Source organism: Sphingomonas anseongensis (assembly GCF_023516495.1).
In the GTDB taxonomy this organism is placed as follows: Bacteria; Pseudomonadota; Alphaproteobacteria; order Sphingomonadales; family Sphingomonadaceae; genus Sphingomicrobium; species Sphingomicrobium anseongensis.
This window is the reverse complement of the sequence record NZ_JAMGBC010000001.1, coordinates 1,900,524-2,120,892: the sequence shown is the minus strand read 5'-3', so window position 1 is coordinate 2,120,892 and position 220,369 is coordinate 1,900,524. Positions and strand designations below refer to the sequence as shown.

At 64.8% G+C, this 220,369-nt stretch carries 234 protein-coding genes and 6 tRNA genes (2 of these 240 only partly in view); 141 read left to right on the top strand and 99 right to left on the bottom strand.

The window, feature by feature from the left end; translation table 11 throughout:
- A protein-coding gene (gene wecB / locus LZ519_RS10965) for a non-hydrolyzing UDP-N-acetylglucosamine 2-epimerase (protein WP_348539401.1) crosses the window boundary here: on the top strand, positions 1-246 show its 3' portion. It extends 867 nt beyond the left edge of the window; only the last 246 of its 1,113 coding nucleotides appear in the window; its start codon lies off the left edge, out of view; its stop codon occupies positions 244-246.
- Here wecB and LZ519_RS10960 read toward each other — a convergent pair.
- The 7 genes from LZ519_RS10960 to LZ519_RS10930 all read right to left on the bottom strand — a co-directional run bounded on the left by LZ519_RS10960 (position 241) and on the right by LZ519_RS10930 (position 6,096).
- A tRNA-Glu gene (locus LZ519_RS10960) sits at positions 241-316 on the bottom strand. The two genes, wecB and LZ519_RS10960, sit on opposite strands and share 6 nt — an antisense overlap.
- A gap of 44 nt (positions 317-360) precedes the next feature.
- Positions 361-1,755, bottom strand: coding sequence for a hypothetical protein (locus tag LZ519_RS10955; RefSeq protein WP_249868704.1), 1,395 nt, complete (start codon positions 1,753-1,755; stop codon positions 361-363).
- A gap of 63 nt (positions 1,756-1,818) precedes the next feature.
- Entirely contained in the window at positions 1,819-2,052 is a 234-nt protein-coding gene (locus tag LZ519_RS10950; RefSeq protein WP_249868703.1) for a hypothetical protein, read from the bottom strand.
- Between the two features lie 408 nt (positions 2,053-2,460).
- Positions 2,461-2,856 carry a Cu(I)-responsive transcriptional regulator gene (cueR, locus tag LZ519_RS10945; protein WP_249868702.1) on the bottom strand — a complete coding sequence of 132 codons (396 nt, stop codon included), beginning with the start codon at positions 2,854-2,856 and terminating at the stop codon, positions 2,461-2,463.
- A complete protein-coding gene (locus LZ519_RS10940; RefSeq protein ID WP_348539396.1) occupies positions 2,853-5,219 on the bottom strand; it encodes a heavy metal translocating P-type ATPase in 2,367 nt (788 codons plus the stop codon). The genes cueR and LZ519_RS10940 overlap by 4 nt, the downstream gene beginning before the upstream one ends.
- Before the next feature lie 45 nt (positions 5,220-5,264).
- Positions 5,265-5,558 carry a hypothetical protein gene (locus LZ519_RS10935; protein ID WP_249868701.1) on the bottom strand — a complete coding sequence of 98 codons (294 nt, stop codon included), beginning with the start codon at positions 5,556-5,558 and terminating at the stop codon, positions 5,265-5,267.
- Between the two features lie 37 nt (positions 5,559-5,595).
- On the bottom strand, positions 5,596-6,096 hold the full coding sequence (locus tag LZ519_RS10930) for a DNA-deoxyinosine glycosylase (protein ID WP_249868700.1): 501 nt from the start codon (positions 6,094-6,096) through the stop codon (positions 5,596-5,598).
- A gap of 41 nt (positions 6,097-6,137) precedes the next feature.
- On the opposite strand from LZ519_RS10930, the gene LZ519_RS10925 reads away from it, so the two are divergent.
- On the top strand, positions 6,138-7,289 hold the full coding sequence (locus LZ519_RS10925) for a glycosyltransferase family 4 protein (protein WP_249868699.1): 1,152 nt from the start codon (positions 6,138-6,140) through the stop codon (positions 7,287-7,289).
- On the opposite strand, the gene LZ519_RS10920 is transcribed toward LZ519_RS10925, so the two are convergent.
- Positions 7,290-7,889 (bottom strand): PadR family transcriptional regulator, encoded by a 600-nt coding sequence (locus LZ519_RS10920; protein ID WP_249868698.1) that lies wholly within the window; start codon positions 7,887-7,889, stop codon positions 7,290-7,292.
- Positions 7,890-7,981: 92 nt separating this feature from the next.
- On the opposite strand from LZ519_RS10920, the gene LZ519_RS10915 reads away from it, so the two are divergent.
- From LZ519_RS10915 to LZ519_RS10900, 4 genes are all read left to right on the top strand, one after another.
- Positions 7,982-9,310 (top strand): replication-associated recombination protein A, encoded by a 1,329-nt coding sequence (locus LZ519_RS10915; protein WP_249868925.1) that lies wholly within the window; start codon positions 7,982-7,984, stop codon positions 9,308-9,310.
- A gap of 19 nt (positions 9,311-9,329) precedes the next feature.
- Complete coding sequence (locus LZ519_RS10910; protein ID WP_249868697.1) at positions 9,330-10,652, top strand: mechanosensitive ion channel; 1,323 nt, start codon at positions 9,330-9,332, stop codon at positions 10,650-10,652.
- On the top strand, positions 10,649-11,503 hold the full coding sequence (locus LZ519_RS10905) for a hypothetical protein (RefSeq protein WP_249868696.1): 855 nt from the start codon (positions 10,649-10,651) through the stop codon (positions 11,501-11,503). The genes LZ519_RS10910 and LZ519_RS10905 overlap by 4 nt, the downstream gene beginning before the upstream one ends.
- 30 nt (positions 11,504-11,533) lie before the next feature.
- Positions 11,534-11,606: transfer RNA gene (locus tag LZ519_RS10900), tRNA-Thr, on the top strand.
- 49 nt (positions 11,607-11,655) lie between these two features.
- Here the strand turns inward: LZ519_RS10900 and xth are convergent.
- Both xth and LZ519_RS10890 read right to left on the bottom strand, forming a co-directional pair.
- Positions 11,656-12,447 carry an exodeoxyribonuclease III gene (gene xth / locus LZ519_RS10895; protein ID WP_249868695.1) on the bottom strand — a complete coding sequence of 264 codons (792 nt, stop codon included), beginning with the start codon at positions 12,445-12,447 and terminating at the stop codon, positions 11,656-11,658.
- Positions 12,448-12,624: 177 nt separating this feature from the next.
- Positions 12,625-13,827, bottom strand: coding sequence for a threonine synthase (locus LZ519_RS10890; RefSeq protein WP_249868694.1), 1,203 nt, complete (start codon positions 13,825-13,827; stop codon positions 12,625-12,627).
- 108 nt (positions 13,828-13,935) lie between these two features.
- On the opposite strand from LZ519_RS10890, the gene LZ519_RS10885 reads away from it, so the two are divergent.
- Genes LZ519_RS10885 through fabI form a run of 3 tightly spaced genes read left to right on the top strand, consistent with a single transcriptional unit; the run spans position 13,936 to position 16,712 of the window.
- The gene (locus LZ519_RS10885) at positions 13,936-14,880 is read left to right on the top strand and encodes a DnaJ C-terminal domain-containing protein (RefSeq protein WP_249868693.1); all 945 of its coding nucleotides are present in this window, start codon (positions 13,936-13,938) and stop codon (positions 14,878-14,880) included.
- The gene (locus LZ519_RS10880) at positions 14,881-15,912 is read left to right on the top strand and encodes a YihY/virulence factor BrkB family protein (RefSeq protein ID WP_249868692.1); all 1,032 of its coding nucleotides are present in this window, start codon (positions 14,881-14,883) and stop codon (positions 15,910-15,912) included.
- Positions 15,909-16,712: an enoyl-ACP reductase FabI gene (fabI, locus tag LZ519_RS10875; RefSeq protein ID WP_283937318.1), complete on the top strand. Its 804-nt coding sequence runs from the start codon at positions 15,909-15,911 to the stop codon at positions 16,710-16,712. Before LZ519_RS10880 ends, fabI begins: the two co-directional genes overlap by 4 nt.
- Here fabI and LZ519_RS10870 read toward each other — a convergent pair.
- Both LZ519_RS10870 and LZ519_RS10865 read right to left on the bottom strand, forming a co-directional pair.
- A complete protein-coding gene (locus LZ519_RS10870; protein WP_249868690.1) occupies positions 16,709-17,905 on the bottom strand; it encodes an ABC transporter permease in 1,197 nt (398 codons plus the stop codon). The two genes, fabI and LZ519_RS10870, sit on opposite strands and share 4 nt — an antisense overlap.
- Positions 17,902-18,861 carry an ABC transporter ATP-binding protein gene (locus LZ519_RS10865; protein WP_249868689.1) on the bottom strand — a complete coding sequence of 320 codons (960 nt, stop codon included), beginning with the start codon at positions 18,859-18,861 and terminating at the stop codon, positions 17,902-17,904. Before LZ519_RS10865 ends, LZ519_RS10870 begins: the two co-directional genes overlap by 4 nt.
- A gap of 44 nt (positions 18,862-18,905) precedes the next feature.
- On the opposite strand from LZ519_RS10865, the gene queG reads away from it, so the two are divergent.
- A complete protein-coding gene (gene queG / locus LZ519_RS10860) occupies positions 18,906-19,961 on the top strand; it encodes a tRNA epoxyqueuosine(34) reductase QueG (protein ID WP_249868688.1) in 1,056 nt (351 codons plus the stop codon).
- On the opposite strand, the gene LZ519_RS10855 is transcribed toward queG, so the two are convergent.
- The gene (locus tag LZ519_RS10855; protein ID WP_249868687.1) at positions 19,939-20,286 is read right to left on the bottom strand and encodes a hypothetical protein; all 348 of its coding nucleotides are present in this window, start codon (positions 20,284-20,286) and stop codon (positions 19,939-19,941) included. The two genes, queG and LZ519_RS10855, sit on opposite strands and share 23 nt — an antisense overlap.
- 71 nt (positions 20,287-20,357) lie before the next feature.
- Here LZ519_RS10855 and LZ519_RS10850 point away from each other — a divergent pair, with 71 nt between their 5' ends.
- Positions 20,358-21,353: an adenosine kinase gene (locus tag LZ519_RS10850; protein ID WP_249868686.1), complete on the top strand. Its 996-nt coding sequence runs from the start codon at positions 20,358-20,360 to the stop codon at positions 21,351-21,353.
- Between the two features lie 58 nt (positions 21,354-21,411).
- On the opposite strand, the gene LZ519_RS10845 is transcribed toward LZ519_RS10850, so the two are convergent.
- The 3 genes from LZ519_RS10845 to thrS form a co-directional block, all read right to left on the bottom strand.
- Positions 21,412-24,480, bottom strand: coding sequence for a TonB-dependent receptor (locus LZ519_RS10845; protein WP_249868685.1), 3,069 nt, complete (start codon positions 24,478-24,480; stop codon positions 21,412-21,414).
- Positions 24,481-24,660: 180 nt separating this feature from the next.
- A complete protein-coding gene (infC, locus tag LZ519_RS10840) occupies positions 24,661-25,206 on the bottom strand; it encodes a translation initiation factor IF-3 (RefSeq protein ID WP_249868924.1) in 546 nt (181 codons plus the stop codon).
- 117 nt (positions 25,207-25,323) lie between these two features.
- Entirely contained in the window at positions 25,324-27,351 is a 2,028-nt protein-coding gene (gene thrS, locus LZ519_RS10835; protein ID WP_249868684.1) for a threonine--tRNA ligase, read from the bottom strand.
- 141 nt (positions 27,352-27,492) lie between these two features.
- Between thrS and LZ519_RS10830 the strand changes: the two genes are divergently transcribed.
- The 8 genes from LZ519_RS10830 (at position 27,493) to LZ519_RS10795 (ending at position 31,681) form a co-directional block, all read left to right on the top strand.
- On the top strand, positions 27,493-27,906 hold the full coding sequence (locus LZ519_RS10830; protein WP_249868683.1) for a hypothetical protein: 414 nt from the start codon (positions 27,493-27,495) through the stop codon (positions 27,904-27,906).
- Positions 27,906-28,121 (top strand): helix-turn-helix transcriptional regulator, encoded by a 216-nt coding sequence (locus LZ519_RS10825; protein WP_249868682.1) that lies wholly within the window; start codon positions 27,906-27,908, stop codon positions 28,119-28,121. Before LZ519_RS10830 ends, LZ519_RS10825 begins: the two co-directional genes overlap by 1 nt.
- A 78-nt stretch (positions 28,122-28,199) precedes the next feature.
- Entirely contained in the window at positions 28,200-28,943 is a 744-nt protein-coding gene (locus LZ519_RS10820; RefSeq protein WP_249868681.1) for an alpha/beta fold hydrolase, read from the top strand.
- Positions 28,940-29,617: a tetratricopeptide repeat protein gene (locus LZ519_RS10815; protein ID WP_249868680.1), complete on the top strand. Its 678-nt coding sequence runs from the start codon at positions 28,940-28,942 to the stop codon at positions 29,615-29,617. Before LZ519_RS10820 ends, LZ519_RS10815 begins: the two co-directional genes overlap by 4 nt.
- 15 nt (positions 29,618-29,632) lie before the next feature.
- Positions 29,633-30,046 (top strand): VOC family protein, encoded by a 414-nt coding sequence (locus LZ519_RS10810; protein ID WP_249868679.1) that lies wholly within the window; start codon positions 29,633-29,635, stop codon positions 30,044-30,046.
- Positions 30,046-30,768 (top strand): hydroxyacylglutathione hydrolase, encoded by a 723-nt coding sequence (gene gloB / locus LZ519_RS10805; RefSeq protein ID WP_431358099.1) that lies wholly within the window; start codon positions 30,046-30,048, stop codon positions 30,766-30,768. Before LZ519_RS10810 ends, gloB begins: the two co-directional genes overlap by 1 nt.
- 51 nt (positions 30,769-30,819) lie before the next feature.
- The gene (locus LZ519_RS10800; protein ID WP_249868677.1) at positions 30,820-31,233 is read left to right on the top strand and encodes a hypothetical protein; all 414 of its coding nucleotides are present in this window, start codon (positions 30,820-30,822) and stop codon (positions 31,231-31,233) included.
- A 58-nt stretch (positions 31,234-31,291) separates the two neighbouring features.
- On the top strand, positions 31,292-31,681 hold the full coding sequence (locus LZ519_RS10795) for a hypothetical protein (protein WP_249868676.1): 390 nt from the start codon (positions 31,292-31,294) through the stop codon (positions 31,679-31,681).
- Here LZ519_RS10795 and LZ519_RS10790 read toward each other — a convergent pair.
- From LZ519_RS10790 to LZ519_RS10780, 3 genes are read right to left on the bottom strand one after another with little or no spacing between them, the layout of a single operon-like run.
- Positions 31,678-33,435, bottom strand: coding sequence for an AMP-dependent synthetase/ligase (locus tag LZ519_RS10790; protein WP_249868675.1), 1,758 nt, complete (start codon positions 33,433-33,435; stop codon positions 31,678-31,680). The genes LZ519_RS10795 and LZ519_RS10790 overlap by 4 nt on opposite strands.
- The gene (ggt, locus tag LZ519_RS10785) at positions 33,432-35,126 is read right to left on the bottom strand and encodes a gamma-glutamyltransferase (RefSeq protein WP_431358098.1); all 1,695 of its coding nucleotides are present in this window, start codon (positions 35,124-35,126) and stop codon (positions 33,432-33,434) included. Before ggt ends, LZ519_RS10790 begins: the two co-directional genes overlap by 4 nt.
- Positions 35,127-35,138: 12 nt before the next feature.
- A complete protein-coding gene (locus tag LZ519_RS10780) occupies positions 35,139-36,170 on the bottom strand; it encodes a quinone-dependent dihydroorotate dehydrogenase (protein ID WP_249868673.1) in 1,032 nt (343 codons plus the stop codon).
- A gap of 99 nt (positions 36,171-36,269) precedes the next feature.
- Between LZ519_RS10780 and LZ519_RS10775 the strand changes: the two genes are divergently transcribed.
- From LZ519_RS10775 to mddA, 11 genes are all read left to right on the top strand, one after another.
- Positions 36,270-36,668, top strand: coding sequence for an SUF system Fe-S cluster assembly regulator (locus tag LZ519_RS10775; RefSeq protein ID WP_249868672.1), 399 nt, complete (start codon positions 36,270-36,272; stop codon positions 36,666-36,668).
- Positions 36,665-38,134 (top strand): Fe-S cluster assembly protein SufB, encoded by a 1,470-nt coding sequence (gene sufB, locus LZ519_RS10770; protein ID WP_249868671.1) that lies wholly within the window; start codon positions 36,665-36,667, stop codon positions 38,132-38,134. The genes LZ519_RS10775 and sufB overlap by 4 nt, the downstream gene beginning before the upstream one ends.
- Positions 38,131-38,358 (top strand): hypothetical protein, encoded by a 228-nt coding sequence (locus LZ519_RS10765; protein ID WP_249868670.1) that lies wholly within the window; start codon positions 38,131-38,133, stop codon positions 38,356-38,358. Before sufB ends, LZ519_RS10765 begins: the two co-directional genes overlap by 4 nt.
- Positions 38,358-39,101, top strand: coding sequence for a Fe-S cluster assembly ATPase SufC (sufC, locus tag LZ519_RS10760; protein ID WP_249868923.1), 744 nt, complete (start codon positions 38,358-38,360; stop codon positions 39,099-39,101). The genes LZ519_RS10765 and sufC overlap by 1 nt, the downstream gene beginning before the upstream one ends.
- Entirely contained in the window at positions 39,101-39,841 is a 741-nt protein-coding gene (locus LZ519_RS10755; protein WP_249868669.1) for a SufD family Fe-S cluster assembly protein, read from the top strand. The genes sufC and LZ519_RS10755 overlap by 1 nt, the downstream gene beginning before the upstream one ends.
- A complete protein-coding gene (locus LZ519_RS10750) occupies positions 39,838-41,022 on the top strand; it encodes an aminotransferase class V-fold PLP-dependent enzyme (RefSeq protein ID WP_249868668.1) in 1,185 nt (394 codons plus the stop codon). Before LZ519_RS10755 ends, LZ519_RS10750 begins: the two co-directional genes overlap by 4 nt.
- Positions 41,019-41,471 carry an SUF system Fe-S cluster assembly protein gene (locus tag LZ519_RS10745; protein WP_249868667.1) on the top strand — a complete coding sequence of 151 codons (453 nt, stop codon included), beginning with the start codon at positions 41,019-41,021 and terminating at the stop codon, positions 41,469-41,471. The genes LZ519_RS10750 and LZ519_RS10745 overlap by 4 nt, the downstream gene beginning before the upstream one ends.
- Positions 41,468-41,827 (top strand): HesB/IscA family protein, encoded by a 360-nt coding sequence (locus tag LZ519_RS10740; protein WP_249868666.1) that lies wholly within the window; start codon positions 41,468-41,470, stop codon positions 41,825-41,827. Before LZ519_RS10745 ends, LZ519_RS10740 begins: the two co-directional genes overlap by 4 nt.
- Positions 41,828-41,836: 9 nt before the next feature.
- Positions 41,837-42,118, top strand: coding sequence for a hypothetical protein (locus LZ519_RS10735; protein WP_249868665.1), 282 nt, complete (start codon positions 41,837-41,839; stop codon positions 42,116-42,118).
- 61 nt (positions 42,119-42,179) lie between these two features.
- Positions 42,180-42,464, top strand: a complete 285-nt coding sequence (locus LZ519_RS10730; protein ID WP_249868664.1) for a hypothetical protein — start codon at positions 42,180-42,182, stop codon at positions 42,462-42,464.
- Positions 42,465-42,500: 36 nt separating this feature from the next.
- Complete coding sequence (gene mddA, locus LZ519_RS10725; protein ID WP_249868663.1) at positions 42,501-43,250, top strand: methanethiol S-methyltransferase; 750 nt, start codon at positions 42,501-42,503, stop codon at positions 43,248-43,250.
- On the opposite strand, the gene LZ519_RS10720 is transcribed toward mddA, so the two are convergent.
- On the bottom strand, positions 43,234-45,537 hold the full coding sequence (locus LZ519_RS10720; RefSeq protein ID WP_249868662.1) for a S8 family peptidase: 2,304 nt from the start codon (positions 45,535-45,537) through the stop codon (positions 43,234-43,236). The two genes, mddA and LZ519_RS10720, sit on opposite strands and share 17 nt — an antisense overlap.
- A gap of 116 nt (positions 45,538-45,653) precedes the next feature.
- On the opposite strand from LZ519_RS10720, the gene LZ519_RS10715 reads away from it, so the two are divergent.
- The 3 genes from LZ519_RS10715 to LZ519_RS10705 are packed head-to-tail and all read left to right on the top strand — an operon-like array spanning position 45,654 to position 48,223.
- Complete coding sequence (locus LZ519_RS10715) at positions 45,654-46,322, top strand: pyrimidine 5'-nucleotidase (RefSeq protein ID WP_249868661.1); 669 nt, start codon at positions 45,654-45,656, stop codon at positions 46,320-46,322.
- Complete coding sequence (dapD, locus tag LZ519_RS10710; RefSeq protein ID WP_249868660.1) at positions 46,319-47,143, top strand: 2,3,4,5-tetrahydropyridine-2,6-dicarboxylate N-succinyltransferase; 825 nt, start codon at positions 46,319-46,321, stop codon at positions 47,141-47,143. The genes LZ519_RS10715 and dapD overlap by 4 nt, the downstream gene beginning before the upstream one ends.
- Positions 47,144-47,188: 45 nt before the next feature.
- On the top strand, positions 47,189-48,223 hold the full coding sequence (locus tag LZ519_RS10705; RefSeq protein ID WP_249868659.1) for a DMT family transporter: 1,035 nt from the start codon (positions 47,189-47,191) through the stop codon (positions 48,221-48,223).
- Here the strand turns inward: LZ519_RS10705 and LZ519_RS10700 are convergent.
- On the bottom strand, positions 48,183-48,749 hold the full coding sequence (locus LZ519_RS10700) for a TlpA family protein disulfide reductase (RefSeq protein ID WP_249868658.1): 567 nt from the start codon (positions 48,747-48,749) through the stop codon (positions 48,183-48,185). The genes LZ519_RS10705 and LZ519_RS10700 overlap by 41 nt on opposite strands.
- Before the next feature lie 76 nt (positions 48,750-48,825).
- Between LZ519_RS10700 and LZ519_RS10695 the strand changes: the two genes are divergently transcribed.
- Together LZ519_RS10695 and LZ519_RS10690 are read left to right on the top strand one after the other, a co-directional pair.
- Entirely contained in the window at positions 48,826-49,155 is a 330-nt protein-coding gene (locus tag LZ519_RS10695; protein WP_249868657.1) for a hypothetical protein, read from the top strand.
- Positions 49,152-50,015 carry a UTP--glucose-1-phosphate uridylyltransferase gene (locus LZ519_RS10690; protein ID WP_249868656.1) on the top strand — a complete coding sequence of 288 codons (864 nt, stop codon included), beginning with the start codon at positions 49,152-49,154 and terminating at the stop codon, positions 50,013-50,015. The genes LZ519_RS10695 and LZ519_RS10690 overlap by 4 nt, the downstream gene beginning before the upstream one ends.
- Here the strand turns inward: LZ519_RS10690 and LZ519_RS10685 are convergent.
- Entirely contained in the window at positions 50,012-50,566 is a 555-nt protein-coding gene (locus LZ519_RS10685) for a response regulator (protein WP_249868655.1), read from the bottom strand. The two genes, LZ519_RS10690 and LZ519_RS10685, sit on opposite strands and share 4 nt — an antisense overlap.
- Positions 50,567-50,605: 39 nt before the next feature.
- Positions 50,606-51,172: an HNH endonuclease gene (locus LZ519_RS10680; protein WP_249868654.1), complete on the bottom strand. Its 567-nt coding sequence runs from the start codon at positions 51,170-51,172 to the stop codon at positions 50,606-50,608.
- A gap of 168 nt (positions 51,173-51,340) precedes the next feature.
- Here LZ519_RS10680 and gluQRS point away from each other — a divergent pair, with 168 nt between their 5' ends.
- Genes gluQRS through LZ519_RS10635 form a run of 9 tightly spaced genes read left to right on the top strand, consistent with a single transcriptional unit; the run spans position 51,341 to position 57,603 of the window.
- A complete protein-coding gene (gene gluQRS / locus LZ519_RS10675; RefSeq protein WP_249868653.1) occupies positions 51,341-52,186 on the top strand; it encodes a tRNA glutamyl-Q(34) synthetase GluQRS in 846 nt (281 codons plus the stop codon).
- 9 nt (positions 52,187-52,195) lie between these two features.
- On the top strand, positions 52,196-52,402 hold the full coding sequence (locus LZ519_RS10670) for a twin transmembrane helix small protein (protein ID WP_249868652.1): 207 nt from the start codon (positions 52,196-52,198) through the stop codon (positions 52,400-52,402).
- 8 nt (positions 52,403-52,410) lie between these two features.
- Positions 52,411-52,965, top strand: a complete 555-nt coding sequence (locus LZ519_RS10665) for a cob(I)yrinic acid a,c-diamide adenosyltransferase (RefSeq protein WP_249868651.1) — start codon at positions 52,411-52,413, stop codon at positions 52,963-52,965.
- Positions 52,941-54,179, top strand: coding sequence for an ergothioneine biosynthesis protein EgtB (egtB, locus tag LZ519_RS10660; RefSeq protein ID WP_348539400.1), 1,239 nt, complete (start codon positions 52,941-52,943; stop codon positions 54,177-54,179). Before LZ519_RS10665 ends, egtB begins: the two co-directional genes overlap by 25 nt.
- Positions 54,163-55,113: an L-histidine N(alpha)-methyltransferase gene (gene egtD, locus LZ519_RS10655; protein ID WP_249868650.1), complete on the top strand. Its 951-nt coding sequence runs from the start codon at positions 54,163-54,165 to the stop codon at positions 55,111-55,113. Before egtB ends, egtD begins: the two co-directional genes overlap by 17 nt.
- 35 nt (positions 55,114-55,148) lie before the next feature.
- Positions 55,149-55,451, top strand: a complete 303-nt coding sequence (locus LZ519_RS10650; RefSeq protein ID WP_249868649.1) for a YggT family protein — start codon at positions 55,149-55,151, stop codon at positions 55,449-55,451.
- Positions 55,448-56,338, top strand: coding sequence for a bifunctional methylenetetrahydrofolate dehydrogenase/methenyltetrahydrofolate cyclohydrolase FolD (folD, locus tag LZ519_RS10645; protein ID WP_249868648.1), 891 nt, complete (start codon positions 55,448-55,450; stop codon positions 56,336-56,338). Before LZ519_RS10650 ends, folD begins: the two co-directional genes overlap by 4 nt.
- Complete coding sequence (locus tag LZ519_RS10640) at positions 56,339-56,974, top strand: hypothetical protein (RefSeq protein ID WP_249868647.1); 636 nt, start codon at positions 56,339-56,341, stop codon at positions 56,972-56,974.
- On the top strand, positions 56,971-57,603 hold the full coding sequence (locus tag LZ519_RS10635; protein ID WP_249868646.1) for a MarC family protein: 633 nt from the start codon (positions 56,971-56,973) through the stop codon (positions 57,601-57,603). Before LZ519_RS10640 ends, LZ519_RS10635 begins: the two co-directional genes overlap by 4 nt.
- Here the strand turns inward: LZ519_RS10635 and LZ519_RS10630 are convergent.
- A complete protein-coding gene (locus LZ519_RS10630) occupies positions 57,600-59,402 on the bottom strand; it encodes an AcrB/AcrD/AcrF family protein (protein ID WP_249868645.1) in 1,803 nt (600 codons plus the stop codon). The two genes, LZ519_RS10635 and LZ519_RS10630, sit on opposite strands and share 4 nt — an antisense overlap.
- 45 nt (positions 59,403-59,447) lie before the next feature.
- Here LZ519_RS10630 and LZ519_RS10625 point away from each other — a divergent pair, with 45 nt between their 5' ends.
- Both LZ519_RS10625 and LZ519_RS10620 read left to right on the top strand, forming a co-directional pair.
- Positions 59,448-59,849 carry a GtrA family protein gene (locus LZ519_RS10625; RefSeq protein ID WP_249868644.1) on the top strand — a complete coding sequence of 134 codons (402 nt, stop codon included), beginning with the start codon at positions 59,448-59,450 and terminating at the stop codon, positions 59,847-59,849.
- On the top strand, positions 59,834-60,577 hold the full coding sequence (locus tag LZ519_RS10620) for a class I SAM-dependent methyltransferase (RefSeq protein WP_348539395.1): 744 nt from the start codon (positions 59,834-59,836) through the stop codon (positions 60,575-60,577). The genes LZ519_RS10625 and LZ519_RS10620 overlap by 16 nt, the downstream gene beginning before the upstream one ends.
- On the opposite strand, the gene LZ519_RS10615 is transcribed toward LZ519_RS10620, so the two are convergent.
- Entirely contained in the window at positions 60,478-61,527 is a 1,050-nt protein-coding gene (locus tag LZ519_RS10615) for a glycosyltransferase family 2 protein (RefSeq protein WP_249868643.1), read from the bottom strand. The genes LZ519_RS10620 and LZ519_RS10615 overlap by 100 nt on opposite strands.
- Entirely contained in the window at positions 61,527-63,092 is a 1,566-nt protein-coding gene (locus LZ519_RS10610) for a hypothetical protein (RefSeq protein WP_249868642.1), read from the bottom strand. Before LZ519_RS10610 ends, LZ519_RS10615 begins: the two co-directional genes overlap by 1 nt.
- A 176-nt stretch (positions 63,093-63,268) precedes the next feature.
- Between LZ519_RS10610 and LZ519_RS10605 the strand changes: the two genes are divergently transcribed.
- A complete protein-coding gene (locus LZ519_RS10605) occupies positions 63,269-63,841 on the top strand; it encodes an EF-hand domain-containing protein (RefSeq protein WP_249868641.1) in 573 nt (190 codons plus the stop codon).
- On the opposite strand, the gene LZ519_RS10600 is transcribed toward LZ519_RS10605, so the two are convergent.
- The 3 genes from LZ519_RS10600 to LZ519_RS10590 form a co-directional block, all read right to left on the bottom strand.
- Positions 63,838-65,121 carry a class I SAM-dependent methyltransferase gene (locus LZ519_RS10600; RefSeq protein ID WP_431358097.1) on the bottom strand — a complete coding sequence of 428 codons (1,284 nt, stop codon included), beginning with the start codon at positions 65,119-65,121 and terminating at the stop codon, positions 63,838-63,840. The genes LZ519_RS10605 and LZ519_RS10600 overlap by 4 nt on opposite strands.
- 61 nt (positions 65,122-65,182) lie before the next feature.
- Complete coding sequence (gene rlmN, locus LZ519_RS10595; protein ID WP_249868639.1) at positions 65,183-66,385, bottom strand: dual-specificity RNA methyltransferase RlmN; 1,203 nt, start codon at positions 66,383-66,385, stop codon at positions 65,183-65,185.
- An 18-nt stretch (positions 66,386-66,403) separates the two neighbouring features.
- Positions 66,404-66,889 carry a hypothetical protein gene (locus LZ519_RS10590; RefSeq protein ID WP_249868638.1) on the bottom strand — a complete coding sequence of 162 codons (486 nt, stop codon included), beginning with the start codon at positions 66,887-66,889 and terminating at the stop codon, positions 66,404-66,406.
- Positions 66,890-67,034: 145 nt separating this feature from the next.
- Here LZ519_RS10590 and ftsH point away from each other — a divergent pair, with 145 nt between their 5' ends.
- A complete protein-coding gene (ftsH, locus tag LZ519_RS10585; protein ID WP_249868637.1) occupies positions 67,035-68,981 on the top strand; it encodes an ATP-dependent zinc metalloprotease FtsH in 1,947 nt (648 codons plus the stop codon).
- 15 nt (positions 68,982-68,996) lie between these two features.
- Complete coding sequence (locus LZ519_RS10580) at positions 68,997-69,377, top strand: hypothetical protein (protein WP_249868636.1); 381 nt, start codon at positions 68,997-68,999, stop codon at positions 69,375-69,377.
- A gap of 15 nt (positions 69,378-69,392) precedes the next feature.
- Here LZ519_RS10580 and LZ519_RS10575 read toward each other — a convergent pair whose 3' ends face one another.
- Complete coding sequence (locus LZ519_RS10575) at positions 69,393-70,430, bottom strand: DUF3667 domain-containing protein (protein WP_249868635.1); 1,038 nt, start codon at positions 70,428-70,430, stop codon at positions 69,393-69,395.
- A gap of 62 nt (positions 70,431-70,492) precedes the next feature.
- Between LZ519_RS10575 and LZ519_RS10570 the strand changes: the two genes are divergently transcribed.
- The 9 genes from LZ519_RS10570 to LZ519_RS10530 are packed head-to-tail and all read left to right on the top strand — an operon-like array spanning position 70,493 to position 76,964.
- Positions 70,493-71,125: a nicotinate-nucleotide adenylyltransferase gene (locus tag LZ519_RS10570; RefSeq protein ID WP_249868634.1), complete on the top strand. Its 633-nt coding sequence runs from the start codon at positions 70,493-70,495 to the stop codon at positions 71,123-71,125.
- Positions 71,126-71,134: 9 nt separating this feature from the next.
- A complete protein-coding gene (rsfS, locus tag LZ519_RS10565) occupies positions 71,135-71,536 on the top strand; it encodes a ribosome silencing factor (RefSeq protein ID WP_249868633.1) in 402 nt (133 codons plus the stop codon).
- Positions 71,537-71,558: 22 nt separating this feature from the next.
- Positions 71,559-72,389: a serine hydrolase gene (locus LZ519_RS10560; RefSeq protein ID WP_249868632.1), complete on the top strand. Its 831-nt coding sequence runs from the start codon at positions 71,559-71,561 to the stop codon at positions 72,387-72,389.
- An 18-nt stretch (positions 72,390-72,407) separates the two neighbouring features.
- A complete protein-coding gene (locus LZ519_RS10555) occupies positions 72,408-72,830 on the top strand; it encodes a 23S rRNA (pseudouridine(1915)-N(3))-methyltransferase RlmH (RefSeq protein ID WP_249868631.1) in 423 nt (140 codons plus the stop codon).
- A gap of 3 nt (positions 72,831-72,833) precedes the next feature.
- Complete coding sequence (locus LZ519_RS10550) at positions 72,834-74,012, top strand: murein hydrolase activator EnvC family protein (RefSeq protein ID WP_249868630.1); 1,179 nt, start codon at positions 72,834-72,836, stop codon at positions 74,010-74,012.
- 35 nt (positions 74,013-74,047) lie between these two features.
- Positions 74,048-75,397, top strand: a complete 1,350-nt coding sequence (locus LZ519_RS10545) for a S41 family peptidase (protein WP_249868629.1) — start codon at positions 74,048-74,050, stop codon at positions 75,395-75,397.
- Between the two features lie 55 nt (positions 75,398-75,452).
- Positions 75,453-75,938 (top strand): disulfide bond formation protein B, encoded by a 486-nt coding sequence (locus LZ519_RS10540; protein WP_249868628.1) that lies wholly within the window; start codon positions 75,453-75,455, stop codon positions 75,936-75,938.
- Positions 75,935-76,474: a demethoxyubiquinone hydroxylase family protein gene (locus tag LZ519_RS10535; RefSeq protein WP_249868627.1), complete on the top strand. Its 540-nt coding sequence runs from the start codon at positions 75,935-75,937 to the stop codon at positions 76,472-76,474. The genes LZ519_RS10540 and LZ519_RS10535 overlap by 4 nt, the downstream gene beginning before the upstream one ends.
- A gap of 49 nt (positions 76,475-76,523) precedes the next feature.
- A complete protein-coding gene (locus LZ519_RS10530) occupies positions 76,524-76,964 on the top strand; it encodes a hypothetical protein (protein WP_249868626.1) in 441 nt (146 codons plus the stop codon).
- A 9-nt stretch (positions 76,965-76,973) separates the two neighbouring features.
- On the opposite strand, the gene LZ519_RS10525 is transcribed toward LZ519_RS10530, so the two are convergent.
- From LZ519_RS10525 to lysA, 9 genes are all read right to left on the bottom strand, one after another.
- Positions 76,974-77,171: a KTSC domain-containing protein gene (locus LZ519_RS10525; RefSeq protein ID WP_249868625.1), complete on the bottom strand. Its 198-nt coding sequence runs from the start codon at positions 77,169-77,171 to the stop codon at positions 76,974-76,976.
- Positions 77,172-77,206: 35 nt separating this feature from the next.
- Positions 77,207-78,193, bottom strand: a complete 987-nt coding sequence (gene tilS, locus LZ519_RS10520; protein WP_249868624.1) for a tRNA lysidine(34) synthetase TilS — start codon at positions 78,191-78,193, stop codon at positions 77,207-77,209.
- A complete protein-coding gene (locus LZ519_RS10515) occupies positions 78,174-79,010 on the bottom strand; it encodes a tetratricopeptide repeat protein (RefSeq protein ID WP_249868623.1) in 837 nt (278 codons plus the stop codon). Before LZ519_RS10515 ends, tilS begins: the two co-directional genes overlap by 20 nt.
- Positions 79,011-79,073: 63 nt before the next feature.
- The gene (locus LZ519_RS10510) at positions 79,074-79,892 is read right to left on the bottom strand and encodes a helix-turn-helix domain-containing protein (RefSeq protein WP_249868622.1); all 819 of its coding nucleotides are present in this window, start codon (positions 79,890-79,892) and stop codon (positions 79,074-79,076) included.
- A 74-nt stretch (positions 79,893-79,966) separates the two neighbouring features.
- Positions 79,967-82,234 (bottom strand): phosphoenolpyruvate--protein phosphotransferase, encoded by a 2,268-nt coding sequence (ptsP, locus tag LZ519_RS10505; protein ID WP_249868621.1) that lies wholly within the window; start codon positions 82,232-82,234, stop codon positions 79,967-79,969.
- Positions 82,235-82,295: 61 nt separating this feature from the next.
- Complete coding sequence (locus LZ519_RS10500; protein WP_249868620.1) at positions 82,296-83,108, bottom strand: hypothetical protein; 813 nt, start codon at positions 83,106-83,108, stop codon at positions 82,296-82,298.
- Between the two features lie 82 nt (positions 83,109-83,190).
- Positions 83,191-84,249, bottom strand: coding sequence for an NAD(P)H-dependent flavin oxidoreductase (locus LZ519_RS10495; RefSeq protein ID WP_249868619.1), 1,059 nt, complete (start codon positions 84,247-84,249; stop codon positions 83,191-83,193).
- A complete protein-coding gene (locus tag LZ519_RS10490; RefSeq protein ID WP_249868618.1) occupies positions 84,246-85,490 on the bottom strand; it encodes an aspartate kinase in 1,245 nt (414 codons plus the stop codon). The genes LZ519_RS10495 and LZ519_RS10490 overlap by 4 nt, the downstream gene beginning before the upstream one ends.
- Positions 85,491-85,501: 11 nt before the next feature.
- Entirely contained in the window at positions 85,502-86,788 is a 1,287-nt protein-coding gene (gene lysA, locus LZ519_RS10485) for a diaminopimelate decarboxylase (protein WP_249868617.1), read from the bottom strand.
- 57 nt (positions 86,789-86,845) lie between these two features.
- On the opposite strand from lysA, the gene ubiG reads away from it, so the two are divergent.
- From ubiG to LZ519_RS10470, 3 genes are all read left to right on the top strand, one after another.
- Positions 86,846-87,571 (top strand): bifunctional 2-polyprenyl-6-hydroxyphenol methylase/3-demethylubiquinol 3-O-methyltransferase UbiG, encoded by a 726-nt coding sequence (gene ubiG, locus LZ519_RS10480; RefSeq protein WP_249868616.1) that lies wholly within the window; start codon positions 86,846-86,848, stop codon positions 87,569-87,571.
- Positions 87,572-87,612: 41 nt separating this feature from the next.
- Positions 87,613-88,965 carry a pectate lyase family protein gene (locus LZ519_RS10475; protein ID WP_249868615.1) on the top strand — a complete coding sequence of 451 codons (1,353 nt, stop codon included), beginning with the start codon at positions 87,613-87,615 and terminating at the stop codon, positions 88,963-88,965.
- Between the two features lie 82 nt (positions 88,966-89,047).
- Complete coding sequence (locus LZ519_RS10470; RefSeq protein WP_249868614.1) at positions 89,048-89,215, top strand: hypothetical protein; 168 nt, start codon at positions 89,048-89,050, stop codon at positions 89,213-89,215.
- 7 nt (positions 89,216-89,222) lie between these two features.
- On the opposite strand, the gene LZ519_RS10465 is transcribed toward LZ519_RS10470, so the two are convergent.
- Both LZ519_RS10465 and LZ519_RS10460 read right to left on the bottom strand, forming a co-directional pair.
- Positions 89,223-89,486 carry a DUF2171 domain-containing protein gene (locus tag LZ519_RS10465; RefSeq protein ID WP_249868613.1) on the bottom strand — a complete coding sequence of 88 codons (264 nt, stop codon included), beginning with the start codon at positions 89,484-89,486 and terminating at the stop codon, positions 89,223-89,225.
- A 44-nt stretch (positions 89,487-89,530) separates the two neighbouring features.
- Positions 89,531-90,136: a hypothetical protein gene (locus LZ519_RS10460; RefSeq protein ID WP_249868612.1), complete on the bottom strand. Its 606-nt coding sequence runs from the start codon at positions 90,134-90,136 to the stop codon at positions 89,531-89,533.
- Positions 90,137-90,243: 107 nt separating this feature from the next.
- Here LZ519_RS10460 and LZ519_RS10455 point away from each other — a divergent pair, with 107 nt between their 5' ends.
- A complete protein-coding gene (locus LZ519_RS10455; protein ID WP_249868611.1) occupies positions 90,244-90,447 on the top strand; it encodes a hypothetical protein in 204 nt (67 codons plus the stop codon).
- Between the two features lie 137 nt (positions 90,448-90,584).
- Positions 90,585-91,871, top strand: a complete 1,287-nt coding sequence (hmgA, locus tag LZ519_RS10450) for a homogentisate 1,2-dioxygenase (RefSeq protein WP_249868610.1) — start codon at positions 90,585-90,587, stop codon at positions 91,869-91,871.
- Here the strand turns inward: hmgA and LZ519_RS10445 are convergent.
- Positions 91,868-92,470 carry a group I truncated hemoglobin gene (locus tag LZ519_RS10445; protein WP_249868609.1) on the bottom strand — a complete coding sequence of 201 codons (603 nt, stop codon included), beginning with the start codon at positions 92,468-92,470 and terminating at the stop codon, positions 91,868-91,870. The genes hmgA and LZ519_RS10445 overlap by 4 nt on opposite strands.
- A gap of 209 nt (positions 92,471-92,679) precedes the next feature.
- Here LZ519_RS10445 and fahA point away from each other — a divergent pair, with 209 nt between their 5' ends.
- Positions 92,680-93,963 (top strand): fumarylacetoacetase, encoded by a 1,284-nt coding sequence (fahA, locus tag LZ519_RS10440; protein ID WP_249868608.1) that lies wholly within the window; start codon positions 92,680-92,682, stop codon positions 93,961-93,963.
- On the opposite strand, the gene LZ519_RS10435 is transcribed toward fahA, so the two are convergent.
- Both LZ519_RS10435 and LZ519_RS10430 read right to left on the bottom strand, forming a co-directional pair.
- A complete protein-coding gene (locus LZ519_RS10435) occupies positions 93,960-94,910 on the bottom strand; it encodes a ketopantoate reductase family protein (protein WP_249868607.1) in 951 nt (316 codons plus the stop codon). The genes fahA and LZ519_RS10435 overlap by 4 nt on opposite strands.
- A 64-nt stretch (positions 94,911-94,974) precedes the next feature.
- Positions 94,975-95,047, bottom strand: a tRNA-Thr gene (locus tag LZ519_RS10430).
- Positions 95,048-95,218: 171 nt separating this feature from the next.
- Here LZ519_RS10430 and LZ519_RS10425 point away from each other — a divergent pair.
- Both LZ519_RS10425 and LZ519_RS10420 read left to right on the top strand, forming a co-directional pair.
- Complete coding sequence (locus LZ519_RS10425) at positions 95,219-96,559, top strand: PAS domain-containing protein (protein ID WP_249868606.1); 1,341 nt, start codon at positions 95,219-95,221, stop codon at positions 96,557-96,559.
- Positions 96,560-96,661: 102 nt separating this feature from the next.
- A complete protein-coding gene (locus LZ519_RS10420; RefSeq protein ID WP_249868605.1) occupies positions 96,662-101,281 on the top strand; it encodes an NAD-glutamate dehydrogenase in 4,620 nt (1,539 codons plus the stop codon).
- Here LZ519_RS10420 and LZ519_RS10415 read toward each other — a convergent pair.
- The 4 genes from LZ519_RS10415 to LZ519_RS10400 are packed head-to-tail and all read right to left on the bottom strand — an operon-like array spanning position 101,267 to position 104,922.
- Entirely contained in the window at positions 101,267-101,512 is a 246-nt protein-coding gene (locus LZ519_RS10415) for a ribbon-helix-helix domain-containing protein (RefSeq protein WP_249868604.1), read from the bottom strand. The genes LZ519_RS10420 and LZ519_RS10415 overlap by 15 nt on opposite strands.
- A complete protein-coding gene (gene phbB / locus LZ519_RS10410) occupies positions 101,512-102,234 on the bottom strand; it encodes an acetoacetyl-CoA reductase (RefSeq protein ID WP_249868603.1) in 723 nt (240 codons plus the stop codon). Before phbB ends, LZ519_RS10415 begins: the two co-directional genes overlap by 1 nt.
- Positions 102,235-102,265: 31 nt before the next feature.
- Entirely contained in the window at positions 102,266-103,282 is a 1,017-nt protein-coding gene (gene hemH, locus LZ519_RS10405) for a ferrochelatase (protein WP_249868602.1), read from the bottom strand.
- Positions 103,279-104,922, bottom strand: coding sequence for a class I adenylate-forming enzyme family protein (locus LZ519_RS10400; RefSeq protein WP_249868601.1), 1,644 nt, complete (start codon positions 104,920-104,922; stop codon positions 103,279-103,281). The genes hemH and LZ519_RS10400 overlap by 4 nt, the downstream gene beginning before the upstream one ends.
- Positions 104,923-104,992: 70 nt before the next feature.
- On the opposite strand from LZ519_RS10400, the gene lgt reads away from it, so the two are divergent.
- Genes lgt through LZ519_RS10380 form a run of 4 tightly spaced genes read left to right on the top strand, consistent with a single transcriptional unit; the run spans position 104,993 to position 108,961 of the window.
- Complete coding sequence (gene lgt / locus LZ519_RS10395; protein ID WP_249868600.1) at positions 104,993-105,871, top strand: prolipoprotein diacylglyceryl transferase; 879 nt, start codon at positions 104,993-104,995, stop codon at positions 105,869-105,871.
- The gene (locus LZ519_RS10390) at positions 105,868-106,845 is read left to right on the top strand and encodes a class I SAM-dependent methyltransferase (protein ID WP_249868599.1); all 978 of its coding nucleotides are present in this window, start codon (positions 105,868-105,870) and stop codon (positions 106,843-106,845) included. Before lgt ends, LZ519_RS10390 begins: the two co-directional genes overlap by 4 nt.
- The gene (gene pgeF, locus LZ519_RS10385) at positions 106,842-107,603 is read left to right on the top strand and encodes a peptidoglycan editing factor PgeF (protein WP_249868598.1); all 762 of its coding nucleotides are present in this window, start codon (positions 106,842-106,844) and stop codon (positions 107,601-107,603) included. The genes LZ519_RS10390 and pgeF overlap by 4 nt, the downstream gene beginning before the upstream one ends.
- A gap of 47 nt (positions 107,604-107,650) precedes the next feature.
- Positions 107,651-108,961, top strand: coding sequence for a cystathionine gamma-synthase family protein (locus tag LZ519_RS10380; protein ID WP_249868597.1), 1,311 nt, complete (start codon positions 107,651-107,653; stop codon positions 108,959-108,961).
- Here the strand turns inward: LZ519_RS10380 and LZ519_RS10375 are convergent.
- The 6 genes from LZ519_RS10375 to LZ519_RS10350 form a co-directional block, all read right to left on the bottom strand.
- Entirely contained in the window at positions 108,958-109,341 is a 384-nt protein-coding gene (locus LZ519_RS10375; RefSeq protein ID WP_249868596.1) for an acyl-CoA thioesterase, read from the bottom strand. The two genes, LZ519_RS10380 and LZ519_RS10375, sit on opposite strands and share 4 nt — an antisense overlap.
- Before the next feature lie 1,337 nt (positions 109,342-110,678).
- Positions 110,679-110,837 (bottom strand): hypothetical protein, encoded by a 159-nt coding sequence (locus tag LZ519_RS10370; RefSeq protein WP_249868595.1) that lies wholly within the window; start codon positions 110,835-110,837, stop codon positions 110,679-110,681.
- A gap of 66 nt (positions 110,838-110,903) precedes the next feature.
- Positions 110,904-111,311, bottom strand: coding sequence for a hypothetical protein (locus LZ519_RS10365; RefSeq protein WP_249868594.1), 408 nt, complete (start codon positions 111,309-111,311; stop codon positions 110,904-110,906).
- 52 nt (positions 111,312-111,363) lie between these two features.
- Positions 111,364-112,035, bottom strand: a complete 672-nt coding sequence (locus LZ519_RS10360) for an HAD family hydrolase (protein WP_249868593.1) — start codon at positions 112,033-112,035, stop codon at positions 111,364-111,366.
- Complete coding sequence (locus tag LZ519_RS10355; protein ID WP_249868592.1) at positions 112,032-112,790, bottom strand: nucleotidyltransferase family protein; 759 nt, start codon at positions 112,788-112,790, stop codon at positions 112,032-112,034. The genes LZ519_RS10360 and LZ519_RS10355 overlap by 4 nt, the downstream gene beginning before the upstream one ends.
- The gene (locus tag LZ519_RS10350; RefSeq protein ID WP_249868591.1) at positions 112,787-113,905 is read right to left on the bottom strand and encodes a CDP-alcohol phosphatidyltransferase family protein; all 1,119 of its coding nucleotides are present in this window, start codon (positions 113,903-113,905) and stop codon (positions 112,787-112,789) included. Before LZ519_RS10350 ends, LZ519_RS10355 begins: the two co-directional genes overlap by 4 nt.
- A 147-nt stretch (positions 113,906-114,052) precedes the next feature.
- Between LZ519_RS10350 and LZ519_RS10345 the strand changes: the two genes are divergently transcribed.
- From LZ519_RS10345 to LZ519_RS10330, 4 genes are read left to right on the top strand one after another with little or no spacing between them, the layout of a single operon-like run.
- Positions 114,053-115,102, top strand: a complete 1,050-nt coding sequence (locus LZ519_RS10345; RefSeq protein ID WP_249868590.1) for an ABC transporter permease — start codon at positions 114,053-114,055, stop codon at positions 115,100-115,102.
- The gene (locus LZ519_RS10340; RefSeq protein WP_249868589.1) at positions 115,102-115,902 is read left to right on the top strand and encodes an ABC transporter ATP-binding protein; all 801 of its coding nucleotides are present in this window, start codon (positions 115,102-115,104) and stop codon (positions 115,900-115,902) included. The genes LZ519_RS10345 and LZ519_RS10340 overlap by 1 nt, the downstream gene beginning before the upstream one ends.
- Positions 115,902-116,855, top strand: coding sequence for an MlaD family protein (locus LZ519_RS10335; RefSeq protein ID WP_249868588.1), 954 nt, complete (start codon positions 115,902-115,904; stop codon positions 116,853-116,855). The genes LZ519_RS10340 and LZ519_RS10335 overlap by 1 nt, the downstream gene beginning before the upstream one ends.
- Positions 116,856-116,863: 8 nt before the next feature.
- Positions 116,864-117,442: an ABC-type transport auxiliary lipoprotein family protein gene (locus tag LZ519_RS10330; RefSeq protein WP_249868587.1), complete on the top strand. Its 579-nt coding sequence runs from the start codon at positions 116,864-116,866 to the stop codon at positions 117,440-117,442.
- Position 117,443: 1 nt separating this feature from the next.
- On the opposite strand, the gene pepN is transcribed toward LZ519_RS10330, so the two are convergent.
- The 7 genes from pepN to LZ519_RS10295 form a co-directional block, all read right to left on the bottom strand.
- Positions 117,444-120,050 carry an aminopeptidase N gene (pepN, locus tag LZ519_RS10325; protein WP_249868586.1) on the bottom strand — a complete coding sequence of 869 codons (2,607 nt, stop codon included), beginning with the start codon at positions 120,048-120,050 and terminating at the stop codon, positions 117,444-117,446.
- A 9-nt stretch (positions 120,051-120,059) separates the two neighbouring features.
- Positions 120,060-120,989, bottom strand: a complete 930-nt coding sequence (locus LZ519_RS10320) for a DMT family transporter (protein ID WP_249868585.1) — start codon at positions 120,987-120,989, stop codon at positions 120,060-120,062.
- The gene (locus LZ519_RS10315) at positions 120,986-121,987 is read right to left on the bottom strand and encodes a threonine aldolase family protein (protein ID WP_249868584.1); all 1,002 of its coding nucleotides are present in this window, start codon (positions 121,985-121,987) and stop codon (positions 120,986-120,988) included. Before LZ519_RS10315 ends, LZ519_RS10320 begins: the two co-directional genes overlap by 4 nt.
- Before the next feature lie 37 nt (positions 121,988-122,024).
- Positions 122,025-123,389 carry a glycoside hydrolase family 43 protein gene (locus tag LZ519_RS10310; protein ID WP_249868583.1) on the bottom strand — a complete coding sequence of 455 codons (1,365 nt, stop codon included), beginning with the start codon at positions 123,387-123,389 and terminating at the stop codon, positions 122,025-122,027.
- Positions 123,390-123,414: 25 nt separating this feature from the next.
- A tRNA-Thr gene (locus LZ519_RS10305) sits at positions 123,415-123,489 on the bottom strand.
- A gap of 179 nt (positions 123,490-123,668) precedes the next feature.
- Positions 123,669-124,061 carry a cupin domain-containing protein gene (locus LZ519_RS10300; RefSeq protein WP_249868582.1) on the bottom strand — a complete coding sequence of 131 codons (393 nt, stop codon included), beginning with the start codon at positions 124,059-124,061 and terminating at the stop codon, positions 123,669-123,671.
- Between the two features lie 11 nt (positions 124,062-124,072).
- Positions 124,073-125,866: an aminopeptidase P family protein gene (locus LZ519_RS10295; protein ID WP_249868581.1), complete on the bottom strand. Its 1,794-nt coding sequence runs from the start codon at positions 125,864-125,866 to the stop codon at positions 124,073-124,075.
- Positions 125,867-126,040: 174 nt separating this feature from the next.
- Here LZ519_RS10295 and LZ519_RS10290 point away from each other — a divergent pair, with 174 nt between their 5' ends.
- A complete protein-coding gene (locus LZ519_RS10290) occupies positions 126,041-126,586 on the top strand; it encodes a PilZ domain-containing protein (RefSeq protein ID WP_249868580.1) in 546 nt (181 codons plus the stop codon).
- Positions 126,587-126,657: 71 nt separating this feature from the next.
- Here LZ519_RS10290 and LZ519_RS10285 read toward each other — a convergent pair whose 3' ends face one another.
- The 3 genes from LZ519_RS10285 to LZ519_RS10275 all read right to left on the bottom strand — a co-directional run bounded on the left by LZ519_RS10285 (position 126,658) and on the right by LZ519_RS10275 (position 128,705).
- Positions 126,658-127,686, bottom strand: a complete 1,029-nt coding sequence (locus tag LZ519_RS10285) for a sensor histidine kinase (protein WP_249868579.1) — start codon at positions 127,684-127,686, stop codon at positions 126,658-126,660.
- The gene (locus LZ519_RS10280) at positions 127,679-128,032 is read right to left on the bottom strand and encodes a response regulator (protein ID WP_249868578.1); all 354 of its coding nucleotides are present in this window, start codon (positions 128,030-128,032) and stop codon (positions 127,679-127,681) included. The genes LZ519_RS10285 and LZ519_RS10280 overlap by 8 nt, the downstream gene beginning before the upstream one ends.
- 211 nt (positions 128,033-128,243) lie before the next feature.
- On the bottom strand, positions 128,244-128,705 hold the full coding sequence (locus tag LZ519_RS10275; protein WP_249868577.1) for a hypothetical protein: 462 nt from the start codon (positions 128,703-128,705) through the stop codon (positions 128,244-128,246).
- Between the two features lie 330 nt (positions 128,706-129,035).
- Here LZ519_RS10275 and LZ519_RS10270 point away from each other — a divergent pair, with 330 nt between their 5' ends.
- Positions 129,036-129,257: a hypothetical protein gene (locus tag LZ519_RS10270; RefSeq protein ID WP_249868576.1), complete on the top strand. Its 222-nt coding sequence runs from the start codon at positions 129,036-129,038 to the stop codon at positions 129,255-129,257.
- Between the two features lie 27 nt (positions 129,258-129,284).
- Here the strand turns inward: LZ519_RS10270 and LZ519_RS10265 are convergent, their stop codons facing one another.
- Genes LZ519_RS10265 through LZ519_RS10255 form a run of 3 tightly spaced genes read right to left on the bottom strand, consistent with a single transcriptional unit; the run spans position 129,285 to position 134,930 of the window.
- On the bottom strand, positions 129,285-130,589 hold the full coding sequence (locus LZ519_RS10265; RefSeq protein WP_249868575.1) for a peptide MFS transporter: 1,305 nt from the start codon (positions 130,587-130,589) through the stop codon (positions 129,285-129,287).
- Positions 130,590-130,593: 4 nt separating this feature from the next.
- Positions 130,594-132,576 carry a serine hydrolase domain-containing protein gene (locus LZ519_RS10260; RefSeq protein WP_249868574.1) on the bottom strand — a complete coding sequence of 661 codons (1,983 nt, stop codon included), beginning with the start codon at positions 132,574-132,576 and terminating at the stop codon, positions 130,594-130,596.
- A gap of 14 nt (positions 132,577-132,590) precedes the next feature.
- Positions 132,591-134,930: a TonB-dependent receptor gene (locus tag LZ519_RS10255; protein WP_249868573.1), complete on the bottom strand. Its 2,340-nt coding sequence runs from the start codon at positions 134,928-134,930 to the stop codon at positions 132,591-132,593.
- A 96-nt stretch (positions 134,931-135,026) separates the two neighbouring features.
- Here LZ519_RS10255 and LZ519_RS10250 point away from each other — a divergent pair, with 96 nt between their 5' ends.
- Genes LZ519_RS10250 through LZ519_RS10210 form a run of 9 tightly spaced genes read left to right on the top strand, consistent with a single transcriptional unit; the run spans position 135,027 to position 144,638 of the window.
- Complete coding sequence (locus LZ519_RS10250) at positions 135,027-135,722, top strand: helix-turn-helix domain-containing protein (RefSeq protein WP_249868572.1); 696 nt, start codon at positions 135,027-135,029, stop codon at positions 135,720-135,722.
- Positions 135,723-135,768: 46 nt separating this feature from the next.
- Positions 135,769-136,794, top strand: a complete 1,026-nt coding sequence (locus LZ519_RS10245) for a dipeptide epimerase (RefSeq protein ID WP_249868571.1) — start codon at positions 135,769-135,771, stop codon at positions 136,792-136,794.
- The gene (locus LZ519_RS10240) at positions 136,791-137,930 is read left to right on the top strand and encodes a YkvI family membrane protein (protein ID WP_249868570.1); all 1,140 of its coding nucleotides are present in this window, start codon (positions 136,791-136,793) and stop codon (positions 137,928-137,930) included. Before LZ519_RS10245 ends, LZ519_RS10240 begins: the two co-directional genes overlap by 4 nt.
- Positions 137,931-137,933: 3 nt before the next feature.
- A complete protein-coding gene (locus LZ519_RS10235) occupies positions 137,934-139,517 on the top strand; it encodes a serine hydrolase (RefSeq protein ID WP_249868569.1) in 1,584 nt (527 codons plus the stop codon).
- A gap of 59 nt (positions 139,518-139,576) precedes the next feature.
- Positions 139,577-141,637, top strand: coding sequence for a S9 family peptidase (locus tag LZ519_RS10230; protein WP_249868568.1), 2,061 nt, complete (start codon positions 139,577-139,579; stop codon positions 141,635-141,637).
- Between the two features lies 1 nt (position 141,638).
- Positions 141,639-142,046: an acyl-CoA thioesterase gene (locus LZ519_RS10225; protein ID WP_249868567.1), complete on the top strand. Its 408-nt coding sequence runs from the start codon at positions 141,639-141,641 to the stop codon at positions 142,044-142,046.
- A 12-nt stretch (positions 142,047-142,058) separates the two neighbouring features.
- Complete coding sequence (gene maiA, locus LZ519_RS10220; RefSeq protein ID WP_249868566.1) at positions 142,059-142,697, top strand: maleylacetoacetate isomerase; 639 nt, start codon at positions 142,059-142,061, stop codon at positions 142,695-142,697.
- Positions 142,694-143,509, top strand: coding sequence for a class II aldolase/adducin family protein (locus LZ519_RS10215; RefSeq protein WP_249868565.1), 816 nt, complete (start codon positions 142,694-142,696; stop codon positions 143,507-143,509). The genes maiA and LZ519_RS10215 overlap by 4 nt, the downstream gene beginning before the upstream one ends.
- A 1-nt stretch (position 143,510) precedes the next feature.
- A complete protein-coding gene (locus tag LZ519_RS10210; protein WP_249868564.1) occupies positions 143,511-144,638 on the top strand; it encodes an L-lactate dehydrogenase in 1,128 nt (375 codons plus the stop codon).
- A 42-nt stretch (positions 144,639-144,680) separates the two neighbouring features.
- Here the strand turns inward: LZ519_RS10210 and LZ519_RS10205 are convergent.
- The 3 genes from LZ519_RS10205 to LZ519_RS10195 form a co-directional block, all read right to left on the bottom strand.
- Positions 144,681-144,757 (bottom strand) — tRNA-Pro (locus LZ519_RS10205).
- A 101-nt stretch (positions 144,758-144,858) separates the two neighbouring features.
- Complete coding sequence (locus LZ519_RS10200; protein WP_249868563.1) at positions 144,859-146,169, bottom strand: FAD-dependent oxidoreductase; 1,311 nt, start codon at positions 146,167-146,169, stop codon at positions 144,859-144,861.
- On the bottom strand, positions 146,169-146,531 hold the full coding sequence (locus LZ519_RS10195) for a polyhydroxyalkanoic acid system family protein (protein WP_249868562.1): 363 nt from the start codon (positions 146,529-146,531) through the stop codon (positions 146,169-146,171). Before LZ519_RS10195 ends, LZ519_RS10200 begins: the two co-directional genes overlap by 1 nt.
- A gap of 25 nt (positions 146,532-146,556) precedes the next feature.
- On the opposite strand from LZ519_RS10195, the gene LZ519_RS10190 reads away from it, so the two are divergent.
- From LZ519_RS10190 to LZ519_RS10180, 3 genes are all read left to right on the top strand, one after another.
- Positions 146,557-147,315: a D-Ala-D-Ala carboxypeptidase family metallohydrolase gene (locus tag LZ519_RS10190; protein WP_249868561.1), complete on the top strand. Its 759-nt coding sequence runs from the start codon at positions 146,557-146,559 to the stop codon at positions 147,313-147,315.
- Positions 147,316-147,381: 66 nt separating this feature from the next.
- Positions 147,382-149,985 carry an ATP-dependent chaperone ClpB gene (gene clpB / locus LZ519_RS10185; RefSeq protein WP_249868560.1) on the top strand — a complete coding sequence of 868 codons (2,604 nt, stop codon included), beginning with the start codon at positions 147,382-147,384 and terminating at the stop codon, positions 149,983-149,985.
- A 39-nt stretch (positions 149,986-150,024) separates the two neighbouring features.
- Positions 150,025-151,476 carry a sulfotransferase family protein gene (locus LZ519_RS10180; protein WP_249868559.1) on the top strand — a complete coding sequence of 484 codons (1,452 nt, stop codon included), beginning with the start codon at positions 150,025-150,027 and terminating at the stop codon, positions 151,474-151,476.
- On the opposite strand, the gene LZ519_RS10175 is transcribed toward LZ519_RS10180, so the two are convergent.
- The 6 genes from LZ519_RS10175 to LZ519_RS10150 all read right to left on the bottom strand — a co-directional run bounded on the left by LZ519_RS10175 (position 151,477) and on the right by LZ519_RS10150 (position 158,953).
- Positions 151,477-151,749, bottom strand: a complete 273-nt coding sequence (locus LZ519_RS10175) for a hypothetical protein (RefSeq protein ID WP_249868558.1) — start codon at positions 151,747-151,749, stop codon at positions 151,477-151,479.
- 42 nt (positions 151,750-151,791) lie between these two features.
- Positions 151,792-152,067 (bottom strand): hypothetical protein, encoded by a 276-nt coding sequence (locus LZ519_RS10170; protein WP_249868557.1) that lies wholly within the window; start codon positions 152,065-152,067, stop codon positions 151,792-151,794.
- Between the two features lie 64 nt (positions 152,068-152,131).
- On the bottom strand, positions 152,132-153,619 hold the full coding sequence (locus tag LZ519_RS10165) for a putative 2OG-Fe(II) oxygenase (RefSeq protein WP_249868556.1): 1,488 nt from the start codon (positions 153,617-153,619) through the stop codon (positions 152,132-152,134).
- A 60-nt stretch (positions 153,620-153,679) separates the two neighbouring features.
- A complete protein-coding gene (locus LZ519_RS11690) occupies positions 153,680-154,591 on the bottom strand; it encodes a 2OG-Fe(II) oxygenase (RefSeq protein WP_249868555.1) in 912 nt (303 codons plus the stop codon).
- A 13-nt stretch (positions 154,592-154,604) separates the two neighbouring features.
- The gene (locus tag LZ519_RS10155) at positions 154,605-155,756 is read right to left on the bottom strand and encodes an aspartyl/asparaginyl beta-hydroxylase domain-containing protein (protein ID WP_249868554.1); all 1,152 of its coding nucleotides are present in this window, start codon (positions 155,754-155,756) and stop codon (positions 154,605-154,607) included.
- 104 nt (positions 155,757-155,860) lie between these two features.
- Positions 155,861-158,953 carry a TonB-dependent receptor domain-containing protein gene (locus LZ519_RS10150; protein WP_249868553.1) on the bottom strand — a complete coding sequence of 1,031 codons (3,093 nt, stop codon included), beginning with the start codon at positions 158,951-158,953 and terminating at the stop codon, positions 155,861-155,863.
- A 229-nt stretch (positions 158,954-159,182) separates the two neighbouring features.
- On the opposite strand from LZ519_RS10150, the gene LZ519_RS10145 reads away from it, so the two are divergent.
- Entirely contained in the window at positions 159,183-159,704 is a 522-nt protein-coding gene (locus tag LZ519_RS10145) for a hypothetical protein (protein ID WP_249868552.1), read from the top strand.
- Between the two features lie 3 nt (positions 159,705-159,707).
- Here the strand turns inward: LZ519_RS10145 and LZ519_RS10140 are convergent, their stop codons facing one another.
- Together LZ519_RS10140 and xseA are read right to left on the bottom strand one after the other, a co-directional pair.
- The gene (locus tag LZ519_RS10140) at positions 159,708-159,917 is read right to left on the bottom strand and encodes a DUF2093 domain-containing protein (protein WP_249868551.1); all 210 of its coding nucleotides are present in this window, start codon (positions 159,915-159,917) and stop codon (positions 159,708-159,710) included.
- Positions 159,918-159,920: 3 nt separating this feature from the next.
- Positions 159,921-161,324, bottom strand: a complete 1,404-nt coding sequence (xseA, locus tag LZ519_RS10135; protein WP_431358114.1) for an exodeoxyribonuclease VII large subunit — start codon at positions 161,322-161,324, stop codon at positions 159,921-159,923.
- Here xseA and purD point away from each other — a divergent pair.
- The 3 genes from purD to LZ519_RS10120 are packed head-to-tail and all read left to right on the top strand — an operon-like array spanning position 161,319 to position 163,565.
- The gene (gene purD / locus LZ519_RS10130) at positions 161,319-162,575 is read left to right on the top strand and encodes a phosphoribosylamine--glycine ligase (RefSeq protein ID WP_249868549.1); all 1,257 of its coding nucleotides are present in this window, start codon (positions 161,319-161,321) and stop codon (positions 162,573-162,575) included. The genes xseA and purD overlap by 6 nt on opposite strands.
- Complete coding sequence (locus LZ519_RS10125) at positions 162,572-163,063, top strand: hypothetical protein (protein ID WP_249868548.1); 492 nt, start codon at positions 162,572-162,574, stop codon at positions 163,061-163,063. The genes purD and LZ519_RS10125 overlap by 4 nt, the downstream gene beginning before the upstream one ends.
- Before the next feature lie 4 nt (positions 163,064-163,067).
- Positions 163,068-163,565: a hypothetical protein gene (locus LZ519_RS10120; RefSeq protein ID WP_249868547.1), complete on the top strand. Its 498-nt coding sequence runs from the start codon at positions 163,068-163,070 to the stop codon at positions 163,563-163,565.
- A gap of 12 nt (positions 163,566-163,577) precedes the next feature.
- Here LZ519_RS10120 and LZ519_RS10115 read toward each other — a convergent pair whose 3' ends face one another.
- From LZ519_RS10115 to LZ519_RS10105, 3 genes are read right to left on the bottom strand one after another with little or no spacing between them, the layout of a single operon-like run.
- The gene (locus LZ519_RS10115; RefSeq protein ID WP_249868920.1) at positions 163,578-164,912 is read right to left on the bottom strand and encodes a hemolysin family protein; all 1,335 of its coding nucleotides are present in this window, start codon (positions 164,910-164,912) and stop codon (positions 163,578-163,580) included.
- Between the two features lie 52 nt (positions 164,913-164,964).
- Complete coding sequence (locus tag LZ519_RS10110; RefSeq protein WP_249868546.1) at positions 164,965-165,426, bottom strand: nucleoside deaminase; 462 nt, start codon at positions 165,424-165,426, stop codon at positions 164,965-164,967.
- Between the two features lie 48 nt (positions 165,427-165,474).
- On the bottom strand, positions 165,475-165,762 hold the full coding sequence (locus LZ519_RS10105) for a hypothetical protein (protein ID WP_249868545.1): 288 nt from the start codon (positions 165,760-165,762) through the stop codon (positions 165,475-165,477).
- Positions 165,763-165,919: 157 nt separating this feature from the next.
- Between LZ519_RS10105 and rpmB the strand changes: the two genes are divergently transcribed.
- Positions 165,920-166,216 carry a 50S ribosomal protein L28 gene (rpmB, locus tag LZ519_RS10100; RefSeq protein WP_249868544.1) on the top strand — a complete coding sequence of 99 codons (297 nt, stop codon included), beginning with the start codon at positions 165,920-165,922 and terminating at the stop codon, positions 166,214-166,216.
- 229 nt (positions 166,217-166,445) lie between these two features.
- On the opposite strand, the gene cobT is transcribed toward rpmB, so the two are convergent.
- The 3 genes from cobT to LZ519_RS10085 are packed head-to-tail and all read right to left on the bottom strand — an operon-like array spanning position 166,446 to position 169,992.
- Complete coding sequence (gene cobT / locus LZ519_RS10095; protein ID WP_249868543.1) at positions 166,446-168,254, bottom strand: cobaltochelatase subunit CobT; 1,809 nt, start codon at positions 168,252-168,254, stop codon at positions 166,446-166,448.
- A complete protein-coding gene (gene cobS, locus LZ519_RS10090) occupies positions 168,254-169,261 on the bottom strand; it encodes a cobaltochelatase subunit CobS (RefSeq protein WP_249868542.1) in 1,008 nt (335 codons plus the stop codon). The genes cobT and cobS overlap by 1 nt, the downstream gene beginning before the upstream one ends.
- 56 nt (positions 169,262-169,317) lie before the next feature.
- On the bottom strand, positions 169,318-169,992 hold the full coding sequence (locus LZ519_RS10085; RefSeq protein ID WP_283937317.1) for a winged helix-turn-helix transcriptional regulator: 675 nt from the start codon (positions 169,990-169,992) through the stop codon (positions 169,318-169,320).
- A 67-nt stretch (positions 169,993-170,059) separates the two neighbouring features.
- On the opposite strand from LZ519_RS10085, the gene LZ519_RS10080 reads away from it, so the two are divergent.
- From LZ519_RS10080 to LZ519_RS10040, 8 genes are read left to right on the top strand one after another with little or no spacing between them, the layout of a single operon-like run.
- A complete protein-coding gene (locus LZ519_RS10080) occupies positions 170,060-170,500 on the top strand; it encodes a VOC family protein (RefSeq protein ID WP_249868540.1) in 441 nt (146 codons plus the stop codon).
- 1 nt (position 170,501) lies between these two features.
- Complete coding sequence (locus tag LZ519_RS10075) at positions 170,502-171,176, top strand: glutathione S-transferase family protein (RefSeq protein ID WP_249868539.1); 675 nt, start codon at positions 170,502-170,504, stop codon at positions 171,174-171,176.
- Positions 171,173-171,931: a DUF1428 domain-containing protein gene (locus tag LZ519_RS11685; RefSeq protein WP_348539394.1), complete on the top strand. Its 759-nt coding sequence runs from the start codon at positions 171,173-171,175 to the stop codon at positions 171,929-171,931. The genes LZ519_RS10075 and LZ519_RS11685 overlap by 4 nt, the downstream gene beginning before the upstream one ends.
- Before the next feature lie 34 nt (positions 171,932-171,965).
- The gene (locus LZ519_RS10060) at positions 171,966-172,799 is read left to right on the top strand and encodes a VOC family protein (RefSeq protein ID WP_249868538.1); all 834 of its coding nucleotides are present in this window, start codon (positions 171,966-171,968) and stop codon (positions 172,797-172,799) included.
- A gap of 8 nt (positions 172,800-172,807) precedes the next feature.
- A complete protein-coding gene (locus tag LZ519_RS10055) occupies positions 172,808-173,302 on the top strand; it encodes a VOC family protein (protein WP_249868537.1) in 495 nt (164 codons plus the stop codon).
- Complete coding sequence (locus LZ519_RS10050; RefSeq protein ID WP_249868536.1) at positions 173,299-173,769, top strand: SRPBCC domain-containing protein; 471 nt, start codon at positions 173,299-173,301, stop codon at positions 173,767-173,769. Before LZ519_RS10055 ends, LZ519_RS10050 begins: the two co-directional genes overlap by 4 nt.
- Entirely contained in the window at positions 173,762-174,424 is a 663-nt protein-coding gene (locus LZ519_RS10045; RefSeq protein ID WP_249868535.1) for a dihydrofolate reductase family protein, read from the top strand. The genes LZ519_RS10050 and LZ519_RS10045 overlap by 8 nt, the downstream gene beginning before the upstream one ends.
- Entirely contained in the window at positions 174,421-175,101 is a 681-nt protein-coding gene (locus LZ519_RS10040; protein WP_249868534.1) for a glutathione S-transferase family protein, read from the top strand. Before LZ519_RS10045 ends, LZ519_RS10040 begins: the two co-directional genes overlap by 4 nt.
- Here LZ519_RS10040 and LZ519_RS10035 read toward each other — a convergent pair whose 3' ends face one another.
- A complete protein-coding gene (locus LZ519_RS10035) occupies positions 175,102-175,665 on the bottom strand; it encodes a J domain-containing protein (protein ID WP_249868533.1) in 564 nt (187 codons plus the stop codon). It abuts the gene before it with no gap.
- The gene (locus tag LZ519_RS10030; RefSeq protein WP_249868532.1) at positions 175,662-176,180 is read right to left on the bottom strand and encodes a hypothetical protein; all 519 of its coding nucleotides are present in this window, start codon (positions 176,178-176,180) and stop codon (positions 175,662-175,664) included. Before LZ519_RS10030 ends, LZ519_RS10035 begins: the two co-directional genes overlap by 4 nt.
- A gap of 38 nt (positions 176,181-176,218) precedes the next feature.
- Here LZ519_RS10030 and LZ519_RS10025 point away from each other — a divergent pair, with 38 nt between their 5' ends.
- The 12 genes from LZ519_RS10025 (at position 176,219) to LZ519_RS09970 (ending at position 185,210) form a co-directional block, all read left to right on the top strand.
- Positions 176,219-176,500 carry a BolA family protein gene (locus tag LZ519_RS10025; RefSeq protein WP_249868531.1) on the top strand — a complete coding sequence of 94 codons (282 nt, stop codon included), beginning with the start codon at positions 176,219-176,221 and terminating at the stop codon, positions 176,498-176,500.
- Positions 176,497-177,393, top strand: coding sequence for a pirin family protein (locus LZ519_RS10020; RefSeq protein ID WP_249868530.1), 897 nt, complete (start codon positions 176,497-176,499; stop codon positions 177,391-177,393). Before LZ519_RS10025 ends, LZ519_RS10020 begins: the two co-directional genes overlap by 4 nt.
- Positions 177,390-178,304 (top strand): alpha/beta fold hydrolase, encoded by a 915-nt coding sequence (locus tag LZ519_RS10015; protein WP_249868529.1) that lies wholly within the window; start codon positions 177,390-177,392, stop codon positions 178,302-178,304. The genes LZ519_RS10020 and LZ519_RS10015 overlap by 4 nt, the downstream gene beginning before the upstream one ends.
- The gene (gene nusB, locus LZ519_RS10010; RefSeq protein ID WP_249868528.1) at positions 178,301-178,753 is read left to right on the top strand and encodes a transcription antitermination factor NusB; all 453 of its coding nucleotides are present in this window, start codon (positions 178,301-178,303) and stop codon (positions 178,751-178,753) included. Before LZ519_RS10015 ends, nusB begins: the two co-directional genes overlap by 4 nt.
- 14 nt (positions 178,754-178,767) lie before the next feature.
- Positions 178,768-179,748 (top strand): thiamine-phosphate kinase, encoded by a 981-nt coding sequence (gene thiL, locus LZ519_RS10005; protein ID WP_348539393.1) that lies wholly within the window; start codon positions 178,768-178,770, stop codon positions 179,746-179,748.
- Between the two features lie 155 nt (positions 179,749-179,903).
- The gene (locus LZ519_RS10000; RefSeq protein ID WP_249868527.1) at positions 179,904-182,030 is read left to right on the top strand and encodes a sodium-translocating pyrophosphatase; all 2,127 of its coding nucleotides are present in this window, start codon (positions 179,904-179,906) and stop codon (positions 182,028-182,030) included.
- 86 nt (positions 182,031-182,116) lie between these two features.
- Positions 182,117-183,088 (top strand): quinone oxidoreductase family protein, encoded by a 972-nt coding sequence (locus tag LZ519_RS09995; RefSeq protein ID WP_249868526.1) that lies wholly within the window; start codon positions 182,117-182,119, stop codon positions 183,086-183,088.
- 75 nt (positions 183,089-183,163) lie between these two features.
- The gene (gene infA / locus LZ519_RS09990; protein WP_249868525.1) at positions 183,164-183,412 is read left to right on the top strand and encodes a translation initiation factor IF-1; all 249 of its coding nucleotides are present in this window, start codon (positions 183,164-183,166) and stop codon (positions 183,410-183,412) included.
- Positions 183,413-183,985, top strand: a complete 573-nt coding sequence (locus LZ519_RS09985; protein WP_249868524.1) for a Maf family protein — start codon at positions 183,413-183,415, stop codon at positions 183,983-183,985.
- On the top strand, positions 183,978-184,922 hold the full coding sequence (locus LZ519_RS09980; protein WP_249868523.1) for a ribonuclease: 945 nt from the start codon (positions 183,978-183,980) through the stop codon (positions 184,920-184,922). The genes LZ519_RS09985 and LZ519_RS09980 overlap by 8 nt, the downstream gene beginning before the upstream one ends.
- A complete protein-coding gene (locus LZ519_RS09975) occupies positions 184,906-185,091 on the top strand; it encodes a DNA gyrase inhibitor YacG (RefSeq protein ID WP_249868522.1) in 186 nt (61 codons plus the stop codon). Before LZ519_RS09980 ends, LZ519_RS09975 begins: the two co-directional genes overlap by 17 nt.
- Before the next feature lie 43 nt (positions 185,092-185,134).
- Positions 185,135-185,210: transfer RNA gene (locus tag LZ519_RS09970), tRNA-Phe, on the top strand.
- A gap of 62 nt (positions 185,211-185,272) precedes the next feature.
- Here LZ519_RS09970 and msrA read toward each other — a convergent pair.
- Genes msrA through LZ519_RS09945 form a run of 5 tightly spaced genes read right to left on the bottom strand, consistent with a single transcriptional unit; the run spans position 185,273 to position 188,813 of the window.
- A complete protein-coding gene (gene msrA, locus LZ519_RS09965) occupies positions 185,273-185,872 on the bottom strand; it encodes a peptide-methionine (S)-S-oxide reductase MsrA (protein ID WP_249868521.1) in 600 nt (199 codons plus the stop codon).
- Between the two features lie 10 nt (positions 185,873-185,882).
- Positions 185,883-186,371, bottom strand: a complete 489-nt coding sequence (msrB, locus tag LZ519_RS09960) for a peptide-methionine (R)-S-oxide reductase MsrB (protein ID WP_249868520.1) — start codon at positions 186,369-186,371, stop codon at positions 185,883-185,885.
- Positions 186,372-186,381: 10 nt separating this feature from the next.
- Complete coding sequence (mce, locus tag LZ519_RS09955; protein WP_249868519.1) at positions 186,382-186,795, bottom strand: methylmalonyl-CoA epimerase; 414 nt, start codon at positions 186,793-186,795, stop codon at positions 186,382-186,384.
- Between the two features lie 16 nt (positions 186,796-186,811).
- On the bottom strand, positions 186,812-187,273 hold the full coding sequence (locus tag LZ519_RS09950) for an OsmC family protein (RefSeq protein WP_249868518.1): 462 nt from the start codon (positions 187,271-187,273) through the stop codon (positions 186,812-186,814).
- A gap of 7 nt (positions 187,274-187,280) precedes the next feature.
- Positions 187,281-188,813: an acyl-CoA carboxylase subunit beta gene (locus LZ519_RS09945; RefSeq protein ID WP_249868517.1), complete on the bottom strand. Its 1,533-nt coding sequence runs from the start codon at positions 188,811-188,813 to the stop codon at positions 187,281-187,283.
- A gap of 320 nt (positions 188,814-189,133) precedes the next feature.
- Here LZ519_RS09945 and LZ519_RS09940 point away from each other — a divergent pair, with 320 nt between their 5' ends.
- The 4 genes from LZ519_RS09940 to LZ519_RS09925 all read left to right on the top strand — a co-directional run bounded on the left by LZ519_RS09940 (position 189,134) and on the right by LZ519_RS09925 (position 193,905).
- Positions 189,134-190,216 carry a glycosyltransferase gene (locus LZ519_RS09940; protein WP_249868516.1) on the top strand — a complete coding sequence of 361 codons (1,083 nt, stop codon included), beginning with the start codon at positions 189,134-189,136 and terminating at the stop codon, positions 190,214-190,216.
- Positions 190,213-191,397 (top strand): UDP-galactopyranose mutase, encoded by a 1,185-nt coding sequence (gene glf, locus LZ519_RS09935; protein WP_249868515.1) that lies wholly within the window; start codon positions 190,213-190,215, stop codon positions 191,395-191,397. The genes LZ519_RS09940 and glf overlap by 4 nt, the downstream gene beginning before the upstream one ends.
- Positions 191,398-191,465: 68 nt before the next feature.
- Positions 191,466-192,521: a glycoside hydrolase family 43 protein gene (locus LZ519_RS09930; RefSeq protein ID WP_249868514.1), complete on the top strand. Its 1,056-nt coding sequence runs from the start codon at positions 191,466-191,468 to the stop codon at positions 192,519-192,521.
- Between the two features lie 109 nt (positions 192,522-192,630).
- Positions 192,631-193,905 carry a glycoside hydrolase family 1 protein gene (locus LZ519_RS09925; RefSeq protein WP_249868513.1) on the top strand — a complete coding sequence of 425 codons (1,275 nt, stop codon included), beginning with the start codon at positions 192,631-192,633 and terminating at the stop codon, positions 193,903-193,905.
- Here the strand turns inward: LZ519_RS09925 and LZ519_RS09920 are convergent, their stop codons facing one another.
- Positions 193,906-195,042: a glycoside hydrolase family 1 protein gene (locus tag LZ519_RS09920; protein WP_249868512.1), complete on the bottom strand. Its 1,137-nt coding sequence runs from the start codon at positions 195,040-195,042 to the stop codon at positions 193,906-193,908.
- A gap of 77 nt (positions 195,043-195,119) precedes the next feature.
- Here LZ519_RS09920 and LZ519_RS09915 point away from each other — a divergent pair, with 77 nt between their 5' ends.
- Positions 195,120-195,890, top strand: a complete 771-nt coding sequence (locus LZ519_RS09915; RefSeq protein ID WP_249868511.1) for a histidine phosphatase family protein — start codon at positions 195,120-195,122, stop codon at positions 195,888-195,890.
- Positions 195,887-196,753, top strand: a complete 867-nt coding sequence (locus LZ519_RS09910; RefSeq protein WP_249868510.1) for an NAD(P)H-hydrate dehydratase — start codon at positions 195,887-195,889, stop codon at positions 196,751-196,753. Before LZ519_RS09915 ends, LZ519_RS09910 begins: the two co-directional genes overlap by 4 nt.
- Here LZ519_RS09910 and pyk read toward each other — a convergent pair.
- On the bottom strand, positions 196,750-198,216 hold the full coding sequence (gene pyk / locus LZ519_RS09905; protein WP_249868509.1) for a pyruvate kinase: 1,467 nt from the start codon (positions 198,214-198,216) through the stop codon (positions 196,750-196,752). The genes LZ519_RS09910 and pyk overlap by 4 nt on opposite strands.
- A 122-nt stretch (positions 198,217-198,338) precedes the next feature.
- Here pyk and LZ519_RS09900 point away from each other — a divergent pair, with 122 nt between their 5' ends.
- Genes LZ519_RS09900 through ruvA form a run of 4 tightly spaced genes read left to right on the top strand, consistent with a single transcriptional unit; the run spans position 198,339 to position 200,419 of the window.
- Positions 198,339-198,578, top strand: coding sequence for a DUF2312 domain-containing protein (locus tag LZ519_RS09900; protein WP_249868508.1), 240 nt, complete (start codon positions 198,339-198,341; stop codon positions 198,576-198,578).
- Positions 198,579-198,592: 14 nt separating this feature from the next.
- The gene (locus tag LZ519_RS09895) at positions 198,593-199,336 is read left to right on the top strand and encodes a YebC/PmpR family DNA-binding transcriptional regulator (protein WP_249868507.1); all 744 of its coding nucleotides are present in this window, start codon (positions 198,593-198,595) and stop codon (positions 199,334-199,336) included.
- Positions 199,333-199,824, top strand: coding sequence for a crossover junction endodeoxyribonuclease RuvC (gene ruvC, locus LZ519_RS09890; protein ID WP_249868917.1), 492 nt, complete (start codon positions 199,333-199,335; stop codon positions 199,822-199,824). Before LZ519_RS09895 ends, ruvC begins: the two co-directional genes overlap by 4 nt.
- 4 nt (positions 199,825-199,828) lie before the next feature.
- Positions 199,829-200,419, top strand: coding sequence for a Holliday junction branch migration protein RuvA (gene ruvA / locus LZ519_RS09885; RefSeq protein WP_249868506.1), 591 nt, complete (start codon positions 199,829-199,831; stop codon positions 200,417-200,419).
- A 1-nt stretch (position 200,420) separates the two neighbouring features.
- Here ruvA and LZ519_RS09880 read toward each other — a convergent pair whose 3' ends face one another.
- Positions 200,421-201,548, bottom strand: coding sequence for a dipeptidase (locus LZ519_RS09880; RefSeq protein WP_249868505.1), 1,128 nt, complete (start codon positions 201,546-201,548; stop codon positions 200,421-200,423).
- A gap of 62 nt (positions 201,549-201,610) precedes the next feature.
- On the opposite strand from LZ519_RS09880, the gene ruvB reads away from it, so the two are divergent.
- The 5 genes from ruvB to LZ519_RS09855 are packed head-to-tail and all read left to right on the top strand — an operon-like array spanning position 201,611 to position 206,134.
- Positions 201,611-202,654 (top strand): Holliday junction branch migration DNA helicase RuvB, encoded by a 1,044-nt coding sequence (ruvB, locus tag LZ519_RS09875; RefSeq protein ID WP_249868504.1) that lies wholly within the window; start codon positions 201,611-201,613, stop codon positions 202,652-202,654.
- Positions 202,651-203,805 (top strand): DUF3089 domain-containing protein, encoded by a 1,155-nt coding sequence (locus tag LZ519_RS09870; RefSeq protein WP_249868503.1) that lies wholly within the window; start codon positions 202,651-202,653, stop codon positions 203,803-203,805. The genes ruvB and LZ519_RS09870 overlap by 4 nt, the downstream gene beginning before the upstream one ends.
- 43 nt (positions 203,806-203,848) lie before the next feature.
- The gene (locus LZ519_RS09865; protein ID WP_249868502.1) at positions 203,849-204,304 is read left to right on the top strand and encodes a YbgC/FadM family acyl-CoA thioesterase; all 456 of its coding nucleotides are present in this window, start codon (positions 203,849-203,851) and stop codon (positions 204,302-204,304) included.
- Positions 204,301-205,617: a Tol-Pal system beta propeller repeat protein TolB gene (tolB, locus tag LZ519_RS09860; protein WP_249868501.1), complete on the top strand. Its 1,317-nt coding sequence runs from the start codon at positions 204,301-204,303 to the stop codon at positions 205,615-205,617. Before LZ519_RS09865 ends, tolB begins: the two co-directional genes overlap by 4 nt.
- A gap of 4 nt (positions 205,618-205,621) precedes the next feature.
- Positions 205,622-206,134 carry an OmpA family protein gene (locus LZ519_RS09855; RefSeq protein ID WP_249868500.1) on the top strand — a complete coding sequence of 171 codons (513 nt, stop codon included), beginning with the start codon at positions 205,622-205,624 and terminating at the stop codon, positions 206,132-206,134.
- Between the two features lie 3 nt (positions 206,135-206,137).
- Here the strand turns inward: LZ519_RS09855 and LZ519_RS09850 are convergent, their stop codons facing one another.
- Complete coding sequence (locus tag LZ519_RS09850) at positions 206,138-206,437, bottom strand: SEL1-like repeat protein (RefSeq protein WP_249868499.1); 300 nt, start codon at positions 206,435-206,437, stop codon at positions 206,138-206,140.
- A gap of 72 nt (positions 206,438-206,509) precedes the next feature.
- Positions 206,510-207,364, bottom strand: coding sequence for a pantoate--beta-alanine ligase (gene panC, locus LZ519_RS09845; RefSeq protein ID WP_249868498.1), 855 nt, complete (start codon positions 207,362-207,364; stop codon positions 206,510-206,512).
- Positions 207,365-207,442: 78 nt separating this feature from the next.
- Here panC and LZ519_RS09840 point away from each other — a divergent pair, with 78 nt between their 5' ends.
- On the top strand, positions 207,443-208,231 hold the full coding sequence (locus LZ519_RS09840) for a division plane positioning ATPase MipZ (RefSeq protein ID WP_249868497.1): 789 nt from the start codon (positions 207,443-207,445) through the stop codon (positions 208,229-208,231).
- Between the two features lie 32 nt (positions 208,232-208,263).
- The gene (gene pgmG, locus LZ519_RS09835) at positions 208,264-209,643 is read left to right on the top strand and encodes a phosphoglucomutase/phosphomannomutase PgmG (RefSeq protein ID WP_249868496.1); all 1,380 of its coding nucleotides are present in this window, start codon (positions 208,264-208,266) and stop codon (positions 209,641-209,643) included.
- 5 nt (positions 209,644-209,648) lie between these two features.
- On the opposite strand, the gene LZ519_RS09830 is transcribed toward pgmG, so the two are convergent.
- Positions 209,649-210,203, bottom strand: coding sequence for a hypothetical protein (locus LZ519_RS09830; protein ID WP_249868495.1), 555 nt, complete (start codon positions 210,201-210,203; stop codon positions 209,649-209,651).
- A 147-nt stretch (positions 210,204-210,350) separates the two neighbouring features.
- Between LZ519_RS09830 and LZ519_RS09825 the strand changes: the two genes are divergently transcribed.
- On the top strand, positions 210,351-211,325 hold the full coding sequence (locus tag LZ519_RS09825; RefSeq protein WP_249868494.1) for a L,D-transpeptidase family protein: 975 nt from the start codon (positions 210,351-210,353) through the stop codon (positions 211,323-211,325).
- Here LZ519_RS09825 and LZ519_RS09820 read toward each other — a convergent pair.
- On the bottom strand, positions 211,322-212,329 hold the full coding sequence (locus LZ519_RS09820; protein ID WP_249868493.1) for a ligase-associated DNA damage response exonuclease: 1,008 nt from the start codon (positions 212,327-212,329) through the stop codon (positions 211,322-211,324). The genes LZ519_RS09825 and LZ519_RS09820 overlap by 4 nt on opposite strands.
- Before the next feature lie 54 nt (positions 212,330-212,383).
- On the opposite strand from LZ519_RS09820, the gene LZ519_RS09815 reads away from it, so the two are divergent.
- From LZ519_RS09815 to pdeM, 5 genes are read left to right on the top strand one after another with little or no spacing between them, the layout of a single operon-like run.
- On the top strand, positions 212,384-212,563 hold the full coding sequence (locus LZ519_RS09815; RefSeq protein ID WP_249868492.1) for a hypothetical protein: 180 nt from the start codon (positions 212,384-212,386) through the stop codon (positions 212,561-212,563).
- Positions 212,560-214,968 carry a ligase-associated DNA damage response DEXH box helicase gene (locus LZ519_RS09810; RefSeq protein ID WP_283937499.1) on the top strand — a complete coding sequence of 803 codons (2,409 nt, stop codon included), beginning with the start codon at positions 212,560-212,562 and terminating at the stop codon, positions 214,966-214,968. Before LZ519_RS09815 ends, LZ519_RS09810 begins: the two co-directional genes overlap by 4 nt.
- 46 nt (positions 214,969-215,014) lie before the next feature.
- Positions 215,015-215,296 (top strand): hypothetical protein, encoded by a 282-nt coding sequence (locus tag LZ519_RS09805; RefSeq protein ID WP_249868490.1) that lies wholly within the window; start codon positions 215,015-215,017, stop codon positions 215,294-215,296.
- Positions 215,297-215,746 (top strand): 3'-5' exonuclease family protein, encoded by a 450-nt coding sequence (locus tag LZ519_RS09800; protein WP_249868489.1) that lies wholly within the window; start codon positions 215,297-215,299, stop codon positions 215,744-215,746. It begins immediately after the preceding gene.
- A 17-nt stretch (positions 215,747-215,763) separates the two neighbouring features.
- Positions 215,764-216,426 carry a ligase-associated DNA damage response endonuclease PdeM gene (gene pdeM, locus LZ519_RS09795; RefSeq protein ID WP_249868488.1) on the top strand — a complete coding sequence of 221 codons (663 nt, stop codon included), beginning with the start codon at positions 215,764-215,766 and terminating at the stop codon, positions 216,424-216,426.
- Here the strand turns inward: pdeM and LZ519_RS09790 are convergent.
- Positions 216,423-216,671 carry an aminotransferase class IV gene (locus tag LZ519_RS09790; protein WP_249868487.1) on the bottom strand — a complete coding sequence of 83 codons (249 nt, stop codon included), beginning with the start codon at positions 216,669-216,671 and terminating at the stop codon, positions 216,423-216,425. The two genes, pdeM and LZ519_RS09790, sit on opposite strands and share 4 nt — an antisense overlap.
- Before the next feature lie 76 nt (positions 216,672-216,747).
- On the opposite strand from LZ519_RS09790, the gene LZ519_RS09785 reads away from it, so the two are divergent.
- From LZ519_RS09785 to LZ519_RS09765, 5 genes are all read left to right on the top strand, one after another.
- Positions 216,748-218,007, top strand: coding sequence for a dipeptidase (locus LZ519_RS09785; protein ID WP_249868486.1), 1,260 nt, complete (start codon positions 216,748-216,750; stop codon positions 218,005-218,007).
- Positions 218,004-218,666, top strand: a complete 663-nt coding sequence (locus tag LZ519_RS09780) for an MBL fold metallo-hydrolase (protein ID WP_249868485.1) — start codon at positions 218,004-218,006, stop codon at positions 218,664-218,666. The genes LZ519_RS09785 and LZ519_RS09780 overlap by 4 nt, the downstream gene beginning before the upstream one ends.
- Positions 218,667-218,800: 134 nt before the next feature.
- Positions 218,801-218,980, top strand: coding sequence for a 50S ribosomal protein L32 (gene rpmF, locus LZ519_RS09775; RefSeq protein ID WP_249868484.1), 180 nt, complete (start codon positions 218,801-218,803; stop codon positions 218,978-218,980).
- Between the two features lie 27 nt (positions 218,981-219,007).
- Positions 219,008-220,057: a phosphate acyltransferase PlsX gene (gene plsX, locus LZ519_RS09770; RefSeq protein ID WP_249868483.1), complete on the top strand. Its 1,050-nt coding sequence runs from the start codon at positions 219,008-219,010 to the stop codon at positions 220,055-220,057.
- 2 nt (positions 220,058-220,059) lie between these two features.
- Positions 220,060-220,369 carry the 5' portion of a beta-ketoacyl-ACP synthase III gene (locus tag LZ519_RS09765; RefSeq protein WP_249868916.1) on the top strand. The gene runs 644 nt beyond the window's last position, so the window shows 310 of its 954 coding nt (coding positions 1-310); its start codon is at positions 220,060-220,062; its stop codon lies beyond the right edge, outside the window.

The window sequence follows — 220,369 nt, the reverse complement described above, 5'->3', positions numbered from 1 at the left end:
GACCGGACTGAGCGCCCCGAAGCCATCGCTTGCGGAAACCTGGAGCTGGTCGGAACAGACGCTGCCCGGATCGTGAGCGCCGTGAAGCGGCGGCTTGGGTCGACCTCGTCGGTGTCGCCCGCATTTCCGTACGGCGACGGACGAGCCGGAGAGCGGATCGCCGCGATCGTCGAAGAATGGCTGAAGGACAGGCAGGCGCTGTCACCAATTTCCGCGACCTGCCCCCGGCAGGTCGGAAATTGGTGACCCCTACGGGACTCGAACCCGTGTTTTCGCCGTGAGAGGGCGACGTCCTAGACCGCTAGACGAAGGGGCCATCGCTAAAGCGAGGCGGCCATATGTGGGCTGATGCCGCTCTAGTCAATTCAGCTTCAGCCGAACGAAAGCCATTGCGCCTACCGGATTGTTTCCGCCGTAGAGCTGAGCGATCGAGCTCGGCACGAAATTGACCGCGAAGAGGCCGCCCGCGCCGAGCGAAAGATGCTTCGCAATCCTGAAATCGCGGACTGCGCCAAGGCTGACCTTGCCGACCGTAAAAGCAGGCCCGTGCTCGTGAAGGCCGAGCAGCTCGCGGTTCTCGGTCAGCTCGCCGCGGCCGAAGACCGTCCAGCCCGAATGCCTGACCGAAGCTTCCGCGGCGAAGGCATCATCCTTGTGGTGCTCGACACTCTTTCGCCCCCAGGCGAGGGTCGCCGCCGCATGCCAGCCGGGCGCGACTTCGTCCGCCCAAAGCGCGCTTGCGGACAGCCTCTTCTGGTTCACGCCCGGCTCGAGTTGCTCGGGATCCTTGAATCGGCCCCAGCTGCCTTGAAGCGCGAGAGTCCGCACCGGATTCCAGGAGACGCGCACGGCGGTCGAATCGAGCGCGCCCGTCTCGATGTCCCAGCGATGCTGGTCGGGCTCGCGCGCGTTGAAGCGGCTGACTTCGAGCTTGAACCGGTCGAGCACGAGGCCCGCCGTCAGCACTCCGAAGCTGATGTGCGTCGAGTCCAGCCAATGGTGAGTGATCGGTGCTTCGGGCGAATCCATGATCGATTCGCGGTGCATGAAGGCGGGCGGCCCGAACGCCGGTTCGCCAGGGAGACCCCCGTAGAGGAAGACGCTGCTCTTCGCTCCGACGTTCTGCGACACCGACGCCGACAGCTCCATGAAGAAATCGTGCGGGTGCTGGCGGTCGGTCAGCGGATCCACTCCATTCGCCGTCTCGCCGGTGGCGAGAAGCAGTGGGTAGCCTCGCTTGCCCATCAACGGGTCCGGGCTGACCATCGCCTTGAACTCCAGCGTCCCGTTGCCGAGTGGATGTTGCGCCATGCCCATCAGCATCCCGCTCGCGAACGCCTTGTCGTCGCCGCGCGGGCCGGACTGATGGTCGTACACGAGGTTGAGCACCCCGTGCCCCATCAGCATCCAGTCGCCTGACATCGTCATCAGGCCCTCGTGCCGCGACGAATCCGGCTGCCACGCCGTCCCCGACGATTCACGAGTCGTCGGATAGGGGCCGAGAGCGGCAGTCATCATATGCATCTCTTCGGCCGGGCCGGCGCTGATCGGGGCCGGCTCGTGGTGCATCTGGCTGTGGTCCATCTGGCTGTGGTCCATCGGCGCCGGTGCGGCGGGCTGCTCAGGCGCCTTCGTCGCAGATTTCGGCTCGGCCGGCATCGCCATTCCGGGTGTGTGCTGGTGTTGTGCGAACGCGGCGCCTGGAAGGCAGGCGAGCGCCATCGCGCTCGCCGCAACGTAGAATCTCATTTTCACGAAACGTCTCCGGTAACGGGAGGCGGCGCCTGGACGCCGCCTCCCACTCAGCGGTTCAACGGCCTAGCGGCCGGTGTGCTCCTGATGGCCCTTCTTTCCGTCCATGTCGTGGCCGGAATGCATCTTCTCCATCATCTCCTTGCAGCAGCAGTCATCGCCCATCGCGGCCATCTGGCCGTGCTGTTCGTGGCCCTGCGGAGCCTGCTGATGCTGTGCGTGAGCATCGGCCGGCATCTGCATCGGAGCAGCGGGAGCGGGAGCGGCTGCGGCGATCGCAGCGGCAATCAGAGTGATCATTTTCATTCTCCTGAATTCGAATGGTGTCCGTTCGTGAAACTCAGGAAAGTCGCGGAGGAGGAGTGGCGATCTCCAGTTCAATGCCGGCCAACGCGGGCGCAAACCAAGGCTCGGCCGGAGTCCGTACCGGTTGCTCCGCCGCTACCGGTCCCAAATCGGCAGCCGGGAGTGCCGCCGAGCAGGCCATGGTGCAGCTATGGAGCGCACCGGACCCCTTAGTGTTCGACTGACCGTCGGGACAATGCTCCATTGGCATCGCCGCGGTCGACTGCTGGCGATGCGTCTCCGCCGGCGCCGCCTGCATGCCCAGAGGCATTAGCAGCACCGCGATAAACGTAAGCAGGCGCAAGGCGGCCGAACGCATTCTCCGACCATAGGAGGTCATGTGGACCTGCTCAATTGCGGCGATCACCTCCCCGGTCCTTCGAGATCGCCGAGGATCGGGCAATCCGGGCGGTCGTCGCCGTGGCAACTCTTCGCGAGGTGCTCGAGCGAGCGGCGCATTTCGTGAAGCTCCCGCTCCTTTCGTTTCAGTTGGGCGGCCCGCGCGAGTGCCAGCGCCTTGACGTCGGAACTCGCCCGACTTCGGTCGTTCCACAAGGCAAGCAGCTTCTTGATCTCGTCAATCGGGAAGCCGAGGTCGCGAGCCCGGGCGACGAAGCGCAACGTGTGGAGGTCACGCTCGTCATAATCGCGGTATCCGGAATCGCGGCGCGGAGCCGGGTCGAGGAGCCCGATCTTCTCATAATGGCGGATCATCCGTTCGCTGATGCCCGAGGCGGCCGCTGCTTCGCCGATCTTCACAGCTTCACTCCCCGGAGCCGAAGCGAGTTGCCGATCACGGTCACTGAGCTCAGCGACATCGCCGCGCCGGCGATGATCGGCGACAGCAGGATTCCGAACCACGGATAGAGAACGCCGGCGGCGATGGGCACTCCGGCCGCGTTGAAGATGAAGGCGAAGAACAGGTTCTGGCGGATGTTGCGCATAGTCGCCCGGCTCAGGTGACGCGCCCGAACGATCCCGCGGAGGTCGCCTTTGACCAGGGTGACTGCAGCGCTTTCCATCGCCACGTCGGTCCCGGTGCCCATCGCGATCCCGACGTCAGCGGCAGCAAGCGCGGGCGCGTCGTTGATCCCGTCGCCGGCCATGGCGACCCTTCGCCCTTCCTTCCTCAGCTGTGCGACCTTCGCCTGCTTCTGGTCGGGCAGGACCTCGGCCATCACTTCGTCGATTCCGACCTGGCGGGCGACGGCCTCGGCGGTTCGGCGGTTGTCGCCGGTCAGCATGACGATCCTGATTTGGCCGCGATGAAGCTCGGCAATCGCTTCGGCTGCCGTTTCCTTGATCGGATCGGCCACGACAAGCAGGCCGGCTGGCTCGCCGTCGATCGCGACGAACATCACGCCTTCGGCCCGCGCCCTGTGTTGGTCGGCCTGACTCTCTAGGCTGGACGGGTCCGCTCCGGCATCGAGCAGAAGGGCCGCATTGCCGAGAGCGAGCTGACGACCGTCGACGGTTCCGGTGACGCCCTTGCCTGTGTGGGATTGAAAATTGCTGGCGGAAGGAATCGCTATCTTCCGGTCTTCGGCGCCCTCCACGACCGCCGCCGCCAACGGATGCTCGCTGCCCTTTTCGAGGGCAGCGGCGAGCCGCAGGACTTCGTCTTCGGAAAACCCGCCCGCAGTCTTCACGGCGACAAGCTTCGGCTTGCCCATGGTGATGGTGCCCGTCTTGTCGACGACCAGCGTGTCGATCTTTTCCATCAGTTCGAGAGCTTCGGCATTCTTGATCAGGACGCCCGCGCTCGCGCCCCGGCCGGTTCCGACCATGATCGCAATCGGCGTGGCAAGTCCAAGTGCGCAGGGACAGGCTATGATCAGGACCGCGATTGCGTTGACGATCGCGTGGCTCAGCGGCGGAGCGGGGCCGAACAGGCTCCAGGCGATGAAGGCAATCAACGACACCAGCACCACGCTCGGCACGAACCAGGCGGAGACTTTGTCGGCGAGTTTCTGAATCGGAGCACGCGACCTTTGCGCGGCGGCAACCATCCGGACGATCTGCGAAAGCATCGTGTCGCGTCCGACCCGCTCCGCCCGCATCAGCAGGGTGCCAGTGCCGTTGATGGTCGCACCCGTAACCTTGTCGCCTTCGCTTTTTTGGACCGGGACCGGCTCACCCGTGATCATCGATTCGTCGACCGGGCTTCGGCCTTTGGTCACCACGCCGTCGACCGGGATCTTCTCGCCCGGCCGGATCCGCAGGATGTCGCCGACGTGCACGTCCGCGATCGATACGTCTTCCTCTCGCCCCTCGCTTACGCGCCGCGCGGTCTTGGGAGCCAGGCCAAGCAATGCGCGGATCGCTTTCCCGGTCGCAGCCCGAGCGCGAAGCTCAAGCACCTGGCCGAGAAGGACCAGCGTCGTGATGACTGCTGCCGCCTCGAAGTAGACGGGGACATAACCGCCCATGGTCCGCAGCGCCGGAGGAAAGAGGTCAGGGGCGAGCGCGGCAACGAGGCTGTAGCCATAGGCCGCGCCGACGCCCAAACCGATCAGGGTGAACATGTTGAGGTTGCGCGTCTTGAGGCTCGCCCACATGCGCTCGAAGAACGGCCAGCCGCCCCACAGCACGACCGGTGTCGATAGCAGTAGCTGGAGCCAGACCGACGTGCGCATCGGCATTAGCTCGATGCCCAGCAATTCCCCGCTCATGACGACCACAAGGATCGGCAAGGTCAGAGCCGCACTGATCCAGAACCGCCTGCTCATGTCGATCAGCTCGGGATTGGCCTCTTCTTCGACGGTGGGCTCGAGCGGCTCGAGCGCCATGCCGCAAATCGGGCAGGCACCCGGCACGTCGCGGCGGATCTCCGGGTGCATGGGACAGGTCCAGATCACGCCTTCCCGCGCGTCTTCGGGAGCCGCCGACTCCGGCGGATTGAGATAGCGGTCAGGGTCCGCCTTGAACTTGTCCAGGCAACCAGCGCTGCAGAAATAATAGCTTGTGCCGCCCAGCTCGTGGCGGAACTTCGCGTCACGGGTATCGACATTCATGCCGCAAACGGGATCGCGGACCACCGTCCCGTGCTCGATGGCCCCGTCTCCGCCATGCGAGGAGGAAGCGCCATGATCGTGGTGGTGAGCGTGATTTCGACTCGTCATGTGAGTCCCTGTGCACCTTGACATCGTGTCAAGGTCAAGTGCGCGTCAGTCGTCGCGCTCGCTCAGGTAGCGCATCAGCTCGGCGAGCGTGGATTCCATCTGGTCCTGCATCTGACCGACGAGCTCGTTCTCGCGCATCCCGACATGGTCGAGCGGCTTGGAATAGCTGTCGGAAAAGGCCTTGAGGTCGTCGCGGTCGAACACGCCCTTGGCGACAAGCTTGGCGAGGATCACCAGGAGGCCGTTGGTGTTGGCGATGGTCCCGGCAACCAGCGCCTCGTCGACCATCGAGAGACGGTCGTCGGTCTCGGCGTCGTCGGTTTCGCTATCGATGTTCATCCGCGCCAATGTGGCGCGATTGGCGCGAAGGGCAAGATCACTCGCCGCAATATCGGCGAAGCGCGGCCCATGCGCGGGCCTTTTCCTCGAACGGACGGGTGTTCGCCGGGCTCGATGACGGAAGGTCGATCAGCGTCAGTGCCGTGGCACCCTGGAGCACCCTTCGACCTGCGGCGGCAGCTGTCGCACCGTTGAACGCGATGGCTTCGAGCTGCGGAAAGCCGCCGAAGTAATCTGCCAGTGGATTGTGGCCGGCGCCGCGGATCGCCTGGTCGAGGCTTCCTGGGCGGGTGGCGTGGGCTACGACGTCCCACAACCCGATCCGATGCGCCTTCAACCGCTCGAGACGAGCGGGATAATCGAGCGAAGCCAGGTCCTCGCCGATCACCTGCCCGACCAGCCGCCAGAAGCCGTTGCGCGGATGGGCGTAGTATCGGGCGGCGGCGAGCGACGCGTCTCCAGGCAGGCTGCCGAGGATGAACAGGCGGGCGTCGGAGCGCGCGACCGGCGGCAACCCATGCTTGATCGTCACGTCCACGGATTTGCCTTTGCAGCCTCCACGACTAAGTGCTGAGCCCCGTGGACCCTCACGACCTTCGACTCGCCCTCTTTTCAGGCAATTACAATTACGTCCGCGACGGTGCCAACCAGGCGCTGAACCGGCTGGCGGGCTATCTGATCCGCCAAGGCGTGAACGTCCGGGTCTATGCGCCGACGGTCGAAAAGCCGGCATTCGAGCCCACCGGCGACCTGGTGTCGCTGCCTTCCGCGCCGATCCCGCGGAGACCCGAGTATCGGATTCCACTCGGAGTTCCGGCTCGGGTCCGCCGCGACCTTGCGCAATTCAATCCGAATGTCCTGCAGATCTCCAGCCCCGACATCGCCGCTCATAGGGCAGTGACATGGGCCCGGAGGCGCGGAATCCCCGTCGTCGGGTCGGTGCACACGCGGTTCGAGACTTACCTCAGCTACTACAACCTCCAGCTGTTCGAACCGATGATGCGTGCGGCGCTGAGGCGGCTCTATCGGCGCTGCGACGCCTTGCTCGTGCCCGCCAGGTCCACGGCGGCCGTGCTCCTGGCGCAGAGGATGAACAGCAACATCCATATCTGGAGCCGCGGAGTCGACCGGGAGCAATTCAACCCCGAGCGCCGCGACATGGAGTGGCGGCGAAGCTTGGGGATTGCCGACAATGAGCTGGCAATCGCATTCCTCGGCCGGCTGGTGCTGGAAAAGGGGCTCGATGTCTTCGCGGCGGCGATCAACGCGCTTCGCGAGCTGGGAGTGCCGCATCGCCCGCTGGTGATCGGCGAGGGTCCGGCGCGCGCCTGGTTCGAGCAGCAGATGCCGACCGGAGTCTTCGTGGGTCACCAGGAGGGCGCCGACCTCGCCCGAGCGCTCGCCAGCGCCGACGTGTTCCTCAACCCGTCGCTGACTGAGACATTCGGCAACGTCACTCTCGAAGCGATGGCCTGCGCCCTTCCCGTGGTCGCCGCGTCAGCGACCGGGGCCACCAGCCTTGTCCGCGACGGCGTGACCGGGACCCTGGTCGAGCCCGGCGACATCGACGCGTTCGCCCGAGCTCTGGAAGCCTACGCGCTGGACCCCGATCTGAGGCGCCGCCACGGCGAGGCAGGGCTCGATTATGCCCGCACCCAGGACTGGGACGCGATCAATGCGTCGGTCCTGCACGTCTACGAAAGCGTTATCGAGCGCCGCCGCCGCGCTTAATTATTTGGCGCGTTCGATCCGCTGCGCGGCCTCGTCGAGGATGTCGATGACCTCGCGCAGAAGCTCCTCGTTCCACCCGCCGTGGGCGACTCGGTTGCGAAGCGCGGTCATCAGGTTGCCGACCGCCCGGCCGATCTCCGGCCGGTGGCGGCTGCGGCGTCCCTCGCCGTGCCCCTCCAGCTTGTCGATCAGCTCGGCGACCTCGTCCTCATTCTCCTCGAGATGCGCCCGGCCCTCGTCGGTCGCCTCGAACACCTTCTTGCTGTCCTTGGACTTCTGCTCGCGGACGAAACCCATGTCCTCGAGCATCGTCAGCGTCGGATAGACGACGCCGGGGCTCGGCGCATACTCGCCCTCGGTCAGGTCCTCGATAGCCTTGATCAGCTGGTAGCCGTGGCGAGGCTCGTCGGCGATCAGCTTGAGCAGCACAAGCCGGAGCTCGCCGCCCTCGAACATCCGCTTCCTGTCGCGGCCGCGATGACCGCCGCCCCAGCCGCCCGGTCCGGGACCGTCGCCGAAATCAAAATGGAAGCCGCCGGGGCCGAAGCTGAAGCCGCGCCGGCCGGCCCAGCGGGAATCGCAATTGGAATGAATTCGCATATGCCCTCTCCTCGATAGCTCTTAGATATATCTTAGATGCATCGACCGCAAGAGCCATGGGCAATTTGCCGGCGTCCTTCTATTCTGAGCGGATGGCCGACCTGTTTGGCGATTCCGCCCCCGCTGCTCCGCGTCAGGAAGCTTCGGCCAATGCGCCTTTGGCCGACCGGCTTCGGCCGCGGTCGCTCGACGACATCGTCGGACAGGAGCATCTCACCGGCCCCGACGGCGCGATCGGCCGCATGGTCGCGGCCGGCAAGCTGAGCTCGATGATCCTATGGGGACCGCCGGGCACCGGGAAGACCAGCATCGCCCGCCTGCTCGCCGATGCGGTCGGCCTTCGCTTCGTCGCGATATCAGCCGTCTTTTCAGGGGTCGCCGACCTCAAGAAGATCTTCGCCGAGGCGCGCCAGATGGCCAAGGCCGGCCAGCAGACCTTGCTGTTCGTCGACGAGGTCCACCGCTTCAACCGCTCGCAGCAGGACGGCTTCCTGCCCTTCGTCGAAGACGGAACGGTGACGCTAGTCGGAGCGACCACGGAGAACCCGAGCTTCGAGCTCAACGCCGCGCTCCTCTCGCGCTGCCAGGTGCTGATCCTCCACCGCCTCGACGAAAAGGCGCTGGGGACGTTGATCGAGCGAGCCGAGCATGAGTTCGGCAAGCCCCTGCCGCTCACTCGCGAAGCCCGCGAAGCGTTGATCGCGTCCGCCGACGGCGACGGCCGCTTCCTCCTCAACCAGGTGGAAACCGTGTTCGACGTCGAGCCTGAGGCCCCGCTCGATCCGGCCGGAATGGCCGCGCTCCTTCACCGCCGCGTGCCGGTCTACGACAAGGACCGCGAAGGCCATTACAACCTCATCTCGGCGCTTCACAAAAGCCTTCGCGGATCGGATCCACAGGCCTCGCTTTACTATCTCGCGCGGATGCTCGTGGCCGGCGAGGAGCCGCTCTACGTCCTTCGCCGGCTGACGCGCGCCGCGGTCGAGGACATCGGCATGGCGGACCCGAACGCGTTGCTTCAGTGCCTGGCGGCGAAGGAAATGTACGATTTCCTCGGCTCCCCCGAAGGCGAGATCGGAATCGTCCAAGCGTGCCTCTATCTGGCGACCGCGCCCAAATCGAATGCGACCTACATGGCGCAGAAGGCAGCGTGGCGGACCGCGAAGGATAGCGGCTCGCTGATGCCGCCGGCGAACATCCTCAATGCACCCACCAAGCTGATGAAGGATATCGGCTACGGCAAGGGCTATGCCTACGATCACGATGCCGAGGAAGGATTCTCGGGCGCGAATTACTGGCCGGACGAACTGGAGCCCCAGGAATTTTACCGCCCGACGGACCGAGGCTTCGAGGCGCGCGTTCGTGAGCGGCTGGAATATTGGGCCGAACGGCGCAAAGAGCTAAATTCGAAGTCATCCTGAAACAGGGGAGCTGAAGCGCATGTACGATATGGCCAGGGCGAACGGTTATTGGCAGGGCCAGCTTGTCTATTGGGGCCCCAAGGTCCTGATCGCGCTTCTGATCCTTGTCGCCACATGGGTGGTTGCACGGGCGGTCAAATGGGCGCTGCAGAAGGCGATCGACCGAATCCCCGCGCTTCAGAAGCATGTCACCGGCGGGCCGAAGGAAACCGTCGGCCACCAGCTCGGCACCATCGCCAAGCTGATCATCTGGCTGGTCGGAATCATGGCTGCGCTGAATTATCTGGGCGTCGGACAGATCCTCGAGCCGATAAACGCGCTCGTCACCCAGATCTTCACCTTCCTGCCCAAGCTGATCGGCGCCGGCCTGATCTTCTTCGTCGGCCTGATCGTCGCCCGCATCGTCCGCCAGCTGACGGAGACAGTGCTGATCGCGGCCAACGTCGACGGGTTGTTGGCGCGGATCGGAATCGGAGACACCAGCGGCACCGTTCGCGCCGACCCCGAAGCCGTCCCTCCGGGCGCTGCTCCAGGAGCCACGCGCGCCACCCTCGCCCGAGCCGCCGGCATCCTTCTCTACGCGCTCATTATCATCCCAGCGGCCATCGCGGCCCTCAACGTCCTGGATATCGAGGCGATCTCGGTCCCGGCGACCAACATGCTCAACGAGGTGCTGACGGCGATCCCGCACATCCTCACTGCAGCACTGTGGCTCGGAATCGCCTTCATCCTCGCGCGGTTCATCAAGACGATCATCGAAGGGATCCTTCCGCCGACAGGCTTCGACAATGCGATCCGGTCGACCGGCATCCTGCCGGCGGCGAGCAGTCCGTCCCGGATCGTCGCCAACATCGCCTTCATCGCGGTGATGCTCGGCGCGGCGATCGAGGCTGCTCAGCAACTCGGCGGCGGAACTGTCGCGATCTTCCTCGCCCAGATCACCGAGCTTGGCGGCAAGGTGATCTTCGGCACCTTGATCATCGTGTCGGGAATCTTCCTGGCGCGGATCATCGCCGGACTGGTCGGAAGCTCCACCGGCGAAGGCAGCTACGCCGAGGAGATCGTCAAATATGCGATCATCGCTCTGTTCACCGCGATCGGCCTTACCTTCATGGGCCTCGCCGACCAGATCGTCATCCTCGCCTTCGGGTTGATCCTCGGCTCGGCGGCGGTCGCCGTGGCGCTGGCCTTCGGCCTCGGCGGACGCGATGCGGCCGCTCGGATGCTGGAGCGCTACGTGGACGAGAATTCGCCTCCCCGCACGCGCGCACCGCGCCCGCCCCGGATCGAACGCAGCAGCGCCGCCGATGAAGAGGACGAGCGCCAGCCGCCGCTGGTGTGAAGCCGCACTTCCAAGCCTATGTCGCGATCGACTGGTCGGGCGCGAAGGGCAAAAGGCACAAGGGCATCGCCATAGCCGAGGCGCGCGGAGATGCGCCGCCGAGGCTGGTCCGCCCCGGGCAGGTCTGGTCGCGCGAGGAGGTGCTTAAGTGGCTGCTTCGGCGGGCCGAAAAGGAGCCGACCCTCTTCGGTTTCGACTTCAGCTTTGCCGCGCCGTTCCTCGAGCGAGGCGACTATCTGCCCGGCGAGGCTGGAGTCCCGAAAACGGCCCGCGGCCTTTGGGCCTATGTGGACGAGAAGAGCGACGACGAGGATCTCGGTGCGGCAAGCTTCCTCGAGCACGTGCACCGGCCGCACTTCTATTTCGGCATCGCCGACGGGGTGAAGGCGGACTTCATGCGCTTTCGCCTGTGCGACCAGCAGCTCAACCGGCAGGGCGGCCGAAAGACCGCCAGCGCCTTCGATGCGATCGGCGCGGCACAGGTGGCGAAGGCGAGCTTTTCGGGGATGCGGCTTCTCCATCGGATCGACGGCAAGGTCGCGATCTGGCCGATGGACCCCCTCCCCGAGCGCGGCAGCGCGGTGGTCGAGATCTATACGCGGATCTACCTCCGCCGCGCCGGAATGCCGGGGACCAAGCTTCGAACGCGAGAGGCACTCAACGAAGCGCTCTTGGGCTTGGGAAGCAAACCGGCGCGGCTCCGCTTCGAGCCGAACGACCACCAGACCGACGCTCTGGTGACGGCTGCGGGAATGCGCGAGCTTGCCAGCAGCGAGCCTCGCGCCTTCGCGCCGCACGGCCTCACCGCCGACATTGCGCGAACCGAAGGCTGGACCTTCGGCATCCTTTGACCCAAATGCGCGAGTGTTAGTGCGCTTTGGGCCGGATTAGCTCAGTTGGTAGAGCAGCGGTTTTGTAAACCGAAGGTCGCGGGTTCGAATCCTGCATCCGGCACCGCCCGCAGCCAGTGCGGGGCACTGGCGAGGACGGTGCCCCGTCGCCCTCAAACCTCCACCTCCACCCACATCGGCGCATGGTCGCTGGTCTTCTCCCAGCCGCGCGGGGTGCGGTCCACGCCTGCAGCCTTTAGCTTGGGCGCCAATGCCGGACTCACCAGCGCATGGTCGATGCGGATCCCCGCGTCGCGCTCGAACGAGCGGCGCCAGTAGTGCCAAAAGGTGTACATCGGCTCGCCGGGATGGAGTTCGCGAAGGGCGTCGGTCCATCCCTGCGCGACGAGCTTCGCATATTTCTCCCGCGCCTCGGGTGAGAACAGTGCGTCCTTTGCCCAACGCTCCGGCTTGTAGACGTCGAAGTCGGTCGGGATGACGTTATAGTCGCCCATCAGGATCGCGGGCACGTCATTGTCGATCAGCTCCTTCGCATGGTCGAACAGGCGGTCGAGCCAGGCGAGCTTGTAGTCGAACTTCGGGCCCGGCCACGGATTCCCGTTGGGCGCATACATGTTGCCGATCAGGATCCCGCAGACCGCCGCCTCGATGTAGCGACTCTGGTCCATGTCGGGATCGCCGGGAAGGCAACGGCGGGTCTCATGGAGCTCGCCGACACGGCTGAGCAGCGCGACCCCGTTCCAGCTCTTCTGCCCGTGCCAGATTGCCGAATAGCCGGCGGCCTCGAGCTCGTCCGACGGAAATTTATCGTCGATCGTCTTCAGCTCCTGGAGGCCCACCACGTCCGGCTGGAATTCTTCCAGCCAGCGCAACAGGATTCCGAGCCGGCTGCCGATTCCGTTGATGTTGTAGGTCGCGATCCGAAGCGTTTTCTTGCTGGCCATCAGGGGTAGGAACCCGCGGGCGGGCAAACCGTTCTCTCATCGTGCGCCAGATCCCGGGCGCGTCCCCGTGAGGCGGGTCTCGGACGAAAGTCCATGATCGCCACGGCGATGCGGATCGTGCGGATCAGGAAGCACGGGAGCCCCGTCGACCGTCCGGTCGCCGGGGCTCTTTCCATATTAGAGCATCGCCGCCGTCGCACCGGCGAGCTGAAGGCGCCGCGAGCGGTCGGACAGCGGATATTTGTTTCCGTTCGCACAGTTGAACAGCACCACCCGCTCTTCGCCGCTGACCAGCCCACCGTCGAGTGCCTTTCGCCAGGCGGCGAGCACCGCCCCGCCCTCCGGACAAAGCAGCATTCCGTCGTCGCGCGCCGAATCCTCGACTGCCTGAAGGATCGCTTCCTCCTCGACCGCGATTGCAGCTCCGCCGCTTTCGCGCACGGCTCTCAGGATCAGGAAATCGCCGACCGCGCTCGGAACGCGGATTCCCGTCGCGACGGTGGCGGCCCCCTCCCAGCGCTCGGCAAACTCGTCGCCCCGCCCGAAGGCGCGGACCATCGGCGCGCAGCCGGCCGCCTGAACGGCATACATTCGCGGCCGCTCCGGCCCGATCAGGCCGACCGCCTCCATCTCATCGAAGGCCTTCCACATGCCGATGAGGCCGGTGCCGCCGCCGGTCGGGTAGAATATGGCGTCGGGCACCTTCCAGCCCAGCTGCTCGACCAGCTCCAGCCCCATCACCTTCTTCCCTTCCAGGCGGTAGGGCTCCTTCAGGGTCGAGCAGTCGAACCAGCGGCCTTCGGCGGCGCCCTCCCGCACCAGCCGCCCGCATTCGTCGATCTGCCCGTCGGCAACCCACACTTCCGCGCCATAGGCTGCGGTCTCGCGAACGTTGATCTCCGGAGTTTCGGCGGGGCAGATCACCAATGTCTTCATCCCCGCGCGCGCGCCGTAGGCGGCGAGCGCCGCTCCCGCGTTGCCGTTGGTCGGCATCGCGATCCGCTCGACGCCGAAATGCTTCGCCATCGTCACCGCCATCGCCAGACCGCGCGCCTTGAACGATCCGGTCGGAAGCCGCCCCTCGTCCTTGACCAGCACATCGGCGGCTCCTGCTCGCGACGCGGTTTTGGACAGCGGGATAAGTGGAGTTTGCGGCTCTCCGAGCGAAACCGGCTCGACGCCGGCCGGCATCGGCAGAAGCTCGCGCCACTTCCACATTCCGGTTAGCCGCCCGGCCAGCTCCTCGCGACTCAACTTCGCGGCAGCGGCTTCAAGGTCGTAGCGGACGAGAAGCGGCTTTCCTGCGTTGCTGAGGCCCTGCAGTTGGTCGGCTGGGTAGCGCTCGCCGGTCAGCGAGCATTCGAGGTGGGTGACGAACATGCGCAGGGCCTTAGCGCTAAGCCCGGCTTGCAGCCAATCGCTCGCTCGCCCATTTCCGCCGCCGAGCAAAGGTGGACATTTCCGTTCGGCTGGGTGAACGAGCGAGCAATGGCGTTGGACCTATACCAAAGACTGGGGCTGAAGAGGGGCGCGAGCGAGGCCGAGATCAAGAAGGCGTACCGAAGCCTCGCCAAGCAGCTCCATCCCGACCGCAACAAGGACAACCCTGACGCCGCTAGGCGCTTCGGGGAGATCACGCAGGCCTACGACTTGCTGTCCGACAAGGACAAGCGGGCGCGCTACGACCGCGGCGAGATCGACGAGGAAGGCAATCCCAAGATGCCGTTCGGTGGCGGCTACGGCGGACGTCCGGGCGGCGCCGCTGGCGCACCTCCTCCCGGATTCGAGGGGTTCGAGACCAATTTTGCCGACACCGCGGACCTCAGCGACCTGTTCGAAGGGCTGTTCGGAGCGGCGAGCGCGGGGCGCTCTGGACGCTTCGGCGGCTTTCGCCAACGCGCCCAGCAACCACTCAAGGGCGCCGACATCGCCTACCGGCTGAAGGTCGCATTCGTCGATGCCGCAACGCTTGCGCCGCAGCGGATCAAGCTGGCCGACGGCAAGACGATCGACCTCAAGCTTCCCAAGGGTGTGGAGGATGGGACCAAGATCCGGATCCCCGGCAAGGGCGAGCCCGGGACGGGCGGCGCGGGCGACGCCATCGTCACCATAGCGATCGCCCCTCACGCCTTCTTCACACGCGAGGGCAATGACATCCGCCTCCGGCTACCGGTGACGCTTAAGGAAGCGGTGCTGGGGGCGAAGGTGAAGGTTCCGACACCCGAGGGGCCGGTGATGATGACCATCCCCAAGGGCAGCTCGTCGGGGCGGGTGCTGCGGATCAAGGGTCGGGGCTTCACCGGCAAGTCCGGTGCTCGAGGCGACGAACTCGTCACGCTGGAAGTCGATCTTCCCGCAGGCGACAGCGAGCTCGAATCCTTCGCCGAGAAATGGAACGGCGGCGGCAACCCCCGCTCCAGCCTCGGAGTCTAGATGCGGGACGTTTCTCCACTTTCTCCGGAACAGCGGCGCAAGCGGCTGGCCAGCGCGAGCGCCGCATTCGGACCGGACGTCGCCCGGCGACTGAAACCGCGCCACTACGCGTGGGAAGTCATCAAGCGTGTCGCCGTCGGAGTTTACAACGACGGCTTCATCCACGCCGGTAACCTTGCCTATCTATCCATCCTGGCGCTTTTCCCGTTCATCATCCTCGCCGCGGCGATCGCCCATTTGCTGGGCCAGGGTCAGGACGCGCAGCTGACCGTCGCCAATGTTCTCGCTCGCCTGCCCCAAAATGTCGCTGCAACGCTTCGCGAGCCGATCGATGAAGTGCTCAGCGTTCGCACCGGGGCCCTACTCTGGTTCGGCGCCATCGTCGGCCTGTGGACGGCGACCAGTTTCATCGAGACCATTCGCGACATCCTTCGCCGCTGCTACGGCGTCAGATATTGCGCGCCCTTCTGGGAATATCGGTTCGGGTCGATGCTCCTGATCCTCGGCGCCGTCCTGCTGCTGATGATCGCATTCGCAGCAAGTGTGACGCTCAGTTCGGCGCACCATCTGATTGTCGAGTGGTTTCCGTTCGCCCAGGGAGTTGCATCGACGCTCGGCCTTTACCGGCTCGTTCCAGCCGCGACCCTGTTCATCACTTTCTACGCTTTGTTCTTTGCCCTGACTCCTGCGCGCTACCGCAAGCACGGCTGCAGGAAGTGGCCCGGAGCGCTGCTGATCACGGTCTGGTGGTTGGCGACCGTTGAACTGCTCCCATTCGCGCTCGGGCTCTTCGGCGGCTACAGCCTGACCTACGGAAGTCTGGCCGGAGTCATGATCGCCCTGCTCTTCTTCTTCGTCGTAGGCCTGGGGGTGGTGATCGGGGCCGAGTTGAATGCGGCGCTGGCGGATTATGCGCCGACTGCACTAAAGGGCGAAATCTACAGCGGGCCGTTCAAGGACGAGCTCGAGATCGAGGAACCGCAGCCGGGCGAAGACGTCGCGGTCGAGCTTGAGAGGGAGCCACAGCTTTGAGCGGACTCATGCAGGGTAAGCGCGGCTTGATCATGGGCCTTGCGAACGACCGTTCGCTGGCCTGGGGGATTGCCAAGGCGCTCGGCGACGCGGGCGCGGAGCTCGCCTTTTCCTACCAGGGCGAAGCGCTCGAGAAGCGGGTCCGTCCGCTCGCCGAGCAGCTCGGGTCCAACATGCTTCTCGATTGCGACGTCAGTAGCATGGACGCGCTCGACGAGAGCTTCGCGCAGCTCGCCAAGAAGTGGGAGACGCTCGACTTCGTCGTCCACGCGATCGGCTTTTCGGACAAGAACGAGCTTCGCGGGAAGTTCGTCGATACGACGATGGACAACTTCCTGCTGACGATGAACATCTCCGTCTACAGCTTCATCGCGGTCGCGCAGCGGGCGCGGCCTATGATGAAGCCTGGCGGCTCGCTCCTCACGCTCACTTACTACGGCGCAGAAAAGGTCATCCCCCATTACAACGTCATGGGAGTCGCCAAGGCGGGGCTGGAGGCGAGCGTCAAATATCTGGCGATGGACCTTGGCCCCGAAGGCATCCGGGTGAACGGTATTTCCGCCGGTCCGATCAAGACTCTCGCTGCGAGCGGGATCGGCGACTTCCGCTACATCATGAAGTGGAACGAATATAATTCGCCGCTCCGCCGCAACGTGACGATCGAGGACGTCGGCGGCGCCGGTCTCTACCTTCTGTCCGATCTCGCCTCCGGAGTGACCGGCGAAATCCACCATGTCGATGCCGGCTACAATGTCGTGGGAATGAAGGCCGAGGACGCGCCGGATATTTCAACCGTCTAGGCGGCCGCCCGCTTCCACCAGCGGCGCTTCACCGGCCCGGACTTGAGCACCGTGCGCCGGAACAGCCCGGCCGACACCCACACCACGATCCCGATCCACACCGCCTGCCAGACGATTGCGAGAAGGTGCGGCCACAGCTCCGGCCTCTCAGCCGCTCGAGCCACCATCACCAGCGGCGAGGACAGCGGGAATAGCGCTCCGGCAATGGCAACCGGCGAGTCGGGCGAACCGATCGCGAAGGAGGCGAAACCGAAGATCAGCACCTGCGCCACCGTCACCGGCATGGACAGGGTCTGGACCTCGCGCACGGTCGACGCCTGCGCTCCGATGCTTAGGAACACCGAGCCGAGAAGCAGGTAGTTCATCGCGAAATAGACGATGGTGAGCACCAGGAAAGCGGCCGAGCCGACAGCGGGAGTCGGGATCGTCTGGCCGCCGCCTTGCATCAGCATCGACATGGCTGCGACTCCCACGGACACCCAGACGACGATGCCGACGATCGACGCCGCGAGCATCGCGAACAGCTTGCCGACGAAGATGGCCTCGATCGGAACCGCCGCGGCGAGCACTTCTATCACCTTGTTCGATTTTTCCTCGATCAGCTGCGAAAGCGTCATGCCGGCGAGGATGATGGTCAGGAAGAACAGGATCATCTGGCCGATCTGGGCGGTGATCGACCGCGACCGGTCGATCGATCCGGTCGAGCGCTCGGTCGACGTGACGGTGAGCTGAGCTTCGCCTTCCGAAGCTTTCGCCGCGGTGAGAAGAAGCGCGACCTGGCCGGCTATGCTGCCATCGGAATCTACCCCTCCGCTCAGGTGTGGCCTGTCCGGCACTCCGGTGAGAACGGCGACCACCGAGTGGTCCTTGGACGCAAGCAGCTCCTTCGTTTGCCGGTCCACGTCGGCCTGGGGCGTGACTCCGATGAGCTCGAGCGTCGGCCGCCCACCCAACGCTTGGGCCAGCTGCGGACGTGCCGACATCAGCCGTTCGAACTCCGCCTGCGAAGCGACGACTGCGATCCGCGACTGCTCGGCGTGGCTTGCGACACGGGCGCCGATGCCGCCGAACATCGCCCCGAGCAGGACCGGGAACAGCGGCCCGATGAGGAAGAAGATGAAGGCCTTCGACACCACCGTGGCGGTAAAATCACGGCGGCCGACGACCCAGGCGGAACGGAAAAGGCGGGTCATTCCGGAGCCTCTTCGTTCATTGCCGCGGCCGCCTTGGGCCCGGCGATGGCGACGAAGGCGTCATGCAAGCCCGGCCGCTCGATCGCCAAAGTCTCGATCCCTGCCTCGCCGTCGATCAGCGCCTTGAGCAAGGGCTCTGGGCCGCTGGCGGGAAGCTCGAACACCCATTCGCGTCCTTCGCGCCGGGAGCCGGCCGGGATAGCACGCCGCCATGGCCCGTCCTCGTTGCGCGTGCGGAGCCGAACGATGGGGCGAAGAGTTTCCCTCGCTTCGTCCACCGCCCCTTCGAACGCGACTTTGCCCTTGGCGATGATAGCGATCCGCTCGCACAGCCGCTCGGCGTGGGCGATGACATGCGTCGAGAAGATTACCGTGACGCCGCCACGTGCCTCGCGCCGGATCAATTCCTCCAGTCGGGCCTGGTTGATCGCATCCAGGCCGGCGAACGGCTCGTCCAGGACGAGCAGCCGTGGCTTGTGGATGATCGTGCCAAGCAGCTGGACCGTCTGCGCCATCCCTTTGGACAATGTGCGGATCGGCTTCTTCGCCCATTTGCCGAGACCATGCTCTTCCATCAGCGCGTCGGCGCGCCGCCGGCCCTCGCCGAGCGGCACTCCACGCAATGCACCCATGAAGGCGATGGCCTCGCGACAGTGCATGGCCGGGTAGAGACCGCGCTCTTCCGGAAGGTAGCCGATCTCGCGTGCCGCCTCGAGCGGCCGGTCGCGACCCAGAACCTTGCGGGTACCGCTTGAAGGGTCGATGATCCCGAGGAGCATCCTTAAAGTAGTGGTCTTGCCCGCGCCGTTGGGGCCGAGAAGCCCGTAGATCGAGCCGGTCGGGACGGCGAGGCTGACTCCGTCGACCGCCCGGGTATCGCCGAAATCCTTGACCAGGTTGCGCGCCTCGACCGCGGTCGCGGAATCCTGTCGATCGTTCCCAACCTGACGAAGCACCGGAATTCCCTAGAGAAACGAGCCGACCAGAGTATTGCGGGCAAGTGGATAGAGGCGAAGGCATCAAGGAAGCAATACGGACCGAGGCGGAGCAGCTCGGCTTCGTCGCGTGCGGCTTCGCAAGCGCGTCCGGCCACGACGAGCATGGCGCGAACCTGATGCGCTGGATCGAGGACGGCCGCCACGGAAGCATGGAGTGGTTCGAGGCGCGGGCTCACCATCGCGTTGCGCCCACCGCGCTTTGGCCGGAGGCAAAATCCGCCATCGCGCTGGCGATGAGCTATGCGCCTGAAAGCGATCCGCTGGCGCTTGCGGGCGATGGCTCCGTGGGCAGAATCTCGGTCTACGCGCAGGGCCGCGATTATCACGACACCGTGAAGAAGGCGCTCAAGGCGCTCGCCCGCTGGCTGGTCGAGCGCGAAGGCGGCAAGCTCAAGGTTTTCGTCGACACTGCGCCGGTTATGGAAAAGCCGCTTTCCGCAGCGTCCGGAATCGGCTGGCAAGGCAAGCACACCAATCTGGTGTCGAGGCAGCACGGGAGCTGGCTGTTCCTGGGGATCATCCTCACGAGCCTGGACATCGAACCGGATTCCCCGGCGGCCGATACGTGCGGAACCTGTACCCGCTGCCTCGACGTCTGCCCGACCGGCGCGTTCGACGGCGCCCGCCGGATCGATGCCCGCAAGTGCATTTCCTACCTGACGATCGAGCATAAGGGTCCGATCCCGGAGGAATTTCGGCGCCCAATCGGCAACCGTATCTATGGGTGCGACGATTGCCTGGCGGTCTGCCCGTGGAACCGCTTTGCCGATTCAGCGGCGGCGAACCGCGCCTTCGTGGCGCGCGAAGAACTCAAGGCGCCGAGGCTGGAAGCCCTGCTCGCCCTCGACGACGCCGCCTTCCGCGCGAAATTCTCCGGCTCGCCGATCAAGCGGATCGGCGTGAAGCGGATGATCCGCAACTGCCTGATCGCCGCGGGCAACAGCCGCGACCCCTCGCTGATTCCTTCGATCGAGCCGCATGTGGCGGACCCGGACCCCGTCATTTCCGAAGCTGCGCGGTGGGCTCTGTCGGAGCTCAGCGAAGCTGAAGCGACGTAGCGCACGTCCCCTGATCGATCGGTGCCAGCGCGCGGGTGCGCGTGTCGACATGGGCGACACGATAGGCCGCGCCGCCGCCTGGATAGAGGTAGGCGTCGAGCACGCATTGCGGATTGCGGAACTGGAGCTTGAGGCTGTCGCCCTCGCGAACCTGGAGCGCGGGCGTACCGAACTTTCGGACCAGATCGTCGGCCGTCATCCCGATCAGCGCGCCATGCTCTTCCGACGGCCGCTCGGCCGGAGTGGCGGGCGTGGGCACCGCGACCGGGCGCGTGGCGCAGCCTGCGAGGAATACCAGTGTCGAAACGGCGAAAAATCTGCGCATGCCCACTGCATGCCGAGACGCCGCGCACTGCGCAAGTTGCTAGCCGCCACCTTGCCCGCTACCGCGCCGAAATGACCGAAAAGACCCTGGATGTGCTGGCGATCGGCAATGCGATCGTCGACGTGATTGCCGACGCCGATGACGGCTTCCTTCAAGCGAACGGGCTCGACAAGGGCGGGATGCGCCTGATCGACGCCGATGAGGCGGAGCGGCTCTATGGGGCAATGGGGCCCGGGCGCGAGCTTAGCGGCGGATCGGCTGCCAACACCGTCGCCGGGCTGGCGGCCTTGGGGCTTAGGACGGCTTTCATCGGCCAGCTTGGCGACGACGAGCTCGGGCAGATCTTCAGCCACGACATTCGGGCGCTCGGGGTCGATTTCGCCACTCCACCGAAGAGCGACGCGGGCCCCACTGCGCGCTGCCTGATCCTTGTCACTCCGGACGCTCAGCGGACGATGAGCACCTTCCTCGGAGCCGCCCAGCGGCTCGACAGGTCGGCGGTGACGGAAGAGCGGATCTCGAGCGCCAAGATCCTCTATCTCGAAGGCTATCTGTGGGACCCGGCGGAGCCGCGTGCCGCGATGGAAGCGGCCATCGCTATCGCCCGATCAGCGGGAACGAGCGTCGCCTTCACCTTATCGGACGGGTTCGTCGTCGAGCGCCACCGTGACGACTTCCTCCGGCTGATCAACAGCGGAAGCATCGACATATTGTTCGCCAACGAGGGCGAGTTCCTTCATCTTGCGCAGGCGACCGACCTCAACTCGGCTCTCTCTGCATTCGCCGGCAAGGTGCCGACGCTTGTCGTCACCCGAAGCGAGCACGGCGCTCTGGCTCTTCGCGACGGCAAGCGCGTCGACGTCCCCGCGGAGCCGATCGAGCGGCTGGTCGACACGACCGGAGCCGGTGACCTGTTCGCGGCGGGCTTCCTTGCCGGGCAGGCGCTCGGACGGTCGCTGGAGGATTCGCTGCGGCTGGGCGCGATCGCGGCAAGCGAGGTAATCCAGCATTATGGCGCCCGGCCGGAGCTCGACCTTGTGGCGCTGGCCGGCCCGCTCGTCTCCTAAAAGAAAAAGGCCCCGGCGTTTCCGCCGAGGCCCCTTGTAGTTCGACCGATCCGCGGCGTTACTTGCCGCGCTCCGGAGCCGCCGGCGGCGGTGGCGGAGGTGCCGGGCAAGCGGCGGTCGCAAGGATCGTCGTTCCGTCGGCGCACACCTGCGTGGCCGGCGCTTCGGCCGGCGGCGGCGGTGGCGGAGCAACGTAGGCAGCCGCCGGTGCTCGCCTGGGCGAGAAGGCTGCCCGGAAGGTGATACCGAACGTCCTCGGCTCGCCGAGGAAGCTTCCGTAGAGCGCCGTCGACCGGTTGGGCGTCGGCGAACAGAAGCCCGCTTCCGCACCGCGCTGGGTGCAGGTGCCCTGGATCGGGGCGTCGAACGCAACCTGCTCGAACTTCTCGTCGAACAGGTTCTGCGCCCAAAGCTCGACCGACCAGCTGTTGCCCGGACCGCGGATGCCAACGCGACCGTTGACGACGGTAAACGAACCCTGGGTCTTTTCGATGTCCAGGTCGGAACCGGTGTTGAGCCCGCTCATGTGGCGAGCGTCAGCGTAAACGAGCGCGCTGAGGCCGGTGCCGGGGATCGGCGGAGTCCAGGCCGCGGCGCCGGTCAGAGTCCACAGGTTGGAGTTGGAGACTCTCCGTCCGGGGAGCTGGAAGAGAGCGTTGGTCAACGGCTGGCCGTTCGCACCGACCAGATTGTGCCGGTATTTGGTATCGGCGTAGGTAACGCCCGCATTCAAGTCGAGGTAGCGCATCGGCCGGGTGAACGCCTCGAGTTCGAAGCCCTGGCTTCGAACGCCGGCCTTTGTGCCGCCAGTGCAGGCTCCGGTTGCCGGACTATTATCCGTGTCGGCGCCGTTCAGGTCGTTCTTGCACGCGTTGATGTTCTCGACGACGAAGTTCAGCCCGTTGAATGTGTTGAGCTGGAAGTTCGAGAAGAGCTGGTGGAACACGGCGACATTCACGTCGAAGCCGCGACCGTTGTATTTGGCTCCGAGCTCCAGCGCGTCGTTTGTTTCGGGCTTGAATTGAAGGTCCGCGCCGGAGGCGATGACGCCACCGCAGCCCGGCTGCCCGGCCGCGACGCACACCGCGCCGTTGCCGTTCGCACGGGTCAGCGCCGAGCGATCGAGGTTGAACCCGCCCGCCTTGTAGCCGCGCGAATAGCTCGCGTAGGTCAGAATTTCAGGTGTCGGCTTCCAGCTTAGGACCGCCGTTCCCGAGAGCTTGTTCTCGCTCCTGCTGTCGGAAATCGCGAAGCCAGCGGGACCGACGGTCGGATTGACGCACGGAAGCGTCTGCAGCGACGGAACGAAGTTGGAGTAGAAGCCGCACAACAAATTGGTGTCGCTCAAATTGCCGTTCAGCCGCTTCCTCTCGTGGGTGAAGCGGGCGCCGACGGTGAGGTCGACCGTCGAGGTGACCGAGAAGATATTGTGCGTGAACAGCGCCCAGTTGGTGCTCTTCTGGTTCCACACGTCGCTAAGCGCGTTGCCGTTTAGCGACGCCGGGCCAAGCGCCCCGAATGCGATATTCGTGAATCCGCTATCGGTGAACGGCGCACCCGCGAAGTTGGTCGGAACGAATGCGTCGTTGGGCAGCCGGGCAAAGGCGCTAAGTGCGCCGATCTGCGCCGCGATTGCCTGCTGCGCCGCCGGATTCCCTGCATTGGCCAGGAAGAGTGCCTCGAGCCCGGCACGAGTGCCGGCCGCAACCGCCGTGTTGAAGCAGGTCGGCGATACCCCCGGCGCAACGATGCTGTCCGGGACAAGCGGCGACGCGGCGAAGTTCGCGGCCACCAGGCAATTGGCATAGCGCGCGTAGTCGTTGCCGTAGGCCAGGTTGTCCTTAACCTTCAGCTTCTCGTCGGCGAAATATCCGCCGACCAGCCAGTCCAGCCGGTTGTCGAACGCCTTGCCGTTGAGCCGGAGCTCCTGGGTGAAGGTATTGAACCGGTTGAACGAGTTGCCGTCGCTGGCACGGAACAGGATGTCGAGGTTGTTGAAGTCGGCGTCCTGGCCGCGCGTGTATTTGTTGAATCGATAGGCGGTGATCGATGTCAGCGCAGCCCCGCCGAAATCGTAATCGAACTCGTTCGACAGGCCCCAATCGTCAACGTCGCTGTCGTAATCGCGCCCTGGCGTGATCGACACCCGGCGGCGGAACGGATTGTCCTCGATGATCGCGCCAAGTCCGCGCTCGATCGCCGCAATGGTGGACGGCTGCTCGCCTATACCTGCGACGAAGTCGTGGGCCGGCAGGTAGGGCGCCGCACAACATTCCTCGCGACGGTGGGTGTAGTCGGCGATGATCCGGTCGGTGATGTTGTCGTTCGGCTGGAACAGCACCTGTCCGCGAAGGAGCCAGCGGTTGCGGTCGTTGACGTCGCGGCCGGAGATGACGTCCTTCACGAAGCCGTCACGCTTGAGCCACACGCCGTCAATTCGGGCCGCGACCGTGTCCGAAAGCGGACCCGTCACGCTCGCTTCCGCACGTCGGTCATCATAATTGCCGACGGTGATCGCGCCGCTGATCTCCGGATCGAAGCGCGGCTGTGCGGTGATGATCGAGATCAGGCCCGCCGACGTATTGCGGCCGAACAGCGTGCCCTGCGGTCCGCGCAGAACCTCGACCCGCTCCAACGGCCCGAGCTCGGTGAGCGCCATTCCGGCGCGAGCGCGATAAACGCCATCGACGAAGATACCGACCGAGCCTTCGAGGCCCGGGTTGTCGCCGACGGTGCCGACGCCGCGGATTCGGGCGACTGCCGCGCCGCCTTCCGACGAAGTGGACGAGACAAGGAGCGAGGGCGACAGCTGGTTGAGCTGGCGGATGTCGCTCGCTCCGGAATTGCGGAGGTTTTCGGCCGTGACCGCGCTGACGGCGATCGGAACGTCGGAGAGCGCCTGGTTGCGGCGCGTGGCAGTGACGACGATGTCGCTGCTGTCCACCGGCTGCTGGCCGACGTCGGTCGTCTTCACCGCGCCCTGTTCCGCGGTGTTGGGCGGGTTGACCTGCGCGTCGCCGGACGGGCCGCTAGGATTGGTCGGCTGACCAGGGTCTGACTGCTGTGCGTAAAGCGGTGCCGGAACTGCGATGAGCGCTGCCGAAAGCAGCCATACTGATTTGCGCATTGGTGCCCTCCCCAGACTCGCATGAAGCCGAGCCTGCTTCGGGAAAGCTAATTCAGGTCAGACCGGGACGGAAGCTGCGGTCGGATAGTGCGCATGAATAGCGGACCATTGCTGTAAAATTGCAACAGCGGCCGATACCATTTGCTAGGGGACCGACGCCCGCGGCGACGGGCAAGTCTTTTACTTGGGCGCGAGCACCATCAGCATCTGGCGCCCTTCCATGCGAGGGTGCGCCTCGATCTTGGCCATCTCAGCGGTCTGCTCCTGGACCCGCCGAAGCACCGCCATTCCAAGCTCTCCGTGCGCCATCTCGCGGCCGCGAAAGCGCATGGTGACCTTCACCTTGTCGCCTTCCTCGAGGAATTCGAACACCTTGCGCATCTTCACGTCATAGTCGTGATCGTCGATGTTCGGACGCATCTTGATCTCCTTGATCTCCTGCGTCTTCTGCTTCTTGCGCTGCTCGGCCGCCTTCTTCTGCGCCTCGTACTTGTAGCGGCCGATGTCGAGGAACTTGGCGACTGGAGGGTCGGCGTTGGGGGAGATTTCCACCAGGTCGAGCCCGACGCTCTGCGCCTGCTCGAATGCCTCCTTCGTATACATCACGCCCAGGTTTTCGCCGTTTTCATCGATGACCCGCACCTTCGGGCTCTGGATGAACTCATTGTAGCGGGGGCCGGAAAATTGCGGCGGCGCCTGCGGGCGGCGCGGATAGGGCGGTGGTATAGCAGTGTCTCCGATTGTTGTTACGCTGGAGTCGCGAAGTAAGCGCTTGGCGCGCCGTTGAAAAGTGCGGGCGCGCGAAAGCGCGTCATTTTCGCCGCCAGGTGTGGCCGCAAACGGTCAGGAGTTTCCCGGCTCGCGCAGATCGGGCGGGACGATCTCGGCAGCGATGGCCTCGATGGCGTCGTCGGCGCTCATCATCTTCTGGTGGTCGTCAGAACCGAGCCTCCGGATCGCAACGGATCCTTCGTCCGCCTCGCGCTTGCCGACGACCAGCAGCAGCGGGACCTTGGCCAGCGAATGCTCGCGCACCTTGTAGTTGATCTTCTCGTTTCTGAGGTCGGTCTCGACGCGGATTCCACGCGCGGCGAGCTTCGCGGCGACCTCGCGCGCATAATCGTCGGCTTCCGAGACGATCGTCGCGACAACCGCCTGCACCGGCGCAAGCCACAGCGGGAACTTGCCCGCATAATGTTCGATCAGGATTCCGATGAACCGTTCGTAAGAGCCGAAGATCGCGCGGTGAAGCATCACCGGCGTGTGCTTTTCCCCGTCCTCACCCACGAAAGCGGCGTCCAGCAACCCGGGCATTACCCGGTCGGCCTGGATCGTCCCGACCTGCCACGTGCGTCCGATCGCGTCGGTCAAATGCCATTCGAGCTTGGGCGCGTAGAAGGCGCCTTCGCCGGGAAGCTCTTCCCAACCATATTGCTCGGTCGCGAAGCCCGCAGCTTTCACCGCATCGCGAAGCTCCTGCTCGGCGCGGTCCCATTGCTCGTCAGTCCCCGCGCGCTTCTCCGGCCGGAGCGCAAGCTTGATCGCGTAACTTTCGAAGCCGAGGTCGCGATAGACGCGATCCGACAGCAGGCAGAAGTCCCTGACCTCGTCGACCAGTTGGTCGTCGGTGCAGAAGATGTGCGCGTCGTCCTGCGTGAACTGGCGAACCCGCATGAGGCCGTGCAACGCCCCGTGCGGCTCGTTCCTGTGGCAACAGCCGTTCTCGTAAATGCGTAACGGCAGCTCGCGGTAGCTCTTGATGCCCTGCTTGAAGATCAGGATGTGTGCCGGGCAGTTCATCGGCTTCAACGCCATCAGGTCGGCGTCGCCGGTCAGTACCGGCCCCTCGTCTTCGGTCGAGGGAATCTCGTCTGGGACGACGAACATGTTCTCGCGATACTTGCCCCAATGGCCGCTCTTCTCCCATTGGCGAGCGTCCATCAGCTGGGGCGTCTTCACCTCGTCGTAGCCGGCGGCGTCGATGCGGCGACGCATATACGCCTCCAGCTCGCGCCAGATGATGTAGCCGTTCGGGTGCCAGAAGACCGACCCATGCGCCTCGGCCTGGAGGTGGAAGAGATCCATCTCCTGCCCGATCTTTCGGTGATCGCGCTTCCCCGCTTCCTCGAGCCGAACGACGTACGCGTCGAGCTGTTTCTTGTTGAGCCAGGCGGTGCCGTAGATGCGCGACAGCATCGGGTTCTTCGGGTCGCCGCGCCAGTAAGCGCCTGACACGCGAGTCAGCTTGAAAGCCTGCGGGTCGAGCTTGCCTGTCGAAGCGAGATGGGGCCCGCGGCACAGGTCGATCCAGTCGGCCTCGCCATGACCGGTCTTGTACATCGTGATCGGCTCGCCTTCCGGAAGCTCCATCACCCACTCGGCTTTGAAGCTCTCGCCGTGGTCGAGGAAGAACTGGCGCACGCGCGCGCGGTCCCACACTTCGCGGACGAGCGGCTTGTCGGCGGCGATGATGCGCCGCATCTCCTCCTCGATCGCCGGCAAGTCCTCTTCGGTAAACGGGCCTCGGTCCGCGGTCGGGGCGAAGTCGTAATAGAAACCGTCGTCGGTCGCCGGGCCGAAGGTGATCTGGGTCCCTGGGAACAGGTTCTGCACCGCTTCGGCGAGGATATGCGCGAAGTCGTGGCGGACGAGCTCGAGCGCCTCCTTCTCGTCACGCGAGGTGACCAGCGCCAGGCTCGAATCTGCCTCGATCGGCCGGTTGAGGTCGCGAAGCTCGCCATCGATCTTTGCGGCAAGCGCGGCCTTGGCCAGCCCGGGGCCGATCGCCGCGGCGACGTCGGCGGGCGTCGAGCCTTCCGGGACTTCGCGGACCGATCCGTCCGGAAGCGAGATCTTGAACATCTTGGTCATTTCAACGCGCCTTACCCGTGCCGCTTCGCCGCCTCAAGCCGATGTGCTGGACATGCTCCCTTCGCGTTGAGTAAAGCAGTCTTGACATTCAAACCGATGGAACGTAAAGCATCCTTGTCTTACAGGTAAGGAAGCTTGACCATGGCTCGTACTGTCGCCTCGAAGCGCTACAACTGGCGTGTCATCTGGCTCAGCCTGACATATGCGGTGTTCCTCGTCGGTGCTGGATACGGCTTCAAGCACGATCTCGTCCCGAGCGCCGTCCAATATGTCGTGGCGATGCTGCCCGCGGTCCCTGTCATCGGCATCTTCGTCGCCATCGGCCGCTACCTGGTCGAGGAGGATGACGAATATGTCCGAATGCTGATGGTGCGACAAACGCTTTGGGCAAGCGGATTTGCGCTTAGCCTCGCGACCGTCTGGGGCTTCCTTGAAAGCTTCGACCTGGTCGGCCACGCCGACGGCTATTGGGTCGCCGTCGCCTGGTTTTTCGGCCTTGCCATCGGCGGAGCCGTGAACAAGCTTTCCTTCGGCGACACCGGATCGGGCTGCTGATGGAAAGCCGCCTTCGCGTCCTTCGCGCCGAGCGCGCCTGGAGCCAGGCCGATCTTGCCGAGCGGCTCGAAGTCTCCCGCCAGAGCGTCAATGCGATCGAGACCGGCAAGTACGATCCCTCCCTTCCGCTGGCGTTCCGCATCGCCGAGCTGTTCGGCCTCCCGATCGAGGACGTGTTCGTCTCCCCGAGCCGCCGCCACTCCGGCGCGATCTAGCAGGACGGGCACCGGCCAGGAGCACACTGTTCCTGTCGCGGTTTCCTGTGGCAAAAGCCGCCGCATGCGGCGACCACGATGACCCCGGAACTGCGCCACCTCGACTTCAACGGCACGCGCCTCGCCTATCGCGTTCGCGAGGGGCGGTCGCCGACGCTGATGTTCCTTCCCGGCTACGCATCGGACATGGACGGCACCAAGGCGGTTGCTCTCGATGCGTTCGCGCAAGTCGAGGGACTGGCGATGCTTCGCTTCGACTATTCGGGGACCGGATCGTCCGAGGGCTCATTCGCCGATCGCACGCTGGGCATCTGGCTCGATGAAGCGCTGCACATGCTCGACCATCTCGTCGACGGGCCGGCATTGGTCCTCGGATCGTCGATGGGCGGATGGCTCGCGCTGCTTCTGGCGAAGCTCCGCCCTGAGCGGGTGGCCGCAGTCATTGGAATTGCAGCCGCTCCCGACTTCACGGAGTGGGGCTATTCCGACGCGGACAAGGAGGAACTCCGACACTCCGGGCGGGTCGAGCAGCCGAATCCGTACGGCGGCGAGCCTCAGCTGACGACCTTCGCTTTCTGGGACTCCGGCCAATCGCTCCGTGTCCTCGACGGCGCACCGGTCGTCGATTGCCCGGTCCGGCTGATCCACGGAGAATGCGATCGCGACGTTCCGGTGGAGATCGCGCTTCGAACGCTTCAGAGGCTGCGTTCAGCCGATATCCAGCTGACAATCATCAAAGGCGGCGGGCACCGCCTGTCCGAGCGCCATGAGATCGAGACGATCCTCCGCTCGGTCGCGTCCCTCGTGGGAGATCATCGTTGATAGCCATTCTCGCCGCCGCAGCGCTCGCAGCAGCTCCCGCACCCTGTCCGGAGATCGTCACCGCAGAAGCATTCATCTGCCGTGCGGTCCGGGCAACCGCCGAGGACAAGCCGGCTGAAGCCGCGCAATCGTTCGAACAGGCTGCCCAGGCCCTCAATTCATCCGACCCGCAAGTGGCGCGGCTCTACGCTGCGGCCGGCAATTCGTGGATCGCCGCCGATCAACCGGGCAAGGCGGCACTCGATCTCGACCGGGCTCTGAGCGGGACTTCGCTCCAGGCTGCACAACGCGGCGAAGCCTTGCCTGACCGGGCCCGCGCCGCCGAAGCCCAGGACGATTTGAAGACCGCCCGTGCAAAGCTAACCGAAGCGACGCAGACGATTTCGCAGGATCCCTTCCTGTGGTTCTTCTCCGCGGCGTTGGCGATCCGCGAGAATGACGCGGCGACGGCCAAGTCGAGTATCGAGCGCGCACTTGCGCTCGCTCCGGCGGACGCGATGATCCTGTTCGAGGCGGGCCATGTCGCTCAGTTCAGCGGCGACAACGTCGGTGCCCGCAATTATTGGGAACGGGTGGTCGCCCGCGATCCGAACGGGACCGCCGGCAAAGCAGCGCGCGAAGCGCTGAGATTGCTTCCGGCGCCCCTCACGGTCAAAGGCGAGCCGAGGGACTGACAAGGACCGGACGCCATGAAATTCCTCCATTCGATGATCCGCGTGTCCGATCCCGAAGTCACTGTTGAGTTTTTCCGAGTGTTGGGACTGGAGGAGCGGCGTCGGATGAAGAACGAGGCCGGCCGCTACACGCTCATCTTCCTCGGCGTTCCGGGCGACGATGCGGAGGTCGAGCTCACGCACAATTGGGGCGAGAGCGGCTATTCGGGCGGCCGCAATTTCGGCCACCTCGCTTATGCGGTCGACGATATCTACGACACCTGCCGGCGGCTGATGGACGCGGGCGTGACCATCAACCGGCCGCCGCGCGACGGCCGGATGGCCTTCGTCCGGACTCCGGATTCCATATCGATTGAGCTTCTGCAGAAGGGCGAGGCGCTGGCGCCGGCCGAGCCTTGGGCGTCGATGCCGAACACGGGCGAATGGTGATGCTTCAGGTTGTCCCGGTCCCCGCTTTTGCCGACAACTACCTTTGGCTCGTCCACGACGAGGAAAGCGGCGAGACGGCGGTCGTCGATCCGGGCGACGCAGCGCCGGTGATCGCGGAAGCGGAGCGCCGCGGCTGGACCATTGGCCAGGTTTGGAACACGCACTGGCACCCGGATCACACGGGCGGCAATCTCGCGGTCAAGGAAGCGACCGGCGCAACCATCTCGGGCCCGGCGAGCGACAGGATCCCGGGGCGCGACGTCGCCCTTGGCGAAGGCGATACGGTCCGCCTCGGCAAGCATGTCGGCCGGGTGATCGCCGTTCCCGGCCACACGCTGGACCATATTGCACTGATCTTCGACGAGGACGGCATCGCCTTCGTCGGCGATACATTGTTCGCAATGGGCTGCGGACGGCTGTTCGAAGGCACTCCACAGCAGATGTTCGATTCGCTCCGGCGGCTTTCTGCTCTTCCCGACGACACGCGGCTTTACTGCGCGCACGAATATACGCTCTCGAATGCGCGCTTCGCCGCTCACGCCGAGCCCGGCAATTCGGCCATCGCGGATCGCCTGGATCGCGTCGAGGAAATGCGGCGCAAAGGCGCCATCACCGTGCCCACCACGCTCGCCGAGGAACGCGCGACCAATCCCTTCGTTCGGTCCGCGGATTGGCAGGAATTCGCACGGCTCCGGGCCGCCAAAGACAGCTTTCGTTCATGATCGGAAGCGCCCTTTGCCAACGGGGCTGACACGCCAACCATGGAGGTTGCAATGCGCAGCGTCATTTCACTTCTTACACTGGCTGCACTAGCCGGCTGCACCTACGGTCCGCCGCAACAGGCGGCGATGGTCGATGCACGTGCACAGGCGCGGCTCAACCAGCTTCTCGCCGGCAAGGTGCCGGGTCGTCCGCAATCCTGTCTCCCCAGCTATCGCGGCAACGACATGGTCGTGATCGACGATTACACGATCGCCTTCCGCGACGGCACCAACCGGGTGTGGATCAACAAGCCGCAGGGCGGTTGCAACCTGCTGAGTGCCGGCCCCTATGCCCTCGTCACCCACACGTCGATCGGCAGCACGTGCCGCGGCGACATCGCTTCGGTGGTCGACACGATGAACCACGCGTCGGTGGGGACCTGCGTGTTCAACGACTTCGTGCCCTACACGACGCCCGGACGGTAGGAACAAGGGCTTGCGCTGACGGCGGGCCGGCATAGTCTGCGCGCGGGGGGAAAGCGCAATGAAGCCGTTAATAGCAATTGCAGTCGCGCTGGTACTTGCCGGAGCGAGCACCGGCGCGGGATCGCCGCACGATGCCGCGGCTCAGGCAAAGCTCGACAAATATCTTGCCGGCCGTGTCGCGGGCGAGACCAAGCATTGCCTTGCCGTGGACAAGACCGGGCACCCGGTCGGCATCGATGATTCGACGATCCTGTTCATCGACGGGCCGCGCGTCTGGCAAAGCCAGCTCAGCGGCAGCTTCGAATGCGGGAAGATCGACCGCCAGTCGGTGATCATCACCGAAAGCGGCGCACAGCGTATGTGCGCGGGCGACAAGCTCGTCTTCGAGAATGGAACGCTGAGCGGCGCCTGCTATGTCGGCGAGTTCACGCCCTACACGAAGCCCTAGCCTACTCGGCCGTAGAGCGCCTCTAACAGCTCGCCATAAGCGTCCTTGATGACGTGGCGGCGGATCTTCATCGAGGGGGTCAGCTGCTCGTTCTCGACCGTGAACGGCGAATCCGCGACGATGAAGCGGCGCACCCTTTCGATCACCGAAAGGTCCGCATTGACCCGGTCGACCGCCGCGGAAAGGCGCTGTCGGACATCCGGCGACTTGGCGATGTCCGCCTCCGGAACGAGCAGTGCGACGAGGTGCGGCTTGCGATCGCCATAGACCATCGCCTGCGCGATCTCAGGCTGTAGCGTGAGCATGCCCTCCACCCGTTGCGGCGCGATATTGTCGCCCTTGTCGTTGACGACGATATCCTTCTTGCGGTCCGTAATGACGATCCGGCCCTTGTCGTCGAAATGGCCGATGTCGCCCGTCGCAAGCCAGCCATCCTTGAGGACGCGTTCGGTCTCTTCGCGGTTGCGCCAATAGCCATGCATCACGAGCTCGCCGCGAACGATGATCTCACCGTCCTCGGCGATCCTCACTTCGGTATCCTTGACCGGCGGCCCGACGGTTTCGAGCCGGATTCCGACGCTGGGGCGGTTGCAGCTGATCACGGGCCCGGCCTCGGTCTGGCCGTATCCCTGGAGGAACGTGATCCCGAGAGACTGGAAAAATATCCCGACGTCGGGGTTGAGCGGCGCTCCGCCCGAAACCCAGGCCTTCACCCGCCCGCCGACCTTCTTGCGCAGCTTCTTTCGGAGCGTGACTTCCAGCAGCCCGTCCATCGGCAGGTCCCACGGCTTGAGCTTGCCGTCATATTTGTCCTGGCCGATGCGAAGCGCCCGCCGGAACAAATATTTGGAGAGCCCTCCGCTGCCCTCCAGCCCCTTCAGGATACGCTGCCTGAGCATTTCGAACAGGCGGGGCACGACGATCATGATCGTCGGCCGGACCTCCTCGATATTCGCCGCCAGCTTCTCCAGGCTTTCGGCGTAATAGATCTGGGCGCCGAGCCCGATCGGGAACAGCTGCCCGCCCGTATGCTCGAGCGCGTGGCTTGCGGGCAGGAACGACAGGAACACCTCGTCGCCCCAGCCGAAATCGGTGGAAATGACGTCCGTTGCGCCGGCGATATTGTGGAGCATCGAACCATGGTGGAGCCTAACGCCCCTCGGAGCGCCGCCGGTTCCGCTGGTGTAGATGATGCAGGCGAGGTCGGCGCGCTTCGCGTCCGCGGCGAACTTTTCGACCGAGGCGGCGTCGCCTTCGCCTTCGGCGAGTTTCGTCCACGAATGGCATTTGATCCATTCGGGCGACTGGCCGACGCGAATGCTCTCGATCCCGATCACATGATGGCAATCGTTCGACGTCAGCACCGCCGGGATCAGGTTACGTGCAAGCTTGTCCGTCGAGACGATGACCGCTTTCGCGCCGGAATTGCCCAGGATGTGCGCGTGGTCGCGGCTGGTGTTGGTCGTGTAGGTCGGAACCGTCACGCAGCCCGCCGCCATGATCGCGAGGTCGGAGATCAGCCACTCGGGCCGGTTCTCACTGACCAGCATCACCCGGTCGCCCGGCCCCAGCCCGATCTGCTTGAGGCTGGTCGCCAGCGCGACGACCTGCCGCCGAGCTTCCGCCCAGCTGGTCGGGCGCCACGCACCTTCGCGCTTGGCCCAGAGGAACGGCGCATCGCCCTTTTCGAGCGCGCGCGTCATGAACATCTGGATAAGGTTGTCGAAATACTCGAGTTGGCGAGCCGCCTTCATTCGGACACCGCTGCGCCTTCGCTGCGCGGGTCGGCTGCCCCCGCCCAGCGCCCGTCGCGCCACTCGATCGCATTGGCCTTGAACGTCCCCGGCGGCAGCGTTTTCACCGGGTGGCCGAGTGCTTCGAGCTTCGGAGCCATCGCTTCGAGGAACGTGCCGCGTTCTACGAAAACCGTGTCGCCTGGAGCGTAGATCATCGGCAAGGCGAGCGCGTCCTGTGCGGTGAGGTGGAAGTCGACGACTCCCACGATGGCCTTGATCACCTGCGCCGGGATGGTCGCTCCGCCCGCGGCGCCGACGGCTAGCCGGACCTTCCCATCGGGCGCGTAAACGATGGTCGGAGCCATCGAGCTTCGCGGCCGCTTGCCGCCTTCGACACGGTTGGCGACCGGGCAGCCGTTCTCGGCGGGCGCGAAGCTGAAATCGGTCAGCTCATTGTTAAGATAATAACCGTTGACCATCAGGCCCGAGCCGAAGCTGCTCTCGATGGTCGAGGTTTCGGACACAACGTTGCCCCACTTGTCGACGGCGACGAAGTGCGACGTTCCCCGCTCGGGCTGGAGCGCGGGCGCGCACATCGGCGGCGCCCCAGCCGGCGTGCCGGCCTGTGCGTCAGCAAGCGTCTTGTCGGGTGAGATGAGCGCCGACCGGCCGGCAAGGTACGACTCGTCCGCCATTCCCACGATCGGTACCGAGACATAATCGGGGTCGCCGACATATTTGTCGCGATCGGCATAAGCGAGCCGCTCGGACTCCGCGATGAGGTGCCAGGCCGTGACGGACTGGGGTCCAAGTGCGGACAGGTCGAACCGCTCGAGCTGCTTGAGTGTTGCGAAGACGGTGATTCCGCCCGACGACGATGGCCCCATCCCGCAGATCCTGTAGGCGCGGTAGCTTCCGCAGACCGGCGGGCGCGACTTGGCATCGTAGGACGCCACGTCGCCGACCGTCATTTTCGAGGGATTTTGAGCGGCCGCATCCACGGCGTTCACGATCGCCTGGGCGTTGGGGCCCACATAGAAGCTGTCCGGCCCCTGCGCCGCGACGCTCTGCAGGAAAGCCGCCAGCGCCGGGTTCTTCACGATCGCCCCAACCGGCACGACGCTTCCGTCGGGGCGATAGAAGAGCGCCCGCGCCTGCGCCGACAACGCTCCTGTCGTCCGATATTTGTCGAGGGAGTTGTGAAGCCGCGACGTCACCTTGAAGCCGTCGCGGGCAAGCCGGATCGCCGGCCCGAATAGCTTCGCCCACGGCAGCTTTCCGTGCTGCCGATGAGCAAGCGCGACCATCCTCAGATTGCTGGGTACTCCGACGCTCTTCCCGCCCGGCTGAGCTTCGTTGAACGGCATCGGCTGGCCGTCCTTGAGCCACCAGTCGGGGGTGGCGGCGGCCGGCGCAGTCTCGCGGCCGTCATAGGTGACAGGGCCCGCGCCGCGCTCGGAATAGACCATGTACCCGCCGCCCCCGATTCCGGAGCTTTGCGGCTCGACGACGGTGAGCGCGAGAAGCGTGGCGATCGCCGCATCGACCGCGGTTCCGCCCGACCGGAGCATTTCGGCACCCGCTTCGGCAGCCCGAGGGTCGGCGGCGCTGACCATGCCTTGTGCGGATGCAGCTGCGACCTGAGCAGATGCGGCGGGGCTGCCGACAAGCAAAAGCGCGGCGGAAATTGACAGGAACGTTCGGCGCATGGGCGCGAAGGGCTAGCCGCTCCCCACTGCCTCGGCAATGCTGCCGAAAGCGGATCGCTCCAGCTTCTGGGCAAGGCCGGTCGCGATGTGCCTGGCGACGTGCGGCCCTTCATAGATCATCGCCGTGTACAGCTGGACCAGCGAGGCGCCGGCGCAAATGCGCTCCCATGCATCGTCGGCCGTCGCGATCCCGCCGCAGCCGATCAGCGGCATCTGTCCGCCGCTCGCGCTCCTGAACCGGCGAAGCGTGTCGAGCGCCAGCGGCTTCAAAGGCTGTCCTGAAAGACCGCCCTGCTCCCGCGCAAGCTCGGACTTGAGCGCTGGCCGCGAAACGGTGGTGTTGGAGATGATGATCGCATCGATGCGATTGTCGACCGCCGAGCGAAGGATTCGCTCGGGATCGCCCGCCTCGAGGTCGGGAGCGACCTTCAGGAACACCGGCGGCCCCATCGCCGACCGCGCCCCTGCGATCGCCGACAGCAACGTGTCCAAAGCGCCGTGGTTCTGAAGCGCCCGAAGCCCTGGCGTGTTGGGCGAGCTGATGTTCACCGTCAGATAATCGGCGACGGAGCTCATCGCCTTCACCCCGGCAACATAGTCGCCGACCATGTCCGGGCTGTCCTTGTTGGCGCCTATGTTGACGCCGACCGGGCCGCCCGCGCGGCTGCACGCCTCAAGGCGCATGAAGGCATCCGCCTGCCCGCGATTGTTGAACCCCATGCGGTTGATCACCGCCCGGTCCTCCGTGAGCCGGAACAGCCTCGGCTTGGGATTGCCGGCCTGCGGCCGCGGGGTAAGGGTTCCGACCTCGACGAAGCCGAAGCCGAGCGTCAGCATCTCGGCGGCGATCTCGGCATCCTTGTCGAAACCCGCGGCAAGTCCGACCGGCGAAGGGAATTCCACTCCCGCGACCGTCGATTTCAGCGACTCGGGCAAGTGCGCCGAGTGCAGCGGCAGGAACTTCACGGCCGCGATCGTCGCCTTGTGCGCGGCCTCCGCCCCGAGAGCGAAGACGAACGGCCTGATGAAAGGATAGAAACTCATGTTAAGATTTTGTTTAGCGGCATGAATCGCTGCCGTCACCGAAAGCTTGAGTTTCTGTAGGCTACTGACTAAATCGGAGTGGAAAGCTCCGAATTAGACATGCGCCTCAGCCACCTTGCCGATTATGCGGTCGTTTTGATGACCGCCGCAGCCCGCCGCGACGCCGGGGAGCGCCTCAGCGCGACCGAACTTTCGGCGGAAACTGGCGTTCCGCTCCCGACCACCCAAAAGCTCATGGGCCAGCTTTCGGCGTCCGGGCTTTTGGTCAGCGCTCGCGGCGCCGGCGGCGGATTCTCGCTCAGCCGCCCCGCTACGGAGATCAGCCTTGCCGACATCGTCGAGGCGGTCGAAGGCCCGATCGCTATGACCATTTGCTCCGAAGGCCGGACCGACTGCGCTCTCGACGCGCACTGCCGGATCAAGCCGCACATGGGCGTCGTCGGCAATGCGGTTCGCGGGGCGCTCGGCGCGGTGTCGCTGGTGGAGCTCGCCCGATGAACGAGGTCGTCAAGAATCGCGAGATCCGCGACAAGATCGCCAAGGATTATGAGTGGGGCTTCAGCTCCGACATAGAGCAGGAATTCGCGCCCAAGGGCCTAAGCGAAGACACGGTCCGCTTCATCTCGGCCAAGAAGAACGAGCCGGAGTGGATGCTCGAGTGGCGGCTGAAAGGCTATCGCTCCTGGCTGGAGATGGAGGAGGTCAGCTGGGCAAAGCTCGACATCCCCGAGATCGATTACCAGGACGCTTATTATTATGCCGCGCCCAAGGCGAAGCCGAAGCTGGCCTCGCTGGACGAGCTCGATCCTGAAATCCGTCGGACCTACGAGAAGCTCGGAATCCCGATCGAGGAGCAGAAGGTGCTCGCGGGCGTCGAAGGCGCGGCCAAGGTCGCGGTCGATGCGGTGTTCGACAGCGTTTCTGTCGCGACGACCTTCCGCAAGGAGCTCGCCGCCGCGGGCGTGATCTTCCTTTCGATCTCGGAGGCGATCCGCGAGCATCCGGAGCTGATCCGCAAATATCTCGGGAGCGTGGTCCCGCAGCGCGACAATTATTTCGCTTGCCTCAACAGCGCGGTCTTCTCCGACGGCACCTTCGTCTACGTCCCCGAGGGCGTCCGCTGCCCGATGGAGCTCAGCACCTATTTCCGGATCAATGCCGAGAACACCGGCCAGTTCGAGCGGACCCTCATCGTCGCCGACAAGGGGAGCTACGTCTCCTACCTCGAAGGCTGCACCGCGCCGATGCGCGACGAGAACCAGCTTCACGCCGCGGTCGTCGAGATCTTCGCGCACGATGACGCCGAGGTGAAATACTCGACGGTCCAGAACTGGTATCCGGGGGACGCCGAAGGCAAGGGCGGCATCTTCAACTTCGTCACCAAGCGCGCATTGTGCAGCGGCGACCGGTCGAAGGTCAGCTGGACGCAGGTCGAGACCGGAAGCGCGATCACCTGGAAATATCCGAGCTGCATCCTGAAGGGCGATGGCAGCGTCGGCGAATTCTATTCCGTCGCGCTGACCAACAACCGCCAGCAGGCCGACACCGGCACCAAGATGATCCACATCGGCGCCAACACGCGCTCGACCATCGTCTCCAAGGGCATCAGCGCGGGCCGTTCCAACAACACCTATCGCGGGCTGGTCCGCGTTCTCCCGCGCGCCGAGAACGTCCGCAACTTCACCCAATGCGACAGCCTGCTGCTGGGCAGCGACTGCGGCGCGCACACCGTGCCCTACATCGAGGTGAAGAACCCGACCGCGCAGATCGAGCATGAAGCGACGACGTCGAAGATCAGCGAGGACCAACTCTTCTACGCGATGCAGCGCGGTCTGGACCAGGAAGCGGCGGTGGCGCTGATCGTCAACGGCTTCGCCCGAGAGGTGCTCAAGCAGCTGCCGATGGAGTTCGCGGTCGAGGCGCAGAAGCTACTGGGAATCAGCCTTGAGGGGAGCGTGGGATGACCAAGAAGCGCATCGTCCTCGCTGGCATCGCTGCGCTCTGCGCGTTCTGGATATTCCTTTTCTATAAAATGAGCTTCGGCGGCTACGACAGCATCGGCTCCATCTTCTGGAGCGGCATGATCAACGGACAATTTGAGGCAACGTATTTTGCGATGCTTTATCTTCCTCCGTTGCTCTTTGTGGTCTGCAGCTACCTGGCTCTTCGCCGGACTCGGGTGAAATGATGCTGAGAATTACCAACCTCCATGCGACTGTCGCCGACAAGCCGATCCTGAACGGCGTGTCGCTGCACGTGCCCGCGGGCGAGGTGCACGCGATCATGGGCCCGAACGGGTCGGGCAAGTCGACGCTCGCCTACGTGCTCGCCGGGCGGCCGGGCTATGAAGTGAGCGAAGGCAGCGCGCGCTTCGACGGGCACGATCTCATGGCCATGGAGCCGTTCGAGCGCGCGGCAGCGGGGCTGTTCCTCGGCTTCCAGTATCCGGTCGAAATCCCGGGAGTTTCCTATCTCCAGTTCCTCCGCGAGAGCCTCAACTCGCAGCGCCGCTCGCGCGGCGAGGCGGACCTTTCGGGTGCCGAGTTCATCAAGATCGCCCGCGAGCAGGCCAAGCTGATCGGAATGGACGCAGAGATGCTCAAGCGGCCGGTCAACGTCGGCTTTTCCGGCGGAGAAAAGAAGCGCGCCGAGATGGTGCAGATGGGCATCATGGACCCGAAGTTCGCGATCCTCGACGAGACCGACAGCGGGCTCGACATCGACGCGCTGAAGGCGGTCGGCGCGGGCATCAACCGGATCATGCGCAAGCCCGACAAGGGTGTGCTGCTAATCACCCATTACCAGCGGCTGCTCGACTATGTTGAGCCCGACCAGGTGCACGTGCTCTCGCACGGCAAGATCGTCCGTTCGGGCGGCCCCGAGCTTGCTCATGAGCTCGAGCGCGAGGGTTATACGGAGGCGGCGATCTGATGACGGCCCCCTTCCCCACCCGCAAGCAGGAGGAGTGGCGTTACGCAGACCTCGAAGCGCTGCAGCCCGTATGGGAGCAGCTTGGCGAGCCTGAACGGATCGCGATCCTTCCCGGGCAGAGCCTGGAACAGGTTTGGCTGCCGAGTGGCGACCCCGTTCAGGTGCGGCGGGTCAAGCTGGAGCTTGGCGCTGGAGCCGTGGCTCGAATTTTCGCCCTCAACACGGCCGAGCAATATGGTCGCATCGAGCTGGAGGTCGATCTCGCCGATGGCGCCGAATTCGAATTCTTCGCGGCCAACATCGGCACCGGCCTGTCCACCAATGAGATCGTCAGCAACGTCCGCCATCTCGAACCCAATGCCACCTCGCGGCAGGTCGTCCGCTCGGTTCTGAACGGCAAGGCGGTGGGCACCTATCTCGGCAAGATCGAGGTCGCGCGCGACGCGCAGAAAACGGATGCCGAGCAATCGGTGAAGGCGATGCTCCTCGACCGCGGTGCCACCGCCAACGCCAAGCCGGAGCTGGAGATCTTCGCCGACGACGTGAAGTGCGCGCACGGCGCGACGGTCGGCGAACTCGACCCGATGCAGTTGTTCTACGCGGCGAGCCGCGGGCTCGACCCGGCCGGCGCTCGGGCCCTGCTGCTCGAGGGTTTCGTCGTGGGCCTGTGGGATACCACTGCGCACGGCGACGCAATTCGTGAAGCTGCCCGCGACGCATTGCGGATGGTCGTGTCATGAACGCCCCAACCCGCATCAACTCGGCGCTGAACGTCCGCGACCAGTTCCCCGGAGTCGGCGACTGGCATTATCTCGACAGCGCCGCGACCGCGCAGAAGCCGCAGGTGGTGATCGACGCGATCGCCCAGGCCTACGGGCCCGAGTACGCGACGGTGCACCGCGGGATCTACCAGCGCTCCAGCGACATGACAGCGCGCTACGAAGCGGCTCGCGGCGCGGCCGCGAAGCTGATTGGTGGCAAAGCCGAGGAGCTGGTGTTCACGCGCGGCGCGACGGAAGCGATCAACCTTGTCGCGCGCGCCCTTCCGAAGGACGGCCGCAACCGCGTGCTGCTGTCGCAGCTCGAGCATCACAGCAACATCGTGCCCTGGCAGCTCGCCGGGTACGAAGTCGATGCCGTTCCCCTGACCGCTGAGGGCAAGATCGACCTCGACGCGGCAGAGGAGATGCTGACGGAACAGCATCGCCTTGTCGCTTTCGCGCATATTTCCAACGTGCTCGGGTCGGTGCTGGACCCGCAACGGGCCGCCGAGATCGCTCACTCGAAGGGCGCCCTGCTCCTCCTGGACGGCTGTCAGGCGGTTCCGCGCCTCCCCGTGAACGTCGCCAAGCTCGGCTGCGACTTCTACGCTTTTTCCGGGCACAAGCTCTACGGTCCGACCGGCATCGGCTGCCTGTGGGGCCGCTCGCTCGACGCGCTTCCTCCCTGGCAGGGCGGCGGGTCGATGATCGACCGGGTGACCTTCCGTGAAACCACCTACCTCGACGCGCCCGCGCGGTTCGAAGCCGGCACTCCGCACATCGTCGGGGCTATCGGCCTCCATGCCGCTATCGACTGGGTCGAGAAGCTCGGAATGGACGCGATCCATGCGCACGAATGCGCACTCGTTGCCGAGACCCGGACCGCGCTCTCTGGCGTCCCGGGAGTCACGCTTTACGGCCCCGAAGACAGCGCCGGCATCGTCAGCTTCAACGTCGACGGGGTTCATCCGCACGACACCGCCACCATATTGGATGACGCGGGCGTCGCGGTGCGCGCTGGACACCATTGCGCTCAGCCGCTGATGGACTGGCTCGGCGTCCCGGCAACTGCACGCGCGAGCTTCGCTGCGCACAGCGACAGCTCCGACATAGAGGCGCTGGTGCGCGGGATCGAACAGGTGAAGCGGATCTTCGGATGAATAAGGAACGCAAGATCGAGGTTGAGGAAGTGGAGTCGGTGACTCCGCCGCCGCGCGCGCGCGTTCCCGACAGCGTCGCCCGCAAGCGGGACTACCTCGCCGGTTTCCTTGCGGGCGAGACCGAGGAAAAGCCCGCTGCCGACAATGAAGAGCTCAAAGACCGCGTGATCGAGGCTCTGAAGTCGATCTACGATCCGGAGATCCCGGTCGATATCTACGAGCTGGGCCTCATCTACGACATCGATATCTCCGAGGATGGCGATGCCGTTGTCACCATGACACTGACGACCCCGCACTGCCCGGTCGCGGAATCGATGCCCGGCGAAGTGGAGATGCGCGTGCTCTCGGTGCCGGGCGTTCGCGACGCCGAGGTCAAGTTGGTGTGGGATCCGCCGTGGGATCCGTCGAAGATGAGCGACGAGGCTCGCCTCGAACTGGGAATGCTATGAATAAAGAAACCAAAGTACGCGCGCGGCCGGCGGCAATCACGCTGACTGACGCGGCAAACGCCCGCATCGCCGATCTGATGAGCCGGGCGCCCGAAGGTGCGATCGGAGTCAAGCTGTCGACTCCCCGCCGAGGCTGTTCCGGCCTGGCTTATTCGGTCGACTACGTCACCGAAGAGCAGCCGTTCGACGAGAAGATCGTGACGCCGGGCGGAACATTCTATGTCGACGGCGGCTCGGTGCTTTACCTGGTTGGATCGATCATGGACTGGCGCGAGGACGATTTCGCGGCCGGCTTCGTGTTCGAGAATCCGAATGCCACAGGCTCATGCGGCTGCGGCGAAAGCTTCACCGTCTAGGGAGGGCAAATGGAAGAGGTTACCGGCCGCGCGTTCGATGGCGGCGAGGAAGTCGAGACCGATGGCAAGAGCTTCGCCGATTGCGCGTTTGAGTCCGCAAAGCTGGTTTACAGCGGCGGCGAGCATCCGTTTTTCGAACGCTGCACATTCGGAGCGGACGTCAGCTGGCATTTCCACGGCCCGGCGCTGAAGACGATCCAGTTCCTGCAGCGGATCAACGGTGACGAGGGTGGCGAGAGATTCATCGCCGACATGTTCGAGAAGGGAAAATATTACGCCGACCAGGCGTAGTAGCGCCCCTCCCTTCACGAGCTGAAATCTGCTACCGAGAAAGCAAGAAGGAGCCGGTGTTATGCCTGTCCTGCTTCTGACTGCTCTGCTGGCAATCCCGGCCTCGGCCGCTTCGCTCCCCGCGAGGGATATGCCTAGTTACAAACCGACCCCGCGCGAACCGCAAGGGCTATGCCCGAAGACCGCCGCCCAAGTTGCTGCGGAGCGTGTGAAGCGGGGCGGCTCGGCCAAGCTTCACAAGCTCACGGACTTGCCGCCGGCCAATGCCTATATCGCGGTCTTTCGCCATGACTCGAACGGCTGCGAGGCGCCGATCGTGGTCAAATATGGACTCGGCCGCCAATAGGAGTTCCATCGCAAACAGCCGAAGGGGGAAATCGGCATGTCACGAGCGCTCAACCTGCTATTCGCAATATTCTGCTACGCGATCTTCTTCGCCACCTTCCTCTACCTCGTGGTTTTCGTCGGCGATTTCACCGTCGGCTCGATCACCCCCAAAACGGTCGACAATCCAGCGTCGACTTTGACCGTGGGCGCCGCTGCCCTCATCGATGTGGCCCTCATCGGGCTGTTCGGTCTCCAACACAGCGTCATGGCCCGGCAGGGATTCAAGCGCGCCTGGACGAAGATCGTGCCGCCACAGGTCGAACGAAGCATGTACGTGCTCCTGGCAAGCCTCGCATTGATCGTCCTGTTCCGATTCTGGCAGCCGATCGATGGGATCGTCTGGAGCGTTCGCAATCCGCTTCTTCACGATTTGCTTTTGCTGCTGTTCCTCGCCGGTTTCGGGATCGTTCTCGTCAGCACCTTCCTGATCAACCATTTTGAACTGTTCGGGCTTCAGCAGGCATGGTTTCATGCGCGCGGACGTCAGGCGGCGGCCCCGGAGCTTCGGCAGCCATTGTTCTACAAATGGGTGGCCCACCCGCTCTACGCGGGCTTCTTCCTGGCCTTCTGGGCAACGCCTGAGATGACCGCGGGACACCTGCTGCTCGCAGCCGGCATGTCACTCTATATGCTCATCGCCATCCGCTACGAGGAGCGCGATCTCACGGTCCTCTTCGGCAAGTCCTACACCAACTATCGAGCGAGCGTCGGAGGACTGCTGCCGAGGTTCAGAAGCCGAGCGTGAAGCGGATCGCGGCGCCGTAGTCGTTGTCCGCGCTGGCGATGTGGCCGGGCTGGCGGCGCATGAACAAATTGCCGCCGATCCAGCCGCTATTGTTCCACAACCCTGATCCGTAGCTCAACTCGGCGTCGATCTCGCGCCCGCTCGGCGTCAGCGAATAGGTCGTCCAGCTGCTCGTCGCCGTCTGCGACGAATAATCGTAGCTGGTCGGCAGGAGCATCGCGAAACCGCCGTTCGACACACGAAGCGGCTGCGAGATCCTGAGCCCGAGGCGATCGCTGCTGCCGAGCAGCCCCGACTTCGCAAGGTCGAAGGCGTAAGCGTCGGTCTGGAAGCTTCCCGCCGAGAAGTCCGTCCAGCCGTGTCGGGCCATCAGCCCGGCGCTGAAGCCGTTGCCGAGCTCGCGGCGAGCCTCCAGGTCGAAGAACATGGTGCTCGATCCGCCGCCACCGAGGACGTCGGACATCCGGCCTCCGAGCAGCGTCTGCCGCTCCTGAAGACGGCTGACGCCCGCCGAAAGCCACGTGCTTCCCAACTTCTTGTCGACCGACACACTGGCGTACTTGTACGGCGAGTCCGTCGCGGTCGTGCGGACCTCGTTCCAGACGCTTCCGCTTTCGCCCGCGATCGTCACTGCGACCGGGCCGAGATTGCGGCGAACCGCAACGCTTCCATCGCGCTTGGCGGCAAAGCCGGGATCGCCGGCGATGTCCTTGGCAATCAGGAATGCGCCCGCCTGGGCACCCGAGAGCTGCCGCTCCATCGATTTCGCGCCTTCGGCGAAACCGAATGCCGCGGCCGTCTTCTTGTCGAGGCGAGCAATTGCCGCGCCGGCGATCAGCCGCGACTTGTGAGCATCCTCCGGGCCGATACCCATCCGCTCGAGATTATAGCCCTGCTTCAGGTCGTGCCGCTCCGACACGGTCATTGCGACGGTAAGCGGACCGGCAGTGACGCTGTTCACCCGCGCATTCGACTGGATCGCCTGGGCGAGCGGATGCTGCGCCTGCGCCTGGCGAAGGGTCTTGGCGAGGTCGATCACGAACGCACGGTCGTAGCCGTCGAGGATGATCGCTCCGAGCGATTGACCGGTGTTCGCGTCGCCGGCGGGACCCGGCAGGTCGCCGTCCGTCGTCGCAGCGTTTACAGGCTGCTTGCTGTCCGCGAGGCTGGTCGTCCCGATCGGCTGGAAGGCGCGAGCGATATTGAGACGGCCGTGACCGAAGGTCGTGTCGACTCCAGCGGTTCCGAGGTCGTCGGCCGACTTGAAGAGGATGTCGACGATCTGCGCTCCGGTAAGGTTGGGGAACGCCTGCGCCATCAGCGCGACCGCTCCGGAGATTGTCGGCGCCGAAAAGCTGGTCCCGGACCACAGGAACTGCTGCCCCGTCTGGTCGGGCGCGCGATCCTGGTAGCCGAGCGCGGTGAGATACCAAGCCGCACCGGTCCCGGCCTTGTCGGAGAAGGAGGACAGAACGTTGATGTTGGTCCCTCCGGCGCCATCATCGTCTCCGATCGAACCGGCGATGATCACATGGCCAGCGAACTGCTGCGCGGGCACGAGAGCGAACGGGTCGGGGTTGGCGGTACCGTCGTTTCCGGCGGCGATCACGATGACGATTCCAGCATTCACCGCCCGCTGCAATGCCCCTAGCAGGACCGGGCTCGGCGACGAGCCGCCGAGCGACAGGTTGATCACCTTCGCTCCGGCAACACGGGCGGCGTCGATACCGGCGGCGATGGCATCGTCGAAGAACGCGCAGCCGTCCTCGGTTGCGCAGCTTCCCGGATCGTCGGCACGTTCCACGACGATCGTCGCATCGAATGCGACTCCGAGCGTGTTCTGGCCGTTGCGGGCCGCCGCAGCCACAGCGGCAACCGCCGTTCCGTGACCGCCTTCGTCGGTCACTCCGCGATTGCCGGCGACGTCGCGGCTGGCCGGGTCGACCTTGCCGACGAACTCGACAAGATTTTTGTTGATCCCGCTGTCGACGATTCCGATCTTCACGCCCTTGCCGGTCGCGCCCTTGTTGTACGCAGCGATGGCGTTGGCGACGACTGCGTAATTCGAGTTCGCATATTCGCGATCGTTGAAATTGGTCGTCGGAGTGGGCGTCGGGGTTGGAGTCGGTGTGGGGGTTGGAGTCGGCGTAGGGGTCGGAGTCGGAGTGGGAGTCGGAGTCGGAACGAACGGCAACGGATCCGTGCCCCCGCCCCCACCGCCGCAGGCAGAAACTGCGATCGCTAGCGTCACAGCTAGAGCGCTGGTTGCGAAGAAACGGCTGTTCATTTTTGGGTTACTCCCGCTCAAGCTGCTGAAATGCAACAGCTTTCCCCAAAGTGCGTATCGCTCATGAAAGCTTTCATTTTCCTGAAGCAGCTTACCAGCTAAGGCGCGGCGCAGGAATGGACCCGCGCTTCGAACACATCAGAGACTGGATCTTCGACCTCGACAATTGCCTCTATCCGGCCTCGACGGGGCTGTTCGAGCTGATCGACGAGCGAATGGGGGCGTACATCCAACGGCTGCTCGATTGCGACGCGGTAGAGGCCCGCCGGGTCCAGAAGCACCACTTCCACACCCATGGCACGACGTTGGCCGGGCTGATCAAGCACCATGGAGTGGATCCGAACCACTTCCTTGATGACGTTCACGCGATCCCGCTGGACCGGATTTGCCGCGACGACAGGCTGGCCGCTTCGCTCGCGCGGCTTCCGGGCCGGAAGCTGGTGTTCACCAATGGCGACGCCACCTACGCGCGGCGGGTGCTGAAGGCGATCGGAGTGCACGACCAGTTCGACGAACTTCACGACATCCACGCCAGCAGCTACCGGCCGAAGCCGGACCCGCACGGCTATGAATTGCTTTGCGAGCGGTTCGGGATCGATCCAGCCGCCGCTCTGCTGGCGGACGACATGGCTGCCAACCTGAAACCTGCGAAAGAGCTCGGAATGACGACCGTGTGGGTCGACAACGGATCGGAGCGCGGGAGCCATGCGCGCGGCGACCATATCGACTATCAGATCCACAGCGTCGGCGGGTGGCTCGAAGAGATCATCGGGGAGAGGGAATGAGTCCAGACCTTCAGCAGGCGATCGACGCCGCATGGGAAGAGCGCGAAACGCTCGGTCCCCAGACGCACGGCGAGCTTCGGCGGGTCGTCGACGAGGCGGTCGGTGCGCTCGATCGCGGAGAGGCGCGGATCGCCGAACAGGTCGAGGGCGAGTGGATCGTCCACCAGTGGCTCAAGAAAGCCGTTCTTCTGTCCTTCCGGCTCAATCCCATGGAAGCGATCGGCGGCGGGCCCGGCGGCGCTCACTGGTGGGACAAGGTGCCGTCGAAATTCGCCGGCTGGGGCGAGGCGGAGTTCAAGGCCGCGGCTTTCCGCGCGGTCCCGGGAGCGATCGTCCGCCGCGGCGCCTATATCGCCCCGGGCGCGGTCCTCATGCCGAGCTTCGTCAATATCGGTGCGAGGGTCGGCGAAGGGTCGATGGTCGATACCTGGGCCACAGTTGGAAGCTGCGCCCAGATCGGCCGCAACGTCCATATATCCGGCGGAGCGGGTATCGGCGGAGTGCTCGAGCCGCTGCAGGCGGGGCCGGTCATCATCGAGGACGATTGCTTCGTAGGAGCCCGGTCGGAGGTCGCCGAGGGCGTCATCGTCGAGCGCGGATCGGTGCTGTCGATGGGCGTTTTCCTGGGAGCATCGACCAAGATCGTCGAGCGGGCGACGGGAGAGGTAATGTACGGACGGGTCCCGCCTTATTCGGTAGTGGTCCCGGGGGCGCTTCCGTCGGAGCACGGCGGGCCGTCCCTCGCCTGTGCAGTCATCGTAAAGCGAGTGGACGAGCGCACCCGGTCCAAAACCAGCATCAACGAGCTGCTTCGGGACTGATAAGGTCACCTTATCAGCTCGCGACGCCCATTTGTTGGCGGGGACATGCGCGTGACCGGTAAAAGCACGTACATGAAGCCGGTCCAGCCTTCCGAGTTTGAGCGCAATTGCGCGGACGCCGCAGGCGCGCCGGACGTCTACGTCGAGCCGGTGATCCGAACCCTCATGAATCGCTCCGACTGGATCATCCTTGGAACGCTCGCTGTCATCTGGGGCGGTGCCTTCTTCTTCATCGGCGTCGCCGTTCGCCATGTGCCGCCGATGACCTATGTTTGGTTGCGGCTGACCATCGCCGCGGCGGTCATGTGGATCTTCCTTAAAGGAAAGGGGCAGCCCCTCGATCTGCCGCGCGAGGCCTGGGGTTCCATCCTCCTGCTCGCGCTCCTCAACAATGCGCTCCCATTCACTTTGTTCGGCTGGGGCCAGACTCATATCGCCAGCGGGCTCGCTTCGATCCTCAACGCGACCACCCCGATCTGGGGCGTTCTCGTTGCTCACCTACTCACCCGCGACGAGCGCATGAGCCCGCGCAAGGTCGCGGGAGTGCTTCTCGGCTTCGGCGGAGTGGCAACGATGATCGGCCCGTCTTTATTGTCGAACATCGGCACTGACGCGCTCGCCCAGCTGGCCTGCGTCATAGCCTCGCTCAGCTACGCGCTCGCCGCGGTCTGGGCGCGCCGCTTTCGGCGGATGGGGCTATCGCCGATGAGCGTGACCACCGGCCAGCTTACCGCGGGAGCAGTGATCATGCTGCCGATGGCGCTGTTCATCGACCAGCCGTGGGCTCTCGCCATGCCGCCGATTTCCGCCTGGGCTGCGATCGCCGCTCTTGCCGTCTTCTGCACGGCCTTCGGATACGTTCTTTATTTCCGGCTCATCGCCACGTCGGGCGCAACCAATGCCCTCCTCGTAACCCTGCTCGTCCCGCCGGTTGCGATCCTGCTTGGAGCGATGTTCCTTGGCGAGCAGCTCGCAGCACAGGATTTTGCCGGCCTTGGCCTCATCGCGCTCGGCCTGGCAGCGATAGATGGACGGTTGCTCAGCCTTTTGCGGGTGCGCCGGCCTCAGACAGCAGCTTAGCCGCTTCCTCGCCGGTCCAGTCGAGATCGCCGACGTATCGCCAAAGCTCCTTGCCCGATGCGTCATAATAAACGGTCGTCGGCATGACCTGGACGTGCAGCGCGCTCGACAGGCTCATCTTGGGATCGCGCCATGCTTCGAGGTCGGTGATCTTGTGGCTTTCCAAAAAGGCCTCGACGGAGGTGCGATTTCCGGCATCTTCCGAAACGGCGATCACCTTAGGCGCTCCCGGCTTGCGGCTTAGAGCATCCAAAGTCGGAAGTTCCTTGACGCAAGGAGCGCACCAGCTGGCCCACAGGTTGACCAGCAGCGGCTTGCCCTTCGCCTCGGCGAGCGTCGCTTCGTTTTCGTCGCCATTGAACAGCGGCGAATCCGGCATCGCCTCGCCCTTGTGGCTCCGGTCGACACCCTTCGACGGCTCGTCGGCGGATTGCGTGACCTCGTTTTCCGCCGGCTTTTGCTGGCAGGCCGGGGTGGAAAGCACCACGAGCGAAGCGAGCAGCAAGACGGCCGGGCGGTTTGTCATGGCCGCGCGATAGTCAGTGGCCGACGGAGGCACAAGCGGCTGGAAGAAGCATCCGCGAGCCGCTACTTCGACGAGAGTGAGCGCTTCTCGATATCTCCGGCTTGCGGGCGCGGCGGCAATTCTTTGCCTGGCCGGCTGCGGCAAGATGGCCGACCTCGAGCCTGCCAAGGTTCAGCCGCTTCCGGTCAAGCCGTTGATGGCGCGCGCTACGCCGACGCCGAACGAGCTTCTAAGCCCTCCGGCCTATGCGAACCCGGACCGGATCGACGAGCTGATGAAGAGGTCGACGCCTCGCCAGAGCGACCGCTTCGACCTCCCGCCGCCGACCGGCAAGGCGCCGACGCTCCCGGTCGAGGAGCTCAACAACGAAATGACCAACACTGTAGGACCCGTAACTCCGCAATGACTAACCCCGCGCTGCGCAAGGCCGTGTTCCCGGTCGCAGGCCTCGGCACCCGGCTGCTGCCTGCAACCAAGTCGATGCCGAAAGAGATGCTGACGATCGTCGACCGGCCGCTGATCCAATATGCGGTCGACGAAGCGCGCGAGGCGGGGATCGAGCAGATGATCTTCGTCACCGGGCGAGGCAAATCGAGCCTGGTCGATTATTTCGACAGCGCCTTCGAGCTGGAGGCCGTGCTTCGCGAGAAGGGCAAGAGCCTCGATGTGCTCGAGCCGTCGAGGGCGAAGTTCGGCGAGGTCGTCACCGTCCGCCAGCAGGAACCGCTGGGCCTGGGCCATGCCGTGTGGAGCGCCCGCCATATCGTTGGCGACGAGCCGTTCGCGGTCATCCTCCCCGACGACCTGATGGCGGGAAAGCCGGGTGCCCTAAGGCAGATGGTCGACGCCTGGAACGAGGTCGGCGGGAACATGATCGCGACCGAAGAGGTCCCTGCCGAAAAGACGAATTCCTACGGAATCATCACGCCCGGCGGCACGCACGGGAAGCTGACCGAAGTGCTCGGCCTGGTTGAAAAGCCGGCTCCGCAGGATGCGCCGTCCCGGCTAGGCGTGATCGGCCGCTACATCCTCCAGCCGGACGTGATGCGGGTTCTCGACGCTGGGGAGCGCGGCGCCGGAGGAGAAATCCAGCTGACTGACGCGATGGCCAAGCTGATCGGCAAGCAGCCGTTCCATGCGCTCAAGGTCGATGCCGTTCGCCACGATTGCGGCGATCGGGCCGGATTCGTAATTGCCAATATCGCGCTTGCTCTGGACCGCGACGACCTAGCGCCGAAGATCCGCGAATATCTGGGCTCGCTTTAGGCCGCCCTGCCGTCGACGATTGCGGCGAGCCTTCGCCGCTCCGCTTCCGCAGCGCTGAGCTGCGCCTGGGTCTCGCGAAGCTCGATGACGCGCGTGATGATCTTCGCGTCGAGCATCGCATTGTCGTCGGTGAGGCGCTTCATCGCATCGGCTCGCGAAAGCTGGCGGGCAATGCAGGCGGCGAGCACTTCGAAGTGGCACGGTTTGCGGACCACTCCGTCGGCACCGGCCCGGAAGGCGGCGACGGCGGCGGCCGGATCCGATCGGCCGACGATCAGCAGCAGCGGCACGTCGCGGTGAACCGGATCGTCGCGGATCATGCGCGCGAACTCGATCCCGTTGGTGCCGCGAAGCTCTACGTCGCAGATGACCATGTCGACAGGCATCCGGTACATTTCGGCTAGTCCGGCTTGGGCGGATTCAGCGGTCGCGACGCGATAGCCGAACTCCGCAAGTCTCCTCGAAAGCACTCCGAGATAGTGCCGGTTGCCGTCGATCACGAGCAGCCGTGGCTGCTCTCCCGCACTCTGTCTTGCGAACGTCAATTCCATGCGGCGCGGGTTATACGGAAATGGTTAACGCCGCCCTTACTATGGATCGAGTTCGACGTCCCAATAGAGGTAATCGCGCCACGTTTCGTGCAGGTGGTTGGGCGGAAAGCGGCGTCCGTGGTCCTGCAGTTGCCAGCTCGTCGGCCGGATCGGCTCGCGCTCGACATGAAGCCCCGCCTGCCTGGGCGTCCGGCCACCCTTCTTGAGGTTGCACGGAGCGCAGGCCGTGGCGACATTCTCCCATGTCGTCCGGCCGCCCTGGGCTCGGGGAATGACGTGATCGAACGTCAGCTCCTTGTTCGACCCGCAATAAACGCAACGGAAGCGGTCGCGAAGGAACAGGTTGAACCGGGTGAAGGCCGGATATTCGTTCGGCCTGACGAATTGGCGAAGGGCGATCACCGACGGAAGCTTCAAAGCCACGGTCGGGCTGTGCACTTCGCGCTCGTAATGGGCGACGACGTCGACGCGCTCCAGGAACATCGCCTTCACCGCCGTCTGCCACGGCCACAGGCTCAGCGGGAAATAGGACAAAGGCGTGTAATCAGCGTTGAGGACCAACGCCGGGCAGCTTTCCGGATGACGGATGATTTCCGGGTGATACATGCGCGGGCAATGCTCCTTCGCTCGCCCGCTCGATCAACTCCGGCCCTGTCGCACTCAAGGAGGAGAGGGTCCAGCCGGCCCGTCTTCCCTTGCGCCAAGCCGGGTGCCAAGCCGGCGTGACATGCCTAAACAGCATTTTCCGAGACTCGCGGTCAAGTGCAGCGTGAGATGCTGACCAGCCGTTTCGCGCCTTCTCCGACCGGTCAGTTGCATCTGGGCCACGCTTACAGTGCCGCGCTCGCGCATGATGCGGCCCGTTCGGCTGGCGGGCGCTTCCTGCTCCGCATCGAGGATCTCGACCAGACGCGGAGCAGGCGCGAGTTCGTAAGCGGAATCGAGGAAGACCTCCGCTGGCTGGGCCTGGATTGGGACGGTGAGCCGCTGGTCCAGTCGCGGCGAAGCGCAATCTATCAGCAGGTACTGGAGAGCCTGCAAAGGGAAGGACTGGTTTATCCCTGCTTCTGCACCCGCTCGGACATCGCCGCGGCCCTCAATGCACCGCACGGCCCCACCGCTCGCTATCCCGGTACGTGCCGGGGGCTTGCCGACGATCCCGAGCGCCGAGCGGCGGCGCCCCACAGCTGGCGGCTCGACGCGGCCAAGGCGGTCGCGCGCGTGGGCCTGCCCACTTGGACCGAATTCGACGGCGAGCGATTCGCCGCGTCGTCCGACGACATCGATGACGAGATCCTCGCTCGGAAAGACGCCCCTGCCAGTTATCACCTCGCCTGCGTCGTGGACGACGCTGACAGCGGCGCGACACTGGTCGTTCGCGCCGCCGACCTGCGATCGTCCACTTCGGTCCAGCGGCTTCTGCAGATGCTGCTCGGTCTTCCCGAACCTGTCTATTTGCACCACCCTCTGGTGGTGCACGAGGACGGGCGTCGCCTGGCCAAGCGCGACAAGGCGCCGACGCTCGCCGCCATGCGCGAAAGCGGCGTCGACGGGCGCGAGTTGTCACACTCACTCGTCACCGGGCGGCTGCCTGCTGGTTTTCGGCTGGCGGAAGCCTAAATAGGCGCCATGCAGATTTTCCTCGCTATTCTCCTCGTCGCGGCAATGGGCGCGACAGCCTATGTCCTCGTTCGCGGAGTGGTCACAATGGCGTCGGGCCGTGTCGGCTCCAGCGAGCAGCAACAGCAGTGGATGCGCAAGCGCGTGCTGTTCCAGGCCGTCGCCATCATCCTCGTCATTCTCATCCTGGTGGTCGCCGGCGCCGCCGGCCGTTAGGCCCGATCATGGTCAAGCTGAACAAGATCTACACACGCACCGGCGACAAGGGCACCGCCGGGCTGGTGGATGGGTCGAGGGTCAGCAAGGCTGGCCTGCGGATGGCGGCGATCGGCGACGTCGATGAGGCCAATGCGGCGGTCGGGGCTGCGATCGCGCTCCTCAATCCGGTTGTCGGCGAACGGCTTCGCAGGGTGCAGAACGAGCTGTTCGACCTCGGCGCTGACATTGCGACGCCCGGGGAGATCGAAGGTGCGCTTCGAATTGTCGGCAGCCAGGTCGAACGGCTGGAGCAGGAAATCGACGCGATGAACGAGTCGCTCGATCCGCTGACCAGCTTCATACTTCCCGGCGGATCGGCCGAGGTCGCCGCGCTGCACCTTGCCCGCACCGTCGTCCGCCGCGCCGAGCGATCGGCGGTTGCGCTGTCGCAGGGCGAGCAGGTGAACCCGGACGCCCTCGCCTATATCAACCGCCTGTCCGATCTCCTGTTCGTCGCCGCGCGCTTCGTAGCGTCAAGCCAAGGGGGAGACGTGCTCTGGCAACCCGGCGCAACCCGCTAGCGAGGCCTGCCTCGGCACTTGGCGAGCGCTATCTCGCGACGCGTCGGCTGACGCTCGAGCTCGCCGCTCCGCTTTCGGATGCTGATGCGACCATCCAGCCCTTTCCCGACGCATCGCCGGCAAAATGGCACCTCGCCCACACGAGCTGGTTCTTCGAGACCTTCGTCCTTCGAGCGAACGTTCCCGGCTATGCCCCGTTCGACGAGCGCTTCGGATATCTGTTCAATTCCTATTACGAGGGCGAGGGCGAACGGCACGCGCGCCCGAAGCGCGGGATGCTGAGCCGTCCGTCGCTGGACGAGGTCCGATCCTATAGGGCCCACGTCGATGAAGCCCTGATGCAGGCATTGCCGTCGCTCGGCGCGGCTGCGCTCGACCTGGTGGAGCTGGGAATCAACCACGAGCAGCAGCACCAGGAGTTGCTCCTGACCGACATCCTCGCGACCTTCGCCGAGAATCCGCTCGAGCCCGCCTATGGCGCAGCCACCGCCACCGACGCTGGCGCAACGACGCTCGAGTGGATCGAAGGCCGCACGGGAATCATCGAGATCGGCGCAGGGGCTGACGGTTTCGCGTTCGACAGCGAACGGCCGCGGCACCGAGTGTTCCTGAACCCCCATTCGATCGCCTCGCTGCCGGTGACGAACGCCGAATGGCAGGAGTTCATCGCTGACGGCGGTTACCGAAAACCGACGCTGTGGCTGGCCGACGGATGGGACTGGGTTCGCCGCGAGCGCATCAGTGCACCTCTCTACTGGAATGAGGACGGCACGCACTTCACTCTCGCCGGCCGAGTCGAGCGCGACGCCGCCGCACCGGTCGCCCATGTCAGCTTTTACGAAGCCGACGCCTTCGCTCGTTGGGCAGGCGCTCGCCTCCCGCGCGAAGATGAATGGGAAAGCGCGGCGCGGGACGACGACCCGCTCTCCGGCCAGCAGCTCGACACAGGCGGAGCGGCCGTCCCACGGCCCAAGTCCGGTTTCTTCGGCTCGGTCTGGGAATGGACGCAAAGTGCGTTCAGCCCCTACCCGGGCTTCGCTCCCGCCGAAGGAACGGTGGGCGAGTATAACGGCAAGTTCATGTGCGGGCAGTTCGTCCTGAAAGGCGCCAGCTGCGCCACTCCGCGCGGCCACAGCCGGGCGAGCTACCGCAACTTCTTCCCGCCGCACGCTCGGTGGCAATTCACGGGGCTGAGGCTTGCCCGGGACAGCTGATCCGCAATTTCGGCAGGACGTGCTCGCCGGACTGTCCGCGCCGATCCCGGCCGTTCCCGCTCGCTGGCTTTACGACCTTCGCGGTTCGGAGCTGTTCGACGAGATCACCAGGCTTCCGAGCTATTATCCGACCGAAACCGAAACGGCGCTTCTCAAGCAAATCATGCCGGAACTGGCCACGGCGATCCCGAGGGGAACGGCAGTGGTCGAGTTCGGCGCCGGATCGGCGACCAAGACCCCCCTTCTGCTCGAAGCGATCGCTCCGGCGGCATATGTACCCGTCGACATTTCCGGCGACTATCTTGGCTCCAGCGCGGACATGCTTCGGGAGCGTTTTCCCGACCTCGCGATCTACCCGGTGGCGGCGGACTTCGCCCGCCCCTTCGAACTTCCAGGCGAAGTTCTCGACCCGCCAAAGCTCGGCTTCTTCCCGGGATCCACGATCGGCAATTTCGTCCCGCGCACGGCCACCGACCTGCTCCGCCATTTCCGCGACCTGCTTGGAACGGGTTCGCTGCTTTTGATCGGAATGGACCGTGTGAAGCCCATCGAGCGGCTGCTTGCCGCTTATGACGAGCCCGAGGGCGTCACTGCCAGCTTCAACCTCAACCTCCTCGAGCGAATCAATCGCGAGCTCGATGGGGACATCCCGGTCGACGCCTTCCGCCACGAGGCGCGGTGGAACGACATGCTGTCGAGGATCGAAATGCACCTCGTCGCAACCAGCGACGTCGAGTTCACCGTTTCCGGCAAGCCCTTCGCGTTCAAGGCAGGCGAATCGATCCACACGGAGAACAGCCACAAATATCCGCGCCGCGGAGCTCGCCTGCTGCTGCTCGCGGGCGGTTGGACCCCCGTCGCGGAGTGGGAGGATCCGGCTGGAGACTTTTCGATCGTCCTCGCGCAAGCTCAGCCAAACCGCTTCGCACCGTGATTGCCCGCCGCGGACGCTACGGCTAAGCCCCGCCCATGCTGATCGCCCTCTTTGATATCGCCGACCTCCTGCTCAGCGTCCTCGCTTGGATCATCATCATCCAGGTGATCCTGAGCTGGCTGTTCGCCTTCAACGTCCTCAACACCCGCTCAGGTGCGGTCCGGTCGATCACCACGGCGCTCGATAAGCTCACGGCACCGCTCTATCGGCCGATCCGCGCGGTGCTGCCGGACTTCGGCGGGATCGACTTTTCGCCGCTGGTGCTGCTGCTGGTGATCAAGATCATCCAGATGCTGCTGCATGGGGCCGAACGCAGCCTCTATTTGCAGACGGTATGACCGCGAAGCGGATCGACGGAAAAGCCGCCGGGCTGGCGCTTCGGGAGCAAGTCGCCGTTGCAGCGGCCGAGTTCCAGGCCAGGACCGGCCGTGCGCCTGGGCTGGCGACAGTCCTGGTCGGCGAAGACCCAGCCAGCTCCGTCTATGTCCGCTCCAAAGGCAAAGCGACCGCCGAGGCGGGCATGGAAAGCTTCGCCCATCACCTGCCGGCGGACACCAGCGAGGAAGCCCTTCTCGATCTCGTCGTGCTCCTCAACAATGACGACCGGGTCGACGGAATCCTCGTCCAGCTTCCGCTTCCGCCACACATGGACTCTTCAAGGGTCATCGCGGCGATCGATCCCGCGAAGGACGTCGACGGCTTTCATCCAGTCAACGCAGGCCGCCTCGCGACCGGGCTCGACGCGCTAGTGCCCTGCACCCCGCTCGGCTGCCTCCACCTGCTGAAGAACGAGCTCGGAAGCCTCAGCGGCAAGGATGCGGTGGTGATCGGCCGCTCCAACATCGTCGGCAAGCCGATGGCGATGCTGCTGATCGGTGAGAGCGCGACGGTCACCGTAGCCCATTCCCGCACGCGCGATCTACCGGACGTCGTCCGGCGCGCGGACATCGTCGTCGCCGCCGTCGGAAGGCCGGAGATGATCCGCGGCGACTGGATCAAGCCCGGGGCGGTCGTCATCGACGTCGGAATCAATCGCGTCGCCGCCGCCGATGAAGGCAAGACCCGATTGGTCGGCGACGTTGCCTTTGGCGAGGCGGCCGAGGTCGCGTCGGCGATCACCCCGGTTCCTGGCGGAGTCGGCCCGATGACGATCGCAATGCTTCTTAGAAACACCTTGGTTGCCGCGCACCGCCGCGCTGGCCTCGCCGATCCGGAAGGACTGTAGATGCTGACTCTTCTCGCTGCCGCGTCGATCGCCACTGCAGTCGATGCCGAACGCGCCTTCGCCGCGGACTCGCACCGCATTGGACAATGGACTGCCTTCCGCAAATGGGCGGACAAGGATGCAGTCATGTTCGCCCCGACCGCGGTGGCCGCCCAGGAGTTCCTCAAGGACCGAAAGGACCCGCCGGAATCCCTCGATTGGGCGCCTTCGGACAGCTGGGTTTCCTGCGACGGCCGAACGGCCATCAACCGCGGCCCGTGGACCGGTGCGAAGGGGAAGACGCACGGCTATTTCACGACCGTTTGGATGCGTCAGAAGTCCAGCTGGCGCTGGGTCTATGATGGCGGCGACGCCCTGGCCGAGCCGATGGCGCTTCCCCCAAGGCCGCGCGTGGTCCGTGCCAGCTGCAGCGGGCGGATGAAGATTCCGGCCGCTTATCGCCGAACGGTCGGGACGACTGCGAGGCTTGCTGGAAAGGCTCCAGGCGAGGCCGGACAGGGGCGATCTGCCGACGGAACTTTGATCTACAAATGGAAGGTCGCCGCGGGTGGAGCCCGGCATTTCCAGGCGAAGCTTTGGAACGGCCGCTCCTATCGAATCATCCTGGACCAGTCCGTGGCGGCACCCACGCCATGATGGAGCTGTTCGGATCGGCCCTGGTCACCTTCCTGGTGATCATCGATCCGCCCGGCTGTGCACCGATTTTCGCCAGTCTCACGCGGGGCGCTTCCGAAGCTCACCGCCGGGCGATGGCCATCCGCTCCTCGCTGATCGCCTGGGCAATCCTCCTGTTCTTCGCGCTTCTGGGCAAGCCCATGCTCCAGGCGCTGGGCATCAGTCTCGCCAGCTTCAGGATAGCGGGCGGGATTATGCTGTTCTTCATCGCCATCGACATGGTGTTCGAGCGCCGCACCGAGCGCCGCGAGAAGCGGGCGGAAGAGATCGAGAGGACTCCCGAGACCGAGGACGTGAGCGTCTTCCCAATGGCAATTCCAATGATCGCCGGCCCCGGATCGATCGCAAGCGCGATGCTCTGGGTTTCACGCGCCGACACCGCAATCGACGTGGTCGTGGTGCTTGCCGCCATCACCGCGGTGATGCTGATCACGCTGGTGACCCTGCTCGCATCCGGCGCGCTGATGCGGCTGATCGGCGAGAAGGTGGAAGCTATGATTACGCGGATCCTAGGCGTGATCCTGGCCGCGCTCGCCGCCCAGTTCGTCGTCGACGGCCTGAAACAAAGCTTTCCGAACGCTCTCGCCTAGCGCACGATCTTCCACATCCGGAACGGCGAATTCGCGGGTAGCGGAACCGGCGTAAGCCAGCCCGGCACCTGCCCCTTCTGCAGCTGCGCATAGAAGCCGTTCGGAGCTTCGGAAGTGAAGATCGTGGTCGTCGAGGCGTTCGGGCAGGTCAGAAGATAATCCGCGCGGTACTTGGCGAAAATCTGCCGGGCCTGATCGGCGCTGCCGCGGAACGCCTTCATCGCGTCGACGATCTGCTCTCCGTTGCGGTGGTACGGCCCCATAATCGAATCATGGTGGGTGACAGTGATCAGCCGCGGCGCAAGGTCGATGAACGTGAAGACCACGCCTTTCGGCTGCAAAGCGATCGGGTGGTAAGAACCGATGAAGTTGCACAGCCGGTTGGCGCGCTCCACCTGGATTTCGCGCGGGGTGAGTTTCCGTCCGGGGGCGAAGTAATCGAGGCCAAGCGGCACGACAGCCCCGAAGCCGATCAGAGCGATGGAGACCAGCCCGAGGACCTGGACGATGGAGCTCCGGGTCCGTTCGAAGATCGGCGCCAGCACCCAGATGATCGAGACCGCGCCGACTGCAGCGAGCATCTGCGCAGCGGGGCCGGTCCTGACCTGCCAGAAGAGGAGAAGCGTTGCGACGAGGGCCGGCGCCCAAGCGGCAATGGTTCGCCTGAACAGGTCGCCGTCCTTGCGGTTATGCCACGCAAGGAGGAGCCATCCGAACGTTGCAGTAACCGGCAGGGCAAGTATCAGCGTCGCGACCTGCCATGTGTGGCGATAGACCGGCCGCGCCTCGCGAACGTGGCTGAGCCAGAGCGAATAGGTTTCGGCCGAGACATTCTCCGGCCGCCCGAGGCAGTACGGCCAGGCTAACGCATGAAATGCTGCGACCACCGCCCCGGCAGCGAGCGCCATTGCCAGCCGGATTCTCCAGTCTGCGGGAGTGAGAAGCGCCAGTAGCGACAACAGCGCCGAGGCAAGAAGCAGGTCCGACAACCAGACCGGAGACAAGGCGTCACAGACTGCGGCTCGGTTCGCGTAGGAGGCAAAGACGAGAAAGCAGAACGCCACGCCACCGCCCAGGCTCACGGCATAGGCGATCGCCCGTCGCTGCTGGCGCGGGTCGGCGACCCAGAACAGGGCGACCGCGGCGCCCATGACCGCGAGGTAGATGATCATCTCCAGGCCGATGGCGAGCGATAGCGCGGTGGTGATTCCGAGCGTCACTCCGCCGCGCGCGCGCTTCGGATCGGCGAGCCCGGCGACGCTCACGGCGAGAAATGCCAGCTGCCAGCCGTGGTGATCCAGCCTTTCCGGCATGAACATGCTGTTGCTCAGGCCCGCGACGATCAGCGTGAGCGCAGGAAGAAAAAAGGCGCGCGGATCAATCAGCCGTCTTGCGGTAAGCGCGACCCCGAACAGAAGCACCGAATAAGGGATCATCGGAGCAATCGCGGCCGCAATCCGCTCCGCATCCGCCCCGCCGACGAACGGCCTGGCAAGCAGGATGATGCCGGCTATCGGAAGGTCGACCAGCCGGCTCCAGTGGATGTTGGCGCCGAACGGCGGATTGAGCCGATATTGCCTGAGGTCGAACCAGTCCTGCCCGTGAAGCAGCGCGCGCACCTGCATCATGCGCATGTTGTCGTCGGTGTCGCCGAGGGCGAAGGTGAGGATGTTCGACCAGCGCGTGTAGGCCCACCAGGCGCACGTGATCAGCCAAATGGCGATGAGGATCGGCTTCCAGTGCCGCTCGAGGAAGGCAAGGATCCGGGCTACAGGAACGTCGTCCTTGCGCTTAAGCATGTTTCGCGCTGTAGCCGCTCGACTTTAAAGGGCAAGCAGCCGCAAATGGCGACCAGATTGAATTTCGACGAGCGGACGTTCTCGCAGCTTGTCCGCTTTGCCGTGGTCGGCTTCTTTCTCGCCGGGGTTTACTCGGCAATCTACTGGTACCTTGCGACTTATGTGATGCCGCCGATGCTCGCGGTCGTCTTCGCTTTCGCGGTCGCGGTCAGCATCGGCTTTGTGATGCACAGCCGCTGGAGCTTCCGCGGTCACGGCAAGCGCGAGGACCGCCGGCTGAAGATGAAGTTCCTGTTGGTGCAGGCATCGGGCTTCTTTCTCAACGAGGCGTTCACGTGGGTCCTGACCGGCCCACTTCACGGCCCGACCTGGTGGCCGCTGGTGCCCGCGATCTTCGTCACTCCGCTGGCGACCTACATCTTCAACCGGCAGTGGGTTTTCCGCTGATGGAGCGGGTGGTCTACGATCGGATGGCGGAGCTCGATGAGCTTCACTGGTGGTACCGCGCCCGCCGCGAGGTTCTCGACGCGCTTATCCGTCGGACCGTCCAGCCGCCGAAGGATGCGCGGGTCCTCGAGGTCGGCTGCGGGACCGGCCACAATATCCGGATGCTGGAGCGGTTCGGCTCGGTCGACGGGATCGAGATCGATCCGGAGGCGCGGGGGTTCGCCGAAAGAAGGCTGGGCCGCGAGGTGTCCTCGGCAGCGCTTCCCGAGCTGTCGGGCATCGAGCGGAGCCGGTACGACCTGGTTGCGGCGCTCGACGTGGTCGAGCATATCGACGACGACAATGCGGCAATCGCCGGCCTCGCCTCGTGCCTCAAACCGGGAGGAAAGCTGCTGGTGACGGTTCCGGCGCACCAGTGGATGTGGTCGGCGCACGACGAGCTCAACCACCACAAGAGGCGTTATTCGAAACGGGGACTTCGAAGCCTGATCGAGGGCTCGCCTCTCCGCCTCGACGCGCTCGGCTATTTCAACAGCTTGCTGTTCCCGCTTGCCGTCGGTGCCCGCCTGGCGGCGAAGGCGACCGGGCGTGGCGGCGGCGACGACGCGCTTCCGCCGAAGCCGGTGAATTATGCCTTCGAGCGCGCCTTCGCGGCCGAGCGGCGCTTGATCGGCAAGTTTCCGCTACCGCCCGGGCTGTCGCTGTTCGCGGTCGCAACAGCGACCTGACCCAGGCGCCCGGTGCGATGCTCCGCTCCGGCGATTTCCTGGACGATGTAGAGCGGCCGCCGCTTAGTCTCATTGTAGAGGCGGCCGATATATTCGCCCATCAGTGCGAGGACGAACATCTGCACGGCGCCGAGCACGACCACTACGAACATCAGCGACGTCCAGCCGGGGATGCTGCGCCCGGTCAGCCACGCGTAGAGGATGAACAGGACGATCACGACCGAACCGATGGAAAGCGCAAGACCGGCATGGCTCGCCAGCTTCAGCGGCGCCGAGGAAAAGCCGGTCAAAGCGTCGAAGGCGAAGCGGAGCATCTTGCTTAGCGGATATTTGGTGTCTCCGGCGAAACGCTCGTCGCGGTCGTAGAGTATCGGCACCTGCTTGAAGCCGATCCACGCGACCATCCCACGGATGAACCGCGCCTGCTCCGGCATCGCCAGGAACATGTCGAGTGCGCGGCGGCTGATTAGCCGGAAGTCGCCCGCGTCGAGCGGAATGTCGACGTCGGTCGCGCTAGCAAGAAGGCGGTAGAAGCCGTGGGCGGTCGCGCGCTTGAACGCGGTCTCGCCCTTGCGGCTCTTGCGCACTCCATAGACGACGTCGGCTTTCTCGCGGTGCATCGTTTCGACCATGTCCGCCAGAAGCTCCGGCGGGTCCTGGAGGTCGGCATCGATCACCAGGATCAGCTCGCCTCGAGCAAGGTCCAGGCCGGCCGTGAGTGCAAGCTGGTGGCCGTGATTGCGCGACAGGTTGACCGCGACGAGATGCGGATCGGCGGCCGACATCTGCTGCATGATCGGCCAGCTGCCATCCGTCGAGCCGTCGTTGACCAGCACGATTTCGTAATCGTCCCCGAACGTTGTTCGGGCGGCGGACGATAGACGCTCATGGAGCGTATCCAGGCACGCCTGCTCATTGAAGCAGGGAACGACGATCGACAGGCTGTTCATCAATGCAACCGATAGAGGATTGAGCGTGGACCGCGCCATACCGGTTTCATGCCCTCGGTGAGAGTTTCGTCGAATGGGGGCGGATTGATCAGCCAGAGATAATCGAAATCCTGCCTCGGGACGAGGGCGAGCGCCTGGTTGATCGACCACAACGGCCCGACGGCGCACCCTTCGCGCCGGACCCGCTGCGAAGGATCGGCCGCGAAATGTCCGGCCGTGCCGTAGCGAAGGTCCAGCAGGTTCAACCCTTCCATCACCCATTGGTCGTTGGAAAAGCCCTGTTTGCGAACAACGACCATGGCGCCGAGATGGCTGTCGCGCGGAAGCGGCCAATAGCCTCCGCACGGATCGCCGACGAGGGTGACGACGCGTGCGCCCATCGGCAGATGGTCGAGTGCAGGGAAGCGCGACTCCTGCTCGTCCGACGCGATCGCGAGGCTGGCCGTCGTGCTTCCGATACGAAGGATTGCGAAGCCTAGCCCGAGCACGGCCAGCACCGTTCCAAGCCGAGGCGCGGGTGCGCGGAAGCGGATCGCGAGCAGCGCCACGGCAATCGCGTAAGGAACCAACCGCATGTCGGCATAGGCCGAGCCGAAGATGATGCGAGGAAGCAGCACGTAAACGGCTGCCAGCACCAATGCCGAAAATGCGAGGTTGCGGGAGAAGGTCAGCTTCGCCCGCTGTCCGATCCGGCGAAACAGGCCGAGCAGCGAGCTGATCAACGCCAGGAGGAGAACGATCCCGCATATCGCGACCGATGCCAGGTCCCAGCTTTTCCAGCGGTCCCTCAGCGCCATTTCGACCCAACGCCACTTGGCGCTCCAGTTGAACCAGTCGATCGTGTTGCCGCCGTGGGTCTCGCTTCGCCAGGCGAGCATGACGAGCAGCGGCAGCGCCATCACCGAGGCATTGAGTGCCGCGTACCACCCTGCTTTCAGCCAGCCGATCCCGCGGTCGTGCTGGCGAACCGCTTCGGCCGAAAAACAGAGGAGGCCCAGCGCGCCCCAGCCGTAGGTGTGGCAGAAGAAGATGACGAGGGAGATCGGGACGAACAGCCAGCCCCTGAGGCGAGTCCGGCCCAGCCGCCCAAGCCTCAGCCACAGCGCGAAGGCAAGGAATGCTAGCGCCATGGACAAGGCGAAGTTGACGAAGCCGAACAGGAACGGGTGACCGTAGACGAATGGAATCGCGAAAAAAGCGGTCGGCGGAATCCGCCCGTGAACCTCGTGAGTGACCCACAGGAAGCCCGCCGCGGTCATCGGCGGGATCAGGAGCACGATGAGCTTCACCGCCGGCTCGAGGCCGATGAGGCGGCCGAGCGGCATGACCAGCAGGTCGACGCCCAGGTTGCCGATCGCCGCCCAGTGAAAGCCGTAATAGTCGCGAAGCCACGGCGAATTGCCGATGTCGAGCTGGACCCGGTAGCGGCCCATATGGCCGAACAGGTCCACCAGCGGCGGAATTTGCGGATAGATCAGCGGAATTGCCGACAGCAGGACCGCGGCCACCACGACCCAGCGGCGGCTCCACCATGGACCTGGCCCTGTATTCTCCACGTCGACCACGTCGCTCGTGCCGCCCCCTGACGCCCTTTCGATTGGCGCTCGTCTTTACGGCGCTGACTCGCTTGGCAACAGTTTATTGAGCGAGGCAGGCCGCCGGCCGTCACCGCGATGCCGGTTCAACGTCGATACAGCTTCCGAGCGCTAGCCTCCCGGCCAGATTATCTGGAGTGACTTCAATGAGAAACATGATCCTCGCAGCGGCAGCAGCCGCTTCGCTAGCCGTCATTGCCCCGGCGATCGCGCAGACCGCGCCTGAGGCGCATCGCGGAATGTCCATGCAGCCGATGACTCGCGCGCAGGTCGTGGAGAAGGTTCAGGCCCACTTCGCCAAGCTGGATTCCAACAAGGACGGGTTCGTCACCAAGGAGGAGGCCCAGGCCGTCCGGGAGGCGAGGCGCGTCGAGATCACCAAGCGCGTGCAGGAGCGCGGCGACCAGCGTTTCGATCGCATGGACGCCAATCATGACGGGTCGATCAGCCGTCAGGAGTTCGATTCAGCCCGGCAGGCGATGACGTCGCGCGGCGACCGCGGCCATCGCGTCGTGATGCGCGAGATGCACGGCGGAATGATGGGCAACCTGTTCGATATGGCCGACGCCAACAAGGACAGCCGGGTGTCGCTGCAGGAAGCGACGGCCGCGGCCGTTGCGCATTTCGATGCCGCCGATCTCAACCATGACGGAACGCTGACGCCCGAGGAGATGCGGGCCGCCCATCAGGCGATGCGCGGCAAGCCCGCCAAGCGTTAAGCCGTTTCCTTCTGTTTCGAAGAGGCCCGGCGCGTTTGTGCCGGGCCTTTTTTCTTTGTCGCGGCGGGCTTCACGCGGAGGCGCTTTTCCGCCTCCATCATATAATCGCGGGTGATCGGCAGTGCCCGCCGGTCGCGGATATACTGGACCTGGTAATTGCAGCCCCCTCCGCTTTCGAACATCACGATGCCGCCTGCCAGGTAGAATTCCCACATGCGGAAGAAGCGCGCGTCGTACATCGCCTCGATCTTCGCCCGGTTCTCGTTCACCCGGTCCAGCCAGTGGCGAAGCGTGTACGCATAGTGGAGCCTTAGGGTCTCCAGGTCGCTGACGATCAGCTTCGCATTCTCGCTGGCGGAGCACATCTGGCTCAGCGACGGGAGGTGGTAGCCCGGGAAAATCCACTTGTCGGTGAACGGGTCCGGCTTCTTCGAAATGCCGAACTTCCCGATCGTGTGGAGGAGCATCACACCATCGCGCTTGAGCAGTCGGCGGCAGGCCGCGAAGAACTCGTCGTAATATTCCAGCCCGACATGCTCGAACATTCCGACCGATACGATCCGGTCGAACTCGCCTTGAAGCACGCGATAGTCGATCAGCTCGAACTTCACGTGGTCCGAGACTCCAGCCTCCTCGGCCCGCCTCCGCGCAACGCGAAGCTGGTCTTCGGAAAGGGTAATCCCGAGAACGTCAACCTTGGCGGCCTGATAGAGATAAATCGCGAGCCCGCCCCAACCCGAGCCGATGTCGAGAACCCTCTGTCCCGGCTGGAGGTAGAGTTTCGAGGCGATATGCGCCTTCTTCTCCCACTGCGCCTGCTCGAGCTCGTTGTCCGGCGAAGTGAAGTAAGCGCAGCTGTACTGCCGGTCTGAATCGAGGAACGTCTCGTAAAGCTCATCGCCGAGATCGTAATGATGGGCGACGTTGCGCCTGGCGCGCTTGGTGTCATTGCGCGCGAACAGGCGCTTCATCCGGCTCATTCCACGGTTCAGGACCTTCCGCGCAGTCCTGCCCTCTTCCCATGGGTTGGAGCCCATCACGATTTCCAGGAGGTCGAGGATGGTGCCCTCCTCCAGGACGATCCTGCCGTCCATATAGGCTTCGCCGAAGCCGAGACGTGGGTTCTTGAGGATCTCGAACGGCACCTTGGCGTCGGTGAAGCGGGCTTTCACATGCTTGCCGCGGCCGGGCCCATAGGTTCGCGGTTCCTTGCCCGCCTCGGTTAGCGTGATGCTGCCCTTGGTGAGCAGTCGGTCGATCATTTTGCCGATTAACGACACTCTTCGGCTCCCGGACGCTTCAATTGCAGCGGCAAATGCCACGCTGCGCGGCGCGCCGCAATCACACGGGGGCCGGTGTCTTGCGCTTTCGTTCCGATGAAGTCTTCAGCTGGCCGCAGGCGGCATCGATGTCGCGGCCCCGCGGGGTGCGAACCGGCGCCGAAATGCCGGCCTCGAAGACGATGTTGCTGAATGACCTGATCCGCTCCGGAGTCGAACATTCGTAGGGAGCGCCCGGCCAGGGATTGAACGGGATCAAATTGACCTTCGCCGGCAGCTTGTACTTGCGGAGCAGGCGGACGAGTTCACGCGCATCCTCGTCGCTGTCGTTCTTGTCCTTCAGCATCACATATTCGAATGTGATGCGTCGGGCGTTGTTGGCACCGGGGTAAGCCGCGCAGGCCTCCAGCAATTGCTCGATGCCGTACTTGCGATTGAGCGGCACGATCTCGTCGCGGACCTCCTTCGTAACCGCGTGAAGCGAGACCGCGAGATTGACCCCGATCTCCTCGCCCGCGCGCTCCATCATCGGCACCACGCCGGATGTCGAAAGGGTGATCCGCCGCTTGCTGAGGCCCAGCCCGTCACCGTCCATCACGATCTTCAGAGCGTCGCGGACATTGTCGAAATTGTAGAGCGGCTCGCCCATGCCCATCATCACGATGTTGGTGAGCATCCGCCCTTCGGGCTGGTAGTTGTTTTCCGACTCTTCGCCGGCTTTGGGCCATTCGCCGAGGGAGTCGCGGGCAAGCATTACCTGGCCGACGATCTCGGACGGGTCGAGGTTGCGGACAAGCCGCATCGTCCCGGTGTGGCAGAAGCGGCAGTTCAAGGTGCAGCCCACCTGGCTTGAGACGCACAGGGTTCCGCGGTCGGCGTCGGGGATGAACACCATCTCGAACTCATTGCCGTCGTGCGTCCGGAGCAGCCACTTGCGAGTGCCGTCCGACGAAGCCTGCGCCTCGACGACTTCAGGCCGGGAGATGACGAAGCGCTCGGCAAGCCACGGCCGCTGGGTCTTGGCGATGTCGGTCATCGCCTCGAAATCGGTGACTCCGCGATTGTAGATCCAGTGCCACAGCTGCTTCGAGCGGAGCTTCGCGTTACGGGCGTCCAGTCCCGCTGCCTCGAGCGCAGCACGCATCCCTTCCTTCGAAAGGCCAACGAGCTCCGTCCTGCCTTCGTCGCTAGCAGGGGCGCCCCGTGCCACAGGCACAGGGTCGATCACGCCGGGGATCGGCATCAGGTTGGTGTCGGCACTCATGGCGGGGCGCCTATCTAGTTACGATCCGCCCTTAATGCCAGCGCAGGCGGCCGCGGCGGAATCGATTGCCGTCGCCGCCCCGGCAAGAGCGTAATGCTCGACTGTCCGACGGCCCGAAGAATCGCGATATTCGATCCTCATGCCCGTGCCGTAGCGTGCGGCGTCGAGCAGGCCCGCCTGCTGGTCAGGGCTTCGGCTCCACGCCCATTGGCCGTTAGCGCCAAGCAGGAACGGCTCTGTGCCGATCGTCGCCATCACCGCAGCTCCGGTGCGGGCCGGCCGGCCGAGATGGACGTAGAATTGGCCCTGGCGGGCGCCAGCCCGGTCGAATGCGAAGCCGGCGAAAGGCTCCGTGTTGCGCTTGGCCCACAGCGCCTTCGATCGGGCTTCGCAGCGGACGCCGAAATCGATCGCGGCCCAATTGCCCCCCGCAAAGAGGATGCGCGCTGCGTCGGCCTGCGTGGCTGCAGCGGACAGGGACAAGGCTATGAGGATGAAACGCATCTGTATCGACCCTAGCGCAGGCCGCTGACCGCCGGAACCGCAACGTTCACCGCTTTGCAACCAGCCGCATTGTTATTGGACCGGATGAGACTATCTTTGTGACAGAGGCGTTTTTGCCTCGGCGAGACGTGAGAACGAGACGAGAATGAACGAGAAGAAGCCCGCCAACCCCTGGGTCAAGAGCCTTCTGATCTGGGTCGGAATCCTCTTCGGACTCGTCCTGTTCGTCCAGATGATCGGCGGCGGGTCCCGAGCAGCGGCCGGCCAGGCGATCGCTTATTCCGATTTCATCCGCCAGGTCGACGAGGGCAACGTTCGCTCAGTCACGATGACCAGCACAGCGGATCGCAACAGCCTGATCAGCGGCCGACTGGCCGACGGCAACGCGTTCAGCACCACCGCGCCGGGCGACGCCCAGGTTTCGGCGAAGCTCATCGAAAAGGGCGTCGACGTCCAGGTGAAGTCGGACGAAGGCTCCAGCATCTGGTTGCTGATGCTCTACAATTCGCTCCCGCTTCTCCTGATCATCGGGATCAGCTTCTTCGTGATGCGCCAGATGCAGAAGAATGCAGGCTCCGGGGCCATGGGTTTCGGCAAGAGCCGCGCGCGAATGCTCACCGAGAAGCAGGGCCGGGTCACCTTCGCCGACGTCGCGGGCATCGACGAGGCTCGGGAGGAGCTCCAGGAGATCGTCGAATACCTCAAGGACCCGGGCAAGTTCGCCCGCCTCGGCGGCAAGATTCCCAAGGGCGCTCTGCTGGTCGGCTCGCCGGGTACCGGCAAGACCCTCCTCGCCCGCGCGATCGCGGGTGAAGCGGGCGTGCCCTTCTTCACCATCTCCGGATCGGATTTCGTCGAGATGTTCGTCGGCGTCGGCGCGAGCCGAGTCCGCGACATGTTCGACCAGGCCAAGAAGAGCGCTCCGTGCATCGTCTTCATCGACGAGATCGATGCCGTCGGCCGTCATCGCGGCGCCGGGCTCGGCAACGGCAACGACGAGCGCGAGCAGACGCTCAACCAGCTTCTGGTCGAGATGGACGGCTTCGAGGCGAACGAAGGCATCATCATCATCGCCGCGACCAACCGTCCAGACGTGCTCGACCCGGCGCTTCTGCGTCCCGGCCGCTTCGATCGGCAGGTGGTCGTCCCGCGTCCCGACATCGACGGACGCGAGAAGATCCTCGGCGTGCACATGAAGAAGGTGCCGCTGGCACCCGACGTCGATCCGCGAGTCATCGCCCGCGGTACTCCGGGCTTCTCCGGCGCCGACCTCGCCAACCTGGTCAACGAAGCCGCCTTGCTTGCAGCCCGAAAGGGCAAGCGCCTCGTCGCGATGCACGAGTTCGAGGAGGCCAAGGACAAGGTGATGATGGGCACCGAGCGCAAGTCCATGGTCATGACAGAGGACGAGAAGCGGATGACGGCCTATCACGAGGCCGGGCACGCGATCGTCGCTCTCCACGAGGAAGCGTCGGACCCGATCCACAAGGCGACGATCATCCCGCGCGGCCGAGCGCTGGGAATGGTCATGCGCCTGCCGGAGCGCGACAATTATTCGTACCACCGCGACAAGATGTACGCGAACCTGGCAGTCGCCATGGGCGGCCGCGTCGCCGAGGAAATCGTCTTCGGCCACAACAAGGTCAGCTCGGGCGCCGCGTCCGACATCCAGTATGCGACCGGCCTCGCCCGCGACATGGTAACTCGCTGGGGCCTGTCCGACGCGCTCGGACCGCTTCAGTACGCCGAGCCCGACGAAGAAGTGTTCCTCGGCTATTCGGTCAACCGCACCCGGCAGATGTCGGACCAAACTGCGCAGCTGATCGACAAGGAAATCCGGCGCATCGTCGACGAGGCGTTCGAAAAGGCGAAGACCTGCCTCAACAAGAACCGCGAGCAGCTCGAGATCCTTGCCCAGGCGCTTCTGGAATATGAAACCCTGAGCGGCGACGAGATCAAGACTCTGATGGACGGCGGCACGATCGACCGCGGAGGCAAGGCCGGGCCGACGATCCCGATCGCAGGCTCTTCGATCCCGAAGGCAACGCGCAAGGCTCGCCCGCTCGGCGGACCTGCCACCGCCGGCGCCTGAACAGCCGACGCGCCCATGTTGAAGCGTGTTTTCCTTGGCGCGCTGTTGCTCGCTGTCCCAGCTCTCGCAAACGCCCAGACGATGAACGCCGAACAGTTCCACCAGACTGCGACGGCTCTCCAGAAAAAGGGGGCGATGGCGGTGTTCTCGATGGGCAAGGTGAAGGCGCTGATGGCGGAAGGAAAGGCTGCGGCCGACAAGGCGCGGCAAGCCCGCGTTGCGGCGATCGCCTCCGGCAAGAAGCCGCGTTACTGCCCGCCGGATGGGCCGCAGGCCATGCCATCTTCGGAGTTCATGGCGCGGCTCTCGGCCATTCCCCCCGCTGAGCGGGCGCATATCGACATGACCGAGGCCATGAACCGAATCCTCGAGCGCAAGTTTCCCTGCAAGTCTTGAGCGGCGTCGCAGCCGCTATTCGAACGCCCCTATCCCCACGAGCAGGCTCACGAACATGCTGATCGCGATGAACGCGAAGATTGTCAGCGCAATAGTTCGCCAGAGCGCGCCCCACGTCCCGACGCCGTAGGCGCCGCGCAGCTGCCTGAACATGTGGACGGGAGGCACGAACCAAGCGATGCTCGCCAGCGCGTTCGAGACCAGACCCACGACGCTTGCGGTCACCAGCAGGAGCATCATGAAGCTCAGCGAATAGGTCACGAACACCGTATGGTCGTACAGCCGGAACCGACGACTGAAGGGAAACAGCATCCAGACGAAGGGCACGGAGATCGGGATCAGGGCCCAGCTGAATTTATAGGCGTTCGTCTTGATCTTGTAGAGCACGAGCTCGGGGTTCTTCTTTGCCTTGGCCATCGCATCGCCGAGCCAGCCGCTCATCTCGAGTCCGTTGATCGTGAGTGGCTCCGTCGGGATCTTCGTGTCCTTGATCATCTCCAGCGCGGCCATTTCCTGACGCAGGTCGGTGATGCGGGCATCGACCTTGGCGGTCGGCTGGCCCGCCTTTTCGAGCTGCGACCGCTCTTCGTTGAGCTTCTGAAGTTTCGCCTTGTCGGCTCGCAGCTCCTCCGCCAGATCCTGCTTGGCAGCCACTGGTCCGCTCCCGAACCTCGACCCCGTCAGGCCCATCACCGCGAAGGTCAGGAACACGCAGAACAAGAACAAGGCGATCGGAGAGACGAAGCGCGCGCGCTGTCCGTCGATGTAGCCGCGGGTAAGCTCGCCGGGCCTCCACGCGAGCATCGGAAGCGTGCGCCAGATCTTGCCTTCGAAGTGGAGCACTCCGTGCAGGAAGTCGTGGAAGAAGGCGGTAAGGGTCCGATGGACGTGCGCGTGCTGCCCGCACTGGTAGCAATAGGGTCCGGACAGCGGAGTCCCACAATTCAAGCAAGCGGTCTCTTGCGTGTGGCCCGCCTCTCCAGCCTTAGGCTCGACCGCGCGGCCCACGACCCCGCCCGTTATCGCATCGCCGATTGCTTCAAGGTCCGGCATCGTTCCCCCGTCGTCTGGCTCCACATTATGCGGCTAGGCGGCGCCGTGCTAGCCACTGCGGAATGAAGCGCATCGGGCTTCTCGGCGGCTCGTTCAATCCCGCCCATGAGGGGCACAAGCAGCTAAGCCTGGCGGCTATCGACGCGCTTGGTCTTGATGAGGTTTGGTGGCTGGTCTCTCCGGGAAACCCGTTGAAAGAAGGCGCATCCGACATGGCGCCGTTCGAGGCGCGTCTCTCTTCAGCTCGGGAAATGGCTGCGGGGACGTCGATCAAGGCCAGCGACTTCGAGCTTCGTTCCGAGACCCGTTACACAATCGATACGTTGCAGGCGCTCATCCGGGATTGTCCTGGCAACCGGTTCATCTGGCTGATGGGCGCCGACACGATAGCCGAATTCCATCGTTGGAAAGACTGGCGCGGAATCGCGCAACTCGTTCCAATTGCAGTGCTTCCCCGCCCGGGTTATGATGAAGCTGCCCAAGCGGCGCGCGCTATGGGCTGGCTTTCGGCATTTGTCCGACCCGAAAGTCAGGCGAAATGCTGGACGGAATGGAGTCCACCGGCGATCTTGTTTCTTCGCCTGCCGACCAATCCGACCTCCGCTACAGCCTTACGTGCGCTCGACCCGAACTGGCACCGCCGCCCAGGATCCGGAAGTTCCGGAAGCCTCGGTGACGGCATTTCGCCTACCTAAGGAGACGCCTTGCCCGACCGTTCAGCAAAGACCGCCACAAACGGCCGTCCGCAAACCGACGTCGAACAGCTTCACAAGCTCGTTCTTACTTCGCTCGATGACGATCAGGCAGTGGAGGTCGTGTCGATCCCGCTAGAGGGCAAGTCCAACATCGCCGACCATATGGTCATCGCCTCTGGCCGATCCACCCGTCAGGTGGCGTCGATGGCGGCCAAGCTTGCCGAGCGCATCAAGCAACAGTTCGGCAAAAATGTGCGAATCGAAGGGCTGCCGGCAGCTGACTGGGTGCTCATCGATGCGGACGATGTGATCGTCCATCTTTTCCGGCCCGAGGTAAGAAGTTTTTACAATTTGGAGCGAATGTGGTCTTTTGGCGATGAAGCGGTAAGCGCAACTGCTCATGGTGGGTGAGGGTATGCGACGTTTAGGGATAGTGTTCTTCTTGCTGGCGTTCGTCGCTCAGCCCGCTGCGGCTGCGCCGGCGACCCTCATGGCAAGGCTCCAGAACGAGCTGTCGATGCTCGTCACGTCGAAGACCAGCGACGTCGGCGTCGCTGCCGTGGATTTGACGACGGGCGAGGCGGTCAGCGTTCGCGGCAACCAGCGCTATCCGATGGCGAGCACCGTCAAGGTCGCCGTCGCAGCCACCTATCTCGCTTATGTCGAAAAGGGTGACCGGTCACTCGACGACACGATCAGCGGCGTCTCCGCTGCCGCCTTGATGAGGCGGATGCTGGTCCACAGCGACAATCATGCGACGGACCTGCTGATCCGCGACCTCGGCGGACCGAGGACGGTTCAGAAGTGGCTCGACTGGCACAACGTCAAAGGACTGCGGATCGACCGCACGATCAACCAGCTGCTGACCGACAAGCGCGACCTGTACGATGAGCGCGATTCCGCTACGCCAATGGCGTTCGCCACTTTCCTGACCCGGCTCGACAAGGGCGAGCTTCTGCGTCCCTGGAGCAAGAATTACCTCCTGGACCTCATGGCGCAGTGCATGACTGGCCGGAACCGCATGAAGTCGCTGCTCCCCGACGGAACCCGGGTCGAGCACAAGACGGGAACTCTCAACGGCCTTACCGACGACGTTGGTTTCATCACCTTGCCGAACGGCCACCGGATTGCGGTAGCGATCTTCGCTCGCGGCGGGACAAATCGGCCCAACGCGATCGCCGAAGCGGCGAGGACGATTTACGACGGCTTCCTTTCCATCGTCGGCTGGCCGTACACGTCGGCTTCCGCCATCAGCGGGCGGTAGAGGGCCCCAAGGGCCCTCGTGCTCCTCCACATTCTCGCCAGGGGCAAGATCGGCAGATCTGCCGAGGCCGAGCTCGTCGAGCGTTACCTGAAGCGAATCTCCTGGCCGACGAAGCTCACCGAGCTCGCCGATGGAAGCCGCGCAGCGCCGGAGCTTCCCCCGAACAGCGTCTCCATCCTCCTTGATGAGCGCGGAACGGCGCTTAGCTCGACGCAACTTGCCCGCAAGCTGGAGGAATGGCGCGACTCCGGAAAGCGCGAGGCGCGCTTTTCGATCGGAGCTGCCGACGGGCACGGCGAAGCCGAGCGATCCAGCGCCGGCCTGCTGCTCTCGTTCGGCCCGGCGACCTGGCCGCACCTGCTCGTCCGGGCGATGCTGGCCGAGCAACTGTTCAGGGCGACGTCCATCCTTGCCAACCATCCCTATCACCGCGAAGGCTGAGCCATGGTTCGCGGCGCCGCAGCATTACTCCTCATCGCCGGGACCGCGGCGGTGGCGCCAAGCGCCCCGCGGACGGCCGAAACCTCGCCGGTCGAGCTCCAGCTTCGACAGGCGCGGAGCGAAGCGGCGGCCGCAAGCGCCCGGCAGCAGCGGCTGGAACAGGCGGCCACCCAGGCCCGCGACGAGGTCGCCCGCCTTCACGCGAGCCAGCTTGCGGCGGCAGAGGCGATCAGCGCAGCCGAAGCGGAGATCACGGCATCCGACGTGGCGGTGGATCTGGCGGAGGCGCAGCTCGAGCTTCAGCGGCGCCGGCTCGCCAGGGCCGAAGCCCCGGTAAGCTCGCTTCTGGGAGGGCTCGTCCTGTCAGCGCGGCGCCCGCCTTTGCTCCTGCTCGCAAACTCTCGGTCGGCCGACGAGCTGGTCAAGCTAAGGATCCTAATTGGGGCGACTGCTCCAGTGATCCGCGCGAAAACCGCGGCACTGAGGAACGAGCTTCGCCAGGGCGCGAAGCTCGAGCAGGCGGCGATCGCCGCCAGATCCGACCTCCGGAAGCGGCGCTCCCAGCTCGACCAGCGACGCAATGCCTTCGCTCAGCTCGAGAAGCGGGCCCTCGCCATGGCCAAGGAACGGGGATCGCAAGCGCTCGGCGCAGGAGACGTTGCAATCACCCGCGAGGAGCAGCTGGCCGACGTGCAGGCGAATGCCGCGTCAAAGCGCGAGGCTCAGAAGATTGCACAGGAGCTTGCCGAGCTTGGGCCGGTCCAGCTTCGCGGCCCTGGAGCGGCCCAGCGGCCGCCGATCCTCTACCGGCTCCCCGCCGAGGCCGCCGTCCTCGACGGGCTCGGCACCGTCAGCGCCAACGGTGTCCGGTCGCGCGGAATCCTGCTCGACACGCGCAGGGGCGCGGCGCTCGTCGCGCCGGCTTCCGGCACGATCCTCTTTGCCGGGCCATTCCGCGACTATGACGGAGTGATCATCATCGACCATGGCGGCGGATGGAAATCGGTGCTGGTCAACGCCGGTTCGAGGCTGTCGAAAGGCGCGACGATCGAAGCGGGCGAAGCGCTTGGGATCGCGCTGGGCCCGGTCGAAATACAGCTCCAGCACGACGGCCGCACAGTTTCGCCGGCTCTCATCGCAGGTTCATCTGCCCTGCTGTCAAATCGCTCCAAAGGCGGCTAAACACGGCTTCGACGCGACTCCCTAAGGCATTACTCATGAACGCTATTCACAAGCTGCTTCCACCGTTGGCGCTGGTTTCCGCGCTTGCCCTGGTGCCGGTCACCACGAGCTCGCTCGCTGCGGCGGACGTGGCCAATTACAATGAGCTCGAGAAGTTCATGAGCGTCTACGAGAGGGTGAAGGCCAATTACGTCGACAAGGTCGACGACCACACGCTCATCAAGGGCGCCATCGACGGCATGCTGTCGGCGCTCGATCCGCACTCTTCCTACGAAGAGGATGCGAGCTTCGACACGCTTCGTGCCACCACTGACGGCAATTACGGCGGCCTCGGGCTTACCGTCACGCTGGAAGACGGCATCGTGAAGGTCATCACTCCGACCGAGGACACGCCTGCGTGGCGGGCCGGGATCAAGTCGGGCGATTACATCACCCACATCGACGGCAACCTGGTTTACGGTGCCACGCTCGACGAGGCGGTCGACAAGATGAAGGGCGACCCCGGGACCACGGTCAAGCTGACCATCCTGCGCCCCGGCAAGGACAAGCCGTTCGACGTCTCTCTGATACGCGAAAAGATCCAGCTCCGGCCGGTGAAATGGGAGATCAAGGACGGGATCGCGATCATCGATATCAGCACCTTCTCGGGCAACTCGGCCGAAGAGACGAAGGCGGCGCTCGCGGCGGTCGACAAGGCGACCGGCGGCCACCCGCTTGGTTATATCCTCGACCTTCGCTCCAACCCCGGCGGCCTGCTCGACGCGGCGGTAGACATCAGCGACGCCTTCCTGGAGCGCGGCGAGATCGTTTCGCAGCGCGGGCGCGAGAAGACCGATATCGAGCGCTACTATGCGAAGCCGGGCGACATGGCCCACGGTCTTCCGATGATCGTCCTGGTCGATGCGGGCAGCGCATCGGCGGCCGAGATCGTCGCCGGCGCTCTCCAGGACCAGCGCCGTGCGCTCGTCATGGGTGAGACCAGCTTCGGCAAGGGCAGCGTACAGACCGTCGTCCAGACCGGCCCGAGGAGCGCGCTTCGGCTGACGACGGCGCGCTACTACACGCCTTCCGGCCGCTCGGTTCAGGCTGGCGGCATCACGCCGGACATCCCAGTCCCGCAGCTCACCGACCCGGATTACAAGAATCGCCCCGTTGTTCGCGAGGCGGACCTTCGCCGCCACCTGCTCGCCCAGGTGAAGGCCGACGACAAGCTGCTGGAACAGGACGATACGTCACAGGATCCGCGCTTCTCGGCGACCGCGGAGGAGCTAGCGAAGAAGGATATCAAGGACTTCCAGCTCTATTATGCGCTGAACACGCTCAAGCGCCTCGGTTCGCCGGCTTCCGTCGCGTCGCGCGGCGGCCAGTCGAAATCGCGTCGCTAGGGCCACTGGCCAGGTTGTGGCTGAAGCGGCGCTCGGGCGAGGGGAAGCTTTCGGGATGAACCGCTTCGACGCCGGGCGGCTGATCGCGTTGCTGTTGCCGCTTGCGCTCCTCGGCGGCGCGCTCGGCTCGCAATATATCGGCGGCCTTTACCCGTGCGAGATGTGCTGGTGGCAGCGTTATCCGCATGCAGCCGCAATCCTTCTGGCGGGTGGCGCCTTCACCGCTCCTGCCGCCTCTTCGCGAGCCCGGACGCTGACGCTGCTCGCTGCCCTCGCAATCGCCATTTCCGGAGCGATCGGGGTCTATCACGCCGGGGTCGAGCTTCAGATCTTCCAGGGCTTCACGACCTGTTCGACCACCGCCACCGCGACGTCGACGGAGGACCTCCTCAAGAAGTTGATGAAGGTGCCGCTGATCCGTTGCGACCAGGTGCAATGGTCGTTCCTCGGAATCTCGCTAGCCGGCTGGAATGCGATCTTCTCGCTGTCCGGCGCGGCCGTAATCGCCTGGCTGATGCTTGGCGGCAGGCGCTCGCGATGACGGGCCCCCGCCGTCCGGGACAGCGCCGAGCCGACACCGCCTCGATGCTTCGCGTCGACCAGGCCGGAGAATATGGAGCGACGCGGATTTACGCCGGGCAACTCGCCGTCCTTCGCCCAAGCTCACCGGCAGCGAAGCTCGTTTCGCGAATGGCGATGCAGGAGCAGCGGCATCTGAAGCGCTTCAACGCGCTCATGTCGAAGCGGTCGGTTCGGCCAACGCTCCTCCAGCCGCTGTGGAAGACCGCCGGTTTCGCTCTTGGAGCAGTCACCGCGTTGATGAGCGAAGAAGCTGCGATGGCCTGTACGGAAGCGGTCGAAACAGAGATCGACCGCCACTACGGGCAGCAGCTCGACGAGATCGGCGACGAAGACCCGGAGTTGGCGGCCGACATTGCGGAGTTTCGTGCCGAGGAGCTGGAGCATCGCGACACCGCTCGATCGGCGGGCGCGCAGCAGGCCGCGGGTTATCCTGTATTGACCGGTGCGATACGCGCGGCATGCCGTGTCGCAATCGGGTTGTCCAAGCGCATATGAAGGAACCCGGTTTGCGCATTAGCCGCTTTAGGCGTGAAAGGTTTGACCAATGACGAAGTTGCTGATTTCGCTCACGGCCGCGGCAAGCGCAGCGGGCATCGCCGCACTCTTCGCGGGGCCGGCGACCGCCCAGGACACCAGCGATTCCGACAAGATTGCCGAGATCATCGTTTACGGCAACGATCCCTGCCCTCGCTCGACCGAGGATGCGATCGTCGTCTGCGCCCGCAAGCCCGAAAGCGAGCGCTACCGGATCCCGGAGCGCTATCGCGAGGCCGGACCGCGGCAGACTCGCCAGAGCTGGGCACAGAAGGCGAAGAGCTTCGAATATGTCGGGCGGACTGGCATCCAAAGCTGCTCGGCAGTCGGTCCCGGAGGTTCCTCAGGGTGCCTGCAGAACATGATCGACCGCGCCAAGGCCGAGGCTCGCGAAGCTAGCGGGCAGGCCGTCCCACCGCCCGAATCTGCGCCTCCCGGCCCCGGCTATTAGGCAGCCCGCTCAGACCAGTTCGCGATACGCGTAGCGGTTGCGGATGTGCTTGTTGAAATAGACGCCCTTGGAAAAGGCCTCCCGCATCGCCTGAACCTCTTCCTCGGGCACCGCGGAATAGACGTAGCGACGGCCGGTCACGAACTCGATCGTCAGCTCCTCGCTGTCGGGCGAGTAAGTGAAACGCCGGATAACGGTCGAGGGCATGACGCCACAACGCGCAAAGGTGGCGAGCGGCTGCGCTAGTCTGCTTGCCGTCTCTCGGGCGCGGGGGCGAAGCTCCATTGCTCGCCGCCCGAGCAAACGACCCCGCGAAGCGTCGCCTTTCCTCCATTGGTGAGTGCGCCAACCAGCTGGTCGAGCTCGCGGCCCCGAAGCAGGTTTCCCCTGCCCTCGCTCGCCAGCCGCTCGACGCAGCGGGCCACAATCCGGCGGCGGATTTCCGCCGGTCCTGAAGGCCGGTAGGCGATGGACTGCTTGCGGGCGCTGACCTGCGTCTGCCACTCCAGATCCGCCGCCCATTCGAGCGCGTCGTCCGCGCGACCAAGATAGTCGGCGCTTCGGGCAATTCCCTCGGCGTCGACCCAGTCCGCACCGGCAATTCCACGCCGCACTCTCACCCGCTCGAACCGCTCGTCGGCATTGCTTGGATCCTGCGCCGGCACCAGCCCGGCGGAACGGCACAGCTCCTCCAGCTCGCTTCTCCGCCACTCCAGCAGCGGACGAACCAACCGGATTTTCGAGCCGGGCGTGGGAAGCTTCGCATCCGCGCGCATTCCGGCGAGTCCCCGCGCACCCGCGCCGCGGTTGAGGCGCATCAGGAGCGTCTCAACCTGATCGTCGAGATGGTGCGCGGTGGCGACCGTATTGAGGTGCCGTTCCACGGCCCAGCCATCGAGCAGCCGATAGCGCTCGTCCCTGGCGCGCTCCTGAAGTCCGGTCGCGGGCGTGGCCTTCCACTGCACCGTCAAAGTGGAGTGTGGCACCCCGAGCGCCCCGGAGACATGCGCGACCATCTCAGCTTCATCGCGGGCCTCCGGTCGCAGCGCGTGGTCGACGGTTGCCGCTTCGACGAGACCGGGGCGAGCAGCCGCTGCAAGGACGAGCATCGCGAGACTGTCGGGACCGCCCGATACTGCCAGCCCCAGCTTCTCTCCGGCCGGATGCAGGCGGTCGAGCCCGGCGGCGAAGCGGCCGACGAGCGCCGGATCAGGAGCAGCCGGCGTCAACCTTCCCTTTCGCGACCAGCGACTTGAGGTCGGGCCGGATGGAGGAGCCATAGACGTCCTCCAGCTCGCCATAGGCCTTGCATGCCTGCTGCGGCTGGTTGAGCTTCATCAGCGCCTGCCCGAGATAATAGAGGCTGTCCGGCGCTCGCTCACCCTTTGGATCCGAGCGGTAGTTGGCAAGAAGCGCCTCCGCTGCCGGGCGCGGCTGGCCGTTGTCGAGCATCGCCCGACCGATGAGGTTACGCGCGAAGCTGACGCGACGGTGCTTGGGGAATGCCGAGACGAAGGCGCGAAGCGCGGTGATGGCCTGGTCGTATTTGCCGTCCTCCCACAGGTGGAATCCCTGCGAATAAGCGTCCTCGCCGGGGTCGCTCGCGGCGCTGTCGGAATCCGCCGGCCTCGGCGGTAGCTCCGGGAGCGAAGCGGAAGCCGTCCGTGTCTTCGGCCGAGGTGCCTCCTCGACGGGTGCAGCCTCTGGCGGCGTCGTTTCTACGGTCTGCGGACCTGCGACCGGCCGCGACTCCAGGCTGCTGAGCCGCGAGTTCACATCGTTGCGAAGCGTCGTCACCTGCGATTCCAGCTCCGACACCCTGTGGCCGTTCATCTCGCCCTGGTTGATCAGCTGCTGCAGCTGCCGCTCAATCGTGTCGAGCCTCTGCTGGAGCTGCATCGCGGTCGCCTGGCTCGCCGCCACCTGCTGCTGGAGGATCAGGAGCTGCTGCTCGGCGCTGGGAGGCCGCTGCGCCAATGCCGGAGCGGCCGCAAGCGATACCGCAGCGACTCCTGAAAGAGCGATGCGCAACTTCGCGCTAATCATCTGAAAGTCCCCACCACTTGAATTCCAACACTTTGCCCGGGCGGAGCTTACGCGGCGATGAATCTATTGCGCCAGCGAATTTTGCGGCGCCGGGGGCGCGGGCTGCTGGACCGGTGCCGGCGCTGCCGGACCGCGCATCAGGTCTGTCGGAAGCAGGCTGACGTTGGATGTCACCTGCCCGGCCGGCCCGACCGGCGGAGCGACGGCCTGGCCCACCATGATCTTCAGAGCCTCTGGCGCACCGGCGCGGAGCAGCGGAGCCCTCGCGGTCGGTGGCACCTGGTAGTTCTGCCCCGGCTGGAGCATGCCCTCGAACAGGGTATTGCCCTGGTCGGTGATGCGGATCCACGCGGGCGCCGTTGCGCTGACAACCACCGGACCCTGCGCGGCCGCCGGTTGGGCCGGTGGCGGAGCCGTTGCAGCGACGGTTGGAGCTTGCGGTGTTGGCGCCTGGTTTGCAGTTGCCACGGGCTCCTCTGAGACTGAGCGGTTGCTTATCCAGGTGAAGGCCAGCACGATCACGAGGACCGCAACGATCGCGGAAAAAACGAGCCACTTGGGCATCGCCCGGGCCGGGTCCGCGGGCTCGAAATGCTCGACGGTCGAATTGTCGGTCCGCTGGCCGCCCATTTCGGAGCGAAGCTGCTCGCCGATCTCCGCGCGGTCGAGGCCGACCTTGCCGGCGTAGCTTTTGGCGAAGCCGATCGAATAGGTGGGGGCCGGAAGGCGATCCCAGTCCGCGGTTTCCAGGCTTTCCAGGTGGCGAAGCGGGATTCGCGTTTCGGCGGCTATGTCCTCGAGGCTGTAGCCCTTTTCCTCGCGAGCGACGCGAAGTCGTTCGCCGACCGAGGGAAGTTCCGCAGCTTCGAATTCCTCGTCCATTACTCACCCTTCAACCGACACCGGGGAATGTTGTCGAAGCCGCTCGGCGGACTGTCAACCACCAGCAGCCCTTTTCACCCCACGGCGACTCGGTGGCGCCGGGCCCAGTCGGTGAGCGCCCTGCGAATGTCGTTGGGCGGCCGCGCGAGCCAGTGGTCCATGCGCGCCCGGATTGCAGCGGCATCGAGCGACCGGACCATCGCCTTGATCGGGCCAACCGCAGCCGGAGTGATGGAAAAATTCTCCGCTCCGAGACCGATCAGGGCCATGCACTCGAGCGGGCGGCCGCTCATTTCCCCGCAGACCCTCAGCGGCTTCTCGCTTTCGCGCGCAGCGGTGATCACGCGCTTGAGGAAGCGAAGGATCGCCGGGCTCAGCCAGTCGTATCGCTCGGCGAGCCGGGGATCGCCGCGGTCCGCGGCGAACAGGAATTGAGTCAGGTCGTTGGTGCCGATTGAGATGAAATCGAGCCGCGGAAGGAGCTGGTCGAGCATCTCCGCGAGCGCCGGCACTTCCAGCATGGCGCCATATTCGATGAGCCTCGGAAGCGGGCGATTGCCCTGCTCCGCCCATTGCACCTGCGCTTCGAACAAAGCGCGCGCCTGCTCATATTCCCAAGGCTCCGAGACCATGGGGAACATGACCCGAAGAACCCGGCCGGCGGCGGCCTGGATCAAGGCGCGAGCCTGCGCCTTCATCAGTGTCGACCGGTCGAGCGACAGGCGAAGCGCTCGCCACCCCATCGACGGATTCTCCGCTTCTTCCCCGCCGCTGCTGAGGTAGGGAAGCGACTTGTCGCCGCCGATGTCGAGGGTGCGGAACACCACCGGCTTGTCGCCCGCAGCGTCGAGCACTTTCTTGTAGAGCCGGAGCTGGCTCTCGCGGCCGGGCATCGTCGCAGAAACCAGGAACTGGAATTCGGTCCGGAACAGGCCAATCCCGTCCGCACCCGTAAGCTCCAGCGATAACGCGTCCTCGGCAAGGCCCGCGTTGACCATCACACTGATCGGCACGCGATCGGTGGTTTCCGCCGGAAGCGACCGGATTGCCTCGAACTGCGCCCGTCGCTTCTGGCTGAGCGCCATCCGCTGGTCGAAGCTGGTCTGGAGGGGTCGTGAAGGGCGGATGAGGACACTTCCGTTGTCCCCGTCGACCAGGATCGTGTCGCCTTCCTCCACGGTGTGGCGGACATCCGAAAGGCGGCCGACGACCGGGACTCCCATCGCCCGGGCGACGATCGTCATGTGCGCGGTCAGCGATCCTTCTTCAAGGATCACCGCCTTCAGCCGGCGCCGGTCATATTCCAGCAGCTCGGCGGGGCCGAGGTTGCGGGCGACTAGGACAGTGTCGTGGGCAAGACCGGTCTGCGCCGCGGTCCCCATCCGGCCGGAAACGATCCGCATTAGGCGGTTCGACAGATCCTCGAGATCGTGCATCCGCTCCTGCAGCAGCGGATCGTCGATCTCCCGCATCCGGGCACGTGTGCGCTGCTGCACCCGCTCGATCGCCGCTTCGGCGGTCAGTCCGGAATCGATGGCTTCGTTGATCCGCCTCGACCAGCCTTCATCATAGGCGAACATCCGGTACGTCTCGAGGATCTCCGCATGCTCGCCGGTGGTCCCGAACTCCGCTTCGCGAGTCATGTTGTCGATCTGCTCGCGCATCTTGCGGAAGGCCCCGTAAACCCGGTCGCGTTCCGCCTCGACGTCCTCGGCGACGGTGTGCTCGACGGTGACCCGCGGCTCGTGGAACACCGCCTGGCCCTTGGCCATTCCTGCGACCAGCTTGAGGCCGCTGAGCCGAAGCGGGCCTGCGCTCCTCAGCCGCCGCCGACGCGCTCCGTCAACGAGGCGCGCGCCCGCGATCAGCTCCGACAGGACCATCGCCACGGTCTGAAGCGCCTCGATCTCCACGTCGGCGTAACGGCGTGGCTCGGCATGCTGGACGGACAGCACGCCGACCGGGCTCTCGCGGTAGATGATCGGTACGCCCGCGAAGCTGTGGAACCGTTCCTCGCCGGTTTCCGGCCGGTAGACGAACTCGGCGTCGCTCGCCGCTTCGGCCAGGTTGAGAATCCGCCCTTCCGCTGCGATGCTGCCGACCAGGCCTTCGCCCAGGTTCAGGCGCGTGACGTGGACCGCTTCCTTGCGGAGCCCGTGGGTCGCGAACAGCTCGAGCTTGTTGTCGCGAAGGAGGTAGATGGAGCAGACCTCGCTCTCCATCTTCCCGGCGACCAGGTCGACGACCTTGTCCAGCTTCGACTGCGCGGTCCCGCGCCCCGCCATCACCTCGTGAAGCCCGGTGAGGATCTCTCGAGCAGACGCGGCGGCGGTCAGCGGCATGGACGGAGCGCTACCAGATGCGCCGCATCCCTGTCACGCAGGAGGGAGAGTGCCGGCGCTCTCAGGTCAGCTCGAAGTGGACGTAGGGACAGATCGTCCAGTGATTTTGATGCTCGGGGAGATAATCGCACCCGAAGCCGCCATCATGACCGCTGTAATAGAAGTTGAGCGACACTTCCGTCACCACCACCCCGTTTGCCGGAACGCTGAGACCATCATGATGAAGATAATAGGTTTCCTTTGAGATCGGGATGTTCTGCGCCGAATCGAGGAAGAAGCCGCCCGATATCGACTCATCCCTCGCTTCTTGCCTGCCGCTGGGCTGGGCCGGCGCCTGCGTAGGCGGCTGGTTCCACCATTCCATCGCCGCCAATTCAGCGGTCACGATGACCCTCGCCTTCCCATTGGTGCTGCCGCCCCAGAATGGGCTGCGAATGAGACCGTTGTCCGCGGAAATTCGGCAAAAAGTGTCGATGATAAGCGCCGACTGGATATTGACCACGACGTCGCGTCCGGCATCGTTCTGCCAGAAGAAATAATAAGTAATCTGATCGTGCTGGTGGAAATCGCTGCCGAACTTTTCGTCGATCGTGAAGCTCGCCGCGCTCCATTCTTCGGACACCTCGGTGAAGACGAGGAAGGCGGCATTATTTCCGTTGCGAAAGTCCCAGACTGCAAAGGGCCGGCCGCGCAACGCCGGATCGACCAGTGGGGGCCCGATTTCGTGGATGCGGTCGTCCGGCTGGAATCGCCGAACATCCCGCCCGTGCCGCCCTCGCGCGCCGCCGCCCAGACGCTCGCGCTCGCGCTCTGCAATCTCTTTTTTTAGCGCGAAGATCGCGCCTTTCGCCTTTGAGACGTCGAATTCCGGCATAGCACCAGACCCATTGTCGAGGCCCGCGCACAATAGCGAATTTCCTACCGAACGGGAACGCTCGGCAGGTGGGCGCGAGGCTTCAGCCTCTGCTCTCCAACGCAGCGGCGGCCTCGTCGACCAGTTCCTGGATGATGTCGGCGACCGGCTCTTCCTTCTTCACCATCCCCACGGACTGGCCGGCCATCACCGAGCCAGTCTCGCAATCGCCGTCGATCACCGCGCGGCGGAGAGCGCCGGCCCAATAATGCTCGATCTGGAGCTGCGCCTCGGCCATTTCGATCGCCTGCTTGTCCAGCTGGTCGGCGACTTCGCGCTGCTTGGCGGCGAAACGCTCGGTCTCGGCATTCTTGAGCGCACGGACCGGGATCACGGGCAGCCTCGGATCAATCTGCACCGACAAGATCGCATCCCTCGCGGAGGCGCGGATGAAGGCCTTCTTGAAATTGGCGTGGGCGATGCTCTCGTTGGCGCAGACGAAACGGGTGCCGAGCTGGACTCCGACCGCGCCCATTTCGAGATAAGCGGCGATCGCCTCGCCGCGGCCGATCCCGCCGGCGATGAAGATCGGAATGTCGTGACAGACGTGCGGGAGGATTTCCTGCGCCAGAACCGAGGTCGAAACCGGGCCGATATGGCCGCCCGCCTCCATTCCCTCGATCACCAGCGCATCGACATTGGATCGCATCAGCTTTTTGGCGAGGCTGAGCGCTGGGGCGAAAGCCATGAGCTTGGCGCCGCTCGCCTTCACCTTGTCGATCGCCCAGCCGGGCGGGAGCCCGCCGGCGAGCACGATATGCCCGACCTCGTGCTTGACGCAGGTGTCGATCAGCTCATCGAGCTGCGGGTGCATGGTGATCAGGTTGACGCCGAACGGTTGAGTCGTGCGCGCCTTCGTCTCCGCGATTTCTGTGTCGAGAAGCTCGGGCGACATCGCTCCGCAGGCGATCACACCGAAGCCGCCAGCGTTGGAGATTGCGGAGACGAGATGGCGCTCCGAAACCCAGCTCATCGCTCCGCCCATGATCGCCCATTCGCAGCCGAGGAACTCGGTCCCGCGGTGCATCAGCTCCTTGAGCCGAGCGTGGCCTGCACTGGGGTGTACCGCGCGCGGATCGGCGATCAGGCCCTCGCCGCTCATGCCGCCTTCTCCGAATCCAGCCCGAAGGCGGTGTGCAGCACCCGGACCGCGAGCTCGATGTCGGCCTCGGCAACCAGGGCGCTGACCTTGATCTCCGATGTCGAGATCGCGAGCAGGTTGATCCGCTGTTCGGCGAGGGTTTCGAACATCTTCGCCGCGAGCTGCGGGTTCGACCGAATTCCAACGCCGACGATGCTGACCTTGGCGACGCCGTCGTCCGTCAGAAGTTCGCCGTAGCCGATCTCTTCCTTGCGCGCTTCGATCACCGACTGAGCCTGCGAAAGGCTCGATCGCGGGACGGTGAACGTGAGGTCGCTGGACTCGGCCGAAGGGGTCGCCGCGTGAACCACCATGTCGAAGCCGATCCCCGCCTCAGCCAGCGGACTGAGCACAGCAGCGACCGTCCCCGGCCTGTCGGCGATGTTTGTCAGCGTCAGCCGGGCCTCGTTCCGGTCGGCGGCGATGCCCGCGATCTGGTTCCTCTCCATATCTGCTCCTGAAAGCTCGGCGACCACGCGCGTTCCTGGCACATCTTCGAAGGCCGAGAGCACGCGAAGCGGCAAATTCTCGCGCATCGCCAGCCCCACCGATCGCGGCTGAAGCACTTTGGCCCCAACGCCGGCAAGCTCCAGCATTTCCTCGAACGTGATGGCATCGAGCTTCCGCGCTTTGGGGACGATGCGCGGGTCGGTCGTGTAGACTCCGTCGACGTCGGTGTAGATGTCGCAGCGGTCGGCCTTCAGCCCCGCGGCGATGGCGACCGCGCTCGTGTCGGATCCGCCGCGGCCCAGCGTAGCCAGCCGCCCCTCGTCCGAAACGCCCTGGAAGCCGGGAATGACGGCGACCGTGCCGCCGCTCAGCGCTTCGTCGAGAAGCGCAGATTCCACCGCATCGACGCGCGCGTTGCCGTGCACGCCCGATGCCTTGACCAGCTGCCAGCCCATGAAGCTTCTCGCCTTGGCGCCCATGTTCTGAAGCGTCATCGCGAGGAGCCCGGCGGTGACCTGCTCGCCGCTGGCGACGACGACGTCATATTCCTTCGAATCATGAAGGGCGGCGGCCTCGCGGCAAAGCTGGACCAGCCGGTCCGTCTCGCCGGCCATCGCAGAGACAACGACGAGTACCTCGTTCCCGGCCTCAGCCTCGCGAAGGACGCGCTGGGCAACGTTTCGGATACGCTCGATGCCGGCCATCGACGTGCCGCCGAACTTCATCACGATGCGCGGCTTTTGGCGGGCCATCGTTGGCGCTCTTAGCTGCTGTCGCCCGCCGTGCAACCGGTGACCCAGTCAGGAATGGAATCCGCGGCAATCATCGCCTCTACGTCCACCCGAGGCCTGACCACAGCCCACCGGTCGCCGTGAACCAGTACTTCGGGCGTCAGCGGCCGCGAATTGTAGGTGCTCGACATGGTCGCGGCATAAGCCCCCGCGGTCCGGAAAACGACGAGGTCGCCCGCCCCCACCTTGTCCATGCTTCGGGCAGTCGCGAACGTGTCGCCGGTCTCGCAAACCGGGCCGACGACGTTCGCCGTCCAGGTCTCGGCGTTCGGCCGCACCGCATCGATCTTGTGCCACGCTTCGTACAGCGCCGGACGCATGAGGTCGTTCATCGCCGCATCGACGATGACGAAAGGATGTTCGGCCCCCGGCTTCACACGGATCACCCGCGACAGCAGGACGCCGGCGCTAGCGACGATCAGGCGGCCGGGCTCAAAGAGCAGGCGAGCGTCCCAGCCGCTGGTGGCGCGCCTTACCATCGCAGCATAGTCCTCCGGCTTTGGCGGCGGCGGTAGGTCCGGGTTGTAGGGAACGCCCAGTCCCCCGCCGAGATCGGCGGTGGCGATCAGGTGGCCGTTCGACCGAAGCTGCGCGATCAATTCGCCGATCTTGGCGAACGCTTCCTCGAGCGGCTCAAGGCTTGCTAGCTGGCTTCCGATGTGGACCGCAACGCCCTGGATGTTGAGGCCGGGAAGCTTGGCCGCGCCGGCATAGATTTCGGCAGCGTCACCGATCGGGATTCCGAACTTGTTCTCGGCGGCGCCGGTGGTGATCTTCGCATGACCGCCTGCACCCACGGCAGGGTTCACTCGAAAGGCGATGGGAGCGGTCAGCCCCATCTGAGTCGCGACCGTCGACAGAGTCTCGGCTTCCTCGAAGGATTCCACGTTGAACTGGAACAGCCCGCCCGAAAGCGCGAGGGCCATCTCCGCCTCGGTCTTGCCGACGCCTGAAAAGACGATCTTGTCAGGCGCCACGCCTGCAGCGCGTGAACGGCGATACTCGCCTCCCGACACCACGTCCGCGCCGAGCCCGGCCGCCGCCAGCGTCGCCACGACCGCCGCGTTGGAGTTGGCCTTCACCGCATAAGCAATCAGCGGATTGTCGACGCCCTCCAGCGCATCCGCCAGGCCAGCCGCGTTCCGGCACATGGCGTATGTCGAATAGACATAGACCGGCGTTCCCACCGCGGCGGCGATTTCGGCGAGCGAAACCTCCTCGCAATGAAGCTCGCCGTCCCTGATCCGGAAATCATCCACCCTGCCTCAACGCACGCGTCGCTTTTACTTTGCAAGCGTTGGGGGCAAGGAGGCCTTATGGTCGAGACAGGATCGAGCATCGTTGCCGACGAGGTGGAGCGTTTCGCAGCGCTCGCCGGCGACTGGTGGGATCCCGACGGCGCCTCGGCGATGCTGCACAAGCTCAACCCGGTGCGCCTCGCCTACATCCGCGACCAAGTGGACCAGCATTGGTCGCTCGACGAGTGCAGCCTCAAGCCGCTCACAGGCAAGAGCGCGTTGGACGTCGGTTGCGGCGCTGGGCTTCTTGCCGAACCGCTCGCGAGGCTTGGAGCGAAGGTCACCGCAGTCGATGCTGCGCCAGGGCTGATCGCCGCCGCCGAGCTTCACGCGCGCGGCCAGGGACTCGACATCGACTATCGAGTCGCAGCGGTTGAAGAGCTTACGGGGGCGTTCGATCTCGTCACCTCGCTGGAGGTCGTCGAGCATGTCGCGGAACCGGCGGCATTCATTCGCGCGCTCGCCGCGCGACTGGCTCCCGGCGGGCTTCTCATTTTGTCGACTCCCAACCAGACCGCCTTGTCGAGGCTGCTCATGGTCGGTGCTGCCGAAGCGTTCGGAGCAATTCCCAAAGGCACCCACGACTTCGACAAGTTCATCGGGCCCGACCGGATGAAGCTCCTGCTTGCCGAAGCGAGTCTGAAGTGCATCGACGTCGAGGGAATCGCATGGTCGCCGACCCGCGGCCTTCACCTGAGCGACGACATTCGCCTGAATTATCTCGTCACCGCGATCCACGCCTGATCGTTCAGCCGGCGTTGTTCGTGCGCTGTCAGGATCCCCGGATGAAGTTTCATTTTTCCATCGCATTGGCAGCGGCATTCGCCGCGGCGGCATGCAGCCAGCCGGCGGCCGGGCAGGTACCGGCGTTCCCCAGCGCAGAGGGCGCAGGCGCCTTCTCGCTCGGCGGACGCGGCGGGCGTGCGATCCATGTCACCAACCTTAATGACAGCGGTCCGGGCTCGCTTCGAGCCGCAGTCGAAGCCACCGGCCCCCGAACGATCGTGTTCGACGTCGGCGGCACCATCCGTCTCGCCAAGCCGCTGAGAGTCCGCAACGGGCGACTAACGATTGCCGGGCAAACCGCGCCGGGCGGCGGGATCACCCTGCGCGATCACGTGCTCGGAATCGCCGCCGACGATGTGGTTGTCCGCTTCATCCGCGTTCGCCTCGGCGACGAATCAAAGTCTGTCAGCGACGCCATCTGGTTGACCAACGGCAGCCGCATCATCCTCGATCACGTGTCGGCCAGCTGGGGCACGGACGAAACCCTGTCGGCAAGCGCTACCTACAACAGGCCACGCTCCGACTTGCGCGACGTGACGGTGCAGTGGTCGGTGATTTCAGAATCGCTATGTCGGTCGGTGAATCCGGAAGGCTGGCACTGCTACGGATCGTTGCTCAATGTCGGGATGGGGGCCCGGCTGAGCTTCCACCACAATTTGTGGGCTCACCACGGCGGGCGCTCGCCGCGACTCGGCAATTCCGTACCCCCGCCGAAGGACCCGGCCGGAGCCTTCTTCGATTTCCGCTCCAACGTCTTCTACGATTGGGGCGGCCACCAGGCGGGATATAGCGGCGGTCCCGGATTGGTTTCGTTCAACTTCGTCGACAACGCCTACCTGACCGGCCCGGCCACCCAGAACCCGAACTTCTTCAGCCAGAAAGGGGTGCCAACTTCGCGCGGCTGGTTCGCGCGCAACAGCATCGACGGAATCATCCCCGCGGATCAGTGGACCAGGGTGCTCGGCGCGGAATCACGATCGATGCGCCTCACCGGACCGGCCCCCGCCGCCGCCGTGAGCCGCGATCCTGCCGCTTCGGCCTATGAGCGCGTGCTTGCGCACGCCGGCGCCTCGCTGGTCCGGGATTCGGTCGACCGAAGGGTTATCGGGAGCGTCCGCAACCGCGGCGGAGGCCTCATCGATAGCCAGGACCAGGTCGGGGGCTGGCCCCAGCTCCACCGCGGGACGCCGTGGGCCGACCGCGACGGCGACGGGATGCCCGATTCCTGGGAACGCCAGCACGGCCTCAACCCCGCCAGCGCGTCCGACGGCGTCCGCGACAAGGACCGTGATGGCTACACCAACCTCGAAGAATGGCTGAACGCCCTCGCAGCGCCGGCGATGGCGAGGTGACGGCAACAGGATCTTAACCGCGAACGGCGACACTCCGGCAATGATTCCGATGCGCACGAGTTCTGTCTTCAGGAGCCGGTGGATGGCCCTGCTCTGGGCCGCGGGAATCATCTGGTTCGCGGTCGATTTCGCCGGCGGAAACGACGCTGCCGCCAACACGAGCGCCAACGAAAGCGGCCTCACCGACGCGACCGGGCAGCCGGTTACGGCGGAGGAAGCCGCGAAAGTCGCGAACTCAGCCGGTTTTTAGCGAAGGCTCAGGCCGCTTCGCCGCCCTCTTCGGTCTCGAAGATCGCCTCGAGCGCGTCCGCACGGGCCGACAGGCGAACGGTATCACCCTCGATGTCCGCAACGAGACCGCGCGGAATGTAATGGTGGTGGCCCTCATGGCTACCCATCCCGGAGCTGTCGCGGGTGAGCTTGATCCGGTCTCCGTCGATCTTGTCGACCTTGCCGACTGGCGCTCCTTCGGCGTCGATGATCTGCATGTGCTCACGAATCTCGTCGAAGCGGCTGCTCATTGCATTTCTCCTTTGTGGAAGGCTTGCCCGTCGCGAGTCGGTTTTTAGCACTCGATGGTCGAGATGTGCCACTGTCGTTGCCGCTCGGTCGAACCGGGAACGTCGTTGACGCGGCGAAGCGTCGCGTCCCCGCGACAGTTGAACGGCGAGCCGCCCGAAGTCGCCCCGTACAGGACGACGGGGACCGTGATGTAGATTGAGCCCGCCGCCCCTTCCATGTCCGCTGGCTTGCCAACCTGGACGTGAATTTCGCGAAACGCTCGAAAACGGTCACCGAACGTTTTTCCGGCCTTGATATCGCTCCAAAGCGGAGCGGCTTCGTCGAACCTTTTTTGTTCGATCAGCGCACCGTAATGTTGGACGACCTGGCCCGCCGCCTCGGCACTCTTGGGATCGATCGGTCCCTGTGGCTCAGACAGCGGGGTGCGGTCGTCCGGAAGCCCTGCGGCAGTGCCTGGAGCCGGCGGCACCTGCGGCGCTCCGCCTTCGGAGGGGGCAGCCGAAGCGGCCGTTTCGTTCACCGTCACTGCGTTCGAAAGGTTTGACTCCTGGGACCGCGGAGCCTGCGAACTGCACGCGGCGATCGCTGCAACGACGACGATGCTTCCGACCGGCACGCGTATCCAGTTCTTCCGCTTCACTTTTCCCATAGGCGCCCAACGCAGCCACGCAGGAATGTTCCGCATGATCGGCTTGGAACCGCGCGGAAACGGAATCGTTCGTTACGCAACCTAAACAGGCCAACAGGGAGTCCGACATGGCTGACGACCGCGATACCGAACATACCACGATCGTCGAACGCGACGGTGGCGGCGGAGGCGGAGGAGTCCTTGCCGTCGTCCTCCTGATCATCGTCGTTCTGGTGCTTCTGTGGGTCTTCCGCGCTCAGCTGGGGCTCGGCGGCGATAGCACCAACATCAACGTCCCCAACTCGATCGACGTCAACGTAAACCAGTCCTGACGAAAAGGCCGGACGGCTGCTTGCAGCTGTCCACGCCGCATGCGCGCGGAAGGCGAGTCCCGCGCGCGACGGGCGCAGCTCCTTCGATGGCGCTGCGCCCGTTTGCGTGAGCGCGCCGGAGTCGGTACGCCGCGTCCATGAGCGACCAGCCTCGTTACATGAGCGGTTTCGGCGGCCATTTCGAAACCGAAGCGATCGAAGGAGCTCTCCCGAAGGGCCGTAATTCGCCGCAGAAACCCCCGTTCGGCCTTTACGCCGAGCAGCTGTCGGGCAGCGCCTTCACCATGCCCCGAAGCGAGAACCGGCGGAGCTGGCTGTACAGGATGCGGCCGACCGCCGACCATCGCCCGTTCGCTCGTTACGACGGCGCTCCGCTGTTCGCAGCTAGCGCAGACGAAGCGCCGCTTGCGCCCAATCGGCTCCGCTGGGACCCGCCGGCAGACCTGCCCGAAGGCACGGACTTCGTCGACGGGCTGGTGACGATGCTCACCACCCGCGACCCTTCCGACCTCGAAGGCGTGGCGGTCCACCTCTATCGCGCATCGAAGACAATGGAGCGGCGCGTATTCGTCGACTCCGACGGCGAACTGCTCGTCATTCCGCAGCAGGGCGCGCTTCGGCTGGTGACTGAGCTCGGGCTGCTGGAGCTCGAGCCCGGCAAAGTTGGCCTCGTGCCGCGCGGGGTGAAGTTCCGGGTCGAGGTGGAGGGTGACGCTCGCGGCTATGTGGCGGAAAATTACGGCGCCCCCTTCCGCCTGCCGGAGCTCGGGCCAATCGGCTCCAACGGCCTCGCGAACCCGCGCGACTTCGAGGCCCCGGCGGCATGGTTCGAGGATTCCGACCATCCGACCGAGGTGGTCCAGAAATCGCTCGGCCATTTGTGGACGACGACCCTCGACCATTCGCCGCTCGACGTCGTCGCTTGGCACGGCAATTACGCACCGTGGCGCTACGACCTCTCCCGCTTCAACGTCATCAACACGGTCAGCTTCGACCATCCCGATCCGTCGATCTTCACCGTTCTCACCAGCCCGAGCAACGTGCCCGGTCGAGCCAACGCTGACTTTGTCATCTTTCCGCCGCGCTGGATGGTTGCCGAGGACACATTCAGGCCGCCCTGGTTCCACCGCAACCTGATGAGCGAAGCGATGGGCCTGATCCACGGCGCCTATGACGCCAAGGCCGAAGGCTTCGCGCCCGGAGGACTGTCGCTCCACAACATCATGAGCGGGCACGGGCCCGACCTCGAAAGCTGGCAAAAGGCGAGCGAGGCCGCTCTCGAGCCGACGAAGATCGCCGGCACGATGGCGTTCATGGTCGAAACCTGCTGGCCCTATCGCCCGACGCGCTTCGCGCTCGATCGCGCGCAGGACGATTATGACCAAGCGTGGGCCGGCTTCCCGAAGGCGAAGCTCCCGCGCTAGCCGCGGTTGCCCTGAGCGTCCCTCCAGCCCTTGGTGACCTCATCCTTGTGGGCTGCGAAGGCGCCGAGCACCTCGCCCTTCTCGCGCGCGGGCACGGAGAAATGATCGAGCGAGCGCGACAGGACTCCGGCGACCGCGTCGAACTCAATCGGCGAGATCCGCAGATTCTCGTGCGCATTCTCGAGGCCAAGGTTCGTGCTCCCCGGCCGCGTCGGCGTGTACTGGAACGGTCCGCCGGAAATGTTCGCGACCCAAAGCGTCCGCATGAACTTCAGCCCCGGCAGTCGGCCGAGCTGCTTGGTGTGCCATTCGCGAAGCTGCGGGTTCTTCGAGTGCGCGCCGGCCACCGGATCCTTGACCACTTCGTCGCTGAAATAATCGACAACGGCGGCGATTGTGAAAATTCCGCCAAGCCGCTCGTACAAAGGCGCCGAGGCGGGCGGCGCAGCCTTTTGCCCTTCGGCATTGGCAGGCGCAGCGAACGAGCCGGCGACCGCCATCGCCGAGAATAGCGCCGCACCGTTCAAGAAGAGTTCGCGGCGGGTGCTCGACAGCTCTGCGGCAGTTTCGACCGGCCGGATTTCGCGTTGATCAGTCATGGTGGGGCCTCCATCCCGTTTTGGGAGATCGACCCGGTTGCTTCACGCGCGTGCCAGCCCCAGCCGCGCTCGAAAGGCCGATCCGCAGCATAGATGCCCGCAAGGGGCGAAGGTTCCCGCTGCGGAATGTCGCGCCGCCCAAGTTTGAGCGGTGCGCGTTAGCGGTCTATCGGGTCGGCCTTCGGAAAGCGGCGAGGTCGCAACGCAAGATGACTGACATTGACGATACGCACGATCCCTCGCTGGTCAGCTGGGTCGAGAGCGCAGCGCCCGGAAGCGATTTCCCGGTCCAGAACCTGCCGCTGGGCATCTTCTCCGAAGCCAAGGGCCGCCGCCGCCCCGGAGTAGCAATCGGCGACTACATCCTCGACCTGAACGGCATCTCCGATTTTCTCGACGAAGGCTGGCGCGGCGACTTCGCGCAGCCTGTGCTCAATGGCTGGCTCGCTCGGGGCCACGACTCCCAGCGCGCGCTCCGAAAACGCCTCGTCGAGCTTCTCACGGACCAACGGTACCGGAACGACATCGAGCCGCAGCTGATCGGACAGAGCGAGGTCAGGATGCATGTTCCCTGCCTCGTCGGCGACTACACCGACTTCTACGTGGGCATCCATCACGCGACGAACGTCGGCAAGCAGTTCCGCCCCGACAATCCGCTGCTTCCCAACTACAAATATGTGCCCATCGGCTATCACGGGCGGGCAAGCTCGGTCCGCGTGTCCGGCGAGGACGTCATCCGCCCCAACGGCCAGCGCAAGCCGCCCGAGGCCGAAGCTCCCGAATACGGGCCGAGCCGGCGCCTCGATTACGAGCTGGAGCTCGGCCTTTGGGTGGGCCGGGGCAATCGCCTGGGCGAGCCCATCCCGATCGGCGAAGCCGAGCAGCATATCGCCGGATGGTGCCTTCTAAACGACTGGTCGGCTCGTGACATCCAGGCATGGGAATATCAGCCTCTGGGCCCGTTCCTAGCCAAGAACTTCTTGACCAGCGTTTCGCCGTGGATTGTCACCAGCGACGCGCTGGCGCCGTTCCGAACCCCGATGCCGCAGCGAGCGGCGGCCGACCCGGAGCCGCTCCCATATTTGCGGAGCGAGGGTGACACGGCGTTCGAGATCCAGCTGGAGGTCACGCTCGCCACCGACAAGATGCGGCAGGAAGGCAGCGCGCCGCACGTTCTCTCACGCGGAACTGCGTCGGCGGCGATGTACTGGAGCGCAGCCCAGATCGTCACTCATCACGCATCCAACGGCTGCAACCTCCAGCCCGGCGACCTCATCGGCACCGGCACCCTGTCGACCGACAGCGACAGCGGCCTCGGATCGCTGCTCGAGATCAGCCGCGGGGGAAAGCAGCCCATCGAGCTGCCATCGGGAGAAAGCCGAACCTTCCTTGAAGACGGCGATGAAGTGACCTTGCGCGCGTGGTGCGAGGCCCAGGATGCGGTCCGGATCGGTTTCGGCGAATGCTCCGGGCGGGTAGTCGGAACGGCCTAGAGAAGGCCGCTGTTCTCGGCGAACAGCCGCGTCATCGCATAAATCCGGTCGAGCTGCGGCGTCGGCACATTGACCCGCCGCGCAATCTCCCTGGGCGCTCCAAGAAGCGCATCGAGCTCGATCGGGCGGCCGGCCTCCACGTCCTGGAGCATCGACGTCTTGAACGCCCCCAGCCGCTCGGTGACCGCCATCCGCTGCTCGGACGTCTCGCTGATCGGACAGCCGATCGCCGCGCCGACCGCGGCAAGCTCGTCCATCGCCTCGATTATCAGGCCGTGGATGGCCTCATCCTCGATCAGCCTATCCGCGGTTGAACGGGTCAGCGCCGACAGCGGATTGACCGTCGCATTGCCCCATAATTTGTACCAGATCGCCTTGCGAACGTTATCGCTGACCTCGCAGGGGATTCCGGTGTCCGCGATATGCGAGCGAAGGCGCTCGACGCGATCGCTTGTACCGCCTGCCGGCTCTCCGATGGTCAGCCTGTCGGCGTGGGCGACATGGACATGGTTGGGCGCCTGGCGGTGGCAGCTCGCATCGACCGCGCAGCCGATGATCCTCCCGATCGGAAGAGCGTCGGTGATTACGCAGTCCGGATCGACCGACCACAGAGGCTCGTCGGTGAACCACCAGGGCACTCCGTTGAGCATGGGAAGCACCAGCGTGTCGTCGCCGATCAGGTTCCCCAGGCTCGGCGCGATACCCGCCAACGCCGGAGCCTTCACGGCGATGACGACGAGATCCTGCTCACCAAGGTCTTTGGGATTTTCCGCCGTCGCGACCGCAACGCAATGGTCGTTGCCGCCCTCGGTCAGCCGAAGGCCTTCGCTGTCGATCGTTCGGAGCGTTTCGCCGCGCGCCACGATGCTGACGTCGAGGCCTGCAAGCGCGAACTCGGCTGCAACCCATCCGCCGATGGCGCCCGCTCCGACGACGCAGACCCTCATCTGGACTCGTTTGTGACTGCCACGAGGCCGCTCATGCTCCCGGCATTCGCCGTGTGCAACGCGGTGCCGCTTGGGGGACTCGAACCCACGACCCCATCATTACGAATGATGTGCTCTACCAGCTGAGCTAAAGCGGCTTTTCGCGAAAGCAGCGGGGGTAAACCCGCACGGCGCAGCGCCACTAACAGTCGGGATTGGAAGGGGCAAGCGCAAGTCTTCCGCCGATGGGCTGAACGAACAGGGTTAACGCTTTGGTAAGGGCTGTCCGTCATTCCGTTCCTTGAGTTCGAGGGGAGTGGGCCTCACCAATGGACAGTTACCGCGATTTTCCGAGCGAGTTCGACTCCTCGGACGATGCTTCAGCGACGCAGGAATCGCGCGTTGTCCAGATCGGCAACGACGAGCGTCGGATGCACGTTCGCGCGTACAACTATTGGGTGTCCCTTCTCGACGGGCGGGATTTTCCGTCCATAGAGGACCTCGAACCCGGCGACCTTTCGGACTTCGCCCCAAACAGCGTCCTTCTCGACTTCACCAGCGGCGGGGATGAGCCCGCGACCCCCTATGTTGGCGCCGCGATCCGTCAGGAATGCGGGCTCGACGAGGAAGTGAAAACGATCGCCGACGTGCCCAGCCGCTCCCTCCTGTCGCGGCTTACGGACCACTACCTGCAGATCATCGCCAACCGAGCGCCGGTCGGCTTCGAAGCCGAATTCGAGAACCAGCGCGGCGAAACCATCTTCTATCGCGGCATACTGATGCCCTTCTCGTCGGACGGCGACACGATCGATTTCATCTATGGCGTGATCAACTGGAAGAAGGTCGATCACACGGCCCAGGCAGGCGTTGCGCCGCCGGACGCCGTGCTTGCACCGGTCGAACCCGCGGAGCTGGACGAGGAACCTCTAGAGCTCACCGAGACAGTCCAGCCGGAAATCGAAGCCGCTGCGGCGCCGGCGCCTGAAGAACAGCCGCTGGAGCTCACCGACGAGGTCGAGGTCCAGATGGTGCCGGAGATTCACCAAGCCGCGCCGGACTTCGAGATCAGCCTGGAGATCGATGAGAATGCAGGCCTCGCCGATCGGCTCTGCGCCGCTCGCGAACATGCCGATGCGGTCAAGGAAGCAGACGGCCGGAGCCGCGAGGCTTTGTACCAGGCGCTTTCCAGCGCCTACGACTTTGCTTTGGCTTCGAAGGCAGATCCTGAGGATTATGCCGAGCTGCTCGAGGAATCCGGGGTCAAGGCGCAGGCGCGCGCTCCGATGACCCCGGTCGTGAAGCTCGTCTTCGGAATCGACTACGACAAGGCGCGGCTGACCGAATATGCCGCGGCCCTCTCCCACGCCGAGCGCCAGCAGGTCGAATTCGGCGGCTTCCTCGAGTTCATCCGGGCGCAGGCCGGCGGACTCAAAGCGCTGGTCGCCGCGGAGCGTCAGGCTCGCCGCCCTGAGCCAAAAGCCGACACCAAGACCGAAAAGGCGCGCGAGCAGCTTCGTACCGCACGCCCCCTGGCCCTCGATTCCATCGCCAGCGACGAAGAGTTCGCTCTTGTGCTGACCCGCCGTTCGAGCGCGGGCGTTCACGAAGCCGTAGCGGTCGTCGAGGATGCCGCCCTCGTCGAGCGCGCCATTCGCCGCGTCGGCGCCTGAACCCTACTTTCCAAAAAAAGCAGCCGTCCGTCCTTGTCCCCGTCGCAACCGCGCGGCTATAGCCCGCGGCCATCCAGACCTGTGTCGGAGCAACTACCTAAAATGACGGCCCAGCAGCGCCTGCCGAAAACGCTGGTCGAATCCATTCGCGATGCCCTGACCACGAACGCCCTCCCGGGCGAAACCGAGGGCTTCGATCGCGAACAACAGCGTAATGCCGCCGAATTCATCGCGTCGGCCGCCGCTGTAAGGCCGCCGAGGACGACTGCGATCGACGTCGAATCGACCGGCGGAGAGGCCGGAAGGCGCCGCATGCGGCTTGTCACGATCAATGAGGACATGCCGTTCCTGGTCGACAGTATCGCCGGTGCCATCGCGGCCCGCGACCTGGCCATCCACCGGCTTCTCCACCCGATCGTCAAGGTCACCCGCGACAAGCACGGCCGCATCGAGAAGGTCGGCGAAGGCAGCCCGGAGTCGATCATCTACATCGAGCTCGACCGCGCCGACGCCCGCGGTCGCCAGGACCTAGTCCGGCAACTCAAGCAGGTCCTCGACGACGTCCGCGCCGCCGTCGCCGACTGGAAGGCGATGCTCGCTCGGATGAAGTCCGACGCCGACAGCCTTGAGAAGAGGAACAGCGAGAGCGCGGCGCTTCTACGCTTCCTTGCCGACAACAATTTCACCCTGCTCGGCCACGCGAATGTCGGAACCGACGGCCAGCTCCAGGACGCTCTTGGCATCCTCCGCAACGAGACGGCCCTGTGGGAGAAGAGCGCGGCCGAAGCCGCCGTCAATCACCTGTGCAGCGACGGCCGGAGCGTGCTGATCCTCAAGGCGGACCGGATCTCGCCGGTCCATCGCCGGGTTCCGCTCGACGTTGTGATGGTGCGGCTGCCCGACGGAACGCTGTCCGTCCACGCCGGCCTGTGGACGAGCGAAGCCCTCCGCACATCAGCTCAGCATGTGCCGGTTCTTCGCGAGCGGCTTGCGAAGCTGGACAAGGAGCTTGGCTTCGCGCCGTCCAGCCACGCCGGAAAGGCGCTTTCGCACGTCGTTTCCACCCTCCCGCACGACCTCCTGATCTCGTTCAACGAGGAAGAGGTCCGCGAGGCCGCGCTGATCGCGATGAGCCTGGCCGATCGCCCGAGGCCGAAGCTCGCCCTTCTTCCGGGCGCTCTTCGCCGTCACCTTTATGCGTTCGTCTGGCTTCCCCGCGACGAGTTGAGCACCGCCCGCCGAAAAGCGATCGGGCAGATGCTGGAGCAGGAGATCGAGGCGCCGATCAGCAGCTGGTCGATCGAGCTCGGCGAAGGTGACCTCGCGCTCATCCGCTTCACCTTCCCGATCGATCCGTCCGCCCAGCTTCCGAATACCGACGAGCTCGATTCCGCGCTGGTCGAGATGGTGCGCGGCTGGAGCCCGGCGGTCGAGACTGCGCTGATCGCCGCTGCCGGGGCGCCCCGCGCGACGCGCCTTGCGCTGACCTACATCCCGGCCTTTCCGGACAGCTATCGCTCGCGCACCAGCCCAGAGGAGGCCGCGTCCGACATCCTCAGCCTGGCGCAGTTGGCAAGCGCGGACGAGCGTGGGGTCCGCCTGTGCCGCTCGGAGCGACGCGAGAACGAGCTGGAGCTCAAGACCTATCGTCGGGGTGACCTGATACCGTTGTCCGAAGCCGTGCCGGTGCTCGAGAATTTCGGATTCCGTGTGCTTGAGGAAATGCCGACCGCGCTCGCGGGCGGGACAATCGGCTACGTCCATGATTTCCGGCTCGAGCTTCCCGGCGTCGACGACATCGACCCGATCCTGCAGCGCGCGGACATGATCGAGCACGCGATCGCCTGCGTCCTTGGCGGCGCGGCCGAGGATGACGAGTTCAACCAGCTCGTCCTGTTTGCCGGGCTGGATCCGACTGCGGTCGTCTGGATCCGCGCATGGTTCCGCTACGCTCGCCAGACCGGAAGCGCTTTCGGCCTTTTGACGATCGCCGAGGCTCTTCGGCGAGCGCCGGACGCGACCCAGGCGCTGGTGGCGCTGTTCCGGGCGATGCACGACCCCTCCGTCCGTGGCCGCGAGTCCGAGATCGAAAGGTGCCGGGAAAAGTTCGACGATGCGCTCGCGAAGGTGCGCTCGATCGACGACGACCGAATCCTTCGAAGGACCCGGTCGCTGATCGAATCGATCGTCCGCACCAATGCATTCTCGCCCGCCGCTGACGAAGCGATCGCGTTCAAGCTGAACTCGAGCCTCGTGCCCGGACTTCCCGCTCCGGTGCCGTGGCGCGAAATCTGGGTCTATTCGCCACGCGTTGAGGGTATCCACCTTCGCGGCGGGCCGATCGCTCGCGGCGGAATCCGCTGGTCGGATCGGCGCGACGATTTCCGTACGGAAATTCTGGGCCTGATGAAGGCTCAGCTGGTCAAGAATTCGGTCATCGTTCCGACCGGCGCCAAGGGCGGCTTCTACGCCAAGATGCTTCCTCCGCCGAGCGAGCGGGACAGCTGGCTCGCCGAGGGTACGGCCAGCTACAGCATCTTCATCCGCGCTTTGCTGTCGATCACCGACAATATCGTCAACGACAAGGTGGTTCACCCCGACCAGGTGGTTATCCGCGATAAGGATGACCCCTATTTCGTGGTGGCCGCCGACAAGGGCACGGCCAGCTTCTCGGACCTCGCCAACAAAATCGCGCTCGACCGCGGATTCTGGCTCGGCGACGCCTTCGCGAGCGGCGGCTCGCACGGATACGACCACAAGGCGATGGGGATCACCGCGCGCGGCGCCTGGATCTCTGTCCAGCGGCACTTCCTGGAGATGGGGGTAGACGTTCAGACCGACCCGGTGACCGTCACCGGCGTCGGCGACATGTCCGGCGACGTGTTCGGCAACGGAATGCTGCTGAGCAAGGCGATCAAGCTCGTTGCAGCGTTCGACCACCGCCACATCTTCATCGATCCCGACCCCAATCCAAAGTCGAGCTGGAACGAGCGCAAGCGGTTGTTCGAGCTGCCGCGGTCGAGCTGGGACGATTACGACCGGTCGAAGATCTCAACCGGTGGAGGCGTTTTCCCGCGCACGCAGAAGTCGATCCAGCTGTCGAAGCAGGCGCGCACTGCGCTTGGGATCGAGGCGGCAACGGTCGATCCGGCGACTCTGATGAACGCGATCCTCAAGGCGCCGGTCGACCTTCTCTGGTTCGGCGGGATCGGCACCTATGTGAAGGCCTCGACGCAGCCGAACGGCGAGGTCGGTGACCCTGCCAACGACGCGATCCGAGCTGACGGCGAAGAAGTGCGCGCGAAAGTGATTGGCGAAGGCGCAAACCTCGGAGTGACCCAGGCGGGGCGGATCGAATTCGCGACCAACGGCGGGCGGATAAACACCGACTTCATCGACAATAGCGCGGGCGTCGACTGTTCCGACAAGGAAGTGAACATCAAGATCCCGCTCAACCGCGAAATGCGGGACGGGCAGCTCACCTTCGCCAAGCGCAACGCGCTCCTGGTAAAGATGACCGACGAAGTCGCTGACATGGTGCTCGAGGACAACCGGCTCCAATCGCTTGCGCTGTCGATCGCGCACAGCGGCGGGGCGCGGTCGCTTCCAGGCCATGTGCGGACGATCGAGCTACTCGAAGCGTCGGGCCGCCTCGACCGCAAGGTCGAAGGTCTCGGCTCAAGCGACGAGCTCCTTCGGCGCGCCCAGGACAATCGCGGCTTGACTCGGCCAGAGCTGGCAGTCGTCCTGTCGATGTCCAAGATCGCGCTTCAAAGCGCGGCAGAGCCGCTGAAGCTGTCGAAGGAAAAACTTCTCGAGCCGGAGCTGTTTGCGGCGTTTCCCAAGGCGATGCGGACCACCCACGCGGCTGCGATCAGGGCCCACGCGCTTCGCGACGAAATCATCGCCACCCGCGTCGCCAACCGGATGGTCAACCGCCTCGGCCCCGTCGTCGCCCTCGACATGACCGAGGAGGAAGGCGCCTCGCTCGGTCAGGTCGTCGTCGCCTTCCTGATCGCCGAGCGGCTTCTCGACGTCGACAAGCTGTGGGAGCAGATGGAGCATTGCGTGCTTCCGGAGAATGTCCGGATCGAGCTGTTCGGGATCGCCGCCCGTAGCGTCCACGCCCATTTGTCCGACCTTCTCCGCGCTGCCGGCGGGGAGATGAGCGTCAGCGCCTTGTGCAAGCTGCTCGAGCCCGGCGTTCGCAAGATCGGGGCTGCGGCGACGAAGCTGATCCGTTCCGAAGTCCGCAACGAAGCGGCCGCTCGCCGCGACCACCTTCTGGCGCTCGGCGCCAGCGAGGAGATCGTCCGCGGGCTGGTCCGCCTCTACGAGCTGGACGGGGTGTTCGGAATCGCCGCGTTAGCCGCGCGCAAGGGCCTCGACGAACTCGAGCTGACCATCGCCTACACCCGGCTTGGCGAAGCGCTCGGTCTCGACTGGGCCCAGCAACAGCTCGCCCGCGCAACCCCTCGCGATCAGTGGGAACGGTTGCTCACCGCCGGCCTCGCTCGCGACTTCGAGCAGCTTCGAATCGACTTCCTGGGCCGCGCCCGCGGCAAGGATCCCGTCGCCGGAGTCGAGCAGTGGGTCGAGAAGCAAGAGGCGCGGATCGAGCAGTTCCGCGAGTTGATCAATCGCGCCCGGCGCGAGGGGTCGGTCAGCGCAACGATGCTTGCCCAGATCGCGAGCCAGGCGCGGATCCTACTCGCCCGCTAGCGTCCGCGCGTAGAGCCATTGCCGGATCGCCGAGGCGAGGTTCGCCGGCGGCGATGCCTCGAGCCGCTGCGCATCGATTCGCGCAACCAGCGCATTGAGCGGCAGGTCAGCGTCGGCGGCCGCCTTTTCCAGCGCGGTCCAGAAGATCGGCTCGAGCGCGATTGACGTCTCATGGCCGGCGATCGTGACGGACCGCTTCTTCGGCGGCGATGGAGGCGGAGCGGCCCCCATCAATACATGTGCTGCCCGCCGTTGATCGACAAAGTCGAGCCGGTGACGAAGCCGGCATTGTCGTCGCAAAGGAAAGCGACTCCGCGCGCGATCTCGTCAGCGCGGCCGAGCCGGCCGACGGGAATTCGGGCGACGATCTTCTGAAGCACCTCGTCGGGGACGGCCGCGACCATGTCGGTGTCGATATATCCCGGAGCGATCGCGTTCACCGTCACCCCGAACTTGGCTCCTTCCTGGGCAAGAGCCTTGGTGAAGCCGTGGATTCCGGACTTGGCGGCGGCATAATTGACCTGGCCGTACTGGCCTGCCTGGCCGTTGATCGACCCAATGTTGACGACCCGGCCGTAGCCGCGGCCGGTCATGCCCTCGAACACCGCTTTGGCCATGTTGAAGCAGCCGCCGAGATTGGTGTCGATGACGTCCTGCCATTTCTGGTGGTCCATCCGCTTCATCGTCGCATCGCGGGTGATTCCGGCATTGTTGACCAGCACGTCGACCGGGCCGAGGTCCGATTCCACCTGGCAAACGCCCTGCTGGCACGCCTCAAAGTCCGACACGTCCCACTTGTAGGAGCGGATTCCGGTGCGGTCGGTGAATGCCTTGGCCCGCTCGTCATTGCCCATATAATTGGCCGCGACGGTCAGGCCCATGTCCCTCAAAGCGATGCTGATCGCCTCGCCGATGCCGCGCGTTCCCCCAGTGACGATCGCCACCCGAGCCATTGCTGATCTCCCGTTGCTGCGGCTGCGGCGCTTAGGCGGCTGGGAGCCAGCCTTCAAGTTCGCGGCGGACGAGCTCTTCGAGCATCTCCATGCCCTCGGGCGAATCGTTGAGGCAATCGAGCCGGGCAAAGCGCTCGCCGCCCGCGGCGACAAAGGTCTCGCGGCCGCGGATCTCCAGCTCCTCCAGCGTTTCGACGCAATCGGCGGAGAAGCCCGGAGCGGCGATTGCTATCCGGGTGACTCCTTTCGACGGATAAGCTGCGAGCGTCGTGTCCGTCGCAGGCTCCAGCCATTTCGCTCGCCCGAAACGCGACTGGAAGGCGATATCGGTCGGGATCGATAGCTGCTCGTCGAGCAGCCGGGCCGTCTTCTGGCAATGGCAGTGATAGGGGTCACCAAGCTCCAGTGTCCGCTTGGGCATTCCGTGGAAGCTCAAAAGGAGCCGCTGGGGCTCGAAATCGAGCGCCTTCAACTGCCGCTCGATGCTGGTGCGAAGCGCACCGAGGTAGAGAGGGTCATCGTGGTACGGCGGCAAGGTGCGAAGCGCCGGCTGTCGCCGCATGGATGCGACCGCCGCGAACAGCGCATCGAGCGCGCTTGCAGTCGTGGCCGCGCAATATTGCGGGTAGAGCGGCGCCGCGAAAATTCGGTCGCAGCCTGCCTTCACCATCTTCTCGACGGCGGCCTCGATTCCCGGGTTGCCGTAGCGCATCGCAAAGTCGACCCTCACGTCCGCGCCAAGGCGCTTTTGCAGCGCCACCGCCTGACGCCTGGTGATCGCAGCGAGCGGCGAGCCCTCTTCGCTCCACACCTGGCGATAGGCATGAGCGGACTTCTTCGGCCGGGTGCGGAGCACGACGCCGTGAAGGATTGGCCGCCATAGCCATTGCGGGATTTCGATCACTCTCGGGTCCGTCAGGAATTCGGCGAGATACCGCCGCACTGCGCCCGGTTCCGGAGCGTCGGGGGTGCCGAGGTTGATCAGCAGGACGCCGATCCGGCCATGCTCGACCTTCGGGTGATTCGGCGGCGCGGACTTGATCGTCAACGGCCGTAAAGCGCCTTCAGCGCAATGCGATCGACCTTGCCGGTCCCGAGCTTCGGCAGCGGCTCGTCGACGAAGATGAAGCGAGCGGGGATCTTGAAGGCGGCAATCGTCGCGTGAAGGAAGTCGCGCAGCGACTCCGCGTCGAGCGCGTTGCGGGCACGGATCACCGCCACAGGGACTTCGCCCAGCCGCTCGTCCGGCGCTCCGAAAACGGCGGCTTCGGCAACATCGGGGCAGGCATAGCAGGCGGCCTCTACCTCGGCGGTGGAGATGTTCTCGCCGCCGCGGATGATGATCTCCTTCTTGCGGTCGACGATGAAGAGGTAGCCGTCCTCGTCGAGATAGCCGATGTCGCCGGACCGGACGAAGCCATCGGCGGTGAAGATCTCCTTCGTCGCATCGGGATTCTGCCAATAGCATTTCATGTTGGCCGCCGAGCGAATTGCGATCTCGCCCCGCTCCCCTGTCGCGAGGTGTGCGTCGTTCGGGCCGAGGATGGCGATCTCGACGAACGGCTTCTGCGCCCGCCCGGTGGACGCCGGCTTCTCCGCGTAGCTCGACCAGAAATTGCTGCAGCCGACAGCGTTGGTTTCGGTGAGGCCGTAGCCGAGCGCCGGCTGCGCCCAACCGAAAGCCTTTTGCAACCGCTCAACGTGGCGGATGGGGCGCGGCGCACCGCCGGCGGCGATATCCGTCAGCGAGGACAGGTCGTATTTGTCGTGGTCGGGATGCGTCATCAGCTCGAGGCTCATCGTCGGCACCCCGACGAAATAGGTGACCTTCTCCTTCTCGATCAGCCGGAGCGCCTCGCCGGCATCCCATTTGGACATCAGCACCATGCCGCGGCCGATGACGAAGCTGTTCAAAAGGACCGGAACTTCGCCGGTGACGTGGAACAAAGGAACGCTGAGCAGCGTGCGCGGCGGGTTCGGCGGCGGCCGCCCCTCGCTCTCCAGAATCGACAGCAGGGTGAGGAGATGTGACGCATAGGTGTAGACGCCCGTCGTGACGGCCCGATGGGTCGACAGCGCGCCCTTGGATTCGCCGGTCGAGCCAGACGTGAACAGGATCGTGGCCTCGTCGTCGGGAGCGATGTCCGGGAGGTCCGATTCTCCGGCCTCCAGCAATGGAGCCAACGCTTGCTCGATCGGCAGGTCGACATCGATCGAAATGACGTTTGCGGCGGAGATTCGCGCTGCTCTCGTCGAGTCCGCGAGCGCCAGCGCCGGCTTCGTGAGGTCCAGCGCATGCGCCATCTCGTCCGATTGCCACCAGCCATTGAGAAGCGTCGCAACGGCGCCGGCCTTGAGCGCCGCCATGTAGGAGACGATCCACGTAGGGCAGTTGCGCATGGCGATCGCGATCCGATCGCCCTTCGAAATTCCCCTTGCGGCAAGCGCCCGCGCCAGTCTTTCCGACAAGCTGTTCAGCTCGGCGAACGTCAGCCGCTCGCTGCCCGCGACCACGGCCTCGGTCTGCGCGTTGAGACCGCAAAAGGTGCGGAATAGGGCCGGTAACGTGCCGGGAAAGTTGGCGACGAACGGCCTGCCCTGCGCGTCGAGTTCGACCTGAATCCGACCGCCGGGTCCGGTGACGGCAGCAAGGGTCTCGTCGAATTTCCGATCGAGATCACTCGCCATTCAACACACCCGCCGCCGTTTGCCTTTGCCGTACGGCACCTTATGAGACGCGGACCGAAAAGGAAGAGCCTTGCCGACGACCGACCAATCCAATGCGATCGCCTGGACCGACCTTCACCTGTCGCCGGTCGCGCTTCACCTCGGCTTCTTTGACCTCCGCTGGTACAGCCTTGCGTACCTCGCGGGCATCTTCCTCGGCTATTGGTATCTTCTCAAGCTTCTCAAGCAGCCGGGCGCCCCGATGGCGCGGCGTCACGCCGACGATCTGGTCTTCTACGCGGCGCTCGGGATCATCCTCGGCGGCCGCCTCGGCTACGTGCTGTTCTACAACCTGCCCTTCTACGCCCAGCACCCGATCGAGGCGCTCAAGCTGTGGGACGGGGGCATGTCGTTCCACGGCGGCCTCGTCGGCACAGTGCTCGGAATCCTCTACCTCAGCTGGAAGCAGAAGCTGCCGGCGCTCAGGATCCACGATTATGTCGCCTGCGTCGCGCCCATCGGCCTGTTCTTCGGCCGCCTCGCCAATTTCGTGAACCACGAGCTGTGGGGAGCGCCGACCAACGTCCCTTGGGCAATCCGTTTTCCCGAAGTGGTCGCGGGAATGACCGTCCTCGGCCCCCCGCGGCACCCGAGCCAGCTCTACGAAGCGCTGCTCGAGGGGGCCGTCCTGTTCGCGATCCTTGCGTGGATGTTCTGGAAGACGCAGGCCCGCTACGAGCCGGGCAAGCTCGTCGGCGCTTTCGGCTTCTTCTACGGAGTTTTCCGCTTCCTGGTGGAATTCGTCCGCGAGCCCGACCCTCAGCTCACCGGCTTCGCTCATGCAACCGGCCTACACATGGGCCAGTGGCTGTCGCTGCCGCTGATCTTCGGCGGAATCTGGCTGATGTGGACCGCCAAGGCCCGCCGGGTGCGCGTCGAACCGACCCTCGGGACCGCGAGCGTCTCTTGACCCCGCTGGAGCGGGCGCTCCGGGACCAGATCCTTTCCGAAGGTCCCATCACGGTCGAAGCCTTCATGCACGCGTGCAACGCTTATTATTATGCGACCCGCGATCCGCTCGGCACCCGTGGCGACTTCACGACGGCGCCGGAAATCAGCCAGATGTTCGGCGAGCTCATCGGCGCGTGCCTCGCCGCCTGCTGGGCAGCCGCCGAGAAGCCTGAGGATGTAATCTACATCGAGCTCGGGCCTGGCAGAGGGACGTTAGCAGCGGATGCGCTGCGCGTGCTTCGGTCCGCGGGCCTCGATCCGCCGGTCCATTTGGTCGAGACGAGCCCGATCCTACGCGGCGCCCAGGCGGAGGCGGTTCCCGGAGCGACCTGGCACGACGATCTATCGACCCTGCCCAACTCGCCGATGCTGGTCGTAGCTAATGAATTCCTCGACGCGCTCCCGGTCCGCCAGCTGGTCGACGGGATCGAGCGCAAGGTGACCGCGGCCGCCGGCGGGCTGGCCTTCGACCGCGACGGGACGATCGTCGAGCAGTCGCCGGCGCGCGGCGAGGCCGTGGCCGAAATCGCTAAGCGCCTCATCAGCAACGGCGGCGCGGCGCTCATCATCGATTACGGACATGAACGCAGCGCGCCCGGCGACACCCTTCAGGCGGTCCGCGGCCATCGCTACGCTCCGGTTCTCGACAAGCCGGGAGAACAGGATTTGACCGCCCATGTCGATTTCGAGGCCGTAGCGAAGGCCGCCGTGGACGCCGGAGCGAAAGTCACCCGGCTCGTCACCCAGCGCCAGTGGCTCGAGCGTCTCGGCATATCGGCACGAGCCGAGGCGCTCGCCGCCGCCCATCCCCACCGTGCCGAGGAGATTGGGGCCGCGCGGACACGTCTGACGGCCCCGGGCGGGATGGGCGATTTGTTCAAGGTGCTGGCGATCCACTCGCCCGACTGGCCGTCTCCGGCGGGGCTCGAATGAGCGTCGAGGTGATCCGCACGAATGTGCTCGCAGGTACGCCGCACGGCTTCCTTGGCCGGAGAGGCGGCGTCTCGACGGGCATAGTCGCTGGTCTGAACGTCGGCACGGGCAGCACGGACCAGCCTGAGGCAATCGCCGAGAACCGGAAGCGCGCGGTCGAGGCGGTGCTTCCCGCCGCCCAGCTGGCGACGGTCTACCAGGTCCATTCCGGCGACGCCGTGGTCGTTCAGTCTCCCTGGCCGCACGACCAGCGGCCGAAGGCCGACGCAATGGCGACCGACAGGCCTGGAATCCTTCTCGGAATCCTCACCGCCGACTGCGCGCCGGTTCTGCTCGCCGACGCTGAAGCGGGCGTCGTAGGGGCAGCGCACGCAGGCTGGCGCGGAGCGCTTGCCGGAGTGACCGACTCTGCAATCGCCGCGATGGAAAGCCTCGGCGCAAGGCGCGAGCGCATCGCCGCGGCCATCGGTCCGTGCATCGGTCAGGCCAGCTACGAGGTGGACGAAGCCTTCCGCCAGCGCTTCGTCGAAGCCGACGAAACCAACGACCGCTTCTTCGCGACCGTCGCCGGTCAGCGGCCGCACTTCGACCTCGAAGCGTACGTCGCCTCGCGCCTCGCCGCCGCAGGACTCGCTTCCGTCGAGCCGCTCGGCCTCGACACCTATGCCGATGCGGACCGTTTCTTCAGCTACCGACGCGCGACCCACAACCGCGAGCCCGATTACGGGCGCCAGATCAGCCTCATCGGGCTTGCCTGACCGCATCTCCCTTTCCGGCCGACCCAATCATCGGCTAGGGCCCGGCGATGACGAACGAAAACGAAAACGAGCTTAGCGGAACGCAGAAGCGCCGGCCCAAGCAATCGCCGACCAAGATCGGCAATCACCAGCTCAGCCCCTCGACCCTGATGATGGGCTACGGGTTCGACCCGGAGCTCAGCGAAGGCTCGCTGAAACCGCCCATCTTCCTCACCTCCACCTTTGTTTTCGAGAATGCGGCCGCGGGCAAGCGCTTCTTTGAAGGCGTGACCGGCAAGCGCCCCGGCGGCGCGGAGGGCCTGATTTACTCCCGCTTCAACGGCCCGAACCAGGAGATCCTCGAAGATCGCCTGAGCCTGTGGGAGGACGCCGACGACGCTTTGTCCTTCTCCAGCGGAATGTCGGCAATCGCGACGCTCCTGCTCACCTTCGTCCGCCCCGGCGATGTCGTCGTCCACTCCGGCCCGCTCTACGCGGCGACCGAGACTTTGATCGCCAAGATCCTCAGCCAGTTCGGCGTGTCGTGGGTCGACTTCCCCTCAGGCTCGACGCGCGAGGAGATCGACGCGACCATCGAGCGCGCTAAGACCATGGGCCGGGTCGCGCTCATCTATCTCGAAAGCCCGGCGAACCCGACCAACCAGCTTGTCGACGTGGAAGCCGTCGCCGCAGCGCGGAAGGCGGCTTTCAAGCCGGACGAACTGCCGCCGATCGCGATGGACAACACCTTCCTGGGGCCGTTGTGGGCGAAGCCGCTCGCGCAAGGCGCTGACCTAAGCATCTACAGCCTGACCAAATATGCCGGCGGGCACAGCGATCTCGTCGCCGGCGGGCTCGTCGGCCGCAAGGACCTGATCAACCAGGTGCGCAGCATGCGCAACACGATCGGCACCATTTGCGACCCCAACACCGCCTGGATGCTACTGCGCAGTCTCGAAACTCTCGAGCTCAGGATGGAGAAGGCGGGAAGGAATGCCGAAAAAGTCTGCGCCTTCCTCCGCGATCATCCCAAGGTCGAGAAGGTCGGCTACCTCGGCTTCCTCGAAGAGGGGTCGCGCCAGGCCGACATCTACAACCGCCACTGCACCGGCGCCGGATCCACCTTCTCCCTCTACCTGAAGGGCGGAGAGAAGGAGGCGTTCGCCTTCCTCGACTCCCTGCAGATCGCGCATCTCGCGGTCAGCCTTGGCGGCACCGAGACCCTCGCCAGCGCTCCGGCTGCGATGACCCACCTGTCGGTGCCCGACGACCGCAAGGCCGCGCTTGGGATCACTCCGAACCTGGTGCGGATCTCCATCGGCGTCGAGAATGCCGACGACCTCATCGCCGACTTCGCGAACGCTCTCGAAGCGGTCTAGTCCGTAAGGAAGCGGGCGACCACGTCCTGGCCTAGCCGCGTCGGACGCATCGTTACCGCGTCGAGGCAACACCACGAGCTCCGCACCTCGGCAAGAACCTCTTCGCCGCGCTTCACGACTGTGGTGAAAAAGCTCCGCGCGCCGTGCACCTTTTCGGCGATCACTTCGGCGACGACCCGGTCGTTCAGGAAGGTCGGCTTGCGATAGGTGATCTCATGCTTGAGCGCGACCCAGAGGTGCTTGGCGACGGCCTCGGCTGGGGCCATGCTCTGCCAGTAATGGACGACCGCGTCCTGAACCCACCGAAGGTACACGGAATTGTTGACGTGCCCCATGGTGTCGATGTCCTGTTCGGCGACACTGATGTCGTGGCGAAACATTTGCAGCCTCCTCGGCTCGACAATCGGCCCTGACCGCAGCCGTTACAAGGGGTTGGCGCAGCTATTTCCCGATTTGGAGGCTAACGCCCCCAATCCTCGACCGCCCAGCCCCGCTCGGCGTCGAAAGCAGTCACGGCAACTTTGGGTGGAAAACGGACATCTATTCAAGCGCTGCGTGTTTGCCGTAGCGTTTGACGATGGGTCGGCTCAGTCGCGCAGCATCGCTCGCCGTTCTGGCTATGGCACTGACTTCATGTCAGCCACCAAGCCGAGACATCGTGGTTGTATGGCGGAACGGCCAGCTTGTCGTGGACTTCCCGTGGAGCTTGTGGCGGCTCGTCGGTCTTCAAGACAAATCGTACTGCATCCGGCGGGTTGAGCTATTCGATGCGTCCAAGTTGTTGTGGACATTGGATAAGAATGAGGCCGGGCCGATCTATCATTCTTGCCTCGAAGTAACGATGCCGTTGCGCATCGGTATGCCAATCGCTGGGTTCGTGTCGAAAGGGCAGCCCGCACTCCGTGCTGGCTCAACCTACGGCGTGGCAATTAGTGGCATCGGCGATGGTCGAGTGGACTTCACCTTACGCGGACATGGTTCACCAACAATCGAAACAGATTGGAAGAAACAGATTGAGCCACCCTGTGGCAGCTACTTCGGCGAGTGTAAGCGCTAGTGCTCTAGTGTCCGCAATGGGTCGATGGCGGTCGCGGCAGGTTTGGGTGGAAAGCGGACATTAGCTTCGGGTGGCACCCTTTCCCCACAACGTCAGCACTGTGGACACCGGCAGGAGTAGGATTGCTACCCCAAAAGGCACAAGATTGTAGGTCATCTCGCGTGCGGGTGGGACGAAAGCAGAAAGCCCTCCTGCCACGAGCAACGGCATTGAAATGCCTATCGCCAACAGCATTGAACGAGAAGTGGGCGAGGCGACACGGCTAGAAAACCGCCCAAGTGTGAATGATCCAATCGTAATCATAGCGACAGCGACAAGGATGGTTGCCAGGTCAATCACGTCTCCCATGCCATCACATACCCGACGGAGCTGACACCTGCCATTCCTGTCGCGGCAAGTTTGGGTGGAAAGCGGACGTTAGCGCTTCCCCCCGACCAGCACGTAGAGAGCCGCCCAAAACAGCCCCGAGGCAACAAATCCGATAACACCCCAAGTTGTATCGCCCAGCGCTACTAGGGCCGCTGAAATTACAGCCGCGATGATGACGCACGAAAGCGCCGGTCCAGGCATCCGCATGAAGGGTAGATTGGTCGGGCCAGCCAATGTCCGCAATGGGTCGAAAGCAGTCACGGCAACTTTGGGTGGAAAGCGGACGCGGCGTCAACGCTTGTGCAGGCGTCGGATCGACAGCAGAAAGAATGCGACCATCAAAATGATCGCAACGCTCGTTGCCACGATCCAGGAATAGCCAAGCCACACGATCAGCTCCCGCACGAGAGCAGCGGTCAGGACTAGAGCGACAAGCCACCAACGGGACACATTTTCCCGCTCGCACCTACTTGGGTCGAAAGCAACCAAACGTCTGCAATGGGTGGAAACCAGACACTATTGCCCTGACGCGGTTTCTCTCGCTGCCACAATGCTGGGGGCCTCTCGTAGCTTGTCCAAGCTCGTTAGAATGAGCACCGGATCCCCGTCCCGCTCTTGCACGACAAACCCATTAGCTACTGCCTCAAAACCAAGCACGTCTTCCCGCTGAACCGCAACACTCACCAGCTTCATGAACTCAGGTGGCGCGTCGCCAATGAAAGTTATGGGGACTTGAACGCCAGGACATGAGTTGAGCAAAACCTTGGTGCCAAGTTCACCAAAGATGAAACCTTTGACCGGCGTTTCACCCAAGCGCTGACCTACACGGGAACACTGCGACTTTGCCAGTTCAGGCGGTTCTGATGTGCACGAGGTTGCGGTGGCAATCAGGATCAGCAGAGCTGCTCGGATTGATGTGTTCATTCGTGCAGTATCTGTGGGTTAGCTAATGTCCGCAATGGGTCGAAAGCAGACATTAGCCCCAATCTTCCACGGCCCACCCTCTCTCCACGGCCATGCGCGCAAGCCGGTCATGCGGGTTCACCGCCACCGGCTCGTCCGACCAGTTGAACGCCGGCTCGTCGGACGCGTGGTCGGAATAGAAGCGGACGTGGCCGTGCTTGCCGAGCAGGCCTGATTTTTCGACCCAGTCGGCGATCATCCGCATCTTCTCCTCGCCGTAGCAATTGCTGCCTTCGATCCGTGCGTGCACGCGCTCATCGAGGCCGATCACCGAGCCGGTGGCGATCACGTCGTCGAAATGCAGCCGCTCGGCGATCGCGTCGGCGTAGAGGCGGTACGATGCGGTCGCGAGGACCAGCCGGCGTCCTTCGGAGCGGTCACGTTCGATTGCCTTCCGAGCGCCCGGCCGGATGTTGCGGGCGATGGTCGCATCGGCGAAGCTTTCCGCCAGCGGCATGAGGTCTCGCCCATGGACCTTGTGGCCGATCAACAGCGTCTGGCAGATCTCCTTCAGCCGGCCGCGGTCGAACAGGCCCATCGCATAAGCCAGCATCGCCAGGACCACGACGGGGGCAAAGACCAGCCGCCATTGCTGCCGCCGCATGGCGCAGTGGATCAGGAACAAGGTATAGGTCGGGCGACGGGTGATCGTCCGGTCGAGATCGTAGACCGCAAGGTCGCTCATGAGCGTTCCTTGAGCAGCTGCTCGACCAGCCCGTGATCCGCAAGCTTGTCGACGTCGACCGCCGCGAGCGGGTCGGACAGGTCGACCGCCTCGATCTTGGCCCCCAGCCTTTCGCCGATCCTGTCGAGCGTCTGGTGGATGGTCCGGAGCCGAAGCGCCGCTCCGACGAAGGTGAGCGGTCCAAGCGCCCACAGCAATGACCAGGCTTTCTTCCGGTCCTGCTCGATCGACCGCCACACTTCGAGCGCGGGAAGCACCTTCTTGCCGCTCAGCAGGAACATGTTCGCGCCGCTGTAGGCGCCCGAACGGAAGCGAATCCAGGTCCGCTGCGACCTCGGCAAGCGCGCCATCAAATTTTCGCGCTCGACCACGCCGATCGCGATGTCGGCAAGCTCCCCCAGGTCGCAGAATTCGTCGATCATGCCGTGGTCGAGAAGAACGTGGTCGGCGGTGGTGACGAACAGCGGCCATTCCAAGGTAGGGTCGAAGCACATGCGCTCGAGAGTTGCGGCGATCGATCCGAGCGACTTCTCGACGCTGAGCTTGGGATGCGCGGGCAAGGCCTCGGCTATCCGCTCAGGCTCCTGCGCGAGCACCAGCACCCGCGAGAAGCGGGGCGAGGCGAGCAGGGCCTCGACCGGCCAGCGAACCATCGGCTTGCCGCCGACGGGCACGAGGGCCTTGAGGTCGGTCCCGAAGGCCGCCGCAAGCGGGTCGCTCCCGGGCCTGGAGCCGGCCAGGACGACCGCGATCATGTCAGCCAGGACACGACCGGCTCCCCCCGCCACGCGCGCATCTCGGCCTGCGCCAGGCGGACGGTGTGGAAAATCAGCGACAGGATCGTCCACGCGCCGACGAGCTCGAGCCCGACGTCCGGCCGCCCCGCGAGCAGGGCGAGGACGAGGAGCACCATGTTCGGGTTGCGGCGGGCAGTGACCAGCCGGAATCGGCTGTCGATCGGCCGCCACACGTGGATGTGCATGGCGAAGCGCTTGATGAAGATGCCTTCGATCACGCGTTGCGCGACATAGCCGATGACGATCGTTGCCAGCAGCATCGTCTCATAGACCGGCTCCAGCGGGCGGCCGTAAGTCCCCAGCCCGTGCGCCCAGGCCCAGTACCAGAAGGGCGGGTGGATGAGGTCGATCCCGTGGTCGAGCACCTCACCCCATCGCGACGAGGTCCCCGTGCAGCGCGCGAGCTTCCCGTCGACGGTGTCGAGCACCATGAAGATGAAGCCCGCGGCCACTCCCAGCCAGTAATTGCCGAACCAGAAATAGAAGAAGGCGAGGACGCACAGCAGCCCGCCGAACGCGGTGATGACGTTGGGGGTCAGCCCCGCCTCGGCCGCCCAGCGGGTCAGGTAGAAGGCCGGCCGTCGCCACAGGTAGAGCGTCAGCACGTCGGTAACGCCCTTGTACGAGGCGTCGTATGCCGCGCGCTCGACGTCGCCCGCGGTCTCTTCGCTCAGCGGAAGGACGAACGGCCGCTCGCGTTTCCTCAGCTCGTCGTAAGTGATCTCGGCATTCTGCGAGTCCAGCCGTTCCAGCCCTTCGAGGGAACCTCCGGCGCCGGTCATCGCCTGCTCGACCGGGGTCCGCGAATGGCCGACCGGGACGTGCGCGAGCACCGGGTGACCCTCGAACTCCAGCACGCTCCCCGGTCGCGTCGCCATCACCCGCAGCCACGCCGGGTCCCAGGCGAAGTCCATGTTCGCAAGGAGCGCCGGACTGCCCCCAGGGATGGAATCCACCCTCTCGAAGCCCGCATTTGCGGCCAGCCGGCAGGCGCGCTCGCGGCCCTCCAGCCCAAAGACGCGGGCCGAATTGTCACCGACTGGAAGGAAAACAGGGCGGCTTTGCTCGTCCATTCGGCAGTTTCTTTAGGGGCGCATCGGCAAGCATGAAAGTGGCTGGGCCTCGACATGCTTGCTGGATCACAAGATTTCGCGCACTCTTCCGCGCAGATGGACGGTGATCCGCCAGAGGGGGCTGAAGGAGACGGGGCGACTTACCGCATGGCGGGGTCGATCACGATCTCGCGCGCTGCGACCACGGCACGCGAGATTGCCGACCATCCCGACCCGCTGACCATAGACCTCAGCAATGTCAGGAACATGGACACTGTCGGCGCCTGGCTGGTCTATCGCACTGTCCGCGACCGCAACGCCAAGGTGACGGGAGCGAGCGAACAGGTCACGAGCCTGCTCGAGCAGGTCGCCGATGCCGACCACCCCGTTAAGGTCCACCCGGAAGAGCGGGGTGGATTCATCCGCGTGGTTCGCGAGCTTGGCGAATGGGTCGCGGAGGCGGGCGTCACCCTCGTCGGCCTTCTCGGCTTCTTCGGGGCGACGCTGATCGGCTTCGCCAACCTGATCAAGCGGCCCAAGCGTTTCCGGGTCAACGCCGTCGTCCAGCGCTTCGACGTCGTCGGAGTGCGTGCTCTCGGAATCATCGGGCTGATGAGCTTCCTGATCGGGATCGTCGTCGCCCAGCAGGGCGCGGTCCAGCTCCAGCAGTTCGGAGCCGAAATCTACACGATCAACCTGATCGGCCGGATCACCGTCCGCGAGCTCGGCACCTTGATGACGGCGATCATGGTCGCGGGCCGCTCCGGCTCCGCATTCGCCGCGCAGATCGGCACGATGAAGATCACCGAGGAGATCGACGCGATGCGGACGATCGGAGTCTCGCCGGTCGAGGCGCTGGTCATTCCGCGCCTGATCGCGACGGTGATCATGATGCCCTTGCTTGCCTTCTGGGCGATGCTGATGTCGCTGATCGGCGGCGGGATCTTCGTCTGGCTGGTCCTGTCGATACCTCCGCTCACCTACATCCAGCGGCTGCAGGAGGTGATCCCGATCACCGACCTTTGGATCGGCCTCATCAAGGCGCCGGTTTTCGGGTTCATCATCGCTCTTGCCGGATGCTTCCAGGGCATGCTCGTGGAGGGCAATTCGGAGGAAGTCGGGCAGCGGACGACGACCGCCGTTGTCCAGTCGATCTTTCTAGTGATCGTGCTCGATTCCGTCTTCGCCGTCTTCTTCAGCTCGATCGGGTGGCGGTGATGACGAACCCGAAAGACTGCTCGCCGGTCATCACCGTCCAGGGGCTTCGCAACAGCTTTGGCGAGCAGGTCGTCCACGAGAATCTGGACCTGACCGTCTGCCGCGGCGAGATTCTCGGCGTCGTCGGTGGGTCGGGAACCGGCAAGTCGGTCCTAATGCGCTCGATCATCGGCCTCCAGAGGCCCGACGAGGGCGAGGTCGAGGTCCTTGGCGAGAGCATGATCGACCGCGACGAGGACGAAGCGAAGAACATTCGCCGGCGCTGGGGAATTCTCTTCCAGAACGGTGCCCTCTTCTCGACGCTGACGGTCGCGGAGAATGTCGAGGTGCCGATCCGGGAATATTTCCCCTACATCGACAAGCAACTGATGGACGAGATCGCGTCCTACAAGATCGCGATGAGCGCCCTTCCCCAAGATGCCGGCCCGAAGTTCCCTTCGGAACTGTCCGGAGGCATGGTGAAGCGCGCCGGCCTCGCGCGGGCGCTCGCGCTCGACCCCGAGCTCCTGTTCCTCGACGAGCCGACCGCCGGCCTCGATCCGATCGCGGCTGCGTCGTTTGACGAGCTCATCCTTTCGCTCCAGAAGAAGCTGGACCTCACCGTCTTCTTGATCACCCACGACCTCGACACATTGTACGCCATCTGCGACCGTGTCGCGGTGCTTGCTGACAAGAAAGTGATAGCGGTCGGAACGATCCCGGAATTATTGGCTTTGGACCACCCCTGGATCCAGGAATATTTCAACGGGCCGCGTGGACGTGCCGCGGCGGACACGGCTGAGGAAAAGGTCGACGCCTGATGGAAACGCGGTCGAACTACATCTTGGTAGGCGCAGTCACGCTGGCGATGCTCGTCGGCTTGCTGATCTTCACGGTCTGGCTTGCCGGCCTGTCGAACCGGGAAACCCGATGCTTCGACATCTACTTCACTCAAGGCGTAGGCGGGCTGAACAAGGGCTCCAACGTCACCTTCAACGGTGTTCCCGTCGGCCAGATCAGCAAGATCTCGCTACTCCCCGACCGGCCCGAGTTCATCTGGGTCCGCATCGACGTCGAGCGCGAAACTCCGGTCGTCCAAGGCACGACCGCGGAAATCCACGGCGTCGGCTTTACCGGCGTTAGCGAAATCCAGCTGACCGGCGCATCGCGGGGCGCGCCCCCGATCCAGCAGACAGGTCCGCAAGGCTGCCCCGTCATTCCGTCGAGCACCAGCGGCCTTGGCGCGTTGCTCAACAGCGCTCCGGAGCTGATGGAACGCATCCAGAGGCTCACCGAACGTCTGACCGAGCTACTGTCCGACAAGAACCAGAACGCGATCTCCGACATCCTCGAGAATGTCGATCGCACCACCAAGGTGCTTGCAGACCGCGCTCCCGATCTCGCAGACACGCTCCGCGACACTCGGGTGGCGGTCCACAACGCCGGCATTGCGGCCGAACAGGTCGGAGCGCTTGCGCGGAACACCAACGCGCTTGTCACCGACCAGGGCCGCCCCGCGGTGGAGAACCTGAACAAGGCGATAGCTTCGGTTCAGTCGGCCGCCGACAATCTCGATGCGATGCTCAGCGACGCCCGGCCCGGAGTTCAGAACTTCAGCAAGTCGACGCTGCCCGAGCTCAATCACCTGGTCCGCGACCTTCGCGAGCTGACGCAGTCGCTCGAAGGGGTCTCGTCGCGGGTCGAGCAAGGCGGAATCGGCGGCGCTCTCGGGCCTGAGAAGCTGCCCGACTACAAACCGGGGAAGAAGCAATGAGAGCGTTGATGCGTTCGGCCACCGCAGTGACATTGGCAGCGTGCCTTGCAGGTTGCGCCCTCATGGGCGGAGGCAAGGCGCCGCCTTACCTGTTCACGCTAACGCCTGAAGCGGCTCCGGCTGCTCCTGCGCGGTCGGCGGCGGTGGGGCAGACGGTGACGATCCGAACGCCAGTCATCGCCAAGGAACTGAGGACCGTGAGAGTGCCGGTGCAGGTAAGCCCGACGGTCATTCAATATGTCCCCAATTTCCAGTGGGTCGATACGCCGGACAAGCTGTTCCAGGGGCTCGTCGAGGAAACGGTTCGACGTACTACAAATCGCGTGGTGCTCGACCCCAGCCAATCGGCGCTCGATCCGGGCCTCGTGGTCAGCGGACAGCTCAATCGCTTCGGATATGACGCGCAGCAAGGCACGGTCGTCGTGCGATATGATGCCGCGCTTGCAACCCAAGGCGGCACCCACGTCGAAACCCGCCGCTTCGAGGCATCGCTCCCGGCGGATGGAACCTCGACGACGGTTGCTCCCGCATTGAATCAGGCAGCCAACCAGGTCGCCACTCAGGTGGCGCAATGGATCGGCGGCTAACTCAAACGAGCGACTTGCTGACCTGCTCGTAAAGATCTTTCGACAAGCCCGGCGTCGACAAAATCCGCTCCAGTTCGGTGCGCATGAGCGCCGCGCGCTTCGGCTCGAATCTCTGCCATCTGCCGAACGGCGGAACCAGCCGAGCCGCAACCTGCGGGTTCAGCTTGTCGGCCTTCAGGATCAGGTCCGCGAGGAAGCGGTAGCCGCGGCCGGATTCGTCGTGGAATGCCCACTGGTTCATGCCGAAGCTGATCGCGATCGAACGAAGCCGGTTCGGGTTGGCAGGATTGAACTTCGGATGCTCCGCGAGAGCCACCACCTGGTCGACCGTGTCCGGGCGCTGCGCCGCCGCCTGCACCCCGAACCATTTGTCGATCACGAGCGGATCGTCCTCGTAACGGGCGTAGAAGGCGTCCAGCGCCTCCTTCCGCTGCGGAGCTTCGAGCGACGCAAGCACCATCATCGCGCCCTGACGGTCGGTCATATTATCCGCGGCGCCGAACTGAGCCTTCGCGAGCTTCGCGCCATTTGCCGGATCGCCGGCAGCGAGAAGGCCGAGCGCTACGGTCCGAAGGCGGCGCGCGCCCTTCGCTTCCGCGCTCACGTCGTGCCCCGGCTGGCCACCGCCGCGCTGCGCGTTGGCGAGCTCGCTTGAAAGGTCCCGGCCGATCACCGAGCGAAGCTGCTCGCGCGCCGCATGAATCGCTGCAGGGTCGATGACATCCATCCGGTCGCCGACCATGCTTTCGCTGGGCGGCAGGATGACTTCAGCCTTGAACGCGCTGTCGAGCTGGTTTGAACGAAGCGTGTCGCCGACGGCGCGGATTACCGGCTGAGGATCGACCGTCTCGCCCTTCGCCGTGGAGATCAGCCAGCGAAGCATCAGCTCCTGCATCGCCTCGTAGCGGGCGAACGGGTCGGTATCGCTTGCGGCCAGCTTCTCGAGGTCGTCGGGCTTCCGATCTACGTCGAGGACGATAGGTGCGGAAAAGCCGCGGTTGATCGACAGCAGGGCCGGCTCGCTGATGTTATCGAACTCGACCGTCGCCTCGGACTCTTCGAGTAGGATCAGCCGCTCGGACGCGATCTCGGCGCCGCTCTCCTCGCCGATCAACGCCGTCTTGAGCGGTATCGCCATCGGCTTCTTCACCGGTTGGCCGGGAGTCGCAGCGACCGACTGGCGGAGATGAAGAACGGCCTTGCCGCCCGTCTGCTCGAGCCGCGCGGTGACGTGCGGGGTCCCCGCCTGCGAATACCAGAGCTTCAAATGCGTGAGGTCGACCCCGCTCGCATCCTCGAGCGCCTTGACGAAATCGTCGCAGGTCGCGGCCTCGCCATCGTGCCGCTCGAAATAGAGGTCGGTCCCGGCGCGGAATTTCTTCTCTCCTAGGACCGTCTTCATCATCCGGATCAGCTCGGCGCCCTTGTTGTAGATCGTCGCGGTGTAGAAGTTAGAAATCTCGATATAGCTGTCCGGCCGGACGGGGTGCGCGAGCGGTCCCGAATCTTCCTGGAACTGGATCATCCGAAGCGTGCGGACGTCATCGATGCGCTTGACCGCCGGGCTTCCGATGTCTGCGCCGAAGCTCTGGTCGCGGAAGACCGTGAAGCCTTCCTTCAGGCTCAGCTGGAACCAGTCGCGGCAGGTCACTCGGTCGCCCGACCAGTTGTGGAAATATTCGTGCGCGACGACCCTGGCGATATTGTCGAAATCGCCGTCGGTCGCGGTATCGGGATCGGCGAGAATGTAGGCCGAGTTGAAGATGTTCAGCCCCTTGTTCTCCATTGCGCCCATGTTGAAGTCGGAGACTGCGACGATGTTGAACAGGTCGAGGTCGTATTCGCGGCCGTAGACTTCTTCGTCCCACCGCATCGCCCGCTTCAGGCTCTCCATCGCGTGGCTGGTCTTTGGAAGGTCGGCTTCGCGAACCCAGATCCCCAGCTCGACCTTGCGGCCGGACATGGTGGTGAAGCTGTCGCGGTTGGCCTTCAGGTCCCCGGCGACGAGGGCAAACAGGTAGCAGGGCTTAGGGAACGGATCCTCCCACTCGGCCCAGTGGATGCCGTCTGCGCCTTCGCCGGATTCAATCGGATTTCCGTTGGTCAGCAGGATCGGAAACTTCGCCTTGTCCGCTTCCATCCGGACCCGGTAGCGGCTGAGCACGTCGGGCCGGTCAGGGAAGAAGGTGATCCTGCGGAATCCTTCCGCCTCGCACTGGGTGCAAAGCATCCCGTTGGATGCGTAAAGGCCCATCAGCTTCGTGTTCGCGGCCGGGCTGAATTCGGTGTCGATCCCGACCTCGTGCTTGCCGGGTGTCAGCGGGATGAGGAGGTCGTCCCCGTCCATCAACCAGCTGTCGAGTGGCGAGCCGTCCACCCAGACTCCCAGCGGCGTGAGCTCGTCGCCGTTGAGGCAAAGGACGTCGCTGCTTTCAGCGGCGGCGTTCGGCTCGACGTCGAGGATGGCCTGCACCCGCGTCTTTCCTAGGCCGAGGGTGAACTTCAGCCGGGTGTTCGGCACCTTCCACGGATAGGGACGGTAGTCCTCACGTCGGATTTCGACATGTTGTGGGCTTTGCGGGGCTTCCGCGTTCACTCTGACGTCCATTGAGGCGGCTTAAGCTGCGTCGGGCGACTGCACAACCAAGCGGCCTCTGCTCATCGCCACCAGCATTCCGGCGAGCGTTAAACCGGCGCCGAGCATTGCGATCGCGTTCCAGCGGTAGGATTCGACGACGGTCGAGATCGCCATCGCGATTACCGGGACCAGCACGCTGGAATAGGCCGCCTTGCCGGGCCCGATCTTGCGCACCACCGGAAAGTAGAGGCTGAATCCGAGCGCAGAGGCGGCCAGCGCAAGGTAAAGCATTCCCGCCCAATAGCCCGGGCGGCTGGTGAATACGGGCGGACCGGAGACGAACCACGCAACCGCGATGTCGATCACCGCTCCAATCGCCATCGACCATGCGAGCAGGCTAGCCAGGTGGTGCCTGCGGACATGTTCGCGCGCCTGGTAGACGTTGGCCGCGGAAGCCGAGGTGAGGCCCAGCAGGGTGAAGCCGATTCCGGTCAGCACCTGTGCCGTGGGAGCGGGATTGGCGCGGAGCTCATGGAGGCACAGGAGCACGATGCCGGCGATCGCAAGGGCCGAACCGATTGCGAAGCGGCGCCCCGGCCGCTGGCCGAGGAAGATCCAGCCGAGCAGGCTGTTGGGGATCAGCAGCAGAGCGAAGATCGTGGCCACCACGCCCGAGGTGATATGCCGTTCCGCCAGGTACACGGCGTTGAAGTTGATGCAGAATTGGGCGATCCCGATGAACAAGGCCGCCTGCATCCCCTGCCGGTCGAGCATCAGCGGCCTGCCCTTGAACCGCGCAAGCATGGCCATCGCGATTGCGGCGATGACGAAGCGGTAGCTCACCGACCATTGCGCCGGGACCGTGCCGAGCTGGTCGCGGATGACGATCCAGGTGGAGCCCCAGACGCTGGTGAAGATGATGAATGGGAGGACGATCTCGAGGAAGGTCGAGGTCCGCCGCTCGGTCACAGCGCGCGGATCGCTTCCGCGAGCTTGGCGACATCGTCGCCGTCCTGGTCCCAACTGGTGACGAAGCGGATTTCGCCCGGTCCCCAGTCGTAGAAGTCGAAGCCCTTGGCTCGAAGCGCCAGCGCTTCGTCGGGGCTAGCCCGGAGGAAAATCTCATTCGCCTCCACTGGATAGACCAGCCGGCCGGGGGCCGCGGAAGCGAGCGCCTGCGCCGCTGCATTGGAGGCGCGGGCATTGGCAAGCCATAGGTCGCCTTCGATCAGGGCCAGGATCTGCGCCGCGAGCATCCGGCCCTTGGACGACAGGTGTCCCGCCCGTTTGCGGCGGACGGCAACCTCGTCTGCAAGCTCGGTCTTGAAGAGGATCAACGCCTCGGCATTGAGCCCGCCATTCTTCACGAACCCGAAGGACAGCGCATCGACACCTGCGCGCCAGGTCATGTCGGCGGGGCTGTCGCCGGTGCTGGCGATCGCATTGGCGAAGCGGGCGCCATCCATGTGCATTGCCAGACCATGGGTGCGCGCCAGATCGCCGAGCGCCGCGACCTCGGACGCGCGATAGACGAGACCATATTCGGTCGCGTTCGTGATGGAGATCGCCGCCGGCTGCACCTGGTGTACGTCCTTGCGAACGCTGCGCACGCCCTCGTCGACAATCTCTGGCGTCACTTTCGCTCCCGGGCCGTCGAGAAGCATCAGCTTGGCCCCGCCGGTGAAAAAGCCGGGAGCTCCGGCTTCATCGACCTCGATGTGCGCATCCCTGTGGCAGAGGATTCCGCGATAGGGCGGGCAGAGCGCGGCGAGCGCAAGGCAATTGGCCGCGGTGCCCGTGCTAACCCACAACGCGCGCACCTCCCGCTCGAAAAGCTCCGAGAAAGCGCTGTCGAGGCGAGCGCTCCACTCGTCGCCGTCATAGGCGGTGTCGAGCCGGTTCGACTGCAGGATCGCTTCCATCACCTCGGGGTGAGCAGCGGCCGCATTGTCGGAGAAGAAGCGCATTGCGGCGCTCAAGCCCAAGGCCGGAGCAATGGCAAGGTCAGAAAATCGACACCTGGTCGCCGTCGAACCTGAGGCGCGCTGTCAGGAGTGCCCGGAACACGTTGTAGCCGCCCGTGCCCGGGAAGAAGGCGTGGAAGAAAATGTGCGGAGTGCCGTCCGGACCCTCGGCGATCGAGGGATGGCCCGGCGCGGTCCAGTTGCGCGACGAACTCAGGAGCGCCTTCTGGTGCTTGCGATAGGGACCGAGCGGGTCGTCGGCGACCGCGACGCCGATTCCATAGGCCGGGTCGGTGAAGTCGTTGGCGGCGTAGAAAAGGAAGTAGCGGCGATCCTGTTTCCAGACGAACGGCCCCTCGACCAGGTGGCCTTCCCAATCCAGGTCATTGGCGATGATGGTCACCGGGCTTCCGACGAAGGACGAGCCGTCGTGCCTGAGCCGCTGGGCGAGGATCGGAGTCTGCGTCGCGGCGAGTATCTCCTCGGCGCCTCCGCAGCGTTGGAGGCAGGCGCGAAGCTTCGGCCAGGCTTCGACCGAGGCCGCGATGAAGGGCTGCATCAGGAAGAAGCGCTCGATCGAGCGGCGGGTCCCGGCCCAGGCGACCACCGCAGCGGCGAAGCGCGCAGTCAGGCGGTCCATTTCCGTATCGTAGATGTCGTTGATGAGCTCGGGACGATCGCGCAGGAAAGCCGCCAGCTTGCGCGGCCATATGCCGTTGCGGTCTTCCTTCCAGAACAGGTAGCGGTCGTCGCCCTCAACGAAGATGTGCCCGTCGATATTCCCGCCGGTGAGGAGCGGCCGTCCAAGGTCGGTCCACGGCCCAGCGGGATACTTCGCCTTGGCTAGGCCGATCCCGAGCAGATGCGCCTTGTCGCGGGCGGTGTAGACCAGCCAATATTCATCCCCGACCCTCGTCATCTCCGGCGCCCAGAAATCGCCAACCTTGAGCCCCGCCGCGGTCCACTCGGGCGTTTGCCCTTGCGGGAAGACGAAGCCTTCGTGGGTCCAGCTGGCCAGGTCGTTCGACCGCAGGATCGGGAACGCGTCCGGAGCGTCGTTTGACGTCGCGACGAGGACATAGCCGTCGTCGGTTTTCAGAGCCGCGGGATCGCCATAGCCGGCGAGGATTTGCTCGGAGATATTCTCCGTCAGCAGCGGTTGCCAGGGCGGCTCCGGAGCGTCGGGCGGAAGCTTCGGAGTCTTGACGAGCGGCCGGGTTCCGAAATCGCGGGCAAGCTCGGCGTAAAAGCCGGCGAAGTCCGCCTGGTCGGTCCCCTGGAGGGCGTAAATTCGGGTCTGGCCGAAGGCGCGGACGGCGATGGTCACGCCGGTGCCGGCGTCGGCCGCTTCGATGTCGAAGGAGGGAGCGTCGGTCACGTCGGGATAATTTCCGGCTTCGGGCATCCCCCGGATGCCCTGCAGGCGGAAATGGTGCTGCCGGTGAGGATTGAACTCACGACCTCAGCCTTACCAAGGATGCGCTCTACCACTGAGCTACGGCAGCACTGTTCCGGAGAGAGGCGCGGCTATGGCCAAGCGGCTCAAGGCCGTCAACCCGCCCTTGCCGCCACGACGCTCGCCGACCAATGTAAGGCGATGGCAAAGCAGGACAAGTCGCGCGAGGAGAGGCTCGCCAAAGCGCTCCGGGAGAACCTCAAGCGGCGCAAAACTCATGCGCGCCAATCACCGGGGCCGATTCTCCGTCCCCCACCCGGCGGTGATGAAGAGCGCGACGACTGAGCCCTCGCAATCGGCCGTGTGCCATGTCCCCGGCGGGTTGATCGCATAATCCCCAGGACCGAGGTGAATGGACTTCTCTCCTCCGCCGGTGAGCTGCTGGTGGAGAGTCATCGACCCTTCGATGCAGCAGACGACCTCATGTCCCGCAGGGTGAACCTCCCAGCTCTCCCAGCTCTTGTCGAAACGGTAGAGCGAAACGAGTCGGCCCTCCGGCCCGTCATCCGCGTGGCGCTCCTGATAGGAATCGTACCATTCCATCCCGGTGAATTCGGGCTCGGCGACGGCCGTGGCGCCGGGGCCAAGGTGGATCGGATGGCTGAACAGCGAATGCGCCATGAGGGCATCTCCTAGATCGGCGCGCAGGCCTCCTCGAGCCACTCGCGATCGGCGCCACTGAGGTTCGGCCCGATCTTTTCGACGACCTGGCTGTGATAATCGTTCAGCCAGTCGAGCTCCTGCGGGCTCAGCATGTCCTTGACGACCAAACGCCGGTCGATGGGGGCGAAGGTCAGGGTCTCGAAACCGAGCATCTCCTTCTCCGCGCCCTCGATCTGCTTGTCGACGACCAGCACCAAATTCTCGATCCGGATGCCGTACTCGCCCGTCTTGTAATAGCCGGGCTCGTTGGAGACGATCATTCCCGCCGCCAGCGGCTCGTCGCCACCGCTCTGCGAGCTGGTCACCGGAGCGATTCGCTGCGGGCCTTCGTGGACCGCGAGGAAGCTTCCGACCCCGTGGCCGGTGCCGTGCGCGTAATCGAGCCCCGCGTCCCACAGCGGACGGCGGGCGAAGCTGTCGATCTGGGTGCCGCGGGTTCCCTTGGGGAAGACCGCCGTGGCAACCGCGATGTGGCCCTTCAAAACCCGTGTGAACCGGTCCCGCATTTCGTCGGTCGGCTCGCCGATCGGGACGGTACGGGTGATGTCAGTGGTTCCGTCGACATACTGGCCGCCGGAATCGATCAGGTAGAGAGTCCCGGTCTCGAGCTTGCGATTGGTCTTCTCGCTCGACTTGTAATGGACGATCGCGCCGTTCGGCCCGGCGCCCGAGATCGAATCGAACGACAGGTCGCGAAGCTCGGGATTTTCGCGGCGGAGCGCCTCGAGATGGTCCGAAGCCTTGAGCTCGTCGACGTCGCCGCCCGGCGCCTCCTCGTCGATCCACTTCAAAAAGCGCGCGATGACCGCTCCGTCGCGCGCCTGCGCCGATTTCTGCCCGGCAATCTCGACCGCGTTCTTCAGCGCCTTCGGAAGCACCGTAGGGTCGCGAAGCGGGATGATCTTGGCTCCAGCCTTTTCAAGCCCGTCGAAGATCGCGGACACCGCGCGCTCGGGATCGACCGCGACGGTCTTGCCGGAAAATTGCGACAGGGCGCTTTCGAACTCGTCGCGCTCGTGGAGGCGCACTCCGTTGCCCAGGTGCTGGCGAACGTCCGGGCCGACCTTCTCGCCGGCGACGAACAGGTCTGCCGTGCCGTCCGAATTGACGACCGCATAAGCCAGGGCGACCGGAGTGTGGGTGACGTCCTGGCCACGAACGTTGAACGCCCAGGCGATCGAATCGAGAGCGGAGAGAACCGCGGCGTCGGCCTGATGCTTTTCCAGCCATTCGGCGATGTCGGTGCGCTTTTCGGCGGCGCCCTTGCCCGCATATTCGTCCGGCTGGACGACGAGGCGCGCCTTCGACGGCTCGGGCCGCTCGCGCCAGATCTTGTCGATCGGGTTCTCGCCGACCGCGACAAGCTCGGCGCCTCGGCTGGCGAGAGACTCCTTCGCCTTCTTCACCCAGTCGCCGGTGTGAAGCCACGGATCGTAGCCTATGCGCGCGCCCTTGGCGGCATGGTCCTTCAGCCAGTCGGTAACGCTGGTCTCGGGCACCGACTGATAGCTCCAGTGCTTGCCGTCGACCTGGCTTCGAACCTGGAGCGTGTAGCGGCCGTCGACGAAGATCGCCGCCTCCTCGGGAAGGACGACGGCGGATCCGGCCGAGCCCTGGAATCCGGTCAGCCACGCGAGCCTTTGCGCGTAGCTTCCGACATATTCGCTCATATGCTCGTCGGTGAGGGGGACGACGAAGCCGTCGAGGCGGTCCGTCTTCAACTGCTCGCGGAGGGCCGCGAGACGATCTGCATAGCTGGACATGCCGTTCCTCTACGCTTGCTCCCTTGGCTCAACAAGTTGGCGCATCCGAGGCGAATGAGTGAATGTGGAAGCGCCAACAGCCGACCGCATTGACTCTCCATCGCATGTTATCGAAAGTTAACTTATGGCCGGATATGGCCCGCCTGCTCGGCACTCGCGATTACAGGGAATTCAATGCCAGTTCTTGCCCGTGTGGAACCCCTCAGTGATGCTCCCGAAGACCGCCGTCGTACTCCTCGCATGCAATTGACCCTTGGTGCCGTCGTGGGCGACCACGGGTCGGACGCGCGAATCCACGACATCTCCACGAGGGGACTCCTGTTCGAAACGTCGGCGAAACTGCCCGACGACCTGGTCCAGGTGAAGCTCCCTCATGCGGATCTCACGCATGCACGAATAGCGTGGCGCCATGGCCGTTTTTTCGGTTGTGAGTTCGTTGAGCCATTGGCCGCAGCATCCGTCAGCGCGGCGCTGTTGCAAAGCGATCATCCCCCTAGCACGCACGCGACGGTCGAAGCGGGCCTTGGCTCCGCGGGCCGCCGAAGTACCGGGTGGCTGAAAGCAACGTTGGTTGCGGCGTTGGCCATCGCCGGTGCGGCTTATCTTGTCGAAACAGGTCACGTCGTCCTGCTCATGGTAATTGCCGTGGTTATTGCAGCGATTGCCGCACTAATGTTGTGGGCGGCAAATTGGGCGCTCGATAATACGCCCAGTTTCTAGCGTGGGTGGCAGAGCCGCACCATCCACCAGGGGCCCACCGCCGACTTTTGCGAACCGTCGTTTGTTACAGATCAGGCTTGCCCGTGCCGAACCTCGACGCGAGTGCCCGGTTTGGCGTCAACCACGGTCACGCTCGCGTCCAGTTGTCTCGACAAAGCCTCGACAAGTCCCGTGCCAAGACCCGCTTTTGCCCGCTTCTTGCCAACTGGCATCCCCGTTCCATTGTCCGAGACGGAGAGCAGCCACGCGCCGTCGTCTGCCGCAAAAGACACGGTGATCTTGCCCCCGGCGACATGATCCGGGAAGGCATGCTTGATCGCGTTAATGACCAGTTCTGTAACGATCAGGCCCATGCTGACCGACACGGCAGAGTTCGTGGTTGTGTTGTCCACGATCGTCTCGAGAGTAAGCCGTTCCGGATCGGCTATCATGGAAGCCGAAATGCTTCGGCACAGGTCCGCGAAATAGGTCCGTAGTTCAACGGATTTCAGCTGCGTCACCGCCAGCTGCTTTTGAAGCATCGCAATCGACATGACCCGGCTGTGGGCGTCGTGAAGATGGAGACGGGTTTCCTCGGACTGAACGCGCTTCGCACTTTGCATCAATACGCTTGCGATGATCTGCAAGCTGTTCGCGACGCGGTGCTGGAGCTCCTGAAGCAGAACCTGCTTCTCTCGAACGAGGTCGTCCTTTTGCTTCTCCGCCAGGCGTGCGGGCGTCACGTCCGTTGCGGCAAGCACAACGCGCACCTTCTCCGTGTCGAAGTAATCGAGTTTGTGAGCGCTCAAAATGAGACGGCAGGTCGCCTTGCCTTCACGAACGAGGTCCATCTCATAGGCGTCAATTTCCGCTGCTCCGGCGATCGTCGCCCGGAGAAGTGAGTTGAGTTGGGGAACGTCCCATTCACCGGCACCGACATCGGCCAGTCGGCGGTTGGCGATGGTCGCTGGATCGAGATTGAACGTGTTACAGAACGAGGCGCTGGCACCTATGACGACGAGATCGTCGTCGAGCAGGAGCAGCGGAGCCTTCGACGACTCAACGAGCGCCATGGCGAGGCTTGTCACGGTCTCGTTCGGTAGCGGCATGATCTCAACCATTTCTGCTGTCCAATGTGAGCCTGGTAGCATCCATTATGTGATCGGCGCTGAATGGCTTCTCGACCATTGCATGCCCGGGCATCCTGATCCTGACCTCACCCGGGCTCCCCGTAATGAAGATGACAGGTATCGGTTGTTCGGAACAGATGGATTGAACCGTCGCGATCCCGCAGCCCGACCTTAGTTCGACGTCTGCGGTAATCAGGTCCGGACACCTGCGCTCGGCCGCCTCGACCGCCTCATCCGCCGAAGCGGCAAAATCGAACGAAGTAAAGCCGCAACCGCGCAGTGCGTCCTCTATCGCCATGGCGATCAAGCTTTCGTCTTCGATGATGAGTGCATGCATTCCAGCGCTCCACGAGCGGGGAGCATGCCACGTCTCTCCAGCACCAATGCCCAAATGTCATGGTGATGTATCCCTAACGGGCCGGACGGTCATTGGTTGCGGAGGGCGCCAATCGTCAGTGAAGCTTATCAGCTATGACGGCTTGCGGTCACATCCGAGAACCGGCCCCCTCCCGGAAGGAAGCGGGCCGGCTCTAACAATTGGCGAGTGACTAACGCAGGAGCGCGCTGACGACCTGCTCGACCAGCATCGTGCGCGGGTCGACCTGATAGAGGTAGCCGTCGCGGTAATAAAAACGATCGTTTCGGTCGAACGTGTAGCGCGAGCGCAAATCGTAGGGGATCCGATCGTACGTCCACCGGTATCCGAAATTGCGGTTGTAGTGCTGCCCGACGTTGTAGATCTTCTTCGCCTGTCCCGGCGGCATGCAGCCATTGTGCTTCTTCGCCAGTCCCGGAGGGCAGCGCCCCCGGGCGTCGAGCGCATAGAGGCGTCCGTGCCGGCTCGTAACGACGTGCCGACCGTGAGCGCTCGAATGCGCCTTGCCGTGAACCTTGGAGCTGTGGGCCTTGCCCTGGTTGCCCTGGTTGCCATGGCCCTGGCCCGGCTTTGCGAGCGAGGGCGTTGCAAGCGCGAACGCCGCCGCTCCCGCAATTAAGATGAGACTTTTCATGTTGATCCTCCTGAGGCCGCTCAAGTTACGGAGGCTGGGCGCGGGCCGCAGAGCGACGGTAAACCCGCGTGCATTGAAGGTTGAACGATCAGAAATACCCGCAGTTGCGGCGTTCATCCGCCCGCAACAAAACTCCTGCGCCGTTGCAATCGGCGCACGATCGACCTCACGGTTCATTCATAATCGAACTGCTACATAGGATTATCACCTGAGATCGCATCCGAGCGCCCTGTGACAGAGAGACAATCCATGCTCTCGCTCGCAGGAGATTGACCATGAAATTCCTATGTCGGTCCAACCGGACCAACGGTCGCGTGAAGGTGACCTGCAATGTCTGAGACAGCCCAGATTTTGGCATTCCTCTCCGCGCTCCTGTTGGCAGCGTCCGTTGCAATCTGGGCAAAGCTTCGAGGCCCGCTGCTGCAACGGCTCGATGGCACGCGAGCTTCGAATGCAGCTCCAGCCGAGTTAGTAACGCAGGTCCTGGTGGCGGCCTTCGGCGTCGCAGTCCTGGCCGCAGTGCTGGCGGTCGTTGGCTGGATTATCCCCTAAGGCTGTCGGCTCCGCCCAAAGCTGAGGCTAGGATTGTGCGGAGCGCCTCGACGCCATCAGGTAGAGGCTCGCCGCCGCGATGAATGGCGAAACCATTCCAAGCGCGAAGAAGGCGCTGGGCGGGATCGTCAGCCAATAGGCGCCCATGAAACCGGCCAGCAGGCTTCCGAGGAACTTGGCGATGTACCAGGCGCCCATCGCCGTCGCCGCAAAGGCCGCCGGCGACAGGGTCTCGACCAGAGTCAGGCCAACGGGGATGACGAGCAGCTCGCCGAGCGTGAGAAGGACGAAATAGCCGATCGTCCACCAGGCGCTTACCCGGGCTCCTTCCGGCCCGCTGACCGAGGCCGCAACCACCATCACCGCCATCGCCATGCCGGCAAGCACGCAGCCGACGCTCATCCGCCGAAGCAGGTTGGGAACGGTCTCCGCCACGCCACGCGAACGCCAGAAGCGGATCAGCACGGGCGTGAGAAGGATGATGAGCAGCGGATTGATCGACTGGAACCAGGTCGCGGGAATCATCGCGCTAGAACCGAACAGAGCAATCGAGCGGTCGGTCCGGTCGCCGACCCACAAGGCGATGACGTTGCCGCTCTGTTCGTACCCGACGCGGAACAGGACGACCATCGCCACCAGCAGGAACAGGGTCTTGAGCTTGGCGGCATCGATGCGCGTGCCGCCGATCGAGCGGGTCGTCGAGCTGTGTTTCCGGTCAGGTTCGGGCGGGAGCCACCGCAGCGACGACAGATAGACGACGAGGCCGATGCCCATACCGATCCCGGCCGCCGCAAAGCCCCAGTGCCAGCCGTACAGCTCTCCCAAAGTCCCGCACACCAGCGGCGCCAGAAGCCCGCCGAGGTTGATGCCCATGTAATAGGCGCTGTACGCATAGGCCTTGCGGGGATCGCGGTCGCCATAGAGGCTGCCGACCTGCGTCGCGAGCGGCGGGATGAAGAGCCCGTTGCCGAGGGCGACCAGCGCCAGCGCGGGGAACAGCAAGGATTCGAAAGCCATCGCGAAATGGCCGAACATCATCATCACTCCGCCGATGATGACGCTCACGGTGCGGCCGAGCCAGCGGTCGGCGATCAGGCCGCCGAAGAAGGGGCTGAAGAAGGCGGCTGCGCCGTAAGTTCCGTAGATCACCGATGACTGGGCCTGCGACAGGCCCAGGTGCTTGGTCATGTAATAGACCAGCAGCGCCTGCAGGCCGAAGAAGGAGAATTCGGCCCACATCTGGGTGAGGAAGAGAACGGTCAGCCCGGGTGGGTGGCCGAACAGGGTCCGGGCCGGCACGCCCGCATCGTCGGAAGTGCCGGCCCTGGTCATCGGATCAGTAGTTCAGCGAGGTCGTCAGGAGCCCGAGATCGAGGCAGAGCCAGGCGACGAAGACCGCCGCAAGCGCGATCAGGATCGCCCAGACGGTCGCGAACCGGTGCCTCCCTGGAGCCGTCGCGACGGTCCAGGCATTCCAGACCGAGACCGCCGTACCGACGATGGCGACGACGAGGAGCAGCTGTAGCAGCCGCATCCAGATATCGAGACCCTCGTCGAGCGCCGATAGGTCGCTCTGAAGCATCATCATGATCGCGAACCAGCCGACCAGCACGGCGACGAACACCCACGCCGTCGCCCGGGTCAGCCGGTGGAGGAGGAGCGGGCGTCCGGCGAGATCCGACTTGTAGCCGTAACGCCAGCGCACGGCCCGGACGACCGGCCAGCCGATCGCAGCGATCAGGAGCACGAGCAGGGCGATGCCCGCGACCGGAAGGATCCAGCCGGCATTAAGCGATGCGGGTGCGGGCACGAATTCGATGATCGGCGCGTAAGGCGTGATCGAGAACATCTTCACGCCGCCCTTGCCGTTCGGGATCGCCTGCAGGAAATCGCTGCCGTTCACTTCCTGCCACAGCCAGGGGCCGACTTCGCGCCATTTACGCGGCGTTCCCGAAGGATCAGTGATGGACGAGGCGACCAGGTAATTGTCCTTGTCGACCGCAACGGTGGTCTGGCCGATCAGCGCGATCGCCCGGAACCAGTTGAAGCCGCCAGCCCGGCTGCTGACATAATGGCCGGACATAGCCGCGCCATGCTCCTTCGCCGTGGGAGCGGTGGCCAGCATGCGCTGCGGGGCCGGATAATAGCGGTCGGTGAATTCGTGCAGCAGCTGCTCGCGAAGCGCGTGCGCCGAGCCGTTCTTCCCGACACTGTTCATCGAGATGTACAGCCCGACGTTCTTCTCCGGGATCAGGTGCAGATCCGAATGGAAGAAGACCGTGTCGCCGCCGTGGCCGACGATCGTCAGCCCGTTGCGGTCCTCGTGGTAGAAACCGAGCGCCATTGCCGGAAGCCCGGAGAATGGCTTGTTGGCCTCCGCATACATCAGCTTCGCGGTCGCGGGATCGAGAAGCTTGTTGTTGAGATGGGCGATCATGAACCGGCCCATGTCGGCGCCCGAGGCGGACAATGCGCCGGCCGGGGACAAGGCGATCACCTCAAAGGGCTGCGGCTCGTCGGTTCCCGGCTTGTAGGCCTTCGACATCAGGCCATCGAGATTGGCGGGAAGCGGCTGCCGGAAGCTGGAGTGGTTCATTCCGGCGGGCGCCAGGATGTGCCGCTCGATATATTGGTCGAAGGGCTCACCGGACACGCGCTCGACAATGTAGCCGGCGAGAGACGCGCCATAGTTGGAATAGGCCGGTATTTCACCCGGTCCATAGATTCGGTCGGGAACCTGGCGGGTCAGCGCGGTGCGAAGCGAGACGGGCTGCTTCTTGCCGTACAGGATCAGCCATTTGACCGTCTCGGCGAACCCGCCCGTGTGCGTCATCAAGTTGCGGAGAGTGACGGGCTTTCCGTCCTTCGCCGGAATCTTGAAATCCAGGTAGGTGTTGATGTCCTTGTCGAGGTCGAGCTTGCCGGCCTGGACCTGCTGCATGACGGCAGTCCAGGTGAGCAGCTTCGACACCGAGCCGGGGCGGAACAAAGTGTTTTCCGGATCGACCGCCTTGCGTGCCTTTACGTCGGAATAGCCGAAGCCGCGCATCGTCAGCGGCTGGCCGTCCTTCACCACGACGACGACCGCACCGGGGATTCCCGCGGCCTTCAGCGCATAGGGCATGTAGCCGTCGAGCCACGCGTCGAGGTCGGCCCGGTTGAGCTCCGGCGCGGCCGACGGAGCCGCCGTCGTCGTCGGAGTCTGGACTGGAAGAACGGCTGTGTTGGACCGAGCCGGCTGCAGCTGCGTCGGCGACTGCGCCGCCACGGGAATCGCCAGCGCCGCGATCGCTGCAAGCGCCCACTTCATCCATGCCATCGTGAAGCCCCTTTTTAGAAGTCGAATCCGACCGAAACGCCGGCAGTCCGCGGAGTGATTATACCAGTTCCGATCGCTCCACCCGGGAAGATTGAGAAGACACCAAAGACCGTCGTCCCAGTCGTCGAAGTCACGCCGTGACTGTTCCCGAGATTCTTCACGAATGCCTGGACGTCGAAGCGGCCGAAGTCGACGCCGGCGGCGAGATCGAAGACGTCATAGGCATCGACGTGGCGCTGGTGGCCGAACGTCTGACGGAACACCGCATCGTAACCGGCAGTCTGTCCCGACACGTGGCGCCACGATCCGCCGAAATGCGCCACTGCATTGCCGCCCACGCCCCATTGGTAATCTGCGTTCAAGGCCGTCGTAAACTTGGGCGTGAACGGAAGCTGGTCGCCCTTCTTCGCAGGAATCCTGCCAGCGGTGTCCGCCGGAGTGTCTTGGGTCAACCTGGCGTTGGTGTAGGCCGCGTTGGCCGATAGCTCGAGACCGCGTATCGGTCGGGCCGCCAGAGTCACCTCGACGCCGTCGCTCTTTGCCTTGCCGCCATTCGAGTTGAAGCTGAAGCCGCTCGCAGCGTCGTTCGCCAGCAGCTGGATATTGTCCCAATCGATGTGGAAGACCGCCGCGTCGACGCTGAACCGATGATCGGCTGACTCGGCCTTTATGCCCGCTTCATAGTTGATGATGGAGTCGGAGTCGTAAGTTGCGAACTCCTGCGGGGCGCCCGGCGGAAGCACGTTCGGGCCGCCTGGACGGAAGCCCTTGGCGACACGCGCATAGAGCGTGGTGTGATCGTTGACCTTGTACTTGGGCGCGACCGACCATGTGAACACATCTTCGGAAGACCGAACGACGAAGTCGCTGGCGCCGGCGAGAGCGCCGCCGGTGACCTGGTGGGCCTTCTGCTTGTTGTGGCTGTAGCGGCCGCCGAGTTCGAGATCGAACTGCGGAGCGATGTGGAATGTAGCGTCGGCAAAGCCCGCCAGTTCCTTGTAGTTCGAAACGATCTGGGCGAATCCGAGGCCGCCGATGAGATCGAAGATCGGCGGTAGATCGAGCGGCGTCAGAGTCCCTGGCTGCAGCGCGACGAAATCCTGAGCAATCAGGCCGTCCTCGTCGGTGTAATAGGCGCCGACCAGCCAGTCGACGATGCGAGTCTGGTCGCTGAGCCGGACCTCCTGGGTGAACTTCTTGTCGTTGGTGTGCTGGCCTTCGATGAACTCATTGTCCGGAAGATTCAGGCCGCCGAACGCGAAGGGAAGCTGAATGAACCCGCTGATCGGGAAGGTCAGGTCGATGCGGAGCGTCTGCTTCTGCGTGCCGTAGCTCGTCGAAGACGTCAGGTCAGCAAAGCCGAGATCGAACTCACCGGTCGCGTTGTAGATACGGTAAGCGACGTCGGACTTCTGCGGGACGAACTGCGACTGCGACAGGCCGTGCAGCGGCTCAAGTGTCACGGGGTCCGCTTCTACGATCGTCGGCGCGTCAACCTTAATGTCCTGGCTGATTGCCGTGAGGCGAATCGATGCTCGGTCGCTGGGCGTGAACAGCAGCGAGGCTCGGCCGCCATAACTGGCGGAATCGTTGATGTCCTCCTGGACGTCGGACGTGTGCGTGAAGCCGACGATGTCGGTTCCGGCAGTGCCGATCGAGTCGATGAAGCCGGGGTTCTTGCGGTAATAGCCCGACGCGCGGAAGGCGACATTGTCGGTGATAGGCGCGTTGACCATCAGGTTGGTCGACCAGCCGAGGTCTCCGCCCGCGACGTCCTCAAGGCTCGCTCGGCCGCGTACCTGCAAGCGGTCGGTGGAGGGTGCATTGGTGACGAAGCGAAGCACGCCGCTGAGCGAGCTCGCGCCGTAGAGCGTGCCCTGCGGCCCGCGAAGCACTTCGATCCGGTTTACGTCGAAGGTGTCGAAATCGCCGGCAAGGACGGCGCCATTGACCAGTCCGCTGCTCGAGCCGAACGGTGTTTCGTCGACATAGACACCGACCGTGGAAGCGACGCCCCCGGTGTTGACTCCGCGAAGGATGAGGCGGCCGGCGCCGGGCGTGTCCTGGTTGAGCTGAAGGCCGGGAACGAGCTTGAGATAATCCTCGAAGCTGTTGGCGTGCTGGGCCTCAAGCGTCTTGCCGCTGACGACCGTTATCGACTGGGGCACGTCGAGCAACACCTGCGCGCGCTTCTGCGCAGTCACGATGATGTCCTGGCTGCCGGTCGGTTCCGATTGCGCCGCCTGCGCCGCCTGCTCGGCCGCAGCGGTTGCCGCCGGCTGAGCTACAGTGTCCTGGGCCTGCGCCGCAGTCCCCAGCGCCGCAAGCGAGCTGCCCGCAAGCCACAATGCCATCGACCCTTGAAACATCGCTCTAGCCCTCCACGCGATTATGCTGGCATACTTGCCACATGTTTCCGGAATAGCAACTGGTTTCTAGATCGGGGAATTATGGTCGGATCGCACAGCGATAATGGCGTTAGCGGAGGGCGCGGGGCCACCGACGACGACGTCCCCGCCCCGACTCGCGCGATCCGCCAGGCGCGGCTCAACCAGGGGCTCAGCCTGCGCGCGCTGTCGGCCAGGGCAGGGCTTCCCTACTCGACGCTGTCGAAGCTCGAAAACGGCAAGATGGCGCTGACCTACGACAAGCTCATCCGCCTCGCCCAGGCCCTCAACGTCGACCTCAAGGACATCATCGCGGAGGGCGAGCAGGCGAACGCTCCGGTGGCGGTCGGAAGACGCAGCGTGACCCGCTCGGGCCAGGAGCTGGACGCCCAGTCGGAGCGCCACGTGCACCACTATCCGGCGGCGGAATTGCTCGGAAAAATGATGATTCCGATCATCATCGACGTGCAGGCGCGAAGCGTCGAGGAACTGGGCGGACTCGTTCGGCACGCAGGGGAGGAATATCTCTACGTGTTGAAGGGTACGATGGAGCTCCACTCGGACCTTTACGCTCCGCTCAATCTCGGCCCCGGCGACTCCGTCTATTTCGACAGCGGGATGGCCCACGGCTACGTCCGAACCAGCGCCGGCCCGTGCTCCGTGCTCGCGGTTTGTGCAGGCCCGGGCATTCAGCAACTGGCCGGGACTGCCGGGAAGGCGTGGCGCCTCAGCGAGCACGGCCTGCATCGGATCGACTGACTGTTTCTATATTTGAAACTTTGTTGACTGTTGCTAAGCATGCGCCATGGCAACCACGACCGCAGCGCGCGAATTGAGTGTCGACCGGATGGCAATGCGGTTCGCATCGCCCCTTCGAATCAGCGGCTATGTTTTCGACGCGATGCCCTCCGTGGTCGCGACCATTTCGGTCCAGGGCGAGGCGGGGCGCGGAGAGGCGGCCGGAGTCTATTACTTGGGCGACGACCAGGACCGCATGGTCGCGACCATCGAGGAAGTCAGGCCGGCGATCGAACAGGGAATCGGCCGCAAGGAATTGCGCTCGATGCTTCCGCCGTGCGGCGGTCGCAACGCGCTGGACTGCGCCTTGTGGGACCTGGAGGCGAAAGCAGCCGGAAAGCCGGTGTGGGCGCTCGCCGGAATTGCCCAGCCGAAGCCGCTGGTAACGGTCTTCACCCTGCCCGCCGACGAGCCGCAGGTGATCATCGACCGGTTGGCGAAACTGGACTTCGCCAAGGCCATCAAGCTCAAGCTCGACGGAGTCGTGGAGGCGGACCGCGAGCGGCTCGCCGCGGTTCGCAGCCTGCGGCCCGACGTGTGGCTCTCGGTGGATGCCAACCAGGGATATGTCGAACAGGATCTCGACCGGCTGTCGCAGCTGCTCTCCGACCATAAGGTTTCGCTCGTCGAGCAGCCGGTGGCGCGCGGGAAGGAATTGTCCCTGGAAGGCTGGAAGCCGGGCGTTCCGGTCGCTGCCGACGAGAGCATTCTGGACCTGGAGGAGCTTCGCGAGCGGGCGTGGTCCTTCGACGTCATCAACATCAAGCTCGACAAGTGCGGCGGCCTCACCGAGGCATTGGCGATGGCGCACGAAGCGCGCGCAATGAGCAAGCAGGTGATGGTCGGCAACATGGGCGGCTCGACCCTTGCCATGGCGCCGGGATTCATCGTCGGGCAGCTGTGCGACTTTGTCGACCTCGATGGACCCTACGGCCTTTCCGACGACCCGCTGTCGAGCTCGATCTATTCGGACGGCGAAGTCTTCGTTCCCGAGAGGCTCTGGGGAGGAGCGTCGGGACCCGCAGCCAAGTGACCGATCGCCTTCCGAGCCGCTTCAGCCGCTGGATCCTTCCAGGGCTCGGAATGAAGGCGGTGGTGATCGGCGGCGGCTATGCGACCGGCCGCGAGCTTGCCGAATTCTTCCTGGCTCGAGGTCCGTGGGGCGGCCTGTTCGCGATCCTGTTCGCGACATTGCTGTTCAGCATCTTCTGCTCGCTGACCTTCGTGTTGGCGCGGCGATTCCAGGCATTCGACTACCGTAGCTTCTTCAAGCGGCTGCTCGGCCCTGCATGGCCGGCGTTCGAGCTGGCCTACATCCTGTTCGTCATCCTGATCCTTGCCGTCTACGGAGCCGCCGCTGGCGCGATCGGCCATGCGGTTTTCGGTGCTCCGGTCTGGCTTGGGACCGCGGTGCTCGCGGGCGGAATCGCAGCCGTAGTCGCCTTCGGAAACAAGGCGGTCGAAGCGCTGTTCCGCGACGTGTCCTACCTGCTTTACGCGGTCTACGCTTTGTTCATCGTGCTGGCGCTGTGGAGCTTCGGCGACCGCGTTCCGGCGGGCTTCGCGGCTTATCCGCAAAGCTCGGGCTGGGCGCTCGGCGGCCTCACCTATTTCAGCTACAACATCATCGGCGCGGTGGTGATCCTGCCGGTCCTTCGCCACCTGACGAGCGACCGCGACGCAATGATCTCCGGAACGATCGCCGGGCCACTGACGATGATTCCGGCGCTCCTCTTCTTCATCCCGATGGTCGCTTTCTATCCCGAAGTTCAGGGCGCGACGCTACCGTCCGACTTCCTTCTTCAGAAGATCGGCATTCCAGCCTTCCACCTGCTGTTCCAGGCGATGATCTTTTCCGCTCTGCTGGAAAGCGGGACAAGCTCGGTGCACGCGATCAACGAGCGAATCGACCATGTGTGGACGCTCCGGTCGGGCCAGCCGCTTTCGCATCGCGCGAGGCTGATCGTCGCGCTCGTCCTGCTCACCGGCTGCATGTTCATCGCCGGCCGCTTCGGACTCGTGTCCCTGATCGCCAACGGATACCGCGCGCTCGCCTACGTGCTGCTCGCCACATACATTCTGCCGCTCGTAACGATCGGCGTTTGGAAGCTCTGGCGTTCGCGCGACCAAGTCTGCGCCACCCCACGACCTGCCCCAACCCAGGAGTAACGCATGCTCAAGCTCGGCACCCGAACACTCACGGCCATCGCCCTGGCGCTTTGCGCAATACCGGCGGCAGCAGCTCCGCCGGCCGGTTTCGAGCAGCGCGTCGAGCAGCTCCGCAAAGAGTTTGGGGTGCCGGGCGTCACCATCACCATCGTCGAGGACGGCAAGGTGACCCTGGCGCACGGGTGGGGCGTCCGGGACATCACCACCAACCAGCCCGTGGATGCGGACACGATCTTCTTCACCGGATCGACCGGAAAGGCATTCACCAACGCGGCGCTGGCGACGCTTGTCGATGCCGGCAAGATCAAGTGGGACGACAAGGTCATCGACCACATGCCCGACTTCCGCATGTGGGATTCGTGGGTCACGCGCGAGATGACGATCCGCGACCTTTTGGTCCACCGCAGCGGGCTAGGCCTTGGCCAGGGCGACCTCCTCTTCCTCCCCAACAGCACGCTTTCGCGCAAGGAGACGGTGCGCCGGATCCGCTATCTCAAGCCGGCAACGAGCTTCCGGAGCGGCTATGCCTACGACAACATCCTATACATGGCCGCCGGCCAGCTGATCGAGGAAGTCAGCGGCGAGACGTGGGAGCAGTATATCCACAACCACGTGTTCGGACCGCTTGGCATGCGCAACTCGACGGATACCGACGCGGAGTTCCAGGCAAACCCGAACCACGCCCGCCCGCACAGCCGCAACAGCGGACCGGTTCATGGAATGGGCGCGCAGGCTCCGCTCGATGAAAGCGCGACGATTGCCCAGAACGCCGCACCGGCCGGCGGCCTGGCCATCAGCGCCAATGACATGGGCCGTTGGCTGCTGACCCAACTCGGCCGCGGAAGCATTCCGGGAACCGACAAGCGGCTGTTCTCGGAAGAGCAGTCGGAGCAGATGTGGACCGGAGTCGTGCCGACCCCGATCCGCCAGTTTCCGCCCGAATTCGCTGCGACCGAGCCCAACTTCAACCTCTACGCGCTGGGCTGGGACGTATCCGATTATCGCGGGGCAAAGGTCGTCGGACATGATGGTGCGGTGCTTGGTTCGCAGGCGACCATCGCGCTCCTGCCTGACAAGAACGTGGGCATCTTCATTGCCGCCAACAGCGAGGACGGCCAGATCATCCTCGGCCTTCGCGACGAGCTTCTCGACCATTATCTCGGCGCGCCGCAAGGTCAGTGGCCGGAGAAGTTTCACGCGTTCAAGATGGGCCGGCTCGCGGCGGCGGCGAAGCAGGTGCAGACCGCCGAGGCCAAGCCCGCGCCGATCGGTCCTTCGCTTCCGCTCGACCGCTACGTCGGCGACTACACCGATCCCTGGTACGGGACGATCAGCGTCCGCAGGTCGGGCAAGGGGCTGAACATTGCCTTCCCGCATTCGAGCGGCATGGAAGGCCCCCTCACCCACTATCAATACGACACGTTCAAGACGAACCCGGCGCTCAACTGGGTCGAGCCGGCCTATGTGTCCTTTTCAGTGGACTCGAACGGCAAGATCGAGCGCGTGACGATGAAACCGGTGTCGCCGAGGGCCGACTTCAGCTGGGACTATCAGGACCTCTTGTTCGAGCCTGTGTCGCGGCAATAGGCACCAGCAGGATCATCACCTGCCCTTCCCGTAGGCGGCAGCGGCGTTAAGAGCGCAGCATGTACAAGACTCCAGACCTTCCGCAGCCGCCAAAGGCCGAACAGCGGCCGCACAGCTTCGAGCATCACGGCGTTCGAGTCGACGACCCCTACGCCTGGCTCCGCGACCAGGGCTATCCCAACGTCACCGACGAGAATGTGCTGTCCTACCTGAAGGCGGAGAACGCTTTTTTCGAGGCCGCGATGGAGCCGCACAAGGCGCTGGTGGACGGGCTGTTCGAGGAGATGAAGGGGCGGATCAAGGAGGATGAAAGCTCCGTCCCGATCCGCGACGGCGACTGGCTTTATTGGTGGAAGTTCACGCCGGGCGCCCAATATCGCAGCTGGTACCGGAAGCGCTTTGCGGGCGGCGAAGACGAGCTGATCTTCGACGAGCCGGCTGAGGCCGAGGGCAAGGAGTATTTCCGCCTCGGCGCGCTCGAGATCAGCCCGGACGGAAGGCTGGCCGCGACAATGATCGACGCCAGCGGGTCGGAGCGCTTCGTCCTGACGGTCCGCGACCTCGCGACGGGCAAGGATGTGGAGACGATCACCGAGGTCGGGATCGGATCGCCCGTCTGGACCAGCGACAGCACGGGCATCGTCTTCACCGAGGTGAACGACAATTGGCGAAGCTATCGCGCCCGCTACCACCGGCTCGGCACCCCGGTCAGCGAGGACAGGACGCTCTACGAGGAGACCGACGACTTGGGGTTTTCGGTCGGGATCGACGATTCGCAGGACCGGAGCCTGATTTTCATCGCCACGGGCGACAATACGACGACCGAGGTGCGCTTCGTCCCCTCTTCCGACCCGCTGGCGGAGCCGGTGTTGGTCGCACCGCGCAAGCAGGGTCTCGAATATTCGGTCGATTCCGCACACGGCAAATTGTGGATCGTCACCAACGACAATCACGTGAACTTCCGCCTCGTCGAAGCGGACCCCGCCTCACCCGGCGAGTGGAAGGAGATCATCCCAGGCTCCGACCAGGTCTATCTGATGGGGGCGGCGAGCTATCGCGACCATATCGCGATGCACCGGCGGGTGGATGGGCTCGATCAGCTGATTCTCCGCACCTACAACGGCGAGGAAACGCGCATTCCCTTCAAGGAGGCGAGCTACAGCGCAGGCTTCGCGGGCAATCCCGAGTTCGCTCCGGAAGCGTACCGCATCGGCTATTCGTCGATGGTCACGCCCGGCACGGTCTATGACTATCACCCGGAGAGCGGCGAGCTCGAGGTCCTGAAAGTCCAGGAAATTCCGTCGGGCTACGACGCGTCCAAATATGTGACCGAGCGGCTGATGGTGCCTGCGCGCGACGGCAAGCAAGTGCCGGTTTCCGTCGTCTACCCAAAGGGGTTCGAGAAGAACGGCGAGGGGAAGCTCTTCCTCTATGCCTATGGCGCTTACGGCCACGCAATCCCGCCAGGCTTTTCGAGCGCCCGGATCAGCTTGCTCGACCGTGGCTGGGCTTATGCGATCGCCCACATCCGCGGCGGCGACGACCTTGGCTACAATTGGTACCTCGAAGGCAAGCTGGACAAGCGCAACAACGCGTTCACCGACTTCGTCGACGCGGCGAAGGGGTTGATCGACGCCAGGCTCACCAAGGCAGGCCGGATCGCTATCAACGGCGGGTCCGCCGGCGGCGAGCTGATGGGCGTCGTCGCCAATACCGACCCGGAGCTATGGGGCGCCGTGGTCGCGGATGTTCCCTTCGTCGATGTGTTGAACACAATGCTCGACGACAGCTTACCGCTGACTCCGGGCGAGTGGCCCGAATGGGGCAATCCGTTGAAGGACAAGGCGGCGTTCGAGCTGATCCGAAGCTACTCGCCTTATGACAATGTAAGAGCGCAGGATTATCCGCCGATGCTGATCACCGGCGGCCTCAACGACCCGCGAGTGACCTATTGGGAACCGGCCAAGTGGGCCGCGAAGCTTCGCGCCACCAAGACGGACGACAATTTGCTGCTGCTGAAGATCAACATGGGCGCCGGGCACGGCGGCAAGTCCGGTCGCTGGGAGCATCTGCACGAGGTCGCCGAGGCCTTCGCCTTTGTGATCACCCAGGTGAAGTGAGATGAGCGAGCGGCCGGTGTTCGAAATGACGTTCACGGCCGCGCCCGAGCACATTGATGAACTCGGCCACGTCAACAATGCGGTGTGGGTCCGGTGGATCCAGGACATCGCCGTCGCACACTGGCGGTCCGTCGCCGCGCCCGAGCATGACGAAGCTTATTTCTGGGTCGTGGTCAGGCACGAGATCGATTACCTGCGCGCCGCCCGCGAGGGCGACACGGTCACAGCGCGGACCTGGGTCGGAGAGGCACCGAAGGGGGCGCGATTCGACCGCATCGTCGAGTTCACGGGGGCGGACGGAAAGCCCTGCGTGCGCGCTCGAACCTTCTGGGCGATCATCGACCGGGCGAGCGGCCGCCCGATACGCGTTCCGGCCGAGGTAGTAGCGCCGTTCGTCACGGCGGAGTAAGGAATCGCCGCGATGCGGGCGATCCTCCACGATTATTACCGGTCCTCGGCGGCATACCGCGTTCGAATCGCGCTCAACCTGAAGGGCGTCGATTACGAGCGTAGGCCGGTCAATCTGCTGGAAGGCGAGCAGAAAGGCGGACCCTATCGCGGGCTCAATCCGCAGGGCCTTGTTCCCACGCTGGAGATCGACGGCCACTACATCAGCCAGAGCCTGGCGATCTGCAACTACATCAATTCGATCGTGCCCGACCCGCCCTTCATGCCGGCGGACGCAGCCGATCGCGCGCACGTGCTCGCAATGGCGCTGACTATCGCCTGCGACATCCACCCGCTGAACAATCTTCGCGTACTGAAGTATCTGAGCGGCCCCCTCGGCCAGGAGCAGCCGGCGCGCGACGATTGGTATGCGCATTGGGTGACGGAAGGCTTTGACGCTCTTGAAACCCTTGCTGCGGAGAGGGCGGGCACGTTCCTGTTCGGCGACACGCCAACGCTGGCCGACATCTGCCTGGTGCCGCAGATGTACAACGCGCGGCGGTTCAACGTGCCGGTCGATGCCTATCCGACGCTCCTTCGCGCTGACACCAACGCGTCGGAGCTTCCGGCTTTCGCTGCGGCTCACCCTGACGCCATGGCGGAGGCAGCATGAACCGCGTCGACAGCATGAACCGCGGGATCGGCAGCGCAGCCGCCATCGAATCGGTCGAGATCCCGTCGCTCAAGGGCAAGGTCAGCGACGAGGAATGGGCGATCCGGGTGAACCTCGCCTGCGCCTATCGGATGGTGGCTTATTACGGCTGGGACGACCTGATCTTCACCCACCTCTCGGCGCGGGTCCCCGGCCCGGAGCATCATTTCCTGCTCAACCCCTATCAGCTGATGTTCGAGGAGGTCACCGCCTCGTCGCTGGTCAAGGTCGATATCCAAGGCAATCCGGTCGATCCGACTCCGTTCATCACCAACCCGGCCGGCTTCACCATCCATTCGGCGGTGCACATGGCGCGCGAGGACGCGATGGCGGTGATGCATCTTCACACGCCCGCGGGGCAGGCGGTCGCGGCACATTCGGAGGGGCTGCTGCCGCTGACCCAGACCGCGATGCTAGTTCGAGGCGACATCGCGTTCCACGATTATGAAGGCGTCGCCGTGGACCTCGACGAGCGCGAGCGGCTGGTCGCGAATCTGGGCGACAAGAGCGCGATGATCCTGCGCAACCACGGCACTCTCGCCGTCGGCAAGAGCGTCGGCGAGTGCTTCGTGAAGCTCTATTTCCTCGAGCGCGCCTGCCAGGCGCAGGTGATGGCGCTTTCCGCCGGCAAGGACGTGAACATGCCGCCGCAGGGCGCTCCCGAAGTGACGGCACAGCAGGGCGCGACGGGGCTCAACGTCGCCGCCAACCTGCTCGCCTGGCCGGCGCTCAAGCGCAAGGCGTACCGGCTCGATCCGAGCTTCGCGACCTGATTTGGCGAGGCGCGTCGCAAGCGTCAGCGACTATCGCGCGCTCGCGAAGGCGCGGCTACCCCATTTCCTGTTCGAATATCTCGACGGCGGTTCCTACGACGAGATCACGCTCCGCCGAAACGTGGAGGATCTGCAGAAAATCGCGCTCCGCCAGCGGGTGCTTCGAGACGTCTCGCGAATCGACCTGTCGACCGAGCTGTTCGGCAAGCGTTGGGCGATGCCGGTTGGCCTGGGCCCGGTCGGGCTGGCTGGGATCTACGCGCGGAGAGGCGAGGTTCAGGTCGCCAGGGTAGCCGCGGCCGCGAACGTGCCCTTCGCTCTGTCGACGGTCAGCGGCTGCTCGCTTGGCGAAGTGGCCGCAAGCGGGCACGTGCCTTGGTACCAGCTCTATTTCGTCAAGGATCGAGGCTTCGTCGCCGACCTGATCCAGCGAGCGAAGGCGGCCGGTTGCGGGGCGCTGGTATTGACGGTGGATCTCGCCGTGCCGGGCTCGCGCTATCGCGACTCCCGAGCGGCCGGCGGCGGCCCGAGGCGGATGGCGCAGCTTTTATCGAGGCCGCAGTGGCTTTGGGACGTCGCCGTCCACGGGCGGCCACTGAACCTCGGCAATCTGGAGGCAATCGTCGGCAAGGGCGCGCCGCTGAGCGATTTCCAGTCGTGGATCGCAGCCAATTTCGACCCGAGCGTCAGCTGGGCCGACGTCCAGTGGGTACGGAATCAATGGGACGGGCCACTGATCATCAAGGGCATCCTCGACGCCGAAGACGCTCTCCAGGCGACGGCAGCTCGCGCCGACGCGATCGTCGTGTCCAACCACGGCGGGCGGCAGCTGGACGGCGTGGTCTCCACCGCGAAAGCCCTTTCGAGGATCGTCGAAGCCGTCGCCGGCCAAGTGCCGGTGCTGGTCGACGGCGGAGTGCGCTCGGGCCTCGACGTGGTGCGGATGCTCGCGCTTGGCGCCGACTTCGTACTCCTCGGCCGGCCCTGGGCCTATGCGCTCGCCGGCGCCGGCGGAGCGGGCGTGGCGCACATGCTCAAGCTGATCGACGCGGAGATGCGGGTCGCCATGGCGCTAACGGGAACGACGAGAATCGCGGAGCTCAACGGGGACGTGATCGACCGTAGCTGATGGATCTTGCCAGAGTGTCCACCGGACACCCGGCAAAATCGATGGTCGGGGAGAGAGGATTCGAACCTCCGGCCCCTGCCTCCCGAAGACAGTGCTCTACCAGGCTGAGCTACTCCCCGACCGGAACCCGCATGTGCGACACGGAAGTCGCGGCGGGAGCCAAGGCCGCGGCTAGATAGATTGGGGGCGGAATAAGCGCAAGCACGTCCTGAGGAGCTGCTTAGCGCCCCGTCGCGGCGAGCCAGTCTTCGACCCGGACGAACTTTTCGCGCGGGCTTCCCAAACGGGCGTTGGCGCTTTCCGTCTGTTCGATCTTGCGCCAATCGTCATAGTCGGTCGCCATGACGTCTCGCGAGGCGAGCAGAGCTTTCAGCCCTTCCGCGCCCTTGCGGTCGCCGGCGTCTCCCGGGGGCATCGCGGCGGCGATCTGCTCGGCGACTTCATAGCCGTCGGGGCGGTTGGTCCCGATTGTGCCGCTCGGCCCTCTCCGCGCCCAGCCGACGCAATAGAGACGGTCGGCGATCTTGCCGTTCTCGTTGAGGAACTTGCCGCCGCGATCGTCATACGGAATGCCCTCGAGCGGCGGGGTCGAATAACCGATCGAGCTGATCACCAGCGACGCGGGCACCTCATAGGTTTCGCCGGTCCCCGTCGCCCTTCCCGCTTCGTCGAGCCTGGTCCGCTCGACGATCAGCCGTTCGGCCCTGCCTTTGCCTTCGATGGAAAGCGGCTTGGCAAAGAAGTCGAAGACAATCTTCGTCGGCTTCGAGCCGTCCGGTCCTGTTTCGGCAAATCCGCGAAGGAGCGAGACCGACTTGCGCTGCCCCGGATCAAGCTCCTCATCGGCTTCCACGGGCGGGAAGTCGGCCGGGTCGACGACCGGAGTTGCCGCCTCGAGATGTCCGAGCTCGCCGAGCTCCTTCGGAGTCATCGAGATCTGCAACGGCCCGCGCCGGCCGAGGATGGTGATGGTGTCGATCGGCGAGGCATGAAGCGCGTCGAGCGCGTGGTTGACGATGTCGCCGCCCTGTAGCTCCTCGCGGGTCTTGGCCAGGATCCTTGCGCAGTCGAGCGCGACATTGCCGTTGCCGATCACTGCTGCGTGAGCGCCGCCGAGCGGCGGATCGAGGTCCGCGAACTCGGGATGGCCATTGTACCAGCCGACGAAGGCAGCAGAGCCCAAGACTCCAGGCAGGTCCTCACCCGCAATTCCGAGCTTGCGATCGTTGGGTGCCCCGATAGCCAGCACCACGGCGTCATAATGGTCCAGCAGCTCCGCGACGGACACGTCGCGCCCGACGGTTACATTGCCAATGAAATCGACGCCCGACGTGTCGGCAGTCGCGTCGTAGCGCTTGGAAACGGCTTTGAGTGATTGATGGTCGGGCGCGACGCCGAAGCGGACCAGCCCATAAGGGACCGGGTAGCGATCGATGATGTCGACCCGCGCCTCATCGCCGTACGCCTTGTTGAGCGCCTCCGCGGTATAGAAGCCTCCGGGCCCCGAACCGACGACGGCGAAGTGGCGCATCAGTCCCTGTGGTCTTCCAGGAGGATGTCGCCGCCCTTGGCCCTCAACATCGCCGCGATCGGCTGGGCGAACATTCCTAGGAGCCCGGGAAGATCGAAGTGGCAGTGAACCTTGTCCTCATAGACTGTGAGCTTCGCCTCTATCGCGTCGCCCATCGCCGCCACAGACATGTTCAGGGTATCGCCCTCCCAGTGCGAGCTGACCTTGCCGCCGCCCGGGAGATGCTCGTGAAGCTTGTGGACATTGTCGCCGATGCGCCGCTTGGCGGCTTCCTTACCCAGCTTGTGCGGAAGGTCGACATCGATCGGCTGGCCCATAAATGCGGTGTTGCCCAGCGCTCGCCGCTTTTCAAGCCGCCGCACAAGACTATCATCGCCAGCGATGCGAATGCTTTTCCTCTGGTTCCTGGCCCTTGCGGCCCCCGCTGCCGCTCAAACCCTGCCTCCGGCGCTGCCTGAAGCGACCCCCGTCGCCGTCGCTGCCGACCCGGCGGCCCAATATATCACCGTCGGCCAGGACGAGCCCGGTTACCGCTCGTGGTACCTCGCGGTTCCGTGGCGGGCGACCCAGGTGAAGGCGTTCAACGCCTATCTGGAATCGGCGGGCGTCGGTGGGATCGTTCCGACCTGGCAGCTGTTCCGAACCGCCACCTCCTGGCAGGAGTGTGGAGCGCAGCCGTTTGAGGTTCCGCCGACGAGCGAGTGGCCGCACATCATCCAGACTCTTCGCTACATCCGCGACTATGTGATCCCGGCCGTCGGGCCGGTCGAGCCGGTCTCGGTCTATCGCAACCCGCAGCTCAACGAGTGCGCCGGCGGGGCCGTGGAGAGCGCGCACAAGTATGATTCCGCCATCGACATGGTGCCGCTCAGGCCAACCACCCGCGAGGCGCTGATGTCGGAATTGTGCCGGATCCATTCCAGGCACGGCGAGGCCTATGGCGCCGGCCTCGGCTTCTACGCCTTCCTTCGATTCCACGTAGACAGCACCAAGTACCGCCGGTGGAACATGGATCCAGCGGTTGCAGCCTTGTGCCCGCCGATCGTCCACCCCAGCGACGTGGCTTCGGTCGGCCAGCCTTTGCCCTCAGCCCCGCCCGCGACTCCAACGCCCGCCACGCAGCTGCCGCCGGCGCCGAAATATTAGGGCCCGCTCGCCCTTGTGTTGCTGATATGCAACAACAATATCCCTCCCGACCTAAGGGGGTTTTGAATGGACTTTGAAAAGCTGACCGACCGCGCCCGTGGCTTCCTCCAGGCCGCGCAGACGATCGCGGTCCGCGAGCATCACCAGCGGATTGCGCCGGCCCATCTCCTCAAGGCGCTGCTCGACGACGAGCAGGGCATGGCCGCCGGGTTGATCGAGGCTGCCGGCGGCGACTCGAAGACGGCCCGGCGCGAAGTCGACGCACTCGTAGCGAAAGAGCCGGCCGTGACCGGCAGCGGCGCCACCTCCGCCCCTGCGCTCGACGGCAATACCATCCGCATTCTCGACCAGGCCGAGCAGGTCGCGAAGAAGTCAGGCGACCAGTATGTGACCGTCGAGCGGATCCTGCTGGCGATGGCGCTCGCCAAGGGCACCGACGTCGGGACTGCGCTAGAGCGTGCGGGGTTGAAGCCCCAAACGCTCAATGCAGCCATCGAGAAGCTTCGCGGCGGACGGACCGCCGACACACAGAGCTCCGAAGACCGCTACGATGCGCTCAAGCGCTACACGCGCGACCTCACCGAAGCTGCCCGCCAGGGCAAGCTCGACCCGGTCATTGGCCGCGACGAGGAGATCCGGCGGACGGTGCAGGTGCTTGCCCGCCGGACCAAGAACAATCCAGTGCTCATCGGCGAGCCCGGCGTCGGCAAGACCGCGATCGCCGAAGGCCTCGCTGTGCGGATTGCGAACGGCGACGTTCCCGACGGGATCAAGGACCGGCGGCTGCTGTCGCTGGACATGGGCTCGCTGATCGCAGGCGCGAAATATCGCGGGGAGTTCGAGGAACGGCTGAAGGGCGTCATCGACGAGGTGAAGCAGTCCGAAGGCAACATCATCCTGTTCATCGACGAGATGCACACGCTGGTTGGCGCGGGGAAGAGCGAAGGCGCGATGGACGCCGGCAATTTGCTCAAGCCCGCGCTGTCGCGCGGCGAGCTCCACGTGATCGGTGCGACCACGCTCGACGAATATCGAAAGCATATCGAGAAGGACGCGGCGCTGGAGCGGCGATTCCAGCCGGTGTTCGTCGGCGAGCCGACAGTGCCCGACACCATCTCCATCCTCCGCGGCCTCAAAGAGAAGTACGAACTCCACCACGGGGTGAGGATCACGGACGCCGCTATCGTTGCGGCCGCAACCCTTTCGAATCGCTACATCTCCGACCGGTTCCTTCCCGACAAGGCGATCGATCTGATGGACGAGGCTGCGAGCCGGATACGGATGGAGGTCGAATCGAAACCCGAGGAGATCGAGAATCTCGACCGTCGGATCATTCAGCTGAAGATCGAGCGCGAAGCGCTGAAGAGGGAGCAGGACCGGGCGTCGAAGGACCGGCTCGCGAAGCTCGAGGAGGAGCTCGCCAATCTCGAGCAGCAGTCGGCCGAGCTGACCCAGCGTTGGCAGGCGGAGAAGGACAAGATCGCGGGCGAAGCGAAGGTGAAGGAGCAACTGGACCAGGCTCGTCTGGAGCTCGAGCAGGCGCAACGGAATGGCGACCTCGCGAAAGCCGGCGAGCTTCAATACGGCAGGATTCCCGAGCTCGAAAAGCAGCTGAGCGAAGCGCAGGCGGTCACCAAGGGCGCAATGCTCCGCGAGGAAGTGACAGACCAGGACATCGCCGGGGTCGTCAGCCGCTGGACCGGGATCCCCGTCGAGCGGATGATGGAAGGCGAGCGCGACAAGCTGATGCAGATGGAAGCGGCGATCGGCGCCCGGGTCATCGGCCAGGACGATGCGGTGAAAGCTGTTTCCGCCGCCGTCCGCCGCGCCCGCGCCGGACTCCAGGACCCCAACCGGCCGCTCGGCTCCTTCCTGTTCCTCGGCCCCACCGGGGTCGGCAAGACCGAGCTGACCAAGGCGCTCGCTGAGTTCTTGTTCGACGATTCGTCGGCGATGGTGCGCATCGACATGAGCGAGTTCATGGAGAAGCACGCAGTCGCGCGGCTGATCGGCGCTCCTCCCGGCTATGTCGGCTATGAGGAAGGCGGGGTTCTGACCGAGGCGGTACGCCGCCGGCCATACCAGGTCGTGCTGTTCGACGAGGTCGAGAAGGCACATGGCGACGTGTTCAACATCCTTCTGCAGGTACTGGACGATGGGCGTCTGACCGACGGCCAGGGCCGAACCGTCGACTTCACGAACACTCTGATCATCCTGACTTCGAACCTGGGGTCGCAATTCCTCGCCAACCTGGGCGAGGACGAGCCGGTCGAGAAGGTCGAGCCGCAGGTGATGGAGGTCGTTCGCGCCCACTTCCGCCCGGAATTTCTCAACCGGTTGGACGAGATCATCCTCTTCCACCGGCTCGGCGCCGCGCACATGGGCCCGATCGTCGATATCCAGGTCGGACGGCTCCAGAAGCTGCTGGATGACCGCAAGATCACGCTCGAGCTGACGCCCAAGGCGCGCGAATGGCTGGGGCGGGTCGGCTACGACCCAGTCTACGGCGCGAGGCCGCTCAAGCGCGCGGTCCAGAAATACCTCCAGGACCCGCTCGCCGACGCCATCCTCTCCGGAAAGATCAAGGACGGCGACACGGTCCGCGCTGACGAGGGCGACGGGCAGCTGGTGCTCGAGCCGGTGGGCGAGGTTCGCCAGGCCGCCGAGTAATGCTCGACAGCCGTTCCCGGCCACAGCTACGCAGCGCGGATGGACGCTGAAAGCGCGGCACTTCTGGAACAAGCGGCCGAGCTTCGGCGAGCCGGCCGGGTCGAAGAGGCGATCGCCGCTTATTCCGACCTTCTGAAGCGCGAGCCAGACCTTGCGGATAGCTGGTACAACCTGGGTTGGCTGCAGCGGCAGGCGCGGCAGTACGAGCTTGCGCTTCATTCCTATGCTGAAGCCCTGAAGCGGGGCGTTCGCGGGCCCGAAGAGGTGCACCTCAATCGTGCGGTGATCCTGTCGGACCATCTGGCTCGCCCGGCGGAAGCGGAGGCCGAGCTGAAGGCGGCGCTTGCGATTAACGAGGTCTATGTCCCCGCGCTGCTCAACCTTGGCAACTTGCACGAGGACCGAGGCGACAGGGCCGCCGCGCGGGCGACATATGAGCGCGCGCTTGCGGTTGCGCCGAACCATCCGCTCGCGCTCGCGCGGCTGGCCGGAATCGTCGAGCCGAAGGGCGATTCGGCGGACCGGCTGATCGGGCGGCTGGAGGGCGAGATTGCCGCGACTCGCGAGCCCGCCGCACGCGCCGACCTTGGCTTTGCGCTTGCCCGGCTGCTCGACGCACAGGGCGAATATGACAAAGCGTTTGCAGCAGCAGAGGCGGCGAACCTTGCCAGCCGAGAAGCATTTGGACGGGGTTTCAGGCCCTATGATCGCGCAGCACAGAAAGCGTTGGTCGACCGCCTGATCAGCGCCTTTTCGAAACCGGTTGCCCGCGATGGTGAGCCCGCTCCGGCGGTGTTCATCTGCGGGATGTTCAGGTCGGGCTCGACGCTGGTCGAGCAGATCCTCGGCGGCCACAGCGCGATCGTTAGCGGAGGGGAGCTCGACCTGATTCCTGCACTTCCCGGCAGGATTGCGGGCTATCCCGAAGCGGCCTCGAATCCGGATGGGGCCGAGCTTGAATCGTGGCGCCGTTTCTATCTCGACGGGCTGGCACCTTACCGACGGGGGCAGGCGCTGGTGACCGACAAGCGGCCCGACAATTTCCTTCACATCGGGCTGATCAAGACGCTGTTTCCTGACGCCAAAATCGTCCACACGCGCCGCCACCAGCTGGACAACCTTATCTCGCTTCACTTCCTGCACCTTGGCCCGGCGATGCCATACGGACTGGATCTCGACGACTCAGCCCATTGGTACGACCAGCACGAGCGGCTGATGGCGCATTGGAAGACCCTCTATCCGGACGACATTTTCGACGTCGATTACGATTTGCTGGTGCGCGAGCCCGAGCCGGTTCTGAAGGGGCTGCTCAGCTTCCTGGGCCTGGATTGGGAGGACGATTTGCTCCACTTCCACCGGCGGGCCGGCACCGTGAAGACGGCGAGTGTCTGGCAGGTGCGCGAGCCGCTTCACGCACGCTCAAGCGGCCGCTGGAAACATTATCGCGATCAGCTTGAGCGAGCGCTCGGGGAACTCACCGGGCGGGAATGATCAGTTGCTTCGCGCCGTGTTCGCGTGGCGCTGCATCTCTTCGACGTCGTCGCGGCTCTGGTTCTTGAACACCTTCCATTCCTCGACGGTCAGGCAGACTTTCTTGCCCTTGAGGCGCGACCCGATCTCTTCCTGCCGCTCGCAGACGATCTTGTTCACGTCGGTCTGATTGGGCGGGATCGTCACGGCGGCCGAATGCGGCGTCGCCTGCGAGAAGGCCGGCGAGCCCACCAGAGCGGTCATTGCCAGACCGAGAATCGAAACTTTGAGCATGATTTTTGGCCTCCCGCTCTCAAAGGACCCGCGCGCCGGCACTTAGCCCGACGGGCGGGTTCCGGCGCTTCCCTGCAGCCGCTCCGTCTTTTCGCGGTTCTCCGCGCGATACTGCTGCCATTGCTCAAGGGTCATGCAGACCTTCTTGCCCTTGAGCCTCGAACCCATCTCTTCCTGCCGCTCGCAGATGATCTTGTTCACGTCCGACTTGGCCGGCGGAAGCATTACGGGAACTGCCTGCGGCTCGGCCGCGGTCTGCGCAAAAGCTGGAGCTGACAGGACCAGGCTGGCTCCAACTACATACAAAAGCTTCGACATTTTCACCCTCACCTTCGCGCCCATCGTACGTCAAATCCGCGATGCGGGCAACTTTCCCCCGCAACTAGTTTCCGCTCGGTACGGCGACGTCAAACGCAACCGTGATCCGCTCTCCTTTACCGAAAGGACGAGTCCCGTGCCACATGTAGGACGGGAAGAGGGCCAGCCGGCCGGGCTTTGGCTCCACGGTGCGAAACGGCGGAAGCCCGACATCGAGCGTCGACGACGTAGAGTCGCCGAGGGTGAGATAGCCCGCCCCTTCCTCACCCAGGTCCGGCGGAAGCACGATGTACAACGCCGAACTGATCCAGCCTGCCGGATGGACATGGTTGGCATGGAAACCGCGCTCGCGAAGCCAGACGGACCAGGCCCCGGAAAAGCGGATCTGCTCTCGCGGCGGCCCGAGGAGCGGGTGCGATTCGTCACGTGCCGGGAGCTTGGCAACGTGCTCGGCGACGGTGGCCCTGATCGCCTCCCGAAGCTGGATCAGCACCGGGTCGATGTGAAGGAAGATGTCGCCGTCTGTCTGTGTCCCGCCGCGAAGCGATTGTTCTAGCGGCTGCCCGCTCAAAGTGTGCAGCTTGCGCATCGTCTCCGCCAGCTGGTCGAGTGGCGGCAGGCGATCGGCGATGTCGTAGACTCCGACGAAGCGCGCGTCGCCCTCGAGCCAGTCCCACCGAGGGTCGCCGAGCATCCGCCACGCAATCGAAGCGTAGGGCCAGAACATGAAGGCGTCGGGTTTGCGCGTCCACTCGCTGATGATCCGGTCGGCCTCCTCGGGCCGGCCGGAGCGCAGGTAGTGGCGGACCCGCCTGACCTGGACCGTTCCGTCTTGCAGATCGGCGAAAGGAGCGAAGTGCGCCTCCGCCTTCTCCGTCTCGCCCCGCTCGGCATAAACGATGGCTTCGCTTATGCTGAACACGCCCTGCTCGCCGAGCGCAGCGCGGCCGTTTCCGATCACCTCGAGCACCTGCTCCCAACGCTCCGCGTGAGTCAGTGCGATGATCCACTGGTGCCAAAGGTCGAGATTCTGCGGTGTTTGCCGGATGGCGTCGGCGAAGCTCCGTGTGAAGTCATCGCGGTCACCCTGCGCCCAACGCAGCTTCGACAGGAGAATGTGCCCAACAACCCAATGTGGGGAGCGCGACACGATACGTTCGAGGCCCGAGATCGCCGTCTGCGGTTCTCCGTCGGCGACAAAGGCGGAGGTGAGGCCTGCGACGATTTCGGTGTCGCCGGGAGCGAGCCTCAGCGCCTGGCCGTAAGCGTCGATCGATGGCAGCCCAGCCTCGTAGAGCGTCCGGGCGAGCGAGTGGGCGATCTTGGCCGATGTCGGCGCCATCTGCGCCGCCTTCCGAAGCGAGGGAAGCGCATCCTCTCTTCGTTCGAGATCGCGAAGCACAAGCCCATGAAGGTGCCACAATCTGGGGTCCGGGCTTCCAGCGGAAACGGCTGCCCCTAGCGGCGCAAGAAGCTGCTCGCGCTGCCCCGACTCAAAAGCGGCGATCGCGTCCTCGAACGCGACGGTGTTCAGGGGCGCCGGGCTTGCCATGGCGGGGTCATAGACAAGTCGTCGGCTGAGCGCAGCAACTTCGCGGGCGGCAGGCGGCGGCTATTGAGCCGGCAGCCGGTCACGGATCCACTGCGAGAAGACCCACTTTTCGCCGGACGTCGGAGGAGATCCGGCATGCATCGTCAACGGGTCTCCGCGGCCGGAGCGGTCGACATTAGTGAAGAACAGCGCATCGCCCGCGGCCGCGCGATGGTTGATGCCAAGCTTCGGAAACACCGTCTCGCCGCCCTCGTAACCGTCGTTCAGGTAGATGAGGACGGTAGCGATGCGCTGCCCGAACTTCTTCAGGTGCTCCGCAAAGCCGGGAATCTCCGGATCGAGGAAGTCGTGGTGCGGCCGGAATTGCTCGCCAACCGAATAGTGCAGGATCTGCGTCGGCTCGAAAATCGCTACCGGCAACCTGGTGGCGGCGGAGATTCGGGCGCGCAGCACCTCCACCACCAAGTCCATGTCGGGGAGCTGGAATTCGATGGCCTTGTTGTCGCGCGCGGGATTGTGAGTCTGGTCGCCTGTAGACGTGGCGAAGACCTTCGCCGGCTTCAGACGGTCGCGCGCGCGACCGATGATCCATGCGCATTCGGCTTCGGCCGCAAAGCCGGGATAGGCGACTATGCGTGGGCTGTCGTGAAGCTGCTTCTTGGGCGGCGGAGCGAGCAGCCGGTCGATCGAGAGATCGACGGAACCGCGCTCCTCGAGCACTTGCACTTGCCCGCGCGCGCTTTCCGACCCCAGCTCAGCCGCCCGCCGGAGTTTTCGCATGGCAGCAGGCCAGTTCTGAGGCCTAAGCGCGCCCATGGCCTCGAAGAGGGCCGACATCACCAGCGCATCGGGATGGCCATTTGCCGCGGCCGTATCGATAAGTGCAATTGCTTTCGGGCCGTCGGCCGACGCCGTCTCACCGCCCAGCAAGGCCAGACCCTGCTCGAGCTGCACCGACGGGTCGTTTTGCACGGGTGCCGGCACCTCAGGCACCCGTGAAGCTGACGCCCGTCGCGGCGATCATCCTTGCGACGGCTTCGCGTTCGACGGCGTCGAGTGCGGGCGGCCACAGGTCGACGATCAGGACGACCCGAAGCTCGCCGCTGTCGTTCCACGCCTCATGCTCGATGGTGTCGTCGAACACGAAGGTTTCGCCGACCACCCACTGCCGGGTGGTTGCTCCGCAACGAAAGCCGCAATCGGGCGGAACGATCAGCGGCAGGTGACAGACGAGCCGGGTGTTCGCGACCCCCGTGTGCGGAGGAATGCGCGTGCGCGGAGCAAGTAGCGAGAACATCGCATTGGGCGAGGCACCCGGTACGTGCGGCTGCGGCAGCTTCGCGACCGCGGCCATCGTCTGCGGGCAATGCCTGGCGTTGCCCTCCACGGCGCTGCCGTTTCGAAGCAGGTGGATCGCCGTCCAGTCGCGGTTGTTGTTGAGCTCCTTCCACTGCCGCAGCGGCACGCGTTCGGGATAGTGGATGTAGGGTACCATCTCCGCCGCTTCGGCGGCGATCAGGGCTTCGAATTCGGAGCGAATCGCGTCCGTGGCGGCTTCAAGCGCGGCGAGCTCGGGAAAGTGAGCGGGATCGTGGAACTCGATCTCGGGGAGGCCGGGATAATGGAAATCCGAAGGCTCCTGGTGATGGTGGCGGGTTCGGCGCGATACATTGGAAGCAAAGCGGGACAGGCGTTGCTCATGGGACCGGTCGAGCCCCGACGGGATGGCTCTTACGAGCCGCTCTTCGATTCCGGCTCTGTGCTGATCCGCGCGCATTCTTGCGTGGGCGACGGCCGCAGCCATCGCTTCGGGGATATTCTCCTCGGCCGGAAGCCGGGCGATGGCGTTGGAGAAAGCTTCGCCGGCGCCAGGATCCTTGAGCCTGTCGAGAAGCATCGCTCGAGCAAGGAGCGCAGAGAAATCGAGCGGCGCGAGGGCCAGGGCCTTCTCGATCGCGTGAAGCGCGCCTTTGATGTCGCCCGTCGCGCGCCTCATCGCGCCAAGCTTGGTCCACAGAGCGAGGCTCGGCTCCGCGGTCGAGCTTAGCCGGTCCAGCAAGCTAATTGCCCGGGCGAGGTCGCCGGAAGCTGCCGCCCGGTCGGCCTCAGCCTCGATGTCGGAGGGTGTTTCGCTCACCAGCGCAAGTCAGCGCAGTGGGGAGCGAAAAGCAACGGTAGGGACAAAAGAAAGCGGCGGACCTCTTTCGAGGCCCGCCGCAATCTTTTCATACTTTCCGCGACTTAGAAGTCGACGGTGAAGCCGGCGAAAATGTACCGTCCCAAGGCATCATAGACCTGCGGGAAGGTATTGCCGTTGCCGAAGCCGGCCGGGATGTTGCCACCACCAAGCGGCGGATCGGTATCGAAGATGTTGTTCGCACCAACGCGGAGGTTGAGCCTCTGCGCCAGGCGAGCAGTGAGCGTCAGGTCGAAGTAATCCCTGGAGCTCAGCCGCTCTTCAGCCGGGCCGGCAGCCGCGACCGCATCGACGCCGGAGAAGTGCCTCCAGCGAGTCGACACGCCCAGGCCGCTCGGCATGGTCAGGCCGACGCGCAGCACGTGACGCCATTTCGGGGTCGGCGTGCCGCAGGCACCCGCGAACTTGCCGACGCAGTTGATGCCGACATGCGGGTTCTCGAGCTGGTTGAGCAGCGTGCCAACGAAGGCGATGTTGGCCGTTCCCCAGCCGCCGAGACGGCGCGAGTAGGTGCCGTTGAAGTCCCAGCCGTCCGTCTTCAGGCCGACGCCACTCTGGTTGACGTTCGTCAGGATGACATACGAGTTCGTTCCGAGCCACAGAGACCCGTTGTTCGGGTTGCGATGGACGAACGCGCACAGCGTGGGATCCTGCGGAATGCCGCCGGTGCCCATGCAGCCGTTCAGCACCTGGTCGAAGCCGAGCGTGCCGATGATGTCCTTCACCTTGATGTTGAAGTAGTCAGCGGTCAGCGCGAGGCCCGGAATGAACCGCGGCTGGACTACCGCGCCCAAAGTCCAGGTATCGGCAGTTTCCGGCGCGAGGTCCGGGTTACCGCCGAACAGGCCCTGGTACTGGTTAGCCGGGTTCGGCGTGATGTTACCGTACTGAGCCGGGGTCACGCCTGAGAGCTGGCACTGAGCAAGCGTTGCGCTCGGGGCGCCACCACCAACAGCGTTTGCGCACGGATCGAGCTCGCCCGACAGACCAAGCGCCTGCGGGAAGAACAGCTCGACGATGTTCGGTGCGCGAACAGCGCGGTTGTAGCTGCCGCGGAACCGGACGTCGCGGATCGGGGCGAGATCGGCCTCGATCTTGTACGTGTCGGTGTTGAAGCTGTTTCCGCCGACGTGATAGTTCGAGTAGCGATAGCCGGCCCCGATCTTGAACTCTTCGATGAAGTTATGCTCGATGATCGGGATCTGGATTTCGGCGAACAGGTCGCGAACGTCGAACTCTCCTTTGACCGGTGGGGTCGGGCCGCCCTGGCCGGCGAGGTCGCCGGTCCGGAACTCTTCGTCCACCTTAAAGTCCAGGCTTTCCTTGCGGTACTCGGCGCCGATGTTGAGGCCGATCCCGGTTTCCGCCCAAGGCAGACGCATCCCATATTCGTCACCGGCGACCGTGACGTCGACGTGAGCGATATTCTCCACGATGTTGCCGCGCTGGAAGCCCGGGGTCTGGAGGTAGCTCAGAGCATCCGGAGTAACGCCGCCCGTCGCGAAGATGTTGTAAGGTACGCAGTTCGGGTCGATGCCGGTGAAGGCAGCGCGGCACATGATCGTTGCGCCCGGGGTACCCGGAGCAACGATGGCGCCGCCGAGGACCGCAACGGCGTCGATCGCTCGTCCAAGACGAGTGACCGAGAAGTCGTTGAGGTAGGTTTCCTGGCGAAGCGTGTGACCCGTCTGATAGTAAGCATCGTAGGAGATGCCACGGGCCGCGTCGCCGCGCATGCCGGCGACGATGCGGTAGTCGGTATGACGAATATCGTCATCACGGCCGCCGCCTTCGACGTTACGGCGAAGGATGTAGGTGTAGGTCTGCTCGACGCCGGCCTGGCCGTTGAGCGAGTCGACGAACGTACGACCCTCAGCGCAGAGGCGATTGATCTGCTGCGCAGACAGAAGCGCGTTGTCGCAGGCGAGCCGGTTGGTGTTGCCGAAGTCACCCGACGGCGCGATCTGCGCATCCGAGTGATCGTCCATGAACATCAGCTCGACATAAGGCTTGAAGGCCGGGCTGATCTCGTAGTCGCCGAACGCACCGAAGTTGTAGCGCTCGTCAGGGCGCTGGAAGTAGTTGTACGGCGCGAAGTTGAACGGTGTCGTGCCGGGAACAAACTGGTTTCCGTTGACCTGGAACACGTCGATGTTCGCGAACGTGTTCGGATCATACTGCAGGAACGTGCCGGTCGACGACGTCGCCGAACCGCCGCAATTCCAGTCGCGGGCCGGCGAGCCGCTCTGGCGGGTCGCTCGGGCTGCGAGGGTGCAGAAGGAATAGTCGCGGGTGGATTCGAGAACCGGATCCTGGGCGCGATAGGTTGCATAGGCCATGACGTGGCCGCGGCCGTCGTCGAACGCTGCGCCGAACATTCCGGCGATGTCCTGGGCGCCGCCGTTGGTGCTCCAGCCGCGCGGCGGAAGGAAGCCACGGACCTCGTTCGGGACCAGAAGAGTGTCGTCCATGTGATTGTGGTGGTTGAACGCGCTCGCCTGGCCGTCGATGCGAAGGCCGGTGAAGGTCGTGTCCATGATGAAGTTGACGACACCCGCGACGGCGTCGGCACCGTAAACCGACGATGCACCGCCGGTCAGCACGTCGACGCGCTTGACCAGCTGCGAGGGGACGAAGTTGATGTCCGCGACCGGGTTGCCGGTGTCACCCGCCTGCAGGCGCTTGCCGTTGACGAGGACGAGGTTGCGCTTCGAGCCGAGGCCGCGAAGATCGATCGTCGCCGTTCCGCTCGATCCGTTCGAGATGTTCGAGCCCTGGCTCGCGAACACCTGCGGGAGCGAGTTGACGAGATCCTCAGTACGGCTGGTACCGGAAAGCTTGACGTCCTGGCTCGTGACGACCGTCACCGGGCTGGTGGACTCAAGGTTCGGCTGCGGAATGCGCGAACCGGTAACGATGATGTCCTGGCTCGACTTGACCGTCTCACCCGTTGCCGAAGTGCTCGGAACCGGCGCACCCTCGACCGGAGCCGTGGTTTGCGGAGCCGTCGGAACCGCGCTCGTGTCCGGCGGGTTCGTGTTCGGATTGGTGTCCTGGGCAAAAGCCGGAGCGGCGACCGTGCTGGCGCCGACGAGAAGCGTCGTTGCAAGAAGACGCTGACGGAATTCGAGCTTCATAAAATCCATCCCCTTAAAGGTCGCGCTAACGGCACGACCGACATGGTGCGGCAATGCGAAATTGCCGAACTGCACTGTCTGATAAGAGAAGCTGCAAGGCGCTGGCAACGGCTGGCGGGTGCTTCCAATGCAGTTGTCAATGCGCTGTATCAAATTTGCAACAGCGCCAGTCTTGCCGATTTCGGCACCTGCGGCCTAGTGTTGCGCCCGGGAAGCAGCGAGGGATTTCATGCGCAATTTCACGATCATGGCCGGCGTCTGCGCGCTGGCCGTTGCAGGAACCGTCCAGGCCGCCAAGCCCGTCCAGCTCGGCACCCCGGCGCAGGTGAAACGGCTGATGGACTGCCGGGCGATCGCGGCAGCTGACCAGCGACTCGCCTGCTTCGACCGCGAAGCGACGGCGATGGACGCCGCGATCGCGAGCAGGAACCTTGTGTTCGTCGACAAGGAGAAGGCTCGGGCCGCGGGCCGTTCCCTGTTCGGATTTTCGATCCCCAATTTCGGCGGGCTGTTCGGCGGCGGCGAAGACGAGATCACTCAGATCGAAAGCACCGTGAAGAGCACCGGGCACAATGCCGACGGCGGATGGGTCATCACGCTGGCCGACGGGTCCGTATGGAGCCAGACCGACGACTGGCCGGGCCTCGATCCCAGGCCGGGTAAGAAGGTGATCGTAAAGCGCGCCGCGCTTGGATCGTTCCGACTGTCTATCCCGGGCGAGAACGGGATCAAGGTCAAACGGATCGGCTGAGGTTCAGGCTTTCCCGGCGCTCTGCTCGGCCTTCAGGCTGGCCTCGGCGTCGACATAGGGCTCCTGCCGCTCGACGCTCCAATATTTGAGCTCGTGAAGCGGAATCCGCTGTCCGGTCACCGCGCAGACGACATGGTCGCCGCTTGCGAGGATCCTGAAGGTTCCGGCCATATAATGGATGCGAGCGGGCGTCCCGCCGCCGGTCATCAGCATCTTTCACTCCTGCTCGTCGAAGAACCCGGGCTGCCGAGACACATAGGGAGAGCGGCGCTTGCGCTCAACGGGCGCCGGCGCTGCTTCGCCGACGGCCGCATCGACCGCGCCATCGCCAAAGTTCAGGGTGAGCAGCCTGGCGGCGATAGCGTCGGCAGCGCTCGCCAAAGTCTTGCCGGCGCGATCGGTGACCCGGACGAAGCCGCGCGACAACGGCCGGTCGGGATGAACGAGTCCCGCCATCTTCCACAGCGAGGCGAGCTTTTCCGCCGACCGGCTGACACGGTCCAGGAGGAGCTCCGGCCGGAGCCTCGGCGCCACAGCGTTCAAGTCCGCGCGCGCCTCGCCCGCGCGCGAGGCAAGCGCTCGCGGAAGCCGGTCGCCGACCTCGTCGAGCCGCTGGGCGGCAGGCGCGAACAGCGCCTGAGGCTCGGGCCATCGGCAGACGGTCAGCTCGAGCCGCTCGCGCGAACGGTCCGCCATCTTCGACAGGCAGTTCTGGCTTCTCCGGCCGAGCTCGCCGACCAGGACGAAAAGCTCAGCCCTCACCGGCACCGCGATCTCGGCGGCCGCAGTTGGTGTCGGCGCCCGCCGGTCGGATGCGTGGTCGATCAGGGTCGTGTCCGTCTCGTGGCCGACCGCGGAGATCAAGGGGATCGGGGATTCAGCCGCGGCGCGGACCACCTCCTCCTCGTTGAACGCCCAGAGATCCTCGATCGAGCCTCCGCCGCGAGCGACGATCAGGAGGTCGGGGCGGGGAAGCGCTCCGTTCCCGTCGATCTCGCCGAAGCCGCGAATGGCGGCGGAGATCTTGGCGGAAGAACCTTCGCCCTGGACCGGCACCGGCCACAGGAGAACATGCGTCGGGCAGCGGTCTTCCAGCCGGTGGAGAATGTCGCGGATGACTGCTCCGGTGGGGGAGGTGACGACGCCGATTACCTTGGGAAGGAACGGGAGCTTGCGCTTGCGGCTTTCGTCGAACAGGCCTTCCGCAGCGAGCGCTTTGCGCCGCCGCTCGAGGAGCGCCATCAGCGCCCCTTCGCCGGCAAGCTCCAGCCGGTCGATGACCAGCTGGTATTTCGATCGGCCGGCATAGGTGGTCATCTTACCGGTCGCGATCACTTCGGCGCCGTCTTCGGGCTGGAAGGCGAGTCCGTTCGCATTGCCCCGCCAGATGACCGCGTCGATGCAGGCCGCATCATCCTTCATCGAGAAATAGCAATGGCCGGAGCTGTGGCGCTTGAAGCCGGAGATCTCGCCGCGCACCCGGACATGGCCGAATTCGCCCTCGATCACCCGCTTCAGTGAGCCGGCGAGCTCGCCGACCGTCAGCGCCGGCGAATTGTCGCCGGGCGGCACGTTCGCTAACAGGCCGGAGCGCGTGTCTTCGGGAAGGTCCACTTGAATATTCTTCTGCTTGGTTCGGGCGGGCGCGAAGATGCGCTTGCGTGGCGGCTGAGGCAATCGCCGAGCTGCGAAGAACTGGTCGCGGCGCCGGGAAATCCGGGAATTGCGCGCTGGGCACAATGCGTGGCGATCGATCCCTGCGATGCCGGCGCAGTGGTCGGCCTGGCGAGCGAGCGGGGAATCGACCTGGTGGTCATCGGCCCCGAAGCTCCGCTGGTGGCCGGTGTCGGGGATGCGCTGCGGGAGGCCGGCTTTGCGGTGTTCGGCCCCAATGCCGACGCGGCCCGGCTGGAAGGGTCGAAGGGTTTCACCAAGGACCTGTGCGAGGCGAACAACATACCGACTGCACGGTACGTCCGCACCGAACGGGGTGACGAGGCGCTGGCGGCACTGGCCAACTTCGGCGTGCCCGTCGTCATCAAGGCGGACGGACTCGCCGCAGGCAAAGGCGTCACCGTTGCCACCAGCCGCGAGGAGGCGGAGCAGGCGATCCGCGAGATCGGCGATTCTCCGCTGGTGATCGAGGAGTTCCTGGAGGGCGAGGAAGCCAGCCTGTTCGCGCTGGTCGACGGCGAGACTGCGGTATCTTTCGCCTCAGCGCAGGACCACAAGCGCGTCGGCGAGGGCGACACCGGCCCGAACACCGGCGGAATGGGCGCCTATACCCCTGCCCCTGTCCTCACCGCCGAGCTCGAGCGCCGGGCGATGGACGAGATCGTTCGGCCGACCGCGCGGGCGCTTGCGGCGGCGGGAACCCCGTTCTCCGGCGTTCTTTATGCCGGGCTGATGCTGACCGCCGACGGCCCCAAGCTGATCGAATATAACGTCCGCTTCGGCGACCCCGAATGCGAGGCGATCATGCCGCGCGTCGACGGCGACTTCGCGAAGCTCCTGAATGCTGTTGCGACCGGCCGGCTCGGCGAGGTCCAGCCGCGGCTCAAGGACGATTACGCGGTGACCGTGATCGTCGCCGCGCGTGGCTATCCCGGCACCCCGGCAAGCGGCGGCCTTATTCGCGAGATCGAAGCCGCAGAGCAGGTCGAGGGGGTCACCGTGTTCCATGCGGGCACGGCACAGGGAGAAAGCGGGCTCGTAGCCAAGGGCGGGCGAGTGCTCGCTGTCACAGCGACCGCGCACAGTTTCGCGAGCGCGCGCGCCCGCGCCTATCGGGCCGTCGACCAGATCGACTTCGCCGACGGATTCCACCGGCGCGACATCGGCTGGCGCGAGCTGGAAAGGGAGAAGGCATGAACCCGCTGTGGGACTATTTCTGGCCGGTCTTCGGGTTCGCGGTGCTGGTCGGCCTGCTCGGCGGGCTGATGGGGTTCAGGCGGCGCCGCGGGTGGATATTCGCTGCTGCGGCCTTGCTGGCGCTCGCCGGAGCGGGCCTGTGGCACGGTCCGCTGGGAGCGGCCGACCGTTTCGCGAATGTCGTTGAGACCTCTGCCAAGCGGACGCTCACCGACTGGGAAATGACGCAGGTGCAAGGACGGCTTCATCACGGTCCCCTGACCCGCCACCTGATGCTGACCGGCCCGGCCGACGATTTCCAGCGCAGCCAGCTGGTGATCATTCTCAACCAGCTTCCGGGAGTGAGCCGCGCCACCTGGTCGAACTCGGCCGGCATCCCGTTGATCGCCGAAGCGGCGATTGCCGCAACCCTGGGGTTCCTTATCGGGCTGCTCCTGGCTTATCTGGCCGAGCTGCGCCGTCGCTACAACGCTGAGTGGAAATGGTGATCGAATGGAATTTGTCCGCGAATATTGGCTTCTGATCCTCATTGCCGCTGCGATCCTCCTGGTCGCGGCCTTCCTTCTGTTTCGGCCAAGACAGAGGGTTCAGCTTTCGCAGGATTCCGCCCCGATTCGCCCGCACATGCAGGCTCCGCAAAAAGGGCACGAAAGCCACGGCTTCGCGTCCGAGGCGGCCGCCGCAGTCGGAGACGTGGGCGGCCAGATCATCGGCGGCGAAGCGTCCCACGACCTCCACGCGAGCTCCGGCCCGCCGGACGACCTTACTCGCCTGAAGGGTGTCGGTCCGAAGTTCGCTGCAATGCTCAACGACCAAGGGATCAGCCGCTTCGAACAGCTCGCACGATTGAGCGAAGCCGACATCGAACGCATCGACCAGAATCTCGGTGCGTTCAGGGGACGGATCGAGCGCGACCAAATCCTGCTCCAGGCAGATTACCTGCAGCGGGGCGACATCGACGGTTTCGAGCAGAGGTTCGGCAAGCTTTAGATATTTCCGGCGTCAGGCGTCTTTCTCGGGCGCCTTCTTTCGCTTCGCCCTGGCAGCGATCAGCTTGTCGATCTTCCGGCCGTCCATATCGACGATCTCGAACGACCAGCCGTCGTGGGCGAACCGCTCGCCGGTCTCCGGCAGGTGCTTGAGCTGCTCGAGCGCAAAGCCGGCGACAGTGGAAAAGTCGCGGTCACTTGGAAGCTTGATCCCGAGCCGGTCTGCAAGAATGTCGGCGCTCGCCGCACCGGACAACAGGAAGCTTCCGTCATCGCGCTCGACGATGTCCGGCTCATCGCCGTCCTCGAAATCGTGATGGAAAGCACCGGCGAGCGCCGCGAGAATGCTTCCGGGCGTGACGATCCCGTCGAAATGGCCATATTCGTCGTGGACCAAAGCGAGCGGCACCGCCGCCGAACGGAGCACGGCGAGCGCGTCCATCGCGTCCATCAGGTCCGGGATGATTGGCGCCGTTCGCGCCATCTTGCGGAGGTCGAGGTCCTCGCCGTCGAGCAAGGCTTCGAGAAGGTCGCGGCTCTGGACGACGCCGACGATATTCTCGACCGATCCGTCCGCGACCGGAATGCGGCTGTGAGGCGTCCGCTTGAGCGCCGCGCGAAGCGCTTTGCCCTTGGCGGAGATGTCGATCCAGTCGACCTCGGTTCGCGGAGTCATCACCTCGCGCACCGGGCGGTCGGCGAGGCGGACGACACCGGAAATGATCGCCCGTTCGCTCTCCTCCAGCACGCCGGCAGTCTGCGCCTCTGCGACCACCAGGTGCAGCTCCTCGGCGGTGACGGCCTTGTCCGATTCGCGGTTGAGGCCGAGCATGCGGAAGATCAGGGCACTGGTCCGGTCGAGCAGCCAGACGAAGGGCGCCGCCGCTTTCGAAAGCCACAGCATCGGCCGGGCCATGACCGCTGCGATCGGCTCGGGCGAGCGCAGTGCGAGCTGCTTGGGTACCAGTTCGCCGATCACAAGCGAGACATAGGTCACGCCGACGATGACGATCCCAAAGCCGACGCTCTGGGCGGTGTCCGGTTCGAGGCCGAGCAGCTGAAGGCGCTCGCCAACCGGCCGTCCCAGCGCGGTCCCTGAAAATGCGCCGGAGACGACCGCGATCAGCGTGATTCCCGTTTGCACCGTGGACAGGAACTTGCCCGGGTTGCCGGCAAGATCGAGCGCGCACTGGGCGCCCGCGCTCCCGCTTCTGGCCATCGCCTTCAGCCGCGCCTCGCGCGACGAGACCACAGCGAGCTCGCTCAACGCAAGCAGACCATTAAGCGCGATGAGCGCCAGAATGATGAGGACGTCGATCCAGGGGAACGGGAGAAGATGGTCGCTCATGGCGGCGGCGCAGGTCTTGCCCGTAAACTCGGTCCGCAGCAAGCGGGGGCTCTCAACCCCGGCCGCGCCGCTCCCCGAAAAAGCGTCTTAGAAGCTCCGCAGATTCCTCCTCGCCGATGCCGCCCAGGACGTCTGGCCTATGGTGGCAGGTCGGCTGCGCGAAGATCCGCGCGCCGTGAACAACGCCCCCGCCCTTGGGATCTTCCGCCGCGTATCGGACCGCGTCGAGCCGGGCGATCGAGGCAGCCGCCGCGCACATCGCGCACGGTTCCAACGTCACCCACAAAGTGCAGCCGTCCAGGCGGGACGTGCCTAGCGCTTCGGCGGCGGCGCGGATCGCAACCATCTCGGCATGCGCGGTCGGGTCGAGCAGGCCGCGCATCGAATTTTTCGCTTCGGCGACGATTCGCTCGCCTTGCGTGATCACCGCTCCGACCGGCACTTCCCCGTCGGCCGCAGCCTCGGAAGCAAGGCCGAGGGCCCGGCGCATCGGCGAAGGCAAGGGAAAAGCCATGCGCAGCGCGCTAGCCGACGCGAGGTGGGCTGTCATTCTCCGGCGCGGCTAGGCCCCGTTGGTCGTGGCGTTCGCTGTCTCCTGATTGCCCCCGTCAGGCGGATTGACCTCGAGGCTCGGCACCGCGACCTTCTTCTGCTTGGTGCCGACCGAGACCGACCCGGTTTCGACGTCGAACGCAGGCGTCTGGCCGCCGCGGGCGCTGACGCTCTTCCCGTCGGTGCTGAGCTGGGGCGCCCTCGCCTCACGGGTCTGGCTGATGTTCAGAAAGCCTGTGGCCACTGCAATCAGAAGCGCAATCACCGCCAGGATGAGAATGAATATAATCGCACGCATTGGTAATTCCCTGCCGCTTGTGTCGACCAGACGACGAGCAATGAACGCCGAAGTTCGTCGCGAGGTTGCACCCGCACATTGACGAGGATGGAGGGAGAGGCTAACGGACGCGCGCATTTTGGCCCTTTGGGGCCGAGACAAAATCAGGATTAGCCACATGTCGCGCGTATGCGAGCTGACCGGCAAGGGCCGGCAGGTGGGAAACAACGTTTCCCACGCCAATAACAAGACCAAGCGGGTGTTCCTGCCCAATTTGCAGGACGTCACGCTCATTTCCGACGCCCTCGAGCGCAGCGTGAAGCTGCGGGTCTCGACCCATGGCCTTCGCTCGGTCGAGCATGTCGGCGGCCTCGACAACTGGCTGGTCAAGACAAGCGACGAAAAGCTGTCGACCAAGGCTCGCAAGCTCAAGCGCGAGATCGCCAAAAAGCAAGGCGAAGCGGCCGCCGCCTGAGGCGCTGCCACGGCTTTCCCAACCGTCTGAAACCATGAATGCGGGCTGCACCTGACGTTCAGCCGCGATATCCCGCGACTCGTGCATAAGTTACTCACGTAGCGGGGTTTCCCCCTTTCTCCCCGCTGCACATGGTGCGGCAGCGATGCCGTTAGATTGCCCTCCGGTAGAGTATCGGGGGCGGGCCCGGCCGCGAGAGATCGCGCCGGGCCTAACCTTCTGGCCACACTCAATGCATGTCGAACAGCTGGGCGAGCTGCTCGATCATCGCACCCCCTAGCTGCTCGGCGTCCATGATAGTGACGGCGCGCTCGTAATAACGCGTCACGTCATGGCCGATCCCGATCGCGACAAGTTCCACCGGCGAGCGCTGCTCGATCCAAGCGATTACCTGTCGGAGGTGTCGCTCCAGATATGTCCCGCCGTTGGCCGAGGCGGTCGAATCGTCGACCGGCGCGCCGTCGGAGATCACCATCAGGATCCGCCGCTCCTCGGTCCGGGCGATCAGCCTCTGGTGCGCCCAGAGAAGCGCTTCCCCGTCGATATTTTCCTTGAGCAGCCCTTCGCGCATCATCAGGCCAAGGCTGCGCTTCGAATGGCGATACGGCTCGTCCGCGCGCTTGTAGACGATGTGGCGAAGGTCGTTGAGGCGCCCCGGATGCGCCGGACGACCGGCAGCTAGCCAGGCCTCGCGGCTCTGGCCGCCCTTCCACGCCCGCGTCGTGAAGCCGAGGATTTCACTCGCGACTCCGCAACGCTCCAGCGTCCGAGCGAGAATGTCGGCGCAGATGGCGGCGATGGCGATGGGCCGCCCTCGCATCGAGCCACTATTGTCGATCAGAAGCGAGACGATCGTGTCCTTGAACTCGGTCTCGCGCTCCACCTTGTAGCTCAGCGAATGGCCGGGATTGACGATCACCCGGGCGAGCCGGGCCGCGTCGAGCATTCCTTCTTCCTGGTCGAAGTCCCAGCTTCGCGCCTGCTGCGCCATCAACCTTCGCTGGAGGCGGTTGGCGAGCTTGGTGACGATTCCCGAAAGGCCGCCGATCTGCTGGTCGAGATAGAGCCGCAGTCGGTTGAGCTCCGCCTCGTCGCAAAGCTCCCCGGCTTCGATCATCTCGTCGAACTGGGTGGTGAACGGCTTGTAGTCGCTGGGCGGGGCCAGCTCCCAGTTGCGGCGCGCCTGGCCGGGCTGGCCGCTGTCGGTGGTCTCGTCGCCTTCGGAAAGCTGGTCGTCGTCGGGATCATTGTCCTCGGCAGCCTGCTCCTCGTCGGCGCTGTCATCCGACTGCTCGGCGCGCATTTCGCTATCGCCGCTCTGGGGAGTCGATTCGCCTTCGTCTTCGCCTTCGTCCCCGGCCGCCTCGTCGCCCTCTTCCTCACCCGTGTCCTCAAGCGGATCCTCGCCCTCCTCGGCGGCGCTTGCGAGATCGAGGTCCTCGAGCAGTTGCCGCGACAGCCGGGCGAAGGCCGCCTGGTCGTCGAGCGTGAGCGCCAGCGAATCGAGCTCGGCTGCGCCCTTTTCCTCGACCCATGGCTCGACCAGCTTGAGGCCCGCCTGAGCCGCTTTCGGAGCCGCCTCCCCGCTTAGCCGCTGGCGGGCAATCAGTCCGATTGCGGTTGCCAATGGCACTTCTTCAGCGCTTCGAGCGCGTGTGATTGCGTCGCCGCGCACCCGCGCGTCGGCAAGCTGGGCGAGGTTGGCGCGCACTCCTGCCATTGCCCGCGCGCCAAGGGCTTCGATCCGCGCGGTCTCGAGCGCATCGAACACGGCCCGGGCCTCGGGATCAGCGGGAGCGAGAGAATTGTGAAGCCGGACGTCGTGGTGACGAAGCCGGAGCGCCGCAGAATCGGCTGCACCGCGAGCTTCCGCGACCAACTTGGGCTCGAGGCCCGGCCCCGGGGAAGGCACCCGCGCCGCTCTCGGCGCCGGGGACGCGGTCTCCGACGCGAACACCACGTCGATTTCCGGATCGCGAGCGATCGCCCGGGCCGCGCCGGCGAGGGCGCGACGAAACAGGTCGATCCGCTCAGCCATTAGGCTGCTGTCCCGACCACGCTTTCCGGAAGGTCCTGACCGAAGACGCGCTGATAATATTCGGCGACGATCGAGCGTTCGGACTCGTCGCACTTATTGAGGAACGAGACCCTGAAGGCGAAGCCGACGTCGCCGAAGATCAAAGCGTTCTGCGCCCAGCTGATCACCGTCCGCGGGCTCATCACGGTCGATATGTCGCCGTTGATGAAGCCCTGCCGCGACAGGTCGGCGACCTTGATCATCTTCTCGACCGTGCCCTTGCCGTCGGGATTGTCATATTCGCCCGACTTGGCGAGCACGATCTGAGCCTCGACCGCGGCGGGCAGGTAATTGAGGGTGCTGACGATGTTCCAGCGGTCCATCTGCCCCTGATTGATCGCCTGGGTGCCGTGATAGAGGCCGGTGGTGTCGCCGAGGCCGACGGTGTTGGTCGTCGCGAACAGCCGGAACCATGGGTTCGGGCGGATCACCCGGTTCTGGTCGAGAAGCGTCAGCTTGCCTTCCGATTCCAGCACTCGCTGGATCACGAACATCACGTCCGGCCGCCCCGCATCATATTCGTCGAACACGAGCGCGACCGGGTGCTGCAAAGCCCAGGGAAGAAGGCCTTCGCGGAACTCCGTCACCTGCTGGCCGTCGCGAAGGACGATCGCGTCGCGGCCGACTAGGTCAATGCGGCTGATGTGGGCGTCCAGGTTGATCCGGATCATCGGCCAGTTGAGCCGCGCGGCCACCTGCTCGATGTGGGTCGACTTGCCGGTGCCGTGATAGCCCTGGACCATCACCCGGCGGTTGCGGGCGAACCCGGCGCAGACCGCAAGCGTCGTGTTCGGGTCGAAAACGTAAGCCGGGTCGAGGTCGGGCACTCGCTCGTCGGCCTCGCTGAAGGCCGGAACCTCCATGTCGGAATCGACGCCGAACGCATCACGCACCTTCACCATCCGGTCGGGCGCGGCCATCACGGTTTCGCTTCGGCTTTCGGGGTTCACGTTGGCAATATCGTTCATCGGTTCGGGCCTTAAGCGAGAGGCAATCGTGCCTCAAGACAGTGCGTCGATGGGATTCAGGCGACTTTCGGCGGCAAGGGGAACAGCGTCACGAAACGCTTGGCAAGCGCGAGGTCTCCGTCGATCCGTATAACATCGATCGGGGCCCCGCCATAGACCACGCCGGCCAGTTGGGCAGGCTCCGCAGTGACCGTAAAGTCACACTGCTCCGGCTCGCCCCGGCGAACGTCGATGCGGCCTTTGCGCACATCCGCGCAGTAAGTCACGTCGCCGAGCCGGAAGCGGGCCGTTGCCACGAAGTCGCCGGCTAGCTCCGGCTCGAACATCGTCTGCAGCGACATCATCACCGACACATGGCTGATCGGAAGGCTGGGGTCGTGAAGCGGGCTCCTGGCCGCCCATTTGCCGAGCACGCCGAGGACGGGCGCCGCCTCAAGCCCCCATTCGGTCGCTTCGTACACCTGCACGGAAGCGGGCGGTGGAAGCCTGGCGCGCCTGACCAGCCCGCGGTCCTCGAGCTCAGCGAGCCGCTGCGCGAGAACATTGGCGCTGATCCCAGGAAGATCGCGCTTCAGCCCTGAAAAGCGCCGCGGGCCGAACATCAGCTCGCGCATCACCAGCATGGCCCAGCGTTCGCCGATCAGCTCGAGCGCATGAGCAAGCCCGCAGGCATCGCCATATCCGCGTTTTCCCTCTTTTTGTCGCGGTTTAGTTGTTTTTTCTAACTGCATGGTTGCAATTTATAACTCAGAGAGTCAAAAAGCAAGCGAATCGAGTCGCAATCGAGGGGAAACGGCGATGTCACGAATGATCTTCATCAACCTGCCGGTGACGGACCTAGACCGCTCGGTTCGCTTCTATGAGGCGATTGGTGCCCGCAAGGAGCCGAAGTTCAGCAATGAGCAGGCGGCAATGATGGTGTTTTCCGATACAATCTCGGTGATGCTCCTTCGCCACGAATTCTATTCGGGCTTCACGAGCAAGCCGATCGCCGATGCCCACGCGTCGAGCGCCGCTCTGCTCGCCATTTCCTGCGACAGCCCGGCGGCGGTCGATGAGATGGTCGAAGCCGCGACGTCGGCGGGCGGCAAGGCCGATCCAGGCCCGAAGAATGACATGCCCGAGATGATGTATGGGCGGAGCTTCGAGGATCCCGACGGCCATCATTGGGAGCCGGTCTGGATGGACGCCAACTTCGCCGAAAAAGGCGCGCACCCCGCCGAGGCGGCGGAGGCCTGACATGGCGATCGATCCCAACGCCGACATCGAAGTGACCGCCTTCCGCTGGGTGCCCGAGGGCGCTCAAGGACTGGTGAAGGATCTTCGAGTCCGCTGGGCGCTCGGTGAAGCGGGCCTCGACTACCGGGTGCTGATCGGCCTCGAGCGGCCCGAAGGCTATCGCGAAGACCAGCCGTTCGAACAGGTCCCCTGCCTGAAGGACGGCACCGTGCGGATCTTCGAAAGCGGCGCGATCCTCCAATATATCGGCGAGAAGAGCGAGGCGCTGTTGCCGCGCGACCCGCGGGAACGGCTCCGCGCCATTCAGTGGACCTATGCGGCGGTCAGCAGCGTCGAACCGTTCGTTCAGTTCAGGGCGCTGCTCAACAATTTCTGGGCGGACCAGGAGTGGGCAGAGCCGAGCAAGCCCGCCTTCGATCACCTTTCCAGCCTTCGGCTCGGGCAACTCTCCGACCGCCTCGGCGACAAGACATGGCTAGAGGGCGAGCGCTTCACGATCGGCGACCTGATGATGGTGACCGTCCTTCGGCTCGCCGAGCGCGCCAGGCTGCTCGAGCCCTACCCCAACCTTCGCGACTATGTCGCCCGCGGCCAGGCGCGGCCCGCCTTCAAGCGCGCCCTCGAAGAGCAGCTCGCGACATTTCGCGAGAACGAACCCCAAGGAGAAGCAGCATGACCTATTTCGAAGGATTCGTAGCGCCCGTCCCCGAAGCCAACAGGGACGCCTACGTGAAGTCGGCAAGCGACTTTGCGCCAATCATGCGTGAGTTCGGGGTCAGGCGGCACGTCGAAGCCTGGGACAGCGACGTTCCCGAGGGCAAGGTCACCGACTTCCGCAAGGCGGTCGATGCCAAGCCGGACGAGAAGGTCGTCTTCGCCTGGTTCGAATATCCGGACAGGACGAGCCGCGATTCGACCAACGAGAAGATGATGAACGACCCGCGCATGCAGGACATGGGCGAGAGCATGCCCTTCGACGCCAAGCGAATGATCGTGGGCGGCTTCGACGCGATCGTCGAGGAAGGCTCGGCCGGGGGCAGCTATGCCGACGGCTTCGTTGTTCCGGTTCCCGAAGGTAAGCGCGACGCCTACCGCGAGCTTGCCTCGAAGATGGCAAAGACCTTCCGCAAGAACGGCGCCACGCGCGTCGTCGAGGCGATCGCCGACGACGTGAACCACGGCAAGGTCACCGACTTCTATCGCGCGGTGAAGGCCGAGGACGGCGAAACCGTCGTCTTCTCGTTCATCGAATGGCCCGACAAGGGGACGCGCGACGAGGCGTGGAAGACCATCATGGCCGACGAGAGCCTGAAGCCGGAAGGTGAAATGCCGTTCGCCGGACAGCGCATGTTCTGGGGCGGGTTCGAGAAGGTCCTCGACACGGCCGAGTCGCAGCCCGCGCAGCAGGCTCCGACTCCCGCCAACGCCTGATCCGGATCGAACCCGGCGAAAGGAGGTCGACGACATGAGCGACGCCCGCACCGAAGCGGCTCCCGCAACTGCGGACAGCCGGCAAGACCCGCACGGCGATTTCATCTGGTACGAGCTGATGACCTCCGACGCCGGGGCGGCGGGCCGGTTCTACTCGGCGGTCGTTCCTGGATGGACGTTCGGCGAGCGGATGCCCGGCGAGGTCGACTATCGCGGCATCGAACGCAGCGATGGAGGCAATGCCGGGGGAGTGCTCCAGATCGACGATTCGATGCGCTCCCACGGCGCGCGGCCGACCTGGCTCGGCTATCTATTCGTCGACGACGTCGATGGCAGCGTCGCCGGGATCGAGCGCGGCGGAGGCAAGGCGTTGATGCCGCCGTTCGATGTTCCCGGCGTCGGCCGGATCGCGATGGTCGCGGATCCGCAGGGTGCGGCTTTCTACGTGATGAAGCCGATCCCACCCGGCGGCGATCCCGACGCCAGGAGCGACGTCTTTTCCCCGACCGAAGTCGAAAGGGTTGGCTGGAACGAGCTCTCGACCAGCGATCCCGAAGCCGCCCGAGGGTTCTACGGCGAGCGTTTCGGCTGGGTCAGCGACGACTTCATGGATATGGGCGCGATGGGGAAATACCGCTTCTGGGATCATGGTGGAGTCCGCATCGGCGCGGTCTGCGGAGTGATGCCGGGCCAGCAGCCCAAGTGGCGCTATTATTTCCGAGTTCCCTCGATCGCGGTGGCGAAAGCAGCCGCGGAATCGGGCGGCGGCACGATCGCCATGGGCCCGCACCAGGTGCCGACGGGCGACTGGATCCTCATCGGGACGGATCCCCAGGGCGCCGAATTCGCGCTCGTCGGCGGCGAATGAGGAGAGCAATGATGGCTGACAACAGACTGACCACCTGCCTGTGGTTCGACAAAGGCGAGGCGCGCAAGGCGGCCGAATTCTACGCTTCCGTTTTCCCCGACAGCCATGTCGGCCATCGCAACCCTGCCCCCACCGACTATCCCGGCGGCGAGGAGGGCGAAGAGCTGACCGTCGAGTTCACCGTCCTCGGCCGCCCCTTCTATGGATTGAACGGCGGCCCCAATTTCAAGCCGAACGAGGCCGTCAGCTTCATGGTCTTCACTGCCGACCAGGAAGAGACCGACCGCTATTGGAACGCCATCACCCAGAATGGCGGCCAGGAAAGCGCCTGCGGCTGGTGCAAGGATCGCTGGGGCTATTCCTGGCAGATCACTCCGCAGCGGCTGATGGACCTGATGAGCGAGGGCGGCGAGCGCGCTAAGCGCGCCTTCACCGCGATGATGGACATGACCAAGATCGACATTGCTGCTCTCGACCGTGCGGTCGAAGGAGTGGAAGCATGAGCTACGATCTCTCGGTCGAACGGCGGATCGACGCGCCTCCGTCGCGAGTGTGGCAGGTGATGACCGACCGCATCACAGAATGGTGGTGCCCGAAGCCGTGGTCGACCACGATCGACAAGCTGGAATGGAAAGCCGGAGGCGCTTTCCACCTCATCATGCGCGGCCCCAACGGCGAAGCCGATTGCCAGGGCGAGGAGAGCGTCGGCGGAGTCCTCCTGGAGTATGAGCCCGAGCGGCGCTTCGCCTTCACCGACGCCTTCACGCCAGGGTGGAAGCCGCACGAGCCGTTCATGGTGGGCATCTTCGAGATCGAGCCCGACGGCGACGGCACTTTGTACCGGGCAACCGCCCGCCACTGGACGGCCGAGGCGATGGAAAAGCACCGCGAGATGGGCTTCGAGCAAGGCTGGAACGCCGTTGCCGAGCAGCTGGCCGGGCTTGCGGAAGGCGTTCCGGCGCATGCGTAAGCTTACCGGCGCGGTGTTCCAGTCGCTCGACGGGGTCATGCAGGCTCCGGGCGGACCCGAGGAGGATCCCACCAGCAGCTTCCGGTTCGGGGGCTGGGTACAGCCGCTCTGGGGCGAGGACATGGGCCCATTCGAGGGCGTCATCATGGGCGACTACGACCTGCTTCTGGGCAAGCGGACGTACGACATCTTTGCCGGCTACTGGCCCTACAACCAGGACAATCCGGTCGGCGAGAAATTCCAGGGCATCAACAAATATGTGCTAACCCATTCCGACGAGCCGCTGGAGTGGCAGAACAGCCATCGTCTGGCAGGCGAGACCTCCGAGGCGGTCGCTGAGCTGAAGCGAAGCGAGGGCCGCGACCTGCTCATCCAGGGAAGCAGCACGCTTTATCCCGGCCTGCTTTCGGCCAGGCTGATCGACCGGCTGATGCTGATGACCTTCCCCGTCGTCCTGGGCGAAGGCAAAAGCATCTTCGACGGCTCGCTGGAAGCGGGCACGCTGAAGCTGGTCGATCACTTCGTCTCGAACACAGGCGTGGTCATCGCGACTTACGAACCGGCGGGCGATGTCCAGACGGGCAGCTTCGAAACCAAGCCGCCGAGCGAACAGGAACTCGAGCGAAGAGAAAAGATGCGCGAGGGACGCTGGTGAGCCTTCAACTCTACGGCCATCCGTTTTCCTCTTATACCTGGAAGGCGCTTATCGCGCTTTACGCCAACGGCACTGCGTTCGAGTTTCGCGAGATCGACCAGTCGGTGCCGAAGTACGAAAGCTTCACCGGCAAGGCGCACCCTTCGGGCCAATTCCCGGTGCTGACCGACGGCGACGCCGTCGTCGTCGAAACGAGCAGCATCATCGAGCATCTCGCGGTCCACCATCCAGGGCCCGCACCGCTCATTCCCGCCGATCCGGCCGAAGCCGTCGTCACGCGCATGCTCGACCGCGTCTTCGATCATTACGTGATGGGCAACATGCAACGGGTCATCGCGGCCCACTTCGTCAACAGGGACGACCCGGCCGCCGGCGGGTTGCGCGACGAGCCCCTTGAGACGGAGATCGCGGCGGGTAAGGCGCTGCTGCGGCGCGCCTATGTCTGGCTCGAGCGGTGGCTCGGCGCCAATACGCTGCCGCCGCACGTCTCGCTGGTCACCTGCGCGGCGGCGCCGTCGCTATTCTATGCGGACTGGGTCGAGCCCATTCCCGGCGATTGCCCGCGTCTCGCAGCGCTGCGCGCCGAGCTGCTGGCGCTGCCCGAAGTGGCCCGCTGCGTCGATGATGCCCGGCCCTACCGCGCCTACTTTCCGTATGGCGCTCCGGACCGCGACTGATCAGTCGGCGAACGCCCTGGCGGCCTTCAGCGTCTGCCAGGCGTCGATCACCTGCCCGAGCTTCTTTTCGTGGCTTCGGTCGCCGCCGTTGCGGTCCGGGTGGAATCGGCGGACGAGCTGCGAATAGCGTTTGCGGACCGAATGGAGGTCGGCATCGTCGGCGAGCCCGAGCGTTCCGAGCGCCCGTTTCTCGTTGGGTGTGAACCTCTGCGGAGGACCGCGGTCGGCGCGCCGGAAGCTTGCGGCGATCGCGTCGAGCGGGTCGGAGAAGTCGCTCCACGCCGGCATCGGGTCGGCGGCGTGCGCGAAGCGGCGGCTCGGCCGCTGCCATCCGGCAAGCGGCCCCTGCGCCTCACTGATCTCGTCCGGGCTCATCCCTTCGAAATAGTTATATTTCGAATTGTGCTGCCGGACGTGATCCAGGCACAGCATCCGCCACTCGCCCGGACCGTCGAAGTTCGCCGGCTGGATCGGCGCCTTATACTCGCCCACGCCGGTGCAGCCGGGAACGTCGCAGCGCCCCGTTGCACCTTCGATCTTGCCGTGCATTCGTGCCGTGTTCATGCCGCAGTCCGCTGCGCGTCCCAATCGAGCTCGCAACTTCCTCCGACGGACAGCGCCTCCCACTGCCTGCGGAACTCTGCGATCCGATCCCTTACGGACTGGATTGCAGCATCGGTGATCGGGAAGTTGGGAACCAGTGACTGCTCGCAGCCGGCCCGAACCATGTCGCGGAAGGACTCAGGGTCGCCGGTGCCGCCCCACAAATCCGCCTCGAAACATTCAACGATTCGCTCCGCCTGGATGACGGGCACGAAATAGGCATCGGGGATCGATGGCCGTCCCGCGCTCGCATGGCCGGCCGCCTTGGCTAGATCCTGCACCTCTTCCGGATGCTTGCCAGCCTCCACCAGCCCCCAGAAAGCGCTGTCGATGCCGAGACCCGATTCGACGAAGAAGTGAACCGCGTCGTGGGGTATCGGGCCTTTGTGCGGAAAGCTCGTACTGACGACGGACCCATCTGGCCGCCGTGCCTCGATGCGATCCGCTGACGCTCCTTTGGTGATCGATATCTTCACGTGGTTCCTCGCACGGCGAACGTCATTATATAGGTCGTATGGACGCGCTCGCCACCGGACCGGTTGCACAGGAAATGCTGCGCCGCCTCGATTCCCTCAGCCCGACAAAAGTGGAGCTGATAGACGACAGCGAAAAGCACCGGGGCCACGGCGGCTACAACCCGGCCGGCGAGAGCCACTTCACGTTGATCATCGAAAGCGCCGCATTCCAAGGCAAGTCGCGGGTCGAGCGGCAACGGATGGTTCACGCGGCGCTTGGCGACCTCGTGGGAGAGCGCGTGCATGCACTATCGATCCGCGCGAAGGCACCGGGGGAATGAGCGACTCGATCCTGCAGACGCTCGCGCCGGTCACTCACGACCTCGGCGGGTTCAAGGTTCACCGGACCCTGCCGCACAAGCAGCGGACGATGGTCGGCCCGTTCATCTTCTTCGACCAGATGGGGCCCGCCAAGCTTTCCCCGGGCCAGGGCATCGACGTCCGCCCCCACCCCCACATCAACCTTGCGACGGTGACCTATTTGTTCGCCGGATCGATCATGCACCGCGACAGCATCGGCTCGCGCCAGCGGATCGAGCCCGGGGCGGTGAACCTGATGACCGCCGGCCACGGGATTTCGCACAGCGAGCGCTCTCCGCCGGACGAACGCGCGGACGGGGCCCACCTGAACGGAATCCAGACCTGGATCGCCCTGCCCAAGGCGAAGGAAGAGGTTGAGCCCGCTTTCGAGCACACCCCCGCCGGCGACCTGCCCCTGATCGACGTCGACGGGGTCGAGGTCCGGCTGATCATGGGCGACGGCTGGGGCTCGACATCGCCGGTCATCTGCCATTCGCCCACGATCTATTCCGCGATAGTGATGCCGCCGGGCTCGAAGCTCGAGATCGAGCATGAAGCCGACGAGCGCGCGCTCTACCTTCTGGACGGCGACCTCAGCGTCGATGGCGCGGCACTCGAAGTCCAGCACCTGGTGATCCTGGCGCCCGGGCACCGCCCGATGCTCAAGACGACCGAAGGCGCACGTCTGATGCTGTGCGGGGGAGCCCCGATGGACGGCGAGCGGCACGTCTGGTGGAACTTCGTCTCGTCGAGCCGCGAGAGGATCAACGAGGCGAAGCGCGCGTGGAGGGCGGGGGAATTCGACCTTCCGCCCGACGACCATGACGAGTTCATCCCGCTTCCGGAAATTCCGATGACGGTCAGCTATCCGTGACCGAATTCCGGAGGGTGAAACTCTCCACCGGAGTTACGCTCAACGTCGCTTTGGATGGCCCCGCGGACGCATCGCCGGTCATCCTCCTCCACGGCTTTCCCGAATCGCACCGCACCTGGCGGGCGATCGCGCCGCTTCTGAACGGCCGCTTCCGGCTGGTGATACCCGACCAGCGTGGCTTTGCCGGCTCGGACCGACCGCAGGAGGTCGAGGCTTACAAGACGGACAAACTGGTCGCGGACCTGTTCGCGCTCGCCGACGCCCTGTCGACCAGCGATTTCGCGCTCGTAGGCCATGATTGGGGCGGGGCGGTCGCCTGGGCCGCTGCGATGCGGGGCGAGCCGAGGCTGACCCGCCTCGCGATCATCAATTCGCCACACCCGCGCATCTTCCAGAAGAGCCTGATCGAGGATTCGGACCAGCGATCCGCATCGCAATATATCAGTGCGTTCCGGGCTCCGGGATTCGAAAAGCTGGTCGAGGCGCAAGGGTTCGACTGGTTCTTCGACAAGACCTTTTCCGGCCATGTGGACCTGGCGCTGATCCCGGAGTCAGAAAAGCGACAGTACATCGCCGACTGGTCGCAGCCGGGGGCGCTCACCGCGATGCTCAACTGGTATCGCGCATCGCCGCTGGTCGTCCCTCCGCCCGGAATCACTGTGCCGCTGCCCGACATGCTGCTTCGGCTCTCCAGGAAAATCCGCATACCGACCCTCGTCGTGTGGGGAATGAAGGACCCGGCGCTTCTGCCCGTCCAGCTCGACGGACTCGAAGAGCTGGTCGACGACCTTCAGGTGGCGCGGCTTCCCGACGCCGGCCACTTCGCCCCCTGGGAGGCGCCGGACGACGTGGCGGCAGCGCTTGCCCCCTTCCTTGCCGGCCAAGGCGTGGCTACAGCCGCGCCGCAATGACCACCGCCGCCCGATCCCGATCCCGCTCAGCCGCCCGCCTCGCCGCGGTGCAAGCGCTGTACCAGCAGGAGATGGAGGGAACTCCGGTCGCCCGGCTGCTCAAGGAATTCCATGATCATCGGCTGGGGGCGAAGATCGAGGACGACCACTACATCGACGCGGAGCGCGACTTCTTCGACGACATCGTCAGCGGCGCCGACGCCCGCCGCGCCGAGATCGACGAAGCGATCAGCGGCAACCTCGCAACCGGATGGACGCTCGATCGCCTGGACCGCCCGATGCGCGCGATTCTGCGCGCCGGAACCTACGAGCTGATCGCGCGCCCGGACGTGCCCGTCGGCTCGGTCATCTCCGAATATGTCGACGTCGCCCACGCCTTCTACGACAAGCGCGAGAGCGGCTTCGCCAACGGCCTTCTCGATTCCATCGCCAAGCAGGTCCGCCCGTAGCGAAGGTTGCGCGAGTGGCGCGTCTTCCTCATCACGGGCAAATGCACGAAACCGAGGTCATCGAACGCCTTCGGGGGCTCGCGACTCATCCCGGGGCAAGGGACCTTCGCGACGACGCCGCGGTGCTCGACAATCTGGTCATCACCCACGACAGCGTCGCCGAGGGAGTCCATTTCCTGACGACAGACCCACCCGCGAGCATCGGCTGGAAGCTGGTCGCCGTGAACTTGTCGGACCTCGCCGCCAAAGGCGCCCGGCCGGTCGGCGCGTTGCTGTCGCTGACCCTGTCGGAGAACGATTGGGACCGGGCGATCATCGACGGGATCGAGGCGGCCTGTGAAAGCTACTCGTTGCCGCTTCTGGGTGGAGACACGATTGCGCTCCCGCCCGGAGCGCCGCGAGTCTACGGCCTTACCGCGATCGGTCGCGCCGGCGAGCAGGTCCCGAGCCGCTCCGGCGGCAGTTCGGGGGACAAGCTGTGGATCGCCGGGACTCTCGGTGATTCGGCAGCGGGACTCGCGCTTCTGGCCGAGAGCGAGCGCTCGACCGGGGCTCTCGTCGATATCTACCGCCGCCCCATTCCGTTGCTCGAGATGGGCATTTCGCTCGCGGGCCATGCAACCGCGATGATGGACGTATCGGATGGCCTGCTGATCGACCTGTCGCGGCTGTGCGACGCCAGCGGGTGCGGAGCTGAGGTCGACTTCGATTCGCTTCCGCTGTCGAGGGCGTTCATCGCAGAGCGCGGACAGGATCGCTCCGCCCGCCTGTTTGCTGCGACTGGCGGCGACGATTATGCTTTGCTCGCCGCGCTCCCGGCGGATTTGGACGTAGTAAGCCTTTCTTTACCTCAAGCGCCGACCCTTACCTGCGTCGGGCGGCTCGTCGCCGGAAGCGGTTTGAAGCTCCACGACCGCGACGGCGACGTGCCCCTACCGGAGAGCCTCGGCTATGAGCATCGCGCTTCGATTTCGCCAGTGGATGATCGGCTTTAGCGGCCTTGCCTGCGGCATGGCCGCAGCCCTCCTGCTGCGCTAAGCGCTTAACTCTCGCGGTTGCCAGCCGCGCAATCGAAACATAAAGGGGCGCGAATCCGCCGGCTGCCACCCGCACGCTGGCCGTCACTCTTTGCCGCTCAACGGGGAAGCAAATGAACATCACTCTGATCGCCATTGTCTGTGGCGTTATCGCCGTATTGTACGGCATCATCACCAGCCGGCAGGTCCTTGCCTCCTCCCCCGGCAACAAGCGCATGATCGAAGTTTCGGAAGCGATCCAGGAAGGCGCAGCCGCCTACCTTCGCCGCCAGTACACGACCATCGCCATCGTCGGCGTCGTCGTCGCAGCGCTGATCTTCTACTTTCTCGGCGGCCTGTCGGCGATCGCCTTTCTGATCGGCTCCATCCTGTCGGGCGCCGCCGGCTTCATCGGAATGAACATCTCGGTGCGAGCCAACGTGCGCACCGCCGAAGCGGCCCGCACCAGCCTTCAGAAGGGCCTCACCGTCGCCTTCCGCGCCGGAGCCATCACCGGAATGCTCGTTGCCGGCCTGGCGCTGCTCGCGATCGCGGTGCTGTTCTGGTACCTCACCGGCCCCGGCGGCTACGCCCCGAACGACCGCGCGGTCGTCACTGCCCTGACCGCACTCGCTCTCGGAGCCTCGCTGGTTTCCATCTTCGCCCGTCTCGGCGGCGGCATCTTCACGAAGGCCGCTGACGTCGGCGCCGACCTGGTCGGCAAGGTCGAGGCCGGAATTCCAGAGGACGATCCCCGGAACCCGGCAGTCATCGCCGACAACGTTGGCGACAATGTCGGCGACTGCGCCGGAATGGCCGCCGACCTGTTCGAGACCTATGTCGTCACCGTCGGAATCACCATGGTTTCGGTCGCTCTCGCAATTGGTGCCGGAGCGCTCCTCGTCCCGCTGATGACTCTCCCGCTCCTGATCGGCGGCGTCTGCATCATCACCTCCATCATCGGCACCTACATGGTCCGCCTCGGCGCCAAGGGCTCGATCATGGGCGCTCTGTACAAGGGCTTCTGGACCGCGACCCTGCTCGCCATCCCGGCGATCTACGGAGCGGCCTGGTACGCGCTCGGCGGCGACCTCCAGCAGACGGTCACCACAACGACGGGCACCAGCTTCCCGGCGATCCACCTCGTCTGGGCAAGCTTCGTCGGCCTCGCGGTGACCGCGCTCATCGTCTGGATCACTGAATATTACACGGGCACCAACTATCGCCCGGTCCAGTCCATCGCCCGCGCCTCGCAGACCGGCCACGGCACTAACATCATCCAGGGCCTCGCGATCAGCCTCGAATCGACGGCCCTGCCGACGATCGTGATCGTCATCGGCCTCATCGCCAGCTTCCAGCTCGCCGGCTTCCTGGGGGTCGCTTACGCAGCTTCGGCGATGCTTGCTCTGGCGGGCATGGTCGTTGCGCTCGACGCTTACGGCCCAGTCACCGACAATGCCGGGGGTATCGCCGAAATGTCGGGCCTCGAGGACGAGGTGCGCCACCGCACCGACGCCCTCGACGCGGTCGGCAACACCACCAAGGCGGTCACCAAGGGCTACGCCATCGGCTCGGCCGGCCTTGCGGCGCTCGTGCTATTCGGCGCCTACACCGCCGACCTTCGGGAGTTCGGAAGCGAGATCGGAGTCACTACCGACCTCGACAAGCTGTTCACCTTGTCGAACCCGTACATCATCGTCGGCCTGCTCCTCGGAGCCCTGCTGCCCTATCTGTTCGGGGCGATGGGAATGACCGCGGTCGGCCGCGCCGGGGGTGCAGTTGTCGAGGAAGTCCGCCAGCAGTTCCGCGACAATCCGGGGATCATGGATGGCTCGGTTCGCCCGAACTATGCGCGCACCGTCGACCTCGTCACCAAGGCTGCGATCCGGGAGATGATCATCCCGTCGCTTCTTCCGGTGCTCGCTCCGATCGTCGTCTACTTCGTGATCGGCTGGGTCGGCGGCAAGGAGAACGGCCTCGCGGCAGTCGGCGCACTGCTCCTGGGCGTCATCGTCTCCGGCCTGTTCGTCGCAATCTCGATGACCAGCGGCGGCGGCGCGTGGGACAATGCCAAGAAGTACATCGAGGACGGCAATTACGGCGGCAAGGGCTCCGAAGCCCACAAGGCCGCGGTAACCGGCGACACCGTCGGTGACCCGTACAAGGACACCGCCGGTCCGGCCGTGAACCCGATGATCAAGATCACCAACATCGTCGCTTTGCTGCTCCTCGCAGCGCTCGCCAGCCACGCCGGCGTCTGACGCGACGGACCAGACTGAGGGAAGGCCCCGCCCGGCAGCGCCGCGGCGGGGCTTTTCTTTGCCCGCAGCAGGCCTAAGCGGGAGCGATGCCGAACGCGATCCGAATCCACAAAGCGGGAGGACCCGAGGTCCTGAAGTGGGAAGAGGTCGAAGTCGGGGAGCCGGGCCCGCGCGAAGTCCGAATCCGCCAGGCCGCTGCCGGCCTCAACTTCATCGACGTCTATCACCGCACCGGCCTTTATCCGCAGCGGATGCCTTTCACTCCGGGCGTTGAGGGCGCCGGCACGGTCGAAAGCGTCGGCGAGGGAGTCGAAGGCTTCTCACCCGGCGATCGCGTTGCCTATGCGGGCCCGCCCGGCGGCTATGCCGAGGAGCGGCTGATCGACGCCGACCGGCTGGTGAAGCTGCCCCACGAGATCGGCTTCGACACCGCTGCCGCGATGATGCTCCAGGGCATGACGGCGCGGATGCTCCTTCGCGCAGTCCACGACGTGAAGGATGGCGACACGATCCTCGTTCACGCGGCCGCGGGCGGCGTCGGACTGATCCTGTGCCAGTGGGCGAACGCCCTCGGAGCGACCGTGATCGGCACCGTGTCGACGGAAGAGAAGGCGGAGCTTGCCCGGGCGCACGGCTGCGACCACCCGATCCTTTACACCAAGCAGGATTTCGTCGCCGAGGTGGCAAAGCTCACCGCCGGCCAGAAGGTGCCGGTCGTCTATGATTCGGTGGGCAAGACTACCTTCATGCAGTCGCTCGATTGCCTTCGCCCGCGCGGGCTGATGGTCAGCTTCGGCAACGCCTCGGGCCCGGTCGATCCGATCAGCCCGCTGGTCCTGTCGCAGAAGGGGTCGCTGTTCCTGACCCGGCCGACCCTGTTCCACTACATCGCCTCGCGCGCGGAGCTCGAGCAGTCCGCTCGCGAACTGTTCGACATCGTCCGCTCGGGCAAGGTGAAGATCGAGGTGAAGCAGCGTTTCGCCCTTCGCGACGCCGCCGAAGCGCATCGCGCGCTCGAAGCGCGCAAGACCTCCGGTTCGACCATATTCGAGGTGTAGCGGCTCCTCCTTCACATTTGACGGTCCTCCCGCTAAGGCACCGCGACTTTTCGACAGAGATGAAAGAGGTATTGTTTGGCCAAGGAAGAACTTCTCGAGATGCGGGGCAAGGTTGTGGAGCTGCTGCCCAATGCGATGTTCCGCGTCGAGCTTGAGAACGGCCACGAGATCCTCGGTCATACCGCCGGCAAGATGCGCAAGAACCGCATCCGCGTCCTCACCGGCGATGAAGTGCTCGTCGAAATGACGCCCTACGACCTGACCAAGGGGCGCATAACCTATCGCTTCATGCCCGGTCGCGGAGGGCCGCCGGGTCGTCCGTAAATGCGGCTGATACTCGCCTCGGCGAGCCCGCGCCGCGTGGACCTGCTGGCACGGATCGGCGTCGTCCCCGACGAGGTGCTTCCAGCCGACATCGATGAGAGCGTTCCCAAAGGCGAACTCCCGCGCGACCATGCGCTGCGCCTCGCGTCCGAAAAAGCTGAAGCAGTAGCAACGCAGCGCCCCGACGCGCTGGTGCTTGCCGCCGACACCGTGGTGGCGGTCGGCCGGCGGATCCTTCCCAAAGTGGACGACGAAGCGATGCTTCGCACCTGCATGCGCCTGCTTTCCGGCCGTCGGCACACCGTTCTGACCGGGGTTGCGCTCGCGGCGCCGGGCCAGCCGCTTCGCACACGCCTCGTCGAGACGATGATCGCGATGAAGCCGCTCTCCAGCGAGGAGATCGACTATTATGCGAGCCATGGCGAGTGGCGAGGAAAGGCGGGCGGCTATGCGCTTCAGGGCTATGGCGAGGTCTATGTCCGCCACATCGCGGGAAGCTATTCCAACGTCGTCGGCCTTCCGCTGGCCGAAACCCGCAACCTCCTGAAAGCGGCCGGATACGCCATTGCCTGAATGGCTGGCCGAGCATGGGATTGGCGAGAGCCGTTATGCGCGGATCCTCAGCGGCGAGATTGTCGAGGCACGGATCCTGCTCGACGGAGTGGCCCGCGCCGGCGCACGATGCACCGCCCGGCTTGTCTCGGTCCGGCCGCTCGCGATCGCCGAAGCTGACGGTCAGCAATTCCTGCTCCCCAAGGGGGCGAAAGGAATAAGCGAAGGCCAGGAGCTGGTCATCGAGGTCACCCGCGAAGCCATCCCCGGCGCCGAACCGTGGAAGCGTCCGCTCGCTGTCGTCGCCAACGAAGGCGAGGAAGCTCCGCCCCCGCTTGACGCGGAAGCACTTCCCTTCCCTTCGCCTTCCGATCCGCTCGGACAGGCGGGGTGGCTGGACCTGCTCGAAGAAGCGCGGAGCGGGATCGTCCGCTTCGACGGCGGCGAGCTGAGAATCTCGCCGACTCCGGCAATGACCCTGATCGACGTCGACGGCTATCTGCCGCCGCTCGAACTTGCCCTTGCCGGCGCCGAGGCGGCGGCGCGAGCCATCCTCCGGCTCGACATTGGAGGCTCCATCGGGATCGACCTGCCGACCGTGGCCGGCAAGGCGGAGCGGCAGTCCATCGCTTCGGCGATCGACTCCATCCTGCCCCAGCCGTTCGAGCGCACCGCGGTCAACGGCTTCGGCTTCGTCCAGCTGGTCCGGCCGCGAGCGCGGGCATCGCTTGTCGAGCTGGCGCAGGACCGGCCGCCGTTCGAGGCTCGGGCTCTTCTCCGACGCGCTGCAACGGAAGCTCCCGGCGCGAAGCGGCTCATTGGCAACCCAATGCTCATCGCGCTGCTTGAGCAGAAACCCGAGTGGATCGACTCGCTTTCGCGCCAGATCGGCGGCGCGGTTACCTTGCGCTCGGACGCTTCGCTCCCCATCCATGGCGGCTATGCCGAAAAAGTCTGATTCCAAGTCCTGCCCCTATTGCGGGAAACCGTCCGTCGACGCCCACGCGCCCTTCTGCTCGCGCGGCTGCAAGGATCGCGACCTGCTCAAATGGCTCGGCGAGGGCTACCGGATTCCCGGTCCTGCGGCGCCGTCCGGCGGGGTGGACAGTGATGGGGGCGAAGGCTAGGGAGCGCCTCGCTCGAACGGCCGCCCGGCCGCAATGGCGACATGCCCAGGTAGCTCAGTTGGTAGAGCACGTGACTGAAAATCACGGTGTCGGTGGTTCGAATCCGCCCCTGGGCACCAGCTTCACCCAGAGGAATGTCCGGGGACATTCCTGGATGAGGCTCACTCTCCGCCGAGAAGATTCAGGCTTTCCACCACTGCGGATACTTCCGCTTCAGCGCGGCGAGCTTCGGCAGGTCGTTGACGACGATGTAAGGATAGGTGGGGTGCTTGCGCTCGAAGTCCTGGTGATAGGCTTCGGCCGGATAGAAGCCGCCGCTTTCCAGCTTTGTCGCAACCCGAACGCCCCTGCCCTTCAGCACAGCGATCATCCGCGACGCGAGCGCTCGCTGCTGGGCGTTCTGCGGGAAGATCGCCGAGCGGTAGCTGGGGCCAACGTCCGGACCCTGGCGGTTCACCTGGGTCGGGTCATGGGCGACCGAGAAATAGATCTGCAGAAGCTGCGCATAGCTGACCCGGGACGGATCGTAGGTGATACGCACCGCCTCCGCGTGGCGGGTCCCTTCGCTGCTCACCTTGTCGTAGCTCGCGTCGGCGGCGCTTCCGCCGGCGAAGCCGGACACGACGTCGGTGACGCCCTTCACATGCTCGAACACCGCTTCCATTCCCCAGAAGCAGCCACCGGCGAGGACCGCCGTCTGCAGATGAGGCGGGGGCGCGGGGGCAGCCGAAGCGGTCGCCGCGATCGTCGCGACTATCGCGGTCCTGGCAAGGAAGTGCATGTGTCTCTCCTCAGACCGGCCGGAACTGGAGCGCCAGCCCGTTCATGCAATAGCGCAATCCGGTCGGCGGCGGACCGTCGTCGAACACATGGCCGAGATGGCCTCCGCAGCGGCGGCAGAGCACCTCGGTGCGCTCGAACACCAAGCTCCGGTCGGTGCGGGTGATGACGGCGTTCTTCAGCGGCGCATAAAAGCTCGGCCAGCCGGTGCCGCTGTCGAACTTCGTCGTCGACGGATACAGCGGAAGCCTGCAGCCCGCGCAGACATAGACCCCCTTGCGCTTCTCGTGGTCGAGCGGGCTGGAGAAGGGCCGTTCGGTCGCAGCCTTGCGCAGCACCGCATAGCGTTCCGCGCCCAGCCGCTTGCGCCATTCCGCATCGCTTAGGGTGACCTGGAAGCGGACAGGCTTTGCCGAGGCGGGAACCCTCGTGAACAGCAAGGCGACGGCGCCGACGCCAGCCGCGCCCAATAAATCCCTGCGGTTCAATTCGATCGGCATTTCGAGTGCCTCAATGGGCTGGCGACTCCATGATCTCTACAAGCATTCCGCCCATGTCCTTCGGGTGAACGAAGAAGACGGGGGTCCCGTGAGCGCCGATGCGCGGCTCGCCGAGAACGCGCGCCCCTTTGGCTTCGAACTCGGCCTTGGCGGCGTGGATTTCCGGAACCTCGAAGCAGACGTGATGCTGGCCGCCCAGCGGGTTCTTCTCCAGGAACTTCGCGATGGGTGAGCTTTCGCCCAGCGGCTCGATCAGCTCGATCTGGCTATTGGGGGTGTCGACGAAGCAGACGCGCACGCCCTGCGCGGGAAGGTCGAACGGCTCGCCGTGCGGCTCCGATCCGAACATGGTCCGGTACAGCTCGAGGCTTTTCTCGATCGACGGCGTCGCGACGCCGACATGGTTCAGCCGCCCGAGTTTCATTCCATTCTCCAGTCGATCAGAGGGGCTCGATCGCCACCTCGGTCGTGACGCTGTTGGCGATGAAGCAGGCTTCGTGCGCGCGATGGTGGAGGTCGTCGAGCTGCGCCTTGTCCGGCTCCTTCCCGATCCAGCGGACGTTGGGCCGCAACGTCACGTTCGTCATCGCCATTCGCCCGTCGGCGCGCTTGCCCAGCACCCCCTCCGCCTCGTCGACGTAGAAGTCGACGACCAATCCGCCGCGCCGAGCGAAGTCGAGGAAGAAGAGCATGTGGCACGACGCCAGCGAGGCGATGAAGGCTTCCTCCGGGTCCACCGCTTCCGGGTCGCTAAGCGGCAGCGGAACGACGTGGGGGCTCGAAGATGCCGGGACGACCGTGCCGCCGTCGAACGACCATTGGTGGGCGCGGCTGTAGCGGCCCTTCGCGAAATCGTCCTCGTCCTCGCGGACCCAGCGGATGGTGGCGGTGTAGGTGCTCATGTCTTTCTCACAGCGGGATGTTGTCGTGCTTCTTCCACGGATTTTCGAGCTGCTTGTCGCGCAGCTTGCGTAGCCCCATAGCGACGCGGCGGCGCGTCGAGTGCGGCATGATGACCTCGTCGATGAAGCCCTTGCTCGCGGCCACGAACGGGTTGGCGAAGCGCTCTTCATATTCGGCGGTTCGCTTGGCGATCTCTTCGGGCTTGGCGGCGTCCTTTCGGAAGATGATCTCGACCGCGCCCTTGGCGCCCATCACCGCGATCTCGGCGGTGGGCCAGGCGTAGTTCAAGTCGCCGCGAAGGTGCTTTGACGCCATCACGTCATAGGCCCCGCCATAGGCCTTGCGGGTGATCACGGTGATCTTCGGCACCGTCGCTTCGGCGTAGGCGAAGAGCAATTTCGCGCCGTTCTTGATGATGCCGTTATGCTCCTGCGCGACGCCGGGAAGGAATCCCGGAACGTCGACGAAGGTCAGGATCGGGATGTCGAACGCGTCGCAGAAACGGACGAAGCGCGCGCCTTTCTTGGACGAGTTGATGTCGAGGCAGCCGGCGAGAACCGTCGGCTGGTTGGCCACCACGCCGACGGTGCGGCCTTCGATCCGGCAGAAGCCGACGATGATGTTAGCGGCGTGGCTCGGCTGGAGCTCGAAGAAGTCGCCCTCGTCCGCGACCTTCCTTATCAGCTCGTGCATGTCATAGGGCGTCGCGGCGCTTGGCGGCACCAGGGTGTCGAGGCTTTCCTCCACCCGGTCGAACGGATCGTCGGTCGGGCGCGTCGGCAAATCGTGGCGGTTCGACAGCGGCAGGAAATCGAAGAAGTCGCGGGTCGCGAGAAGCGCATCGATGTCGTTCTCGAACGCGACGTCGGCAACTCCCGACTTGGTCGTGTGGGTGACCGCTCCGCCAAGCTCTTCCTGGGTCACGACCTCGTTGGTGACGGTCTTCACAACGTCGGGGCCGGTGACGAACATGTAGGACGAGTCCTTCACCATGAAGATGAAGTCCGTCATCGCCGGCGAATAGACCGCGCCGCCCGCGCATGGGCCCATGATCAGGCTGAGCTGTGGGACGACCCCGCTGGCGAGCACGTTGCGCTGGAACACTTCGGCATAGCCGCCGAGCGAAGCGACGCCCTCCTGGATTCGGGCGCCGCCGGAATCGTTTAGGCCGATGACTGGCGCGCCAACCTTCATCGCCATGTCCATTATCTTGCAGATCTTCTGCGCGTGGCGCTCGCTCAGAGAGCCGCCGAACACCGTGAAGTCCTGAGCGAAGACGTAGACGAGGCGGCCGTTGATTGTGCCCGAGCCGGTGACGACGCCGTCGCCCGGGATCTTCTGCGTCTCCATCCCGAAGTCGGCGCAATTATGCTCGACGAACATGTCATATTCTTCGAAGCTTCCGCGATCGAGCAGCACCGACAGGCGCTCGCGGGCCGTGAGCCGGCCCTTGGCATGTTGCGCTGCAATACGCTTCTCGCCGCCGCCGAGGCGCGCAAGCTCGCGCCTTTTCTCCAGCTCCTCGATCGTCGTTGCCATACCTTCTCTCTCGCGCGCGGCTGAAACACGCGTCCTTTCACGGGTCGCCGATTAGGTCAAATAGAGGCGAAGCCCTATGTTGCGCTGCAACAAGCCAGAAATTCATTTGGATTAACCGAGGTTACGGAACCGCGACCAGCGCCAGCCCGTTGGACAATTACGGGTTTCAAAGCAGCGGAGTGAGAGGCGAAATGCTGAATAGCGTCGGAGTGCCAGTTGAGTATGAAGCGGAGTATCCGGCGCCTGGTTCGGATCGCCCAACCTTGTTGTGCTTTTCGCACTTGCGGTGGGATTTCGTTTTCCAGCGGCCGCAGCACCTGATGAGCCGCTTCGCTGACGAGATGACCGTGGTCTTCTGGGAAGAGCCGGTCGAGATCGACAGCAAGGAGCCGGCGCTGATTCGAGTCCGGGCCGCCGAGGATTATCCCAACGTCCGGATCGTCGTCCCGCACATCCCGCAGGGGCTCGACGAAGAGCAAAGAGATGCGACTCTCAAGCGGCTTCTGGATGCTTATTCCGCCGGGCTCAGCCGCCCGCTGATCGCCTGGTACTACACGCCGATGATGCTCACCTTCTCGCGCGATCTCGACGCGAGCGTGGTCGTGTTCGACGCGATGGACGAGCTTTCGAAGTTCAAGTTCGCGCCGGTCAAGTTGCTCGACCTCGAGCAGGAGCTGATCGACCGCGCCGACCTCGTCTTCACCGGCGGGACAAGCCTGTACGAAGCGAAGAAGCACCGCCACCCGAGCGTGCACCTGTTCGCCTCGTCGGTCGACCGGACGCACTTCGCCAAGGCGCGCACGCGCCAGTTCGAGCCCGCCGACCAGGAAGACCTCAACCGGCCGCGGCTGGGCTTCTATGGAGTCATCGACGAACGCTTCGACACCGAGCTTCTCGATCGTGTCGCAGAGATGCGCCCCGACTGGTCGCTGGTGATGGTCGGGCCGGTCGTGAAGATCGCTCCGGAGGACCTGCCGAAGCGGCCCAACATCCATTATCTCGGCGGCAAGAAGTACGAGCAGCTGCCCGCCTATCTATCGGGCTGGGACGTCGCCCTCATGCCGTTCGCGATGAATGAGTCCACCCAGTTCATTTCGCCGACCAAGACCCCGGAATATCTCGCCGGCGGCAAGCCGGTGGTGTCGACGCCGGTCAAAGACGTGGTTCGTCACTACGGCCATCTCCAGGGAGTCGGGATTGCCTCCACGGCCGAGGAATTCGTCGCCGAGTGCGAGCGCATGCTGAAGCTCGAGCGCGGCGGCGAGTGGCTTGCCGAAGCCGACCTGCTTCTTTCCGCGACGAGTTGGAGCACCACTCAGGCTCGCATGTCCGGCCTGATCGGCGAGCTTCTCGGCGAGCAGGCTCAGTCGGGCCAGTCGGCGCTCCTGGTGGCAGCGGAATGAACGCGCCCTTCGCGGCGCCGAACGACCGCAAGCCTTACGATTATCTGGTTGTCGGAGCCGGCTTCGCTGGTTCCGTCATCGCGGAGCGACTTGCCAGCCAGCACGGGGCCAGGGTCCTGGTCATCGACCGCCGAAACCATATCGGCGGCAATGCTTATGACGAGCCGAACGAGGCCGGCATCCTCTATCACAAATACGGCCCGCACATCTTCCACACCAACAGCGACGCGGTGGTCGATTATCTGTCCCAGTTTACCGAGTGGCGGCCCTACGAGCACCGGGTCCGCGCGTCCGTGCGCGACAAGCTCGTCCCCATACCGATCAACCGAACGACCTTGAACGAGCTGTTCGGCCTGGACCTGAAGACCGACGAGGAAGCTGCGGAATATCTCGCATCGCGAGCGGAGCCGGTGGACGAAATCAAGAACTCCGAAGACGTTGTCATCAACGCCGTAGGGCGTGAGCTCTACGAGCTGTTCTTTCAGGGCTACACCCGCAAGCAGTGGGGGATCGATCCGTCGGAACTCGACAAGTCGGTGACCGCGCGAATCCCCACCCGCACGAACACCGACGACCGTTATTTCACCGACAAGTTCCAGGCCATGCCGAGCGGCGGCTACACCGCGATGTTCAAGCGCATCCTGGGTCATCCGCTGATCGAGGTGCGCACAGGCGTCGACTTCAGCGACTTCAGGGATCGCTGGAAGCAAATCGCCGATCATCTCGTCTTCACCGGCCCGATCGATGAATATTTCGACCACCGGTTCGGCAAGCTTCCGTACCGAAGCCTGAAGTTCGATCACCAGACGCTGGAGCAGGAACGATTCCAGGAGACGGGGACCGTCAACTATCCTTCGCCGGACATCCCCTACACGCGGATCAGCGAGTACAAGCATTTGACGGGCCAGGAGCATCCGCGGACGACCATCACGTACGAATATCCGTCGGCGGAAGGCGATCCTTATTACCCGATCCCGAGGCCCGAGAATCAGGAACTCTTCAAAAGGTACGAGGAGCTCGCGGACTCCACCGAGGACGTCACATTCGTCGGCCGGCTCGCCACCTATCGCTACTACAACATGGACCAGATCGTCGGGCAGGCGCTCGCCACGTTCCGCCGCATGGACGAAAAGCGAGGCACTCGGGGATCGAGCGAGCAAGCTGCCTTAGCTGCGGAATGATAGCGGCCAACGGCGGATAGAGGTGCGAATCTTGCGTTGAACCTCCTGCGGCGACCATATGCGGCGCCATGCATGATTCATTCGATTCTGCCGACGCTCCAGCCGATGCGAGCGGCGGTTCGGCGGCCCGCGGCGGCTTCGCCTCGCAAGAACAGACCTACACCAATCCGATCCTGGATACGGACTTCCCCGATCCGGCCGTGATCCGTGCGCCGGACGGCTATTGGTACTCCTATGCGACGCAGACGCTTCGCGACGGCCAATGGATCAACATCCAGGTCGCCAGGTCGCACGACCTGGTCCGCTGGGAGCAACTTGGCGACGCTCTGCCCGAGAAGCCCGAATGGGCCCAGGAGACCCAGGACTTCTGGGCGCCCAGCGTGATCTGCGACGGGTCGACCTACTTCATGTATTATTCGGCGACGCCGGATTTCTGCCACGTGCATGAGCGCGGCCACGCGCTCGCGATCGCCACGTCCGACAGTCCGGCCGGGCCGTTCGTCGATATGGGCATGCCGCTGCTTCTGGGGGCAGGGTTTGAATATATCGATCCGATGGCGTTCGACGATCCGGCGACGGGCAAGCGCCTGCTATACTGGGGCTCCGGATTCCAGCCGATCAAGGTGCAGGAACTGGCTGCGGATCGGATGTCGTTTGCGACCGGCAGCGAGCCCGTCGATCTCGTCTGGCCCAACCCGGTGCAGGGCGCATTTCCAAGGCTTGTGGAAGCGGCCTGGGTGATCCGTCACGACGAGCATTATTATCTCTTCTACTCGGGCGACAATTGCTGCGGCCCCGACGCCGAGTACGGAGTGATGGTCGCACGCTCCAAGAGCGCGACGGGGCCGTTCGAGACCCTCGAGCAGGCCAAGGGCGTTCCCCACAGCCTGATGCTCCACAAGAACGGCCGCTGGCTCGCGCCCGGTCATAATTGCGTCGTCGAAGACAAGGCGGGGCAACTGTGGATGCTGTACCACGCGATCGACCGCGACCGGCCGCGCCAAAGGCAGGAGGACGAAATCAACAGCCGCCGGATCCTCCTCATCGATCCGATCGAATGGCGCGACGGCTGGCCGCACATCGGCACCCCTTCCGGAAAGCCGAGGAAAGCGCCGGCAACGTAGCGGTTGCGCGGCCGCGGCACGCCGCTTTTCGTCTCCTTGCTCTGAACAACCGTTGCGCACGGGGGTTCGTCCCCCTGCGGACAGTCGCGTTCGCCAGCGAGGAGCAGCGATGGCCGACGACAAAGCCGAGCCACGGGCCGCGATTTTCCCGACCTTCTTCATGGGCGGGTTCGAATGCTCGACCTTCGTGTGGAAAGACCGCCAGCGAAAGGACTTCGTCGCGGCGACGGGGCACGACCGCCAATTGAAGCGCGACTTCGCCGACGCAATGGACCTTGGCATCGGAGTCGTCCGCGAAGGCATCCGATGGCCGCAGGTCGACCTCGGCAACGGCCGCTATGATTGGTCGCAGGTGAAGGAGGTCCAGGACGCAGCGACCGAATTCCAGATCACGCCGATCTGGGACCTCTTCCATTACGGCCTTCCGGATGGCTGCGATCCGTTCTCCGACGAGTGCCGGAAGCGGTTCGTCGATTATTGCCGGGCGGCCGCGGAGATCGTCACGAGTAGTGCCGAGCCGCCCTATTTCTTCACTCCGGTCAACGAAATCAGCTTCTTCTCGGCGGCAGCGACCGATCTGGAGTGGATGTACCCATTCGCCAAGGGGCGGGAAGCCGAACTCAAGCGCGCCTTGTGCCGAATGGACATCGAAGCGGTGAAGGCGATCCGCGAGGTCGAACGCGGTGCTCGGATTGTTCACGTCGACCCGCTCGTTCACGCCGTGCCGCCTGCCGACCGGCCCGACCTGGCCGACGAGGCGCGCCACGAGGAGCAGGACAGGACCTTCGAGGCCTGGGACATGCTGTGCGGGCGGCTGGCTCCAGAACTGGGCGGATCGCCCGAGATCCTCGATATCGTCGGCGTCAATGTCTACCACTACAGCCAGGTCCAGCTGAAGGCCGACAAGAGCCGTGAGATCCTGGGCCCGCGCGATCCGCGCAGGGAGCCGCTAAGCGAGATGCTCAAGCGCGCATGGGACCGCTATCGACGCCCGATCATCATCGGCGAAACCAGCGGCTTCAAGGACAACCGCGCCGAGTGGCTGCAGATGACCGTCGAGGAATGCCTGAAGGCGTTGAATTGCGGCATCGACCTGCAAGGGGTCTGCCTGTTCCCCTTCGTGGACATGCCGGATTGGTGGAGCGGCGAATGGGCGCAGATCGGCGTCTACGACGTCAAGGACAAGGACGGCTTCGAGCGGCAGCCATACGATCCTTACGTGGAGGAGTTGCGGCGCTGGCAGAAGACGCTGGACCAGCCGCAGAATGTCGAACCGGGTGCATACGGCCGCGATTGGGGGCGGATCCAGCTCGATGAAATTCGCAAATATGCGGCGCAGTGGGAAAAGCAGAGCGGCGAGCGGCAGAACATAGAGGCCCAATGATCAGGCCGGTGCCGAAGACCTAGCTTCGCTGAACAGCTTCCTCTGCCTTTCCAACTCGTCGGCGAGTGGCTGGTAAACGTGGCGCTCGCCGTTGGCGACGATCGTGGAAAACAGCCCGACGTCGCAATGGCGGCTGTTGTCCCAGCCGGGATAAGCGGTGATCGGGTAAAGGCAGATACCTTCGATCCGCGTTCCGCGCCGCTGTGCCTCACGGACTTCGTCGCAGATGTAGTGAAGCCACGCAGGGCGTCCCGAGCCTTCAGCTCCCGTTTCAGATATCGTCAGCGGCTTGCCGTAGCGCTTGGCCATGTCGACGAGCATGTCCGAAAGCGGCCGGTATTCATGATGGCCCATCGGGATCGTCGGGCCTTTGAAATACCACTGGTTGTGCGGGTAGTAATTGACCCCGATGACGTCGATCAGCGACGGATCGCCGCCGAGCTGCGGTTCGGCCATGCCCAGGATCCAGTCGTAAGCCTGGTACATGCCTCCGAGGTTCTCCTTGGCCGCGCGGACGGTGGCGGGACGGCGGTTGTGCGGGGCAACGTGGATCAGCGGCTCGGCGCCGATGATGATCGAGTCCGGCCAGCGCTTCTTGATTGCCCGCGACGCACTGATCGCAGTCGCGACCAGCTGGTGCTTGAACCAGCCGGGCTTTACCGGCCCGGCGCGCGGGAAATAGCCTTCGTTCACCGCCCAGGTGAGGAAGTTGATCTCGTTTAGCGGACACACTCGCGGCGGCCCGTCAGTCACGGTGGCTCGCTGTTCCAGCGCGGCCATCGCGAAATCGGTGAAGCGCTTTGGGAAGTCGGCACCGCCCTGGTCGACGTGATCCGGCGAGCCGTAATGGAACAGGTCCCAGATGACCTCGATCCCCACTTCTTCAGCCGCTTCGACCGCAGGCATCCAGCTCGACCAGTCGTACTTCCCGGGGGTCTTTTCGATCAGGTGCCATCGGAGCCCGTCGCGCACGGTGCGCAAGCCGAACTCGCTGCAGCGCCGGTAATCCGCCAGCACGTGCTTGTCGTGGCCCGTCGCCCGGATCAGGTCCAGCCGCACGCCGTCCCGCCGCCGGTGCGACGAGCATTCGAACCCCGCCTGGAACAAGCTGGTGAACCGAGTTTCAGTAATAGCCATTCGCTCCGACCAATGCGCCCGCTAGCAGTGGTCTTCGCATTCTTGAACATTTGGGACAGCTCACGGTTTCTTCCACCATGAAACAGCGGCAACATTGGCCGGCGAAGATGTGGCTTGTCCGGCACGGGCAAAGCCAGGGCAATGTCGCGCGCGACCTCGCCGACGAGTCCGGCCAGCACGAAATCGCGATCGACGTGCGCGACGTCGATGTCCCCTTGTCCGACCTTGGCCGCCGCCAGGCCAGGGCAGCGGGAGACTGGTTCGCGTCGCTTCCGCCTGAGGAGCGTCCCGAAGTCATCCTTTGCTCGCCCTATTCGCGGACTCGCGAGACGGCGAAGATCATCTGCGAGGCGGGCGCCCTTTCCGGGGGGCCGCAGCGGCCGGTCAGCGACGAGCGGCTTCGCGAGCGCGAGTTCGGAGTGTTCGACCGCCTGACAACCGCGGGGATTCGCGCCCGCTATCCAACCGAGGCGGCGCACCGCGCGATGCTCGGCAAATTCTACCATCGGCCGCCCGGCGGAGAGAGCTGGGCCGACGTCATCCTCCGGCTTCGGTCGATGCTCAACACGATCAACCTTCATTATTCCGACCGCCGCGTTCTGGTCATCTGCCACCAGGTCGTCGTCCTGTGCTTCCGCTACATCCTCGAAGGCCTGGAGGAGCAGGAGATCCTCAAGATCGACCGCGAGTCGGAAATCCTCAATTGCGGGATCTGCAGCTACGATTTCGAGCAGGACGAGGAGGGACTCTGCGCGCCGATGCTGGCGATGTGGAACTACCCAGCGCCGGTGGAGGCGGAGAAGGCCCCGGCAACCAGCGAGCCCGACCAGGTGACCGGCACGCGATGAGCGAGATCGAGCTTAACCGCGCGATGCTCAAAGATCGCGCGCTGCCGGCTCACTCCGACGGCGGGAAGGACGATCACGGACGGCTGCTGATCATCGCGGGGAGCCGCGAGGTGCCAGGTTCGGCTTTGCTCTGCGCTCGCGCGGCGTTCCGCAGCGGCGCCGGGAAAGTGCGAATTGCGACCGTCGAAAGCGTCGCTCCGGCGATGGCGCTGCACATGGTCGAGGCGCTGATCGTTCCGCTCGCCGAGGACAAGGACGGCGGCTGCGCCCGCTCCTGCCTCGACAAGGTGCGCGAGGAAGTGGAGCGCGCCGATGCGATCCTGGCCGGGCCGGGAATGCGGGAGGGCAAAGTCGCGACGGAGATCGCCACGATCGTGGTCCAATCGGCAAAGCCCGCCGTACTCGACGCCGGCCTGCTTCACGGCCTCCCGTCGATCGCCGAAGAATGCCGCAATTCGAAGGGGCCGCTGCTCCTCTTGCCCCACTCGGGTGAGCTGGCCGCGCTCCTTGATACCTCCGAGGACGAGGTTGAAAGCGATCCCGTTGCCGCCGCCCACAAGGCCGCCGAGCGCTTCGGCGGATTCGTCCTGGCCAAGGGCGCAGTGAGCCATATCGCCTCCCCCCAAGGCGACAGCTTCGTCTATCGCGGCGGAGCGCCCGGGCTCGGAGTGGCAGGCAGCGGAGACGCGCTGGCAGGTGTCGCAGGAGCCCTTCTCGCTCGCGGAGCCGACCCGTTGACAGCCCTGCTGTGGGCCGTCCTTCTTCACGGCGAGGCCGGTGAAATGCTGTCGGCGAAGATCGGGCCGGTCGGCTTTCTCGCTCGCGAGCTGGCCGACGAAATCCCGGCGCTTCTCGCCCGCTAGGACTTGGCGGCCTCGTGCCGTTCGAGCTCGTCGCCGACCAGCCGGACGACATGGATCACGTTGGTCGATCCGGAAATTCCGAACGGAACTCCGGCCATCAGCACCAGCCGCTCGCCGCCTTTGGCGATATGGTGGCGAAGCGCCATTCGCTTCCCCTTGGCGACCATCTCCTCGAAGTTTTCGACGTCGCGGGTTCGGACCGCATGCACGCCCCACAATAGCCCAAGCCGCCGCGCGGTCACTTGCGAGGAGGTCATCGCGAGCAGTGGGACCGCGGGCCGTTCGCGAGCGATCCGCCGCGCGGTCGATCCGGAGCTGGTGTAGCAGACCATCGCCCGCGCCGAGACGGTGTTGGCGATCTGCCGCGCCGACCCCGCAAGCGCATCGGCGGTGGTCGGCTCAAGGTGAGTCTTCGTGAAATGGACCCGCGCCGGATAGACGGGATCGCTCTCCACGCTCTGCGCGATGCGGTCCATCATCTGAACCGCTTCGCACGGATATTGGCCAGTCGCACTCTCCGCCGACAACATGACCGCATCGGCACCGTCGTAGATCGCGGTCGCGACGTCGCTGACCTCGGCCCGCGTGGGCGTCGGCGAGCTGACCATCGATTCGAGCATCTGCGTCGCGACCACCACCGGCTTGCCGAACTGCCGGGCGGCGGCGACGATCTTGTTCTGGAGCGGCGGAACGTCTTCCGGCGGAAGCTCGACTCCAAGGTCGCCGCGCGCGACCATGACCCCGTCGGAAAGCTCGATGATGTCGTTCAGTCGATCGATCGCCGCCGGCTTTTCGATCTTGGCCATCAGCGATGCTTTCTCGCCGATCAGCTCGCGAGCCTCGGCAACGTCTTCAGGCCGCTGCACGAACGACAAAGCGATCCAGTCGGCCTTCTGCTCGAGCGCGAACTGAAGGTCGGCCTTGTCCTTGTCGGTGAGCGCCGGGATCGGAACGACCACGTCCGGAACGTTCACGCCCTTGTGGTCGGAGATGGTGCCGCCCACCATAACCTCGGCGGTGATCTGCCGGTCCTGGGCCTCGATCACCTTCAGGCGGATCTTGCCGTCGTCGACCAGCACCCGGTCGCCCTTGCCGATCGCTTCGAACAATTCGGGATGGGGAAGCTCGACTCGTCCCGAGCCGCCAACCTTGCGGTCGCGGTCGAGGATGAACCGGTCGCCCTTGACGAGCTCGGCGGATCCGCCCTCGAAATTGCCGACCCGGAGCTTTGGCCCCTGAAGGTCGAACAAGATCGTCGTCGCCCGGTGAAATTCCTTTTCAAGCCCGCGTATCGCCTCGACCAGCTTGGCCTTCTGCGCGTGCGTTCCGTGGCTCATGTTGATCCGGAACGCGTCCACTCCGGCGAGCATCAGCCGGCGGATCATCGAAGCGCTGCTCGATGCCGGGCCGAGAGTCGCCAGGATCTTCACCTTTCGCAGTCGCGGCTTCAGGGCGTCGCTCATCCGGTCCTTCCGTGGCCTGTGAGGAGCGGCAATAGCGGCTGGAAGTTCCGGTTCAACCGGCTTGAGCGTCTGCTCCGCCTCGCCTAGACGCTTGGGCGAATCTGAAACCAGCGGAGTATCAAATGGCGGACGGCACCGTCGCAGCCGATCAGCTGCGGCTGTTCATCGAGCGCATCGAGCGGCTCGAGGAAGAAAAGAAGGCAATCGCGGACGACATCCGCGACGTCTATTCCGAAGCCAAGGCCAACGGCTATGATCCCCGGATCATGCGGATGGTCGTTCGCCTGAGGAAGATGGAAACGCATACGCGGCAGGAGCAGGACGCGATCCTCGAAACCTATCGCACGGCCATCGGCTGCTAAGCTAAGGAACGGCGATGGCGGGGCACTCCAAATATAAGAACATCATGTACCGCAAGGGCGCTCAGGACAAAAAGCGCTCGGCGATGTTCTCGAAGCTGTCGCGCGAAATCACCGTCGCCGCGAAGATGGGCCTGCCCGATCCGGAAGCGAATGCGCGTCTCAGGGCCGCCGTCATCGCTGCCCGCGCCCAGTCGATGCCCAAGGACAATATCCAGCGCGCGATCGAAAAAGCGTCGGGCAACGACGCCGAGAATTACGAGGAAATCCGCTACGAAGGGTTCGGCCCAGGAGGGGTCGCGCTGATTGTCGAGGCGCTGACCGACAACCGCAACCGGACCGCGACGAACGTCCGCACCATCTTCTCGAAGAACGGCGGCAACCTGGGCGCGTCGGGCTCCGTCAGCCACGGCTTCGAACGGCTGGGCCTGATCGAATATCCGGCGAGCACCGGCGACGCCGACAAGGTGCTTGAGGCCGCGATCGAGGGCGGCGCGGAGGACGTCGAGTCCGACGATGACGGCCATCGCGTCTGGACCAGCGTCGACGACCTGCACAGCGTCGCCAAGGCGCTGGAAGGCATGCTTGGCGAAGCGGAGAGCATCAAGCTCGCGTGGAAGCCGCAAACCGAGGTCGAGGTCCGCGGCGAGGACGCCCAGCAGCTTTTGAAGCTGATGGATTCGCTCGACGAGGACGACGACGTGCAGACCGTCTGGGGCAATGAGAAAGTCCCCGACGAGGAGCTGGAGAAGCTCGGCTGATCATCCTCGGACTTGACCCCGGGCTTGGAACCACCGGCTGGGGGCTGATCCGCGCGGAAGGCAATCGCCTTTCCCATCTCGCCAACGGCCAGCTCAAGACGAATGCGTCAACACCGCTGCCCGAACGCCTCGCCAACCTCGCCGCCCAGCTCGAGGCGCTCCTCGCCGAGTACCGGCCGGATGCGGCCGCGGTCGAGGAAGTCTTCGTCAACAAGAACCCGCAATCGACGCTAAAGCTCGGCCAGGCGCGCGGAGTCGCATTGATGTGCGCCGCGCGCTCCGGAATCGCCGTCGGGGAATATTCTCCGAGCATCGTCAAGAAGGCCGTTGTCGGCACCGGCGGAGCGGAAAAAGCGCAGGTTCACGCGATGGTCGGCCGGCTTCTTCCCGGTGCCAGCATCGCCGGCCCCGACGCCGCCGACGCGCTCGCAGTCGCAATCACGCACGCCCACCACTTGGCGAGCAAGCGGGCGGGCATTACGCGTTGACCGGATGATCGCCCGCCTGTCCGGAACCTTGGCCGAAATCGGCGCCGATACTGCGGTGATCGACGTGGGTGGGGTCGGCTATCAGGTGCACGCGTCGGCGCGGACTCTCGACGCGCTCGGGCCGGTTGGCGGCGACGTCCTGATCCTGACCGAGCTTCAGGTGCGCGAGGATGCCTGGACCTTGTTCGGCTTCGGCACTGCGGCCGAACGCGACACATTTCGAACCCTCACCAGCGTCCAGGGGGTCGGCGGCAAGGTCGCGCTGGCGATCCTGTCGGCGCTCTCGCCCGACGAGCTGGCCCGGGCGGTCGCCCAGGAGGACAAGGCGATGATCGGTCGCGCCAATGGCGTCGGCCCCAAGCTAGCCGCGCGCATCGCCAACGAGCTTAAGGGAAAGCTTGGGCCCGTCGGCCTCGGCGGAGGAGCGCCGGCCCCGCGCGCAGGTGCCGCCGCGGACGCCCTCTCGGCCCTCGCCAACCTCGGCTTCAAGCCGGCCGACGCGAGCGCCGCCGTCAACGCTGCTCAGGATGAACTCGGCGCGGACGCGACCCTCGACGCACTTGTCCGGCTAGCCCTGCGGAAAGCAGCGAAATAGCTCAGCCGTTCCACGCGTCGCGATAGACGCGCAGGAAATTGCCGCCGAACAGCTTGTCGAGCCGAGCCTCGGTCCAGCCACGTTTCTGCAAGTCGGACGCGAGGCGGCGGTACCGGTCCACGCTGTTGTAATCGGCGACCATCGGCCAGACGTTCAGCCCCTCGCCCGGCGCCGCGATACCCGCGTCCATCCGCTGCTTCGCCCATTCGTTGAGCTTCCGCGTCGCCTCGGGACCCGTATCCTGCGGCAGCACGCCATTGTCGCTGCCCAGGCCGACATGATCCTCGCCCGCGACATTCGCCACATGCTCGATGTGCGCGACCAGGTCCGATCCCTTGGGATGACTGTCGAGCGTCAAGAACGGCATGAAATAGACGCCGACGACGCCGCCCTTGTCGGCAACCGCCTTGATCGTCTCGTCCGACGTGTTGCGCGGGTGGTCGGCGAGCGCCCGGGCGCCCGTGTGGCTGATGACCAGCGGCCGCTTCGCATAGGCAGCGGCTTCCGCCATCGTCCGCGCGCCGCCATGCGACAGGTCGAGAAGCAGCCGTTCCTTTTCGATCCGGTCGATCGTCGCCTTGCCCAGCTTCGTAAGGCCGCCGTTTCGCGGTTCCAGCGAGCCGTCGCCGGCGAGGTTGCCGTTATTGTAGGTCAATTGGACGGTCATCACGCCGTCCTTCTTCATCTGCGCCAGACGGTCGAGATCGCCGCCGATCATCGACGTGTCCTGCGTCCCGATCACGACGCCGAACTTCTTCTCGCGCTTCGCCTTGAGGATGTCGGCGGCCGTGCGGACGAGAATCAGCCGGTCGGGGTTGGCGGCAAGGACCTGCTGCTTGATCCCCATGTCCTTCTGATAAGCGGCCCACGGATCGGGGACGTTGCCGACGGGCATCACCGTGTCGCGCAGCACCGTCACCCCGCTGGCGGCCATCTCGGCCCAGGCGCGGTCGCTCAGCCGAATGGCATCATCCGGCCCGTAAGGATCGCCGAGCCCGCCCAGGGCGTCGATGACGATTGCACGGTCGTACCAGCCGCCCGAGCTGGCCATTCGCGCTTTCGCAAGCACCGGCGCAGCGACGATCGTCGCCACCGCCCCGGCCATCATCGTGCGTCGGTCGACCTGCATCGCTTTGCCCCCATCGCTCGTGCTTCTTGTCGAGAGCCAATGCATCTGCGAATCAGGCGTGGATGGCAACCGACCCCGCGCGGATCACCAGCCCAGAGCGAACGAGCGAGGACGCGGACACCGCGCTCCGCCCGAAGACCCTCGACGAGTTCATCGGCCAGAAGGCGGCGCGGGAGAACCTCCGGGTCTTCGTCCATGCGGCCAAGGCGCGCGGCGAAGCGCTCGACCATGTGCTTCTCCACGGCCCGCCGGGCCTCGGAAAGACGACTCTTGCCGGGATCCTTGCCCGCGAGATGGGCGTGGGATTCCGGGCCACTTCCGGCCCGGTGATCGCCAAGTCCGGCGACCTCGCGGCCTTGCTTACGAACCTCGAGGACGGCGACGTGCTGTTCATCGACGAGATCCACCGGCTCAATCCCGCGGTCGAGGAAGTGCTCTATCCGGCGATGGAGGATCGGGCTCTCGACCTGATGATCGGCGAAGGTCCGTCCGCCCGCTCGGTTCGGATCGACCTTCCGCGCTTCACTTTGATCGGAGCGACGACCCGGCAGGGCTTGCTGACGACTCCGCTTCGGGACCGCTTCGGGATCCCGGTCCGGCTCAACTTCTATTCGGTCGAGGAGCTGGAACAGGTCGTACGCCGAGCCGCCCGGCTGCTCGGAGCCGACGTCACCGACGACGGCGCGCAGGAAATCGCCAAGAGGTCGCGCGGCACTCCGCGGATCTCGGGCCGACTCCTTCGCCGGGTCCGTGACTTCGCCCATGCCGCGGGATCGGACACCGTGGATGCGAAAGTCGCCGACGCTGCGCTATCACGCCTCGAGATCGACGCGCTCGGCCTCGACGCGATGGACCGTCGCTACCTGACGATGATTGCCGACCTCTACGGCGGAGGACCGGTGGGGATCGAGACTCTCGCCGCGGGCTTGAGCGAACCGCGCGACACGATCGAGGACGTCATCGAGCCGTTCCTCATTCAGCTCGGCCTAATCGCCCGGACTGCACGAGGACGCTGCCTCAACGGCCGCGGCTACGCCCATCTCGGGCTGCCAGCACCCAAGGGCGGCCAGACCGGCCTGTTCGACGTGGAGAGTGGACCCAAGTGATCGGCAATTTTTTCGGAAGCCTGCTTGCGGCACTTGCTCCCGGACAGCCGGCGCAGGCTCAGCCGGCCGCGGTGAACTATGGGCTGGAGCGCAACTGGATATGCCTTCCCGGGCGAAAGGACACCTGCTCGACCCCGATCGCCACGACCGCTCTCAACGCCAACGGTTACGGCTCCACCGGCAAGAGCAGCGTCGCGGAAAAGCCGGCGGTCGACTGCTTCTACGTCTATCCGACCGTTTCGGCCGACCAGGGGGTCAACAGCGACCTCAAGCCGAGCGAAGAGATCGGCGCGACGCAATCGCAGTTCGCCCGCTTCTCGTCGGTCTGTCGAACCTTCGTCCCGATCTATCGGCAGATGACGCTGGGAGCTGTGGGCGTCGCAATGGCCGGCGGCGACGTCCGCAAGGCGGGCGAGCTTGCCTATTCCGACGTCGCGAACGCGTGGCGCACCTATCTCACGCAACACAACAAGGGCCGCCCGTTCGTTCTGATCGGCCACAGCCAGGGATCGCTGTTGATCCAGGAGCTGATCAAGCGCGAGATCGAGGGCAAGCCGGTCGCCAAGCAGCTGGTTCGGGCGATCATTCCCGGATTCAACGTCTTTGTGCCCCAGGGAAAGCTGGTCGGCGGCACCTTCAAGTCGACGCCTTTGTGCAGCCGATCGGGCCAGACCGGCTGCGTGATGACCTGGACCAGCTATCGCGAAGGCAGCCAGCCACCCGAATCCGCGATGTTCGGCTGGGCACCGCCTGGGATGACGGTGGCCTGCACCAATCCTGCGAACCCGGGCTCCACGAAATGGGAGCCGCTGGACGGCTATTGGAACACGAAATCCTCCTATCCGGTGCTTGGCGGACCCATCGCATGGTCGAGCGAAGGCGCGGCGCCGACGGCCTATGTGCGTACTGAAGGGCTGGTGGAGGCCCGCTGCGTGAACGACGGGCGCCGAGGGTATCTCTCGCTTCGAACGGTGAAGTCGGCCGGGAGCAAGCGAACCGATCGCATCCCCGGCGAGGTTGGAGTGCGCGGGCTCTTCCTTCCCGGTTGGGGAATGCACCTGGCCGACCTGTCCGCAGGCCTCGGCGACCTCGTCCGCGAGATCGGCGAGCTTGCGTCTCGATCCAAAGCAGCGTCCCGACCGGCGCATTGACCGCGTTTGACCATGCGAGTCCCGGCTCGCTACAGCGCCGCCGGTGACCAGCGAATTCGACCGGCCCTATCGCGGCGGCTTTGTAGGCGGCCAGCATCGCTTTGCCCTGACCGTCTATTTCGAGGACACCGACACCGCCGGCATCGTCTATTACGCCAACTACCTGAAATTCATGGAGCGGGCGCGGTCGGACATGATCCGAGCTTGCGACATCGACCTTGCAGCCGAGCTACGGTCCAGCGGCCGGACCTATGCGGTCGCCGAAGTCGCGATCAAATATCGCAAGCCCGGCTATCTCTACGACGATCTCGTCGTGGTCAGCACGGTCGAGCAGGTGCGGGCGGTCTCCGTCACGATTCAGCAGACAGTCATGCGCAAGGCTGAAATATTGGCGGACGCCACGGTTACGGCCGCGTTCCTGACCTCCGACCAGCGGCCGCAGCGCCAGCCGATCGAATGGGTCGAACGCTTCCGGCAGATTGCAGACATGGGGAAATGACCATCAGCTTCTCGAGGACCGCGCTTCTGCTTCCGCTTCTGATTTTGGCCGGCACCGCTGCCGAGGCCCAGAATGCCGCGCCGACCGCCACGGTGATCGCAATCCCGCCGCTCGCGACCGCGAAGAACGTCGACACCGACGCGGGAACGACGACCTGGGGGCTGGCCAACCAGATTTCGGATTTGATCATCGCCGACTTGAAGTCGACCGATGCCTTCATCGTCGCCGACGTGAGCAAGGTGCGAATTCCCTCCTATCCGGAAGTGACCGCGCCGGCTTATTCGCAGTGGCGCTCGGTCCATGCGAAGCTGCTCCTGTCGGGCTTCGTCAACGCTCGCGACGACGGGCGGCTGACGGTTGGCTGCTATGTCTATGACGTTCAAACGGGCCGTGAGCTTGCACGGCAGGGTTTCGCCGTCTCCCCGAACGAATGGCGCAGGGCCGCGCATCGCTGCGCCGACGCGGCCTACGTGAAGGCGTCGGGCAAGACGCCGCAGTTCGACAGCCGGATTGCCTATATCGCCGAAAGCGGCCGTCCTGAATCGCCGACCAAGCGGCTTGCGATGATGGATTTCGACGGCGCCAACCACATCTTCCTCACCGACGAGCAGGTGACTGTCCTCACCCCGCGCTGGTCGCCGAAGGCGGACCGAATCGCCTATGTCAGCCTGAGCGGCGGAGCGCCGCAGGTACGGATCGCCGATGTCTCGAACAGCGCCGACCGGCCTCTGCTTCCCCCCGGATCGGTCAGCTTCGCGCCAGCATTCTCGCCCGATGGGCAGCGGATCGCGCTGACGATTTCGCTCAACGCCAACGCCGACATCTATGCGGTGCCCGTGGAGGGCGGCGGCCCCCAGCGCCTGACCGCTTCGCCCGCGATCGACACCAGCCCCAGTTTTTCGCCCGACGGAAGCCGGATCGTGTTCATCAGCGACCGTTCCGGGTCTCCGCAGCTCTATGTGATGGACTCCGACGGATCGAACCAGCGGCGGATCAGCTTCGGCGGCGGCGACTATGGCTCACCGGCCTGGAGCCCCGATGGCGAGCGGATCGCCTTCGCCCGGTCGCAAGGGCCGCTGTCGGCGGTCGGATCGATGGCGGTGGACGGCTCGGACGAGCGCATCGTGACCAGGGGCCCCAACGACGAAGAGCCGGCGTGGAGCCCGGATGGCAGCCGGATCGTGTTCCAGCGGCAGGATCCCGCGACCCGCCGGACAGCGCTCGCGATGGTGCCGGCAGCGGGCGGCGAGGTTCGCAGCGTCCTCACGCCGCAGGGCGCGTCCGATCCCAGCTGGGCGGAAAGGCAGGAATAGGCCGATGCGACACTCGAAACTCCTCCTGCTCGCCGCCGCTCTGCTTTCGGGCAGCGCCGTCGCCGAAGCGCAGGTGCGCTTTCCCGTGATCATCCCGCTCGGACGCTCGCAGCCGGCGCCGCCTCCGGGCATGGCTCCGGCGCCGATGGGTTCGCCGGCGATGCTCCAGTCGGACCTAGTGATGAAGGCGGGCGGCGACACCGTTTATTTCTCGGCGCATGGCGCAACGCTCGATGCGATTGCGACCGCTAGTCTCGCCGCGCAGGCCCGCTGGCTTCTCGCCAATCCCTTTGTACGGGTTCGCCTGGAGGGTCATGGCGGAGCCAATGACAGCCGCGACTATGCGCTGGCGATCGGTGACCGGCGGGCCAATGCGGTTCGCGATTTCCTGATTTCCCAGGGCGTCGCCCCGCCACGGATTTCGACGAGCAGCTGGGGCAAGGAGCGCCCCGGCACGGTGCGGATCGGAACTTCGATCGTGGCCACCGGTCCGCGGGTAGTCACGACCGTCGAATAGGATTTACGCGGCGTAGCGCTGCTGGGTCGAACCAAGCCAGGCTCGCGCCTGGCGCTGCGCCTCGGCGATCTCGCGGGCGGTCATCTCGACCGCGATCTCGGCCCTGCACTCCTGCCCGCGGGTCGATCCCGACAAAGCGGCGAGGTTGAACCATTTGTGCGCCTCGACCAGGTCGACCTGCATCCCGCCGCGACCCGTCGAATAGGTGATCCCGAGCTCGAAGAGCGCATCCACGTCACCGCGTTCCGCATCGGCAATGCGGCTGCGGATCAGGAATTCCTGCGCTTTCTGACTGATCGCCATGTTGGCAAACTCCCCCTGTTTCCCTGTTGAGAGGAGTTTCGGCGTCCATTCCCGAAGAAATGGTTAACGCGGTTAACCTTGTTGTGGCGAGTCGACCGGAACGTTGTCGATCAGGCGGGTCTTTCCCATCGTCGCTGCGGCGATCAGGCGCATTCGGCCGGCGGGCGAGTGAAGCGGTTCGAGGCTGGCTTCGTCGACCAATGCGACATAATCGATAGGCGCGAAGCCGGCATCGTTTAGCGCCCGCCTCGCGTCCTGGATCGCGCCGTTCACCGGCTGTCCCTGCTCGATCGAATCGGCTGCCTGTTCGAGCGCTTTCGACAAGGTCGTCGCCCGTATCCGCTCGTCGGGCGACAGATATGCGTTTCGCGAAGACAGAGCGAGGCCGTCCCCGTCGCGCATGGTCGGCACCGCGACGATCTCTGCGCCCATATCGAGATCGGCGACCATCCTGCGGATCACCGCAAGCTGCTGGAAATCCTTTTCGCCGAACAGCGCGACTTCGGGTCGGACGGCGTTGAGCAGCTTGGCGACGACCGTGGTCACCCCGTCGAAATGGCCGGGCCTGGCCTCCCCTTCCCAACGAGTGGTGAGTCCGGCGACCGAAACCCTGGTCGAGAATCCCGCCGGATACATCTGTTCGGGCGTCGGCGCCCACAGCAGGTCGCAACCTGCCTGCTCCAGCGCCTTCGCATCCTCTTTTTCCTGCCGTGGATAGCGGTCCAGGTCCTCGCCCTCCCCGAACTGCATCGGGTTGACGAAGATCGTCGCGACGACCCGGTCGGCCTGCCGCTTCGCTTCAGCGACCAGCGACAGGTGGCCGGGATGGAGCGCGCCCATCGTCGGCACCAGCGCAACTCGCTTCCCGCCGGCTCGCAGGGCGACGAGGGCGCTTCCCAGCTGCCGTTGGTCACGGATTGTTTGCACCGCGGATTCGCCTCCGGTAAGCTCTCGTTCGGGGCCGCGCTTCTCCGCGCGGTAGGGATCGAATTCAAGGGGGCGGGCATGAGCCAGCCGCATTTCATCGTCTTCGCCAACGAAAAGGGTGGCACCGGCAAGTCGACGACGGCGGTCCACACCGCCATCGCTCTCGCGGCAATGGGCAGCCGCGTCGCGGCTCTCGATCTCGACAGCCGGCAGCGGACGATGACTCGTTATCTCGAGAACCGCGATTCGACGATGCGGCGGTTGGAGACCGAGCTTCCGCAGGCGCGCTACGAGGTTCTCGAAGATGGAGCCTCGCTCGACGAAGCGCTCGCCCGCCTGTCGGCCGATGCCGACGTGATCGTGATCGACACGCCCGGCCGCGACGATCCGGTGGCCCGCGCCGCGATCCTCAAGGCGGACACCCTCGTCACCCCGATGAACGACAGCTTCGTCGACCTCGACCTGATCGGCCAGGTGCATCCGGAAAATTTCAAGGTCACCAAGCCGAGCTTCTACGCGGAGCTCATCTGGAACAGCCGCACCCAGCGCGCCAAGGCGACCGGCAAGAGCGTCGACTGGGTCGTTCTGCGCAATCGACTTCAGCACATCGACTCGCACAACCTTCGCCGCGTCGGCGCAGCGCTCGACGAGCTCGCGCGCAGGGTCGGCTTCCGGGTCATCCCGGGCCTTGGGGAGCGTGTCGTTTACCGGGAGCTCTTCCCCAAGGGGCTCACGCTTCTCGACCTCGGGCAATTGGGCGAGGTCGGAATCGGCCACATCACGGCCCGGCAGGAGCTTCGCGAGATGGTCTCCGGCCTCGGCATCCCGGGGGTCGACGAGCAGCAGAAGGTGGCCGCCGCCGGTTGAACCATATCGCTGCCGCTGCGTAAGGCAGCTCGATGACCCACGCATTCAACCCCACCATCCTTCGCGAATATGACGTTCGCGGAATCGTCGGAAAGACTCTCACCAGGGAAGACGCCTGGGCGCTTGGGCGAAGCTTCGGCTCACTTGCCGGCGACGAAGGCGCAAGGACGATCGCGGTCGGCCGCGACGGCCGCCTCCACTCGCCGGAACTCGAAGGCGCGCTCGTCGACGGACTGATGGAGAGCGGTCTCAACGTGGTGCGCATCGGCGTCGGCCCGAGCCCGATGCTCTATTACGCGACCGAAGTCCTAGGCGTTCAGGGTGGAATCCAGGTCACGGGAAGCCATAATCCGCCCGAATATAACGGCTTCAAGATGCTCCTGAACGGCCGGTCAGTCTTCGGCGAGGAGATCCAGGAGCTCGGCCGCCGCTCCGCCGCCGGCGCCTGGAGCGACGGGACCGGCACGGCCGAGCATGCAGACGTGCTGGACTCCTATGTCGATCGGCTGGTTCAGGGCTTCCGTGGGCGTGGCTATCGCGTCGGCTGGGATCCGGGCAACGGAGCAGCCGGAGCGGCCGTCGAGAAGCTCGTTAAGAAACTGCCCGGCGAGCATTTCGTGATCCACTCCCGGATCGACGGCACCTTCCCCAACCACCACCCGGACCCCACCGTCGAGGCCAATCTAGCCGACCTGAAAGCGCTGATGAGCGACAATAAGCTCGACATGGGCTTCGCCTTCGACGGAGATGCCGACCGGATCGGCGCGGTCGATTCCAGCGGCCGGGCGATCTGGGGCGACCAGCTGCTGATGATCCTTTCCGCGCCGGTGCTGAAGGAGCTTCCGGGCTCGACCATCATCGCCGACGTCAAGGCGAGCCAGATCCTGTTCGACCGGATCGCCGAGCTAGGCGGCGAGCCTTTGATGTGGAAGACCGGCCACAGCCTGATCAAGTCGAAGATGAAGGAAACCGCCGCGCCGATCGCCGGTGAGATGAGCGGCCACATCTTCTTCAAGCACCGCTGGTACGGCTTCGACGACGCGCTCTACGCCGCTGTCCGGATGATCGAGGCGGTCGGGGAATCCGGCAGGAGCCTGACCGAGCTGATGGACGAAATGCCAAAGTCCGTCGCCACGCCCGAGCTTCGCTTCCCGGTCGATGAGAGCCGCAAGTTCGCAGTCGTCCGCGAGGTTCTGGAGCGCCTCCGGTCGGACGGCGCGACCGTCAACGACGTCGACGGAGCGCGCGTCAACACGCCTGACGGCTGGTGGCTCCTGCGCGCGTCGAACACTCAGGACGTGCTGGTGGCGAGAGCGGAGGCGAAGGACCAGGCCGCACTCGATCGCCTAGTCGCCCAGCTCGACGAGCAGCTTGCAAAGTCAGGCGTGGAGCGCACCGACGCCGCGCACTGAAGCGCTCAGGCAGTAAGCACGACGACGATCTCGGCATCCCTTGGCGAGCTCTCCTCGACGCGAATGGGATCTTCGGAAACCGCGATTCGCGCAGGGCTCACGCCGTCCGCGATCAGCGTGCCGCGTATCTGCATTGCCCTCGGCTGCTCCAGTTCCGGCTCCGTGACTCCGCTTTCAAGAAAGATCCTCGCGTCCAGCGCCTTCACGTGGGTCATCATGTCGGCGATCGCCGAGACCCTTTGCAGCCCTTCGGGGCTCAGCGTGGCGGTATGAGCAGCGAAGGTTCGGGTGCCCAGCTCGAAAGCCCTGGAATTGCCCAATCCGGCATGAAGCCAGTGGACGATACGGTTCGCCGCCGATCCGTGCTCGAGAAGGAGCGCGTGGCCCCCAATATCAACAATTTCATCTTCGCTGTGAGCGCTCGGCTCGGCGACCGTCGATTCAGGCGTCAACGCCACGACCGATGTCCACGCCGTGAGCGCGATCATCGCGACGATGACCAACACCAGGGCAGCCACCGCGCGCTTTGCATTTCGATTGAGGGACAGGGCTCGCGCCATGCCGTTTCATTGAAGCGAATGCACACCTCGTCACATCGGGGTTTCACTGGAGTGGACGCGGTCCGCTGCCCTACTGGCTATCGAACCAGCGGACATCAGCATTTATCCCAACTGACTTCCTTCACTCGGCGGACCAACGCTTGGCCGATGAAGCAGCTCATCCTCGCGCCCGTCCTCGGCGCCCTCATGATCGGCTCCGGCCCGGCATTGGCCCAGCAAGTTGCACTGAACGGACGCCCGGTCATCGAAGCCGCCCAGCAGCTGAAGAGTGGCGAATTTCTCTGGGCGCCCGAGCTCAGCCCCGAAGGGCCTGGGCTCGTGATCGTGAATCTGGAAACGCAACGCGCCGTCCTGTTCCGCAACGGCGTTCCGATCGCGGCATCGACCGTCTCCACCGGCTCCAAGGGGCACGAAACCCCGACCGGCGTCTTCACCATCCTCCAGAAGAACGCAAAGCACTTCTCCAGCACCTACAACAATGCGCCGATGCCGAACATGCAACGGCTGACGTGGAAGGGCATCGCCCTGCATGCGGGAAAGCTGCCGGGCTATCCCGCGTCCCACGGCTGCATTCGCCTTCCCCACAAATTTTCCGAGCTTCTGTTCGGCGCGACGAAGCTCGGAATGACCGTCGTCATCACCAGCATACCCGCCGTGCCCCACGACTCCGCCACTCCCGGCATCATGGAAGCAAGTCCGGAATCCACGCAGCAGCTCGCCAATGCCGGGTTCCAATGGCACCCCAGCCGTTCATCGGGCGGGTTGGTCTCGGTCGTGATCAGCGCTGCCGACCAGCGCGCGATCGTCATGCAGGACGGGGCCGAAATCGGCTCGGCGCCGGTTCGCGTGGACGGGCCGCTGGACGGCGGAATGGCCTATGTCCTGGAGGCGTCGGACAATGAAGAGATCCGCTGGAAGAAGCTGCAATTCTCCGGGACCGGCGGTGGGATGGAAGTGGGAGAGGGCGAGGGCCAAAGGTTCGACGCGCCTCTGGCATTCCGTCGCGACCTGAAGACCCTGCTGAGGCCCGGTAGCGTCATCATCGTCACACCTGAATCGCTCAAGGCCGGCAGCCCCGGCAGCCCGCTCGATGTCATCAAGGAAGAGGGAAGCGGCGGCTAGCCGTCGTCCTCGTCCTCATCCTCGTAGCCCACCAGATTAAGCTCGCACGCCTTGATCTGGTGGGTCATGCACCAATGCTTGAGCGCTTCCTCGCGGCCGTGGGTGATCCACACCTCATTGGGCTCCAGCTCCCGGACCGTGCACGTCAGCTCGTCCCAGTCGGCATGATCGGAGATGACCAGCGGAAGCTCGACGTTCGCCTGCCGCGCGCGCTGGCGGATCCGCATCCAGCCTGACGCCATCGCCGTCACCGGGTCCGGGAGACGTCGCGACCAGCGGTCGTTCAACGCTCCGGGCGGAGCGAGGACGATCCGGCCGCGAAGCTCGTCCTTCGTCGCACCCGTCGCCGGGCGAAGTTCGCCGAGCGCAACGCCATGCTCCTCATAGAGCGCGCACATCTTCTCGAGCGCGCCGTGGATGTAGATCGGTTCTTCGTGCCCTCTTCGGCGCAGCTCGGCGATGACCCTTTGCGCCTTGCCGAGCGCATAAGCGCCGACCAGCACGCAGCGGCTTTCGTCCGAATGGAGTCGGTGGAGAAGCCGGTCGATCTCGCCGCCGGTGTCAGGGTGATGAAACACCGGCAGGCCGAACGTCGCTTCGGTGATGAACACGTCGCATGGGACGGGCACGAACTCGTGGCAGGTCGGGTCCTCGCGGCGCTTGTAATCGCCCGAAACAACGATCTTTTCGCCCTTGTACTCCAGGACAATTTGCGCCGAGCCGAGCACGTGACCGGCGGGAACGAAGCTTACGTCGACTTCGCCCACCCGGACGGTCTCGCCATAGGCTGACGGCTGCCCGTTCTGCACGCCGTAGCGGAGCCCCATGATCGCAAGCGTTTCGGGCGTGGACAGCACCCCCCCATGGCCGCCGCGCGCATGGTCGCCATGGCCATGAGTGATCAGCGCCCTCGGCTTGGGCTGCGAGGGATCGACCCAGGCGTCGGCGGGGCGCACATAGATGCCCTCGGGAAAGACCTCGATCCAGGAACCCAAACGCGCCATTGCGAGCTATAGTAACCGACAACGACGCTCGGTTCCGTTCGAGAAGGAGGAAGCATGGACAAAGTCTGGTGGTGGGTAATGGACATCATCCTCCCCGTGGTGCTGCTGCTCGCGCTCATCTGGCTGGTTTTCCTCCGGCGCTCGAAAGGCTCCGACAAGACCACCTATGACGCGACCAAGGCTGGCTATGCCGAGGAAGAGGAGCGCCGCCGCGAGGGGACCGACGGCCTCTGAGCGCGCTTCCACCAGTCGTCCAAAGCTGGTTCGACTCGAAAGGCTGGCGGCCGCGTCGGCACCAGTTGGAAATGCTGGAGGTTGCCGGCCGCGGGCGTGACGCATTGCTCGTCGCCGCGACCGGGTCGGGAAAGACTCTCGCCGGCTTCCTTCCGGCGATCTGCGACCTCGCCGAGAATCCCGCCGAGGGCCTGCACACGCTCTACGTCTCGCCGCTGAAGGCGCTTGGCGTCGACGTCCAGCGCAACCTGCTGGGCCCGATCGGCGAAATGGGCGTCGACATTCGAGTCGAAACCCGCAGCGGCGACACGCCCTCCGACCGCAAGGCAAGGCAGCGGGTCCGTCCGCCGCAGATCCTGCTGACGACGCCTGAATCCCTCAGCCTGCTCCTGAGTTATCCCGACAGCGCGACGATGTTCGCGAACCTGAAGACCATCGTCATCGACGAGCTCCACGCTTTCGCGAGGGAGAAGCGCGGGGACCTGCTGTCGCTCTCCATGGCCCGGCTCCAGGCGCTCAGCCCGAAGCTCCGGCGAGTCGGCCTGTCGGCGACGATAGCCGATCCCGACGCCTACCGGACTTGGCTGGCGGCCAACGGGGATGCCTCGCGCGTCGAGCTGGTGATGGGCGAGCCCGGCGCCGAGCCTCACCTCGAAATCCTGATTCCGGAGAGCAAGATCCCGTGGGGAGGCCACAGCGGCCGGCACGCCGCGCGCGAAGTGATGGAGCTGATCGAGCGCCACAAGATGACGCTCGTCTTCTGCAATACGCGAAGCCTTGCCGAGCTCATCTTCCAGGATCTGTGGGCGGTGAACGACAATGCGCTTCCGATCGGGATCCACCACGGAAGCCTGGCGCTGGAGGCTCGCCGCAAGGTTGAGGCGGCGATGGCAGTCGGCCGGCTCCGCGGGCTCGTGGCGACCGCCAGCCTCGACCTCGGAATCGACTGGGGGGACATCGACCTGGTTGTCCAGATGGGCGCTCCCAAGGGCAGCTCGCGCCTCCTCCAGCGGATCGGCCGGGCCAACCACCGCCTCGACGAGCCGAGCGAGGGAGTCCTCGTTCCCGGCAACCGCTTCGAATATCTCGAAGGCCGCGCAGCGCTCGACGCTATCGAAGCGGGCGAGCTCGACCCCGAAATCTTCCGCCCCGGAACCCTGGACGTGCTCGCCCAGCACATCCTGGGGGTCGCGTGCGCCGAGCCGTTCGACCCCGATGAGCTACTCGCCGAAATCCGCTCGGCTTCGCCATACTCCGGCCTCAAGCAGGAGACGTTCGAGGAGGTCCTGAGCTTCATCGCCACCGGCGGCTATTCGCTCAAGGCCTACGACCGCTTCCGCCGGCTGGTTCAGGATCCCGACGGCCGGTGGCGACTGGCTCGCCCCCCGGTCGCGCAGCAGCACCGGCTAAACGCCGGCGTCATCGTCGAGCAGCCGCTCCTAACCGTCCGGTTCCGCGGCGGCCGCAAGCTCGGGACGATCGAGGAAGGCTATGCCTCGACGCTCGCCCCAGGCGACCACTTCTATTTCTGCGGGCTGAGCCTCGAGGTCGAGCAGTTCAAGGACACGGACATCATCGTCCATGCGTCGTCCAAGCCGGCGCGGATCGTCACTTACGGCGGCCAGCGGATGAGCATGTCCACCCACCTCGCCAACCGGGTCCGCGAGATGCTGGCCGACCGCAACGACTGGCGCCGATTTCCCGACGACGTCCGCGAATGGCTGGAAGTGCAGGATCGACGGTCGCGGACACCGGAGCCGAACGAGCTCCTGGTCGAAACCTTCCCGCACGAGAAGCTGCACTACATGGTCGCCTACAGCTTCGAAGGCTGGAACGCGCACCAGTCGCTGGGAATGCTGATCACCCGCCGCATGGAAAGTGCCGGGCTTAAGCCGATGGGCTTCGTCGCCAACGACTACGGGCTCGCCTGCTACGGGCTCGAGCCGATCACGGACCCCAAAGCGCTATTCTCCCCCGACATCCTCGAACGCGAGTTCATCGAATGGGTCGAGAACAGCTATTTGCTCAAGACCGCCTTCCGCGAGGTCGCGGTGATCGGCGGACTGGTCGAGCGCCAGCATCCGGGCCGGCGCAAGACGGGGCGCCAGGTCAGCTTCTCGACCGACCTGATCTATGACGTTCTTCGCAAGTACGAGCCGCAGCACCTGCTTCTCCGCGCCGCCTGGGACGATGCCCGCGCGAGGATGACGGAGCTCGGCCGCCTGGTGCGCCTGGTCGACCGGGCGGCGGCGACGATGGTCCACGTCGAAGCGGAGCGGATCACGCCGATGGCCGTGCCGTTGATGGTGATCGTCGGCCGCGAGGCCCTGCCGTCCGGAGCGGAGGCCGATGAGTCGTTGCTCGTGCAGGCGGAACAGCTCGCCGATGCCGCTATGCAATTGTGACGATTAACGATTGCGGTGCTGACTCGCATCTGCGAGTTTCGCCGCGATGAAGAAGCTCGCTATCCTACTCCTTCTGCCGGCGCTCGGCGGCTGCATTGCAAAGGCGGTCGTCGACACCGCGGTCAGCGCGGTCACCCTTCCTGTGAAGGTCGCCTCCAAGGGCGTCGATCTCGCAACCACCAGCCAGGCCGAAGCCGACCAGAAGGCCGGGCGGGAGCTTCGCAAGGCCGACGAGCAGAGGGGCCGTGAGGCTCGCGCGATGGCGGACCGCTGCCAGCACGGCGCGGCGCTTGCCACGGACCAATGCTCGGCAGCGCAGCCGAGATAGGTGCGCTACTTCCTCGACACCGAATATAATGGGAATTGCGGCGCTCTCCTGAGCCTTGCGCTCGTCCCCGACGACGGCGAAGAACTCTACGTCACGCTCGCTACCGACGAGCCGATCGTCGAATGGGTCCAGCGGCATGTCGTCCCCTATCTCGACACGGTGCCCGAGCAGCTGACCTGTCCGCGCCTCAGCCGGAGCGACGCCGCCGGCGCGGTCGAGCGCTATCTTCGCCACGACGATGAGGCCGTCATCATCGCCGACTGGCCGGAGGACATCGCCCAGTTCTGCAACCTGATGATCACCGGCGCCGGGGACATGATTGACGTTCGCGACGTCACCTTCCGGCTTCTGCCGCTGAGCAATTTCAGCACGGCGGCGAACAGCAAAGTGCCGCACAACGCGCTCCACGATGCGCGTTCGCTCCGAGACCACTATCGGAGCATGGAATAGCGCTCTAAAGCTTGGCGATGGTTCCCCTTTCGTTCGCAGGCGAAACGTTCGTCCCCTCTGCTGCCGGCACGCTTTTCTGGCAGGCGCGTCAGGCGCTGCTCGTGGCCGATCTGCACCTGGAGAAAGCGAGCTGGTTCGCGCGGTTGGGGCAGCTTCTTCCACCCTATGATTCCCATGCGACCCTGACGGCGCTATCGGCGGAAGTCGAGCGGACCGGCGCAACCCGCCTCTATTGCCTCGGCGATAGCTTCCACGACCGCTTCGGCTGCGACCGGCTCCCGGCCCAGTCTCGCGAGCTTCTCCTCGACCTCACCAGCCGCCTCGACTGGACCTGGATCGTCGGGAACCACGACCCGAGCTTCGCCGATCATTGCGGCGGCACCGTCGTCGAGGAAGTCGAGATCGGCGCGATCCTCCTTCGCCACGAGGCTCGACCCGACGAGGTTCGCGCCGAAATCTCCGGCCATTTCCACCCCAAGCTTCGGCTGAGCATGAACGGGCGGCGGATTTCGCGCCGCTGCTTCGTCGCCTCCGATCGCAAGCTGATTCTTCCGGCATTCGGATCGCTGACCGGCGGCCTCGACGTTCGCCACCCGGAGATCGTTCGGGCGATCAGCGGCGAAGCCGTCGCTCTCGTTCCCATCGCCGACCGGCTGCTTCGATTCCCGATCGCCGCTTAGCCGCAGGTCTTCAGTTCGATGGCGATCGCGCCGCTTGGCGACAGCAGCAGCCGCGCCTTGCCGGCCGTGGTCTTCCCGAAGGTCGCCGCCTGGAGCTCGTTGCGGGCGGCGTGGCGGTCGAACTGGAAGCCCGCCGATGCGGCCTGCGACTTCAACCGGTCGAGATGCTCCTCGAGATTGGCGATCCCTTCCTCGGGATCGAAGTCCATCACTTCCTCGAGGTCGCGCCCCCCACTTCCAATCATGCGCCAACCATTGCCGCCCAGCAGCTTCGACACAAGCCCAATTGAACGTGTCGCTTACTGCTTTAAACCCGCCGCCATGACATACATGCCATTCCTCATCGCCGCCGCCGCCCTCGCCATTGCTTCAACGCCGGTTGCCGCGCAGCCGATCGACGCCAAGACGATGGCGCGCATCGATCGGATCCTTAAGCGCACGCCGCTGATCGACGGGCACAACGATATCGCCGAGCAGTCGGCGGAAAATTACAAGCGCAGCGTCGAAGGGCTCGCGAGCGGTACCGACCAGCGCCAGCCTCATCCGCTGATGACCGACATGGCGCGCCTTCATCAGGGGCGCGTGGGCGGCCAGTTCTGGTCCGTCTACATCAATGGCACCGTCACCGGCGACGAAGCGATCCGGCAGACGATCCAGCAGATCGATGTGGTCCGGCGGATGATCGAGGCCTATCCCAATGACCTTGAGCTGGCCGGCACCGCCGACGACATCGTCCGGATCCATCGCAAGGGCAAAATCGCGTCGCTGATCGGGGTCGAGGGCGGGCGCCAGATCGGCGGCTCCCTCGCTGCGCTTCGCCAGTTCTATAATCTCGGCGCGCGCTACATGACATTGACCCACAACCAGACGACGGAGTGGGCGGACAGCGCCACCGACGATCCCAAGTATGACGGGCTCATCCCGTTCGGAGAGACCGTCGTCCACGAGATGAACCGGATCGGCATGCTCGTCGATCTCAGCCACGTGGCTCCCGCGACTATGAAGGATGCGATCGGCGCGAGCCGCGCACCGGTGATCTTCTCGCACTCGTCGGCGCGCGGCGTCGGCGGCCACCCGCGCAACGTCCCCGATGATGTCCTTCGGCTGCTACCGGCCAACGGCGGCGTGGTGATGGTGAACTTCGTGCCCTCCTTCCTTTCCGATGCGGTGTGGAACTGGGGCGCCGAGCGCAGCGGCGAGGAAGCCCGGCTGAAGGCGATCCATCGCGAAAGTGAGGCGGCGGTCGAGGCGGGGCTCAAGGCGTGGGAAGCGGCTCACCCGGAGCCGGTCACCACGGTAGCCGACGTCGCAAACCACATCGATCATATCGTTGCCGTCGCGGGCCACGATCATGTCGGCATCGGCGGCGATTTCGATGGAATCGATTCCACGCCCGAGGGCCTGAACGGCGTAGAGGATTATCCGAACCTCTTTGCCGAGCTGATCCGGCGCGGCTGGTCCGACAAGGATCTTGCCAAGCTCGCCGGCGGCAACGTGCTCCGAGTGCTGCGCCAGGCAGAAGCGACCGCTCGATCGATGAAGGACGAGCCGCCGGTGATGGCCGAGTTCGACGAGAAATGAGCGAGCCTCCGCTAAAGGCCGCCATCACTCCCGTTACGCCGCTCCAGCAGAATTGCACTTTGCTGTGGTGCACGAAGACGATGCTTGGTGCCTTCGTCGATCCCGGCGGGGATCTTCCGCGCCTGAAGGCCGCGGCCGCCCAGGCGGGCGTGACGATCGAGAAGATCCTCCTGACCCACGGCCACATCGACCATGCCGGAGAGGCGGGCATCTTCGCGAAGGAGCTCGGAGTGCGAATCGAAGGACCGCACGAGGAAGATCGCTTCTGGATATCGCGCCTGGACGACGACGGCCGACGCTGGGGCCTCCGCGGTGTGCCGTTCGAGCCCGACCGCTGGCTCCAAGACGGCGATACCGTCACGGTCGGCGAGCTGGTGCTCGACGTCCGCCACTGCCCCGGCCACACTCCGGGCCACGTCGTCTTCCACCATCCGCAGTCGAAGCTGGCGATCGTCGGGGACGTGCTCTTCAAGGGCTCGATCGGCAGATGGGACTTTCCCATGGGCAATCACCAGCAGCTGGTCGATTCGATCACGAATAAGCTATGGCCGATGGGCAACGACACCGCCTTCGTGCCCGGCCACGGACCGATGTCGACCTTCGGGCATGAGCGGCAGACCAACCCGCTGGTGGGTGATTCGGTGCTCGCCGCGGCCTAGCTACCCTTGCAACGGCTGCTCCACGCGCTATAGGAGCCGCGGTTCGCGACGATCCGGCCGCCGCCGCGGAGTAATCCGCTGGAAATCGGCGCAGATCGTCGCCAATTTTTTTACGAAATCATACAGGTGCCGCAATGGCTGTCCCCAAGAGAAAAACTTCGCCCTCCAAGCGCAACATGCGCCGCAGCCATCATGCGCTTGAAGCCAAGCAGTTCCAGGAGTGCCCGAACTGCGGCGAGCTCAAGCTGCCGCACAACCTGTGCTCGGCCTGCGGTCACTATAACGGCCGCGAGATCGTCAAGGACGAGGCTTAAGTCACGAGCGCGGAAGGGCCTGCACTAATGGACGCAGCGCCTCGGATCGCCATTGACGCAATGGGTGGAGACAGCGGCCCGGCGGCGATGATCGCCGGCATCGCTCGAGCGCTCCGCCGCGACTCCGCCCTCCGCTTCCTCGTCTTCGGCGACGAAAGGGTGATCGCTCCGGAGCTTTCGAAGCATTCGGCCATCGGCGATGCGGTCGAAATCCACCACACGCCCGAAGCCATCGCGGCGACGGAAAAGCCGAGCCAGGCCATCCGCCGCGCCCGCACCACTTCGATGGGAATGGCGATCGCGGCGGTGAAGGACGGGCTCGCCGACGCAGCGGTTTCCGGAGGCAACACCGGCGCACTGATGGCGATGTCGAAGCTCGCGCTCCGCACCATGCCCGGGATCGACCGGCCCGCCCTCGCGGCCCTACTGCCGACCATGGGCGACACCGACGTAGTCATGCTCGACCTCGGCGCTAACACCGAGTGCGACGCCCAGAATTTGGTCCAGTTCGCCGTCATGGGCGCGGCCTATGCCCGCTGCGGACTCAAGATCGACAAGCCGAGGGTCCGGCTCCTCAACATCGGTACGGAGGAGCTGAAAGGCACCGACGAGCTCAAGGAAGCCGCGGCGCTGCTTCGCGAGGCCGATTATCTGCCTCTGTCGTTCGACGGATTCACCGAGGGCGACCAGCTGTCACGCGGCAATATCGATGTCGTCGTCACCGACGGCTTCTCCGGCAATATCGCGCTCAAGACCGCCGAGGGCACCGCCCGCTTCGTCACCGACCTCCTTCGTCGCGCCTTCAAGAGCTCGCTCCGGTCGAAGGCGGGCTTCGCTTTGTCCCGCCCGGCGCTGAACCTGCTCAAGGTCCACCTCGACCCGAACAACCACAATGGCGCGGTCTTCCTCGGGCTCAACGGCCTCGTGGTCAAAAGCCACGGCGGAGCGAGCCCGAAGGGCGTCGCCAACGCGATCAGGGTCGCCGACCGGATGGTCCGTAACGACATCACCCGGAAGATCGGCGAGGATCTCGACGACTTCCGCGCCCACGCCTTCAACCACGAGGCAGCGGAGTGACGATGCGGTCGGTCATCGCGGGAGTCGGCTCGGCGCTGCCCAAGCGCCGGGTCACCAATGACGAGCTGGCTGAAACCGTCGATACCTCCGACAGCTGGATCGTCGAGCGAACCGGGATCCGCAGCCGCTATATCGCCGGCGAAGGCGAGACCACCGCGACCCTAGCTCGGGACGCGGCGCTGAGCGCGCTGGAGCAGGCGGGCCTGGTTCCGACAGACATCGGCCTCATCGTTCTTGCGACCGCGACGCCTGACCAGACGTTCCCGTCGTCGGCGACCAAGGTGCAGGCGATGCTCGGAATCGACGATTGCG

Bases quoted from the DNA above. Each gene is read 5' to 3' on its own strand.
- LZ519_RS09950 (WP_249868518.1), bottom strand. From the start codon at position 187,273: ATGAGCACCTACACCGCCACCATCCGCTGGGTCCGCGAGGACGAGGAC.
- ftsH (WP_249868637.1), top strand. From the start codon at position 67,035: ATGAACGAGAAGAAGCCCGCCAACCCCTGGGTCAAGAGCCTTCTGATC.
- LZ519_RS10080 (WP_249868540.1), top strand. From the start codon at position 170,060: ATGTCACGAATGATCTTCATCAACCTGCCGGTGACGGACCTAGACCGC.
- LZ519_RS10200 (WP_249868563.1), bottom strand. From the start codon at position 146,169: ATGCGCCACTTCGCCGTCGTCGGTTCGGGGCCCGGAGGCTTCTATACC.
- LZ519_RS10665 (WP_249868651.1), top strand. From the start codon at position 52,411: ATGGTCAAGCTGAACAAGATCTACACACGCACCGGCGACAAGGGCACC.
- LZ519_RS10755 (WP_249868669.1), top strand. From the start codon at position 39,101: ATGACGGCCCCCTTCCCCACCCGCAAGCAGGAGGAGTGGCGTTACGCA.
- LZ519_RS10460 (WP_249868612.1), bottom strand. From the start codon at position 90,136: ATGGGAAAAGTGAAGCGGAAGAACTGGATACGCGTGCCGGTCGGAAGC.
- LZ519_RS10530 (WP_249868626.1), top strand. From the start codon at position 76,524: ATGACGAAGTTGCTGATTTCGCTCACGGCCGCGGCAAGCGCAGCGGGC.
- LZ519_RS10845 (WP_249868685.1), bottom strand. From the start codon at position 24,480: ATGCGCAAATCAGTATGGCTGCTTTCGGCAGCGCTCATCGCAGTTCCG.
- LZ519_RS10690 (WP_249868656.1), top strand. From the start codon at position 49,152: ATGACTAACCCCGCGCTGCGCAAGGCCGTGTTCCCGGTCGCAGGCCTC.
- LZ519_RS10075 (WP_249868539.1), top strand. From the start codon at position 170,502: ATGGCGATCGATCCCAACGCCGACATCGAAGTGACCGCCTTCCGCTGG.
- LZ519_RS10345 (WP_249868590.1), top strand. From the start codon at position 114,053: ATGGCGGGGTCGATCACGATCTCGCGCGCTGCGACCACGGCACGCGAG.
- LZ519_RS09945 (WP_249868517.1), bottom strand. From the start codon at position 188,813: ATGGCAACGACGATCGAGGAGCTGGAGAAAAGGCGCGAGCTTGCGCGC.
- LZ519_RS10490 (WP_249868618.1), bottom strand. From the start codon at position 85,490: ATGGCCCGCCAAAAGCCGCGCATCGTGATGAAGTTCGGCGGCACGTCG.
- rpmF (WP_249868484.1), top strand. From the start codon at position 218,801: ATGGCTGTCCCCAAGAGAAAAACTTCGCCCTCCAAGCGCAACATGCGC.
- LZ519_RS10355 (WP_249868592.1), bottom strand. From the start codon at position 112,790: ATGATCGCGGTCGTCCTGGCCGGCTCCAGGCCCGGGAGCGACCCGCTT.
- rlmN (WP_249868639.1), bottom strand. From the start codon at position 66,385: ATGAGTGCCGACACCAACCTGATGCCGATCCCCGGCGTGATCGACCCT.
- pgmG (WP_249868496.1), top strand. From the start codon at position 208,264: ATGACCCACGCATTCAACCCCACCATCCTTCGCGAATATGACGTTCGC.
- LZ519_RS10750 (WP_249868668.1), top strand. From the start codon at position 39,838: ATGAACGCCCCAACCCGCATCAACTCGGCGCTGAACGTCCGCGACCAG.
- LZ519_RS10270 (WP_249868576.1), top strand. From the start codon at position 129,036: ATGTCTGAGACAGCCCAGATTTTGGCATTCCTCTCCGCGCTCCTGTTG.
- LZ519_RS09985 (WP_249868524.1), top strand. From the start codon at position 183,413: ATGCGGCTGATACTCGCCTCGGCGAGCCCGCGCCGCGTGGACCTGCTG.
- LZ519_RS10795 (WP_249868676.1), top strand. From the start codon at position 31,292: ATGAAGCCGTTAATAGCAATTGCAGTCGCGCTGGTACTTGCCGGAGCG.
- LZ519_RS09995 (WP_249868526.1), top strand. From the start codon at position 182,117: ATGCCGAACGCGATCCGAATCCACAAAGCGGGAGGACCCGAGGTCCTG.
- LZ519_RS10000 (WP_249868527.1), top strand. From the start codon at position 179,904: ATGAACATCACTCTGATCGCCATTGTCTGTGGCGTTATCGCCGTATTG.
- tolB (WP_249868501.1), top strand. From the start codon at position 204,301: ATGACCATCAGCTTCTCGAGGACCGCGCTTCTGCTTCCGCTTCTGATT.
- LZ519_RS10510 (WP_249868622.1), bottom strand. From the start codon at position 79,892: ATGGACGAGGAATTCGAAGCTGCGGAACTTCCCTCGGTCGGCGAACGA.
- LZ519_RS10125 (WP_249868548.1), top strand. From the start codon at position 162,572: ATGAACCCGCTGTGGGACTATTTCTGGCCGGTCTTCGGGTTCGCGGTG.
- LZ519_RS09910 (WP_249868510.1), top strand. From the start codon at position 195,887: ATGAGCGAGATCGAGCTTAACCGCGCGATGCTCAAAGATCGCGCGCTG.
- LZ519_RS10365 (WP_249868594.1), bottom strand. From the start codon at position 111,311: ATGAACACATCAATCCGAGCAGCTCTGCTGATCCTGATTGCCACCGCA.
- LZ519_RS10880 (WP_249868692.1), top strand. From the start codon at position 14,881: ATGCGGGACGTTTCTCCACTTTCTCCGGAACAGCGGCGCAAGCGGCTG.
- LZ519_RS10275 (WP_249868577.1), bottom strand. From the start codon at position 128,705: ATGAAAAGTCTCATCTTAATTGCGGGAGCGGCGGCGTTCGCGCTTGCA.
- LZ519_RS10025 (WP_249868531.1), top strand. From the start codon at position 176,219: ATGGACGCGCTCGCCACCGGACCGGTTGCACAGGAAATGCTGCGCCGC.
- LZ519_RS10455 (WP_249868611.1), top strand. From the start codon at position 90,244: ATGGCTGACGACCGCGATACCGAACATACCACGATCGTCGAACGCGAC.
- LZ519_RS10165 (WP_249868556.1), bottom strand. From the start codon at position 153,619: ATGGCAAGCCCGGCGCCCCTGAACACCGTCGCGTTCGAGGACGCGATC.
- gluQRS (WP_249868653.1), top strand. From the start codon at position 51,341: ATGCTGACCAGCCGTTTCGCGCCTTCTCCGACCGGTCAGTTGCATCTG.
- ruvA (WP_249868506.1), top strand. From the start codon at position 199,829: ATGATCGCCCGCCTGTCCGGAACCTTGGCCGAAATCGGCGCCGATACT.
- mce (WP_249868519.1), bottom strand. From the start codon at position 186,795: ATGAAACTCGGGCGGCTGAACCATGTCGGCGTCGCGACGCCGTCGATC.
- LZ519_RS10340 (WP_249868589.1), top strand. From the start codon at position 115,102: ATGACGAACCCGAAAGACTGCTCGCCGGTCATCACCGTCCAGGGGCTT.
- LZ519_RS09880 (WP_249868505.1), bottom strand. From the start codon at position 201,548: ATGCAGGTCGACCGACGCACGATGATGGCCGGGGCGGTGGCGACGATC.
- maiA (WP_249868566.1), top strand. From the start codon at position 142,059: ATGCGGGCGATCCTCCACGATTATTACCGGTCCTCGGCGGCATACCGC.
- LZ519_RS09785 (WP_249868486.1), top strand. From the start codon at position 216,748: ATGACATACATGCCATTCCTCATCGCCGCCGCCGCCCTCGCCATTGCT.
- LZ519_RS09920 (WP_249868512.1), bottom strand. From the start codon at position 195,042: ATGGCTATTACTGAAACTCGGTTCACCAGCTTGTTCCAGGCGGGGTTC.
- LZ519_RS10290 (WP_249868580.1), top strand. From the start codon at position 126,041: ATGCCAGTTCTTGCCCGTGTGGAACCCCTCAGTGATGCTCCCGAAGAC.
- LZ519_RS10935 (WP_249868701.1), bottom strand. From the start codon at position 5,558: ATGAACATCGATAGCGAAACCGACGACGCCGAGACCGACGACCGTCTC.
- LZ519_RS10800 (WP_249868677.1), top strand. From the start codon at position 30,820: ATGCGCAGCGTCATTTCACTTCTTACACTGGCTGCACTAGCCGGCTGC.
- LZ519_RS10435 (WP_249868607.1), bottom strand. From the start codon at position 94,910: ATGAGGGTCTGCGTCGTCGGAGCGGGCGCCATCGGCGGATGGGTTGCA.
- LZ519_RS09940 (WP_249868516.1), top strand. From the start codon at position 189,134: ATGAGCCGCTTCGCTGACGAGATGACCGTGGTCTTCTGGGAAGAGCCG.
- LZ519_RS10190 (WP_249868561.1), top strand. From the start codon at position 146,557: ATGCTTTTCCTCTGGTTCCTGGCCCTTGCGGCCCCCGCTGCCGCTCAA.
- LZ519_RS10350 (WP_249868591.1), bottom strand. From the start codon at position 113,905: ATGGACGAGCAAAGCCGCCCTGTTTTCCTTCCAGTCGGTGACAATTCG.
- LZ519_RS10285 (WP_249868579.1), bottom strand. From the start codon at position 127,686: ATGGTTGAGATCATGCCGCTACCGAACGAGACCGTGACAAGCCTCGCC.
- LZ519_RS10700 (WP_249868658.1), bottom strand. From the start codon at position 48,749: ATGACAAACCGCCCGGCCGTCTTGCTGCTCGCTTCGCTCGTGGTGCTT.
- dapD (WP_249868660.1), top strand. From the start codon at position 46,319: ATGAGTCCAGACCTTCAGCAGGCGATCGACGCCGCATGGGAAGAGCGC.
- LZ519_RS10110 (WP_249868546.1), bottom strand. From the start codon at position 165,426: ATGGCTTTTCCCTTGCCTTCGCCGATGCGCCGGGCCCTCGGCCTTGCT.
- LZ519_RS10735 (WP_249868665.1), top strand. From the start codon at position 41,837: ATGGAAGAGGTTACCGGCCGCGCGTTCGATGGCGGCGAGGAAGTCGAG.
- LZ519_RS09825 (WP_249868494.1), top strand. From the start codon at position 210,351: ATGAAGCAGCTCATCCTCGCGCCCGTCCTCGGCGCCCTCATGATCGGC.
- LZ519_RS10230 (WP_249868568.1), top strand. From the start codon at position 139,577: ATGTACAAGACTCCAGACCTTCCGCAGCCGCCAAAGGCCGAACAGCGG.
- LZ519_RS09925 (WP_249868513.1), top strand. From the start codon at position 192,631: ATGGCCGACGACAAAGCCGAGCCACGGGCCGCGATTTTCCCGACCTTC.
- LZ519_RS10820 (WP_249868681.1), top strand. From the start codon at position 28,200: ATGACCCCGGAACTGCGCCACCTCGACTTCAACGGCACGCGCCTCGCC.
- folD (WP_249868648.1), top strand. From the start codon at position 55,448: ATGACCGCGAAGCGGATCGACGGAAAAGCCGCCGGGCTGGCGCTTCGG.
- LZ519_RS10280 (WP_249868578.1), bottom strand. From the start codon at position 128,032: ATGCATGCACTCATCATCGAAGACGAAAGCTTGATCGCCATGGCGATA.
- LZ519_RS10715 (WP_249868661.1), top strand. From the start codon at position 45,654: ATGGACCCGCGCTTCGAACACATCAGAGACTGGATCTTCGACCTCGAC.
- glf (WP_249868515.1), top strand. From the start codon at position 190,213: ATGAACGCGCCCTTCGCGGCGCCGAACGACCGCAAGCCTTACGATTAT.
- LZ519_RS10740 (WP_249868666.1), top strand. From the start codon at position 41,468: ATGAATAAAGAAACCAAAGTACGCGCGCGGCCGGCGGCAATCACGCTG.
- LZ519_RS10745 (WP_249868667.1), top strand. From the start codon at position 41,019: ATGAATAAGGAACGCAAGATCGAGGTTGAGGAAGTGGAGTCGGTGACT.
- fahA (WP_249868608.1), top strand. From the start codon at position 92,680: ATGACTGACATTGACGATACGCACGATCCCTCGCTGGTCAGCTGGGTC.
- LZ519_RS10215 (WP_249868565.1), top strand. From the start codon at position 142,694: ATGAACCGCGTCGACAGCATGAACCGCGGGATCGGCAGCGCAGCCGCC.
- LZ519_RS10525 (WP_249868625.1), bottom strand. From the start codon at position 77,171: ATGCCCTCGACCGTTATCCGGCGTTTCACTTACTCGCCCGACAGCGAG.
- LZ519_RS10115 (WP_249868920.1), bottom strand. From the start codon at position 164,912: ATGAGCGACCATCTTCTCCCGTTCCCCTGGATCGACGTCCTCATCATT.
- LZ519_RS10495 (WP_249868619.1), bottom strand. From the start codon at position 84,249: ATGAGCGGCGAGGGCCTGATCGCCGATCCGCGCGCGGTACACCCCAGT.
- LZ519_RS10705 (WP_249868659.1), top strand. From the start codon at position 47,189: ATGCGCGTGACCGGTAAAAGCACGTACATGAAGCCGGTCCAGCCTTCC.
- LZ519_RS09855 (WP_249868500.1), top strand. From the start codon at position 205,622: ATGCGACACTCGAAACTCCTCCTGCTCGCCGCCGCTCTGCTTTCGGGC.
- msrA (WP_249868521.1), bottom strand. From the start codon at position 185,872: ATGCACTTCCTTGCCAGGACCGCGATAGTCGCGACGATCGCGGCGACC.
- LZ519_RS10105 (WP_249868545.1), bottom strand. From the start codon at position 165,762: ATGCGTGCGATTATATTCATTCTCATCCTGGCGGTGATTGCGCTTCTG.
- mddA (WP_249868663.1), top strand. From the start codon at position 42,501: ATGTCACGAGCGCTCAACCTGCTATTCGCAATATTCTGCTACGCGATC.
- thrS (WP_249868684.1), bottom strand. From the start codon at position 27,351: ATGACCAAGATGTTCAAGATCTCGCTTCCGGACGGATCGGTCCGCGAA.
- LZ519_RS10855 (WP_249868687.1), bottom strand. From the start codon at position 20,286: ATGCGCAGATTTTTCGCCGTTTCGACACTGGTATTCCTCGCAGGCTGC.
- LZ519_RS10640 (WP_249868647.1), top strand. From the start codon at position 56,339: ATGCTGACTCTTCTCGCTGCCGCGTCGATCGCCACTGCAGTCGATGCC.
- rpmB (WP_249868544.1), top strand. From the start codon at position 165,920: ATGTCGCGCGTATGCGAGCTGACCGGCAAGGGCCGGCAGGTGGGAAAC.
- LZ519_RS09975 (WP_249868522.1), top strand. From the start codon at position 184,906: ATGCCGAAAAAGTCTGATTCCAAGTCCTGCCCCTATTGCGGGAAACCG.
- LZ519_RS10300 (WP_249868582.1), bottom strand. From the start codon at position 124,061: ATGGCGCATTCGCTGTTCAGCCATCCGATCCACCTTGGCCCCGGCGCC.
- LZ519_RS10295 (WP_249868581.1), bottom strand. From the start codon at position 125,866: ATGTCCAGCTATGCAGATCGTCTCGCGGCCCTCCGCGAGCAGTTGAAG.
- LZ519_RS10545 (WP_249868629.1), top strand. From the start codon at position 74,048: ATGAACGCTATTCACAAGCTGCTTCCACCGTTGGCGCTGGTTTCCGCG.
- LZ519_RS09815 (WP_249868492.1), top strand. From the start codon at position 212,384: ATGGACAAAGTCTGGTGGTGGGTAATGGACATCATCCTCCCCGTGGTG.
- LZ519_RS10170 (WP_249868557.1), bottom strand. From the start codon at position 152,067: ATGTCGAAGCTTTTGTATGTAGTTGGAGCCAGCCTGGTCCTGTCAGCT.
- LZ519_RS10685 (WP_249868655.1), bottom strand. From the start codon at position 50,566: ATGGAATTGACGTTCGCAAGACAGAGTGCGGGAGAGCAGCCACGGCTG.
- LZ519_RS10615 (WP_249868643.1), bottom strand. From the start codon at position 61,527: ATGAACAGCCTGTCGATCGTCGTTCCCTGCTTCAATGAGCAGGCGTGC.
- LZ519_RS10420 (WP_249868605.1), top strand. From the start codon at position 96,662: ATGACGGCCCAGCAGCGCCTGCCGAAAACGCTGGTCGAATCCATTCGC.
- LZ519_RS10415 (WP_249868604.1), bottom strand. From the start codon at position 101,512: ATGGGGGCCGCTCCGCCTCCATCGCCGCCGAAGAAGCGGTCCGTCACG.
- LZ519_RS10885 (WP_249868693.1), top strand. From the start codon at position 13,936: ATGGCGTTGGACCTATACCAAAGACTGGGGCTGAAGAGGGGCGCGAGC.
- LZ519_RS10950 (WP_249868703.1), bottom strand. From the start codon at position 2,052: ATGATCACTCTGATTGCCGCTGCGATCGCCGCAGCCGCTCCCGCTCCC.
- pdeM (WP_249868488.1), top strand. From the start codon at position 215,764: ATGGTTCCCCTTTCGTTCGCAGGCGAAACGTTCGTCCCCTCTGCTGCC.
- ruvB (WP_249868504.1), top strand. From the start codon at position 201,611: ATGGCAACCGACCCCGCGCGGATCACCAGCCCAGAGCGAACGAGCGAG.
- LZ519_RS09930 (WP_249868514.1), top strand. From the start codon at position 191,466: ATGCATGATTCATTCGATTCTGCCGACGCTCCAGCCGATGCGAGCGGC.
- gloB (WP_431358099.1), top strand. From the start codon at position 30,046: ATGCTTCAGGTTGTCCCGGTCCCCGCTTTTGCCGACAACTACCTTTGG.
- LZ519_RS10260 (WP_249868574.1), bottom strand. From the start codon at position 132,576: ATGGCATGGATGAAGTGGGCGCTTGCAGCGATCGCGGCGCTGGCGATT.
- LZ519_RS10020 (WP_249868530.1), top strand. From the start codon at position 176,497: ATGAGCGACTCGATCCTGCAGACGCTCGCGCCGGTCACTCACGACCTC.
- LZ519_RS10940 (WP_348539396.1), bottom strand. From the start codon at position 5,219: ATGACGAGTCGAAATCACGCTCACCACCACGATCATGGCGCTTCCTCC.
- LZ519_RS10175 (WP_249868558.1), bottom strand. From the start codon at position 151,749: ATGCTCAAAGTTTCGATTCTCGGTCTGGCAATGACCGCTCTGGTGGGC.
- LZ519_RS10035 (WP_249868533.1), bottom strand. From the start codon at position 175,665: ATGAACACGGCACGAATGCACGGCAAGATCGAAGGTGCAACGGGGCGC.
- LZ519_RS09780 (WP_249868485.1), top strand. From the start codon at position 218,004: ATGAGCGAGCCTCCGCTAAAGGCCGCCATCACTCCCGTTACGCCGCTC.
- LZ519_RS10635 (WP_249868646.1), top strand. From the start codon at position 56,971: ATGATGGAGCTGTTCGGATCGGCCCTGGTCACCTTCCTGGTGATCATC.
- LZ519_RS10055 (WP_249868537.1), top strand. From the start codon at position 172,808: ATGATGGCTGACAACAGACTGACCACCTGCCTGTGGTTCGACAAAGGC.
- pgeF (WP_249868598.1), top strand. From the start codon at position 106,842: ATGAGCGTCGAGGTGATCCGCACGAATGTGCTCGCAGGTACGCCGCAC.
- ubiG (WP_249868616.1), top strand. From the start codon at position 86,846: ATGGTCGAGACAGGATCGAGCATCGTTGCCGACGAGGTGGAGCGTTTC.
- cobT (WP_249868543.1), bottom strand. From the start codon at position 168,254: ATGGCTGAGCGGATCGACCTGTTTCGTCGCGCCCTCGCCGGCGCGGCC.
- LZ519_RS10085 (WP_283937317.1), bottom strand. From the start codon at position 169,992: ATGCAGTTAGAAAAAACAACTAAACCGCGACAAAAAGAGGGAAAACGC.
- LZ519_RS10375 (WP_249868596.1), bottom strand. From the start codon at position 109,341: ATGTTTCGCCACGACATCAGTGTCGCCGAACAGGACATCGACACCATG.
- LZ519_RS10265 (WP_249868575.1), bottom strand. From the start codon at position 130,589: ATGACCAGGGCCGGCACTTCCGACGATGCGGGCGTGCCGGCCCGGACC.
- LZ519_RS10915 (WP_249868925.1), top strand. From the start codon at position 7,982: ATGGCCGACCTGTTTGGCGATTCCGCCCCCGCTGCTCCGCGTCAGGAA.
- phbB (WP_249868603.1), bottom strand. From the start codon at position 102,234: ATGGCTCGGGTGGCGATCGTCACTGGGGGAACGCGCGGCATCGGCGAG.
- LZ519_RS10650 (WP_249868649.1), top strand. From the start codon at position 55,149: ATGCTGATCGCCCTCTTTGATATCGCCGACCTCCTGCTCAGCGTCCTC.
- LZ519_RS09830 (WP_249868495.1), bottom strand. From the start codon at position 210,203: ATGGCGCGAGCCCTGTCCCTCAATCGAAATGCAAAGCGCGCGGTGGCT.
- plsX (WP_249868483.1), top strand. From the start codon at position 219,008: ATGGACGCAGCGCCTCGGATCGCCATTGACGCAATGGGTGGAGACAGC.
- LZ519_RS09820 (WP_249868493.1), bottom strand. From the start codon at position 212,329: ATGGCGCGTTTGGGTTCCTGGATCGAGGTCTTTCCCGAGGGCATCTAT.
- LZ519_RS10670 (WP_249868652.1), top strand. From the start codon at position 52,196: ATGCAGATTTTCCTCGCTATTCTCCTCGTCGCGGCAATGGGCGCGACA.
- hmgA (WP_249868610.1), top strand. From the start codon at position 90,585: ATGAGCGACCAGCCTCGTTACATGAGCGGTTTCGGCGGCCATTTCGAA.
- LZ519_RS10775 (WP_249868672.1), top strand. From the start codon at position 36,270: ATGCGCCTCAGCCACCTTGCCGATTATGCGGTCGTTTTGATGACCGCC.
- LZ519_RS10180 (WP_249868559.1), top strand. From the start codon at position 150,025: ATGGACGCTGAAAGCGCGGCACTTCTGGAACAAGCGGCCGAGCTTCGG.
- pyk (WP_249868509.1), bottom strand. From the start codon at position 198,216: ATGAGCGACGCCCTGAAGCCGCGACTGCGAAAGGTGAAGATCCTGGCG.
- LZ519_RS10475 (WP_249868615.1), top strand. From the start codon at position 87,613: ATGAAGTTTCATTTTTCCATCGCATTGGCAGCGGCATTCGCCGCGGCG.
- LZ519_RS10730 (WP_249868664.1), top strand. From the start codon at position 42,180: ATGCCTGTCCTGCTTCTGACTGCTCTGCTGGCAATCCCGGCCTCGGCC.
- LZ519_RS10245 (WP_249868571.1), top strand. From the start codon at position 135,769: ATGGCAACCACGACCGCAGCGCGCGAATTGAGTGTCGACCGGATGGCA.
- LZ519_RS10870 (WP_249868690.1), bottom strand. From the start codon at position 17,905: ATGACCCGCCTTTTCCGTTCCGCCTGGGTCGTCGGCCGCCGTGATTTT.
- LZ519_RS10515 (WP_249868623.1), bottom strand. From the start codon at position 79,010: ATGATTAGCGCGAAGTTGCGCATCGCTCTTTCAGGAGTCGCTGCGGTA.
- LZ519_RS10360 (WP_249868593.1), bottom strand. From the start codon at position 112,035: ATGAGCGACCTTGCGGTCTACGATCTCGACCGGACGATCACCCGTCGC.
- LZ519_RS10445 (WP_249868609.1), bottom strand. From the start codon at position 92,470: ATGACTGATCAACGCGAAATCCGGCCGGTCGAAACTGCCGCAGAGCTG.
- LZ519_RS10425 (WP_249868606.1), top strand. From the start codon at position 95,219: ATGGACAGTTACCGCGATTTTCCGAGCGAGTTCGACTCCTCGGACGAT.
- LZ519_RS09850 (WP_249868499.1), bottom strand. From the start codon at position 206,437: ATGGCGATCAGTCAGAAAGCGCAGGAATTCCTGATCCGCAGCCGCATT.
- LZ519_RS10920 (WP_249868698.1), bottom strand. From the start codon at position 7,889: ATGCGAATTCATTCCAATTGCGATTCCCGCTGGGCCGGCCGGCGCGGC.
- LZ519_RS09900 (WP_249868508.1), top strand. From the start codon at position 198,339: ATGGCGGACGGCACCGTCGCAGCCGATCAGCTGCGGCTGTTCATCGAG.
- LZ519_RS09805 (WP_249868490.1), top strand. From the start codon at position 215,015: ATGAAGAAGCTCGCTATCCTACTCCTTCTGCCGGCGCTCGGCGGCTGC.
- ggt (WP_431358098.1), bottom strand. From the start codon at position 35,126: ATGCGCCGAACGTTCCTGTCAATTTCCGCCGCGCTTTTGCTTGTCGGC.
- LZ519_RS10830 (WP_249868683.1), top strand. From the start codon at position 27,493: ATGGCTCGTACTGTCGCCTCGAAGCGCTACAACTGGCGTGTCATCTGG.
- LZ519_RS10315 (WP_249868584.1), bottom strand. From the start codon at position 121,987: ATGCGCTTCTTCTCCGACAATGCGGCCGCTGCTCACCCCGAGGTGATG.
- LZ519_RS11685 (WP_348539394.1), top strand. From the start codon at position 171,173: ATGACCTATTTCGAAGGATTCGTAGCGCCCGTCCCCGAAGCCAACAGG.
- LZ519_RS10825 (WP_249868682.1), top strand. From the start codon at position 27,906: ATGGAAAGCCGCCTTCGCGTCCTTCGCGCCGAGCGCGCCTGGAGCCAG.
- LZ519_RS10625 (WP_249868644.1), top strand. From the start codon at position 59,448: ATGGCGACCAGATTGAATTTCGACGAGCGGACGTTCTCGCAGCTTGTC.
- LZ519_RS10910 (WP_249868697.1), top strand. From the start codon at position 9,330: ATGTACGATATGGCCAGGGCGAACGGTTATTGGCAGGGCCAGCTTGTC.
- LZ519_RS10470 (WP_249868614.1), top strand. From the start codon at position 89,048: ATGGCCCTGCTCTGGGCCGCGGGAATCATCTGGTTCGCGGTCGATTTC.
- LZ519_RS10630 (WP_249868645.1), bottom strand. From the start codon at position 59,402: ATGCTTAAGCGCAAGGACGACGTTCCTGTAGCCCGGATCCTTGCCTTC.
- pepN (WP_249868586.1), bottom strand. From the start codon at position 120,050: ATGGACGTCAGAGTGAACGCGGAAGCCCCGCAAAGCCCACAACATGTC.
- LZ519_RS10235 (WP_249868569.1), top strand. From the start codon at position 137,934: ATGCTCAAGCTCGGCACCCGAACACTCACGGCCATCGCCCTGGCGCTT.
- LZ519_RS10500 (WP_249868620.1), bottom strand. From the start codon at position 83,108: ATGCCGGAATTCGACGTCTCAAAGGCGAAAGGCGCGATCTTCGCGCTA.
- LZ519_RS10380 (WP_249868597.1), top strand. From the start codon at position 107,651: ATGACGAACGAAAACGAAAACGAGCTTAGCGGAACGCAGAAGCGCCGG.
- LZ519_RS10120 (WP_249868547.1), top strand. From the start codon at position 163,068: ATGGAATTTGTCCGCGAATATTGGCTTCTGATCCTCATTGCCGCTGCG.
- LZ519_RS10335 (WP_249868588.1), top strand. From the start codon at position 115,902: ATGGAAACGCGGTCGAACTACATCTTGGTAGGCGCAGTCACGCTGGCG.
- LZ519_RS10765 (WP_249868670.1), top strand. From the start codon at position 38,131: ATGACCAAGAAGCGCATCGTCCTCGCTGGCATCGCTGCGCTCTGCGCG.
- LZ519_RS10330 (WP_249868587.1), top strand. From the start codon at position 116,864: ATGCGTTCGGCCACCGCAGTGACATTGGCAGCGTGCCTTGCAGGTTGC.
- xth (WP_249868695.1), bottom strand. From the start codon at position 12,447: ATGGCCAGCAAGAAAACGCTTCGGATCGCGACCTACAACATCAACGGA.
- LZ519_RS10045 (WP_249868535.1), top strand. From the start codon at position 173,762: ATGCGTAAGCTTACCGGCGCGGTGTTCCAGTCGCTCGACGGGGTCATG.
- sufB (WP_249868671.1), top strand. From the start codon at position 36,665: ATGAACGAGGTCGTCAAGAATCGCGAGATCCGCGACAAGATCGCCAAG.
- LZ519_RS10540 (WP_249868628.1), top strand. From the start codon at position 75,453: ATGAACCGCTTCGACGCCGGGCGGCTGATCGCGTTGCTGTTGCCGCTT.
- ptsP (WP_249868621.1), bottom strand. From the start codon at position 82,234: ATGCCGCTGACCGCCGCCGCGTCTGCTCGAGAGATCCTCACCGGGCTT.
- LZ519_RS10580 (WP_249868636.1), top strand. From the start codon at position 68,997: ATGTTGAAGCGTGTTTTCCTTGGCGCGCTGTTGCTCGCTGTCCCAGCT.
- LZ519_RS09790 (WP_249868487.1), bottom strand. From the start codon at position 216,671: ATGATTGGAAGTGGGGGGCGCGACCTCGAGGAAGTGATGGACTTCGAT.
- LZ519_RS10850 (WP_249868686.1), top strand. From the start codon at position 20,358: ATGACCGAAAAGACCCTGGATGTGCTGGCGATCGGCAATGCGATCGTC.
- LZ519_RS10225 (WP_249868567.1), top strand. From the start codon at position 141,639: ATGAGCGAGCGGCCGGTGTTCGAAATGACGTTCACGGCCGCGCCCGAG.
- LZ519_RS10145 (WP_249868552.1), top strand. From the start codon at position 159,183: ATGCGCAATTTCACGATCATGGCCGGCGTCTGCGCGCTGGCCGTTGCA.
- LZ519_RS10310 (WP_249868583.1), bottom strand. From the start codon at position 123,389: ATGCCCGAAGCCGGAAATTATCCCGACGTGACCGACGCTCCCTCCTTC.
- LZ519_RS10810 (WP_249868679.1), top strand. From the start codon at position 29,633: ATGAAATTCCTCCATTCGATGATCCGCGTGTCCGATCCCGAAGTCACT.
- LZ519_RS10790 (WP_249868675.1), bottom strand. From the start codon at position 33,435: ATGAAGGCGGCTCGCCAACTCGAGTATTTCGACAACCTTATCCAGATG.
- LZ519_RS10060 (WP_249868538.1), top strand. From the start codon at position 171,966: ATGAGCGACGCCCGCACCGAAGCGGCTCCCGCAACTGCGGACAGCCGG.
- clpB (WP_249868560.1), top strand. From the start codon at position 147,382: ATGGACTTTGAAAAGCTGACCGACCGCGCCCGTGGCTTCCTCCAGGCC.
- LZ519_RS10575 (WP_249868635.1), bottom strand. From the start codon at position 70,430: ATGCCGGACCTTGAAGCAATCGGCGATGCGATAACGGGCGGGGTCGTG.
- LZ519_RS10890 (WP_249868694.1), bottom strand. From the start codon at position 13,827: ATGTTCGTCACCCACCTCGAATGCTCGCTGACCGGCGAGCGCTACCCA.
- LZ519_RS10590 (WP_249868638.1), bottom strand. From the start codon at position 66,889: ATGCGTTTCATCCTCATAGCCTTGTCCCTGTCCGCTGCAGCCACGCAG.
- LZ519_RS10605 (WP_249868641.1), top strand. From the start codon at position 63,269: ATGAGAAACATGATCCTCGCAGCGGCAGCAGCCGCTTCGCTAGCCGTC.
- LZ519_RS10050 (WP_249868536.1), top strand. From the start codon at position 173,299: ATGAGCTACGATCTCTCGGTCGAACGGCGGATCGACGCGCCTCCGTCG.
- LZ519_RS10255 (WP_249868573.1), bottom strand. From the start codon at position 134,930: ATGGCATTGTGGCTTGCGGGCAGCTCGCTTGCGGCGCTGGGGACTGCG.
- cobS (WP_249868542.1), bottom strand. From the start codon at position 169,261: ATGAACGATATTGCCAACGTGAACCCCGAAAGCCGAAGCGAAACCGTG.
- LZ519_RS10250 (WP_249868572.1), top strand. From the start codon at position 135,027: ATGGTCGGATCGCACAGCGATAATGGCGTTAGCGGAGGGCGCGGGGCC.
- LZ519_RS10570 (WP_249868634.1), top strand. From the start codon at position 70,493: ATGAAGCGCATCGGGCTTCTCGGCGGCTCGTTCAATCCCGCCCATGAG.
- LZ519_RS09895 (WP_249868507.1), top strand. From the start codon at position 198,593: ATGGCGGGGCACTCCAAATATAAGAACATCATGTACCGCAAGGGCGCT.
- LZ519_RS10720 (WP_249868662.1), bottom strand. From the start codon at position 45,537: ATGAACAGCCGTTTCTTCGCAACCAGCGCTCTAGCTGTGACGCTAGCG.
- LZ519_RS10465 (WP_249868613.1), bottom strand. From the start codon at position 89,486: ATGAGCAGCCGCTTCGACGAGATTCGTGAGCACATGCAGATCATCGAC.
- nusB (WP_249868528.1), top strand. From the start codon at position 178,301: ATGACCACCGCCGCCCGATCCCGATCCCGCTCAGCCGCCCGCCTCGCC.
- LZ519_RS09840 (WP_249868497.1), top strand. From the start codon at position 207,443: ATGAGCCAGCCGCATTTCATCGTCTTCGCCAACGAAAAGGGTGGCACC.
- LZ519_RS10150 (WP_249868553.1), bottom strand. From the start codon at position 158,953: ATGAAGCTCGAATTCCGTCAGCGTCTTCTTGCAACGACGCTTCTCGTC.
- LZ519_RS09915 (WP_249868511.1), top strand. From the start codon at position 195,120: ATGAAACAGCGGCAACATTGGCCGGCGAAGATGTGGCTTGTCCGGCAC.
- LZ519_RS10550 (WP_249868630.1), top strand. From the start codon at position 72,834: ATGGTTCGCGGCGCCGCAGCATTACTCCTCATCGCCGGGACCGCGGCG.
- sufC (WP_249868923.1), top strand. From the start codon at position 38,358: ATGCTGAGAATTACCAACCTCCATGCGACTGTCGCCGACAAGCCGATC.
- msrB (WP_249868520.1), bottom strand. From the start codon at position 186,371: ATGCCGATCGAATTGAACCGCAGGGATTTATTGGGCGCGGCTGGCGTC.
- LZ519_RS10400 (WP_249868601.1), bottom strand. From the start codon at position 104,922: ATGGCGAGTGATCTCGATCGGAAATTCGACGAGACCCTTGCTGCCGTC.
- LZ519_RS10140 (WP_249868551.1), bottom strand. From the start codon at position 159,917: ATGCTGATGACCGGCGGCGGGACGCCCGCTCGCATCCATTATATGGCC.
- LZ519_RS10780 (WP_249868673.1), bottom strand. From the start codon at position 36,170: ATGAGTTTCTATCCTTTCATCAGGCCGTTCGTCTTCGCTCTCGGGGCG.
- LZ519_RS10680 (WP_249868654.1), bottom strand. From the start codon at position 51,172: ATGTATCACCCGGAAATCATCCGTCATCCGGAAAGCTGCCCGGCGTTG.
- LZ519_RS10535 (WP_249868627.1), top strand. From the start codon at position 75,935: ATGACGGGCCCCCGCCGTCCGGGACAGCGCCGAGCCGACACCGCCTCG.